Below are 230686 nucleotides of genomic sequence, written 5' to 3'. Positions count from 1 at the left end.
CGGTCTGGCCGGTATGGAAAAGCGCAATGGCGCCGCTTTCGGCAATCGCCTCATAGAGCACATAGGCCGAGCGATCATTCGGGTAGAAACCCTGCAGCGTCGGGTGGAACTTGAAACCCTTGACGCCGAACTCCTCGACCAGCCGGCGCGCTTCGCGGGCGCCCATCTTGCCCTTGGCGGGGTCGATCGAAGCGAAGGGAATGAGCACGTCGGAATTCTCCGCCGCCAGTTCCGCCACTTCCTCGTTCTTGTAGCGGCGGTATCCGGTCTCGCGTTCGGAATCGACCGGGAAGATCACGGCCGCGATATTCTGGGCCCGATAATGCGCCGCCGTTTCCGGGATGGTGGGCGGATGCCGCCAGGGCGCGCCGAAATAGAGCGCCATCGACGCCTGCAGATCATCGTAACCATCATCGGCATGGCAGCCGCAGGGCTCTTCAGCATGCGTGTGAATATCGATGGCGCGGACCTTGGCGAGATCGATCATGACATCCTCCCGAAATGTTATGGGATATAATTATTTCAGCTCATGACAGACGTCAACCGGAAATGGCGGCCGCTCACCGTTCCAGCGCGTCGAGCGCGCGATACCAGGTGACGAGGGCCGTGACGCCGATGCGGCGGAACCGGTGAAAGGCGATGGGCGCGATCGGCGTGACCGGAAACGGAAGCATGTCCGGCCCGCCACCTTGAAGATAATCGACGAGATGCGGGGCGGCGGCCGTCATCAGCGCCACGCCCCTGCCCTGGCATCCGACCAGGGTGATCAGCCCCGGTTCCGGTTCATGGATATGCGGCAGATGATCGGGTGTCATGGCGACGCGACCGAACCAGCGCCGTTCGATCGGAAGGCCTTGCGTCGCCGGAAACAGACGCCGCAGGGCGCGTTCAAGATGAGCCCAGTCGGACGGTGAGCGCGGCAGGCTCATGCGTCCGCGACCGCCGAGAACGAGCCGGTTGTCGGCGGTCTTGCGGTAGTAGACGAGGATGCGGCGGGAATCGGACACGGCCTGCTCTTCGGGCAGGATAGCGCGCTCAAGGGTTTCGGGAAGCGGTGCGGTGGCAATCTGAAACGAATGCAGCGCCACGAGGCTCTGCTTCAGGCCGGGAATGAGGCCATCACTATAGGCATTGGCGGCGACGATGACCTTGGCTGCCGAAACCGTGCGATCCTGATCGAGCGAAAGGTGCCAGCGGCCGTCACGCCGGCGCAAGCCCATGCAACGGGTTCGCTCGCAGAGGATGGCGCCAGCGTTTGCGGCGGCAATCGCCAGTCCATGCTGGAAGGCGAGCGGATTGATCACTCCGGCGCGACGATCCCAGAAGCCGCCGAGATAATTGTCCGTGCCGATCTTGCGGGAAATCGCTGCCTCTCCGAGCATGGCGACATCGGCGCCGGCATTGGCCCATTGGCGGTGACGCTCGGTGGCCATGGCCAGCGCCTTTTCCGTATGGCAGGCCTGGATCCAGCCGTTGCGGCGATGGGGCACCGCCATGCCTTCCGCGCCGATCAGATCGAACACCCGATCGGCGGTGCTGGCGGCAAAGGACAGCAGGCGTCCGCCCGCATTCTCGCCCAGATTGGCGAGGATCCATTCCGGATCCTGCTTGATGCCGGGAATGACCTGGCCGCCATTGAGTCCGGAAGCGCCCTCTCCGATGCGGCCGGCTTCGAAGAGCGCGACCGACAGACCGCGACGCGCCGCAGATAGTGCCGCCGAGAGCCCGAGAAAACCGCCGCCGACGATGGCAAGATCGACCGACGCCGGGATCTTGACCGGCTGCGGTACAAAACGGCGCGTCAGACCTTCGGTCCAGATCGGGGTGCGAAAGGCGGGATCGTTCACGTCAAACTCCGTGGCAGCGATCCGGCAGAAAACTCAGATCGAACGTGTGGCGTAGGCTTTCAATACGTCATGGAGTTCCCGGTCGATCGTCAAGCCGGATTTGAGCATTTTGTTACGGCTTTCCACCCTGCGTGCATTCGGCAGCCGGGCGCCGGACTGGGCCGTGATCGATGCGATCAGACGCTCGATCTGTTTTTCGAACAGGCCGCCGGAGAATACCTTCGGCTCAAGCGCGATGAAGAATTGGCCGGCACCGACGGGAAGTCCGTCATTCTCCGTCATCGAGCCCATTTCGACGCCACGATTGGCACCCGCGACCGCTGCGCAGAGCGCTTCGACGATCAGGCCCCAGCCGAAACCCTTGTAGCCGCCAGCCGGCGCCATCGAGCCTTCGAGCGCCTTCTGCGGATCGGTGGTCGGCTTGCCCTCGCGGTCAAGCGCCCAGCCTTCCGGAATGACGCGGTTTTCCTCGGCCGCCCGCTTCACTGCCGTCCAGGCAACGGTCGAGGAGGACTGGTCGATGAGGAAGGCCACGCGCCCCTTGCGGCCGGGCACGGCAAAGGAAACCGGATTGGTGCCGATGACCGGGTTGCGACCGCCGACCGGCGCCATGGCCGGCACCGAATTGGCAAAACCGAGCGCCACCAGCCCCTGTTCGGCAATCTGGGCCGTATGAAAGCCGAGCGTGCCGGCATTGTAGGAATTGTGAACGGCCATCGCGGCAATACCGTGATCCTGGGCGGCGGGAATGAGATGGGCGAGGCCCTTCTCGATCGCCGGATGGGCAAAACCGTTCTTGGCATCGACGCGGAAGGCCACGTTGGTCATGCGCTTGACCACCGGCGTTGCCTTGCCATCCACCTTGCCTGCCTGCACATGCTCGCAATAGACCTTGAGCCAGTGGAAACCGTGACCGTCGAGACCCGCGAGTTCCGTCTCCAGCACCGCATCGGCGAGGTAGCGGGCATTGCGCGCCACCGTTCCGGCCCCCACGAGAGCATCAAAAATCAGATCGGACGCCTGATCGGCGGTCAGCTTGACGGGTTTGGACATGGTATTTCCTCTTCTGGCGACGGCGTGATGGCAGATTAGCGGTCTCGCCGCAAGGTTTCACGCTGCTTCCCGACATTTACGATCCGCAACCATTCCGGACAAGAATGTCTACCGACCGCCGGAATGCGCATGGATTTGGGATCTGATGACGCTTTTGAAGCTGGAAAAATCCAGCGGAAAGCCTCAGATTCGCTCTAGACATTTATGTACACAAACATAAACTCGGCGCAGCAACGGATGGAGTGGAACGTGAAGTCGCATTACAAGGTCGTGGTCATCGGTGGTGGCGTCGTCGGCACCGCCATTCTCTACCATCTGGCAAAATATGGCTGGACGGATACGCTGCTCGTGGAGCGCAACGTTCTGACCTCGGGCTCGAGCTGGCATGCGGCCGGCGGCTTCCATGCGCTCAACTCAAACCCGAATGTGGCGACCCTGCATGCCTATACGATCGACCTTCTGAGCGAGGTCGAGAAGGAATCCGGCGTCAACATTTCCATGCATACGACGGGCGGCATTTCCTATGCCTGCAATCCGGACCGCTGGGATGCGCTCAAGGCCTCGATCCGCGTCTTCCAGTCGACCGGGATCGATGATGTGCGCCTGATCGGGGTCGACGAAATTCTCGAACGCTGCCCGATCGTCAAGCCGGACGGCATCATCGGCGGCCTGTTTGCCGAGCGCGAAGGCCATATCGATCCGTCTGCCGTCGTCCATGCCTATGCGCGGGCGGCGAAAAACCGTGGCGCCTCGATCGTCGAGAAGAACCGGGTACTCGAACTCAACCAGCGTCCCGACAAGAGCTGGGACGTTGTGACCGAACAGGGCACCATCAATGCCGAACATGTGGTCAATGCCGGCGGCCTCTGGGCCAAGCAGGTCGGCCGCATGGCAGGGCTCGAACTGCCGGTCTCGCCGCTCGAACATATGTATCTCGTCACCGAGGCCATTCCCGAGGTCGCCAAGCTTGGCCACGAACTGCCGACCATGGTCGATCTCGACGGCTTCTCCTATCTGCGCCAGGAGCAGAAGGGCATCCTGATCGGCATATACGAGACCGATCACCGCCACTGGAACATGGATGGTGCGCCCTGGGACTACGGCTTCGACCTGATCCAGGAGGATCCCGACCGGATCGAGCATGAGCTGACGCTCTCCTACGAGCGCTATCCGGTGCTGGCGGAAGCCGGGATCAAGCGCTGGGTCAACGGCGCCTTCACCTTCACGCCGGACGGCAACCCGCTGGTCGGCCCCGTGCGCGGCAAGGACAATTACTGGGTCGCTTGCGGTGTCATGGCCGGCTTCATGCAGGGCGGCGGCGTCGGCAAGGCACTGGCCGAATGGATGATCCTCGGCGAGCCGGAAGACGATATTTTCGGCATGGACATTGCCCGATACGGCCAGCATGCCTCCAACCGTCAATATATCAAGGAAACGACCGGCCAGTTCTATTCTCGCCGCTTCGTGATGAGCTACCCGAACGAACAGCTGCCCGCCGGGCGGCCGCTGAAAGTCTCGCCCTCCTATGACCAGATGACCGAAGCCGGCGCGCGCTGGGGCGTTTCCTGGGGGCTCGAAGTGCCGCTCTATTTCGCACCGAAGGACTATGTCGAAAACCCGACGCTGCGCCGTTCGAGCGCCTTCGATATCGTCGGCGCGGAAGTGCGCCATACGCGTGAAAAGGCAGGCCTCATCGATATTTCCGGCTATTCCCGTTATGAGGTGAAGGGGCCCCAGGCGCAGGCGTGGCTCGACCATGTCTTTGCCTGCAAGATCCCCAAGCCCGGCCGTTCGGTTCTCGCGCCGATGCTGGCGCCCAACGGCAAGCTCAAGGGTGACCTCACGATCTTCAACTGGGGCGACGGCAGCTACTGGATCATGGGTTCCTACTATCTGCGCGAATGGCACATGCGCTGGTTCGAAAGCCACCTGAGCGAAGGGGTCGAGGTCAGCGACATTTCCGACACCTATGTCGGCTTCTCGCTCTGCGGTCCCTTGGCACGCAAGGTGCTCGAACGGACGACGGCCGACGATGTCTCGAACGAGGGCTTCAAATTCCTCGCCTGCCGGACGATCGATGTCGGGCTGATCCGCGCCAAGGTCGGCCGCATGTCGGTGACAGGGGAAATGGGCTACGAGATCAACTGCCATGCAAGCCAGCATAGAAGCCTGCGCGAAACGCTGTTGAAGGCCGGTGCCGATCTCGGTCTTAAGGAAGTGGGTTTCGGCGCATCGCTTTCGATGCGGCTTGAAAAGAGCTACGGGATCTGGAGCCGGGAATTCACCCAGGGTTATACGCCGCAGATGACGCTGTTCGATCGCTTCATCGATTTTACGAAGCCCGATTTCATCGGCCGCGACGCTGCGCTGCGCGAAAAGGAAACACAGTCGGCGCGCCAGCTGCAGGTGACGCTCGAAGTCGATGCCACCAATGCCGATGCTTCCGGTTACGAGCCGATCCTGAAAGATGGCAAGCTCGTCGGTTACGTCACGTCTGGCGGTTACGGCCATACGATCGGCAAGAGCCTTGCGATGGCGCTGATCGATCGGGAGCTGGCGGTTCCGGGAACCGAATTGACGACGTTCATCGTCGGCGACGAGCGGGCCTGCCGGGTGATCCCGGCCTCGCCCTATGACCCCGAAGGCAAGGTGTTGAGGATGTAAGATGCGGTCCCTGTCCGCGATACCCCTCACCAAGCGCGACCAGCGATCGGCTTCGCCGATCGCGGTCTTGCTATCCTCTCCCGCAAGGGGAGAGATAAACCCGCGGCAACGCCGATCTTGTGGCACCCTACCTCTCCCCTTGCGGGAGAGGATACGAAGGCCGGGTGAGCGGAACGCGAACCCCTGGCCGAAGTTGGTGAGGGGTAAAAGAATTTCAAAGGTTTTCCCATGACCCGTCATTATTCCGCCCTCTCCCTCATAAAGGAAGGGTTCAACCACCAGAAGGGCTGGCAGAAGGCCTGGCGCTCGCCGGAAGCCAAGAGCCGCTATGATGCGATCATCATCGGCGGCGGCGGCCACGGGCTGGCGACCGCCTACTATCTGGCGAAGAACCATGGCATCACCAATGTCGCGGTGATCGAAAAGGGCTGGCTGGGCGGCGGCAATACCGGCCGCAACACGACCACGATCCGGTCGAACTATTTCTATCCGGAAAGTGCCGCCCTCTATGAATTGTCGCTCACCCTCTACGAAAACCTGTCGCGGGACCTGAACTACAACATCATGTTCTCGCAGCGCGGCGTGCTGACCATGGTCCATTCGCGCGGCGAGATGGAAGTTGCCGCCCGCCTCGTCAATGCCATGCAGATCAACGGCATCGATTCCGAACTGCTGACCGTCAGCGAGATCCGCAAACTGCTGCCGCTCTACGACCTGTCGCCGAATGCGCGGTTCGAAGTGCTGGGCGGCGTCTGGCAGGGGCGCGCGGGTTCGGCCCGCCACGATGCCGTGGCCTGGGGCTATGCGCGGGCGGCTGACCGGCTCGGCATCGACATCATCCAGAATTGTGAAGTGAGCGATTTCCTGATCGAGAATGGCGCCTGCAAGGGCGTGATGACGGCGAAGGGACCGATCCGGGCCGATGCCGTCGGGCTCGCGGTTGCCGGCCATTCCTCGGTTCTGGCCGGCAAGGCCGGTTTCCGGCTGCCGATCACCTCCTATACGCTGCAGGCCTGCGTTTCCGAACCGGTGAAACCGGTCCTCGACTGCACCGTTCTGGCGCCGGCGACCGGAACCTATGTCAACCAGTCGGCCAAGGGCGAATTCGTTATCGGCGGCGGGCTCGACCGGGTGCCATCCTACCAGCAGCGCGGCAACCTGCCGGCGCTCGAGACGGTGATCGCCGGGCTGCTCGAAATGTTCCCCGCCCTCGGCCAGTTGAAGCTTATGCGGCAATGGGGTGGCGTGGTAGATGTAACGCCGGATTCCTCGCCGATCATCGGGGAGAGCCCGGTGAAGGGCCTCTATCTCAATTGCGGCTGGGGCACAGGCGGCTTCAAGGCCATTCCCGCGGGTGGCGTCATGCTCGCCCAGCTGATGGCGACGGGACGCCATCACGACCTGTCACGTCCGTTCGATCCCGATCGTTTCCGCACCGGCCGGCTGATCGACGAAGCCGCCGGTTCCGGCATCGCGCATTGAGGAGCATCCGATGCAGACTTTCCCCTGCCCTTTCTGCGGCCCAAGGCCGGAAACCGAATTCCACTATGCCGGCGATCTCGGCAATCTGCGACCCGAAGGCTTCATGGATGTCAGTGACCAGACCTGGTCGGACTATCTGTTTGCGAAGCATAACCGAAGGGGCGAAAGCGCCGAGATCTGGAAGCATCTGACCTGCATGGAAGTGTTCACCATGACGCGGGACACGGTCAACCACCGGGTTCTCTCCTCCCAGGCCCTGCTCGGCGAAGGAGAAGGCGTATGACGGCGAGACGACTTCCGACCGGTGGAACCATTAACCGCGACCGGCCGCTTCGCTTCACCTTCGATGGCAAGGACTATGTCGGATTTGCCGGCGATACCATCGCCTCGGCGCTGATTGCGGCCAACCAGCGGATCATCGGCCGCTCCTTCAAATATCATCGGCCGCGCGGCTTCTTCGCCGCTGGCAGCGAGGAACCCAACGGCGTCGTCGATGTGATGGTCGATGGAAGGCTCTCGCCGAACGAGCGCGCCACCATGGTCGCTCTGCGTGAGGGCATGGTGGTGCGGTCGGTCAACGCCTCACCCACGGCCGAGGCGGATCGCAAGTCCTTCCTCGACCGCTTCTCGCGCTTCATTCCCTCGGCCTTCTACTACAAGACCTTCATCTTCCCGAACTGGCATCTCTATGACGGTTCCATCCGGGCCATGGCCGGGCTGGGCACGATCGATCCGGACTGGCGGAAGGACGCGCCTTCGCGACAGATCAACCAGTCCGTCGATCTGCTCGTGGTCGGCATGGGGCCGGCGGGGCTTGCCGCAGCACTCGCAGCAACCGGCGAAGGCAAGCAGGTGATGCTGGTTGACGAACGCTCCGAAGCAGGCGGTGCCGCCCGCCATCACGATGCCGAAGTGACGATCGACGGACTGACCGTCAGTGACTGGATCGAGCAGACGGTCGCAATCCTCGGTGAACGTGGTGCCCTGCTTCTCACCAATACCACCGCCTTCGGCATCTACGACCATGGCCTTGTCGCCCTCAACCAGCGCCATGGCGACGGCCAGCCCGATACGCTCTGGCGGGTCCGGCCGCGAGAAACCGTGCTCGCCACCGGCGCAATCGAGCGCCCGCTGCCGTTTGCCGAAAACGACCTGCCGGGCATCCTGTCCGTCGATGCGGCCCTCTTCTATCTCAAGCGCAAGGCGATCCTGGTCGGTGAAACCATCGTGCTTGCCACCAACAATTCGGCAACCGATGGCGCAGCGTTGGCTTTGGCCGAAGCGGGCGCAAGCGTCACGCTGATCGATCAGCGTTCGCAGCGCCCGGTCCTTTCGCATCCGCGGATCCGGCTGTTTTCCGGTCGCCGGATCACCGCGGCGAAAGGCAAAAGGGCGGTCGGCGCCGCGATCCTCGACGATGGAACCGAGATCGCCTGCGATTGCCTGCTCGTTTCGGGCGGCTATACACCGACCGTACATCTCTACAGCCAGGCCAAGGGCAAGCTCACTTTTGACGAGAGGCTGCAAGCCTTCGTACCCGAGGCGACGATCGACGGGATCCGGGTGGTCGGCGCGGCTGCCGGTGCGATGACGCTTGCGGAGATCCTCAAGGACCGGACCATCAGCGCAACGACACCTTACGAGATGGAAACCGCCTGGCCGGAAGCGGGCAAGAAGGGCCGCATCTGGATCGACTATCAGCATGATGTGACCGCCAAGGATGTCGAACTGGCGGCGCGGGAGAATTTCATCTCGGTGGAACATCTCAAGCGCTACACGACGCTCGGCATGGCCAACGATCAGGGCAAGACCTCGAACATGAACGGGCTGGCGCTGATGGCGGCGATCACCGGCCGTTCGATCGCAGAAACCGGCACCACCACCTACCGGCCACCCTTTACGCCGGTTTCGTTGCAGAGTTTTGCCGGCAGCCGCTCGGGTCCGCTCTTCAATCCGGTGCGCCGGCTGCCGCTCGAACAGCAGCATCGTGCGGACGGGGCCGTGTTCCTCGAATATGGCGGCTGGTTGCGTCCGGCCTATTTCGGCAAGGGCGTGCCGGACGAGGAAATCCGCCGCGAGGTTCTGGCCGCCCGGCAATCCGTAGCGCTCTTCGATGGATCCACCCTCGGCAAGATCGAGGTGATCGGTCCCCAGGCCGCCGAATTCCTCGATTTCATGTTCTACAACACCGTCTCGACGCTCAAGCCGGGCCGGTGCCGCTATGTCTTCATGCTCACAGAGACCGGTGTCGTCTATGACGACGGCGTCGTCGTGCGCCTGAGCGACAACCATTTCGTCGTCTCCTGCTCCACCAGCCATGTCGCTGGCGTCCATGCCGCGCTCGAAGACTGGCGGCAGGACCGGTTCGATCGCAAGAAGATCTTCATCCACAATGCGACACCCAACTGGGCCACGCTGACAGTGACAGGACCACGTTCGCGCGATCTCATCGACGCGAGCGGCATCAAGGCCGATCTTGACGATGCGAGCCTGCCGCATATGGCGATCACCGATGGCTATTTCGGCGCCGATGCGGTTCGAGTCGCCCGCGTTTCCTTTACCGGCGACCGCTCCTACGAAATATCGATCCGGGCGGACAGGGCCGAAACGCTCTGGGGGCATCTGAAACAGGTGGGGCGCGGTTTCGATGCCTGCCTGATGGGTTCGGAAGCGCTCCTGCTGCTGCGGGCGGAAAAAGGCTATCTCATCGTCGGCAAGGATACCGATGGCCTGACGCGGCCGAGTGACCTCGGCCTCGATGGACCGCTCAAGAACAAGACGGTCGAGTTCGTCGGGCGGCGCTCGCTGATGATGGAGGCCGCGCGCGACGAAAACCGCCAGCAGTTCGTCGGGCTCGAGGTTGCCGATGGCGGCGAGATGTTGCCGGCAGGCGCCCATAGCGTCGAACGGTTATCCGGACGGCACCGATCGACCGGCTATGTGACATCGAGCTATATGAGCCCGACGCTCGGCAAACCGATCGCACTCGGGCTCGTCGAACGTGGCCTGTCGCGCATGGGCGAGATCATCGATATCCGCCATTTCGGCACCATGCGGAAGGCCAGGATCGTCACCCCCTGTTTCCTCGATCCCAAGGGAGAACGGCTCCATGCGTGATCTGCGCGAAGAGGATATCCGCATCCGCGATCTTTCCGGCAAATGGTCGCCGGTACCGCATTGGGCAACCGCTGTCCTGAGCCGCACCGGATTCAAGGTTCGGTCGATCGCTGGCCTCACCCAGCATCTGGTCAGTGGCGATCTCGACGCCTATGCCGCACGCGATGGTGCGATCGGGACGGGAACGGGTGCGCTCGGGCTAACGGCGGGCGACCGCTACAGCTTGCGTCTTGCCCGCGATCGCATGTTGGCGATCGGCGCGCCGCCGGATCTGGCCCGTGGCGGCTGGCATGACGACGGCTTTGCTGTGACCGACATGTCGGCAGCCTACCATGTCTTCGAGATCGACGGGGATGCGACCGACGACCTCCTGGCCGAGGCCCTGTTGATCGACCGGCGCAATCCGGGACCGAGTGCCTCTGTGCAGTTTGCCGCCACACCGGCGATCCTCTATCGGCACGAGGTCGAAAACCGTCTGCGACTGCATGTGGAACGGGGGCTTGCAGCCTCGGTCTGGACCTGGCTGGAACTGCGCCGATGAATACGGTGACAGAAGCATCCGAAGCCGGCCGCTCGACGCGCGAGGACTGGCTGCGACTGGCCATCCGCACCCTGATCGATGAGGGTATCGACCAGGTAAAGGTGCAGGTACTGGCGCGCGAGCTCGGCGTGTCGCGGTCGAGCTTCTACTGGTTCTTCGAAAGCCTGCCCGACCTGCACAAGCAGCTGCTCGAACATTGGCTGCGGATCAATACCGGACCGATCATCGAACGTGCACTGAGGCCAGCGCCGCACATCATTCGCGCCATCCTCAATGTGTTCGAATGCTGGGTGGACGATCATCTGTTCGATCCGAAACTCGACATGGCCGTCCGGCTTTGGGCGCGCCGGTCGGAGACCGTCCGGGCCGTGGTTGAGCAGGCCGACAGTCAGCGGGTCGATGCGATCGCCGCCATGTATCGCCGTCATGGCTATGAGGAGGGCGAGGCCTTCATCCGGGCCCGCGTCCTCTACTTCACCCAGATCGGCCAATATGCGCTTCTGATCGATGAAAGCCTCGAGGTGCGCCATTCGCGCCTAGGCCATTATCTCAAGTGTTTCAGCGGGCTGGAGCCGGAGGAAAGCGATATCGCCGATTTCTACCGTTTCACCTTCGGACGGCCGCCGGAGCGACCATCCGGGTCCTAACGAGTTTGCCGCATGGGGTTCGGTCAGTATCCTTCCTCGAGCACGCGCGCGAGCATATCGGCAAAATAATCCGCGCCCGCCCGTGACAGGCAGAGCGGCGGCTTGATCTTCAACACATTCAGGTAATCGCCGGTCGGCTGCATGATGACACCGAGATCGAGCAGCCGGTCGCAGATCCGCGCCGTCTCGATCGTGGCCGGCTCCAGCGTCTGGCGGTCGCGCACGAATTCGAGGCCGAGATAGAGCCCCATACCATGCACCGCACCGACAATTGCAAAGCGCTGGCCGAGCGCTTCAAGTCGGCTGCGCAAATGATCGCCGATATCGCGGGCATTGTCCTGCAGCCGCTCGTCCCGCATGATATCGAGCACGGTCTGGCCGACGACACAGGAGACCGGTGAACCGCCCGCCGACGAGAAGAAGTAGCCTTCCTTTTCCAGGCTGTCGGCAATGGCACGGCTGGTGATGACCGCGCCGAGCGGATGGCCATTGCCCATGCCCTTGGCAATGGTGATGATGTCGGGTGTCACGCCCTGCTCGTCGAAGCCCCAGAAATAGTGGCCGAGGCGGCCATAGCCGACCTGCACCTCGTCGGCGATCGTCACGCCGCCGCGTTCGCGAACCATGCGATAGACTTCCTTGAGATAGCCCTTGGGCAGCGGAATGCCGCCGGAATTGCCATAGACGCTTTCGCAGATGAAACCGGCGAGCCCCTCTTCCTTCGCATCGATGGCGGCGAGCGCCTTTTCCGCAGCGGCAATATAGCCCGCAGCCGAATCCGGTCCACGAAACGGCCCGCGGAACGTGTTGGGCGAGGTGATTGCATGTACCCAGGACGGCCGCGTGGTCAGCGCCTGCGGATTGTCGGCAATCGAAGTCGAGACAGCATCGGAGGCGACTGTCCAGCCGTGATAGGCTTCGAGAAGGCAGAGCATGTTGCGGGCGCCCGAATGGGCCCAGGCCAGTCTCAGCGCCAAGTCATTGGCTTCCGAGCCCGAATTGACCAGGAAGACCGTATCGAGACCCTCCGGCGCGAGATCGGCGAGCCGCTTGGAGAATTCGGCAACACCGGCATAGTGGAAGCGCGAATTGGTGTTGAGCAGCGACCATTGCCGCCCGACCGCTTCTGCCAGCCTCGGATGACCATGCCCGAGAATGGTGACGTTGTTGACCATATCGAGATAGGTACGGCCATCGACATCGTACATTTCCTCGCGGAAACCGCGCTCGATCTGCGGCGGCCTGCGATAATAGTTCTTCTGCGGCTTGGCGAAATGCGCCTGGCGACTGGCCAGCAGTGCTTCGCTCTCGCTCGCCGGCGCATTGCAATCAAAGCCGAGGATGGTCGCTGGCGATGGGCAGAGCGTGGACCAGGCTTCAAACTGGTGCGGCTTGACGAAGTGCAGCGGATCGATTGCCGGATCGCGGCAAAGCTGAACCGTAACGAGCCCTGTCTCGCCGACCCGGCCGATCTCTACACCGGCCTCCAATCGGCTGCCGGCGGCGTGACCGGACGTGACACCTTCGAGCCAGAGCGCCAGATCGCCGCCGACCAACCGCAGTCCCTTCGCCGTTGCTTCCAGCGCACCGGCGAAGGGAGCGGCGATGATCGAGGATTGCGGCAGTGCCAGTTCCACGAAGAGCGCGGTCGTGGCCGGAATATCGGGCGAAAGGCCCGCCGTTTCGGTGAGCCGGCGCTCGCCGTAGCGGGTGGCAGCCATACCGGTTTCCGCAACGGCATCGCGCAGGATGGCCCTCGCCTGCCCCTCGGTTCGCCAGTTGCCGTTCTTCAACGCCGGCGACAGCGTATCGAGCCGGGCGATCGCGATCCTCGCCGGATCAATTTCGGGAAACAGCCGATGGTCGGCGGTCACAACAGCTGCCTCCGCTTCCATGCCGGCAGCAGCAAGGATGGCCGCTTGCATGACCGCAATCGGCGTTGCGCTCGCAACCTCAAAGATCACCCGCTCATGGTCGATATTGCCGAGCACATAAGCATGATCCGGTTCGAGCGACAGCTGCAGTTCGCTGGAGGCAACGAGAACCGCGGCACGCTGGACGATTAGCGGCCAGAGCGCCTTGAGTTCGGATACCGTCAGCGGATGCACGGCGTGGAATGCCTTGACCGCCGGCAGGATGAAGAAGGGATCGCCGCCGGAATGGTGCAGGAGGGCGGCGCAGGTAACGGCAAGATCGGCCACCAGCCAGCCATTCATCAGATCGCCGAAATCGATGATGCCGACCGGTATCGGCACCCCTTCGGCATCGAGACGGGCGACGACATTGTCGTCGGTAATGTCATGATGGATCGGCTGGATGCGGAGACCATCGAGGTGGGGCGCCACAGCCTTGCTGGCCAATTCGAGGGCTTTGGCGATCCTGCCCCGCGTCTCGGCCGATGCGATGCCCGGCAAGAGATGCGCGGCCACCTTGTCGGCATGGCGAAGATCCCATTGCAGATGTCGGTCGAGACCGGGATGGCGAAAATCCTCGAGGCCTCGTGCCACGCGCGCGCAGGCCGCGCCGAGGGCTGCGACGGTTGCTTCGGGCAGGAATCTGCGCCGGGTCAGCGGTTCTCCCTCCAGATAGCCGAGGAGACGGACATGGCAGCTCTGGCCGTTGACGATGGTGGTTTCGATTTCGGCGCCGGCATGCGTCTTTCCGACGGTCGGTACCTGGAGTGAACCGATCCGCCCCGCCAGCCGAACCATGGCCGCATTCTGCGCTTCGAGTTCCGCCCGGTCATATTCGGCGCGGCAGATCTTGAGAACGAAGCGACCGCGGCCACACTCGATCAGAAAGTTGCGATCCTGCTGGCTACCGAGTTCGCGGATATCGCCTTCGATCCCATAGAGATCACGGGCCAGACGTTGGGCATCTTCGATCGCGATATCGGGACGCGGCAGTTCGGCACGGCTGAGCGCGGCATGATCGGACATTCTTTTGCTATCTCCTCGGCGACCGAATGGGTTCGGCAGCAATTAATCCGAGAGAGGCCGCAAATTCAACTGATGGCGATGAAGGATCGTCGCTTTGCCTTGAAAGCGCCCGTGGCTTTCTCTAAAGCTCGTGGCATCGCCACCCGCCGGTTCGCTCCATGGTCAAGTCGCAACCTAAAAAACACGGCGGCCTGTTCTTCTGGCTGGTCTTTATCCTCATCACCGCGGGTATCGGTGCGACGGTCCTGCTCGCCAACAATCATCGCAACCTCGATCTTCTGCTGGTCTGGACCGGTCTGGCGCCCGAACGGCAGATGGTCATCCCAAAACCGGGCAGCATCAAATCCTTCAAGGGCAAACGGCTGGGTTCGGTTGCCGTCATGCTGCCCGGCGGCATGTTCGCCGAATTCATCGATACCTGGCAGGGCACATTCGTCCGCTATAGCGACATTTCCGGCAAGGATCTCTGCGATGATTTCCGAGCCTTCGGCATTGAAACCACCCAATGGGGTCCGGGCAGCTTTGCCCGCAAGATTTTCGAATGTTCCTATGAGACGAGCCTTGCCAATGCCGCAAACCCGGATTCCCCGTCCACCTTCTTTCTGATGATCAAGGGACCGGAGAATGGCCCCTTTCAGTCCGTGCGTTTCAAGATCGCGATCAGCGACGCTGCGCAGAAGCAGACATTGACGCGGCTGGCGCAGATCGTCATCGCCCGCCTGTCCGAAACCACCGGCTGGCGCGAACTCGGCGACCAGGGTGTGCAGGTGGGGGCCCTCAAGCCTTTCGATGCCGAGAATTTCGGCTATGTCGTTCATTTCACGAGAGAATTCTCGGGCGACAGCTACAATTTCATCATCCGCCAGGACAAGCGCAACGCGATCGAGAACCGCACACGCGGCTATTTCGATCGATCGACCTTCTTCCCGTTGCCATCGGAATTTCGCGACGCTGGCCGTTGACGCGAAAAAAGCAGACGCGACCTTGAATACATAGTTACATCACTATATATACGACCTGTGCCACCGAGAAGGGCGCAGGTCGGCTCCTCAAACACCGACCAGAAGAACAGACTGGAGACGACATGACCGAGTTCACACCGTTCCTATCCCTTGCAGGAGGCGCCTTGATCGGGCTGGCTGCCACATTGCTGATGGCATTCCACGGACGCATTGCCGGCATGACCGGCATTCTCGCCGGCGCCTTACCTCCCTTTGCCGCCGATTGGGGCTGGCGCGTCGCCTTCCTTGCCGGTGCGATCCTGTCGCCTCTCGTCTATCAAAGCCTCACGCATGCCATTGCGATTTCGGTTCCGCTGACGCCAACGGCCCTCATCATCGGCGGACTGATCGTCGGCGTTGGCGTGACGCTTGGATCGGGCTGCACCTCCGGCCACGGCGTGTGCGGCATTGCCCGGCTTTCGCCACGTTCGGCGATTGCGACCCTGACCTTCATGGCGACGGCAATCATTACCGTCTTCGTCATCCGGCATGTGATCTGAGGAGGCGACAATGAAATATGTTTCCGCTCTCCTGATCGGTGCCGTCTTCGGTCTCGGCATCGCGATTTCCGGCATGGCGAACCCGGCGAAAGTGTTGAACTTCTTCGATCTCGCCGGCACCTGGGACCCGAGCCTCGCCTTCGTGATGATCGGCGCGCTGGCTGTTGCCATGCCCGGTTACGCGCTGGTGTTCCGCAACCGGCAAAAACCGACATTTGAGGCCGCGTTCGACGTGCCGAAGAACCGTTCTGTCGATCGTCGGCTCCTTGGTGGGTCGGCACTCTTCGGCATCGGCTGGGGCATTGCCGGCTTCTGCCCCGGTGGCGCCATTCCCGCACTCGGCCTGCTTGACCAGGAAACTGCCCTGTTCCTCATCGCCATGACCGCAGGCATCGTGGCAACCCGATACGTCTTGCGCGCCCAGCGCGCCGCAACCGCCAACCTCTAGCGAATGGAGATTGAAATGACGCTGCCCTTCACACCCGATACGACCGTCAAACCGGAGGTCTTCTCCTTCTTCGACAAGGCGACCAACACGATCTCCTACATCGTGAAGGACCCTGCCTCGAGCGCTTGCGCCGTGATCGACAGCGTCATGGATATCGATTATGCGGCGGGCCGCATTTCCTACGAAAGCTCCGACCAACTGATCGCCTTCATCACCGAAAAGGGCTGGACGCTCGAATGGATTCTCGAGACCCATGTCCATGCCGACCACCTTTCGGGTGCGCCCTATATCCAGGGCAAACTCGGCGGCAAGATCGGCATCGGCGACAAGATCACCGTCGTGCAGGATACGTTCGGCAAGGTCTTCAACGAAGGTACCGAATTCCAGCGAGACGGTTCGCAGTTCGACCGCCTGTTCGTTGATGGCGATACGCTTTCGATCGGCGGACTGACGGCCTATGCCATTCATACGCCGGGTCATACGCCGGCCTGCATGACCTATGTGATCGGCGATGCCGCCTTCGTCGGCGATACGCTGTTCATGCCGGATGCCGGCTCCGCACGCGCCGACTTCCCCGGTGGCGATGCGCGCACGCTCTATCGTTCCTCGCGCCGCGTGCTGGAACTGCCGGACAAAACCCGGCTTTTCATGTGCCACGACTATGGTGCCGACGGAAAGCGCGAAGTCCATTGGGAAACCACCGTCGGCGAAGAGCGCCTTCACAACATCCATCTCAAGGATGGCACGAGCGAAGACGAATTCGTGCGCATGCGCGAAGCCCGCGATGCGACGCTGGCCATGCCGCGGCTGATCATCCCGTCGCTGCAGGTCAATATGCGCGCCGGCCAGATCCCGACCGACAAGAGCGGCCGTCCCATGCTCAAGGTCCCCGTCAACGCGCTCTGAGCGTTGCTGGTGCCAAATCAAAGGATGAATTGAATGTTTGATTTCCTGTTCAAGAAAAGGAGCCCCAGGAAAATGTCTGCCCGCCCCATCGACAATTCCTATCACGTCACCGGCCAGATCAACCCGGAATCGGTCGCCTCCATCAAGGATGCCGGCTATTCGATGATCATCTGCATGCGCCCGGACAATGAAGGCTTCGGCCAGCCGGCCTTTGCCGAAATCAAGGCCCAGGCCGATGCCGCCGGCATTCCGGCCCACTATCTGCCGGTCGTCCCCGGTAGCCAGCCGATGCCGCAGGCCGCCGAACTGAAGAAGCTGCTCAAGGGCACGTCCGGTCCGGTTCTCGCCTACTGCGCCTCCGGCAATCGTTGTGCCATGGTCTACCAGCTGTCCCAGCAGGTCGGCTGATCGACTGATCACTCCCCCGCCGGTGCTGGCATCGGCGGGTTTCATTCTGGACCGGATCATGACAGTGCTTTCAACCACGGGCCTCGCCCGCTATTTTCCGGTTCTCGACTGGGGCCGGCGCTACAATCGCCGGCTTCTGACGAGCGACATGATTGCGGCCGTGATCGGCACGCTGATGCTGATCCCGCAATCGCTCGCCTATGCGCTTCTGGCCGGCATGCCGCCGGAAACCGGGCTCTATGCCTCGATCCTGCCCCTGCTGATCTACGCGATCTTCGGCACGTCGGGCCCGCTTGCGGTTGGTCCCGTCGCCGTGGTCTCGCTGATGACGGCGAGTGCGGCCGGCCAGATGGCGGCAACCGGCGGCATGGACCATGTTTCGGCGGCGATTGCGCTTGCCTTCCTGTCCGGCATCTTTCTGGTCGCGGTCGGCATCTTCCGGCTCGGTTTCCTCGCCAATTTTCTCTCCCATCCCGTCACTTCCGGGTTCGTCAGCGCCTCGGGCATCCTGATCGCCGCCGGACAGGTGAAATATCTGCTCGGGATCAAGGCCTCCGGTGACACGTTTCTTGGGATCGTGGAATCGCTCCTTGCCCATATCGGCGAGACCAGCCTGGTGACCTTGGCAATCGGCGCATCCGCGACGATCTTCCTGCAATGGGCGCGCAAGGGCCTGAAGCCGGCACTGGTCAGGCTTGGCATCGCAACCGGTCTGGCAGGCAATCTCGCACGCGCGGCGCCGGTTGTTGCCATGGGGCTGACGACGCTGCTGGCCTGGGGGCTCGATCTCGAGAAGATGGGGGTCTGGCTAGTGGGCACTGTTCCGCAGGGATTGCCCGTCTTCGCCCTGCCCGCTTTCGACCTCGCCCATTGGCTCGATCTCGTTCGCCCGGCCATCCTGATCTCGATCATCGGTTTCGTCAGTTCGGTATCGGTGGCCCAGACGCTCGCCGCCAAGAAGCGCGAAAAGGTGGTTCCCGACCAGGAACTGATCGCACTTGGTGCCGCCAACATCGCATCATCCATCTCGGGTGCCTTTCCGGTGACCGGCGGCTTTGCCCGCTCCGTCGTCTATTACGATGCCGGCGCCGAAACCCCGGCTTCCGGCGCCTTCACCGCACTCGGTATTGCGCTCGCAACGCTGACACTGACGCCGCTTCTCTACTACCTGCCGCAGGCGACGCTGGCGGCGACCATCATCGTTTCGGTGATCACGCTCATCGATTTCTCGGTGCTGAAGAAGGCCTGGTCCTATTCCATTGCCGATTTTGCCGCCGTGACGCTGACGATCGTCGCGACCTTGGTTCTGGGTGTGGAAATCGGCATACTCGCCGGCGTCACCCTTTCCATTCTCCTGCATCTCTACAAGGGATCACGCCCGCATATGGCGGTGGTTGGACGTGTGCCCGGCACCGAGCATTACCGCAATGTGCTGCGCCACAAGGTGGAAACCTATCCGGAGATCCTGACGCTCAGGGTCGATGACAGTCTCTATTTTGCCAATGCCCGCCATCTCGAAGAAAGCCTGAGCGAGATGGTGGCGGACCGGCCGGAAGTAAAGGATGTCATTCTTCTCTGCTCGGCCGTCAATGAAATCGACCTCAGCGCGCTGGAATCGCTTGAGGAGATCAATCGGCGCCTCAAGGATGCCGGCGTTCGTCTGCATCTGTCCGAAGTGAAGGGTCCGGTGATGGATCGGCTGGAGAAATGCAGTTTTCTCAAGGAGATGACCGGCCAGGTCTTTCTGACCCAGCATCAGGCGATCGCCAGCATCCGCGGCGTCGAGAAGGACGCTCCCGATCGGTCGAGAGCCGAGGAGGCACCGATCGAATGGTATATATGACGGCCTGAAACGGGACAAAGCGACGGCGGTAAGGTTTTGTTCACTCCATTTCAGGAATGCTCCGTGGAATTTGCATTTGTTAGGGCTCGGTTGCGCAAATCTCGTCCATGATCGGTCATCGACTCGCTTTCGACCGGTAACCCATGCTGGATTTGAAAACCGCCTACCTGTTCTCGGCCTATGTGAACCTTTTCATAGCGGCGACAGTCACCATTGGCTGGTTGCGCAGCCCGAAGAAGCGTTCGATTCGCCACTGGGCCATGTCCAGCTGGTTGAAGATGATGGCCAGTTTTGTCTCCGCACTCGGCATCTTCGGCTTGCCCTATATGGCGCCGGACCTCGGCGGGCTGTTCTTCCTCGCCTCGACCGCTTTCATGTTCATGGGTTTTGTGGATTTCTACGGTTTGCGCAACGGTCGTGGCTCAAGCCTGGCCGTCAGTGCCGTCACCATCGGTCTTTATGGCCTTTGTCGCATCACCGGTATCGTGCCGACGGGAGGGACCGCGCTCCTGCTCCTTGGTGCATCCATCAATCTCGGCATGACCTCCCGCGTGATCCGGAATGGAATGGCCGGAGAGAAGCTGCCTTCGCGCAAACTGGCCTCGTTCTTCCTCGCCTGCTATGCCGCGGCCTGCATCACCGTCATCCCGTTTGCGCTCTTGAACCCGGCGGGATCAGCCCAACGCCTGATCGACGCCTGGTGGCTGCAGGCCAGCCTCGTGCCCCTGATGCTGTCGAACATGGCCGCTTACCTGATGATGCTGGTGCTCAATCTCGAGCGCGCCACGGAAGCGCAGCGGAAGCTTGCCAACTACGACGCGCTCACCGGCATCCTCAACCGTCGCGCCTTTCTGGAAGCGGCGGAAAGCAAGGTCGCAGGCGGCGGTGCCGTCGCGGTCATCGATCTCGACCATTTCAAGCGCATCAATGACACGTTCGGCCATCTCGGCGGCGACCAGGCGCTCGTGCATTTTACGGCGCTCGGCAACGCGATCCTGCCGGGTGATGCCATTTTCGGTCGCCTGGGCGGCGAGGAATTCGGCCTCTTCCTGCCGGGCTTCGATCGCGATGCGGCGCAGGCGGTCCTCGAAGAGCTGCGGAAGCGTGTCGAAGCAACGGAGATCGATGTCGCTGGCGCCCGACTGACCTTCACCTTCTCCTGCGGCTTCATCATTGCCGACAATCCTGAACGCGACCTCGATGCCTGGATCGCCGATGCCGATTGCGCGCTCTATGCCATCAAGAATACCAGCCGCAACCGCGTGATGCCTTTCGAGCCGGCTGCGCTTTTGCGCAATCACGCACTTCTGGCCAAACTGAAGGCACGCGACGATTCCGATCCCATTGAAGCGCAATCGGCCTGATCGGGCCGAAACCGCGCATCAAATCCTCTCCGAGGCGCAATTTCTTGGCGCCGCCCCTTTCATTTTTCGAAAAAAGCCCATACACCACGCAGCCATGAACAGGGTGCAGTCGAGCATATCCCTTCGAATTACAGGCCCGGCCTTCCGCGCGATCTAAACGCTTGCGGAGGGTCCGGGTTTTCGCGCTTGATAGCGCACTTTCCACACTGAGACAGTTCCCTGACGCGTCCTCGACGAGCGCGCAAGCAATGGCCGGATCATGACCGACACGACTGACAAGAACGACTATTCCTCGACCCTCTACCTGCCGCAGACGGATTTTCCGATGCGCGCCGGCCTGCCCCAGAAGGAGCCGGAAATCGCGGCCCGCTGGAAGGAAATGGGCCTCTACAAGAAGCTGCGTGCCTCAGCGAGCGGCCGCACCAAGTTCGTCCTGCATGACGGCCCTCCCTATGCCAACGGCAACATCCATATCGGGCATGCGCTCAACAAGGTACTGAAGGACACGATCACCCGCTCGTTCCAGATGCGCGGACGCGATGCCAACTACGTGCCGGGCTGGGATTGCCACGGCCTGCCGATCGAATGGAAGATCGAGGAAGCCTATCGCGCCAAGGGCAAGGACAAGAACGAGGTTCCGGTCAACGAATTCCGCAAGGAATGCCGTGATTTCGCGCAGAACTGGATCAACATCCAGTCCGACGAATTCCGCCGCCTCGGCATCGAGGGCGATTTCGACCATCCCTACACGACCATGAACTATCATTCCGAGGCCCGGATTGCCGGCGAGCTTCTGAAGATTGCCATGAGCGGCCAGCTCTATCGCGGTTCGAAGCCGATCATGTGGTCGGTCGTCGAGCGCACCGCGCTCGCCGAAGCGGAAGTTGAATATCACGAGGTCGAAAGCGACACGATCTGGGTGAAGTTCCCGGTACGGTCTGTTGTACTCGATAGCGATCAGCAAACTGATCTCGGCACAGCCTCCATCGTCATCTGGACGACCACGCCCTGGACCATTCCGGGCAACCGGGCGATCTCCTATTCGTCGCGGATCGAATATGGTCTCTACGAAGTCACTGCAGCGGCCAATGATTTCGGCCCGCAGCCGGGCGAGAAGCTGATCTTTGCCGACAAGCTCGCGGCAGACCCTTTCGCCAAGGCCAAGCTCGAATTCAAGCGCCTGCGTGCTGTTTCGGCGGATGAGCTTGGCGCCATCACCTGCGCCCATCCGCTGGCTGATCTCGGCTACAGTTTCGCCGTGCCGATGCTCGATGGCGACCATGTGACCGACGATGCCGGTACCGGTTTCGTGCACACAGCGCCCGGTCACGGCCGCGAAGACTTTGATGCCTGGATGGCGAAGGCCCGCGAACTGGAAGCCCGCGGCATCTCGTCGAAGATCCCCTTCACCGTCGGCGATGATGGTTTCTATACGGACGAAGCCCCGGGTTTCGGCCCCTCGGCCGAAGGTGGCGCAGCCCGCGTCATGGATGACAATGGCAAGAAGGGCGATGCCAACAAGCGCGTTATCGATGCGCTGATCGCCGCAAACAACCTCTTCGCCCGCGGCCGCATCAAGCATGACTATCCGCATTCCTGGCGCTCCAAGAAGCCCGTGATCTTCCGCAACACGCCGCAATGGTTCGTCTATATGGACAAGGACCTCGGCGATGGTTCGACGCTGCGCACGCGCGCGCTTTCGGCGATCGATGACACCCGCTTCGTGCCGGCCGGCGGCCAGAACCGCCTCCGCGCCATGATAGAACAGCGTCCGGACTGGGTGCTGTCGCGCCAGCGCGCCTGGGGCGTGCCGATCTGCGTCTTTGCCGACAAGGACGGCAATGTGCTGAAGGACGAGAAGGTCAACCAGCGCATTCTGGCTGCCTTCGAGGCCGAAGGCGCCGATGCCTGGTTTGCCGAAGGTGCCAAGGAGCGTTTCCTCGGCAACGAGCATGACGGCGACAAGTGGACCATGGTGACCGACATTCTCGATGTCTGGTTCGATTCCGGTTCGACGCATGCCTTCACGCTCGAAGACCGTCCGGACCTGAAATGGCCGGCCGATGTCTATCTCGAAGGGTCCGACCAGCATCGCGGCTGGTTCCATTCCTCTCTGCTCGAAAGCTGCGCCACGCGCGGCCGCGCGCCTTACGATGCCGTCATCACCCATGGTTTCACCATGGCCGAGGATGGCCGCAAGATGTCGAAGTCGCTCGGCAACCAGGTGTTCCCGCAGGATGTGATGAACCAGTCGGGCGCCGACATTCTGCGTCTGTGGGTGATGAACACCGACTACTGGGAAGACCAGCGCCTCGGCAAGACGATCATCCAGACCAACATCGACAACTACCGCAAGATCCGCAACACGATCCGCTGGATGCTCGGTACGCTGGCCCATGACAAGGGCGAGGACATCGCCTATGCCGATCTGCCGGAACTCGAGCGGCTGATGCTGCATCGCCTTGCCGAACTCGACCAGCTCGTGCGGACGGGGTACGACGATTTCGACTTCAAGAAGATCGCCCGCGCGCTCACCGATTTTGCCAATGTCGAGCTCTCGGCCTTCTATTTCGACATCCGCAAGGACACGCTCTATTGCGATGCGCCGTCGAGCCTGAAGCGGCGTTCGGCTCTCTTCGTCATCCGCAAGCTGTTCGATTGCATCGTTCTGTGGTTTGCGCCGATGATGCCCTTTACGACCGAAGAGGCCTGGCTGTCGCGCGATCCGAATGCGGAATCGGTCCATCTCGAGCAGTTCCCTTCCATCCCCGCCGAGTGGATGAACGAGGCGCTTGCGGAAAAGTGGAAGAAGGTGCGCGCCGTTCGCCGCGTCGTCACCGGCGCGCTCGAAATCGAACGCAAGGACAAGCGGATCGGCTCGTCTCTCGAAGCCGCACCGGAAGTCTTCATTGCTGATGCCGAGCTGATGGCAGCGCTGGACGGGCTGGATTTTGCAGAAATCTGCATCACGTCGGATATCATGCTGAAATCCGGCGAAGGTCCGGCCGATGCCTTCCGGGCTGACGACGGCGCCAAGGTCTCGGTTGTGCCGACGCTCGCCGAAGGCCGCAAATGCGCCCGCTCCTGGAAGATCACCAAGGATGTCGGGTCCGATCCGGACTATCCGGATGTCTCGGCCCGTGATGCCCAGGCGCTGCGCGAGCTGGCTGCCGCCAAGTAACCTGAGGGGCCGGGGTGGCGAACGCCCCGGCCTTTCTTGACAAAGGCCATGGACCGATACGCTTTTCGGCTCAAAACCTTTGATCGTCGCCGGAAAGAATTGCGCTTTCCAACTGTCTCCGGTAAAGCTGCCTGAAATTGGCCGAATTCACGCGCTATGGCGTGAAGATCGAAGACAGACTCGCGCGTTGTTGCGGGAAAGGTTTTAAAGGCATGGCAAGTGTGTTTCGCATGGCAGGCGGTGTGACGGGACTGGTAGCGGTGGCGACCCTTCTCTCCAGCTGCATGGGGCCGACCTACGGCACCGACAAATCGTCCGGCGAGCAGCTGATTACCGATCTTGGCGAGTCGTTTGCATTGTCTCCGGCCAAGCGGCCCGAGCCGATCGCCTACCAGCCGCGCGGCAGCCTCGTGAAGCCGGCCGACCCGACCGCTCTCGTTGCGCCGCAGAAAAGCCTGGCAAGCAAGGACAATCCGCAGTGGGTCGAAAGCCCTGAACAGGCGCGTGCGCGCCTGAAGGCGGAAGCCGACGAGAATGCCGACAATGGCAGCTATCGTTCGCCGCTGATGGTCGCCGTCACCGAAGGCAAGGCCCTGACGCCGGAAGAGCAGCAGAAGGCCTATCGCGAAGCGCGCGCCATTCAGGATGGCCGTTATTCCGACCGCCGCCGTTTCATGAGCGATCCGCCGCTGGAATATCGCAAGGTCGACGATCCGGCTGCGCTCCAGAACCTCGGCGAATCCGAAGCTGCCAAGGAAAAGAAGCGCATGAAGGATGCCGCTATCGCCGGCACCGGCAAGCAGTGGTGGCAGGTCTTCGACTGATGCGAATGCTTGATCGCGGCTTCCTCTCCGTCTTCGTCGCGATCCTTTATTTCTTCTGCCTTAACACGCCCGGCGCTCTTGCCGGGTCTCTTGCGGGCAAAACATACATCATCGAAATGTCGAGCTCACAAAGCGCGAGCGGCTACGCCGAATATCTCGTGCCGCCGATGGTGCGTGCTCTTGATGCCGCCGGGCTGAAATCCAAGAATGGACCGGGCGCGGATCTCGTCGTCAATCTTGTTACAAATTCCGATGTCGGACAGTGGATGAAGACCAAATCCGGTCGCGAATGGATCTATACGGTCCGCATCACTGCCGGCATCAGCCGCCCGTCCTATTCGATCCCCTATGAGGGTACGCCCGAATTCGGTGCCGAACTGACGCTGCTGACGCCGAACTCAGATCGCGAAGACGAGCTCGCCTGCATGATCCGTCTTGCCGTGGAAACAGCAATCGCACATTACAAGCCCGTCGGCCGCTACAAGGCATCGGGCCAACAATGCCTTCGCCAATAGATTGCATTAACTGAATTGAAAATAGTCAAGGGCTGTGGAAAACGTCGGATATTTTTATCTGACGCTAAAAAACGCAGCCGCGGTGAGTTTCTGTTAACTTTCTCTCTCCTATTGTCCCGACATGTTCAAACCGAGCAGGAAAACCGCGGTCAAAGCCAGCGTCGTCGCAGTCGCGTCTGCGGCAGCGTCCTGTTCGATCGTGCTCTTGATCGTGCCATTCCTAGGCGGTCAACCGGATGGTCCCGGTTTCTGGATGAGCGTTCTCTGCCCGATCCTCGTCGGTTGGCCGGCAAGTGCCTGGCAGTTCCACCAGAGCGAGCGGCTGGCGATCGCGCATCGCGAACTGCAGATCATGCATGAGACACTCGACCAGATGCATGTGCAGCTTTTGCGTTCGCATGCCGCTCTCGAACAGAAGTCGCGTTACGATTCGCTCACGGGTGCCCTCAACCGCGAGGCGTTCCTGACCATGCTCGAAGCGCAAAGCCGGCTCGACCGCAAGGGTGCGCTGCTTTTCATCGACGCCGACAATTTCAAGAAGATCAACGACAGTTTCGGGCACCAGACTGGCGACGAGGCTTTGGCCGGCATCGCCCGTGCCGTGCGCACCTCGCTGCATGACAGCGATTTCTGGGGCAGGATCGGCGGCGAGGAGTTCGCAGCCTTTCTCGATGGTGTCGGCGAAGCGGAATGCGAGTTCATCGCGGAATCGATCCGGCTGGGCGCTGCAGCACTCGATATCCGCAAGGATGGCGCGCGCGTTCCTGTTACGCTCAGCATCGGCGGGATCATGCTCAAAGGCGCCTTCAAGGTGAATGAAGCCGTCAGCGAAGCCGACCGGCGCCTCTATCGGGCCAAACGCAACGGACGCAATTGCGTTGTCATGCGGATTGAAGAACCCGACGCAGCCAAGGACGTCGCAGCTGCCTGAAATCAATCAGCGCCTTTCGCGGAAAAATGTCCTGAGCATGGCCGCCGATTCCGTTTCCGCAAATCCGGAATAGACGTCGGGACTGTGATGGCAGGTTGGCGACTGGTAGAAGCGAACACCATTTTCCACCGCCCCTCCCTTGGGATCCGAGGCTCCGAAATAGAGTCGACGAATGCGTGCAAACGAAATTGCGGCAGCGCACATCGGGCAGGGTTCGAGCGTCACATAAAGATCGGCGCCGGGAATACGTTCGCTCGCCTTGGCGTTCGTCGCGGCGCGGATCGCAAGAATTTCGGCGTGGGCTGTGGGGTCATTGAGCTCGCGGGTGCGATTGCCGCCGCGACCGATCACTTCGCCATCCAGCACGACGACAGCGCCGATCGGCACCTCGCCACGGGCAAAAGCAGCCTCCGCTTCCGCCAAAGCCAATGTCATGAAGCGATTTGCAGGCGGCAAACGGCAAATTCCTCTTAACCCGGACCCTCTCACCTGATAGGAGAGCTTCAAAGTAGAGGCAAGCACAAATGAAAGATACCAAAAAACCCGGTGCTGGCGGTCGCAAGACTTTCCGGGACAAGACATTCCGGGACAAGCCATCGGACGGCGACCGGCCGCCGCGCAAGCCGCGCGAGGACAGGTCGGAAGGTTCCGGGCGTTCAGAACGGTCGGCCGAGGCGCGTTCATCGGCAAAATTCGGCAAGCCGGCTTCCGACAAGCCCCGTGCTGACAGACCCTATTCCGACAAGCCGAGGTCCGACCGGCCAAGGTCAGACAGGCCGCGCACCGATGAAGCCCGGTCGGAGAAGCCGCGTTCCGATAGGCCCAATTCTGACCGGCCCTATTCCGACAGGCCCCGCAGCGATCGTCCGCGCGCCGAAAAAACCGGCTTCGGTCGCACCGGCGGCGACAAGCCACGCAATCCCGATCATCTGGTCGTGGCTGGCGAAGGCGAGCGTATTTCCAAGATCATGGCGCGCGCCGGTGTCGCTTCGCGGCGCGATTGCGAGCGCATGATCCTCGAAGGCCGCGTTTCACTGAATGGCAAGGTACTGACGACGCCGGCGGTCAACTGCCAGCCATCCGATCGTATCGAAGTCGACGGCAACCCGATCGGCGCCATCGAACGCACCCGGCTGTGGATCTATTACAAGCCTGCCGGGCTTGTGACGACGAATTTCGATCCGGAAGGCCGCCCGACCGTGTTCGACAATCTGCCGCCGGAACTGCCGCGCGTCATTTCGGTCGGCCGCCTAGACATCAACACCGAAGGCCTGCTGCTGCTCACCAACGATGGCGGCCTTGCCCGCATGCTCGAACTACCGTCGACCGGCTGGCTGCGTCGCTACCGCGTGCGCGCCTATGGTGCCATCGACCAGGAAAAGCTCGACAGCCTCAAGGAAGGCATTGCGGTCGAAGGCGTTCTCTATGGGGCCATCGAGGCAACCCTTGACCGTGCCCAGGGCCACAACAGCTGGATCACGATGGGTCTGCGCGAAGGCAAGAACCGCGAGATCAAGAATGTGCTGGGCGCTCTCGGGTTGGAAGTTAACCGGCTCATCCGCATCTCCTATGGGCCATTCCAGCTCGGCGAACTCGAGGAAGGCCAGGCTGTCGAGGTGCGCAGCCGCACCCTGCGCGACCAGCTCGGACCGCGCCTGATTGCCGATGCCAATGCCAATTTCGAGGCACCGATCATCAACCAGGTCCAGCCTGAAAAGGTCGAGGAAGAGCCCGCCGAACGCGAAGCCCGTCCGCGCCGCGAAAGCCGCGAAGAACGGCGCGAACGCGATCTCGCCCGCATCGACACGCAGCCACCGCGCGAACGCAAGTTCGATCGCGACGGCAAGCGCGATGACGGCGAGCGTCCGGCAAAGGGTGAGCGTGGTTTCGAGAAGAAGCGCGAACCTCTGCGCGCCGGCACCCGTACCGCCAATGTGTGGATGGCACCGGGCGCCAAGCCGCTGGGTCCGAAAAAAACCAAGGAAGCCGAAGTCAAGGCGCGCAAACGCAAGGCAGCCGAGTTGAAGGCGGCCGAAAGCGGCGAACGCGACGGCAAGGAAGGCCGGTTCCGCAAGTCCGCTTCCCGTCCGGCACGCTCCGGAGATGACCGCAAGGGCGGCGGAGATCGTCCGAACAAGCCATCCGGCTCGAGACCCGGCAACGGTTCGCCAAAGGGAGGCCCGAAGCGCGGTGCGGATCGTCGGCGGTGAGTTTCGTGGCAGAGCGCTGAACGGACCCAAGAGCAATGCGATCCGGCCGACCACCGACCGGACGCGCGAAAGCCTGTTCAACATCATCAGCCACACCTATCCGGAAGCGCTGGTCGGCAAGCGGGTCATCGATTGCTTTGCCGGGACCGGGGCCATCGGCCTTGAAGCGATCTCGCGCGGGGCGACGCATGCGCTTTTCATCGAAAACTCGGTGGAAGGCCGCGCACTTCTGCATGCCAATATCGAGACGCTGGGACTGCAGGGCAAGACGCGCATTTTCCGGCGCGATGCGACAGACCTCGGACCGGCTGGCAATATGCCGCCATTCGATCTGCTCTTTGCCGATCCGCCCTATGGCAAGGGTTTGGGTGAGAAGGCGCTCGCCGCAGCCGACGCCGGCGGCTGGCTGAAGGAGGGTGCGCTGGTGGTTCTTGAAGAGGAAGGCTCGGTCGATCCGATCGTCGGGACGAACTTCAAAAGGCTCGACGAGCGAAGCTTCGGCGACACCCGCATGCACTTCTACAGCTACCAACCGGGTCAGAAACGCTAGGGTCAAAACTCAATCAGGATTTGGAGCGTGGTATGTGGGAAAATCGTTCGGTTTTAGAAGCAGATTCGAAGATGGATCGAACATCCATCGAGAATCTGCGACGCCAAACCGGGCGATTTTCACCATATCCCTTCGGGACGCGGCGGATTTTGGCTCTGAATGCGTCGAAAACCCTTTGTGGAGTTGGGCTCCACGGCAGGCTTTTCTCCTGTTCAGAACCAAAATCCGTCTCGCGCCACGCCCGAAACCTGATTGAGTCTTGACCCTAGGAGCCTGGCATGGATGCCGAACCCAACGCCTCGACACCGACGATTGCCCTCGCGCTCGGCGGCGGCGGGGCCAGAGGGCTCGCGCATATCCATATCGTCGAAGCGCTCGATGAGCTGGGTCTGAAACCGGTTGCCATTGCCGGTTCCTCCATCGGCGCCATTATCGGCGCCGGCGTTGCTGCCGGGATGAGCGGAAAGGACATCCGCGAATTCACGCTGAAAACCGTGGGAAATCCACGCGAAGTGATGAACCGAATCTGGTCGCTCAGACCCAATTCCGTCCGAGAAATGGTCACCGGCGGTTTCCGGTTCGGCCAGTTCAACCTCGAACGGATCCTCAAGGCCTTCATGCCCCCGGCATTGCCGGAAACTTTCGCGGATCTCTCGATCCCGCTGAAGGTGACGGCGACAGACTATTATGGCCAGGCGGGTATCCTGATCGAAGAGGGAGAGCTTTTTCCGGCCTTAGCAGCCTCCGCTTCCATTCCGGCCGTCTTCATGCCGGTCAAACATGAGGGTCGCATCCTGATCGATGGCGGCATCTATAACCCGGTTCCGTTCGAATATCTGTCCGGTCTGGCGGATATCGTCATCGGGGTCGATGTCGTGGGCGCGCCGGTGGGTGAGGATCAGCAGATGCCGAACCGGGTGGACAGCCTTTTCGGGGCCTCGCAACTGATGATGCATTCGATCATTTCAATGAAGCTTGAGGCGCACCGGCCCGACATTTTTCTTCGACCCGATGTTGGCCGCTTCAAGGTGCTCGATTTCCTCAGGGCCGAGGAGGTGCTGAAAACTTCCGAAGCCGTGAAGGATGAGCTCAAGCGCGCCATCGATGCCGAGATTACTTTTCGCGCGCTGCCGGCCGAAGGCTGACCGCCTCCGATAGGGAGAAGCGGGCCGCAAGTCTGCCGCCCGCTCCTGAAAATCACTTCTTTAGAAGATCGCGGATTTCCATCAGAAGCTTGACTTCATCGGACGGTCCCGGTGCCGGCGCAGGTTCGGCGTCCTTCTTCGGCATGAAACGGCTAACCAGCTTCAAAAGCATGAAAATGCACCAGGCGATGATCAGGAAGTTGATGATCACGGTGATGAAGTTGCCGTAAGCGAAAACCGCCCCCTGTTCACGCGCCGCTGCAAGCGAGGTGGCCGTGACCTTGCTGGAAAGCGGAATGAAATAGTTCGAAAAATCGAAGCCGCCGATGATGGCGCCGATGATCGGCATGATGAGATCATCGGTCAAAGACGATACGATCTTTCCGAAAGCCGCGCCGATAATCACGGCGACAGCGAGATCAAGCACATTGCCCCGTGCAATGAAGGCCTTGAATTCGTTTAGCATCCCTTACTCCTGTCTGGATTGCCCCCGGCCAGATATTAGCAGTAACTTCTAGAATTAATAAATTGAAAACAGGGGATCCGGGCGAAAACTGCGGGACGATGTAACAAATTCTTGGCTTTCCACAGGTCGGGTCGATAAGATCCAGGATGCCGGTGCGCTTGAGCAGCGCACGTAGGCAGATGCGGACGGGGGAGCGCATGCTTTCAGGATGGCTGGTATTCGGTGCGGCGATTGCCTACCTGGCAATGCTGTTTGCCGTGGCCAGCATTGGCGACCGGCGCGCCAAGACAGGCCCCGCGGCCGCCCGCAGCCGGCCGGTGGTCTATGCCCTCAGCCTTGCGATCTATTGTACGTCCTGGACCTATTTCGGCGGCGTCGGTCTGGCTGCCGAACGCGGCTTCGAGTTCACCGCCATCTATATCGGCCCGATCCTGATGTTCACGCTCGGCCTGCCGCTGATCCGCCGGATCATCGACATTGCCAAGGCCGAAAAGCTGACATCGATCGCCGATTTCATCGCAGCCCGGTACGGCAAGAATCCGATCGTCGCCTTCACTGTCGCGATCATCGCGCTCGCAGGCGCGGTGCCCTATATCGCGCTCCAGCTCAAGGCCGTGTCGACATCGGTCGCGGCACTTGTCGATACATCGGGCTACACGATCGGACTCGATTCCCACCAGTTCATCGACCTGCCGCTGCTGGTGTCGCTGTCGCTTGCCTTCTTTGCGGTTGTCTTCGGAACCCGTCATGCCGATGCGACCGAACATCAGGACGGGCTGATCCTTGCAATCGCAACGGAATCGCTGGTCAAGCTGATTGCGTTCCTGACGCTTGGCATCACCGTCGTCTTTTTCATTTTCGACGGGCCGTCCGATCTCATCAGCAAGGCAGCCGACCATATCCAGGCGACTGCAGCGCTCGAGCATCACACGCCGATTGCGCGCTGGATAACCCTGATCCTTCTTTCGGCCTTCGCGGTGATCATGCTGCCGCGCCAGTTCCATGTCACGGTGGTCGAAAACCGCACGCCGGGCGAATTGCGCCTCGCCAGCCTGTTCTTTCCGCTCTACCTGATTGCCATCAACATCTTCGTCATTCCGGTCGCCATCGGCGGTGTCATCCAGTTCAATGGCGGTGGCGATGCCGATCTCTATGTGCTGACGCTGCCGCTGATGGCAGACATGCCGATCATTACGCTGATTGCCTTCATCGGCGGTTTTTCGGCTGCCACCGCGATGGTGATCGTGGCCTCCGTTGCGCTGGCGATCATGATTTCCAACGATATCGTGATGCCGTTCCTGCTTCGGCGCAATCTGGTCGGCGCGCGCAATGGCAACGAGGATCTTGGCGCACTGGTGCTGATGGTGCGGCGCGGCGCCATCTTCGTCGTGCTCATGCTGGGCTATGTCTATTATCGCGCCGCCGGCTCGTCGAATGGCCTGGCCTCGATCGGTCTCATCGCCTTTGCTGCCGTCTCGCAGATGGCGCCCGCCATGCTCGGCGGCCTGTTCTGGCGTCGTGCCAATGCGCGCGGGGCAATTGCCGGGCTCGTGACCGGGTTTGGCCTCTGGCTGTGGCTGCTGTTCATACCCAGTCTCGGCTGGGTCAATGCCTCAAGCGATGTCGCGACGGTTCTGACGAGCATTCTGCCGTTCGGCTATCTGTTCGCCGGCCCGGAATCCGACCCCTTCATCGTGGCCGTCTCGATCAGTCTGTTGTTCAACACGCTTGCCTATATTCTCGGCTCGCTGTCGCGCAATCTGAAGCTCGTCGAACGCCAGCAACTGGCCGCCTTCCTGCCGCAGATCAGGAGCAGCCGCCCCCTTGTGCGCGGCTGGCGGACCAACCTGACGGTCGGCGATCTGAAGAAGGCGATCGGTCGCTACCTCGGCGATGAACGGATGGAACGTTCCTTCACCTCGTTCGAATATTCCTCCGGCCACAAGCTCGATGACCGGCGCTATGCGAGCGCAGAACTTCTGAATTTCGCCGAACAGCTGCTCGGTTCGGCAATCGGCTCGTCCTCGGCGCGCCTTGTTCTGTCGCTGACCATGCGCCGGCTCGATGCACATCCGACCGAAACCGCGATGCTGCTCGATCAGGCCAGCGAGGCGCTGCAGTATAACCAGGGCGTTCTGCAGACCGCGCTTTCGCAGATGGACCAGGGTATTGCCGTTTTCGACAGCGAAAACCGGCTCGCGATCTGGAACCGTCGCTTTCGCACCCTGCTCGACCTGCCTGAGCAGGCCGGACAGGTGGGCTTTCCGCTTAAATCCATCATCGAGATCGTCTCCAGCCGCACCGGTTTCCCGGAAAGCGAACAGAAGGTGGTGATGGAGAAGATCCTCGCGCTCGACACCCCGTTTCTGCTGCATATGGATGGCGGCGAACGCATCATCGAACTGCGCTCGAACCCGATGCCCGACCAGGGCTTCGTTACGACGCTGACCGATATTACCGAACGCGTGCGCGCCAGCCGGGCGCTCGAGGAAAGCAACGAGACGCTCGAGCAACGTGTCAGTGAACGAACGCGCGAACTCGTTCGCGTCAATACCGAACTGGCGGAAGCGCGCGCCTCCGCCGAAGAAGCCAATATCGGCAAGACGCGCTTTTTCGCCGCCGCCGGCCACGACATCCTGCAGCCGCTCAATGCCGCGCGCCTCTATGCGTCGTCGCTGGTGGAACGGCTCGGCCATTCGGCCAATTCCGATCTCGTTCTCAACATCGATTCCGCGCTGGAATCCGTCGAAACCATTCTTGGCGCCGTGCTGGACATTTCACGGCTCGATACGGGGGCGATGAAACCGCGCTTCTCGACGCTGGTGCTTGATGATTTCCTGCGACGCATTGAAACCGATTACCAGCCGCTTGCCCATACCCGAAACCTGGAACTGGTGGTGCTGCCTTCGACGCTCAAGGTGAGGACCGACCCTACCCTCCTCCGGCGTCTGGTGCAGAACCTCGTTTCGAATGCCATCAAATATACGTTGAGCGGCCGCGTGCTCGTGGGTGTCCGGCGGCGCGGCAACGAGGCATGGATTCAGGTGCATGATACGGGCATCGGCATTCCGACATCGAAATTCCGCACCGTGTTCAAGGAATTTGCCCGTCTCGATGAAGGGGCCCGCACCGCATCAGGTCTTGGCCTCGGCCTGTCGATCGTCGATCGCATTGCCAAGGTGCTCAATCATCCGGTGGAACTGCAAAGCGTTCTCGGAAAGGGCACGGTGTTCCGGGTGCGGGTGCCGCTCGATCTCAGTGCCTCTGTGCCGCAAGTGACGGAAAAGACCCCGAGCCCGCAGCCTATCCTGCAGAAACTCGATGGCGTACAGGTTCTCTGCATCGACAATGAAGCTGCCATTCTCGACGGCATGCGGCTGCTGCTCGAAGGCTGGGGCTGCCAGGTTGGCACCGCCGACAGTCTTATGGCAACCGGCACCGTCATCGAAGGGCGCCAGATGCCACAGGTCATCATTGCCGACTATCATCTCGATGACGGGACCGGGATCGAAGCCATCGCCGGCCTTCGCCAGGTTTTCGGCGATCTGCCGGCGATCCTCGTGACCGCCGACCGTTCACCGGAGGTGCGGGCCGCCGCCGAGCGCGACAATATCGTGCTACTCAACAAGCCAGTGAAGCCGGCGGCTCTAAGGGCAGTGCTGACACGGCTTGCCAGCCTCGCGCAACTCGCTGCGGAGTAGTTGCCAAGCGTCGATTGCCCTTCCCTTCCGGCTGCGAATCCGCGAAAATGAATCCATGACAATCAGGCTCCTTCCCGAAACGCTGGTCAACCAGATTGCCGCCGGCGAGGTGATCGAACGCCCCGCCAGCGCGGCCAAGGAATTGATCGAAAACGCGATCGATGCCGGCGCCAGCCGCATCGAGATTGCCACCGCCGGCGGTGGCAAGGCGCTTCTGCGCGTCACCGACAATGGATCGGGCATGCAGCCTTCCGATCTCGAACTCGCCGTGCAACGCCATTGCACCTCCAAACTCGACGAGGGTCTCGACAATATCCGCACCCTGGGTTTTCGCGGCGAGGCCCTGCCATCGATCGGATCGGTGGCACGGCTGTCGATCACCAGCCGGCCGCGGAATGCGGATAGCGGTGCCGAAATCACGGTCACGGGCGGCAAGGTGACGCCAGTGCGTCCGAGCGGCGCCAATCCCGGCACCATTGTGGAAGTACGGGACCTGTTCTTCGCCACGCCGGCGCGGCTCAAGTTCCTCAAGAGCGAGCGTGCCGAAGCCGGCGCCATCACCGAAGTGGTTCGCCGCATGGCGATTGCCTTTCCGCATATCCGTTTCACGCTCTCGGGATCGGATCGCTCAACAATCGAATTTTCGGCGACGGGTGCTGACCGGCTCGCCCGCATCGCTCAGGTCATCGGCAAGGATTTCGAGGAGAATGCAATCGAAATCGATGCCGAGCGCGAGGGCGTTCGCCTCACGGGCTTTGCCGGCCTTCCGGTCTTCAACCGCGGCAATGCTGCCCACCAGTTCGCCTTCGTCAATGGGCGCCCGGTGGCCGACAAGCTGATCGCCTCTGCCCTGCGCGGCGCCTATGCCGAAACCGTTCCTTCGGGACGCTTTCCGGTCGCGGTTCTCGATCTCGCGCTCGATCCGGCGCTAGTCGATGTGAATGTGCATCCCGCGAAATCGGATGTCCGGTTTCGCGATCCCGGTCTTGTGCGCGGGCTGATCGTCGGCGCCATCCGCGAAGCGCTCGCCCGCGATGGCGATCGCTCCTCCACCACCGCAGCACGCGCCATGGGTGCCGCCTTCCGTCCTGACAATTCCGGCGGCCCGTTCCGGCCCTGGTCGGCGGCCACCTCGCCCTCGCGCCCCTTCGCTTTCAGTCCCAGCCGGCTTGAAGTTTCCGAGCCAAGGCAGGCCAGTTTCAGCACCGTCGACAGACCTTCGGCGCGGATGCATGAGCCGGCACCATCCGCAGATCTGCCTGCGGCAGAGGCACCTATCGCCACCAACCACCTGCTGGGAGCGGCCCGCGCGCAGCTGCATGAGAATTACATCGTCGCGCAGACCGGCGATGGCATCGTCATCGTCGACCAGCATGCCGCGCATGAACGCCTGGTGTTCGAGGAAATGCGCAAGGCGATCAGCAACCGGGCGCTGCCCTCGCAGGCGATGCTGATCCCGGATATCGTCGATCTGCCGGAAGAGGCGTGCGACCGGCTGATGGAACATGCAGAAAGCCTGAAGCAGCTGGGGCTGCATTACGAGCGGTTCGGTCCCGGGGCAATCCTCGTCCGCGAAACGCCATCGATGCTGGGCAAGATCGATTGCCAGTCCCTGATCCGCGACCTTGCCGACGAAATCGGCGAATGGGACACATCCCACGGCCTGCACCAGCGGCTGGAACATGTCGCCGCCACAATGGCCTGCCATGGGTCCGTCCGTTCGGGACGGCGCCTGCGCATCGAGGAAATGGATGCGCTGTTGCGGCAGATGGAGTCCACACCGGGCTCCGGACAGTGCAATCACGGCCGCCCCACCTACATCACGCTCAAGCTTTCGGACATCGAACGCCTCTTCGGCCGCAGCTGAAAGCGCTGGCAATTCGCCACTGGCGGCTTTATACCGCTTATACCAAGTGTCGATGATAGGAACGGTCTGGGACCAGGCAGGGCTGAGCGATGATGAACCGGTTTGAAGGCAGTGGCAGCCGCGAGGCGAAGATTCGCTATCTTGATGGCGACTTCCACATTCTGCTGCCCGGCGGCTTTGTGATCTGTGCCATCACCGGCAAACAGATCCCGCTCGACGAGCTCAAATACTGGAGCGTCGACCGTCAGGAGCCCTATGCCGATGCGGCGGCCTCCCTTGAGGCGGAAAAGCGCGCCGGAACGCTGCCAGTCTGATCAGCCGGTGCGACGCTTCCGGAACGATGCGATGGCCTGGTCTATGATCTGGCCGGGTACGGACGGGGAATCGAACGCCATTTCGACGTCGACGACCACCAGCTTCTCCAATAACCGCTCGGCAATGCCACCCTCGCCCTGCAGCCGGGCCGCATCCTTGGCCGTGGTGACGATCGTGAGCCCTTTCGCTTCCGCCACCGCCAGGATCTCCTCCATCTCGTCGGCGCTCAGATAGTAGTGATCACCAAACGAGCGGGTCTCGACGATCTCGGCGCCAAGCCCGCGGACGGTCTCGTAGAATTTGCCCGGATCGGCGATACCGGCAAAGGCGAGCACTTTCTGCGAAGCGATCCGGTTCGGCTCGACAGGACGGATTGCTGCCTCGAAGACCGGTTTACCCGAACGGGCGGCACTGCGAATGAAGGGATCGGCAGCCACTCCATTGCCGACCTTCAAAAGTGCCGTCGCGAAGGAAAGTTGCAATTGCGTCGGCGCCCTGACCGGACCAGCCGGAATGATGAAACCGTTGCCGATCCCGCGCCGCGTATCCACCACCATTAAGGCATAGTCGAACAGAAGGGCCGCACTCTGGAAACCGTCATCGAGCAGGATGAGGTCGACACCTTCCTCGATCAGACGGCGTGCACCTTCGACCCGGCGGCGGGAGATGACGACCAGCGCTTCGCGGGCGATCAGCAACGGCTCATCGCCGACATCGCGCGCCCGGTGATGGTGTGGATCGATCACGGTGGTCCGGTCCATGGTGCCGCCATAGCCGCGGCTGAGCACGCCCACCTTCAGGCCTTTGGCAGCGGCAGCGCGGGCGAGCGCAATCACCGTCGGGGTCTTGCCTGCGCCACCAACCGTGAAATTTCCGACGCAGATGACCGGAACGGGCATCGGCAGGCGACGGGCACGCTTCAGCCGTCGCCCTGCGACGAAGCCGTAAAGCTTTGCGATCGGCGCGAGCAGCCAGGCTCGCCAATCCCTGTCCTTCCACCAGAATGGTGGTGCTTCTGATACCATGTCCCTGTCCGGTCGCGTTCCCCTCGCCGCGCCTGGTCCCTGCTCGGGCTGCGGCTCCGCATGAGCGCGATCAAAACGCGAAAATCATTGATAATGCAAGGCGCTTCCTGCCGAAAGCCGGCTCAGGCGGCCTCAAGCTCGTCGAGAAGCGTGACAAGATCATCGACGCCGTCGATCACATGGTCGGCGATCGGCTCGAGATGTTCGCGTGTGCCGGTTCCACTCAGCACGCCGACGGCGAGACCCGCAGCCGCATTGCGCGCCATGTGCAGGTCGTGGGTATTGTCACCCACCATCAGAACCTGCCCGGCCGGCACGCCGGTTGCTTCGGCAAAACCATGGATCATGCCCGGGCCCGGCTTGACGCCATGACCGCTGTCGTAACCAGCGATATAATCGAGCAGCCCGAGAATGCCCTTGCTTTCCGCCATCAGCCGGATCGATGCCTCGTTGTCGGACGAGGCAATGCCGAGCTTCAAACCGCGCGCCTTCAACCGGGTGAAGAGTGTGACCAGATCGGTCAGAGGCACCGCATCGGCGGCACCTTCAAAGAAGAAACGATCGAGTGCGGTGGTAAGATCTGCAAGCGCGAAAGGCGCACCATGGTCGATCATCGCCCGGGCGATCTCGCCGGTCGAGGAGGCTGCAAACAGACTGTCGGGCACGACGCGGCCGCTTTCGGGATCCATGCCGCAGGCCTGCATGAGACGGTTCGCCAGCGCCTGATCGCCGTTGGCGGCATAAAGCGCCGCCCGGCGATTGACCGGCTCCCAGCTGCGATCGAAATCGAGGAGCGTTCCATCCTTGTCGAACAGGACAGCGGCAATCTTTGTCATCGGATCATTTACCCGAATTTTCCTGCGATGGATTTCTCGGCATCAGCCGCGCCTTCATCGTCAGAGGGTTGATATAGGGATCGAGCCCGCGCATGGTCTTGGACAGGGCGCCGCGCATCTGGTGAACCGTCTGCAGTCCGGCATCGATCATTGCATGGCGCGCCGGCTCGTTGGTCAAAAGATAATAGACGCCCTTGGCCAGCATTTCGGTGTCGCGCACCATGCGCGCCGAGCCGTTGCGTGCCAGCATCTGGTAGCTGTCCCTGAAGTTTCCGACATGGCCGCCGGACAGAATGGCGCAACCCATCATCGCCGGTTCGAGCGGGTTCTGTCCGCCGGACGCCGTCAATGACCGGCCGACGAAGGCAATCTCGGTCAGTTGCAGATAGAGGCTCATTTCGCCGATCGTATCGCCGAGATAAACGGTCGTATCTGGCATGATGGAATCGCCGCGGCTGCGGCGCGCCACGACCATACCGGCATTGTTCAGTGCCTCTTCGATCTCGTCGGCGCGCTCGGGATGTCGCGGCACGATAATGGTCACGAGATCGAGCCGCGACGACAAGAGCTTGTGAACGTTGGCGGCAGCGATTTCCTCACCATCGAAGGTCGAGATCGCTGCCCAGGTCGGACGGTCGCCGATCTGGTTGCGAAGCCGTTCAAGAACAGCCGCATCGGCTTCCGGCAGACCGCTCTCCGCCTTCAGGTTGCCGGAAACGAGCACCGGAAGTGCGCCGAGTTCCTGGTAGCGGGTCGAATCCAGTTCCGACTGGGCGATGACGAGCGCCAGGTTTTCGAAGAGCGCCGAGGACATGCTGCTGAACCGCGACCAGCGCCGATAGGAGCGATCCGACATGCGGGCATTGACGAGGATCTGCGGAATATGGCGCTCGCTGAGCGCCATGATGGTCATCGGCCAGATTTCCGATTCCGCAAAGAGCGCGAGATCCGGCTGCCAGTAGTCGAGAAAGCGATCAAGCGCCGGCTTGAGATCGAGCGGCACATATTGATGGATGACGGAGGGTCCCATGCGCGACTGGGCGAAGCGGGCCGAAGTGACCGTTCCGGTGGTCAGCAAGACCGTAATGCCGCTCCTGCCGATCTCGCGGATCAACGGCACCATCGCATTGGTCTCGCCGACGCTGGCCGCATGAACCCAGACCAGCGGCCCTTCCGGCCGCGGCGCACTGGCATAGCCGTAACGTTCCGACCGTCGCGACCGTTCTTCCTTGCCGCGCGCCGAGCGCACTGCAAGCGCAGCCGTAATCACAGGATAGGCAGCAACGCCCAGCCAGCGATAGGTGGCCAGGGCCAGACGCGCCCTCAAGCCCATCATCGGTCAGATATCCCTGCCGCTTGAGGGATCAATGCTTGTCACCGGTCGGGTCGAGCAGCTTGTGCATATGGACGATGTAATAGCGCATATGGGCGTTATCGACCGTCTGCTGGGCCTTGGCCTTCCAGGCCATGTGCGCACTCGCATAGTCGGGGAAGATACCGACGATATCGAGCGCGTCGAGATTGTTGAATTCGGTGGAATCCAGCGATTTCAGTTCGCCGCCGAATACGAGATGCAGCAGTTGTTTCGGACTATCGGTCATCATTCTTCCCCTGAACATTGGCCGCCCATGATGCGAGCAGCCGTTAATGTTTTTCGGTTCCGGGCACCGGATGCCTATGAGGCGACATCGTTACCCTGTCAGATCGCGGAAAGCAAAGCCTTCAGCGCTTGATCATCGGCTGCAGCCACAAGAATGTCATGGCGTGGCAACGGCCGGTTATAGACGGGATCCTCACCCCGCAGGTCTGCAAGCCGCCCACCGGTATTGGCCAGGATGAGATGGGCTGCAGCAAGATCCCAATCATGCGCATTGGCCTTGACCAAGGTGGCATCGAGCCGACCATCCGCAATCATTGCCAGCCGATAGGCGAGCGAAGGCGCATTCTTGACCCGCTCGACCTCGGCAGGCAGGGCGGCGGCAAATCTGCGCAACAGATCCTCGGCGCCGCTGATGCGTCGGATCGCACCCGACGATGGACGAACCGGCAGAGGAACGCCATTCTTCTCCACCCGGCCATCCGCGGTTGCGACATAACATTCGTCGAGGGCCGGCGCATAGAGCACACCCGCGACAGGCAAGCCGTCATCGGTGACCGCTGCACTGACGACCCAGGTCTCCTTGCCATTCATGAAGGCGCGGGTTCCATCGATCGGATCGATGATGAAGACGCGGCTGCGGGACAGGCGCTCGGGCGCATCCTCGCTTTCCTCCGACAGCCAGCCATAGTCGGGCCGGGCCGCCATCAATCGATCCCGCAGAATATCGTTGGCGGCATGGTCGGCCGCCGTCACCGGCGACGTGCCCTCGTTCTTCCACCAGATCTTCACATCGTTGCGGAAATAACGCAGCGCCTCGCGGCCGGCCTCCCGGGCCGCCGTGACCAGAAGGTCGAGATCCTCTTTGTCGATCGCATGCTCGCCTCTGGGCGATGTCATCAGCATAGAGTTCCGTTTCTACTTGCCCGCAACGGTCATGTTCTCGATCAGGATCGTCGGCGCTGCAACACCGAAGTTGCGGTCGATATCATTGGCCGGGGTCATCGCCATGAACATGTCCCGCATGTTCGAGGCCAGCGTGATTTCCGAAACAGGATAGGCCAGTTCGCCATTCTCGATCCAGTACCCGGATGCCCCGCGCGAATATTCCCCGGTCACGATGTTGGCACCATGACCGATCAGTTCGGTGACATAGAAACCATCTTTGACCGAGCGGATCATGTCTTCCGGCGACATCTCACCCGGCTCAAGCGCCAGATTGGTCGATGAGGGCGAAACAGAGTTGCCACCCCGGACGCCACGTCCGTTGGTATGCAGGCCGAGTTCGCGGGCCTGCGATGTGGCAAGGAACCAGTTTTTCAGGATGCCGTCCTCGATCATCAGCAGCCGCTCACCGCGGACACCTTCGCCATCGAACGGACGCGATGACGAACCACGGACGATCTGCGGATCGTCGCTGATTGTGAGCCCGGAGGCGAGCACCTGCTTGCCCATCATATCCTTGAGGAAGGAGGTCTTGCGCGCAATGGCCGCACCATTGATCGCACCAGCGATATGGCCGACGAGACTGCGGGCGACGCGCGGATCGTAGATGACGGTCACACCGGTCGCGGTTGGCACCTTGCGCGGATTAAGCCGCCGCACCGCCCGTTCCCCTGCCTTGCGACCAATCTCCAGCGCCGGATCGAGATCGGCATAGTGCAGACGGGAGCAGCCTTCGTGATCCCGCTCCATGCCGGTTCCCTCACCGGCAATCGCGCTCACGCCTCGACCGAAACGGGTCGCCATATAGGCGCCGGAAAAACCGGTCGAGGTCACGAGAACGAGGCCACCCATCGAGGCGGAGGCCCCTGCGCCCGCCGAGCGCGTGACGCCCGAAATGGAAAGCGCGCCCTCTTCGGCTTCCTTGGCGGCGGCGGTCAGTTCAGCCGAACTGACTTCGGTGGGATCGAAAAGATCAAGATCTGCGTGCTCTCTGGAAAGATCCGCCTTGTCTGCTAGACAGGCGAAGGGATCTTCCGGCGAAGCTTTTGCCATCGCGACCGCACGTGCAGCAAGTTCGGCGAGGTCGAAGCCCGGATTGGCCGACACGCTTGCCACCTTGCGGCCCACGAAGACACGTAGCGAGAAATCATCGCCTTCGGAGGAGTCAACACCTTCAACCTGCCCCTGTCGGACAGAAACCGACCGGGATCGCGACCGGACCGCGACCGCATCGGCTTCGGTTGCACCAGCCTTCAGCGCGAGATCGACAAGTTCGGAAGCGCGCGACAGCAGCGGACGGGAATCGATGGGTTCGGACATAAAAGACCTTTCTTTTGTTCCCATTTATTGTGCGCTTGCAAAATCATCAAGGGTTACAATACTGAGGGCGGGATTATCCCGCCCGGAACCGCTTTCATGTCGCAATCGCACACTTTGTTCAACGAGGCCATCCTTCTGCTCGGAGGTGCCGTGGTAACGGCGCCGCTGTTCAAGAAACTCGGCCTCGGCACCGTGCTTGGCTATCTCGCGGCGGGCGTCGTCATTGGACCGGTGCTTGGCCTGATCGCAGAGGGGGAAGAGGTTCTTTCGGTTGCTGAACTGGGCGTCGTCCTGCTTCTCTTCATCATCGGGCTCGAACTCAAGCCGGCCCGCCTCTGGCAGATGCGGCGGGATATATTTGGCCTGGGTACGGCACAGGTTCTGTTGACCGGCTTTGTGCTCACCCTGATCGGCTGGCTCTCCGGCCTCGTCGCATGGCAGGGTGCCGTGGTCGCCGGTTTCGGCATCGCGCTCTCGTCGACCGCCTTTGCCCTGCAGATTCTGGAAGATCGCGGCGGGCTCAACACGCCTTATGGCCAGAGAGCCTTTGCCGTTCTGCTGTTCCAGGATCTGGCAATCGTTCCGCTTCTCGCCCTGACGGCCTTCATCGCGCCCGGCAATGACAATCACGGGTTCGATCTTGTCGGTATCCTGGTGGCCATCGGCGCTATCCTCGGCCTTGTTCTGACGGGTCGGTATCTTCTCAATCCGCTTTTCTATGTAATCGGCCGCACCGGTGCGCGCGAAGCGATGATTGCAGCGGCTCTGTTTGTGGTTCTTTGTGCGGCGAGCGTAATGGAACTCGCAGGCCTTTCGATGGCGATGGGCGCCTTTCTCGCCGGCCTGATGCTGGCGGAATCCTCGTTCCGGCACGAACTCGAAGCCGATATCGAACCGTTCCGCGGCATCCTGCTCGGCCTGTTCTTCATGGCGATCGGCCTCTCCCTCAATCTGTCGATCGTTCTTGCAAACTGGAAGATCCTGCTCGTTGCGGTGCCGGTGATCATGGTGGTGAAATCCGCCATCATCTACGGCCTCTGCCGGATTGCCGGTTCAAGCCACAACCATGCGCTCAAGACCGGCTTCCTGCTGGCGCAGGGCGGTGAATTCGCCTTCGTGCTATTTACAGCGGCGGCCGGGGACAGGGTGTTTTCCGGCGAAGTCGCGTCTACCCTGATCGCCGTCGTCACGTTGACGATGGCGCTGACGCCGCTCTATTCTGCGGTGCCTGCACTTCTCATCCGCCCGGAAAAGCGGGAAATCCTCGAGGAGGATTTCGAAGGCGCCGATGCCGACGTTCTGATGATCGGCTTTTCGCGTTTCGGGCAGATCGTCGCGCAAATCCTGCTTGCCGGCGGACGGACGGTGACAACACTCGACCATTCGGCGGAGCGTATTCGCCAGGCTTCGCGGTTCGGCTTCCGCATCTATTTTGGCGACGGAACCCGCAAGGACGTTCTGGTGGCCGCCGGCATCGAGAAGGCCAAGATCGTCGCCATCTGTACCAACAAGCAGGAAATCACGGACCAGATCGTCGATCTCGTCCAGGCGGAATACCCGGATGCGCGGATTTTCGCGCGCGCCTATGATCGCGGCCACACGCTGGCGCTCCGGGCCAAGGGCATCGAGTATGAAATTCGCGAAACCCTCGAATCCGGATTGACGTTTGGTCGCAAAACGCTTGAAGCGCTCGGTGTACCGGACAGCCTCGCCCAGGAAATCACGGACGATGTCCGTCGTCGCGACGAAGAGCGGCTGGCCATCCAGGCGGTGCAGGGAATTACGGCCGGCCGCGAAATGATCCTGACCAAACCAGTACCGGAACCGCTGGTCAAGCCTGAGCGAAATGCCGCCGAATGAGCAAATGCTCGTTGCATTTCCGAACGCGACATAACCGCCGATTAAGCCTGAATTAACAATCATCTGCGATCTATTAGCGAGCTTGAAATGAAAGCGGGCCGGTTCGGTCCATTCAGCACCGCAGGCAGGGGAATGCGCTGGATAGCCCCACTATAGCCTGCCGTTCCCGCTTCAAGACGGATGCCAGCATGCTCCACGCCCCCTGACACAGGATCACCTGCAATGAGTGATGCAGCGTCGTTCGACGCCATCCTGCAGTACAATATGCTCGAGGTCTTCTGCGAAGCCCTCGGTGCGGCGATCCTTGTCACCGATCGACTGGACAATATCGTCTTCGCAAGCGCGCGCCTGCTGCAATTTTTTCCCTTGCGCGAAAACGCAATCGAGCCCGGCAAGCGGGCCCGCGATCTCTATGGCGCGCTCTATGATGCGGGTTGCCGGATCGGCAATAACTACGGGAAGCTGGAGACACCGCCGAACCGAAACGACTGGATCGGCGAACGCATTGCCACTTCGTGGAAAGAAAGATCGGACTCGATCGAACGCTACGGCGCCGATCGCTGGCTGCATTTCGTCAGCCGTCGATTCTCTTCCGGTATCGGTTTCACCGTGCTTCAGGATATTTCCGAACACAAGAAGAAGGAACATCTCTGGCGCGCCGAAAGCGAACGCGTTCGCATCACGGAGGAGATCCTCGACACCCTGCCTGTCGCAGTCGCTGTGAAAGACCGCAATCTTTCCTTCGTTGCGGTGAACCAGGAATTCTGCCGCCTTCACGAGACCACGCCCGACGTTGTACTCGGCCGCAATGTATGGGATTTCCTGGATGCCGAAACCGCAGGCGTGATCGAAAAAAGCGACTGGCAACTGCTTTCGGCCGGTGGCGACCATACTGACAAGGTCGAGATCGAACGCCCGAATGGCGACAAGACCGAGATGCTTCGCATCGGCAGACGCATCGGCAAACCCGGCAAGCACTACATTTCCCTGACCTTCTCGCCAACGGAAACGCCTTCCGATCGTGCATTTAGCGTGGCGCCAACGCGTGGGGATGAGGCGAATTTGCGGAAACGTCCGGAAACCGGATCCTTCGACGCCGCAGGTGATAAGGCAGGTCAAACAGTTGCGGACCCGAGACAAAAAGCGAAGAACATCCTAATGGTCATCGGGAACACAGAGGCTGCACCCGAATTGCCAGTGATCGCAAAACGGCTTGGAGCGGAAGCCTGTGTTCTTGAAAACGCCCGGGAATTGGCTGCCTTCCTTCCCGCCGCCCAGGCTGCCGGAATCCAGATCGACCTCATCCTTCACTTTGCGGAAGACAGCGATAGTGCCAAAGTTGCTGCGGCCTCGGGTGTCAGAACCATCGCACTCTCCGATACGGATGAAAATCTCGTAACCATGATTTCAAAGGCCTTGGACGCTTCGGACGAAACGATACCGGCGCCTGCGAAAGACCTCGCCCCGCCCCCGGGACGGCCAAGCGTCGTCAGGGAAATGGTGCCTGTCGATATTCTTGCGATCGAGGACAATACGATCAACCGGATGGCGCTCGAGCAGATTGCCGAAAGCCTTGGTTTGTCGATTGTGCTTGCGGCATCCGCTGAAGAAGGATTGTTGGCAAGCCGGACACAGCAGTTTTCGCTCCTCCTCGTGGATCTGACCCTGCCGGATGCGACGCTCGGCGAGACGATCAACAAACTGCGCGACACGGCGAACGCGAGGGAAGCACCGATCGTCGCCATGATCCCGCATGATTCCGAAGACGAGCGCAAGGCCTGCAACGATGCCGGCGCCAGCGCCATACTTACCAAACCTCTCGATCCAGAAGCGCTTGATCGGGCCTTCAGGCAACTAGTCCTCAACGTTGTTGCAACCTCGTCAAAAAGGACGGCAGCCTGATGCAAGTCAGCCCGACTATCAAAAGCACCAACGGTTTGGCTGAAAAATAAGGGTGAGAGGAAAGGCTTCTATTAATCTTTGAGGACGACCTTTGGACCGACAATGACATGATGCCCAGGATGCGAATGAATGATAGATGACGGTGACATTTTGCCAGCAAGCCAGACCGACTTGCAGGCAATGGCCTATACCGATCCTCTGACTGGACTCGGAAACCGTTATCGACTGCGCGAGAAGCTCAATCACCTGATCAGCGAACGCGCCAGCGATCCTGCGCCTTTTACAATCGGCATTGCAAATCTCGATGGCTTCAAGCCTATCAACGATCTTTTCGGACCATCGAGCGGCGACCAGATCCTCTGCCAGGTCGCCCATCGCCTGAAAGCCTGCATCCCGGACGGCGCGACGGTCATCCGTTATGATGGCGATGAATTCGCTTTCCTGTTGCCGCTGGTTTTCGAACGCCGTTCGGCCGAAAAGATCGGGCAGATGCTGAAAGAGGTGCTTTCGGCGCCTTACGATCTCGGTGACCGGAATGTGAGGCTGTCGGCCTCGTTCGGCTTTGCCATCCACCCGTTTGCCGGAGCGACATTCGAGGAACTGATCAAGAGTGCCGAGACGGCGCTTTATCGATCCAAGCGACGCGGGCGCGGTCAGATCACCGTCTATTCCAACGAAATCGCCGAACAGATGAAGCGCGCCACGCAGTTGGAGCAGGCCCTGCGCAATGCCATCATCGCCGACGAGGTCGATGTTCATTTTCAGCCGATCGTGGATCTGAAGACCGATACGGTCGTCGGGTTCGAGGCGCTTGCGCGCTGGATCGACAAGGACCTCGGCTTTGTCTCACCCGCGGTCTTCGTGCCGTTGGCCGAAGAGCGTGGCTTCATCGACGCGCTTTCCGAAGCTCTTTTGCGCAAGGCCGCCGAGGCCGCCCTCTCCTGGCCGAAGGAGCTGTTCCTGTCGTTCAATCTGTCGTCCGCGCAACTGATGGATCCATCGACGGCCTTCAACATTCTCGCGATCATCAACCGGACCGGGCTCGATCTCAACCGGCTCGAGCTCGAGATCACGGAAACGGCGATGATGACCGATCCGGAAACCGCGCAGAAGATCGTTTCCGAATTGCGCGCGGTCGGCGTCAAGATCGCGCTTGATGATTTCGGCACCGGCCAGTCCAGCCTTGGCCGCCTGCGCGACTTCACCTTCGACAAGGTCAAGATCGACCGCGCCTTCGTCTGCCGCATCACCTCGGACAGCGCCTCGGAACATATCGTCAAGGCGATCATCACCATGTGCCAGGGGCTGGAACTCGAAGTGGTGGCCGAGGGTATCGAGGATTTCGCCGAAGCCTTGAAATTGAAGTCACTCGGCTGCGGCATGGGACAGGGCTATTTCTACGGCAAGCCCGCCGATGCCGAAGCGGCTCTGCGGTACATCGAGGAGAAATATCTGCTCGTCGATGCAACCAACATCGGCAGCATGCTGTAGGTCTTTCCGTCAGTTGCTGCGGAATTCGAACTCGAGGCTACTGCCCTTTGCCGGTCGATTGGCACCGATAGATTTCTCATAACGCAGCTCGCCGCCGACCCGCACACAGGAACTGGTTCCCGGAACCTGCGTGAAGCCGGTTCCATAGGTCTCGCAAACATTCACCGCCGGCGCCTGGTCATAGGCATCCGGAACGACTGCGTTTTCCGCGCGCAACGGCGCGGCAAAACCAAGCGCGATCAGGCAAAGCGGGAGCAGACGGGTTCGAGACATGGCATTCGCCTTCCGGGACAATGGGCCGAAACACAATCACCATACACTCGACGTCGATCCTGGCAAATTGATGGCCGGGCGCGGACCTGCGCTTTTATCCGCCCTGGGCCAGAAGCCAATCCCGCACCCGCTGGGCAGGCATGCTCAATTCGCGCGAACGTGGCCAGACAACATAGAAGGCGCCGCCCGTATGATAGGTGTGGCTCGTGACAGGCAACAAAGCCCCTGAGCTCAACTGGCTTTCGAGAAGATGCTGCCAGCCAAGCGCAACCCCCTGCCCTGCAAGGGCCGCCTGGATGACCAGCACATAGTCATTGATTGCCAATGGCCGCGAATGCGGCTGATAGGAAACGCCGGCACTCTGGAACCACTCCTTCCAGTCACAGGCCTCACGCACCGGCTCATCAAGATGAATCAGGCGCAAGCGGGCCAGCTCCGAAGGTGACTGCGGCAGTCCGTTCTGATCGATGAAGGCAGGGCTGGCGACGGCGGTGACGACTTCCTTTGCCAGGAGTGCCGCATGATACTCCGGCCAGCCGGACGGATCGCCGCCGCGAATTCCGAGCGGAATTCCTTCCTCCTCGAGATCGAGATCGCGAACCGAGGTCTGGATACGGAGATCGATATCCGGCAGGTCCTCGCGCAGTTTCGGGATGCGCGGCAGCATCCACATGGAGGCAAAGGCGGTCGAGGCCGAAAGCGTCACATTGGTTTCGCGCCCCTTCACCCGCATCGCTTCCGCCGATTTCTGGATTCGCGCCAGCCCGGCCGAGACATCGGCATGAAAGCGGGCGCCGGCTTCGGTCAGTTCCACCGCCCGATGGCTGCGATTGAAGAGCGGCACCCCGAGCTGGGCTTCGAGGGTGCGAACGGCATAGGACACGGCGGCCTGCGTCATGCCGAGTTCGGCGGCGGCACGGGTGAAATTCTCATGTCGGCCGGCTGCCTCGAAGACGAACAGGGCCGAAGCCGACGGAAGGAGCTTTCGATAGCTTTGCATAAGGAGAATTTATATATAGCCGCGAAAAATAGGAAGTCTACAAAATGCATTTGGGTCTTTAGTCTCTCAACCACATTGAGGAGACAGGCCATGACGACGACCGCCGAACCGACCGAGCCGACGACGACTGCAAAACGCGAACGGCCAAAGCGCCGGACGCCCGGTGCCCGGCCGGTCGGTGTGCCCTATATCAACCGCCAGATCCCGCCCTACGACATTCTGTCGGAGGAAAGCCTTGAGAAGATCGAGGCTACCGCCGACCGCATTCTGGCCGAAATCGGCATCGAGTTCCGTGATGACGACGACGCGATCGCGCTGTGGAAAAAGGCCGGCGCCAAGGTTGATGGGCTCAAGGTGACTTTCGAGAAGGGGATGTTGCGCGAAATCGTCTCCTCGGCACCGGCGCGGTTTACCCAGCACGCCCGCAACCCGGCCCGGTCGGTCGAGATCGGCGGCGGTTCCGTGGTCTTCTCGCCTGCCTATGGTTCGCCCTTCGTGATGGATCTTGATCGCGGCCGGCGTTACGGCACGATCGAGGACTTCCAGAATTTCATCAAACTCGCTTATTCGAGCCCGTGGCTGCACCATTCCGGCGGCACGATCTGCGAGCCTGTCGATCTGCCGGTCAACAAGCGCCATCTCGATATGGTCTATAGCCATATCAAATATTCCGACCGCGCCTTCATGGGCTCGGTGACAGCCGAAAGCCGCGCCGAAGATTCCATCGACATGGCCCGCATTCTGTTCGGTCGCGATTTTGCCGACCAGAATTGCGTCATCCTCGGCAACGTCAACGTCAACTCGCCGCTGGTCTGGGATGGCACCATGACCAAGGCGCTGCGGGCCTATGCCCGCGCCAACCAGGCCGCCGTCATCGTGCCCTTCATTCTCGGTGGCGCCATGGGACCGGTGACCAATGCAGGCGCCATCGCCCAATCCTATGCCGAAACGCTGGCGGGCTGTGCGCTGACCCAGCTCGAACGCAAGGGCGCGCCGGTGATCTTCGGCAATTTCCTGTCATCGATGTCGCTTCGCTCCGGTTCGCCGACATTCGGCACCCCAGAGCCGGCTATCGGTTCGATGGTGATCGGGCAGTTGGCACGACGGCTCAAACTGCCGCTGCGCTGCGCCGGCAATTTCACCAACTCCAAATTGCCCGATGCCCAGGCCATGCAGGAAGGCGTGATGTCGATGATGTCGGCCATCCATTGCGGCGCCAACTTCATTCTCCATTCGGCCGGCTTCCTCGATGGGCTCCTGTCCATGTCCTACGAGAAGTTCGTCATGGATGCCGATTTCTGCGGCGCGCTGCATGCCTATCTCAAGGGCGTGGATGTGGATGACAATGCGCTCGCCTACGATGCTTTCGAAGAGGTCGGACCTGGCAGCCATTTCCTCGGCTCGCAGCACACGCTGCGCAACTATCAGACAGCCTTCTGGGATACGACGCTTTCGGACAACGAGCCGTTCGAGAAATGGTCGCAGGAAGGCGGATCGACCGATATGGCCATCCGTGCCAACCGTCAGTGGAAGCAGACGCTCGCGAGCTATGAGGCACCGCCCCTCGATGAGGCGATCGATGAAGAACTTCGCGATTTCATCGACCGCAAGAAAAAATCGATGGACGACGCCTGGCATTGAGCCAAGAGATACCCCTCACCGAGCCCGTCCAGCATTCGACTTCGTCTCATGTGGACTTGCTATCCTCTCCCGCAAGGGGAGAGGATACGAAGGCTGGGTGAGCAGTTGCGAACCCATAGCCGAAGTTGGTGAGGGGTGAACAATGATACCGAGAGCAAGACAATGACAAACGATCCTCTTCTTCAGCCCTATCAGTTGCGCCACCTCACGCTCAAGAACCGGATCATGTCGACCGCACATGAGCCTGCCTATTCAGAAGATGGCATGCCGAAGGACCGCTACCGGCTCTATCATCTCGAGAAGGCCAAGGGCGGCATTGCCATGACCATGACGGCCGGTTCGGCGAGTGTCAGCCGCGATTCCCCGCCTGCTTTCGGCAATCTCTATGCCCACAAGGACGAGATCGTGCCCTGGCTCAAGCGGATGACGGACGATCTGCATGAGCATGATTGCAAGGTGATGATCCAGCTGACCCATCTCGGTCGCCGCACGGGCTGGAACAAGGGTGACTGGCTGCCGGTTCTGGCCCCCTCGCCGGTGCGCGAGCCTGCCCATCGCGCTTTCCCGAAAGAAATCGAGGACTGGGATATCGAGCGCATCGTCGCCGACTATGCCGATGCGGCCGAACGCATGCAGGCCGGCGGTATGGACGGGATCGAGTTCGAAGCCTACGGCCATCTGATGGACCAGTTCTGGTCGCCCGCCACCAACAGGCGCGAGGACGAATTCGGCGGCAGCCTCGACAACCGGCTGCGTTTTTCCAACATGGTGATCGACGCCGTGCGCAACCGTGTCGGTCCGGATTTCATCGTCGGCATCCGCATGGTGGCTGACGAGGATTGGGATATCGGCCTGTCGCGCGCGGAAGGGGTGGAGATTGCCCGCCGGTTCGCCAAATCCGGCAAGATCGATTTCCTCAACATCATCAAGGGCCATATCGACCACGATGCCGACCTTGACGAGGTGATCCCGATCCAGGGAATGGCTGCCTCACCGCATCTCGATTTCGCAGGCGAGGTGCGTGCGGCGACGAAGTTCCCGGTGTTCCACGCTGCCCGTATTGCCGATGTGGCAACCGCCCGCCATGCAATCGCCGAAGGCAAGCTCGATATGGTGGGCATGACGCGCGCGCACATTGCCGATCCCCATATCGTGAGTAAAATCCGCGCCGGTCGCGAAGCGGAGATCCGCCCCTGCGTCGGCGCAACCTACTGTCTCGACCGCATCTACGAAGGTGGCGAAGCGCTCTGTATTCACAATGCGGCGACCGGTCGCGAGGCGCTGGTGCCGCATACGATCACGAAGTCCGATCGGGGCGCGCTTTCCGCTGTCGTCATCGGCGCCGGCCCGGCCGGGCTGGAGGCGGCCCGTGTGCTGGCCGAACGAGGTCACCGCGTCGAGGTTCTGGAAGCGACCGGCGAGGCTGGCGGCCAGATCAACCTGATGGTGCGCAATCCGCGCCGCAAGGAAATGATCGGCATCATCGACTGGCGGTTGGCCGAGCTCGATCGACTGGGGGTCGGCATCACCTATGACTGTTATGCCGATGCGGATGAGGTTCTCTCGCGCACTCCCGATCTCGTGGTGGTGGCGACCGGCGGCATACCGCAAAATCCGCCGCTTAGCGAAGGCGACCATCTGGTTACATCAAGCTGGGATATTCTGGCCGGAACCGTAAAGCCGGAAGGCCCGGTGCTGCTGTTCGATGACAATGGCAGCCATGCGGGCATGAGTGCGGCGGAAGTGATTGCCCGTGCCGGCATTGAGCTCGAACTGGTCTCGCCGGAACGGTTCTTCGCGCCGGAGATCGGCGGCATGAACCATGTGCCCTATGCGCGTGCCTTCGCCCGGTCGACGGTTCGCGTCACCATCAACACGCGGCTTCTTTCGGTGCGGCGCGACGGCAATGGGCTCGTGGCGACGCTCGGTTCGGATTACGATCGGCAGGCGCGGTTCGAACGGCGCGTCGCGCAGGTTATTGTCGAGCATGCGACCCAACCCAATGACGAACTCTATCGGGCTTTGAAGCCGCTTTCGCGCAATCTCGGTGCGGTGAGCTACAAATCCCTCATCGCCCGCCGGTTTCCGCTCGAAGCGCGCAATCCCGATGGTCGGTTCGAGCTCGTGCGGATCGGCGATGCTGTTTCCAGCCGCAACATCCACGCCTCGATCTATGACGCTTTGCGGCTCTTCAGCCTGTTCTGAGGGTGAACCGGCTTGACGGTCGGTTGCCGAAGCAGACAACCTGATGATCAAACAGATCAAAGGGATCCACTGATGCCGCAATTGTCCGATGCACCATCGATCGTCATTCTCACCGGCGCCGGCATTTCGGCCGCATCGGGGCTTGCGACCTTTCGCGACCGGGGCGGCATCTGGGCGCAGGTCGATTATCGCGAGGTGGCGACGCCGGAAGGGTTCGCCCGCAATCCCGCCAAGGTTCAGGATTTCTACAATTTCCGCCGTCGCGAGGCGCTGGCTGTCGAGCCGAACGACGCCCATCATGCGCTCGCGCGTCTCGAGCTGGCCTGGCCCGGCGACTTTCTGCTGGTGACACAGAATGTCGATGACCTGCATGAGCGGGCAGGTTCAAAGAAGCTCTTGCACATGCATGGCGAACTCAACTCCGTTCTGTGCCTGAAATGCGAGAGCCGCCACGGCTGGCGCGAGGATATCGATGCTGCGGCGACCTGTCCGGCTTGCGGCGGCACCGGAACCCTCAGGCCTGATATCGTGTGGTTCGGAGAAATTCCCTACCATATGGACCGGATCGAAACCGCTCTGGACAAGGCTGCTCTTTTCCTTTCGATCGGCACCTCGGGGACTGTCTATCCGGCGGCAGGTTTCGCCGAAATGGCCCGTCGCGCCGGCGCCCGCACGATCGAAATCAATCTGGAAGCCTCCGGCCGTGGCAGCCTCTTTCATGAATGCATCACGGGGCCGGCGACCGACACCCTGCCTGCCTTTGTGGACCGCCTTCTCGCCGACCAACAATGAACGGCGATTGACGTGAGCTTCAAATAAACTCATGGGATTTTGCAACCGAACCGCGCTATCAAGAGTGCAAATCGGACCGGAGACCCACATGACATTTCTCGATACGCTCAGCCCTCAGGCCCGCAATGCACCCGAAAGCGGTATCGTGGAACTGGTGAACTATGCGCGCAACCGCGACGGTCTCATTCCGCTCTGGGTCGGCGAAGGCGACATATCGACGCCGGATTTCGTCAAGGATGCAGCCATCGCCTCGCTCAATGCGGGCGAGACCTTCTATACCTGGCAGCGCGGCATTCCCGATCTGCGGCGCGCGCTCTCGGATTATTACGCCCGCCATTTTGGCGTTCGCCTGCCGAGCGAGCATTTCTATGTGGTTGGTTCAGGCATGCAGGCGATCAAGCTCGCAATCGAGGCGGTGGTCCCGGCCGGCGACGAGGCGATCTATCTTTCGCCCGCCTGGCCGAACTTTGCTGCCGCGCTCGAGATTTCCGGTGGCCGTGCGGTCGCCGTCGAACTGGAATTCGGCCATGGCCGCTGGAGCCTCGACCCTGACCGTATCCGGGCCGCAATTACGCCCCGCACCCGTGCCCTCTTCATCAACACGCCGTCGAACCCCACCGGCTGGACCGCAACGCGCGAAGACCTGGCCGAGATCCTCGCGATCGCCAGAAAACACGGGGTCTGGATCATAGCCGACGAGATCTATGCGCTCTATCATTACGAAGGCGGACGGGCGCCCTCCTTCCTTGATGTGATGAGCGCAGATGACCGGATCCTGTTCGTCAATTCCTTTTCCAAGAACTGGTCGATGACCGGCTGGCGGATCGGCTGGATCGTTGCACCGCCGGCGCTTGGGCAGGTGTTCGAAAATCTGGTGCAATATGCCACGTCCGGCGTTGCCCAATTCATCCAGCAGGGCGCGATCGCCGCGCTCGACCGGGGAGATGATCTGGTCCGGGCCAATTTCGATAAGGCAAAAACATCGCGCGACATTCTCTGCGATGCACTGATTTCCACCAACCGGGTCGAGACGCTGAAACCCGATGGGGCGCTCTATGCCTTCCTGAAGATCGACGGAATCGACAATTCGCGCGACATTGCCTTCCGGATCGTCGATGAGGCCGGTGTCGGACTTGCACCGGGAACGGCCTTCGGTCCGGGTGGATTGCCCTTCCTGCGCGCCTGCTTCCTGCGCGATCCGGCGAAAGTGGCGGAGGCCGCGGATCGTCTGGCGACATTTATCCGCAAAATCTGACCTTTCATCCAGCCCGCCGAAAGCTTCACGGTCCAAAATCATCGGAGGTGGCGCCCGGATGCGACGGGCGATTCGACAGGTGGGGTAACGGATGAAAGCGGTCATTCTGGCAGGCGGGCTCGGTTCGCGACTCGCCGAAGAAACGCAAACCCGACCCAAACCGATGGTCGAGATCGGCGGCCGGCCGATCCTCTGGCACATCATGAAAATCTATTATGCCCATGGCATCCGGGATTTCGTGATCTGCTGCGGCTTCAAGGGCTATATGATCAAGGAATATTTCGCCAATTACGGCCTGCATATGTCGGATATCACCTTCGATCTCGCCGCCAACCGGCTGGAATTCCACCGACAGAATGCCGAAAGCTGGCGGGTGACGCTGGTCGATACCGGCGAAAACTCGATGACCGGCGGCCGGTTGAAGCGCGTTGCCCCCTATCTGCAGGGTGAGGAACATTTCTGCTTCACCTATGGCGACGGTCTGTCAAATACCGACATTTCCGCCACCATCGCCTTCCACAAGGCGCATGGCCGCAAGGCGACCGTTACCGCCGTGCGCCCCCCTGCCCGCTTCGGCGCCCTGCGCTTCGAAGGCGATGACGTCACCGGCTTTGTCGAGAAGCCGGAAGGTGAAGGCGGCTTCATCAATGGCGGCTTCTTCGTTCTTTCGCCCGACATCATCGATCGGATCGATGGCGACGCTACCAGCTTCGAGGCCGAACCGCTTTCCAGTCTGGCTGCCGATGGCGAACTCAAGGCCTGGTTCCACGAAGGTTTCTGGCAGCCGATGGATACGCTGCGCGACAAGATCCAGCTCGAAAATCTCTGGAATTCCGGCAATCCGCCCTGGAAAGTGTGGTGAGCGCGGTGGGCTTCTGGCAGGGAAAACGTGTTCTGTTGACCGGTCATACCGGCTTCAAGGGCTCGTGGCTTTCGCTGCGGCTCGAAGAGGCCGGCGCCGAGGTGCACGGTCTGGCGCTGGCACCGGATACCGAGCCCAGCCTCTATCGGCTCCTTCATTCCGGTCGATCTGACGGGCCGGACATTGTCGAAATCCGTGATCGCGACGCCGTAGTGGCCCGTATCAAAGCGGTGCAGCCGGAGATCGTCTTCCACTTTGCCGCCCAGCCGCTCGTGCGGGCCGGCTATCGGTTGCCTGTCGAGACATTCGAAACCAATGTGCAAGGCACTGTCCATCTCCTCGATGCGCTGAGGGAAGTTGCTGCGGTCCGTTCGATCGTCGTGATCACCACCGACAAGGTCTATGAAAACGAAGAGACCGGCAAGCCGTTCGTCGAAACCGATCCGCTCGGCGGTCATGATCCCTATTCTGCCTCAAAGGCTGCGGCCGATATCGTAACGGCCAGCTATCGGCGATCCTTCTTTGCGGCAAAGGGCATCGGCGTTGCCACCGCGCGCGCCGGCAATGTCATCGGCGGCGGCGATTGGGCAGCCGATCGGCTGATACCGGATGCGGTGCGGGCCTTTACATCCGGCCAGCCACTCGACATCAGGCGACCGGAAGCGATCCGGCCCTGGCAGCATGTGCTCGAACCGCTGCATGGTTACATGGCACTCGCCGAGGCCTTGTGGGCAAATCCAGACCTGGCCCCTGCCTACAATTTCGGCCCCGATCCGGAGAATGCCGCAACCGTCCGAACCGTGCTCGAACTCTCCGCACGGCACTTCGGCGATACCGAAATCCGCTGGGGCGACGGGCAGGAAGGTCCGCACGAGGCGGGTTATCTTATGCTCGACAGTCACCGCGCGCACATGGATCTCGGCATCCGGCCGCAGTTTACGCTTGTCGAAACGCTGGCACGGACCTGGACCTGGTATAGCCGCTGGCAGGCGGGAGCAGATGCAAGAAGCCTCTGCCTCGATGACATCCGGGCCTACCGCTCGCTCGCCAATCCTCCGGGAGTTCCGGCATGAGCGGTCGTTTCGAAATTGTGCAGGAACCGATGGAGGGACTGAAGCTTTTGCGCCGCAAACGCTTCGGCGATGAGCGGGGCTATCTTTCGCGCCTGTTCGATGCCGAGGACATGAGCGATCTCGGCTGGCGCGGCGGCGTGTTCCAGATCAACGAAACGGTGACAAAACGGGCCGGTACGGTTCGCGGCATGCACTACCAGCACCCGCCCTTTGCCGAAGCGAAGCTGGTGACCTGTCTGGCCGGACGGGTTGAGGACGTGGTCGTCGATATCCGAGCCGGATCGCCCACCTTTCTCAAGCATTTTTCGGTCGAGCTCAGCGATGACAATGCGCTTTCGCTTCTGATCCCGGAAGGGTTCGCGCACGGCTTCCAGACACGCGTGGACGATGTGCGGATGATATACGCCCATTCGGCGCCCTACCGTCCGGAAGCAGAAGGCGGCCTTCATCCGCTCGATCCGGCGCTTGCCATTGCCTGGCCCATCGCGATCGAGGCGCTATCCGACCGCGATCGCAGCCACGCTCCTCTCGAATTCGATTTTCCCGGAGTGGTCCTATGAAATGCCGGCATTGTGGCGGTACGGCGTTCTGGCCGTTTCTGGATCTCGGCACCGCGCCACCTTCGAACTCCTATCTGGCCGAGGAGGCGCTGGCCGGCCCCGAGCTCTGGTATCCGCTCGTCATCCGCACCTGCCAGGCCTGCCTTCTTACCCAGACCGAAGATTTCGCCTCACGCGAGACGTTCTTTTCGGAAAGCTACGCCTATTTCAGCTCCTTCTCCTCGTCCTGGCTCAACCATGCCGAACGCTACGTTGCCGATATGCGGGCGCGATTTGGTCTTGATGCCAGTTCGAAGGTGGTCGAAGTGGCTGCCAACGACGGTTACCTTCTGCAATATGTGAAAGCAGCTGGCATTCCCTGCCTGGGCGTTGAACCCACGGCGAGCACGGCGCGGGCCGCGCGCGACAAGGGCATTCCGATCGTTGAGGATTTCTTCGGCACCCAACTGGCGTCCAAGCTCGTCGCCGAGGGTCATGCCGCCGATCTGACGGCGGCCAACAATGTGCTCGCCCATGTGCCCGACATCAACGATTTCGTTTCCGGCTTTGCGATCCTGCTCAAGCCGGAAGGCGTTGCCACTTTCGAATTCCCCCACCTCATCAACATGGTGCGGGAGAGCCAGTTCGATACGGCCTATCACGAACATTATTCCTATCTCTCGCTGACGGCCGTCGATCGCATTTTCCGAGCCAATGGGCTGACGGTGTTCGATGTCGAAACCACCCCTTGGCATGGCGGCAGCCTCAGGGTCTTTGCCTGCCGCACTTCGGCTCAAACAAGGCCGATGCAAGCATCCGTCGGCAGAATGCTCGCGATGGAGCAGGAAGCCGGCATTGGCGAGCAATCGTTTCATGCGGGCTTTCAGGAATCAGCAGCGCGGGTGCGGGATGCGTTTTTGACCTACCTGATCGATTGCCGTCGCCAGGGTCTCAAGGTGGCCGCCTATGGGGCGGCGGCCAAGGGCAACACGCTTTTGAATTTCGCGGGGATCAAGCGCGACCTGATCGCATTCGTTGTGGACAAGAATCCCGCCAAGCAGGGCTTCTTCCTGCCGGGCAGCCGCATTCCCATCGTCGATGAAACAAGGCTTCGGGCCGACAAACCGGATAGGGTGGTTATCCTGCCATGGAATATACAGACCGAGATCATCCATCAGCTTTCCTATATCAGCGATTGGGGTGGGAAGTTCGTGACAGCGGTACCGACGCTGAAGGAACAGGCGGCGCCCGGGAAAGCCTGATCAAGAAGGTGGAGCCGGTGGCGAAAACCCCCGAGCACAGATTGGCTGACAATGGCTGACCGACCACGGCTTTCGGTTTGCGTACCTTCGCGCAATCGACAGCCCTGCTTCCAGCAGACCATCCTTGATCTGATTGCCTCCGACCGCAGCAATGTGGAATTCGTCTTTGCCGACAATTCCGACGACCCGTCGGTGATGAACAGCTTTGTCGGTGCGATTTTCGATCCGCGCATCGTCTATCTCCCCTCCCTCGACCGGGTTCTGTCGATGAAGGAGAACTGGGAGCGGACGGTTGCCCGTGCGACCGGCGACTGGATCAGTGTCATCGGCGATGACGACTTTCTCGACCTCAATCTCTGCGCGCTGATCGAACGGATCGAAACCCAGTATCCTGGCGTGGAGGCGATCGGCTGGAACCGTTCGGCTTTTGAGTGGCCCGAGGCGCGAACGGTGGAGCGCAGCGGCCCGGTCACGCTCGTCAACCGCGTCCGGCCGATGCCGGTCGAGCGCATGTTCAACAGCCTTTTCCGCTGGGCAGGTGCAACGCTCCTGCCGGCCTGCCCTTTCGGCATCTACCATTCGGCAGCCTCCAGGCGCGTCATCGATCGCATCAGGGCGCGTTATGGCGAAAACCTGTTCGAGCATCCGGTGGTGGACTACGACTTCTCCCACAAGCTGATCCATCTCGGCGCGTCGCTGGTCTATGTCGAGCGCCCGCTTTCGATCCTTGGTGTCTCGAACGCCAGCAATTCGGCAGCCGCCAACGATCCGGACCGGTCCCGCGACGTGATTGCCGCCTATCGCGCCGAGAATGGCGATCGTTATGAACAGGAGGTTCGCGCGGCCGGCTTTCCCTTCGGCGGCAGCGCCAGCAATGCAGCCAACATCATGGCCGCGCAATTCTGGTTCAAGCACCACTACGGCATCGAGATCGATGGCTGGCAGGAGAACTTCCTGCGCTGCCTCGCCAACGAATGCCGGTTGCGGGAGAACAGGCAATCCTTCGACGAGATGCTGGCGCTTTGCCGGGATGGTCTGTCGCGATGGGAAGGCGGACGCTTCCTTGCCGGATTTTCACCGAGCTACCAGGAAGAGCATGGCACGATCGCGCCCGGTGGCCTGCACGGGCATGTCCTGAGGGTAAATCAGGCCATCGGCGGTGCTGCGACACCGGCAGACTTCCTGTCGATCATCCGCCAGATCCTGCCCGCCATGTCCGAACTCGACTTCACCGACGGCTGATATGCGGCGCAGAAAGCCTCACGAAAGGACCGGTGGCTAGGCTCTGCGAAACGGAGCTCCATTGATGATGACGCCTACGCTTTCGATCTGTGTTCCCTCGCGCAATCGCCAGGTCTATTTCCAGCAGACGATCAAGGCCCTGGTCGCCTCCCACCGCCCCGATGTCGAATTCATTTTCACCGACAATTCCGATGATCCATCGGTGATGAACGAATTCATCGAGCCTTATCTCGCCGATCCGCGTGTCAAATATATTCCGACCGGCGAACATATCCGGCCGATGATGGAGAACTGGGAAGTCTCGGCGGCCCGGACGAGCGGACGCTGGATCACCTTCATCGGCGACGACGATTTCATGGATCCCGAAGCCGCCGGTCTGTTCGCGCGCATCGAGGCCGCCGATCCGAGCGTCGATGCCATCGACTGGTCCAAGCTCAATTACTTCTGGCCGGACGAGGAACGCCGGGCGGTCTCGCAGCCGGTTCTGTTACAGACGGAGATTCACCGCGTTCCGAAATCCGTCCTGCGCGAACGGGCCTTCAAATGGCAATCGGCCCGCCAGGTGGTGGTCAGCGGTTTCTCGATCTATCACGGTGCGGTTTCCCGCCGCCTGTTCGACAAGATCCGCACCCTTTATGGCCGCCAGTTCGAACATCCGATCGTCGACTATGACAGCGTGATGAAGATCATCATGAATGGCGAGAATTTCGTCTTTTGCCGGCGGCCGCTGTCCGTTCTCGGTGTGTGTCCGCTCAGCCAGTCAGCCGCACTTGGCAACCGCGACAAGGCCGACAAGACCCAGGCGGACTTCCATAAAGACCATGCAATCTCGATGGATGACTGGGATTGCTACTCTGACTTCCCGTTCCGCTCCCGCCATGGCGTTACCGCCTGCATCGGTATGGTGCATCACTGGTTCTCGCGGACCTACGGGCACGATTTTTCGGGCTTCGAGGCCAATTTCGCCGAAGCCTGCGCCCACCAATGCAACCAGTCGCAGGATGAGCATCAGTTTGCCCTGTTCGAGAGCGCCTATCGCGAAGCCTTCACCTATTGGAAGGGCGGGCGCTATCTCAAGCATTTCAAGCCGGAATTCCGCAAGGCGGCACCCCAGGAGCCCTTCACCGGCTATCTCGAGCCCAATCTCTATCTGATGGAACGGTCGCGCTGGACCCGCACGGCAGGCGATTTTTACCGTCTCGCCGCCGGCATCATGGTTCCGCTGCCTACACTCGAGATCAATCTCGAACTCAAGGTTGACGAGCGTCCGCTCGATGCGATCCGGGCCGAACGGCGGGCCGCCGGGTTGCGCTGAACCCGGCCAAAACGCTCGGCAACAAAGTTGTCCGCCTCGAAGCGGAGATGGCTGAAGCGTGGTAGCACTTCTCCCCAACGGGGAAAAGGTGGCGCGACAGCGCCGGATGAGGGGGATTTGGGAGAAATGCCGGAGACGAGGGATACCCCCTCATCTGTCCTTCGGACATCTTCTCCCCGCTGGGGAGAAGAGCGAGCGAACAGTGTTCCCCTGCCAAACCAATCCAGCCTCAGTTTGTAGCGCCCGCTTAGACGCGCTTCAGGAAACCATCCGGCGAAGCGGTGATGGTGATCTTGTGTTCGATGACATGGTCGATCTTGAGATCGAGCTTTTCGCCGTCGCGGGCGGTTCGTCCTTCGCTTTCGAGCCGCTTGAGATATTCCCACACTGCCGTCTTGGGATTGTCACCCTTGCCCCAGGGGCGGTCGTTGCACATCTCATCGGGCAGGTCCTCGACGCCGGTATCCCAGACTACGCAATAGGAACCCTTCGTTACATAGGGAGCATAGAGTTCCAGCTCGTGCAGCACATGCTCGTGCGTATGGTTGGAATCGAGGAAGACCATGATGCGATCATAACCTTCCGCATGTTTTGCGATCTGCTCCATGACCTCATCGGAAACGGACGAGCCCTGGATCAGTTCGATCTTGTGGCGCATCGGATGGGCATCGATGGCGGAGCGGTTATGGGCGCGGATATCGATATCAACGCCGACGACTTTGCGGCGCGAGGCTTTCGGATCAAGAACCGAACCGGACTGGACGGCATCGCAATAGTCGAGCAGTGCCAGCATCGAGGCCGAAGTTACGAGCGAGCCGCCATGGGCGATGCCGGTCTCGATGATCAGATCCGGCCGGCAGGTCCAGATGAGTTCCTGGATCGCATAGAGATCCTGCGGCACCTGAATGACCGGGCGGCCGAGCCAGGTGAAATTCTGCGCATAGCCCTTGCGGATCGATTCCCGCACCCAGATGTTGCTGAGGCCGATAAAATCGCGATCCTCGCCGATCTTGCGGATATTGTCTGCGACGAGATTGCGGAAATGTTCGACGGGATCCAAGGCAAGTCTCCTTTGTTCAATCGACCCAGGCATAGAGCACCGTTTCCATGAGCTGCGGCGAATGGTGACGCAGGGCGAAACGGTAGTCCGGCACGAGTGATTTGAGATAGTGGCTGATGGTGGGTATGTCGGTCGGATAATGATAGACGCAGATGGCAAGGCGCGGTCGATAGGTCGCGATGGTGGATTTCGCTCCTTCGAGCAGATCCATTTCCATGCCTTCGACATCGGCCTTGATGAAACTCGCGCGCGCACCGGCCAGATAGGCGTCGAGGCTTTCGATCCGGATTTCGGTCGATCCCTCGCCATCGAGCGCCAGGCTCGTCATGTGGCCGCTCTGGCTTTCGGCCCGGGCAACGCCCGAACGCGCGCCGAGAGCCGCCGGCACGATTACGATACGGTCGTCGTCGAGCGCCCATTCCGCCTTCAACCGGTTGACGCGCAGGGCGAGTGCTTCGCGCTGTTTCGGGCCCGGCTCAAAGGCGATCGCCTTGCGGAAGATACCGTAATGGGCCCAGATGAAGCGTTCGAGACTGTCGCCGACATAGGCACCGGCATCGACATAGATTTCCGGCTCAACGCCAAGGAAGGGCGGCAGGCAGAAATACTGGTCGCGATCGAACGCTTCCTGCAGATAGCGGCGGTCACCGGTCAGCATGGTGGCGAGGACAGCGCGCAAGACACGCTGCGAACGATCGTCTGAAAGCCCGTCGTGATGCAGGGTTTCGAAGGCGGCCATTTGCCGGGCCGCCCAGAAGGCATCACAGGATACCGACGGAAGGCCAAGCCCCGCGAGCATGGCGGCCACAGCCGGAACGGCGTGACGTGCGGCGATGAAGGTGAAAGCCGGTCTTTGCTCCGCCAGATGATCGGATGAATAGACCGGCGTCCCATCGAGATGCGTACCATCGAGCGCCTTGTTGCCATCGAAGCAGCTCTCGATCTCGATGCCCAGCATCTTGAGCTGCGGCAGAGCCCAGCGTCCCAGGAAACCCATGCCATAGAGTGCTGCCGGCACCTTGCCGGCAAGCACATCCGCTGGAACCTTCGCGAGACATTGCTGCGACCAGGAGCCGATTTCTTCCCAGCTTGGGATCATGCCGACCACCTTTCTGCCGGGATGGCATAAAGGACGGCGCCGGTGCCGCACCAGCTGTGCAGCCGGAACAACAATCGATAATCCGCAAGATGTTGCGTCAGCCAATGCGCTGTCCGCCAGAGCCCGTCAGCATTGTGATAGACGGTCGCAGCGATGACCGGCCGATGGCGCGTCAACGTCTCGACACTGCCCTTGAGGGCTTCGAGTTCGTGGCCTTCAAGGTGCAGCTTGACGAAATTGGGGGCAAGAGCAAGCGAATCCAGCGGAACAACATCGGTCCAGATCGCTCCATGCTCTGAGATCTGCGAGGCGTAGCCCGCGCCCGAAAAGAAGCGCTCGCGGCCCGCCTTCGAGCCGAGTGCCAGCGGGTGAACCTTAATTCGATCCCGCCCAGCGAGCGTCTGAAGTCGCGCGTGCAGATGCACCAGATTGTCCGGATCGGGTTCGATGGCGACGATCTCCTCCCAGCGGCCCTGCATGGTCTGATCGAAAGCGGCAATCGTATCGCCATGGTGGGCGCCGCAATCGAGATAACGGGGATGATCGGGCAGAGCCGCGAGAAGTTCCGGAATGAAGAACCGGTCGCTGCCGGTCACGGGGCCAGCCTCGAATGTCCATTCCACCCGCTGGCGGCGCCAGGCGATGAACTGCAGCAGATTGGCGCGTGAGCGGTCATCGGCAAGGGTTGTAAGTGCGCGATCGATCTCTGCACAATCCTCGGCGCTGAAGGGTTCTGCGAACCAGCCGTTCGCGAGCGGATGGCGACGACGATTGCGTTCGAAATAATCGTAGAAGGGCGAGACATGGAGAAACCCTCTCGCCTCGAGGTCCCGTTCGATCGGCCGATAAGGCGCGGTTGCCACCGTCACCAAGAGATGATGCGATGCCTTAAGCGCTGCCGGCACCTCGTCGGGATGAAAGAGCCTGATCCCGCTCCAGACAGGATCTGCCTCCAGGGCCGCCGCATTGCGATCTACCGCAAAACCGATTTCGATCCCTTCGGATGTCAGGACACCGCGAGCCATCCGGCCGAGATTTCCCGCACCATAGAGTGCGATCGGCAGGTTGGCATCCGTTGCTGGGATATTCGGCTCGCCGGCAGAGATTTCGGCTAAAAGAGCGCGCGCAGCGGCAACATCCATCGGGCCGGCAACAGCTTTATCCGTCACCCGCTCCAATCTGGACGCCTGCAATGTCGCGTATTCAGGCATTATAAGCCGAATCCCCCAAGATATCCCTCCATCCATATTCCCCGCACGCTTGCCCGTGGCTATTGTCGCCATCATTCGAACACTTCTGTTCGGACAAATGGCGGAGCAACCGGGTCTCACATCCATGAAACAGGTACTGATCACCGGCGCATCCGGCTTTGTCGGCCGGCAGATTGCACGCTCTGTGCAAGCACGGGGCCATCGGTTGACGCTCGTGCTGCGTCCCGGCCGGTTTACCGATATCGGCATATCCGACGATCAGGTTCGCATCATCGAAACGGACGATCTGTTCGCCGAAAGCACCGCATGGTGGCTGGAGGCGCTCGCCGGCATCGATACCGTGATCCATGCCGCCTGGTCGGTGGTGCCGGGACGCTATCTCGACAGTCTCGACAATATCGATTGCCTGGTTGGTAGCCTGAGGCTGGCAGAAGCAGCCCGCCGGAACGGGGTGGCCCGCTTCATCGGCGTCGGCACCTGTTTCGAATATCGTCTGCCCAACGAACGGATTACAGTCGAGGCGCCGCTCGGGCCCGTCACTCTCTATTCGACAGCAAAACTGGGGCTCTACGAGCAGTTGGAAATCCGGTTCAAGGCGACCGCAACATCGTTTGCCTGGGCGCGATTGTTCTATCTTTTTGGCGAAGGTGAGCATCCGACCCGGCTTTTCCCAACATTGCATCGAAAGCTCTCGAGCGGAGAGCCGATGCAACTAAGCTCTGGAGACAAGTTGCGCGACTTCCTTGATGTCAGAGAGGCAGGCCGGATGATCGCCAGCCTTGTGGAAAATGGTCAGGAGGGACCGGTCAATATCTGCTCCGGTCAGGGTGTCACTCTTCGGGAGGTTGCCGAGACAATTGCCGATCGCTATGGCCGCCGGGATCTGCTGGCGTTCGGCTCGCAACCGGCGCATCCGCGCGATCCGATGGCCGTGGTCGGCATTTCCAACCTCGCCTCAACGTGAACGAATAGAAAAGCCCGCCGGCAGGACCGGCGGGCTCGATTTGACCTGGATAATATCGGGCGATCAGGCCGAACGGCGACCGTCGATGGAGATCGAACCTGCACCGTTTGCGGCCAGTACAAGGAAACCACCAGCGATCATCAGGTTCTTCATCATCATGAGACCGTTGAACATGGTCAGCATGCCGTTGGCTTCAGCCGGGAAGCCCGGCATTTCGATGGCGCCACCATGGAACACGAGGCCGGTGAACACGCAGAAGGCAGCGAGGAGATAAGCGGCGATGCGGGTCTGGAAGCCAACGAGGACGGCGAGGCCAGCCACGAGTTCGAAGATGCCAGCCAGATAGGCAAGAGCAGTCGCGGCCGGAAGGCCAGCGCCGGTGATCATGCCAGCAGTCATGCCGGGATCGGTCAGCTTGCCAAAGCCGGACATGATGAAGACGAACGAAAGAAGAATGCGTCCGATGAGAATGACGATGTTGTTGGCCATTGGAAGCTCCATGGGTTTGTCGTGTTTGCGATGAGACCAATAACCATGTTTTATCCGTCCATCATAGACCAGCCCAAGAACACATATTGTCAACATTGAGTGAACGATCTTCCGTCGCGAACAGAGAGCGGATCACTTGCCATTCGTCAGTTACCTCCCTATCTGACTGTGGCTCAGGCAAACCCGCTCTGCGCTGTTCCAAGGACAATTTCCGATGGCTGATCTCTCTGCATTCGCCGTAACCGGTCGCTGGCCGGCGAAAAACCCCGATATTATCCAGCTCTATTCACTCCCCACCCCGAACGGGATCAAGGTTTCTGCTGCACTCGAGGAAGCCGGTCTGGCCTACGAGCCGCATCTTGTCGATTTCGGCAAGAACGACCAGATGACGCCTGAATTCCTATCGCTCAACCCGAACAACAAGATCCCCGCGATCCTCGATCCGAACGGGCCGGACGGCAAACCCATCGGCCTGTTCGAATCCGGCCTTATCCTGCAATATCTGGCAGAGAAATCCGGCAAGCTCATGCCCGCAAGTGCTGCGGAGCGCTACGAGACCCTGCAATGGGTCCATTTTCAGATCGGCGGACTCGGTCCGATGTTCGGCCAGCTGGGTTTCTTCGTGAAGTTTGCCGGCAAGGAAATCGAGGATCCGCGTCCGCGTGAGCGCTATATCGGCGAAGCCAAGCGCCTGCTGGGGGTTCTGGAAGGCCGTCTCGAGGGCCGTGACTTCATCATGGGCGATCAATACACGATTGCCGACATCGCGATCTGGCCGTGGCTCCGGACATTGACTGGATTCTATGAGGCTGGGGACCTTGTGGGCTTCACCAACTATCCGAAGGTCGCCGCCTATCTGGATCGGACCGCCAATCGTCCCGCAAGCCTGAAGGCTGTGAATATCCCCGCGCGGGATTGAATTGACCAGAGAACAGCGGGGCGTCTTTAGTGGGCGCCCTGCGGATCCAGTTGCAGTCTCGGGTAGATGAAAACGCCCTTGATGCTGTTTATATGATCTTCGAGATGGCTCGAGGATTCCCCAACGCAGAGCACTGGTTGCCGGCTCTGCTGGCCCATGATGATCTTTGTCGAAAAGCAGAAGGATGACGGCGAGGACGATGCGTGTTCCAGCAGTTCAAGAATGCTGACACGATCCCCAGGCTCATAGCAGCGCAACAGGGTCAACAGGCCACAATCGGCACCCGATACCAGCCCGTGCAATCTCTCGCTGACATGGCCAAGCTGAAAAACGCCGTTCGAAAGATCGCCAACCCAATGATCAACGATGCAGAACTGATCCAGAGCAGGCGTCATGCCGGAGTCCGTCGCGAAATGAGGCATAGCGGCCGCCGACGACACCTTTGCTTTGGAGATGAGGAACACTCTCTTTATCCCGCTTCAAGACTATCTGGCATCACAAATAAACTATTCGGATTTGCAGCTGACGGCCAAACGCTCTAGCTGAATTCCTCCACCCAATCTCAGCGCGTTCTCCGCAACTCCATTTGGGTGCCCCAATCTGGAACGTATAAAACCTATACTGTAGCGAACGACGACAGAAAAGCAGCGCTTTGATTCTGACCGCATTGTTTATAAAGCGTTTTCAACCAACAGCAATAGTTTGTTGTTCAGTTTTTTTATAATTTGTTAATCAAACCTGGACAGGAAAAAGTGTGCTGCCAGCATAAGGCGAAAGCATTCCGAACAGCGATGTTTTCAACCAGCGCAGAAGAATATCATTCGAACACCCTTATAAGTATTTTTTCTCAACAGACTAGCGGCGTCGAGATGCAACGGCGTTGTTGTGGAACTTGCACCGCGTAAAGATTTCGCACCGCTCAAACGCTAAATCTCCAAGCATCAGGCAATGCACATTCTTCTTAGGGTTGCATTTTATTTTCGAAGAAAAAACATTTCCTCACGCATAGCGAAAATGAAATACGACGCGATAATCTCCATGGTTGCAAATGCGGGTCAGGCAGATAAACAAGCTATTGCATTTATTGCTATTTTCGAACCCGCACAACTCACAGCGGCGAAAGCTGCAACTTGACTGCCAGTTCGCGGCACGAAAAAAGGCGGCCCGGAGGCCGCCTTTCTCAATCCAATCAGCTTACGCCGATGACTTCATGTCCATGCCGCACCTTCAGGCCGGTTACGGCCTGAAGCATCTTAGTCGATGGGCGGTCTTATGGACCCTGATGTTATCGGCTGACGCCGATTACATCATGTCCATGCCGCACCTTCAGGCCGGTCACGGCCTGAAGCATCTTAGTCGATGGGCGGTCTTATGGACTTTGATGTTATCGGCTGACGCCGATTACATCATGTCCATGCCGCCCATGCCGCCCGGCATGCCGCCGGCCATCGGAGCATCCTTCTTCGGCAGCTCGGCGATCATGGCTTCAGTGGTGACCAGCAGACCGGCAACCGAAGCTGCGTCCTGCAGCGCGGTACGAACAACCTTGACCGGGTCGACGATACCCATGGCGATCATGTCGCCATATTCGCCGGTCTGGGCATTGTAGCCGAAGTTGTCGTTGTCCTTGTCGAGGATCTTGCCAACAACGATGGAGGCTTCATCACCAGCATTTTCGGCGATCTGGCGGCACGGAGCCTGCAGAGCGCGACGGATGATGTTGATGCCGGCTTCCTGGTCGTCGTTCGCACCCTTGACAGTGATCTTGGTGGACGAACGCAGCAGAGCGGTACCGCCGCCCGGCACGATGCCTTCCTGGACAGCAGCGCGGGTCGCGTTCAGAGCGTCGTCGATGCGGTCCTTCTTTTCCTTGACTTCGACTTCCGTCGAACCGCCGACGCGGATCACGGCAACGCCACCAGCGAGCTTGGCAAGACGTTCCTGCAGCTTTTCGCGGTCGTAATCAGAGGTGGTTTCTTCGATCTGTGCCTTGATCTGGGCAACACGGCCTTCGATGTCGGACTTCTGGCCAGCACCATCGACGATCGTGGTGTTTTCCTTTGTGATCGAGACCTTCTTGGCGCGGCCGAGCATGTCGAGCGTAACCGACTCGAGCTTGATGCCGATGTCTTCGGAGATCACGGTACCGCCGGTCAGGATGGCGATGTCTTCGAGCATGGCCTTGCGGCGGTCGCCGAAGCCCGGAGCCTTGACAGCAGCGATCTTGAGGCCACCACGCAGCTTGTTGACGACGAGGGTCGCAAGAGCTTCGCCTTCAACATCTTCTGCGATGATGACGAGCGGCTTGCCGGTCTGAACGACAGCTTCGAGAACCGGCAGCATGGCCTGGAGGTTCGAGAGCTTCTTCTCGTGCAGAAGCACGAAAGCGTCTTCGAGGTCAGCCACCATCTTTTCAGCGTTGGTGACGAAGTAGGGGCTCAGGTAGCCGCGGTCGAACTGCATACCTTCAACGACTTCGAGTTCGGTTTCGGCAGTCTTGGCTTCTTCAACAGTGATGACGCCTTCGTTGCCGACGCGCTGCATGGCTTCAGCAATATCGAGACCGATCTGCTTTTCGCCGTTTGCGGAAATCGTACCAACCTGGGCGACTTCTTCAGAGGTGTTGATCTTCTTGGCCTTGGCCTGGAGATCCTTGACGACTTCAGCAACAGCGAGGTCGATACCGCGCTTGAGGTCCATCGGGTTCATGCCGGCAGCAACAGCCTTTGCACCTTCGCGAACGATGGCCTGGGCCAGAACGGTCGCGGTGGTGGTGCCGTCACCGGCAATGTCGTTGGTCTTGGAAGCAACTTCGCGCACCATCTGGGCGCCCATGTTTTCGAACTTGTCTTCGAGTTCGATTTCCTTGGCGACCGACACGCCGTCCTTGGTGATGCGCGGAGCGCCGAAGGACTTGTCGATGATGACGTTACGGCCCTTCGGACCGAGGGTAACCTTCACTGCGTCTGCGAGAATGTCGACGCCGCGCAGCATCTTTTCGCGCGCAGTACGGCCGAACTTGATTTCTTTAGCTGCCATTTTAAAAACTCCCGGGCTTCAGCCCATTGGTGAATTTCGTTGATGTGGTGAGAATGGGCGGCCAATCAGCCGATGATGCCCATGATGTCGGATTCCTTCATGATCAGGTAATCCTCACCATTGAGCTTGACTTCGGTGCCGGACCACTTGCCGAACAGAACGCGATCGCCAGCCTTCACATCGAGGGCAGTCACGTTGCCCTTGTCGTCACGGATACCGGTGCCGACGGCGACGACTTCGCCTTCCTGCGGCTTTTCCTTGGCAGTGTCCGGAATGATGATGCCGCCCTTTGTCTTTTCTTCGGATTCGACGCGACGAACAACGACGCGGTCATGAAGCGGACGGAAATTGATGCTTGCCATTGTCTGTTTCCTCGATCAAATGACATTCCAGGTTTTGACCCGGATGGATTGTTTGTTAGCACTCCCCTCATGCGAGTGCCAGCGCCGTGGATTTAGGGTCGCCTCCTGGCAGAGTCAAGGATAACCGGTCGAAAATTTTTGCAACAAGGTGAACATCGGTCGAGACTGCAGCGAACGCGCAGACCCATCCTTCGGCTGTTACATGGTTCGGACAGTCCCGTGCGGTGGAGCGCATAAACAATCATGACGATGGAAGAACGTCCCCAACCGGCAACGGCCCCAAGTCTTTCCGAAGCGACCCGCGTCTGGGCCCGGATCGGCCTCTTGAGTTTCGGCGGGCCGGCCGGTCAGATCGCGCTCATGCATCGAGAACTGGTCGATGAGCGCAAATGGGTTTCGGAAAGCCGGTTTCTTCATGCCCTCAATTTCTGCATGCTTTTGCCGGGCCCGGAAGCCCAGCAGCTTGCGACCTATATCGGCTGGCTGCTGCATGGCTGGCGGGGCGGCGTGGTGGCCGGAACGCTTTTCGTTCTTCCCGGCTTTCTCGTCATTCTGCTGCTGTCGACCCTTTATACGCTCTTTGGCGAGACCTCGCTTCTGGCTGGCATCTTCTACGGCTTGAAGGCCGCCGTTCTGGTCATCGTGGTCGAAGCCTTGCTCCGGGTCGGCCGTCGATCGCTGAAGAGCACGCTGGCACGCTTTCTGGCGTTGGCTGCCTTTCTCGCGCTCTTTCTGTTTTCGACGCCCTTCCCGCTTGTGATCCTCACGGCGGGGCTCATCGGTTTATTCGTCTCACGCGCTCGGCCGGGTCTTATTGCAGGCCCCACCGGCCATGGATCGGCAAGCACGGACGATCTTGCGCCGCCAGCGCCGGCGAGCCTGAGTGGAGCCTTGAAGACCATCGCGATCTGGGGCGGGCTCTGGCTCCTGCCCTTCCTGGTGATTGCTATCCTGTCGCCAGGCGGGGCTTATGCGGAAATCACCGCTTTCTTCTCAAAAATGGCAGTGGTTACCTTTGGCGGTGCCTATGCGGTGCTTGCCTATGTCGGCCAGCAGGCGGTCGGCCATTTCGGTTGGCTGGCCCCCGGAGAAATGCTGGACGGGCTCGGGCTAGCGGAAACCACGCCAGGACCGCTGGTCCTGGTGCTGAGTTTCGTCGGTTTTTTGGCGGGTTATCGCAATCCGGGCCTTCTCTATCCGCTCGGCGGCGGATTTGCCGGTGCGTTTCTTGCGACATGGGTGACCTTCGTCCCCTGCTTCCTCTGGATTTTTCTCGGCGCCCCTCATATCGAAAAGCTGCGCAACAAGCCGGCGCTCAACGGTGCCCTGACCGCCATATCCGCAGCGGTTGTCGGTGTCATCCTCAATCTGGCGATCTGGTTTTCCCTGCATGTGCTGTTTCGAGAAATGCAGGCCGTTGCCCTTGGGCCCTTGAGACTGGATCTGCCGCTGGCGTCCAGTCTCGATCCCTACGCTCTCGTTCTTTCGGTCGTGGCAGGCTACCTGCTCCTCCGGCTCCATTTGAGCATTCCATTGGTGCTTGGCATCTGCGCGGCTGCCGGGCTCGCAATCCTGCACTTTTCAGCTTGAAGCGATTGCCGCGCCTTGAATTGGAAAGGGCACCCTTTGACGAGTGCCCTTCCGACCGTCAGGTGTTTTCAACGATCTCTACCGGAGCCTCGGCAGTGATCGCAGCCTTGCGACGGGCCCGCCAGTCCCCGAGAAAGAGCAGAATCGGAGCGGCGATGAAGACCGATGAGGAGGCTGCAATGAAGATGCCGAACACCATGGGAATGGCGAAACTCTCGACCGCACTGCCACCCCAGATCGCCATCGGCAGCATGGCAAGGAATGCCGTCGCCGAGGTATAGAGACTGCGCGCCAGTGTTTCGTTGATCGACAGATTGATCAGGTCCCTAAACGGCATCGCCTTGTATAGGCGCATGTTTTCGCGCATGCGATCATAGACGACCACCTTGTCATTGACCGAATAGCCGACCAGCGTCAGCAGTGCCGCGATGGCCGTAAGATTGAAATCCAGCCCGGTCAGGGCAAAGAATCCCACGGTCTTCGTCACATCGAGAATGAGCGTTGCGATTGCTCCCACGGCAAACGGCCATTCAAACCGCCACCAGATATAGACGAGCATGGCGAGGCTCGCGAGAATGACCGAGATGATGCCGGCAGAGGCGAGTTCGCCACTGACTTTCGGCCCGACCACTTCCGTTCGCTGGATCTCGGAGGTCGGATCGATCTTGACGATCTCGGCCTTCATCCGCTCGACGGCCTCGGTCTGGGCACTTTCGGGGCCAGGCTGACGCTCGACACGCAGGAGGATATGATTGCGGTCGCCAAATTCCTGCAACGCGACCTCTCCCAACCCGAGCCCCTCAAGACCGGAGCGAAAGGCTGCGAGATCGGCGGCGTCTTTCGTCGAGACCTCGATCTGGATCCCGCCCTTGAAATCGACACCGTAGTTGAGGCCGGGATTGAAGAAGAGGATGACGGAGGAGATCGACAAGAAGGCTGAGACGCCAATGCCGAAGAAGCGGGCTTTCATGAAGTCGAACCGCGTTCCATCCGGGATCAGCCGGAAGGGCATGAGCGGCTTTATCTCGATCGTCTTGAGCTTCCTGCGGCTGGCAATCGCGACCATCGCCACGCGAACGACAGAGACTGCGGTAAACATCGAAATGGCGATGCCGAGCCCCATCGTGACGGCAAAGCCGCGCACCGGGCCTGACCCGAACCAGAACAGCAGCACCGTTGCGATCAGCGCCGTGACATTGCTGTCAATGATGGTCGAATAGGCCTTGTTGAAACCCTGGTCGATGGCTGCGAAGGCACCTTTGCCCTTTCGCGTCTCCTCCCGAATACGTTCGTTGATCAGCACGTTGGCATCCACTGCCAACCCGATCCCCAGCACGATACCCGCAATGCCGGGCAGGGTCAGGGTTGCTCCCACCAACGTAAGGCCTGCGAAGGTGAGGATGACGTTCAGCGCCAGCGCCAGCACGGCGAGCAGACCCCAGGCACCGTAAAGCGCGATGATGAAGCCCATGACGAGCGCAAACCCGACGAGACCGGACAGAATGCCCATCTCGATCGCATCCGAACCGAGATCCGCGCCCACCGTTCGTTCTTCGATGACCGTCAGCTTGGCTGGAAGCGCGCCGGCGCGCAGAAGCGCCGAGAGCGTGTTGGCCTCCGTTACGGTGAAGCTGCCGGAAATCTGGCCGGCGCCGCCGGTGATCGGCTCGCGGATGACCGGAGCGCTCAGGACCTTGTCATCGAGGACAATGGCGAAGGGGTTGCCAATGTTCTGACGGGTAATCTCGGCGAACCGGCGCGCGCCCGTCTGATCGAAGCGGAAACTGACGACCGGCTGGCCATCCTGCGGATCGAAGGCAACGCGTGCATCCGTCAGTCGGTCACCGGCCAACTGAACCCGCATGTCGACCGGATAGTCGCGGCCCTGTTCGTCCTTGAGCATACGGACGCCGGAAGCGCCCGGCTGGCCAAGCATGTGGAAGCTCATCTTCGCCGTCGAGCCCAGCAGCGCTCTCAGGTTCGATGGATCCTGTTCGCCCGGCAACTGGACCAGAACGCGATCAAGACCAACACGCTGGATGGTCGGTTCGGCAACGCCGACCTGATCGACACGCTGGCGGATGATCTCGAGGCTCTGATCGACAGCGCCGCTCAGGCGGTGGGTAATGCCCGCCTCTGTCGGACGCACGGCGATGGTGCCATTCGCCTGGCCAGCCACCTGAAGATCGGCTTCGGCAGCCATGGCGCCGAGCGCGACCTGGTTGGTGAGCTTGTTGAGTTCGGCGAGCGCCTTGTCCCGGTCCTGCGGGTCGGCAAGCGTTACAATCACCGCTTCGCCGCTGCGCCGGACCGAAGCCGGATTGATCTTGCTATCCCGCAGATTGCTGCGGGCCTCCTGCGCGAGATTTTGCAGCCAGTCCTCGATGAGGGCCGCACGATCGACCTCAAGCACCAGATGCGAGCCGCCACGGAGATCAAGACCGAGCGACACCTTCTTGTCTGGCAGCCAGCCGGGCCAGCGATCCAATGTCTGCTGGGGGAGAATATTGGGAAGAGCGACCAACAGGCCGACAAGGATGACGACCAGATAGGTCATCACCTTCCAGGGTGAATTTTTCAATGTATGTTCCAGTCAAATTCGGGGTCGCATGGCAACGTGGCCCTGAAGCGATGGTCGACATCGCTCTCAGGATGTCCGGTTCACCAAGGGACCGATCATCAAGACAAGCCGCAAATGCCATTGCGGCGATGAGGATCAGCAGGAACGGGCCGGCGGCGCGCGCGGTTGATAGGACGAGGTGACGGCAAACGCATGGTCATCATCGCCAGCGGGAGTGCGATAGGGAACAGCGACCTGCGCGACCTGCCATTCGGCGGAATGCGGCAACCAGCCATCAGGTCCACCAGACCATCCCGCTTTGGCAAGGGTCTTGCGCTCCGGCGAGGAGAAAGTCCGCAACGCATCCCAGCGCGACTGGAGGACATGGGCGGCGGAGGCGGGCATCGCCGACATCGATTGTCGGGAGGCAGGTGCAGTCTGCTCCGGCACAAGAGCGCCTGAGAAGAACAGGAAGACGAGCAGCAGCAATGCCTGGCCGGCTGCAAGGGCAAACCGTACCGGGCTAGTCTGTCTTTCTGCCGCGCCTTCTTCGCCCAGCACCAACCGTCTCCATAAGCGCCCGACTGATCCGGGCCATGTTCACCTTTAACATTCCAATATGGGTGTGTCGCGCCGAATAACCCAGCCTGTCGCGCAAAAAGCCTTGATTCATCGGTCTGGATCGCGCATCCGAAGTCTGGGCCGATGCTGATCGCGCCGAACCTCGTGGATCTTCAATGGCATCTGAAAAGAAAACCGTCTCCGCATCTGCCGGCAAAACCTTTGCGACCATCGTCAATCTCTGGCCCTACATGTGGCCGTCGGATCGGGCGGACCTCAAATTGCGGGTGGCGCTGGCCACATTGTTCCTGATCCTGTCGAAACTGGTGCTTCTGTCGGTTCCCTACTTTTTCAAATGGTCGACCGATGCCTTGAGCGGCGGCCTCGATCCGCTCAAGAATCCCCTGCCCTACGCGCTCGGCGCCATCACGCTGGTCGCGGCCTACAATCTCGCCCGCGTCATCCAGGCCGGGTTCAACCAGTTGCGCGATACGCTCTTTGCCAGCGTGGGCCAGCATGCGGTGCGCCAGCTTGCCTACAAGACCTTCCTGCACCTGCACCAGCTTTCGCTACGGTTTCACCTCGAGCGCCGCACCGGTGGTCTGTCGCGCGTCATCGAGCGCGGAACGAAGGGGATCGAGACGATCGTCCGCTTCGTCATTCTCAATACCCTGCCAACCCTGTTCGAACTGTGTCTGACCGCGGTGATCCTGGTCTGGACCTACGGCATCGCCTATTTTGCGGTGACCGTGATCATGGTCGTCGCCTATGTAACCTTCACCATCAAGGCCAGCAACTGGCGGATCGATATCCGCCGATCGATGAATTCCTCCGATGCCGAGGCCAATTCCAAGGCAATCGACTCGCTCCTGAATTTCGAGACGGTGAAGTATTTCGGCAACGAAGCGATGGAGGCCAAGCGCTTCGACCAATCGATGGAACATTATGAAAAATCGGCCACCCAGGTCTGGACCTCGCAAGGGTTCCTGAACTTCGGCCAGATTGTCATCTTCTCCATCGGCATGATGGTGATAATGACCATGTCGGCGATCGCCATTCGCAATGGAACCCAGACGATCGGCGACTTCGTCTTCATCAATGCGCTTCTGATGCAGCTTGCCTTGCCGCTTGGCGTCATCGGCTTCGTCTATAGCGAGGTGCGCCAGGGGCTCGCCAATCTCGAACATATGTTCGACCTTCTCGACATGGACCCGGAAGTGGTGGATGCAGCCGATGCCAGGCCGCTCGCTATTGATCGGGGTGCCATCTCCTTCCGCGACGTCCAATTCGCCTATGATCCGGCCCGCCCCATCCTCAAGGGGATCTCGTTCGACATTCCCGCCGGGCATACGGTTGCCGTCGTTGGCCCATCCGGCGCTGGAAAATCCACCCTGTCGCGGCTGCTTTACCGCTTCTATGACATCCAGGACGGCGCCATCACCATCGACGGGCAGGATGTGCGCTCGGTCACCCAGACCAGCTTGCGTGCAGCCATCGGCATGGTGCCGCAGGATACGGTGCTGTTCAACGACACGATCGGCTACAATATCCGTTATGGCCGCATCGATGCCAGCCAGGCGGAGGTCGAGCAGGCGGCGCAGATCGCCCAGGTCGATCAGTTCATCAAGACCCTGCCGGACGGCTATAAATCCATGGTGGGCGAACGGGGTCTGAAACTCTCCGGCGGCGAGAAACAACGGGTGGCGATCGCTCGCACCATCCTCAAGGCGCCGCCGATCCTCATCCTCGACGAGGCGACCTCGGCACTCGACACCCGCACCGAGCAGGATATCCAGGCCGCGCTCGACGAAGTGTCGAAGAACCGCACCACGCTCGTCATCGCCCATCGGCTCTCGACCGTCATCCATGCCGATGAGATCATCGTGCTCAAGGGCGGCACGATTGCCGAACGTGGCACCCATTCGGACCTGCTGGCCCAGAATGGCCTTTATGCCTCGATGTGGAACCGCCAGCTCGAAGCCGCCCGTGCCGAAGAACAACTGAAAGAGGTTCGAGCGCGCGCCGAACTGCCCTGATTTGCTCTTTCGCACCGTGATTCGGCTCTGACCCCGGCCCGTTCGAGCCGGCCACCAGCCGACGTTTTTCCCGATCGAACAGCGATCGAACCGCCATCCAAACGCCTGATCCGCCTGCCTGCCGGGCCCAGTTTCGCACCAGTTGCCATTCCTAGACCCGTTGTTTCCGACAAACAGGATAACGATAATGGCAGTTCTTGGCCTGACCAAAACCGTTAGCAGCCTGTCAGCAATTGCCGGCACAGCTTACACGGATCAAATCACCCTCACGGCAGCAGTCGAGGGCGGAAAGCTCGATCTCAAAGGCGGCTACGACATTCTCCGCCTCGCAGCTTTCGACAACACAATCACGGTCCTCAACATCGAGTCGATTGTCGGCAAAGGGGGCGATGACAAGATCATCTTCCGCAGCGCGCTCACCCAGGGGAACATTCACCTCGGTGGCGGCGATGACAAGCTCATTCTGTCTGACTATGGCGCAACGGCGACAATCAGCAATATCGAGACGGTGATCGGCGGCGATGCGACCGAGGTCCTCTATTTCAAAAGCGCGGCCAAAGGGGTGAGCATCGATCTCGGTTCCGGCAACGACCGGCTTTTCCTGGACGATGCCGGCAGCACGATCACCGTTGCCAATGTGGAAACAATCAATGGCGGCAACGGAACCGATATCGTGACCATCGAGGGAGCCTTCAATGGCTATATCAACCTCTCCGGCGGGCAGGATCGGCTGACCTTCGGCGATTCCGGCGTGACGGCGAGGCTCAGCGGCGTTGAAACGCTGGTTTCCGGCGCCGGAGATGACCAGTTCACCATCATGACGCAGGTCACGAAATCCACGTATGACGGCGGTGACGGCGACGGCAACGACATCCTGCGCCTGGGAAACTTTGCCAATACGCTCACAGCCAGCAATTTCGAAACGATCTACGGCGGAAGTGCCGACGACGTCATCATCCTGAAAACCGCCGCGAAAGGCGGGCTCATCTCCCTGGGTGGCGGGCGCGACCAGCTGACGCTCGCCAACTACAAGAACTCCGTCAATGTATCGCTCGTGGAAACCGTCATCGGTGGAAGCAAGGCCGATACGGTGGTTTTCACCTCCGCCATGGTCGGTGGTCTTGTCGATCTCAAGGCCGGCAATGACGCGCTTTACCTTTCCGATCTTGGCGGCACCCTGACCGTGAAGAATGTGGAAACAATCATTGGCGGCCTCAAGAACGATACGATCACGCTTGGCAACAAGGCGACCGGTGTCTCGATCGATCTTGGTGAGGGCCGGAACAAGCTGGTCCTCGGCAACTTTGCCAACAGCGTCGACGCGGTCAATGTCGATACGGTCCTCGGCGGCAACTCGTCCGATATCGTGGTCCTGAAGGCCAGTATGACGGGTGGCACCGTCTCACTCGGTGCCGGCCAGGATACACTCTACATGGCGGATGGTGGCAACACGATCACCCTGCAGGATGTCGAAACGATCTGGGGCGGTTCGGGTGACGACACGGTCACCATTCGCGGGACGTCCCTGAAGGCCACGATCGACCTTGGCGATGGTGATGACACGCTCACCATCACCGCTAGCGGAACAACGCTGGCGGTTGCCAATGTGGAGACGATCAAGGGCGGCGCCGCAACCGACCATATTACGCTGGCGAACGCCGTCACCGGCTTCTACGCCAACCTTCAGGGCGGAACAGACACGCTGAACCTGGCGGCGGGCTACAATGAGCTGACGATCCTCGGCATTGAAACCGTGACCGGCAATTCGGGCAAGGACACCGTGACCTTCGATGGCGTGGCCGCCTCCTACCTCGATCTGAAAGGGGGCGGAGACCTCGTACAGTTCGACCAGCTTGGCGGAACCATCACCGCTCTCAACATCGAGACCATTCTTGGCAACAGCGGCAATGACAATGTCATCCTGTCGGGAACGGCCAGCGGAATTTTCATCGACCTGGGCGAAGGGATCGACACCGTCACCCTCTCGAACACCGCGTCGACCGTGACACTCGCAAATGTGGAGACGATCACGGGTCTGGCCGCTGCCGACACGGTTTTCCTGCAAGGGTCCTATGTCGATCTCTATGTCGATCTCGGGCGTGGCAATGACAGGCTGGTCCTTGATGATGACGGCACAACCGTGCGCATCAGCAATGTCGAAACCGTGACCGGCGGCGACGGCAGCGATCATCTGCAACTGGTCGGCGCCTATGCCAGCGGATACTTTGACCTCGGCGCCGGTGACGATCAGGTGAGCATCGGCGATGCCGGCGCGACCATTACCATCGTCAATGTCGAGACCGTTACTGGCGGGACCGGAAGCGATCGGGTCACCATGGTGTCAGGCAACGCCTATCTTTCCCTGGGGGACGGTATCGACCAGGTCACGTTCGGTGACAATGGCGTGACGGCAACCGTTCTCGGTGTCGAGACGGTCACCGGCGGTAGCGGAGACGATGTCCTCTATATCGATGAGGCATCGAGCGGTATGTTCGTGCGTTTGCGTGGCGGCGATGACACCGTTGTGATCAACGCACTCGATATCACGGTCACCCTGTCGACGGTGGAAACGGTCATCGGCAGTTCCGGCGCCGATACCGTCCTGTTCCAGGACGGGATCACCAGCGGTCGGATCGATCTCGGCAACGGGCTGGATACGCTCCGGCTCGCCAATGCCTACAATTCCATTTCGGTGCTCGACACAGAGACAATCTATGGCGGCAACCTGTCTGATATCGTCACGCTCGAGAACGCGCTCGAAAACGGCTATGTCGATCTCGGCGGTGGAAATGACCTCCTGGACATCTCCGCCGGCGGCGCCACGTTGACCGCACTGCGCGTTGAAACCCTGATCGGTTCGGCGGGCGACGACGTCATCACGATCGGCAGTGCCATTGCCGGCGGCACCTACGATCTCGGAGAGGGTGAAGACAGGCTCGAGTGGAGCACGGCGGGCGTCACGATCAATCTCTCTGATGCCGAATATGTAACGGGTGGGGATTTTACCGATTCCGTCACCCTGCTGACGGCATTCTTCAACGGCATGATCGATCTTGGCGGCGGATCAGACCGTCTGGCTCTCGCCAGTTATGACAATACGGTCACTATTGGCAATATCGAGACGGTGACCGGTGGTAGCGGCGATGACAGGATCATCGTCGAAAACGCCGCCATGAACGGTATCGTCAATCTCGGAGCGGGCAACGATGAATTGTTCCTCTCCAATTTCGGATCTCTCGTTACGGTCCTGAATATCGAGACGATTGTGGGCGGAACCGGGTCGGACCGCGTTGTTTTCAATAGCATCGCCAGCGGTGTCCATATCGACCTTGGCGATGAGGCCGACCGGGTGCAACTCGGCAACTTCGTGAATACGATCACCGTCACGAATGTCGAAACCGTGGCCGGTGGTTCGGGTGCCGATCATGTGACGGTGGAAGGCGAAATCTATGATGGAACCTTCAATCTCGGCGGCGGACAGGATATCCTGACATTTGGAGCCACGGCCCAAGCCACCGTCAGCGGCGTCGAGACACTCTGGGGTTCGGGCGATGACGATACAATCACCTATTCAGGCTCGATCTCCAACGCCTATATCGATCTTGGCGGCGGCGAGGACTACCTGATCCTGAACAGCGCATCGACGATTACTGCAATCAATGTCGAGAACATCACCGGAAGTGCATCGACGGATGTCATCTACCTGAGCGGCAACAAGAATACGCGAATCGATCTCGGATCAGGCTCCGATACGATCTATATGGGGTCTGGCATCGACAAGGTCACAGGGGCAGCCGGAGCGGATACGTTCGTGTTCACGTCGGTCAGCCAGTCGACCGCCGCAAGCACCGACGAGATTACCGATTTCACCGTCGGTTCGGATGTCCTGAAGTTCGAAGGCTTGCTCGCCGGCACCTTCAACTATCTCGGCACCACACAAACCTGGACCAGCAACGGCAACTCGGAAGCCTATTTCCGTGCCGCCAACACCACGCTTTATGTCGATACGAACGGTGACGGCAGCGCTGACATGGCAATCAAGCTCACCGGGGTTCAGGCGGCAACGTTGACGGCAAACGATTTCCTCTGGACCTGATCGGAGCCGACAATCCCGGTCCGGCGGTGTGCGAGAATGTCACCCGCCGGACTGTTTTATGGCTTGTTTTCGGCGCCGGCTTTTGCGAATTGAGGCTTCGCGAAATTCTGGAGTGGAAGAATGGCCGAACGGATCGAACGCCTTGACGAGGTTTCGTCGCGCTACGACGTGATCCTGTGCGATGTCTGGGGCGTCTTGCACAATGGCGTCGATGCCTTTCCGCATGCGTCCGTTGCGCTTTCTTCGGCCCGCAAGGCGGGTCTCAGCGTCATCCTCATCACAAACTCCCCCCGTCCGGGTGAAAGCGTGCGCCACCAGCTCGATCTGATCGGGGTAACGGGCGACGCCTATGATGCGATCGTTTCCTCCGGCGACGTGACCCGCAAGCTGATCGCGGAAGGTCCGAAGTCCATCTTCTTCCTCGGGCCGGACCGGGACATGAACCTTCTCGATGGTACCGGCGCCAGGCCGGTCGAGGAGGAGAATGCCGAGGCCATCATCTGCACCGGTTTCTTTGACGATGAGGTCGAAACGCCCGAAACGCACAGTGCCCTGCTGAAGCGTCTTGCCGATCGCGGCCTGCCGCTGATCTGCGCCAATCCCGACCTCGTGGTCGAACGCGGCGAACGGCTGATCCCGTGTGCGGGAGCAGTCGCGGCCTATTACGAAACGCTGGGCGGCAAAACCCGCATTGCCGGCAAGCCGCATGCGCCCATCTATGCTGCGGCGCTCGAACTCGCCCAGGCAAAACGCGGCCCGGTTGCCGACGACAGGGTGCTCGCGATCGGAGACGGCATGCCGACCGATGTCAAGGGCGCTCTCGACCGTGGCCTTGACCTGCTCTACATTTCGGCCGGCATTCATGCCCGCGATTACATGTTGGGCGGCATGACCGATGAGGCAGCGCTTTCGCGCTTCCTGGAAAGCCATGACGCCGATCCGCGCTACTGGATGCCGCGACTGGCCTGACCGGAAAGGAGCCCTTCCGTGACCGTATTTCACCGCAATGAGAGCAAGGGCGAACTTCCAGCCAAGCTGAAGGGCGGCGTGATTGCCATCGGCAACTTCGACGGCGTTCACCGTGGCCATCAGGCAGTTCTTGGCCGCGCGCTGGAGATCGCCCGGTCGCAGGGCCTGCCATCGCTTGTGCTGACGTTCGAGCCGCATCCGCGCACGGTCTTTGCGCCGGACAGGCCGGTCTTTCGCCTGACACCGGCGAAGCTGAAGGCGCAACTGCTCGAGGCGCTTGGGTTCAATGCCGTGATCGAATATCCGTTCGATCGGGAATTCTCGAGCCGCTCAGCCGATGAATTCGTCCATTCAGTGCTGATCGACTGGCTCGGTGCGCGCGAAGTGGTCACAGGCTTTGATTTCCACTTCGGCAAGGGCCGCGAAGGCGGACCGGCCTTTCTGCTCGCATCGGGGGCCGCCAACGGCTTCGGTGTGAGCCTGGTCGATGCTTTCCGCGATGAAAATGCAGCCGTGATTTCCTCCTCGCGCATCCGCGACCTTCTCGCCGAAGGCGATGTCAGCGAAGCGGCAGGGCTTCTCGGCTATCGGTATACGGTCGAAGCCGAGGTCATCCACGGCAAGAAGCTTGGCCGCACACTCGGCTTTCCGACCGCGAACATGGCTTTGCCGGCAGAAGCAAGGCTCAAGCCGGGCATCTATGCCGTGCGCTTCCGCCGGGCAGACGGAACGCTTTATGATGCCGTGGCAAGCTTCGGCCACCGGCCCACGGTGACGGATGCGGGCGCTCCCCTGCTTGAAACGATGCTGTTCGATTTTTCGGGCGATCTTTACGGCGAGGTCTGTTCGGTTTCCTTCTTCGGTTTTCTGCGCGAGGAACTGAAGTTCAACGGGCTCGATGCGCTTGTCGAACAGATGGGGCGCGACGTGGAAGAAGCGCGTGCGCTTCTTTCGGGCGTTTCGCCCCTCAGCCCGATCGATGCCAGCCTCTGTTTTTCAAGTGATCTGAAATAAAGCAAAGCCTCGCGTAAGTTCGCGTCCCTATACACCGGTTCAGGCAGCGCATGCGGCGAGGCAAACTACCCCGCCCCGGCTGAACGAGCATGGAGGGACCGCCTTCCCGGCATGCTCCGATACCGTGTGCCTGCCGGTCCTTTCTTGAGGCGGAGACGACGATGGCGAAGCTTTCCATTCTGGTGCCGGTAACCGTTCGAGACGAGCCGCCAAAAACGCTTCTTTCCCTTCTGGCCGAACGGCCTGCACCTGACATCGAGATCCTGGTCGCCGCTGAAGCGGAAACGGCTGAGCGCCTTGATCTCGCGGCACTTGGCGTCATCGATAGCCGCATCCGTATCGTTACGTCGCCCGCCACTCTGAAGACCGAGCTGGCGCTCTGGTCCTTTGCGATCGAGGCAAGTCGCGGTGACTGGCTCACCCTCATCCGACCGGCAGACATGATCGACACGCAATTGTTGGCCATTGCCGATTTCGTATCCGGCAAGCTTGGACTGGTTGACGCCATCGCCTGGAATGCGCTGGCAATCAGCGCCGATGCGGAACCCGGACGGTCTTCCTCGGTCGCCATACCGACCAAATTCGATCTCGCGGAACTCGACAAGACCGAGATGCTCAAGGCCTTCTATCTCTGGGAAGGCGCCGGCAATCTGCCCAAGATGCCGTTCGGTCTCTACCACGGCCTGCTGCGGCGCGAATTCTGCCTGAGCGTTGACAGATCGATCCGCGAATCCGGCCGCCAGCACGACCTGCCGCAATGGGAATGGGCGGCACGGACCGTGCTGATGAGCGAGAAACTGGTTTTCTGCTCGCGCCCGCTTTCAACAATCGATGGCAAGACCTATCGCGTGCCTCCGACCTACATGACGCGCGGAGATTTTCCCTTCCATGGCGGCATCGGGATCACGGCGGCCTTGGCCGAAATTCAGTTCTCGGTCTTTGCTGAAATGGGCGCGCTCTGGAGCGGTTCGCAGGAGAATTTCGTGCGTGCCTGCGTCTATGACTGCATGACAGAAAGCGATCCCCAGCGGTTCAACGACCGATGCAACGCCTATTACGCGGCGATCCGCCAATGGGAGGGTGGCCAGCATGCCGCGCTCTTCCGTCCGCAGTTCGTCGGCGAACGCGTACCGGATACAAGACGGGGACTGAATGGCAATCTCCTGTTCGTCGACCGGCACATTGCCGGTGCCCGAGATGCCCAGGAATTCTACGATGTGATCCGCAATTTTCTGGTTCCGATCGGCATCGTCTGCGGCAAGCCGGCCGAGACACCGGCGGCAGCAGCCTGAGCGGATCAATCGTCCCACTCTGCCGGATCCGGAAAGGCCGCCCGGAAATGGGCGAGGCTACCCTTGGAGCGCCGATCATCCCCCTCACCTTCGTCGACGAGCGTTTCGCCGGGAAGGATGCGCGTTGCCCTATACCAATCGATTGGCCTTGAACCGATCGCCGGCGTGAAGGCGTGCGCCCGCTTGGGCAGGCGCGCCAGGTGTTCCCAGAGGGCCGCAAACCGTTTCGCTGCCTGCACCGGGGCATGCGAAAGCGCAATCTCATCCATGGCGGACTGCCCCACCCTTTGCAGCAATTGCGGATCATCGATCAGCCGATCGATGATCGCCGAACATTCCTCGATGGACGATGCGATGAAGCCGGTCTGGCCCTGACGGACGATTGCACATTCAGCAGGATTGGCGAGCACGACCGGCACAAGGCCAAGCGACATCGCTTCGATGAGCGCATTCTCGCCGGTGCCGTAATGGTCGGGCCGCAGTGGATAGAAGAAAATACGCGCCCAGGAAAGTGCATGAGCGGGATCGCCCGTCATTCCTTCAAGCATCACACGGTGCGGATGGCGCATGGCAGCGGCGGCCTGTGCGACTGCGCCGTCGGGTTCGTATGCCCCCCAGAGCCTCAGGCGGGCCTCGTCATGCTGAAGCGCATCGATCGCGGCAAAGATGCCGGGATGCATCTTGATGAAATCGACGGTGCCGAGATAGCAGAGATTGCCGGGTGCAGCCTCCGGCGGGCGGGGCGGCTTGGCAAAACCAAAGGCGCCGCTGATGACGGCAAGACGATCGCGCCTTTCCTGCGGCAGGTCTCGGAATTGCGGCAGTTCCAGCGAGGCCGGCGTCGTCAGCACGAAACGATCGGCTTCCGCTACCAGACCCGGTGCGATGACGGGAGGAAACAGGCCCGAGATATGTGACCAGAACAGGCTGCGCATTTCCGGAAACCGGGTGCGCGCCAGACATTCCAACAGACGCGGATGGTTCCAGAACTCGAACTGGACGATATCGGCGTCGACGCATCGCTCGGCGACTTGATCGAGCTCCCGGGCGATTTCGACTCGATGGCCCGCCGCCTCGATCGCCTCCGCATAGCGGTTGTCACGCGGCTGTTCGAGCAGGAGATAGTGCTGCCGGTAGGGTAAGGGCATGGCGGCCGCAAGCGCGGCATGGGCCTTGCCCACACCGCCGCCCAGATGGGCCGTGACATGCAGGATGTTCATTCAGCGGCGACTTGCGGCAACCGGCGAACGCCACCCGGAGCCGGGACGGACGGATTGAGCTTGACCTTGGCGCGGAACCGCTCGAGCAGCATTTCGCGGTGATCGTCGATATTGTCCGGCAGGCAGTGGGTAAGCTGGCCGCAATTGCCGCAGACCTGGTTTTCGCAGCGACGCCCTTCGAGATGCTGGAGCCGGAGCGCATTCATCTTGTCGGAATTCCAGATCTCCTTGAGCGGGGTGGTGCGCACATCGCCGATGATGAGCTTGCGGCCCCAATCGAGGAAACAGGAGGAGACGAGGCCATCGGCATTCACGCTCATGGCATAGAAGATATAGGGGCAGGTGTCGGTCGGACGCAGTTCCTGCTGATAGATGCCGACCTCGCCGATCTTGATGCCGGACCGTTCCTCGACATTGAATTCCGGCCAGCAGGGAGCGAAATTCTCGATGAAAATGCGATCGCAATGATCACCGAACGTATCGAAGAATTCCTGGCGCTGCGCTTCGGTAATCAGCTCGCCAGGGATCTTGATCGAGATCTCCATGTCGCCCTTGTTGTCGTAGAGCCATTTGACGCCTGCGACGAATTTATCGAAATCGAAATTGAAGCCGGTGAACTGCTGATAGGTTTCGCGCGTCATGCCATCGACGGAGATATTGATCTTGTCGAGCCCGGCTTCGATGACTGGTGCGAGCCGTTCCGGTGTCAGGAAGGTGCCGTTGGTCGTGGTATCGATGTAATCGACGTAACCGCTGTTCTTAGCATAGCGGATCATGTCTGCGAGCCGCTTGTTGAGGAAAGGCTCGCCATCCTTGTACATGCGCAGCACCTTGATCGGCTTGCCGAAGGCAGCGAGATCATCGATCGTCTTGGTGAAGACCTCGTATTTCATCGCGCCCTGATAGCGGCCGGTCTCGGCGATCAGTTCGCGATGACCGGTGGGGCAGAAGGTGCATTTGAAATTGCAGGAACTGGCCGGATCGACAAAGACGATGAAGGGCGTTTCGATCGGGATCACCGTTTCGAGCGGTGTCCGGCCTTCAAGGTTAATTCTCGGCTTCAGGGCTGCTTTCATGGATCGGGTCTCTCCTGGTACGGTTCGGCTCAAAATCCGAATCGTCCGATTTCACGGTTCCTTGCAGCCTGCATCTAGCCATCGAAGGGTGGAGCGAGGCTGGAGAGGATGCTTCAGATCAATGAGGGCAGATCTTGTCTTCCATTGACCACGCGAATGATCTCGACCCTTTCGATCAAACCGGCATCGCTGTCGGGAACGGTCCGATAGAAAATCACAAAGGGATACTCGACCAGCATCCTGAAAGCAGGCCGGATGTCAGTACGACGAATTCCCATACGCGGGTGTTCACACAAGAGGCTCGCTCTGGCTTCAATACGAGCAAGATAACGTTCCGCCGCCGCGGGTTGCTCCATTCCGATATCGACGTAAAGCTTGATCAGATCCGCCCGCGCTTGCGGTGACCAGAAAAGCTTAACGGCCATTCGCGATCGCTTCTCGAAGCCTGTTGCGCGCTTCGTCACGCAATTCACTGAAATCCATTGGCTGGGCTTTGCCGCTGGCTATACCTTCGTCCCAGAGCTGCCCCATCTTTTGGACGTCAGCCTCTCTTGCTTCCCGCTTCTCCTGCCAGACATGCATAGCATCGCGCACAACATCGCTGGCATTCGCATATTCACCGGATTCCACCGCCTGCCGCAGCAGGTCTGCCTGCTCGGCAGTGAGTGCAATACTGAGATTTTCAACGGTAGGCATCACAAGACCTCACTCGGTAGCCGATATTAACATCGTCCATGTGCGGTCGCAATCAACAGCGGTTAACGTAGAGGCAACAACTGGATGCTTTTCTCCTCGCGTCGGACTGGTGACTTCGGGTCCTGCGCGAGGATTGCAGAAATCCAGCGGACCAATCGAGGAATGGCCTCTATTTCCGCCTGATGCCGCCATCGAGGCAACGCCTCAACGCTGACAGTTCCCGCTCTCAGGTAAAGGCGTTCATGGGGAACATTCTGGTTCGGCGGCCAGAAATAGGCGTCAAACAATAAAGATCCATGCGAGCGGATCAGATGACAATCGATCTCTACGCCTGCCGCGACAAGCGCATCCCGAACCATTGTCGGCTTCAAGATGAAACCATAACCTTTGGGGATTTTGCCCGTTTCGGACGTGAATTCGAAGCCCATCGCCAATAGCCCACTGCCCGCCTCAAACCGCAGCCTTCACCCTGGCCACGATTTCGGCGATCCGGCCATTGCCTTCATGTTCGGCCCGGCGGGCGCGGACAAGGCAGGCTTCCGAGCGCAAGATGACGCCGTCAGAAAGGATCTTGAGATGGTTGGCCTTCAGCGTTGAGCCGGTCGAGGTGATATCGACGATGATATCGGCCTGGCCGGCGGCGGGCGCACCCTCGGTCGCGCCGAGGCTTTCGACGATCCGGTAGAGCTGAATGCCGTGCTTGGAGGAGAAGAACTGCTGCGTCAGCCGCCAGTATTTGGTGGCGATTTCCAGACGCCGGCCGTGGCGAGCGCGGAAATCCGCCGCGACATCGCCCAGATCGGCCATCGTATCGACATCGAGCCAGATTTCCGGCACCGCGACAATGACATCGGCATGGCCGAAGCCGAGACGGACGGAGAATTCGGCCTTGCGGTCGGCTTCCGCCAGATCCTCGCGCACGAGATCTTCCCCGGTGACGCCGAAATCGATCGAGCCGGCGCCGATTTCGCGCGCAATCTCGGAGGCAGACAGAAAGGCGATCTCGATATCGTCGACGCCTTCGACGCGGCCACGATAGGACCGGTCGTTGCCGACGGCGACAATCTTCATGCCGGCGCGTTCGAAAATCGCCGAAGCGTCGTCCTTCATCCGGCCCTTGGAGGGAAGAGCGATGGTGATCATCCGTTTGCTCCCTTCAGCGCCGCAATCCGGTCGAGCCAGAGCGCAAATCCGACGGCAGGAATATGGTCGGCGGCGCCCAGAAGGGTCAGCATACGGTCATAACGACCTCCGCCGGCCAGAACCCGGTGGTCGCCGCGTTCGGTCACTTCGAAGACGAGGCCGGTATAATAATCGAGCGGACGACCGAAAGCGGCCCGCCAGGTGATATCGGCCAGCGGCACGCCGGCGTTGGAAAATGCCGCAACGCGCGCATCGAACCCGGCGATTGCCTTTTCGAGCGGCAGATTGGCAGCGCGCGCGAAATCGGCCAGCACGCCGGGCGCATAGCGCAGGCTGACATTGATCGACAGGAATTCCTTGAGCGCATCGAGCTTGGCGGCATCGAGCGAGGCACCAGCCAAATTGCGCTTTTCCTTGAGACGGCGGACGATTTCCGCCGGCGAACGGCTGGCATTGGTGAGATAGCCGGTGCGTTCCATCTCGGCAGCAATGTAGGCGGTGAGACCTTCGTCATCGCCGGCAGCAAGAAGTGCCTCCACTTCTGGCGCCAGACCGGTCACGGCTTCGGGTTTCGCAAGCCTTGTGATCATCGCATCGAGCAGTTCGGTCTGGCCGAAGGCCTGGATCAGGCGCCGCTGCCAGCCGACGGGCAGGCCAAGCGCTGCCACCACCGCCTCGAATACGGCCTGATCGCCGATCGTGACCGTGAAGGCACGACCGGGCAGGATACGTTCGACGCAGGCGAGCGCATCGGCAACGGCACGGGCATCGGCGCCGGCAAAATCGCGCTCACCGAGATCCTCGATGCCGGCCTGATAGAATTCATTGGCGCCCTCGCGGCGCTGGCGGAAGACTTCGCCCAGATAGGAATAGCGCTTCGGGGTGCCGGTGGCCGTTTCGATATGGCGGAGGCAGACGGGAATGGTGAATTCCGGCCGCAGGCACAGGCTCTCGCCGGTTTCGCTCTCGGTGAGGAAAATCCGCCGCCGCAGGTCCTCGCCCGCCATATTGAGAAAGGGTTCGGCCGGCTGGATCACCGGAATATCGACGCGCTCGGTCCTGAGTTCGCCGAACAGCGCCAGAAGATCGGCCGCAAAAGCGGGGCTGTTGATTAAGGGCATGACAGGCTCCGTTGCAAGTCACCCCTCACCAACTTCGGCCAAGGGTTCACTCCGTTCACCCGGATGCACGCCTTCGCGCGGGCCGCGCTCCGGCCTTCTACACTCAAAACAATTTCGTTGTTTTGCCCGGCTACGCCGGTCGCTGCGAAGCCTCTCCCGCAAGGGGAGAGGTACGGTGCCACATTTGCTGCCCTGATGGAAACGCGACGCTGCAGCAGGCCTACCTCTCCCCTTGCGGGAGAGGATACGAAGGCCGCAAGAGGCGAAGCCGATTGCATGGCCGAAGTTGGTGAGGGGTAAATCAGGTAACCCGGCATCAGGCACCCTGTTTCCGATCTTCCGCCTGCGCGGCCAGCATTTCACGGACCTTGGTGACAAGATCGGCTTCCGCCACCGTCACCTGTGCCACGCGCGCCTCGCGCCAGGCGACATTGTCGGTGATTTCGCCGGACAGGCGCTTGCCCTCGATGAGATCCTTGATCTGCACCACGCCAGCCTCGCGCTCGGAAGAGCCCTGGATGATGGCGAGCGGCGAGCCACGGCGGTCAGCATATTTCAGCTGGTCACCGAAATTCTTCTTGTTGCCCTGATACATTTCGGCGCGAATGCCGGCATGGCGCAGCTCTTGCACCATTTTCTGGTAACGGCCGAGGCTTTCGGTATCGCGGTCCATGACGCAGACGACGACCGGGGCGACAACCTGATCCGCACCGAGCTTGCCGAGATTCTTGAGCGCCGTCATCAGGCGCGAGACACCGATCGAAAAACCGGTGGCCGGCACCGGCTGGCCCATGAAGCGCGAAACGAGACCGTCATAACGGCCGCCACCACCGACCGAACCGAACACAACCTTCTCGCCCTTCTCGTTGGTGACGTCGAAGGTGAGTTCAGCTTCATAGACCGGGCCGGTATAATATTCGAGACCGCGAACGACGGACGGGTCGATCTTGATGCGATCGATGCCATAACCAGCGGAACGCACAAGGTGCCAAATCGTCATTAGCTCATCGAGTCCATCTACAGCACCCTTTGCCTCGTGGAAAGATTGCTGCATTTCATCGAGAATGTACCAGTCTGAAAGATCATTGTCGGAGACATTCGCGGGAAGTGATTTGCCAGCATCAACTTCGATGGACACAGCGGCGGCCGTTGAAGCGAAGCTAAGTATCCTCCCAACTTGCTCGTCGTTCAGCCCCGCGCCCTTGGTGAAGTCGCCGGATTCATCCTTGCGGCCGGCACCCAGCAGCAGCTTGACGCCTTCGGGACCGAACTTGTCGAGCTTGTCGATGGCGCGCAGCACCGTCAGGCGACGGCCGGCATTTTCTTCGCCACCCAGCCCGATCGCTTCCATGACGCCATCGAGAACCTTGCGGTTGTTGACGCGGATCACGTAATCGCCGCGCTTGATGCCGAGCGCTTCGAGCGTGTCAGCCATCATCATGCACATTTCGGCATCGGCCTGAACGCCGGCTGCACCCACCGTATCGGCATCGAACTGCATGAACTGGCGGAAACGGCCCGGGCCCGGCTTTTCGTTGCGGAACACATAGCCCGCGCGATAGGTGCGGTAGGGAAGCTGGATTTCCTGGAAATTTTCCGCAACATGACGAGCGAGCGGTGCTGTGAGATCGTAGCGCAGGCTCATCCACTGCTCGTCATCGTCCTGCAGCGAGAAGACGCCTTCGTTGGGGCGGTCGCTATCGGGCAGGAACTTGCCGAGCGCATCGGTATATTCGAACAGGGGCGTTTCCACCGGGTCGAAACCGTAGCGTTCATAGACTTCGCGGATCTTTGCCGTCATCTCGTTGACGGCGCGAATGTCGGAAGCCTCGCGATCAACGAAACCGCGCGGCAGGCGGGCCTTCAGTTTCTGCGGTTTCTTGGGCTTGTCATTCATGGCGGCAATCCGGAAATGGCGGGTTTTCTTGGTGGGGTTGCTCTAACGGATCGAGGCGAATGCGGCAAGCGGTAAAGATGGCGTCTGCCGCCTTGCGGTTATGGCGGGGCTGGCTTCGGACGAGCGATTCTGGCAGGAAGGGCGCTGAGGGAGACCGGCATGATCGAAATCGTCACTTTGCCCGAAATGGTCGCAATCGGCATCGACATCAAGGCGCGATGGGAGGAGTTGCACGAAGCGGTTCCGGCCGCCTGGGCACGGCTTCATGCCGCCGGGACCGGAGCGCAGAGCTTTCTCGAAGCGTCGCTGGGCCATCATGACGGAATTCACCACGAACTGGTCGGATATCTGGCCGCCGGCAAGAGCGAAACGCCGGACGGCATGGTGCGGATCGTGATTGCCGAACAGCGATATCTCAAGCTGCGCCATGAGGGGCCGCTCAAGACAATCCCGCAAAGCTACCGGCGCCTTTATGATCACGGCGAACGGATGGGGTTGCGGCTGACCGATTTCATGCTCGATTTCGGCTATCGCGCCGGATTGCCCGAAGGCCCGCACGAACTCTATGTGGCGCTTGCCGCCGAACCGTTGCAGCTTGGCGGCTGACATGCTCTCCGAGGCGCTGAACTTCGCCGCGACATATGCCGCAGGCCCGCGACGTATCTCCAGCGAAATCAACGGTTCGGTGATGTTGCGGGCCCGCGCCGAACGGTGCGCGCTTTCCTGGAAGGCGCATGAGGAGCAGTGCCACGCCACCATCGGCGAGGCCATTGCCGGGCTTTCGTCCAAACGCACGGTCGCCATTCTCGGCTCCGGCCTGTTGCGCGACACGCCGATTGGGCTTCTGTCGCAGCAATTCGAGCGGGTTCTGCTTTTCGATCTGCAGCATCTCGCCAGCACGCGGCTCTGGACGCGCCTGAGAGGTCTTGGCAATCTCTCTTACGTCTGGCGGGATCTCTCGGGCTTCGAGGAGTATCGTGCGACCGGCCAGCCGCCGCGCCCGCTGGCCTTTCTCGAAGCGATCGCCGATCTCGACTTCGTCATCTCGGCCAACCTCCTGTCACAGATCGGCGTCGGCGTCGGATACCGCTTGAAGGCGGGCATTGCCGCCCCGACCGACACGCTGCCAACGCTGATCCGGGCACATGTGGACGGGCTTTCGGCGCTTAACTGCCCTGCCTGCCTGATCACCGATATCGCTTACGAGGTGCGCGACCGGACGGGCAGAGTGCTTGAACGCGATGACCTGATGCAGGGCGTGACCCTGCCGGACGCTGATCGAAGCTGGGACTGGACCGTCGCCCCGTTCGGCGAACTGTCGCCCGATTATCAGGCGGTCCACCAGGTCAAAGCGATCAGGCTGCCACAGGCCGGCCGGGCACCAACGCTTCCTTGATCGGCACATGCACGACGAAGGCGAAGAGGCCGAGAGCGACGCCGAGCCACCAGACGACATCATACGAGCCGAAATGGTCGTAGAGATAACCGCCCATCCAGACGCCGAGGAACGAGCCGATCTGGTGCGAGAAGAACACGATGCCGCCCAACAGGCCGAGATGGCGGGTGCCGAACATGATCGCAACCAGCCCGTTTGTCGGCGGTACGGTTGAAAGCCACAAGAGACCCATGACGGCTGAGAAGATGATCACCGAGACCGGCGTGATCGGCATGAGCAGGAAGATCGTGACGACGATCGAACGCGCCAGATAGATGAAGGCTAGGAACCAGGGCTTGGAATAGACCTGACCGATGGCGCCCGCAGCAAGCGAGCCTATGATGTTGAAAGCGCCGATCAGCGCCATGGCGATCACGGCATAGCGGGCATCGATGCCGATATCGAGCAGATAGGCCGGGAAATGGGCGGTGATGAAGGCGACCTGGAAACCGCAGACGAAGAAGCCGGAGACCAGAAGCAGATAGGAGCGGTGACCGAGCGCTTCCCGCAGCGCTTCGCCCACGGTCTGCTGGAAAGCGGCCTGGCTCTGGCTGCCGGACTGGGCATTGCCGCGCAGCGGAATGGCGAGGATGGGAATAAGCCCCATCAGAAGCGCCATCACCATCAGGCCTTCACGCCAGCCGACGGTGGAGATGAGGCCCTGCGCCAGAGGTGCGAAGACGAACATGCCGGCTGAACCCGCGGCCGTGGCGATGCCGAACGCCATCGAACGCTGCGACGGTGTGACGTTGCGGGCGAAGGAGGACAGGATGACGCTGAAGGACCCCGCAGCGATGCCAAGCCCGATCAGCACACCGCCACCGAGATTCAGGAGTGCCGGTGAACTCGGGTTGGCCATCAGGAGAAGCCCAGCCGCATAGAGAATTGCGGACATGATCAGCACCTTGGCAGTGCCGAACCGATCGGCAAACGCGCCGAAGAACGGCTGTCCGATGCCCCAGAACAGGTTCTGAACCGCCATGGCAAACCCGAAGGTCTGCCGGTCCCAGCCGGTATCGGCAAGCAGCGGCAGCTGGAAGAAGCCCATGGCCGAGCGCGGCCCGAAGGTAATCATCGCAATCAGCGATCCGGCAATGATGATCGCCCAGGGCATTGTGGGGCTACGGGTGGCAGTCGACATCAGATTCTCCGTCAGATAACGGCTCGACCCTAAAACAACGGAGGGCCGGAGCAAAACAAGTTTTGCTCATATCAGCTCTTACGAAAATTGATTGATGGCAGGATCAGCGCCGTTTCAACGGCCAACCTTCCGGGTGGGTTTCGAGAACCTTCGCCGCATCGCCGACCGTGACCAGCCCTTGAGCGCGCGCAACAACATTCCAGCCGAACAGAACACCGGCGACACGGCGATCATCCGACATGCGGATGCGGCGCATGGCGGGCATCGGGTCAGGTCCGCCACGCTCGCCCGTCATTTGATCCTGCGTGGTCATGATGCAGCGCGCGCAGGGCTTGACGAGATCGAAGCGAATGCCGGCGATCTCGACCGCCGCCCAACGATCCTCGGCAAAGGGCTCCGGATGTTCCAGCACGATGTTGGGACGGAAACGATCCATGCCGAACGGTTCCCCGCCCAGCTCAAGCGCAGCGGCATTGAGTTCGGCGAGCGAACCGGTGGTGGTGATCAGGATCGGATAGCCATCGGAGAAACCGGTCATGACGCCCTCCCCGGCCCAATCCGGGCTACAGATGCGGTTGGTCTTGCGATCGGCATGAACAAGCCGCACCGGACGGTCAATCCAGACGCTGAGTTCGCGGTTGGCGGCGTCATCCGCGAGCGCTGCCGAAACATGCGAATTCCAGACGACGACATCGAGGCGGCGATCCGGCTCGAACCGCGCGCGGAGCACATCATCCCTCCCGACCATGGAAAGGTCCAGCCCGTCGCGATCTTCGACCGCAACGATACGGGCGAGGCTTTGCAATTCGCGCTGGGTGATGAAGCGACCGTCCGGATCGACAACCATGTATCGGCGGTCACCGTCCAGCCCCCAGGCGCCCACATGCGCCTGTCCGAGATCGATACCGCGACCGCTTTTCAGCGGATAGATATGAAGCGAAGCAATCTTCATCTGTCAGATCTCATCGAGAAAGAGGTCATAGAACTGCTGCAGCCGATCGTGGCGTTCGCGGGCGATGCGGCGCCCCTCCCCGGTCTGGAAGCCGTCGGCGAGTTTGAAGAGTTTGACCGGAAAGTGATCGAGCGAATAGGCCTTGTCATCGAGCGGACGCCGCTCGGCTTTGGGGTCAAAAGGATCATAGAGGCCGGAGGCCATGCGTCCGCCGACATAGAAGCAACGGGCGGCGCCGACCATGCCGATCGCATCGAGACGATCGGCATCCTGCAGGATCTTCGCTTCCAGCGTCTCCGGCCGGATATTGGCGGAAAAGCTGTGCGCCTCGATGGCGTGGGCGACGGCGCCAATCTCGTCCGCTGGCCATCCCAGCCCCTCGAGAACCGTGCGGGCCTTGTCTGCCGCCAGACGCGAGGCCTGCGCACGTAGGGGCGAATTCTTCTCGACCGCCACGCAATCATGCAAAAGCACGGCGGCGGCGAGTAGCTTGAGGTCTCCGCCCTCCTTGGCCGCAATCCGCATGGCATTGCTGAACACCCTGAGAATATGAGCGATGTCATGGGACCCGTCATCGGTATCACAGGCGTATGGCAGGAGGGGGCGCGCAATCTCTTCGTGAGGTGCAAAGGCCGCGACCAGATTTTCCGTGAGCATTGTCCTATCCCGCCCTTGTTCCGCTGGCATGTTCGTCCCCTCGACGACCGATACGCCCCTTCCAGAGTCCGATGAGATAGGTCCGGGACGGGGCTTCGATCGCCGCATAACTGAGGGCTGCGACACAATAGGCGAGGACAAGCGAAAGAACGAGCGCCGGCAGAGCGCCGAGCATCGTTGCAAACCAGGTCATCCCCAGGAAAAGCACCGGCAGATGCAAAAGGTAGAGGGAAAAACTGATTTTGCCGATATAGGCGAGCGGCCCCACCCCAAGCAGGCGATCCGGAAGCCGGGAACCGCCAGCACAGAGATAGACGATCACCGCCGCGGTCAGAGATGGCGCCAGCGAGTAGCTGCCCCAGAAGGGAATTCCGGTGGGAAAGAAGGCGCGGCCGAGGAAAAAGAACAGCAGGAGACCAATAGCAGCCAACCCCGCGAACAGGCCATCGGCCGGCAGCAAGTTACGCACGTGCAAGCGCCCGGCAATGACGCCGAACAGGAAGAAATGCAGTTTGGACGGCAACAGGATGCCGGGACCGGGAAAGCCGAAGAAGACGGAGACCACCAGTGCAATGACGGTGACGATCGGCACCCAGGAATAGCGTTCGGGCCGTTCGATCCAGAGCCAGATCAGCAGGAAATAGAGATAGAACTGGATTTCGGGCGGGATTGACCAATAGACACCGGACGAGCCGAGCATGATCACATGCCGGACCATCTCCTTCAGCCCGATGATGGGATAGATATAGTCGGTGCCGTAGATCGCCGTCAGCGCAAACACCACCAGCAGGGAAACGAAATAGACGGGATAGATGCGCGCCAGCCGGTGCACCATGAAATCGGCGGCATTGAAGGGGCGCTGGCTATAAAGTGCCGCCATCAGGAAGCCACTCAGGCTGAAGAAGAGCGCGACCGCCTCATCGCCGACATCGACATTCAACCAGTAGGCTTCGACCGGATAAAAGAAACGGATATGGGCGAAGACCACGGCAGAGGCCGCAAGTCCGCGCAGACCGTCCAGACTTGCGATGCGCGTTCGTTCGGCCATGGAGAATCCTGAAAAATCCCTCAAAAAAACAGGGCGCCCGAAAGGCGCCCTGCACTGTTAGGTCAGCCTCCGGCAGGCGTCAATTGGAACCGGTTCCGGCCACTTCGTTTCCTGCCGTCGTGGTTTCCGGCTCCTTCTCGAGGCCCGTGAGAACCTTCTGGTAGAAGCGTCCGATGCCGATGAGCGCGATGCCGAGACCGATGAAGGAGAGGACGCGGTAGAGACCTTCGAGATTGCTCATATCGATGAGGAAGACCTTCACCACCGCAATCAGCACCAGCACCGCGGAGGCGATGCGGATGCTCTTGGCACGGAAGCGGGTTCCGAGCACCAGAAGCACGATACCGAGCAGCAACCACACGACCGAATAGGCATAGAGTTCGGATTGCAGGAAACCCTTCCATTCCGCAATGCCCTCGCCGTGGAAGACCCGCCGGACCGACAGCGAGACATAGCCGAACAGGAGCAAGGCACCTGTCAGCGCCAGCGCCAGCACGTAAGGATAAGGCCTGCGACTGCGGGCGAAGAGAGCCGCCCCGCCATAGGCGATGCCCGGCAGCAGATAGGCAAGGAACAAAAGGTTGAAGAACGGAATGCGTCCGGTCAGTTCACCCGTGAAATAGGGGTTGAGGGCGCCGAAATGCGCAGCCAGTACCGAGATCATGGAAATGACGCCGACGATCATCGAGCCCGTCCGGAAGACGATGCTGGGGCGGCGCAGATCAAGCGCCATCAGGGTGGCCGAGGCACCGATAGTGAGCAACGTATAGATGGCCTGTTCGGCCAATGTCGGCGTCGCACTGTCGAGCACACCGCCATTCATGGCATGGCGGACGAGGATGCCGAGCGTCAAGAGCGCAAACAGGCTGGCGAGCGCCTCGAGCACATTCCTGAGACGATCATCGTTGCGGCTACGGACGAACCAGGCCGACAGGATCAAAAGCACGGTCGGGATGCCGTAACCGACCAGAAGCGCGTTGAAAACGGGCGTCTTGCCGAGATGGTCCGGCCCGACAATGGTCGGTTCCCAGGCGATGCGTCCAGCCACGAACAGGGCCGAGAGGACCATGCCCCAGGGCAGGCTCGGCCAGTCGCGCAGCCGGATTGCCATCAGATAGGCAAAGCCGAGGAAGGCGACGCCAAGGGTGGTCGTCACGCCATCAGTCGTCACGACGAGCAAGAAAACGAGGGACGCCCATGAGGCTGCCAGCAGCAGGTCGCGGCAGAAATCGTAGCGACCGGCATTTTCAATCCCGCCATGGAAGACCTGTGCGCCAGCCAGATAGATCAGCGCCAACACGAGGCCATAGGCTCCGAACAGCAGGTCGAAACTGTAGTTGCCGAACAGGAAGAAGGACACACCGCCAAGCAGGAGCGGCGTCACGGTGCCGATTGCGGTCCAGGCGGAAACAAATCCACGGTCCCGGTCACGGAAGCGGAAGCCGACCCATTGGGCGAGGAGTGCAAAGACGAGACCGAGGCCGAGCGCCAGATTACGGGCAACGGTCGGCTCGACAATATTGACCATCAGGGCCGGATCAAGCGTGCCATAGCTGGTCGAGATCGCCTGCTCGGACATGGCGCGGAAGCCGCCAAGGGCCGCAAGCGCGGCGAAGATTGCCGGATAGATCGCATAGGTGCGGCTTGCCCCGAAAAGCGCCAGCGCCAACACGAGCGCCAGGAAGCCATATTCGGCATGTCCAGTATTGGCGAAGCCGAACTCCATCATCAGGATGCTCGCGGCCAGCACGCCGAAGGATGCCGTCAGCGTGCTTGCGATATGTCGCGGAAACATCAGACGGGCAACCGTATCGCGATCCTGAGGCGACTGCTCGGCGTTGCTGTCGAGGGGCTCCGACCAGCGGCCGGGCCAGATGAAGGCAAGGCCGGCAATCATGATCAGCAGCGGCAGCGTCGCCGGCGGAACTTCATAGAGGCCAAAACCGGAAACATAGGCAATGACCCAGAGCGACAGGCCCGCATTGGCGAGTGCGGGCACAACACGCCATTTACGCACCTTGGATGCAAGGCTGGTCGCGATCCAGGAGACCGACAGGAAACCGAACAGCGCCCAGGGATTGGGAGCCTCGCTCGATACGAGCGCCGGCGAAACCATCGAAGCGAGAAGGCCCAATCCGGCCAGGGCCTGACCGTGGATCAGCGACAGTCCAATAGTGCCGAAAGAGATGATGCCCAGAAGAACGAAGGCGGTTGCGGGGCCAAAATAGCCGTAGAAGGCGTGGGCGACATAGGTCGCGCCCATGAGCGTGATCGTTCCGGCCGCCGTCAGGATGCCGGGAATCATCGCATTCTGGAAGGCATTGTTCACCAGCGGTTCGGTGCGGCGGCGCACCCATTCGCCCGCAGCCATCAGAACGAGGCCGAAGAGCGCGGCAAGCGACAGCCGCACGGCCGGGCTGACCAGGCCCTGTTCGATCGAATACTTCACGGCGAAGATGCCGGCAAAGGCGAGTGCGATGCCCCCGACCCAGACGGACCAGCGGGCCGCGAGCATCGATTCGAAACTCTCGCGCTTCTGTTCGGGAACGGGCGGCGACTGTGAAAGGACCGGTTCCGTAAGCAGATCCTCGGCCTCTGGCGTAACCGCAGCGGCTGCAGCCACTTCAGGTGCATCGATGGTCTGCAGCTGCGGTTCGGCCTGATCCGGCAGGCTTTCGGCGACCGGCACATCCTGAGCCACCTCGACCTCATCCGGTGAGACGGCAGGCGCTGCGGGCGCGATGACCTGGCCGTTCGCCAGTCCGGTTTTCAGAGCCTCGATCTCCTTTCGGAGCAGACCGAGTTCGGCCTCGCTGCGCATGCGCAGCCCCTTGACCGAAGAAAGGGCGGCAATGGCCAGAACCACTGCGATCAGCGCGATCAACTCGAACATTCTTTAAGCCTGTCTAATACTTGGATCCGCTTTCAGATCCTCTTGTAGCCACTACGTTTGACCGTCATGTTTTATTTACAAAACGGTCACAGAGGCGTCACCTGTCGACGGGTAGATACGGCCATTCATCAAAATCCCTCTATGCGAAGGAGACCATCATGGACCATTTCGACAACCGGGACAACGTGTCGAACCATCAGACACCCCAGGATATTCGCGAGGCCCGGGAAGATTTCGGCCGCAACTGTTCCACCAATCCGACCATGGGCGACATCATCAATCGGCGCTTTTCGCGCCGCGGCTTCATCGGCGGTTCGCTCGCCGTAGCCGCGATTGCCAGCACTGTCAGCCCGCTTGCGCTGATGCTGGCCGACGAGGCCCGCGCTGAAGACGGTTCAAGCTTCGGATTCGACGAGATCGAAGCCGGCGTGGACGAAACCCACCATGTCGCCAAGGGCTATGATGCAGACATCCTCATGCGCTGGGGCGACAAGATCTTTGCCGACAGCCCGGATTTCGACCCCGCGGCCCAGACCGCCGAAAAACAGACCCGCCAGTTCGGCTACAACAACGACTATGTCGGCTTCGTTGCGCTCGACGGCAATCCGGATCACGGGCTGCTGCTTGTCAACCACGAATACACCAATGCCGAACTGATGTTCCCCAACTGGGCCAAGATCGGCAAGAAGATGGAAGACGGCAAGGAAGAAGATGCCGTCATCATGGGCGACTATACCAAGGAACTCGTCGATATCGAAATGGCGGCCCACGGCGGCACCGTCATCGAGATCCGCAAGGTCAACGGTAAATGGCAGCCGGTGCTCGACGGTAAATATAACCGCCGCATCACGGCCAACACCGAAATCGCCATTTCCGGCCCCGCTGCAGGCCATGACCGTCTGAAGACCAAGGCAGACCCGACCGGAACGAAGGTGTTCGGCACCTTCAACAATTGCGCCGGCGGCGTCACCCCCTGGGGCACCTGGCTGATGGCCGAAGAGAATGTAAACGGCTATTTCGGCGGCGAGCTGAAGGACGATCACCCCGAGCATGCCAACTTCAAGCGCATGGGCATTCCGGGTGGCGATTATGCCTGGAGCAAGTTCTACGACCGTTTCGATGTCGAAAAAGAGCCGAACGAAGCCAACCGCTTCGGCTGGGTGGTCGAAGTCGATCCGATGGACCCGACATCCGTTCCGGTGAAGCGCACCGCACTCGGTCGCTTCAAGCACGAGGGAGCGGAATCGATCGTCAACAAGGATGGCCGCGTCGTCTTCTATTGCGGCGACGACGAGCGCTTCGACTATGTCTACAAGTTCGTGACCAAGGGCACTTTCAATCCGAACGATCGCGCCGCCAACAAGAACCTGCTCGATGAAGGCACGCTCTATGTCGCCCGCTTCAACGAAGATGGCACGGTGGACTGGCTGTCGCTCATCCATGGCGAAGGACCGCTGACAGCGGAGAACGGCTTCAATTCACAGGCGGATGTCGTGATCGGCGCCCGCAAGGCGTCCGACCTTCTGGGCGCCACCAAGATGGACCGGCCGGAAGACGTGCAGCCGAATGCGAAGACCGGCAAGGTCTATTGCATGCTCACCAACAATTCCAAGCGCAAGGACGAGCAGGTCGACAAGGCCAATCCGCGCCCGGAAAACAAGTTCGGTCATATCATCGAGATCACCGAAACCGACATGGATTTCGCCTCGACCAAGTCGACCTGGGACGTGCTCCTGAAGTGCGGCGATCCATCGGTTGCCGAAGTGGGCTCCTCCTTCTCGACCTCGACGACCGCCAACGGCTGGTTCGGCATGCCGGACAATTGCGCCATCGATGCCGAAGGCCGGCTCTGGGTGGCGACCGACGGTAACAGCAAGAAGGCGACCGGCCGTACCGACGGTATCTGGGCCGTCGAGACCGACGGCGACCTGCGCGGCACCTCGAAACTGTTCTTCCGCGTGCCGGTGGGTGCGGAAATGTGCGGCCCCTGCTTCAATCCCTCGTCGGATACGTTCTTCGTCGCTGTCCAGCATCCGGGTGACGCCGGCCTGCCGACCTTCGAGACGCCTGCCACCCGCTGGCCGGATTTCAAGGACGCCATGCCGCCGCGTCCGTCCGTGGTCGCGATTACCAAGCAGGGTGGCGGCAAGATCGCCTGATCTTTCGCGTCCTCAGTTGACTATGTTCCATGGGCCGCCGGCTTCTGCCGGCGGTCTTTTCGTTCGGGCAAAGGGATCACAGACGTTTGAGCCTCGAAATTTATTCGGCCAAATCTGAAAGCCTGTTCCCCAGAGAACAACTGTTGTTTCCCGCAGCTGTCATTCTCCGTCTGGTTGTTACTCCAGAAGGAGACGGAGACATGAGTTACACAGCAACAAACGAGGATACCGTCAATACATTCCTCACCGGCTCACAATCCGGTATTGCGCCGATTGTGCTTGCCAATGGCGGCTGGATCCAAGTCTGGCGATCGTCCGGAAATCCGGATGAAAGCGGCACCGGCATCTACATGCAGCGCTTCAATGCTGATGGCGAAGCGATCGGTGGCGAGCGCCATGTCAACACGACCACCACCGGTTCACAGCTCTTCCAGGAGGCAACAGCGCTTGCCAATGGCGGCTGGGTGATCGGCTGGACCTCCTCCTCCGGCGCCGATCCGCTCGACGACGGCGTCTATGTCCAGCGCTACAATGCCAATGGCGTGGCTGTCGGTGGCGAGGTGCTCGTCAACACATCGACCGAGGGATCGCAGAGCCTCAACGATGTCACAACCCTTGCCGACGGCAGCTGGATCGTCTCCTGGGAGTCGGAAAATGGCGACAGCGACGGCCAATCCGTCATGATGCAGCGCTTCGCCGCCAACGGGTCGCGGATCGGCGGCGAGGTTCAGATCAACTCAACAGAAACCGGCGATCAGACCGAAGCGCGGATCACAGCGCTGGAAAACGGCGGCTGGGTGGCCAACTGGGGTGTTCTCGAGCCGACCAGCGGCTTTACGTCGATCGAGCTCATGCAACAGATCTACGACGCGAATGGCAACAAGGTCGGTAGTGAAACGCAGGTCAACGGCACATTCGAGGGCACCGAGACCCATTTGCGCGACGTCACGCTGATCGGAAGCAACCGGTTCCTCGTCACCTGGGTGGCGCGCGATGTCGATGGCGATACGGAAGCCTCGCAGGATTACGGCATCTACCAGCAACTCTACAAGACGAACGGCGTCGCAATCGGCGATGAAACGCGGGTCAACACAACAACGGAAGGCTTCCAGGCCAACAGCGCCACGGCCGCCTTGAGCGATGGGGGCTGGCTGACGGTTTGGCAATCGAGCGATGGAAGCCGATCCGGTGTCTTCGCCCAGCGGTTCGATGCAACCGGCCAGAGGATCGGCGGCGAAACCCGGATCAACACGACGACGGAGGGATCGCAGGAAGGGCCGATCGTCGTTGAAGCTTTGGCCGATGGGGGATGGGTGATTGGCTGGAGTTCGGTGGACCAGGACGCAGCCGATGCCGTCGATCCCGATACGATCGGTCATTACGGCGTCTATTTGCAGCGCTTCTCGATCGATGGCGAAGCCGTTGACGGCGAGTTTCAGGTGCATCAGTCGATGACCAAGGACCAGCATTCGCTCAGCCTGACGGCTTTGGATAATGGCGATTTCATAGCCAGCTGGCATTCGCAGCACCGGGATGGCGATACGTCCGACATCATGCAGCGGATTTTCCGCTACGAGGCAGACACGTTCACCGGAACCGACAGCGCCGACACCCTCACCGGCACCTTGCTTGACGATATTTTTGTCGGCAAACGCGGCAACGATATCTATCGGATCAACCATGTCGACGATGCCGTCCTGGAACGCAGCAATGCCGGCCGGGACACGCTGCAGGCATCGATCTCGGTCAATCTGTCAGACTATGCCAATGTCGAGTCGATTGAACTGACGGGAACCGGCGCAATCAATGGCAAGGGCACTGACATCGCCAACAGCCTGACCGGCAACGGTGCGGACAATGTGCTCACCGGCCTTGGCGGGGTAGATACGATCAAGGGCGGCAACGGCAAGGACAGGATCGACGGAGGCCGCGGTAACGACAATCTCGAAGGCGGCGGCGGGTCCGACACGTTCATCTTCCGCACGGGCGACGATGCGGACACAATCACCGGCTTCAGTGCCAAAGGCACTACTCATGACGTAATCGACATCCGAAATCTGGGAAGCGTGGCAAACTTTGCCGATCTGAGGAACAACCACATGGAAGCGTTCGGCAACAACGTGCTGATCGATGGCGGCGAAGGCGATACGATCACGCTTCTCGGCGTCCGGCTGCGGGATCTCGACAGTTCGGATTTCCTGATCTGATCAGGCGGCGGGAAGGCGCTTCAATCCGCTCAGCACGGCATTGACCAGCCCTTCCCGCGCCATAGCATAAGCCGATACCCGAGCTCGATCGACAGGATCGGCATCAAGTCCAGGAAATCGAGCGAGGTGGGTCAGAACAGAAACTGGTTGGCGGTTAGCGTTATCGCATCATCGAGGACGATCATGAAATCGGCCGTCGCATCGCCATTCGTATCGCCATACACGAAAGTATCGGAGCCGCTCTTTTCGAACCGGACCTCGCCTGCATGTTTGGTGAAATTCTTGGTGCCTATGAAAACAAAGTCCTGAAGACCGGTGGTGATCGTATCGGCATCCATGCGCCTGAGGTCGATCTTATCACCCTCGGCGATACTGAAATCGGTGATGACGTCTGCTGTGGATTTCTTGCTGCCTGTGTCCGACTGGGAGAACATGAAGAGATCAGCTCCGCCGCCACCCGTCAGAATATCCTTGCCGCCGAGGCCTGCGAAATACTCATCGTAGTTCGAGCCGACCAGTTTGTCGGCACGATCGCTGCCTTCAAGCCTGATGACCTTGAACTTCACGGTGAGCGTAACGTAGGTGCCCTCGGTGAAGGCGGCACCGCGCCAGTCGATGAAGACCCTGTCGTCAGCAACCTTGATATCCGACTTTGTAAGGCTCTGCATGTTGGTCTGCAACTGAACACCGACGATCGGGTTCAAAGCATCATATTTATCGGAAAACTGGAATCCGTTGGCCTGATAGCGCGTGAAGACACCGATATCGTTGAAATCGATGAATATCTGCGTGTCGGAGAAATCCACCGAAAAGAAGCCGCCGTTCCGGGAAGCCGGAATTTCGATGCCACTGTTGACTGTCACATCGCCCCAGAACCAGGGTGAATAGATTGATGTCTGGAAGCGGTACTCGGCGAAAATTTTTCTGGCCAGAAAGCCCATGATCAAACTGTCTATTCCAATGCAGGCTTCGCCTGCATTGGCTTGGCCAAACCATAAAAATACAACTCAGCCGCAGGTGCAGCCGAAAGTTGAGGAAAGCCTAAAATCCCATCCTTTACAATTCTTTAACAAATGGCTGCGCTTTTTCGGGGCCTGCGAGGTAAAAGACTGGCCTCATTCCAGCAATTTATCGAAATCCGCCAGCACCGAACGCACGAAACCCTCGCGAGCTGCACTGGGCTCGATGCCGCGCGGCTCATAGACATGGCGCGAGAGGAAATATTGCGTCAGCCGAAAAGCATCCATCAGTCCATCCGGTTTGGCGGCCTTGTTTGACGTCGGCTTCAGAAAATCGGGCAACACGAACATCTTGTCATGATAGGGCAACCCGGCCTCGCGACAGACCGCACGACCGGATTTCGGCGAGACATAGAACAGATCCTCACGAGAACCGGTCGCCGCGCACTGGGCGAGATCGAGACCAAATCCGAGATCATTGAGCACGGCGAGTTCGAAACGGACATAGAGTTCGCCCGCTTCGGCCGGCGTTTGTAAATGGTCCAGAACCACATCGAGCATTTCAAACAGATGCGGATGCGGATCGCGCTCCGGCAATAGCCGCAGCAGGGCCGCCAATGCCTGCACGCCGTGCAGGCTGGCCGCACGCTCCATGAGTTGGGCCGCGCGATAGCTGATCGGCTCCATCGAAAAGTTGCCGAGATGCTCGTCAAGCCGTGCGCGCCAGGTCACATCGACCAGATTGCCGGGCTGCAGCAACGCAGCCATGGTGCGCGACTTGCCATTGCGCACCATGCCGAGATGGCGGCCGCGCGTCTGGGTCATCACTTCGGCGATGACGCTGCTCTCGCCGTGACGCCGGACGCCCAGAACGATGGCACGATCGCTCCAATCCATGGGTGGTTCAGCCTCCCGCGGCCTTCGGACGGCACCAGCAGCCGGGCAGATGGTCATTGACGAGGCCCATGGCCTGCATGAAGGCATAGACGGTCGTCGGTCCGACGAAGGTCCAGCCGCGTTTCTTGAGATCCTTCGACAGGCGCGTCGAGGCAGGCGAAACCGGATTGGCCTTGAGCCAGGTCAGGTCGATCTCGTCCGGTCGCTCGCCCGGCAGCGGTGCAAAACGCCAGAAATAGGCATCGAGCGAGCCGAATTCGTCGCGGAGCGTGATGGCACGCTGAGCGTTGTTGATGGTGGAAACGATCTTGCCGCGATGGCGCACAATGCCCTTGTCTTCAAGCAGGCGGGCGATATCGGCGTCATCGAAACGAGCCACCGTCTCGAAATCGAACCCGGCGAACGCCTTGCGGAAATTCTCGCGCTTGCGAAGGATGGTCAGCCAGGAGAGGCCCGACTGGAACCCTTCAAGGCAGATCTTCTCGAACAGCCGGATATCGTCATGAACGGGATAGCCCCATTCATTGTCATGATAGTGCATATAGTCATCGAGGCCGCCATACCAGAAGCAGCGATTCTGCCCGTCAGGACCGGCCAGCAGACCATTTGCCGTCATCTTCATCTTCCGCAAAACTGATTTGGCTGAGCTTTACCACCGCCTAACCATATTTCCAAACCGGCTGGTAACCCTGATGAAAGGTTTCCCGGTTCGGTAAACGTTTATCGTTACCGCGTTTACCATTCGCTGATGGCGGCGGCGGCATCATGACCCGGAAATTCTCATTCCGGTGTTTGTAAAGAGTGTGCCGATGAAGAAGATGCTGTTTTTCGCCTCGCTCGTGCTTGGCCTTGCCACAACCGCCATGGCCGGCGACCGTTACCGGACCGTGCGGCCCGTGATCATCGAATCCGGTCTTGCCGGCCAGTGGATGCTCCAGCTTTCAGGCCCGGTGCGCGGGCAGATCGTCCGACCTGTGGAACGGAGCGCTGTCACAGACTATCGCCAGGCTCGCCAGCGCGTTGCCGCCATGCCGCGCGTGGCCATCGACCCCGCAACCCGGGTCCAGGCCGTCGCTTACCGGCCCGATGCCCCCTCCTACGACAAGATCGACCCGCAATTCCTGCCGCAGATGGTCGCCTACGAGACCAAGTACAAGCCCGGCACGATCGTCATCGACACCAACAACCGGTTTCTCTATCTGGTGATGGGCGACGGCAAGGCCCGCCGCTATGGCGTCGGCGTCGGCAAGCCGGGCTTCGAATGGGCCGGCGAACACAAGATTACCCGCAAGGCCGAGTGGCCGGACTGGCACCCGCCCAAGGAAATGATCGAGCGTGAAGCCGTTAAGGGCCATTTCCTGCCGGCGCGCATGGATGGCGGCGAAGCCAACCCGCTCGGCGCGCGCGCCATGTATCTCGGTTCGACGCTCTACCGCATCCACGGCACGAACGCGCCCTGGACGATCGGCTACGGCGTTTCATCCGGCTGTATCCGCATGCGCAACCAGGACGTGATCGACCTCTACGAGCGCGTCAAGGTCGGAACGCGGGTCATCGTCATCTGACCGAAGCAAAGCTCAAGCAAAACCGCCCCGCATTGATGCGTACACAGGATTGTGAACCGCCGGCAACGGCGGTTCTGTTTCATTAGAACTTGAATTCTCCGGGATTCCGTCTAGTTTTCAGCACAGTTCATTGGGGGAACAACGATGAAAAACAAAATTGCCGCCCTGTCGGTTGGTCTTCTGGTCGCAAGTTTGGCGACTGGCGCGTTCGCTTTTTCGCCGATTGCCAAACCGGTAACCACTCCAGCATCCGATGTTACGCTCGTCGCCATCACCAAGCCGGTTCCGGAAAAATACAAGCGCAAGGTCGTGCGGCTCGAAACAGATGAAAAGCCCGGCACGATCATCGTCGATACCAACAACAAGTTCCTCTACTATGTCGAAGGCAAGAACAAGGCGACCCGCTATGGCATCGGTGTCGGCCGTGAAGGCTTCGGCTGGTCGGGTGTCGTGAAGGTGCAGCGCAAGGCCGAATGGCCGGGCTGGACGCCGCCGAAGGAAATGATCCGCCGAGAAGCTGCCAAGGGCCACATCCTGCCGGCCTATATGGAAGGCGGCATCGACAATCCGCTCGGCTCTCGTGCACTCTATCTCTATCGCGGTCGCGCCGATTCCGGCTTCCGCATCCACGGTACCAACCAGCCCTGGTCGATCGGCCAGAACATGTCGTCGGGCTGCATCCGCATGATGAACAAGGATGTCGAACATCTCTACAAGCGCGCCGACATTGGTACCAAGGTGATCGTCGTCGGCCCCGGCAACCGTCAGGGCAAAGTCAACTACCAGGACAAGGGCGTCGATTATCTGCGCCAGCTTTTTGCATCCTTTGAATGATCGATTGCGGGCCGCCGGGTGAAACGGCGGCCTGTTACCCCTATTGCCAAATTGCCGCAGCCTGTTTTTTCTACCCTGAACTCGCCTTGCCGCCATGGCGCCTGACCGCGCTTTCCACTATGGTGCGGAGCATCTGCATGATGCAGTGGTCTTGGGGTGGGGCGCACCATGAAATCTCGCGCGAATTTGCTTTTGGGTATCGCGTTTGCCAGTTTCGCAAGTACTGCCTTCGCCGAACCGGCCTTGTCAATCTATGGCGGCTACCAGAGCGTCGGGCGCAGCAGCGTCTCGGTGACGGACGGAACCCATTTCAATACGGACTGGGAGGGAAAGCCCTTCACGATGCCACCCTATTGGGGTGTGCGCGGCACCTGGTGGATTGACGATCTGCAGGATGGCAATTTCGGCGTGGCGATCGATTTCAGCCACACCAAGGCCTATGCATCCGCGCGAACGCTTTCGAACAAGAAGCTCGGTTGGAGCCATTTCGAGTTCTCCGACGGTCTCAACCTTGCAACTGCCAACGTGTTTTATCGCTATCGCGATCCGCAGCATAACTGGACACCCTATATCGGTGTCGGCATCGGCGCTGATATCCCGCATGTCGAAGTCGATCGCAAGAGCGGCAGCACCCGGAACTATCAGCTGGGTGGTGTCAGCGGCCAGTTGACGGTCGGCTTCGATTACAGGCTGACGGAACATTTCTCCGCCTTCAGCGAATACAAGCTCAACTATTCGCGAGTCGATGTGGATATCGATTCCGGTGATCGTCTGACCACCAATCTCATGACGCATGCGATCAATGCGGGCATCACCTATCATTTCTGATGGTGATGGCCTTCAATCCGCCGAACAGGCAATCTTGCCGCTGAAGGTTCGCGTCTCGCCGCCTTCGGTGCGCGGGGAGATATCGAGTTCGTAAGTGCCGCGATAATCCGCCTCTTCGACCGCCTTCGTCTTGATGATGATGCGGACGCGCGCGAAATTGTCTGCTTCACCGGCCGACTTCTGGACATTGAGCCGCACATCCTCGCCATCCCACCAGCGTTCGGTGATATTGGCGTCCGCGATGGGAAAATCGAGGAGTGACGGCGGCAGGTCGAGCCGTTTGTCCTTGAGCGCAAAGGCGCCCTCGATGCCGAACCAGGGACCAGTGCCATCGCGGCTGGAGACGGCCTTCACATGGAAGGCGATGTTGGAATCCTCGGCATCGCACCAGACACCGCCGGTTGCCCAAGCGGATGACGGGAGAAGACATAGAGCAACAAGGCTCAACCGGCGGAACATCCGATACTCCCTTCGAAGACCTTGGCCTGATCGGGTTCCGGTCCATCCGGAAGCGGTTCGAACTCGAGCCTGTAGCGGCCGGAATAGGCGAAATCCTCGTCTTCGGGCTGGGTCGCCTCGATGATGAGCTTCACGGAGGCGAAATCAGCGCCCTCAGCCTCGCGATAGATCATCAGCTTCAACTGCTTGTCGCGCATCCATTGCTGCTTGATATCGCTGTCAGCCAGCGCAAACCTGCGCAGCGCTTCGGGTGACTCCTTCACCTTCGACTGAAACTCGCCGCGCGTCTGGAACAGGCCGCCGATATCCGAATAGGAAAACAGCGCTTCAAGCTCGAGTTTCATGTTGGCATCATCGATGGCGCAGCCAAGACTTCCCGTCGCCATTGCCGCGCCCGGCATCATCATTCCTGCAAAGGCCGCGAGAAAGGCCATTCTCACATTTGTCATTGCCATGCTCCCTGTTTGATGCGCAAACGGGCCACCGGCCGTTTTTATTTGAGCTTGGCCGGTTTTCTTCCGCCATAGGCCCAATTCAGAAGCTCGACTGTATGAATGACCGGCGTCGCCGTGCCAGAGCCGATCTGGGTGATGCAGCCGATATTGCCGGTCGCGACGATCTCGGGCCGGACCGCCTCGATATTGCGGACCTTGCGCGCCTTGAGTTCGGCCGAGATCTCCGGCTGCAGCATATTGTAGGTGCCGGCAGAGCCGCAACAGAGATGACCTTCGGCGGGTTCGCGCACCGTAAAGCCGGCGCGGCGTAACAGGGCCTTGGGCTGAACCGTGATTTTCTGGCCATGCTGGAGCGAACAGGCTGCGTGATAGGCGACGAACTCACCTCGCGGTTCCTGCTCCGGCAGACCGATCCGGTCGAGATATTCGGTGACATCAACCGCCAGAGCCGAGATCCGCTTCGCCTTTTCGGCATAGGCGGGATCGTGCTTGAGCATGTGGTGATAGTCCTTGATCGTCGTGCCGCATCCCGATGCGGTGATGATGATGGCATCAAGCCCGCCGCGATCGATCTCGCCGATCCAGGCATCGATATTCGCACGGGCGCGGGCATGGGCTTCATCCTCGCGGCCCATATGGTGGACAAGCGAACCGCAACAGCCCTCGCCTTTTGCCAGCACCACCTCGATGCCCTGCCGGGTAAGAAGCTCGATCGCCGCCTCGTTGATGGCGGGTTCGATCACCGGCTGCACGCAACCCGACAGCATGGCGACGCGCCCCTTGCGAGCACCTTTCGGCATATGTGTTCCCGGTACAGCCGAGGCCGATTTCGGCGGCAGATCGACCGGCGCCAGATCCAGCATGGCGCCGAAGGGGCGCAGGGATGGAACCCGGTTAAGCAAGGGCGCGAAGGGGCGACCCAGCCGCGCGAGCGTCATGGCAAAGCGGAAACGGCCCGGCGACGGGATGAAGAAGGCCAGAAGGTTACGCTGCAGCCGGTTCAGGAAGGGGCGGCGGTAGGTCTTTTCCACATGTTCGCGGGCATGATCGATCAGATGCATGTAATCGACCCCGGACGGGCAGGTCGTCGTGCAGGCAAGGCAGGAGAGGCAGCGATCGACATGCAGCGCCACCTTTTCATCCGCCGGACGATCGTTTTCGAGCATGTCCTTGATCAGGTAGATCCGGCCGCGCGGACTGTCGAGTTCGTTGCCGAGCGTCACATAGGTCGGACAGGTGGCGGTACAGAAACCGCAATGGACGCATTTGCGCAGGATCGCCTCGGCATCGGCGGTCTTCGGATCGGCCAGTTGCGCCAGCGAGAAGTTGGTTTGCATGAATTCTCTCCTCGGGCCTCAGCGCGCAACGCCGGTATAAAGGGCTGCACGGATATAGAGCTTGTCCTGTTCGGGGATTTTGGCATCGACGAGGGCTGCCCGCCCGGCGGCGGTGATCGACAGGTGGTTCTTGCGCGGCGTCTTTTCCGAAATCGGGCCCCAGAAGCTCGAAGGGATGCGGCGTTCGAGTTTCAGCAACCGTTTGGCCAGAAGGGCGCGCATGTCCCGTGTCAGCGGCGGCTGGTCATCAGAACCGACGATCATGGAGTCCTGCTCGGACAACAGCCAGAGCAGAGCCCGCTGGCGGCGAGTGGCGGGCGGATGGGCAAGCGGCCTAATCGCGGCGCGATAGCGGATCTCGTCATCGAACCGCTTCTGTGCTGCCTTCTGGGCTTCCGCAGCGGCGGGGTTGAGCGATGGACCTGCGAGCCGTCCCATCAGCCCATCCTTCCCGGATTGAGAATGCCGGCCGGATCGAAGGTCTGGCGGATCCGCGCCGACAATGCCGCAACGGCAGGCGCTTCGGGTTCGAAGACCGCGACCGACTGGCGGTTGGCGACGGAGGCCCGCACCAGTGTGGCATGCCCGCCACCAAGATGGCGAATGCCTGCCCGCAACATGTCCGCTTCCGGTTCGGCTTCCATGCGCAGCCAGAGCAAACCGCCCTGCCAATCGTAATAACCGTTCAGGCCTGTCTGCATCCTCAGGCCCGACAAAAGCTGGTGGCCGGCTGTCGGCGCCACAGAGACGCGCCAGACCGGGCGCGTGCGACCATCGGCGCGGAAGGGATGGACGTCGCGGATCTCCTGCCAGAGGCGGCTCGAAAGATCCGGTTCGAGCCGCGTCAAGGGTGCCAGCGCACCGATGAGAGCTGCCAGTTTTGCCGCGCGTTCCGCAACCGAAAAATCGGGGCCCTCAAGCCGCAGCAGAATGGCCGAACCTTCCGGCAGGGCGCCATCGACAAACAGGCGGCTGCAACTTTCCGGCAGGAAGGCGGCACCCGACACGTCCGACGGTGAAGCATTGGCCGCAGCCATGATCCGGCAGGCCGCTTCATCATCGAGACCGGAAAGAACCAGCGTCGTCTCGGTCTGCGGTTGCGGCAGGACCTTGAACGTCACCTCGCTCATGATCCCGAGCGTGCCGTAGGAGCCTGCCAAGATCTTGACGAGATCAAGCCCGGTAACATTCTTCATCACCCGGCCGCCGGCATTGACGACCTCTCCCCGACCATTGACGAAACGAACGCCCAGAAGATGGTCGCGCGCCGCGCCCGCCGCCATGCGGCGCGGGCCGGAGAGGTTGGCGGCGAAGATGCCGCCGATCGTCGGCTCGCCTTCAGAGCCCATCAGGGCCCGCCAGTCTCCCGGTTCAAATGCGAGATGCTGGCGATTGGCAGCAAGGGCAGACCTGATCTCGGCAAGCGGCGTGCCGGCCCGGGCGGTCATGACCATTTCGGCGGGATTGTAGGCCGCAATGCCCGACAGTGCGCGCGTCGAGACGGTTTCGTCAGCCTGAACGATACCGCCGAGGTCACGGCGTGTGCCGCCGCCGATCACTTCGAGCCGGCGGCTGTTCGCAGCCGCATCGCGAATGCAATCGACGAGTTCGTTTTCGTTTGCCGGAACGATCATGCCTTCACCCGTCCCTCGAGCGGAAAAACCTTGGATGGGTTGAGGATCCAGCCCGGATCGAAGGCGGCGCGCAGCCGCATCTGCTGGTCGAGATCGATTTTCGAATATTGATGCCGCATCAGATCCCGCTTTTCGATGCCGACACCATGTTCGCCCGTCAGGCAGCCGCCATGATCGACGCAGAGCTTGAGAATATCGTTGCCGGCGGCTTCCGCGCGGGCGCACTGATCCGGATCGTTGATGTTGTAGAGGATCAGCGGATGCATGTTGCCATCGCCGGCATGAAAGACATTCGCCACCCGAAGCCCGTAGCGTTCGCAGATCTCGTAGGTGCCTCTCAGAACATTGGTGAGTTCGGAAAGCGGCACGGTGCCATCCATGCAGATATAGTCGGCAATGCGGCCAGTGGCGCCGAAGGCGGATTTGCGACCTTTCCAGATTGCCGCCGCCTCCATGGCTGACTGGCTTTCCTTGACAGTGGCGACGCCATGCCGGCGGGCGATCTCGATGATCGCGCCCAGCATGCGCTCCATCTCGGTTTCGGACCCCTCGACCTCGACAATCAGCAGTGCTTCGGCATCCATCGGATAGCCGGCATGGGCGAAGGCTTCGCAGATCTCGATTGCCGGCTTGTCCATGAATTCGATCGCGACCGGGATTACGCCGGACCCGATGATGTCGGAAACGCAGGCGGAGGCCTGTTCGGCAGAGGGAAAACCGAACAAAACCGGCCGTGCTCCCTCCGGCTTGGCAAGCAGCCGCACCGTTGCTTCCGTGACGATGCCCAATTGGCCTTCCGAACCGCAGACAAGACCCAGCAGATCGAGCCCGCCAGCATCGAGATGCTTGCCGCCGAGTTCGATGATCGTGCCGTCGAAGAGAACGAGGGTCACGCCGAGCAGATTGTTGGTCGTCACACCATATTTGAGGCAGTGGGCACCACCGGAATTCATGCCGATATTGCCGCCGATCGTGCAGGCGAGCTGCGAAGAAGGATCAGGCGCATAGAAGAAACCTTCCGCAGCAACAGCATCCGAGATCGACAGGTTGGTAACACCGGCCTGGACCCTGGCGACCCGGTTGGCGAAATCGATCTCGACGATCCGGTTCATGCGCGTCAGCGCAATGACGATGGCATCGGGTTGCGGAATGGCGCCGCCCGAGAGCGAGGTGCCGGCGCCGCGCGGCACCACCGGAATGGAATAGCGGGCACAATATTTCAGGAGCGCGGCCACTTCTGCGGTCGTTTTCGGCAGAGCGACGGCAAGCGGCAGGTTGCGCACGGCGATAAAGCCATCTGTCTCGAAGGGAACGAGCTCGTTTTCAGCGCTGACGATCGCATCGCTGCCCAACAGATCCACAAGATCGGCAACGATCGTCGAGCGGCGATCGAGGATCGTCTGATCCGGCGGCAGGAAGGCCAGGGTTCCGCTCATGCTCATTCTTCCTCATGGAGGTCGGGAAATATCGAAATACATTTCATACGCGGTCCCGGCGGCGAATTGAAGATCGGGGCGCGGAAAGATATCTTGCCTATTCAGGAACAAATCGACATCATTTATTGTCCAGAATTGAAAAGACATGACGAACCTCGCCGATCTCGAAATCTTCACCCATGTCGTGGCCAGCGGATCGATGTCGGCGGCGGCCCGCGAACTCGGCCTGCAGCCCGCCATCATTTCCAAACGCATCAAGCGGCTCGAGGAACGGTTGGGCACCCGCCTGTTCCAGCGGACGACCCGGCAATTGTCGCTCACGGAAGCGGGCGAAGGTTTCCACGAGCGGGTTCTGGCTGCCCTTGCCGGCATCGAGGAAGCGGAAGCCTATGTCGCCGGCCGATCCGGTGAGGTGCGCGGCCGGCTGAAGATCTCGGCGCCAACATCCTTCGGCCGCATGCATATTGCCCCGCATCTCAAGACCTTCTTCGATCTCTATCCGTCGGTCACGGTGCATCTGGTGCTCTCCGATGCCTTCCAGGATATCGTGGCGGAAGGGTTCGATCTCGCGATCCGGATCGCCGAGCTTGATGATTCAAGCCTTGTTGCCCGCAGGCTTGCCCCGGTCCGCCGCATTCTGTGTGCCGCGCCGGACTATATCGCCCGCCATGGCATGCCCGAGACGATCGAAAGCCTGTCCGAACATGTCTGCCTGCCGGCGCACAACAATGCCCATTGGCACCTCATCGGACCTGAAGGGCTGGTGACGCTGAAACCCGAGGGACCGCTGACCACCAATTCGAGCGAAGTCATTCGCGAAACCGTTCTCGCAGGCCTCGGTATTGCCCTGCGCTCCACCTGGGATATCGGTCCGGAACTGCGATCGGGCGCGCTCGTGCAGGTGCTGCCGGATTATGAAGGATCCTCACGCGTCGGGCTTTTTGCGGTCTATCCCAGCCGCCAGCACCTGCCGGCCAAGACGCGCGCCTTCATCGATTTTCTCGTCGATCTCTACGGACCCGAACCCTATTGGGATGCGGGTTGAGTAAATTCAGGCCAGTGGAACACGCTGCCAGAAGCCGAACTTGCGCGGATGGCGGGATTGCAGGCCGATCACGAAATCGGCGTGATCCGGTGGTGCGCCAATCCCCTGAAGGTGAACAGACATTCCTGCAATCCGCTTCAGATAGCCAGCGGCGGCCTCATAGGCTGCCGAAATCCCGCGATCGAGAATGTTGCTGATCAGCGCCCGGTAGAGAATGACGGCCGATTGCGGATAATCGGTTTCCAGCGCCTCCGTCGCCGGCAGCAGCAGTTCGTAGTGACGACCATCCCATTCGCCGGCATGGCGCTCGACCAGGGACGCAGCCTTGTCGAGTTTCGGCCACGCGACAAGGAAAGCCAGCGCCTCATAGATCCGATCGCTTTCGAGTGCTGCCGCAATGGCCCGGTCGGTCTCGTCGAATTCGGCGAAATCATCGAGCCTGGCAATATAGCGCCGCAACACATCGGCATCGAACCCATCGAGGAACACCTGCCAGCGCAGCGCCTGCGCCTCTTCGCGTCGCTTGAGATGATCGAGAATATCGGCTTCCAGCAGCCGGCGTTCCTTCTGTTCATAATCGGGGCCAACCATGACGGCGAGGCCATGGACATGCAGGATGCGTTTTGCGGCGGGCGGCTTGCGCACCCATTCAAGCGCTGCTTCAAACTGCCCTTCCCGCATCAGGAGACTTGCGACAGCCATCGTATCCTGCCGATCGGCCGGCTTGCGGGCTTCGAGCCGCACGAAGCCATCGACATCGCCGTTTTCCTGATAGAGGCGCTGCAGCAGGCGCGAGACGCCAATGGTGCGATCGGGAGCCGCCAGTTGCGGCTCCAGAAGATCCTGCCAGGCGCGCGCTGCCTTACGGTTCAATCCCTTGATCAGACGCGAATAGAATTCCTCGCTTTCGCCATAACGATCTTTGGCGCGGGCTGCCTCGATCGTCGGCACGAGCTTGAGCTGGTCGTCCTCACCCATCGCCAGGATCAATGTCCCCGCCGCCGTTTCCGCATCGGCAAAGACAGCGATCAGCCGCGCGCTGTCGGAATTGAGGCGCTTTTCGAAACTGTCGCGCATACCGGCAAGCCGGAGCAGCTGTTCAACCGCAAGCCTGGTGTCGGCTGTGCCAAGCTCTGCCTCGATCGTGCGGATCAGGCCAGTCAGCTCAACGGTCAGATCCTTGGCCCGCGGCCGGTTGATGGAGGTCTTGGCCCTTTCTAGGAGATCCAGCCGCTGGCCGATCATGCGCGCGACCTCCTCCTTGCCAGCGGTACCGGCAAGGGCGGTTTCAAGCCGTGCCTTCAGCGGCTTGTTGGAAGCAGCTTCCGCAAGCAGGATCTCGACCAGCTTGTCGAGCCCGAGCTCCGCCAGGCTTTTGCGATCCAGCCTGATTTTTGCAGTCTTGGCCATGGCTTTCTACCGAATGGAATTGTCGTCGAGACTTAACGACAACGACAGGCGGAAACAAGCGGATGCCAATCAATGATCGCCATGGCTCTTGCGGATCCGACGTACCACCAGCCACACGGCCAGAACTGCGACGGGCACGAATAGACCGGTGAGGACCGACGTATCGATGGCGCTGAATTCGTGGCCGATGGCCTTGGCGAGATAGCCGAACAGGCCGACCACGTAATAGGAGATCGCAGCGACGGAGAGGCCTTCCACGGTCTGCTGCAGGCGCAATTGCATCTCGGCACGCCGGTTCATGGTCTTGAGTAATTCGCCATTCTGCCGTTCGAGCTCGACATCGATCCAGCTGCGGACAAGGCCTGTCGCCCTCGTCAGCTTGCGCGACAGGTTGGCCTGCCGTTCCTCGATCGACCGACAGGTGCGCATAGCCGGTGCCAGCCGGCGTTCGAGAAAGAAGCCCAGGCTTTCCGATCCCGGCACCGACGATTCCGCAAGCGTCTGGATCCGCTCGCGCACGATATCGTAATAGGCGCGCGATGCCCCGAACCGGTAGAGCGAGAGCGCGGCATTGGCCTCGAGATCGGCGGCAAGCCGGGTGATCTCGGCCAGAATCTGATCGCCGGCCTCGCGCGCTTCGGCCTTCATGCGCTGCGTCACCGAGGTCAATCCATCTTCGATCCGCCGGATTTCGGTCGACAGCGTCTGGGCAAGCGGCAGGCCAAGCATCGCGAGCGTCCGGTAGGTCTCGATATCAAGCAAGCGCTGCACGAGTGCGCCAGTCCCGGCGTTGGTCAGCCCTCTGTCGATGACGAGGATCTGGGTCAGGCCATCGCCGTTCTGGCGGAAATCCGTATAGATCGAAGCCTGTCCGTTCTTGACCTCTGAATGACAGAGGCTTGCCGGATCGAAATGCTCGATCGCCTTGTCCGCCTCGGCATCCGGCTTGCGGATCTCGATGCGAATGCCGGAGATCAGCGACCCCGGCGGCTTGAAACCGTCACCGAACGGATGGGCCAGGATTTCGCCGCCGAACCGTTCCGGTAATGGCCCGTCCCAGAACCAGGTCGAGAATTCTGTGTGGCGCTCCCAGCGCAAGGTACCAGGCCCCCAGGCCATGGCGTGATGGCGTGCGTCGCGGGCCGGCGGATTGACGCCACGCTGGCGCGCAAGTTCGGCGATCACCGCATGATCGACGCCCGAACCGCCATCGCTCATGAAGGCCAACTGGAGGATGACGCGCGGTGACGGCACGAGCACATAGGGCCGCGCATGGATTTCTCCCAGCGCGCGCGCCCTGTCCGGCATCGTCGGAAATGAAAATGCACCACCCGTCATCGATTCCCCCTGCATGTCCCCACCTGATCTTGACGTTTGATATCTTGGCAGACAACGAGCGATTTGACGCACAGGCAAAAAATGCATCGCCAAAGTGGATAATTTAATTGACCACTTGGCGAGAGCCGTCTATCAAGCGCGCAGAACCCTATGAGGCCGGGCATGTCAGGACCCTTCACCCAGATCGATCACGGCCGCACAGCGGACGAGGCCGTCCGGCAGATCGAGATGCTGCTTCTCGAAGGCGTCCTCGTGAGCGGCGACCAGTTGCCGTCCGAGCGGGATCTGGCAGAACAGCTCGACATATCGCGCCCGGTGCTGCGCGAAGCCCTCAAGGTTCTGGAAGAACGCCAGCTCATTGTCGCCCATCACGGGGGTGGAACCTATGTGGCAGATCTTGTCGGACAGATTTTCTCGCCGCAGCTGACCGAGCTGATTGCCAGGCATGACATGGCGACGCGCGACTATCTCGAATTCCGCAGGATGCTTGAGGGAGAGGCCGCCGAACTTGCCGCCCTGCGGGCGACCAACGCCGACCATGTACGGCTCGAGACGATCCTGGAACGCATGGCATCTGCCCGGGCGTCCGGCGATTTCGTTGCCGAAGCCGAAAGCGACATCGAGCTGCACAATGCCATCGGCGAGGCGGCACACAATATCATCCTCATGCACACGCTGCGCTCATGCTATCGACTTCTGAGTCTCGGCATCTTCAACCATCGCAAACTACTCTTCGATCAACCGGACGCGCGTGAAAGATTGTTTCACCAGCATCACGCCATCGTCGCTGCGATCCGGTCCGGTGATGGGCCGGCTGCTCGAAAAGCTGCAGAGGATCATATCGACTATGTGGCCCAGACGGCCGCAGAAACCGCGCTGGCACGCGAGCGGGAGCGCCTTGCTCTCCTGCGTGCTGCCCAAAGCAACATCCGAAACAACAGCCGCACCGTCACATCCAGAAAGGGACCCCGACCATGAGCCTGGATTCAATCCTCACCATTGCCGAAATGAAGGAAAAGGCGCGTCGCAGCGTGCCGAAGATGTTCTTCGACTATGCCGATTCCGGCGCCTGGACGGAAAGCACCTATCGCGCCAACGAGGATGATTTCAGCAAGATCAAGCTTCGGCAGCGGGTGCTGGTGGATATGACCGGCCGGTCCCTCGAAACCACCATGATCGGCCAGAAGGTGGCAATGCCGGTGGCTTTGGCGCCGACGGGACTGACCGGCATGCAGCATGCCGATGGCGAGATGCTGGCCGCCAAGGCGGCGGAAGCATTCGGCGTTCCCTTCACGCTCTCGACCATGAGCATCTGCTCGATTGAGGATGTGGCCTCAGTGACGAAGAAGCCGTTCTGGTTCCAGCTCTATGTGATGAAGGATCGCGAATTCGTCGAAAACCTCATCAACCGCGCCAAGGCCGCCAAATGCTCGGCGCTTGTGCTCACGCTCGACCTGCAGATCCTTGGCCAACGCCACAAGGACCTGCGCAACGGGCTTTCGGCGCCGCCGAAATTCACCCCCAAACATATCTGGCAGATGGCCACCCGCCCCTTCTGGTGTCTCGAAATGCTCAAGACGCAGCGCCGGACTTTCCGCAACATTGCCGGACATGCCAAGAATGTTTCGGACCTCTCTTCCCTTTCCGCCTGGACGGCAGAGCAGTTCGATCCGCAATTGTCCTGGAAGGATGTGGCCTGGATCAAGGAGAAATGGGGTGGTCCTCTCATTCTCAAGGGCATTCTCGATGCCGACGATGCGCGTGCCGCCGCCGATTCCGGTGCCGATGCGATCATCGTCTCCAACCATGGCGGCCGCCAGCTCGATGGCGCCCATTCCTCGATCGCCATGCTGCCGAAGATCGTCGAGGCGGTTGGCGACAGGATCGAAGTGCATCTCGACGGCGGCATCCGTTCCGGTCAGGACATTCTGAAAGCCGTGGCGCTGGGCGCCAGAGGCACCTATATCGGTCGCCCCTTCCTCTACGGTCTTGGAGCGGGCGGACAGGCCGGTGTGACGCGAGTGCTCGAGATCCTGAAAAAGGAAATGGACATCACGATGGCTTTGTGCGGCAAGCGGCTGATCACGGAGGTCGATCGCGGCATCATCGCCGCTTAACCTTTCGTTGAAATATCGAAAGGACCGGCACGACCGACCAGGCAAAGTCGTTCCCGGTTTGACGCGTTTCTGACATGATTGTCATGTTATGAAGCGTCTCATCCGGGAAATTGACAACCATCTCGCTCACCCACTCTACAACCTTGGGTCAGGCAACGAGTTCATTTGGCAATTCCCAAAAACGTGCCATTCTTTAGCGAAGAGTGGAACGACATCTGATTCGCAGAACTGGGGGATTGTAAGCCAAAGGTGACCATTTTTTCGTCCATTTCCGAAGCCATGCGACTGATGTTCCGGCGCCCCGTCCGTTTTCAGTTTGCTGCATTGTGCTATCGCGTCGGCGGAGAAGGCGATACGCCCGAAATCCTGATGCTGACGAGCCGGGATACGGGTCGCTGGGTCATTCCCAAGGGCTGGCCGATGGGCGACAAGCCGGGTTTCGAAGTGGCCGAGCGGGAGGCGCTCGAAGAGGCTGGCATTACGGGCGAGATTGAACGGGAACCTCTGGGTTATTTCGGCTATGACAAGGGACTGGATGACGGGCTGGTCGTTCCTTGCCGCGTACAGGTCCATGCGCTGAAAGCCACCGGCAGCGTGGAAAAATACAAGGAAAAGGGCAAGCGCCGGCTGGAATGGGTTAGCCCTTCGCTTGCGGCCGAACGCGTTCGGGAACCGGAGCTCAAGCAGTTGATCCGGGAGTTTTCCCGACGTTTTGCCAAGGCTGCCTGATAATTCCGATTGCGGAAGCACGTTCGCCGATTTAGAGCGGAGTTCTGGCTGAACGCCCAGACAGTAGCAACCCTTCTCCCACCAGGATTTTCCGCAAACCAGAATGAGCGACCAGCCAAAGCCGACGCTTGACAAGGATCTCGACAAGCTCGACCTGATCGAGACGGGAACGCGCTCGGTTCTGGCTCGTTTCGTTGCGCCCGGCTTCGGCCTGATCTTCCTTGCAGCCGCAACGATCTTTGCGGCCCTCTCCGCCGCCGAGAGCCCGGAAGTCCTCGTCGTCGTGGCCGGGGCGGCCATCGCGGCCTACATGGCCATGAACATCGGCGCCAACGACGTGACGAACAATGTCGGGGCGGCTGTCGGGGCCCGCGCCATCAGCCTTGCCGGAGCGCTGCTGCTCGCAGCCTTTTTCGAGATCGCGGGCGCCATCTTCTTCGGCGGCAATGTCATCCAGACAGTAAAGAGCGGTATTCTCGAAGCCAGTGCCATCAGCTCGTCCGGTCAGACGATGCTGATCATGATCGGCGCCCTGCTCGCAGCCAGTCTCTGGATCAACATCGCGACCTGGATCAATGCGCCCGTTTCGACCACCCATTCGATCATCGGCGCCATCATCGGCGCGACCGCTGCGGAGGCCGGTCCCGATGCGGTTGCCTGGCAAACCGTCAGCGAAATCACACTGGGCTGGCTGATCTCGCCTGTCCTCGGCGGCCTGATCGCGGCCGGGCTGCTGTGGTTCATAAAGGAAACCATCCTCTACCGGGAAGACAAGATCGCCGCGGCCAATCGCTGGGTACCGGTGCTGCTTTCCGCCATGAGTGGTGCCTTTCTGACCTTCCTGCTTCTGCTGGCAGCCGAAAGGCATGAGGATTTCAGCAACTGGCACGCCCTGGGCATCGGTGGCCTCGGGCTAGTCATCAGCTATCCGGCCTACCGGGATCTCGTGGCGCGCCAATCGCGCGAGCTCGAAAACCGCAATCAGTCGCTGAAGATCCTGTTCCGGTTGCCGTTGATCTTTTCGGCGGCACTCATGTCCTTTGCCCATGGTGCAAACGATGTTTCCAATGCCATCGGTCCGCTGGCGGCCATCGTCGAAGCCAGCGGCATCCAGACATTTACCAGCAACATGGATGCGCCTTTCTGGGTGGTCTTCATTGGCGCGCTCGGCATTTCCGTCGGGCTTCTGCTGTTCGGCCCGCGCCTGATCCGGATCGTTGGCAGCCAGATTACCAAGCTCAATCCGTTCCGGGCCTATTGCGTTTCCATGGCATCTGCCATCACGGTTGTCGGGGCATCGCTCGCCGGAATGCCGGTCAGCTCGACCCATGTTGCGGTCGGCGCCATTTTCGGTGTCGGCCTGTTCCGCGAATGGTACACGGCGCGATCGGCCAGACGCAAAAGCTATATCGAAGCCAAAGCCGCCTCGCTGGACGCGTCCGAACCGGGAACACCGCTCCTGCCGCTGCCGCGCGTCTCCTCCAGCGAAAGCGAGAACCAGCGCTATCGTTTTCTCGTGCGCCGTTCCTATCTATTATCGATCCTGGCCGCCTGGGTCGTGACCGTGCCACTGTCGGCATTGCTCGCGGCAGGGCTCGTCGGCCTGTTCCATCTGTTCTTCGCCTGAGGCTTTTGATGCGCGCCAATTTCAGAATGCAGAGACTTTTTGTCGATGCCGATCTCAACCTTGGGCGTCCGATTGCTGCCGATGACGACCAGCATAATTATCTGCGTAATGTCCTACGGTTTGAGGATGGCACCGACATTCTCGTCTTCAACGGTCGCGACGGCGAATGGCGCGCTACGCTGTCTTCCCCCTCGCGAAAGAAGACCGAACTGACACCGGTCGAATTAACCCGTCCGCAGCCTGCCCCTTCGGACCTACATTATCTGTTTGCACCGCTGAAGGTAGGCCGGATGGATTATCTCGTGCAGAAGGCGGTCGAAATGGGCGCCGGTGTGCTGCAGCCTGTGATGACCCAGCATGTGCAGGGCAAACTCGGTTCGATCGATCGCGTCAAGGCCAATGCGATCGAAGCGGCAGAACAATGCGGTATCCTTGCCATTCCGGACGTGCGCGAATTGCAGAAACTCGCCAATCTGCTGGAAGACTGGCCGCAGGATCGCCGGATCATCTATTGCGACGAGGGCGAGGCGACCAACAATCCTGTCGCCGCCCTGAAGTCGATCGAGGAGCGGAAATTCGCTCTTCTCGTCGGACCCGAAGGTGGCTTCTCCGAATCCGAGCGACTGCTTCTGCGTTCTCTGCCCTTTGTGACCCCCATCCCTCTCGGTCCCCGGATCCTCAGGGCAGATACTGCCGCAGTGGCAGCATTTGCCGTGATCCAGGCCACGATTGGCGACTGGGAATGATCAGCCGAATTTAACCGAGGTTCAAATTGATTTCGCTTGCATCGTTCATAATTCCGGTTCAAGCAACGTCTCCCGGCGGCTCCGGCAGCCGGCTCAGAACCCAGATATAAGAGTTCCCATGGCCCGCGATACTACCGACGAAACCCTTGTCACCGGACTTGATGATCTGACCGCCTATCTTGCCGAGGGCTCCAAGCCCGAAGAGCGGTTCCGCATTGGAACGGAGCATGAGAAATTCGTGTTCTTTGCCAAGGACAAGTCGCCGGTGCCCTATCACGGCGATGCCAGCATCCGCAGCCTGCTCGAAGGTATGCAGAGCCGCCTCGGCTGGGAACCGATCATGGATGGCGAAAACATCATCGGGCTCGGTGAGCAGCACGGCATGGGCGCGATCTCGCTCGAGCCGGGCGGCCAGTTCGAGCTTTCGGGCGCGCCACTGGAGAACCTGCACGAAACGGCAAAGGAAGCCAAAGAGCATCTCGCTGTTCTCAAGACGATTGCAGACCCGATGGGTATCGAATTCCTCGGCATGGGCGGCAGCCCGAAATGGCGTTTCGACGAGACGCCGCGTATGCCGAAATCGCGCTACGGCATCATGACCAACTATATGCCCAAGGTAGGAAGCCGTGGGTTGGACATGATGTACCGGACCTGCACCATTCAGGTGAATCTCGATTTCTCATCGGAAGCGGACATGCGTCGCAAGATGCAGGTGAGCCTGAAGCTGCAATCTTTGGCGACGGCGCTGTTTGCGAGTTCACCCTTCACGGATGGCAAGCCGAACGGGCTGAAATCCTGGCGCGGCGACATCTGGCGCGACACCGACAATGCCCGCGCCGGCCTGCTGCCCTTCGCGTTCAAGCCTGATTTCGGCTTTGGTGATTATGTCAAATGGGCGCTCGATGTGCCGATGTATTTCGTGGTGCGCGATGGCCGTTATCACGACTGTACCCACGTCACGTTCCGCCAGTTCCTCGCCGGCGCCCTGAAGGGCGAAATTGCCGACTGGCAGCCGAACATGGGCGATTGGACCAACCATCTTTCGACGCTCTTCCCCGACGTTCGCTTGAAGCGCTTCCTCGAAATGCGCGGCGCCGATGGCGGCCCGCTCTCCCATATCGCGGCGCTGCCGGCTTTCTGGGTCGGCCTGCTCTATGATTCCGCAGCACTGGACGAAGCCGAACAGCTGACGAAATCCTGGCAGTTCGATGAGGTGGAAACGCTGCGCAATGCCGTTCCGAGCCAGGCGCTTTCCGCAGCGTTCCAAGGGCGCAAGCTTTCCGAGATCGCCCGCGATGTGCTGGAAATCTCAAGCCGCGGACTCGCAAACCGCGCAGTGAAGAACGAAGCCGGCCATGACGAACGTATCTATCTCCAGCCTCTGGAAGAGATCGCGGCTTCGGGCCGGACGCTCGCCGATGTAATGCTGGACGATTTCCAGGCCCAGGGTGGCGGCGATATCGATCGCCTGTTCAGTTCTTACCGCTACTGACCGAACCAGCGCTGGTTGATCGGCGCTGTTTCCGACCATTTGTTGCACCATTTGTCCCTCGGCTGCGAACAGAGCCGAGCACTCGACCAATTTCCTGTTTTTTCGCGCGATTTTGCAGATATAGTGGAAGAACAGCAAAGTCTTGCAGGGGAAGGACGCCACATGTTGCCGTTGTACGAAATGATGATGAAGGCCCAGAACGGCAATGCAGTTGGCGAAATGGCCAAGCAGTTCGGTCTGGCGCAGGAGCAGGCGATCCAGGCAATGTCGGCATTGATGCCGGCCTTTTCCTCCGCGCTCAAGCGGACAGCGGCCAATCCTTACGATTTCACCCAGCTCATGACTTCGGCTGCCAGCGGCAACTACATGAAATATTTCGAGGATATGAGCAAGGCCTTCACCCCGCAGGGTGTTGCCGACGGCAATTCCATGCTCAAGGCAATCTTCGGTTCCGACGAGGTTGCCCGGGCGGTCGCGGCACAAGCCGCCCAGGTTTCCGGCATCGGCAAGGATATCTATCGCCAGATGATGCCGGCCATCGCCAATGCCATGCTCGGCGGCATCCTCAAGCAGATTGCCGAGCAGTTCCAGGCCGCCGGTGAGGCTGTGGCCGCCGGCCGCACACCCGAACTCGCCACCAAATGGATGCAGGCAGCCGGCCTGATGGAAAAGCCGAAAGAACCGAGTTTCGAAAATCCGTTCCTGAAATCCTTCCAGGCATTCATGGGCGCCGGACTGCAACAGCCGATGGCAAGCGGCATGGCTTCGGCCTCGAACCCCTTCCTGCAGATGTTCGAGACCATGATGAAGGCATCCTCGCCCGCTCCTGCGCCTGCCCCGAAGGTCGAGCCAAAGGCAGAGGCGAAGGTCGAGGATCCGACCGCCTTTTTCGGCCAGCTGTTCGAAACGGGAATCGAAGTCCAGAAAAGCTACCAGAAAAGCCTGGACCAGATTTTCGACGGCTATCTCGCCAGTCTGAAGGCGATGGACAAGCCCAAGAACTGATTGGCTTATAGGGCCGCTCTCCGGCCCTACCTCCCTGTCCCATTTCAGGATTATCCACTGGCTTCGAACCCCGGCTTTTGACTTCTTTTGCGTCTTTTCGGGACTGCACTTATTCGCCTGGAGCATGGCTGATATGCATTTCTGCATGGCCAATTTGATTTTGCAGTGCAGGAAAACAAAATAACCCGGAACTTGCCGTATTTTTGTGCGTTTTAAGAGCTTGAAGGGGTGTCAATAGCTCCGCAACGCAAATGCGAGGACGGTGAACATGCAGTTAATCGATAGTGACTTTGTAAAGCACTTAGGTTATCAGAATTTCACACGGCCCTCCAAAAATCCGAATTCAGGCAAATGGTTATGCGTCCTGCAGAAATGACTGATGTGCTTGCTGTGCCCGCCGGCCTGATCGACCGTGCGACCCCGGCCGCCAATGCGGCTGTGTGGGAGCGCCGTCAGGCCGAGTTTCGCGCCGCTGCACTGCAAAAACCGTTTCAGATGGCGCTGAAACGGGCAATGGACATTGCCGTATCCGCCTCGGCCCTTCTGGTTCTGGCGCCGTTTTTCATGCTGATTGCGATTGCCATCAAGATCGAAAATCCGGGCCCGGTTTTCTTCACCCAGCTACGCTGGGGACGCGGCGGCAAGAAGATCAAGGTCTTCAAGTTCCGTTCCATGCGCACTGATCTCTGCGACTATTCCGGCGTTGCCCAGACGACGGCAAACGATCCGCGCGTGACCCGGATCGGCGCCTTCCTGCGCAAGACCAACATTGATGAACTGCCGCAGCTCATCAACATCCTGACCGGCGATATGTCTCTCGTCGGCCCGCGCTGCCATGTTCCGGGCATGCTGGCGGCTGGTCAGCTCTATGAAGAGCTCGTCGAGACCTATCACCTGCGGCATCTGGTGCGTCCGGGCCTGACGGGTCTGGCACAGGCGAACGGCTTTCGCGGTCCGACCGATCGCGAAGACCTGGCGCGTGGCCGCATCAACCACGACCTTGAATATATCAGGACCTTCTCGATCCTGCTCGATGTCAAGATCCTCGTGAACACGTTCGTGCGGGAAATCCGCGGCGGCACCGGCTTCTGAGATGATGACAGGGCGGGCAACAGTGGTTGTCGCCGCCCTGCTGCTCTCGAGCCTCATCCACAATTCCGCACTGCGCGCGGAAGAACAGGTGCCCTGGACCGAAAAGCCGGTTCGTATCGACCGTTCGAAGCAGACTTTCGAACGTCTTCCCCCTCGAGAGATGCAAACCGATCCGCGGCAGTGGCTGGTCGTTCCTGCGCGGATCGAAGTGATCGACGGCGTGTCCTTTGCCTTCTCCAACAAGACTTACCGTCTCGCGGGCCTGAAGTCGATCGATCGCAAACATATGTGCAAAATGATCGAAGGCGGTCGTTGGGCTTGTGGGCGCATGGCGGCGATCTTTCTCGGCAATCTTGTGCGCGGCAAACGCCTTCTTTGCGAGATCAACGAAGGACCCGAGATCGTCATGCTCGACAATTGTCAGGTGCCTGGCAAAGTGATTTCCGAGGCTGTTCTCAAGGCCGGCTACGCCTGGAGCTCAACCGACCACGGAGGCTCGCCAGCCGAAGCCTTTGCCAAGGCCAACGGGGTCGGGCTTTGGCGGAACCCGGCCTGCATGGACAAGCCTGACGCCTGCTGAAAGTTTTTCATTCCACATTTTGAAATGCCGGTCCTCGGCTGTGGGGCCAGCGTGTTTTGAACCAATTTCGCACCGGCTTATGTTGACAAGTTTCCTCATGTTTTATAGTTGAGTTCAGAACTCATGTTTAAGAGGATTGTTCCATGGCTATCACCATCCAACTCACCGACGCCAACAATGATGGCAAGGGAATCAACTTCGCCCAGTATCTCGCCAAGTACGAAGCCAACTTCGAGAAGACCGGCTATGGCTCCTTCTCGCAACCGACGACAGAGGATGGTTTTTCGGCGAAGGACTATGTGACCTACGATGAGGATACAGGCCAGAGCGTGATCTTCGAATCCGGATCCGACGACTGGACCTATGATCTTTCGACCCACGTGATCACGGGTTCGCTCTCCGCCATCCAGTTCGGTTTCAACACCACCGAGAATGAAGAGACCGAAACCTATACCAATTCGGCCGATGTTCGCATTACCGGGCTCGACATCAACTCGATCACCACATCGGGCGGTACCCTGATCAATGACCTGATGAATTCCGAGACCAGCAGCCTAGTCGCGAAGCTGATGACGCAATCGATCATCTTCAAGGGTTCGTCGGGCAGCGATGTGCTGGCAGGCTACAGCAAGAACGACCAGCTTTTCGGCAATGCCGGCAATGACAAGCTTTCGGGCGCCGGCGGCAAGGATACGCTTTCCGGCGGTCTCGGCAGCGACAAGCTCTATGGCGGCGATGGCAATGACAATCTGAACGGCGGTGCCGGTGCCGACTATCTGGACGGTGGGCTTGGCGTCGATACGCTGACGGGTGCCGGTGGCAAGGATACGTTCTTCTTCAACAAGAACTATGGCCGCGATACCATTACCGATTTCCAGGCTGGTCGCGCCCATGCGGATGTGATCGCCTTCGACGACACGATCTTCGATTCCTATGCGGATGTTCTGGCCGCGGCCAAGAATACCGATGATGGCGTGCTGATCAGCTATTCCGGCGGCAAGCTGCTTCTCGAGGACCTGACGATTGCGGACCTGCACAAGAACGATTTCGATTTCGTCTGATTAGCCGAAATCCAATACATCAAGGGGTGCCACCGGCGCCCCTTTTTCAGGTGTGCTTTTGCCCGCGAAGCTGAACAGGGTGCTGCGGCACTGGGAAGGGCTAGTTTGGCACGAGCATACGGTTGGCTCGCTCTTCTCCCCTCGGGGGAGAAGATGTCCTAAGGACAGATGAGGGGGGCCTTCTTATCCAACTGCTATTTCTGCGCAATCCCGCTCATCCGGCGCTATCGCGCCACCTTCTCCCCGCTGGGGAGAAGAGGCCACCACGCTTCATCCTCATTGCAGATCCCAAAAGACGGACAGTCTTGCAGCGACCTGGCAAAAACACTCCTCCATCGGAAGGTATTCAGCCGGCAAGCTGTGGCAGAATGCGGGGCATGCCATCGTCGCCGAAGCTGACGGATAGCCTGCAGCCATAGACCGTTTCGAGATTGTCTTCGGCAAGCACCAGGGCGGGGGAACCGGCGGCGTGCAATCGGCCGGCCTTCATCATCACCACATGATCGGCGAACATGGCTGTCAGGTTGAGATCATGCATGACGGCGATGACGCCACCGCCCCTTTGCACGAATGCCCGTGCCAGCGTCATGATGGCGAGCTGATGCTTGACATCGAGGCTTGCCACCGGCTCATCGAGCAGCAGCCAGCGGGCGCGACCATCATGGGTAGAGGATGCGATCTGGCAGAGCAGACGCGCCATATGCATGCGGGCCTGTTCGCCACCGGAAAGCTGGGTCGCGATCCGGTCACCAAATCCGTTGAGATCGACCGCCTCCAATGCTTCATCCATGATCCGGTCCGCTTCGTTGCGAGAATGGACCTCACCGGCAACGATGCCCATTTCGAGGATCTCACGCACCCGAAACGGAAAGCCGAGGCTTGTGGATTGTGCCAGCACGCCGCGCTCGCGTGCGAGCTCCTTCGGCGAGAAGGATGCGAGATCGCGGCCTGACAGGCTGATGCGCCCCGAATAGGAACGCTCGCCGGAAATGGCGCGCAACGACGAGGTCTTGCCGGAACCGTTGGGGCCAATCACGGCCGTCAGCTTTCCGGGCTCGGCCTGAAAGGTGAGGCCGGAAACGACGGAGCGCCCCGCAAGCGTCACCGACACATTTTCAAGTTCGATCATGGCTTTTCCTTACATGATCCGGCCGGATCGTCCCTTGAACAGGATCCAGAGAAAGAAGGGCGAACCGATGAGTGCCGTCAGGATGCCGATCGGCAGTTCCGCCGGAGCAACGATGGTGCGTGCCACCATGTCGGCGACGAGCATCAGGCTGCCACCCAAAAGGGCGGAGGCCGGCAAAAGGAAACGGTGGTCTGGGCCCGAAGCGATACGGATCAGATGCGGCACGATGATACCGACGAAACCGATCGCGCCGTTGAAGGCGACGGCAGCGCCGGTTGCTGCGGCAACCAGGATGATCGACACCCGTTTGAAGGCTTCGACATGGATGCCCATGTGGAAGGCGGCCGCTTCACCGAGCGTGAAGGCATTCAGCCCCTTCGCCAGAAACGGCACCACCAATATTGCCGGAAGCACGACGAGTGCGACGATTGCCGTCTTGTCCCATGTCGAGCCGGCCAGGGATCCCATGCTCCAGAAGGTGATGTCGCGCAACTGGTTGTCATCGGCCATGTAGATCAGAAGGCCGGTGACAGCCATGGCCAGAGCGGCAATCGCGATACCCGCGATCAGCAGGGTCCCGATCTGGATCTGTCCTTCCGACGCGGCCAGACGATAGAGGATGAAGGTTACGACCAGACCGCCGGCAAACGAAAAGAACGGCAGGGCGAACATGCCGAGCAGAAGTGCGATGGGTGCCAGAAGCGTTTGACCGAGAACGATGAAAGCGACTGCACCGAGGCTTGCGCCGGCCGAGACGCCCAGAACCGTTGGATCGGCAAGCGGATTGCGGAACAAGCCCTGCATCACGGCGCCACAGACCGACAGGGCCGCACCGGTTACAAAACCCATGAGCGCCCGCGGCAACCGGATGTCGATCACCACGACACGATCACGCAACAACAGGCCGGCATCCTCCGCGCTCACGGGATGAACGAGGGCGGACAGAACATTAAGGACCGAGGCCGCACTGGCTCCGGTGGTGATCGACAGGATCAGCATGGCGGCCGAAAGAAGCGCGAGAAGTGCCAGTCCGAAGCCGCCCTGCAGGTACGAACGCCAGGTCAGAGTTGGCCTACCCGGTTTCAGCACTCCCATACCACTTTCGATCGTCATCGATCAGCCGCCGTAGAGAGAGGCTGACAGCTGGCGGATCGCATCCGCCGTCCGCGGGCCGAAGCCGAGAAGCGGCATGCCGGGCAGACGCAGGATGGCACGGTTCTTTCCGGCCGGAGTCTGGGCAATCGCGGGATGGGCGAGAATTTCCTCGTCCGATGCCCCCATCGGGCCGCCGGTATGCATCATCAGAATGAAGTCAGGCTTTGCGTTGATGATGGCTTCATCATTGAGGGGCTTGTAGCCCGAATAATCGCCAACCGCATTCAGCCCGCCTGCGAGTTTCACGATGCCGTCCGCAGCGGTATGGGCGCCGGCCGCATTGATCTTGCCGCCTTTGAGCGACAGCACGAACAGAACGCGCTTGCGCTTGGCGTCTGGAATATCGGCAACCGCCTTGCGGGCCGCATCGATATCGGCGCCCACTTTCGCAGCCAGTTCTTCGGCCTTCTCATCGGCACCCAGGGCCGCACCGACGGCGCGGATCTTGGTCAGGATCGCCTCGCGATCAAATCCTTCCGGGATCGTTACGGTCGGGATTGCCGCCTTCTTCAGAACCTCAACCGTGGTCGGGGGACCGGAGCCCTCGATCATCAGGATGGCAGTCGGATTGACCGAGAGCACGCCTTCCGGCGACAGGGCTCGCATATAGCCGACATCGGGCAATTTCATTGCCGCTTCCGGAAAGGTGCTGGTCGTGTCGCGCGCAACCAGCTTGTCGCCATAGCCGAGATCATAGACGATCTCGGTCACGGCTCCACCGACGGAAACGAGCCGGGTCAGGTCCAGCGGCTTCTTGTCCTCGGCCCAGACGTCCGCTCCCATGCCGAGGCAAAGGGCCAGGAGGGCCGGCAGAAGCCGGCGCCGGATTTTCAACTGCATCATGTATTTACCCTCAGGCTGCGACGGCCTTCGAACCAGTGGCGAGGCTTTCGATGAGCGAGCGCCACTCGGCCATCTCTGCATTGCCTTCCTTGCGCTTGCCGAAGAACTGGATGATCATCTCGCCATCGGCATCATAGGCTTCCAGCGACGTGACATGACCATCCTTGGTGGGCTTGCGGACAGCCCAGGCTTCGGCAATCCGGTCAGCGCGCAGGTGCAGATGGAAGGTCGGATCCATGACGTTGAGCCAGGGCCCCATCGTCTGGATGTTCTTGACCGGTCCGGTATGGATCTGGACGATGCCGCGGTTGGCGACAAAGCACATGATATCGAGACCCTTTTCGGCAGCCTTGGCGAAAAACTCGTTTGCCGCATCCTCGGAAAGCTTCCATGCAAAATCGTCGCCGACGGAACGCACAGCGGCCTGGCGATCGACATCAAGCTTGCGCAGCAAACCAAAGAATTCATGCGTGTCGGTCATCTTCGACCAGGAATCGCGCAGTTCGGCGACATCGAAACCTTCGGTGCGGCCACGATTGAGCTTGGTGAAAGCTTCGGCGACGAATTCCTGCGACTGGTCTTCGAGACGGAAATCCGCAACGATCCGCTCATAGGCGGCGACATCGGACGCCGGGCGCAGATGAACCTTGTGGATCGCCTCACCCGACTTGTCGAAATATTGCAGGCTGCGGCGAACCTGATCGCCATCGGTCTTGGTGACAGCAAAGGCATGCGCCCAGACCCAGTTGAAGATGCGCAGGTCGATGTTTTCGCCAAGCGTGAGCGAGGTTTTCTCGCCGACCTCGATATTCTCGTAGACGCCGATCTTCTCGTGCACGGCATTTTCATTGCGGCTGAGCGCCATGACTTCACCGAGTTCGGGCGCGCGGGCGAGCAGTTTGTTGGGATCGGCATCGATACGAATGGCGGTCAGACCACATTCCGCAGCCACCAATGCTGCTTCAGAAATGCCAAGATTGGCCGCGATATCCCGTTCGCGCAGTTTTGGATTTTCGGCACGGTAGGCGCGGATTTCTGCCGGAGTGACGTTGTTCGTCTTCATATCTTCCAATTCCTCTCACTGGACCCTTTTGATGGATCACTTGTTCAAAATGAGTTTGCCCTGTTTGGTGATTTTCATTCGGTAATCGGCGCCTGCATGGCGGATGACGATCTCGCGACGGCCTGCAAAGAGCGTCGCCGTATCGTAATCCGGCACCTCATCGACATGCCCGGCGCGAACCTCACCTGAACCTGCCGGCGATACCGTCATTGCCCTTGCCTGTTCCCGTTCCACGATCATTTCATCCCGTTGAAAACCGCTTTCATTCTTGACTTCGTTACTCATATTTCATTATTGACGCAATACCAGACTGAAAAAGACAAGTTATTTTTCTGGCGTAAAACGCGATCCATAGAGGCAGCCGCAGCCATGGCGACGATCCCGGCACATAATGAAGCCCGCCCTGCAGATGCGCCCCGTTTTCGCGCCGCCAATTCGAATGATGCCGCGCGCGCCCGGATAAGGCACGATTTTCAGAACGTGCCGGCCTGTTCCTTTGCGCGTGGTGACGGTATCTCGCACTATCTCGGGGTCGAAGCGCATATCGGCACCTTCCCGGAACCACCAACGAAAGCGCCAGCGAAGGGCGCCGAGGTTCCTCCGGTCGCCCATGAGGCCGAGGAGCCAGGCGACCGTCTCATTCCACGGCTGATGCGCGACGGCTTTTCGCTTTCGACCTTTTTGCACATCGTCGTGGCAATCGCGCTTGGTCTGGTCGCCATTGTCATTCCAGAGGAAGCGACGGAACTCGAAGGCGTGACCATCGTCACCATGGTGGTCGAAGGAACAGCAGAGGCCGATGCCGAAACCAAGGGCGAGGCCGTGGCCGAGGAGAAACCGGTTGAAGAACCGGTCGTCGAGGAGCCGAAACCAGTCATCGAGATGCCGCCCTTGCCGGAGCCGATCAAGCCAATCGAAAGTGCGCAACTTTTGGACATGTTGCCGATACCCGCCCCGATCGAAGAGCCGACAGGGCAGCGGGTGGAAGACATTCTGACGTCGACGACACCGGCGGAGGCGAAAATCGATGCGAAGGCTCAGCCGATTGCCGCTGAGCCGGTCGAGGAAAAGAAACCCGAACCGGCCGTGGCAAAGGCAGAGCCGGTGATCGAAAAGAAGCCGGAGCCCGTCAAGTTGCCGGAGGTCAAGCCGACCGAAACCAAGGTGGAGCCGGAGAAGAAGCCCGAAGTCGTCGAGAAGCCACGCGAAAAAAAGCCCGACCCGGTCAAGACCGAAAAGAAGATCGAAAAGAAAAAGAAGGTCGAGAAGAACCGGACGAAGGGCAACAAGGGCGAAAACCAGGCGCGCGCCAAAAAGGGAGAGACCGACGCCCGGAACAAGGGGGATGCCCGAAGCGATGCGTCGCTCGGCAATTCGAACAACCGGGAAAAGGGCAACGCGGCAAAGAGCAATTATGAAGGGCTGGTGCAGAAAAAGCTGCAACGCGCCAAATCGCGGGTCCGCAATCCCGGCAAGGGCAGCGTTAGCGTTGTATTCACCATCACGACGAGCGGTGGTGTAAGCAATCTCCGCGTCAGCAAGAGCTCAGGCGATGCGGCTGTCGACAAGGCCGCACTTGCCATCGTCAACAAGGCGGCCCCCTTCCCGGCCATTCCTGCCGAAACAGGCAAAAAGACCTGGTCCATGCGGGTTCCGATTACGTTCAAGTGAAGATTTTTACGTATTCCCGGATTGCACAAAGTCAAAACCGCAATCCGGAAATGATAAAATTCGAGCCATCAAGTAAATCGGCCTTTAACCACCCCGTTTAGTTAATCCTTATGTCCTTTCGGATATGGTCTGTGCCAATCCGGAATAAAGATCCGTGCAAAGAACCTCGAAAGACGGAAGGAAACAGGGATGAACAGCAAAATCCGCGAACTCTTGAAGAAGCATGGTGGATTGTCGGTCGATGCGGCGGAACTGGCAGACAATGCCGATCTCTATGCCGCAGGACTCTCCTCCTTCGCATCCGTGCAGCTGATGCTGGCACTCGAAGAGAATTTCGACGTCGAATTCCCCGACAATCTGTTGAACCGCAAGTCGTTCCAGAGCATCGAGGCGATCGAGCGTACGCTGTCCACCATCATCGACAATCGCGAGGTGGCATGATGAACATCCCGGTCAAGACAGCCAGCGGCTCGCTGGCTGAGCGGGCATCACGCGTTGCCGCCGTTGCCAAGGCCCATGCCGATTTCGTCGACAAGAACGGCTGCTTCCCGCAGGCGGCGATCGACGCCATGAAGGCCGAGCGCCTGATGTCGATCCAGATCCCGGTGGAACTCGGCGGCGAAGGCGCCACCACGGCCCAGATCACCGAACTCTGCTCGATCATCTCGCAGGCTTGCGCCTCGAGCTCCATGATCTTCTCCATGCACCATATCAAGCTTTCGAGCCTGGTCGAACATGGGATGGAAACCGAATGGCACCGCGACTTCATGCGCCGTATCGTTGCCGAACAGCTCCTGCTCGGCTCCGCTACCACCGAAGGCGGCATCGGCGGCAACCTTCGCAATTCGCTCTGCGCTATCGAGGTCGAAGACGGCATCTGCCGCCTGACCAAGGAAGCGACGGTGATTTCCTATGGTCTTCAATCCGATGCGATCCTGATCACCTCGCGCGCCCACAAGGATGCGGCCACCACCGATCAGGTGATGACGGTTTTCCTGAAAGACCAGTACACGCTCGAGAAGACCCATGACTGGGATACGCTCGGCATGCGCGGCACCTGCTCGGAAGGTTTCCTCTTCAAGGGTGAAGCCCCGGCCGAACAGATATTCCCGCAAGGTTTCGCCGAAATCGCGGCCCAGTCGATGCTTGCCAACTCGCATCTTCTGTGGAGCGGGGTCTGGTATGGTATCGCGGTCGATGCCGTCAATCGCGCCCATTCTTTCGTTCGCGCCGCCGCGCGCCAGAAGCCGGGCACCGTTCCGCCGGGTGCGCTACGACTTGCCGAAGTTTCCAGCCAGCTGCAACTGGTGAAATCCAACATCGTCTCCGGCCTCAAGGCCTATGAAGAGGCAAAGAAGGACGAGGAGAAGCTTTCCTCCGTCGGCTTTGCGATCGAGATGAACAACATCAAGATCGCTTCTTCCGAGATGATCCTGACCATCATCAACCATGCCATGCTGATCTGCGGCATCCTCGGCTACAAGAATGGCACGCCCTATTCGCTCGGCCGCCATCTTCGCGATGCCCATTCGGCGCAGCTGATGATTTCGAACGACCGCATCCTCGCCAATTCTTCCAACATGCTGCTGATCCACAAGCAGAACACGAGCCTTTCGGAGTAATCGACATGGATATGCAGGTTTCCTTTCTTGATCGCCTTTTTGATTCCGGTCTTCTGATCGATACCGGTGTCGACGGCCTCTATGGCCGCTCGGGCCAGTTCGAAGATGTCATTGCCGCCTTCGAACGCCTGATCGACAAGGTTGGCGGTGCCGATGGCGCCGAGGCGATCCGCTTTCCGCCGGGCATGAACCGCGCCTATTTCGAAAAGAGCGGCTACATGAAGAGCTTTCCGCAGCTTGCGGGAACCGTTCATTCCTTCTGCGGCAACGATCATGACCATGCCGGTCTGCTGCAGTGCCTGGAAGAAGGCGGCGAATGGACCAAGGACCAGAAGGCGACCGACATCGCGCTGACGCCGGCGGCCTGCTATCCGCTCTATCCGACGGTGGCAAAACGCGGCCCGCTGCCGATGGAAGGTGGTCTCTTCGACCTGCAGTCCTATTGCTTCCGCCATGAGCCCTCGAAGGATCCGGCCCGCCAGCAGCTGTTCCGCATGCGCGAATATGTCTGCATGGGCACCGAAGACCATGTCACTGCCTTCCGTCAGACCTGGATGGATCGCGGCGTCGAGATGATGAAGTCGATCGGCCTCGATGTCGAGATCGATGTGGCGAACGACCCGTTCTTCGGCCGCGCCGGCCGTCTGCTGGCCAACAACCAGCGCGACCAGAATCTCAAGTTCGAACTGCTTATTCCGGTGACCTCGCAGACGAAGAAGACCGCCTGCATGAGCTTCAACTACCACCAGGATGCGTTCGGCCAGAAATGGGGCCTCAATCTCGAAGATGGCGCCGTTGCCCACACGGCCTGCGTCGGGTTCGGCCTCGAACGTATCGCACTCGCGCTCTTTGCCCAGCACGGCCTCGACGTGAAGCTCTGGCCGGATCATGTCCGCAAGGTTCTCTGGGGCTGAGTGGCATGACGGCAGTCTTCCCAACGCTTGATCCGGCGCGTTATCAGCCGCATCCGCTGCATGATGCCGAACGGATCTGGCCGGAGACCAACTGCTATGTCGATCTCTGGATCGAGGTCCTGAATGCTTCCGGCCTGCCGCCGGAAGCCATGCTGGGCTTCACCGTGACGCAGGATTTCGAAGGCGACCAGTTCACCTTCTTCAAGGTGCCGCTGGAAGATCTCGAAAGCCTCTACGGCATCCGGGTGACAGAACTGGCGATCTTCGACGATGTCGAAAGCCATATCCGCACCCAGATCGATCGCGGTCGCCTGTGCCTGGTCGAAATGGACAGCTATTTCATGCCCGATACTCGCGGGGTGAGCTATCAGACGGAACATGGCAAGACCACGGTCGCCATCAACCGTCTGTCGGCTGAGGAGCGCCAGCTGGACTATTTCCACAATGGCGGTTTCTTCCATCTCTCGGGCGAGGATTATGACGGGCTGTTCGGCAAACTCTACCCGGAGGGCGCACCGCCGTTCCTGCCCTATACGGAGTTCGTCAAGTTCGCCGACACGAAGCCCGACGCGGCCCGGATGCAGGCAACCGCGCTTGACCTTCTCCGGCGCCATGTCGCGCGCATGCCGAATGCCAATCCGGTTGCAGCCTTCGCGAAGGTGTTTCCGGAACAGGTCGCAGGCATCGCGGAACGTCCGTTCGGCGTGTTCCACAAATATGCCTTCAACACGCTCAGGCAGCTGGGCGCCAATTTCGAGCTTGCAGCCAGCCACTTCCGCTGGCTCGAGGAGACCAAAACCTCCGAAGAACTGGCTGCAGCCGCCATTCGGATTGCCGAAACGGCGAAAACGGCGCAGTTCCAGCTGGCGCGCGCCATCACCCGCAAGCGCTTCGACGGGCTTGCGACGACTCTTGATCCGGCGATCGAAGCATGGGACCACATCGCCCGGGAATTGAAGCTTCGATTCGGCTGAATCCAGGCACATGGTGACGTTGAAGGGCCTTCCACGAGCGATCGCGGGAGGCCCCTGCATTCGATCCTCCGGATCGTTGGGGTAGAGCAATGATGCAAGCGGAACGGCATTTGGCCACCAAAACCGAAATCGCCGGCGACTGGTCGCTGGTCGTGACCGATGCCGGCGCCTGCGGCAAACCCTCCGAACTACCCGAAAAGGCACGGGCCCTCGCCGCTCCGGTTCCCGGCACCGTTGCCGAAGCGCTGGAACGGGCCGGCCGGTTCGACCGCACCAACCCGATTGCACTGAACGATCGCGATTTCTGGTACCTCGCTGCCATTTCCGGCGAGCGTCCCGGTCCGGTGCGATTGGTCTTCGAAGGGCTGGCGACGATTGCCGAAGTCTATTTCAATGACGAATGCGTGCTGAAGAGTGCAAACCAGTTCGCCGCCCAGGAAGTGGCCGTGACCTTGACCGGCGAGGACAGGCTGGCGATCTGCTTTCGAGCCCTCAATCCGCAGCTGAAGGCGCAAGGACCGCGGGCGCGCTGGCGTCCGCAGATGATCACGCCGCCGGGGCTGCGCCTCATCCGCACCACGCTGCTCGGCCATATGCCGGGATGGTGCCCGAGCATCGACGTTGTCGGCCCCTATAGGCCGATCACGATGGTGCGCGAGGACGAAGGCAATCTCGACAATCTCGAAATCCGCGCCTGGCTCGATGCCGAGGGCAAGGGCGTTCTGGACGTCTCCTTCGGCTTCTCCGGTCGGGCAAGCGATCTCAGGCTCAGCTGTGCCGGCTGGACAGCGCCGGTGCTGATTTCGGAAGAAGGACGCCTGACGGCCCGTGTGACCATTCCGAACGTCAAGCCCTGGTGGCCGCGCAGCCATGGCGAGCCGACGCTCTATCCGGTTACTCTCATCATCGATGACGTTCCCCATCCGCTCGGCGTCACCGGTTTCCGAAATATCGCGTTCGACCCCGGCCAGGATGGCAAGGGCTTCGGCATCGAGATCAATGGGGTGCCGATCTTCTGCCGGGGTGCCGTCTGGACCAATGCCGATATCGTGCGCATGCCCGGAGGTCGTGCCGATTACGAGCGCCATCTCCGGCTGGCAGCAGACGCCGGCATCAACATGATCCGCGTCGGCGGTACCATGACCTACGAGAGCGCGGAATTCTTCCGGCTGTGCGACGAACTCGGCATCATGGTCTGGCAGGACTTCATGTTCGCCAATTTCGACTATCCGGTCGCCGACCCGGCCTTCGTGGAAGAGGTCCGCAAGGAAGCGCGCTGGCTGCTGACACAGAGCCAGGGCTCGCCTTCGCTGACGGTTCTCTGCGGCGGTTCGGAAATGTACCAGCAAGCATCGATGCTGGGTCTGCCGCAGAAATACTGGGCCGGACCGTTGACGGAGGAGATCCTGCCGCAGGAGTCGGAAAGCTTGCGGCCGGATGTGATCTACGTGCCGAACTCTCCGTTCGGCGGCGCCCTGCCCTTCTATCCCAACGAGGGGATCGGCCACTATTACGGAGTCGGCGCCTATTGCCGACCACTCGAGGATGCAAGGCGCGCCAATCTCAGATTTGCCGCCGAATGCCTCGCTTTCGCCCATGTGCCCGAACAGGCCACACTCGATGCGCATCTCGCCGTGCCGCCCGTGCATGATCCGAAATGGAAGGCGCGGGTGCCACGCGATCGCGGTGCGTCCTGGGATTTCGAAGATATTCGCGATCACTATCTCGGCGATCTCTACGGCTTCGATCCGGCGCGGCTGCGAAGGGAAGATCCGGGCCGCTACCTCGAATTTTCCCGTGCGGTGACGGGTGAGGTGGTCGAAGCGGCCTTCTCCGAATGGCGTCGCCCCGGCTCAAGCTGCAGGGGCGCGCTGGTCTGGACCCTGCAGGATCTGCTGCCCGGCGCCGGCTGGGGCATCATCGATGCGACCGGGATGCCGAAGCCGGTCTGGCATGGCTTGCGCCGCGCCTTCCGGCCAGTCCAGGTTCTCTTGTCCGACGAGGGCACGAACGGTCTCGACGTGCATGTGCTCAATGAAAGCGAACAGACACGGTCGCTGACCTTGCAGCTTTCCTGCCTCAAGGGCGGCATCCAGCCTTCCGTGAGTGGTAGCCGGACGATCGAACTTGCACCACGCTCCAGCCTGACCCTGACGGCAATCGAACTGTTCGGCGCCTTTTTCGATGTGACCTATGCCTTCCGCTTCGGTCCGCCTTCCCACGACGTTACCGTGGCCCGGCTGGTGGATGCAGCGACCGAGGAGGAACTGTCCACCGCTTACCATTTCCCGCGCGGCCGGATGGCAGCGATGCAGGAAGCGGTGATTGAAACCGAGCTTCTCAAGGATGACGATGGCTGGATGCTGAAACTGACGGCCAATCGCTTCGCCCAGAGCCTGTCGCTTAATTTTGAAGGATATCTGCCGTCCGACAATTGGTTCCATCTCGCGCCAGGTCCGGCGAAGATCATCCGCCTTGTTCCCGAAGGCGCCAATCCCGAGGTCACGCCCACCGGCACCCTCGGGCAACTCGGAAGCCGCGTGCTGCAAAGTATCTAACGAAACGCGCCGGGGTTGGCGTAAAAGCCCCGGCGCGTCGCCTGATGGATCGGTTGGGCCGATCGCTCAAGCCAGGACGAAGATATCATCCGCAGAGAAGGTCGCCGCCGTCAGCCCGACGATCAGGGTCTGGCCGGAATTGTCGAAGCTGATCTGCATTTCGTTGCCGTTGGTTTCGATGTCGTTGTTGGCGACGATCAGCGCATACCATTCCTCGGCGGTATCGACATCGCCGAAGGCATGGAACAATAGTTGGTCTGTGCCATCCACGAAGTCCTTGATTTCGGTCGATGCCGCCAGCGTTCCATCGGCAAGCGATCCGCCCGAACCGTTGTAGTTGGCCCCGACATCGAAAAGATCGGCACCCGATCCGCCGGTCATGGTGATCTTCAGCGAAGCGACGGAAAGCGCCACCAGCGTATCGGCATCGGCGCCGCCGTTGAGATTGCCTCCATCGGCACCGGCGGTCAGCGTATCACTGCCGGCTTCGCCGTAAAGCATGCCGTAGAGCCCGTCGCCCTCTGCGCCGTCCGACATGTCGTCATCGCCATTGCCACCGTAATAGTTGCCGGATGTGCTGATGGTGAAGACATCGGCGGCGGTGCTGCCGCGCACGGATTCGATGTTGCTCAAACTATCGACAGAACCGCCCGTCTTCGTCACTTCAAGTACGAATGTGTCGGCATTGACCGTCACGGCGCTGGTAAAGAGGGTGTAATCCGCGAGGTCCCCCGTGCCATCGCCTCCATCCAGCGTGTTGGCGCCATCACCGGAATAGAGCGTATCATTGCCACCTCCGCCAATCAGCTGATCGCCGCCGCCCACGCTGTCGCCAACAACGTTATCTGCATAGAGTTTGTTGGCAGCACCATTGCCGGTCAGGATATTGGCGAGCGCATTGCCGGTGCCGTTGATGGCCGAACTGCCGGAGAGCGTCAGGTTCTCGACGTTTACCGACAGGGTATAGGTTACCGTTGAATAGACGCTGTCGGTTCCCGCATCGGCATTTTCGGTGATCTTGTCGATGGTGCTGTCGACCCGATAGGTATCGTCACCCAGCCCGCCCAGCATCCAGTCGTTGCCGGTGCCACCGTCGAGACTATTGTTGCCGTCATTGCCGGTGAGCTTGTTGGTTTCCGCATTGCCGGTGCCATCGACATTGGCCGAACCGGTCAGGACCAGGTTCTCGATATTGGCAGCGAGCGTAACCGAAAATGCAGCCATCACCGTATCTGTGCCGCCACCGACCTGCTCGGTGGCCTTGTCGCCGGCATCCGCGAACATATAGGTGTCGTCGCCTGCCTTTCCGGCCATGGTGTCGTTGCCGGCACCGCCATCCAGCACATTGTTGCCGTCATTGCCGGTCAGCACATTGTCGAGCCCGTTGCCGGTCGCGTTGATATCGGCCGTTCCAGTCAGGACCAGTTTTTCGACATTGGCTGTCAACGTGTAGGAGATGCTGGCACTGACGGTGTCGGTGCCTTCGTTGGCCAATTCGCGGACCTTGTCATTGGCGTTGTCGACAATGTAGCTGTCATTGCCGGCCTGCCCCAGGAGCGTATCGCCTCCCAGGCCTCCGTCGATGAGATCGTTGCCGTCGCCACCCTTGATCGTATCGGCGCCGCCGTTGCCGAACAGCTTGTCGTTTCCTGCCAGCCCGAGAATGAGTTCAGCGATGCCACCGCCCGTCAGGCGATCATTGCCGGTTGTACCGCGGATTGTCTTGAGTGCCATGCCCGTCTCCCCTGAGGCCGGCATCCCGCCGAACCGTTGGTTGCTTCTAACAGCGGCAAGCTGACAGATCGCTGACGGCGCCCGTCAGCGACATATCAAGCCCATCCGACCCAATGCAGAAACATGCAAACGCCTCAGCTATCGGCCATGTAGATGTCGGCCGCCGAGAAAGTGGCAAGTGTCAAACCTGCGATCACCGTGTCGTTCAAGCTTCCGCCCGGTGCGATATGCAGGCCATCGGCGTCATCTGAAATGGCATTCTCCGAAGTCAAGACCGAATACATTTCCTCTGCGGTATCGACGTCACCAAACCCATAGAAGGCAAGAAAGTCCGTGCCGTCGACAAAGTCCGTGATTCGGGCGACTGCCGTCAGCGTGCCGGCAGTGGCGAGCGCGGTGGATTTCTCGATATAGAACTGGTCGGCATCGGCTCCACCCGTCATGGTCACCGTGCCAGCACCCCCGGTCGCGAACATGCGATCATTGCCATCCCCGCCATCGAGGTTGCCTCCATCAACGCCTCCTCTCATCACATCGTTTCCGGCGTCCCCGTAAAGATGTCCGAAGAGCCCGTCTGCGGCGATGGAATCGTACATCGAGTCCGCACCGCCACCGCCATGGAATGAGCCTGCATGGCTGATCTTGAACTCGTCATAGTCGGACGTGCCACGCCCGGATTCGATGTTGGTGAGGCTGTCTGTGCCATAGCTGTTGAACTTGTAGACGGTGGCTGACGTCTCGAAGGTGAAGCGGATGCGGGTTGCCGTTTCAGAATAATCCGCGATGTCGTCACTGCCGTCTCCGCCATCCAGCGTATTGTCGCCGCGATCGGAAAAGAGCGTGTCATTGCCGCCGCCACCATGCAGCTCATCGCCATCCCAGAACGTATGGGCATAAAGCTTGTTATCGGCTTCGTTGCCGGTGATGATATTCGGATCGCTGTTGCCATGCCCGTCGATGGCATCTGTCCCGATCAGCGTGAGATTTTCGATGTTGCTCGCCAAGGTGAAGGTGACCGAAGCGAAAACAGTATCGGTTCCCTCCAGAAACCCTTCCTCGATCTGGTCCCCGGCATTGTCGACATAATAGGTGTCGTCGCCCAACCCTCCCGACATCGTGTCGGTTCCGGCTTTGCCATCCAACACATTGGCGCCGTCATTGCCGTGAAGGCTGTTGCCCAACCCGTTGCCGGTGGCAGAAACATCTCCGGTTCCAGTCAGCCACAGGGTTTCGACATTGGCTGCGAGGATATGGCTGATCGAGGCGTAGACCGCATCTTCACCGGATGCTGCGCGCTCCACGACGACATCCCCGGCAATATCGACATAGTAGGTGTCGTTACCGCCCTTGCCTGCCATTCTGTCGGCGCCGCTAAGACCATCGATCGTATTGCTCCCGGCATTGCCAGAGATCTGGTTGGCAAGCGCATTGCCTGTGGCGGTCAGATCGGCGGAGCCCGACAGGACCAGATTCTCGACATTGGCTCCCAGGGTATAATTGAAGCCAACATAGATCGTGTCGACACCGGCGCCGACCCCCTCGCTCACCTTGTCCGTCAGGCGATCGATGAAATAGGCATCGTTACCGGCGCCACCGAACATCCGGTCGGCTCCCAGACCTCCATCCAGACGATCATTACCGTCTCCGCCATCCAGCCGGTCTGCGCCTCCGTTGCCGTAAAGCTTGTCATTGCCACCGAGCCCGATCAACCATTCAGCGATTGCGCCACCGGTCAATGTGTCACGTTTTTCGGTGCCCTTGATTTTCTTCAATGTCATGCCATCCTCCCGTTTCAATTGTGAGGACTTGTCTGGCGACGACCAATGGCTTGTTAAGAGATTGGAGCTATGGTCGATCCCGTCCAACAAGCGCCATGATCCAAGCATTGCACATTCGCTGATGCCAGGCGTTGACCCCCATCAATGAGAGGTATGAAACCTTGCGGCATTTCGTTGCATCGCTGATGATGAGTTTGGTGCTCAGCGCCCAAGGCGCGGCTGTTCTGGCGTCGGAGGGTTGTTTCCGAGGCATCAACCTGTCAGGCGCAGAGTTCGGCAAGCCCGACGGTCTGGTCAACAAGGACTACACTTGGCCTTCGAGCGACACGATCGGCTATTTCGCCGGCAAGGGGTTCGACACCATTCGCCTGCCCTTCATGTGGGAACGCCTTCAGCCGAAGCTCGGGGCCGACTTCGATGCAGCCGAATTGAACCGCCTCAGGGAAAGCGTTGCGCTGATCCGATCTTTCGGAATGCGGGTCATCCTCGATCCGCACAATTATGCCCGCTATCATGGCAAGGTGATCGGAACCGCATCCGTGCCGGAAAGCGCCTTTGCCGATCTGTGGCGCCGGCTTGCCGAACTCTACAAGGATGACGATCAGGTCATCTTCGGGCTGATGAACGAGCCCTACCAGATGCCGATTGCGCAATGGCTTTCGGCCGCCAACGCGGCCACGGCCGCGATCCGGACAGCTGGCGCGAAGAACCTGGTGCTCGTTCCCGGCACCGCCTGGAGCGGAGCCCATAGCTGGATGGTGCCGATTGATGGCGAGCCGAACGGAGTTGCCATGGCCCAGATCGTCGATCCGGGCAACAATTTCGCCTTCGAGGTGCACCAGTATACCGATGACGATTTTTCCGGAACGAAGGACAATTGCAACCGAGTTTCGGATGCGACGAAGGCGTTGAAGGATTTCACCGGCTGGCTCAAGCAGACAGGAAACCGTGGTTTCCTGGGCGAGTTCGGCGTGCCGGCGCCCGACCAATGCGTCAGGGGCCTCAAGGACATGGTCGATGTCGTCGAGGAGAATAAGGATGTCTGGACTGGCTGGACTTACTGGGTTGCCGGCGACTGGTGGCCGGAAACCGAAATGCTCAACATCCAGCCCACCAAATCCGGCGACAGGCCGCAACTCGAAGGGCTGAAGGCTGCTCTCGGCGATTTTTCCGCCGAAGGAAAATCCTGCCCGGCGCTGGATCGCTAAGGCTCAATCCGCTCTTCGTTTCTCCACCATCCGGCGGATGAAGGATTTTGTCTCCGGGAACTGGATGGCCGAAACCGTGCCTAGGATGAACCACATGAGCGAACCGGTCTTGATCGAATAGAACGAGTTCGAGATGACCATGATCAGCAGAAGATAGATGGTCATCATACCATGAAACTGCCTGCCCTTCTCGCTGCGGAAAGGCAGGAAGACATACATGGCCCAGAGGCCGATGAAGCCGAGCAGGCTGAATTTCGTAAGTGTATAGGCGAACCCGGAATCGGCTGTGAACTGGTCGGTGGTCTCATAGCCGAAGACAACCCCGGCCGACAGGTTGGTAAGAATATGGGCTGTCGCCTGAAACCGCCCCCCGATGTCATTCGGACCGCCATTGGTGCCTGTCACCAGGCCGAAGATCGTGATGACCGCCAGGAACAGAAACGGCGTGATCAGCCAGAATGTCCGCGGGACCAGCGGCAGGAACGGCCGTGCGATGGTAATCAGGATGCAGGTGAAGAGCCCGAAACGGGCATCCGCCAGCGTGATCATCGTCAACGCGGCAGCAAACAGGAACCAGCGCGGCTTCCAGTTCTGCCGGAACAGCGCCCACGAATAAAGGATCACACCGAAATTGCCCATCGACACCGGTTCGAGGAACACCGAGGAAACACGGTGCTGGCCGAGGAATGGCAGGATGGTTCGGGGTTCCGGGCGGTTGCCCGAAATGAACAGGCCGCGCGTGGCGCCATAGCTCTCCTGAAGCGAAACCGTACCACGGGCGATATAGTAGCCAAGCACATTGAAGAAATCGAGATAGAGATCGAGCAGGAAATACTCGAAGAGCGCAATCGGCAACGCAATGGCGGCAGCGATCACCACCAGACGATCGGCCAGAGCCAGATCCCGGACGCGGCTGCCGAGCGTATAGAAGACCACCGGCACGAGGATATCGCGGATCGCCTTGATGTCGGTCGCGCCCCGCAGCATGAAGAGCAGCAGCATGAAACTGATGAAGATCGCCAGGAATAGGTAGAAGCCGGCGCGCCGATCCAGTGCAGCCAGAAGGGCTGAACCGGTCACGGCCATTTCCATCAGGATCACATGCGTGTCGCTGACCGGCATGATGCGCGTGTTGACGAAGCAGAGAAACAGGTTGAACACCAGCCCGCCGAGTACGCTCGCAATCGTGAGGAACCGCAGGAAACCCAAAACGGGCGATCCTTCGCCCTGCCGGACGCCGGATGACAGCTGGCTGTCGAAGGTTATGGCCATGACGCGTCCCTCACGACTGTCAGGCGGCGCGGCCGCTCGAGATGGTGCCAAGCATGCGGTCTTTCCACGGGTCGAGCGAGGCGACGAGATTGCTGACTTCCTGCGGCTTGCTGTCGGCCGAGGTAAGAACGAAGATACCTTGGGCCTTGTCGAGAAGCTCCAGCAACTGCCGGCGGGCATCCTCCGCACCGGCATCGATCAGCACCACATCGGCCTTTCCCGAGCGGCCGACGAAATGGCGGAATGTCGGTGCACCAGCGTTGCGCGCTCGCATTTCATGCGAGAGACGTTCGAAACGCAGCCGGCTGCCCGATATCGCCTCAACACGTTCATTGCCATGACCGGATGAGTAGAGAACATTCTTGTTGCGGCGGTAAAGAGCATTTGCAAGCCGAGCGACCACCGCTTCGCCGTCATTGTCATTGTCCGCCGAAAGAAACAGGATGGTGGGCATTTCCTTGGCCGAAGCCAGGGAGAGGATCCGCTCTGCGGCGCCATCCATGCCCATTTGCGCGATCGCAGATGAGGCAGCCGGTTCAGCGACACGGATGGAAGCGGGCGCTGCCGCCGGAGTCGGCACCGCCTGAGCTGCGTCCGAGGGTTGGGAAGGCTCGGTCAAATCGGCTGCACTGCCGCGACCAAACAGCTCGTTGAAATTCTCCCGCAGCACGGCGAGCACACTACCGACGGCAATGCCGAACAGGCCAGCAGCAGCTATGATCAGGAGCTTGGCAAGCGAGGACCCGCCCCCCAAGGCTACGGCCTTGGTGATGATGCGGGAATTGTTGATGTTGACCGCCTGGTTCTGTCCCAGCTCCTCGGAACGGGACAGGAAGGCCTTGTAGAGAGCCCGCAGCGTATCGACCTCGCTCTGCAGCTCACGCGCCTTGATGCCTGCCTCGCTGACATTGTTGGAGGACTGGGTCAGCGTATCGAGCCGGGACTGCAGCATGTTCACGTTTGCCTGGCTGCGATCCACCGCATTCTTCAGCGACTGGCGAATGCGGGTGAGCTCCTGCTCGATGGCACCGCGCATGCCTTCCACCTGCGAACGGGCAGCACGCATCTGCGGGTGATTGGCCCCCAGAGAGGAGGCAAGTTCGTTGGCGGTCGAGACGAGATCGGCATAGCGCGCCCGCATGGTGCCGAGTGCCGTCGAGTTCAGCGCTTCCGGGATGCCGCCAGCTTCGATGGAGCCGACCGTGACCGCCTTTGCCTGATCGTAGCTTGCGAGTTTGGCGCCGAGCTCGGCGCGCGCGGTGATCAACTGCTTGTTGACACCTTCGACCTGCTGGTCGATCACCAGCCCCTGCTGACCGGTCGAGACGATGCCCTTTTCGGCCTTGAATTTTTCGAGTTCGGTTTCCGCCTTGCGGACCCGCGCAGCAAGGGTTTCGGCCTGCAGTTCGAAGGCACCACTCATGCGGCTGGTGGCTTCGCCACGCGCTTCATGGATCTTCTTGAGAAAGACGCTGGCGATGGTGTTGACGATTTCGGCGCCCTTCCTGGCATCGACATGCTTAAAGGTGAGTTCGACGACGAAGGACTGTCCGGCGCGCTCGACTGCCAGCCGCTTCTGCAGCGAACTGATTGCGGCTGCCTTTGCCAGTTCCTTGTCGGCGGTCGATCCGGCATAGATGAACGGATCCTTGGTGAGATCGAGCCTGTCGACAACCGCACCCAGAATTTCGCTCGATTGCAGAACATAGATCTGGCTTTCGAGAATTGCAGCATCCTGATTGGGAGCAGACGGATCCGGCGCAAGCTTGCCCTGTTCGGCGGCCAACCCCTGCGGATCGATGAGGATTTCGGCGACAACGGGCGTGGTCGGCTTGACGACAACCACATAGGCGGCCGCAAGGCAGACGAACAATACCACTGGAACAATGACATAGAGCCAACGTTTCAGGATAATACCCGGGAGACTGAAGATATCCATGGACGCCTGCTTCCCTCGATCGCGCCTCATGGCGTTGCGACCTTGATTTCGATTGCCGGAGAGACGCCGGCATTCCGGTTTCGACATTGGCAAAACATGGTTAACGACCGGTGAATTCTCAGCGCTACACCAGATCTTAAACTTTAGCGTCAAAGCATGCGGAATCCTTCCATGCTTTCCGTCCAGCAGGCGTTCGATGACCGAAATTTCCGATTTGGCAGGCCGCCCCGGCAGAAAGACGCTTTCCATGCCCCTCATTGTCCATGTGGTGCGGCAGTTTCATCCCAGCCGTGGCGGGCTTGAAGATGTGGTCGCCAATCTCGCGCGGGAAGGGCAGAAGGCCGGCTATCGCATTCGTATTGTCACCCTCGACAGCGTCTTTTCCGATCCCGGCCGCAAACTTGCCGAAAGAGAAACCATCGACGGGCTGGAGGTCATCCGGATTCCCTGGCGCGGTTCCAGCCGTTATCCGATCGCCCCGAAGGTTCTCGGCAGCATTCGGGAAGCCGATCTCGTCCATGTCCATGCCATCGACTTTTTCTTCGATTTCCTCGCGCTTACGCGCCTCTTCCACCGCAAGCCGATGATCGTGACGACCCATGGCGGCTTCTTCCACACCAGGCGATTTGCCCGCATCAAGGCGATCTGGTTCCAGACCCTCACCCGCCTTTCAGCGTCCCGCTATGATCGGGTCGTCGCCTGCAGCCAGTCCGATACCGAACTGTTCGAGAAAATCGTCAGCCGTGGCGTGGCCTGTATCGAGAACGGGGTCGACACCAACAAATTCAGGGATGCGTCCGCAAAGTCGCCGTCCAAACGGATCGTAACCATCGGCCGTTTCTCCTCGAACAAACGGCTCGACCGGATGATTTCGGCCATGGCGGCACTCGTCCGCAAGGATCCGGACTGGCACCTCGACATTGTCGGCGTGCCATCGGACCAGACCGTCGCCGATCTCGAGACCATGATTGCGGCGGAGCGAATTTCCAATCATGTTTCGGTTCACTGCAATCTCGAAAATGATGCGATCCGCACCCTGATCGGCCAGTCTTCCTTCTTCGCATCCGCATCTGAATATGAAGGGTTCGGGCTGGTCGCCATCGAGGCCATGAGCGCCGGCCTTCTTCCCGTGCTTGCGGAAAACGAGGCCTATCGCGCGCTGGCTGCCAAGCATGACAGCATCAGTCTCGCTGACTACGAGCAACCTGACGCCGTGGCGGATGTGTTCCTGGCGCAATGGAACGGACTATGCGCTCATGTCGATCAATCGAGGACGCAGGCGATGCAACAGGCGGATGCCTATTCCTGGTCAACCGTGGCGGAACAGTATTTCGCCATCTACCGGTCTGTCCTTGGCCTGCGCTGAAAGCCTCCACCCAGGATAAGGCGCATAACTCAACCAGCCCTCATTTGAGGGCCAGCGCCTTCACCTCGTCGACGAACCGCTGACGGACACGCGGCGGCGTCAGATTGTGATCAGCATTCGCCAGCATCTGAAGATGCACATTCGGATAGCGTCGTAAGCGTTCTCCGCCAGCTCCAAACTGGAAATAGAGATGTTCGAGCCCCACATCGGCCTCGCTATACATGATGGAAACCGGAACATGGCGTTTCGCATAGGTATCGAAGGCCGAGCGGACTTCCGCAGCGACGCTGTGCTTTCCGGGCAGCTTCATTAGGATCGGGGCAAAGCGGAAGGACAGACGCCGCCCGAGCGCGATCGTCATGTTGCGCAATGCAGCGCGGATGTTGACCTCACCGCGCAGAAGTCGCCAAAGCGTCTCCTTGCGCACGAACCGCTGGCCATAATCGTTCAGGCTACGCGGTACGATCGACACATCTTCGGGAACGATCTTGCCCGGTTCCCAGAAGAAAACGAAAGGATTGACGCTGACCACGGCCTGCACGCGCTTGTCGGCAAGGCCGGCGCGGAAGGCGACATAGCCGCCGCTGCAGCGACCGGCGATCATCAAGGGCCCGTGACGAAGGCTTTCGAGGAAATTCAACGCCGCCGAAGCGTCCTCGTTCTGACCGTCGGAATAGAGAACGCGATCCGGCTGGCCCGGTCGCGGTGGACTGTCCGCAACATTGGCTGAATCGAAACGCAGCGAGAGAATACCCTGGCGGGCGAGATCCCGGGCCAGATCGGCAATGCCCCGTCCCCAGCCTGAATGGCGGTCATAGGCGGTGGACAGAAGCAGCACCGAACGCCCCCGAATTTCGCCTTCGGGTCGGCAGACGATGCCGGAGAGATGGTCGTAATCGCCAAAACGGACCGGTTGCTCGACAAAACCGTCGCCGGTCAACTGCTGGTCACCTGCGGGCAACAGAGCACGAAGATCCGTGGGGAGCGATAGCATATCGGCCCATTCGATGACCCGCTCCATCATTTCCCGCGGCTCGCGCGCCGTCAGCGGCATGGTCATGAGAAGATCGTAGTTGAGATATTCTTCCTGGATCACCTCGGTGGCTCCACCTTCGCGCAGCGCATCGGCGAGTGCCAATTCAGATACCCGATGTTGGCGCTCGAGAATGAGGTATCTTGAGGCCGTGGCTGTTTGCGGCGCCGCAAGATTGAGCGCCTTGACCTCCTGCGCCACCTTTGGCGGCATGATCAGGCCGGCAATCGATATCTGGTCCTGGAATCGATCGTCATCCTTGAGCCCAAGATCCTCATAGATGAATTTCGCGCGAAAGCCGATTTCCCGCAGGTAGGTACGGCCGCTGGTGACCGGAGCGAGCATCGCAATGCCGCTGACATCCTCGATCCGCGCAGCCGCGCGATGGGCAAGCGTGGCACCGAGACCGTGGCCGATCAGAACCAGCCTGTTCCGGCGACTCAGCGACTTCAGTTCAGCGGCGGCGGCGACAATCGAATCTTCCCAGGCGGCAAGGCTTTCGACGGACATGACGTCAGCCGCAGAATCGCCTGTGCCGGGATAGTCGAAGCGCAGGCTCGGATAGCCGCGGGCAGCAAGACGCTCCGCGAAAATGCGGATGGACTTGCGAACGCACATTTCGTCATAGCCCCAGGGGCTCACGAACAGGATGGCGACGTCCCTTGCTGTAGATTGCGCTTCTTCAGGCTGATAAAGACCGATGGTTTCATCAAAAGTCACACCGATGCCCGCCGCACGGCCAGCACCTTCGACCTGCTCCTCCGACAGTGAAACCGGGTTGCTTTCCATGAATTAGTCCTCCTTGATCCCGGCGGCCATGGCGCCTGGCGCCACGAAGCCGAGAAGAATTTGGGCCCAACGGGCGATCGGATTTGGCAGACGGTTCAAACCGCCGACAAGGACAAGCGCATCTTCGACCTCGACAGCCTTGAAGATCCTGAGCGCTACGACATAGACGACGGCGCCGACGGCGATCGCCACGACCAGACCTAAGCCGCCATTGAGAACCTCAAGACTGAGCCAGGCGGCCAGCGCGCAGGTAAATGAAGCAAATGCGACCTTGGCGAGGCTGAAATAGAGCTTGTTGAATTCGGACCCGAACCGCAAAAGCACGATCATCATCACGCACATGGCCAGGAAGACGACGATGCGGGCGAATGCCGCACCCTCTCCACCGAAGAAAGGCACCAGCAGGAAGCATCCGGCGACCATGATGGCGCTGGCGGCGATGGATATATAGAGCCTTTCCTTGGTGCGATCCATGGACAGGAGATAGAGGCTCAGCGTCTGCATGAAGGCGGCTCCCGGCGCGGCAAGCGCAAGCAAAGCCACGGTGAGACCGCTTTCGCGGAAGGGCGCACCGAACACAACGGTCACCAGTTCGGTCGCGATCGCAGCCAGGCCGAAACTGACAGGCAGGGTAATATAGGACAGGGCCCGCGTAACACCGGCTATGACATCGGCCGACAGTCCGCCACCACCGTTTTCATGCCGGCGCTCGGAATAATAGGGCAACAAGCTGCCGGTCAGCTGAATAGGGATCTGCAGAGCCATATTGGCGAGCGATAGGCCGACAGCATAGAAGCCGACGATCTTCACAGACCAGAACTGCTGCAGGAACAGAAGTTCGATGCGATTGAGGAAGATTGAATCGACGATGAATTCCAGCGAGATGATGAGCGAAGACGTAGCCAGGTAACTGCGTGGCACGTCGCAGCGGTCGCGACGGGCAAAAATGATCGGGGCCGTGGCGACAAACAGGACGAACTGGCCAAGCGCATAGCCGACAAGCGCGCCTTCGACACCATGGGTAACCGCACCGACCGAAACACCGGCAACCTGAAAGAGTGAGACCAAGACAGTGAGCTTGAAGAAAGTGCCGAGTTTCTTCTCGCCGATCAGATAGAATTTGCTGAAAGAACCGATCGCCTGAATGACGAAGAGAAACGCCGTCACCAACGCAACAGAAGGGGCGGTTTCCGCCCAATGATATTCTTCCGAGGTCAGGAAGAATATGGCGTAGAGGATGGTCAGTACCAGGGTTGCAAACAGGGTCGGGGTCAGAAGGACGGCCGAAAAGCCCTTGCGTCGCTTTTCGTCATAACCCTGCGCCTTCAACTGCGGCAACATTTTCAGGAGCATGACGCTCGATCCCAGTTCGGCGATCGAGGCTCCGGACATGACGAGCCAGAGCGAAAAGGCAATGATGCCGTTGCCTTCCGGACCCAGGAGGCGTGCGGTGATGATTGTGGATGCAAAGCCGGTCACCAGCAGCATGAGACCAGCGAGCGCGTTCAGAAGCGAATTGGCGAGAATTCCATTGGCCATAGGCTTGCTCTTGTTTATCCGTTACGGCCTGGATGGGCAGCGCGATGTATAACATTGGTCAACCGGTCGGATCTGAGACTGGCCGACTGGGTCTTCACAAGCGCGCGCAATGCGGTTTCGTAGGTGTTGGCGGCGAGATAGGATTTGAGGAACGCCCGCGCACGGACAGCTTTCGCCTTGGCGCCTGCGGGGTCCTGCGCAATGGCTGCCAACTGTTGAGCGGCATGATTGCAGTCCGCATCAGCCCAGCGCGCGTGAGCAAGATGCGCGAATTCCGGATGATCATCCACCACAGGGATCAGATTGTAGCGCGTGTTCCAGGTGTTGGCGGGATCGCAGAAATCCACCGTGCCGGACCATCCGGTTGAAACCACCGGCGTTTCATGAAGAATGGCTTCGGCAACGGTCAGCCCGAAGCCTTCGGAACGATGAAGCGACAGGTAAGCATCCGACTGGCGGATAATGCCCTGGATCATCGAAGATGGCAGCCGATCGGTGACAATCTTCACATCCGGCATGCCTTCTGTTTCCGCCAGCAAAGTGCGAAGCGCCTCATCCGTCGCCGGATTGCCGCTCGCCTTCATCAGCAGGAAACTGTTGGAATGCTGTGCCCGGAAAATCTGGAAGGCCTTGATGACGGCCTGCGGATTCTTACGATTGATCGAGGAGCCCGCAGAGAAGACCGAGCTGACGAGGAAGGCATCCTCAGGGATCGAGAACCGGCAGCGGATCGCATCTTCCGCCGTCTTTTCAGTAACGGGATGCGGAACCACCAGCACCGGCCGGTCGGTATGGCGCGCCAGTGCATCGCGGGTAAAGACCGAGGGGACGAAGATTGCGTTCATATAGCGGAACGCGTTCTTCCATTCGGACGGGATTTCCTCGAGTTCCCAGGCCCAATAGCCGATGTTGAAGGCACGAGCGAATTTGCCAAACCCGATCGATGCCACGGCACGCGGCAACATCGGCGGATTGAGATGAAGGATACGGCTCGTCGCCGCCTTGGCACTTTCGCGTGGCCTATGCCAGCCGATTGCCTCGGGCGATTCCGGATCGGTACTGACATCGCGCAGCCGGATGGGCAGCCCGCTCGATGCGAGGGCATCCGCGCAAAGCCGGGCGGATTCTCCAACGCCTGCCGACATGGACAGATAGCCGACCACCTCCAGCGGTCCGGACGGATCGAACTCCATCGGGGACCGCGGGATGAGCCGCTGAAGCACCTGCGCCCGGAACAAACGATATAAGCGTCTCACATCCAGATTTCCTGTTGAACCGTTAGGACGCTAATCCACAGTCGTTATGGAAATCTGAAATTATGCAAATGACCGGTCCTTGTGCCAGACCGATGCAATTCATCGTCAAGAAAAGATAAACGCCCGGTATGGGCATACCGGGCGTCAAATCATTCAGTCGAGCGGATGTCAGTCGCTCAACGTATCGAAGAAATCCTTCATCTTGGCGAAAAAGCCTGTTGATTCCGGATTGTTATCCTTCGACGAAATCTTCTGGAATTCTTCCAGAAGCTCGCGCTGGCGCTTGTTTAGCTTCTGTGGCGTTTCCACCATGATCTGCACATAGAGATCACCGGTCTGGTGCGAGCGCAGAACCGGCATGCCCTTGCCCTTTAGGCGGAACTGCTTGCCGGTGGGCGTGCCTTCCGGAACAGTGACGCGCGACTTGGTGCCATCGAGCGTGGAAATCTCGAACTTGCCGCCCAGCGCCGCCGTCACCATCGGGATCGTGATGGTGCAATAGAGATCGGCACCGTCGCGCTTGTAGAAGGAGTGCGGCTTGACCGACATGAAGATATAGAGATCACCCGACGGCCCGCCACGAAGACCGGCCTCCCCTTCGCCCTGAAGGCGAATGCGGGTACCATCTTCGATACCGGCCGGGATATTGACCTGCAGCGAACGTTCTTCGGTCACGCGACCCTGGCCATGGCACTTGGTGCAGGGATCGGCAATGGTCTGGCCGCGGCCCTGGCAGGTGGGGCAAGTCCGTTCGATCGAGAAGAAGCCTTGCGTCGCCCGCACCCGGCCCGAGCCATGACAGGTGGCGCAGGTTGTGGGTTTGGTGCCGGGCTTGGCCCCGGTTCCCGTACAGACATCGCAGGTGATCGACGAGGGAACGCGGATCTGCGCCACCTTGCCGGCAAACGCTTCCTCGAGCGAGATTTCCATATTGTAGCGCAGGTCGTCGCCGCGCTCGCGGCCCTGCGAAGCGCCACCACCTCGCCGACGACCGCCGCCCATCATTTCGCCAAAGATGTCTTCGAATATATCGGAGAAGCCACCGGCGCCGAAACCGGCACCACCGCCGGGCCCGCCGCCCATTCCACCCTGTTCGAAGGCGGCATGGCCGAAGCGATCATAGGCCGCGCGCTTTTGCGGGTCCTTGAGCGTTTCATAGGCTTCGTTGATTTCCTTGAATTTCTTTTCGGCGGCCTCGTCACCCGGGTTCTTGTCCGGATGCCATTTCATGGCAAGCTTGCGAAAGGCGCTCTTGAGCTCCTTCTCGTCCGCCGTTTTGCTCACACCGAGCGTATCGTAAAAGTCAGCTTTTGCCATATCGGGTCCAAACGGGCCTTATCCCGCGCACTCACGCCTATGTCCCGCGACTGGCCCTATCGATTTCAAACCAGCGCGGGAGAAACCGGCGCATCACACATTCACGGAAGTGGAAAGGCCTGCAGGTATTCCTGCAGGCCCGATGGATCAGCCTCAGGCCGACTTCTTCTTGTCGTCGCTGACATCTTCGAAGTCAGCATCGACGACGTTGTCGTCGTCCGAACCGGCGGCGCCCGCTGCGCCACCTTCCGCCTGCTGGGACTCATACATGGCCTGGCCGAGCTTCATGGACACTTCCATGAGGGTCTGGGTCTTGGCCTTGATGTCTTCGGCGTCGGCATCGGCAGAGGCCACGGCCGTCTTCAGAGCTTCGATCGCCTGGCTGATCGCGTCGCGATCTTCCTGGCTGACCTTGTCACCATAATCCTTGAGCGACTTCTCGGTCGAATGGATCAGGCTTTCGGCATGGTTCTTGGCTTCGACCGACTCGCGACGCTTCTTGTCGTTCTCGGCGTTGGCTTCGGCGTCCTTGACCATCTTTTCGATATCGGCGTCAGACAGACCACCCGAGGCCTGGATGCGGATCTGGTGCTCCTTGCCGGTGCCCTTGTCCTTGGCCGAAACGTTCACGATACCGTTGGCATCGATGTCGAAGGTGACTTCGATCTGCGGCACGCCACGCGGTGCCGGCGGAATGCCGACGAGGTCGAACTGACCGAGCAGCTTGTTGTCGGCTGCCATTTCACGTTCACCCTGGGCAACGCGGATGGTCACGGCCTGCTGGCCATCTTCGGCGGTCGAGAAGACCTGGCTCTTCTTGGTCGGGATCGTCGTGTTGCGATCGATCAGACGGGTGAAGACGCCACCGAGCGTTTCGATGCCGAGCGACAGCGGGGTCACGTCGAGCAGCAGCACGTCCTTGACATCGCCCTGCAGAACGCCGGCCTGGATGGCGGCACCCATGGCGACGACTTCGTCCGGGTTGACGCCCTTGTGGGGTTCCTTGCCGAACAGCTGCTTGACGACTTCCTGCACCTTCGGCATGCGGCTCATGCCGCCAACGAGAACGACTTCATCGATCTCGGCTGCGGAAACGCCGGCATCCTTGAGGGCTGCCTTGCAGGGCGCGACCGTGCGCTGAACCAGATCATCGACCAGGCTTTCGAACTTGGCGCGCGTCAGCTTCATCGTCAGATGCTTCGGACCCGAAGCATCGGCCGTGATGAACGGCAGGTTGATTTCGGTCTGCTGCGAGGAGGAGAGCTCGATCTTGGCCTTTTCGGCAGCTTCCTTCAGACGCTGCAGAGCGAGCTTGTCATTCTTCAGCTCGATGCCCTGATCCTTCTTGAACTCGGTCGCAAGATATTCGACCAGACGCATGTCGAAGTCTTCACCGCCGAGGAAGGTGTCGCCGTTGGTGGATTTCACTTCGAAGACGCCATCGCCGATTTCGAGAACCGAAATATCGAAGGTGCCGCCGCCAAGGTCGTAGACGGCAATGGTCTTGCCATCCTTCTTGTCGAGGCCGTAGGCCAGTGCTGCTGCAGTCGGCTCGTTGATGATGCGGAGCACTTCAAGGCCGGCGATCTTGCCTGCATCCTTGGTGGCCTGACGCTGGGCGTCATTGAAGTAAGCCGGGACGGTGATAACGGCCTTTTCGACCTTTTCGCCGAGATAGGCTTCGGCCGTTTCCTTCATCTTCTGCAGGATCATGGCCGAGATCTGCGACGGCGAATAGCCGGTGCCGCGGGCTTCAACCCAGGCGTCGCCATTGCCGGCCTTGGTGATCTTGTAGGGAACGAGACCCTTGTCCTTTTCCACGGTCGGATCTTCGTAGCGACGACCGATCAGGCGCTTCACAGCAAAGACGGTGTTTTCAGGATTGGTCACGGCCTGGCGCTTCGCGGGCTGGCCGACGAGACGTTCGCCGTCTTCGGTGAAAGCCACCATCGAAGGGGTCGTGCGGGCGCCCTCGGAATTCTCGATGACGCGGGCATCCTTGCCATCCATCACCGCTACGCAGGAATTCGTGGTTCCGAGGTCAATACCAATAACTTTAGCCATTTCACTTCTCTCCTCTAAGCAGGTTGCCAGGACCCATGTCGGCGTTCCAAGGCATCCCCCGTATGGATGGTTTCATTCAGATTTGCCGGACCCCAGGGCCCGTGCCGATGACGGACATATAAGGAGGCGTTTTTGCCTCTGCAAGGCGTTAATACCGCCAATTTCCTGCAAATTTTCACATAACTTGCCATGCCGCAACATGCAGCATCGGGGCCACCGCGGTCAAAAGCCGCGCAATGGCTGCGGTTACTGTTGCAGGATGACGTCGAGCAGCGTGCCCTTGGACTTCGGCTTGGGCTCGGTCGAGCCCGTTGCGCCTACGTCCATGGGCGGAACCAGGCCTTCGTCGGCCTGTCCTTCGCTGTCGCGAATGACCTGATCGACCGTTGCCGGCGGGATCGGTGCATCTTCGGTCAATGGTTCCACCGGACGGGCCGGCCTCAGGCGCGCATCGTTGACCGGCTCGCGGGCGGGAGCCTTTTTCGTATCGGCGGGCTTGGGCTCGTCACCACCCAAGGCTTCGCTGATCATATCGAAAAGGGTTTCGCTACTGTCAGCGGACGGCTCCTGTGCCGGGCGATCCGGCTCGGTCGTCCCCCCACCCAGTCCGGGAAGCGGCGATGGGGCAAGCCCGGCATGGGCGGCGATCATGAATTCGCTCCAGGTCTTGGCTGGCAGACCGCCACCCGTGACCTTTTTCATCGAATCGCCGTCATCGTTGCCGAACCAGACGCCGGCGACGAGATTGGTCGTGTAACCGACGAACAGCGCATCGCGGAAGGATTGTGTGGTTCCGGTCTTGCCGGCGGCCTGCCAGCCCGGAAGCTTGGCATTCTTGCCGGTCCCGTTGGCAATGACACCCACGAGCATCCGGTTCATCTGGCCGACCACCTTTTCCGACAGAACCTTGGGCGGCATGTCAAACGTGCTTTCGAACAGAACCTTGCCATCGACCGTGGTGATTTTCTGGATGATGTGCGGGGTTGCCTTGAAGCCGCCGTTCATGAAGGGCGCATAGGCGGCCGTGAGTTCGACCAGCGTCGTCTCCGACGTGCCAAGCGCGATCGAGGCATTGTCATTAAGTTCGGATTCGATGCCGAGGCGACGCGCGAGCTTGGCGACATTCTGCGGGCCCGCCTCCATGACGAGCTGGGCTGCAATCGTGTTCAGCGAGTTGGCGAGCGCCGAGGCAAGCGTTACCTGACCGCGATATTTGTTGTCATAATTTTCCGGCGTCCATTTGCCGATCCGCACCGGCGCATCGTTGCGCACCGAATTCGGCGACAGGCCCTGTTCGAGGGCAGCTGCATAGACGAACGGCTTGAAGGCGGAACCGGGCTGGCGCTTGGCCTTGAAGGCACGGTTGAACTGGCTGTCGGCATATTCGCGACCACCCACCAGCGCCCGCACTGCTCCTGTGCCGTCGATGGCAACCAAGGCCGCCTGGCTGGCATTCAGCTTCTTGCCGTCCTTGTCGAGCGAGGCCTTGATGGCCTTTTCGGCCGCCTTTTCCAGCGTACGGTCAATGGTGGTTTCGACGATGATATCTTCCTTGAACTCACCCACCAGCTTGGGCAGTTCATCCATCACCATGTCGGCAGCATAATGTTCGGCACCTGACCAGAAGCTCTTTGCCTTCGGTGGCGTTGCAGAGGATGCGGCAGCCACTTCCTCCTGCGTCACATAGCCCTGTTCTTCCATGGCGGCGAGAACGAGCTTGGCACGGTCCATCGCACCCTTTGGGTTCTTGGCCGGCGACAGGGCGGACGGCGCCTTGAGAAGCCCAGCAAGGATCGCCGCTTCGGTGAGATTCACGTCGCGCGCCGATTTGTTGAAATAGCGCCGCGAGGCTGCCTCGACCCCATAGGAATTGGATCCGAAAAAGACCCGGTTGAGATACATGGCAAGGATCTGATCCTTGGAATATTTGCTCTCGAGCCAGAAGGCGAGCAGCACTTCCTGGACCTTGCGCTCCAGCGTTCGCTCGGGCGTCAGGAACATGTTCTTGGCCAACTGCTGGGTGAGCGTGGAACCGCCCTGAACCATGCGGCCCGCCATGACGTTGCGGGCCATGGCGCGGGCCAGGCCGATCGGGTCGACACCGAAATGGCTGTAGAATCGCCGATCCTCGATCGCCATCACCGCCTGCGGAATGTAGGGCGACATGGAATCGAGCGACAGCGCCTCGCCCCCGGTCGAGCCGCGATTGGCCAGCAGTTCGCCGTTAACATCAACGATCTTGATGTTCGGCGGCCGGTCGGGCATTGCCCAGCTTTCGGCACTCGGCATGCGCGAGCCATAATAGAGAACCAGACCAGCAACCGCGATACCACCCCAGAGACCGAGGACAAAGGTCCAGTAGGTCAGGCGCCGGATGAGGGAGAAGAATCCACCGCCGGACCGGCGCGAGGATCGCGAGCGCGACGCGGATTTCGATGATTTGGCGGGCTTGCTCGAGCGGCCGCGTGTCACGCGATCCCGCGGATCAGCGCGCAGATCACCACTGCTGCGGGACCTGCTGGAGCCTTCGAAGGAAGGTTCGATCCGCGTTCGGGATTTTTTCTTGTCCGCCATTGACTGGGATTATGCCTTCCATTCGTCCGACCTGTCCTGCGGTGGACTTTAAATGTGGCGATTTAAGGGGGCGTTAATAATAGTTCGGGGCAGCCTGCGATACTGAAGGCTGCCCCGAAATTCTCAAGAAAGCAGTTCTCAACTCGCGGAAAGAACAACCAATTCGTCATCCGCGTCGAAGATGATCTTTTCGGACTTGAGAGGATTGATCTTGACGCCGAATGCGCCGCTCGTGGTCGGCACACGCCGGCTGCGATAACCGATGGCGGTTTCACCTCGAACCATGGCTGCGACCGTCAGCGTGTAGAAATCGATCTCGATACCGGTCTTCACATAGTTGGCCACCGGCTTGATATAGAGCTCCGAGCCGTTCTCATCGAGCAGGCTGCCGAAGATCCGCGACATATATTCATTCTCGGCCGCCTGGGCGAGCATGAGGCTGACCAGCTTGTTGCTGACTACGAAATCATCCGCCCGGCTGACTTCCGCTAGCTCGCGGTTCCGAACGTCGATCATCTCGCTGACCACATTGGTGCGGCGGCCCTCCGTTTCCGAGATCTTGCGCAGATGAAGAAGCGTCACGAGCGTCTTTGTATCGGCAGCCTGGGGAGCGAGATCTTCATTGTAGCCGAGAACCAGAACATGGTCGTAGCTGATGACGTCGAGGTTGCGCAGAACGGTCCGTGAAGAGGAATCGGCGCGGTGGCATTCGATCGTCAGGTTGTTGTTGGCGAGTTTGATGTCGGAGACCAGTTCCTCGAGATCGTCCTTGTCGGCGACGATCGTCAGAAGCGAGCCGGGTGCGACGAACCGCGACAGTTCGCTGGCAATCAGCGGCGCACGCTTGTTCCAACCAAGCATCAGGGTCCGCTCGGTTCCGATCGTCGCATCGGGAATGCGGTGGATGAGCGAGGAATCGATCTTGCCCTGGAAGGGCTTGATCACGATCGCATCATCATCTTCCGCGATCAGAACGATCCGCTCGCCTTCGGCCACGCGACGCTGGCGGTCCGGGTTGAGCTCGACGGTGCCCTTCCCGTCGACAATGCCGATGAGGGTCGAGCTGTCATAGGACATGGCGACTTCGGCATAGGTCTTGCCGACAAAATCCTTCGCATCGATCGTGTAGATTTCCGAACCGTCGAAATCGAGCAATTCGGTATAGACCGCGCTCAGACCTGGTTGCCGGCTCGAATGCACCACAATGCGGGATATGAGATCGTCGGCCAGAACCAGCTGCACCTCGTCGCCGCCGACAATACCGGCAAGCTCGGCATTGTCCGGATCACGGATTTCCGCAGCGATCCGATATTTCTGCTTGCGGCGGCTTGGCCCCTGGGTCAGTGCGAGAATGGTCTTGATGACGGCAGAATCGGGATCATCGTCCTCCGGTGACAGCACGATGATCGAGCGGGAGGCGTTCGGATTGGCGATCGACAGATCGTAAAGATCGGTCGGATCACCAGAGCGGCAAATGATCTTGGTGTTGCGCAGATCGCCAACCTTGTCGGCAATCTCGTCTTCCATTTCCACCTTGTCGCGGTTCGCCATGATGACGATGCGCGGCCGCTGGCGGCTTTCGTTGGCGATGACCAGTTCCGAAATCACGTCGAAGATCGACGACGACCAGTTGTAGATGATCGTATGATCCTTTTCCAGAATCTTGGAACGTCCCTTGCGCAGCTCATCGAGCTTGCTTTCGATACCGGAGCTCAGAATACCGATAAGGGTCGAGAAGACGAAGATACCGGCCAGCGTCACGACGAGCATCAGCAGGCGGAAATCCCAGCCCGTATCGGCCCCAAGCGCACCGGCATCCATGGTGCGCATCAGGGATTGCCAGACAGCTTCTGCGAAGGACAGGGACTGACCGTCATCCTGGGCAACGCCGGTGAGCGCAATGATGCCACCGAAGACCAGGATAATGACAAGCGAGATGATGCCGAGCCAACCGATCAATGCGCCGGTACCGGCGGACATCGTGCGGTCGAACCAGTAACGGAGCCGCGCTCCGAGACCGGGTTTACTGTTCATTCTGTCCCCCATCCGCCATATCAGGCAGGAAACCGTTAAAAACGCGCCCTTATAATCATGTTACCTGGCTAAATTAAAGCGGCATTTTCGCACGTTTGAACGAAACCTCACGTATAGTTACCTTCGCCCGCCCGGAAGAGCGAACGAAGGCAATCGGGAGGGTTCTTGGCCAATCAGTCGGCCAGTGCTGCCATGATGCGGATCCAGGAACGGATGCCCTTGTGGAAGGAGGTCAGGTTGTATTTCTCGTTTGGCGAATGAATCCGGTCATCGGCAAGTGCAAAACCGACCAGCAAGGCTTCCATTCCCAGCATCTTCTGGAAATCGCCGGCAATGGGGATCGAGCCACCCATGCCGATCATCACGGCCGGTTTCGGCCATTCATCCGAGAGCGCGGATTTCGCGCGATTGAGAAGTGCGGAATCGTAGGGCAGCTGGATCGCCGGCGATCCGCCATGCTGGTGGAACTCGACCCGGCAATCGGCGGGCAGCTTCGACTGGACATAGGCGCGGAACGAGGCGCGGATGCGATCCGGGTCCTGCTTGCCGACCAGACGGAACGAAACCTTGGCCGAGGCTTCGGCCGCGATGACCGTCTTGAAGCCTTCGCCGGTGTAGCCACCCCAGATGCCGTTGACTTCCGCCGTCGGCCGGGCCCAGGTGAGTTCGAGAACGGATCGGCCCTTTTCGCCCGAAGGAACCGAAAGGCCGATGGCGCCCAGGAACTTCTCCGTGCTCATGCCGAGCGTTTCCCAGGAGGCCTTGATCTGCGATGGCGTCTCCTCGACGCCGTCATAGAAGCTTTCGAGCGTCACACGGCCGGTCTCGTCATGCAGCCCGGCCAGAATGTCGCTCAGAATATGGATCGGGTTTGCTGCCGCGCCGCCAAAATAGCCGGAATGCAGGTCGCGGTCCGCAGCCTTGATGGTAATCTCCTCCCCCACCAGACCGCGCAGGCCGGCGGAAATGGCCGGCGTCTCGGCATCCCACATCGATGTATCGCAGATGAGGGCAAAATCAGCCTTCAGTTCGGCGGCATTGGCTTCGAGGAACGGCTTGAGCGAGGGCGAACCGGACTCTTCCTCACCTTCGAACAGGATCGTCACCCGTACAGGGAGAGCTCCGTGAGTTTCCTTGTAGGCGCGGCAGGCTTCGACAAAGGTCAGCAACTGGCCCTTGTCGTCCGACGTACCGCGACCGGCAATCACGCGCTGGCCATCGCGTTCGATTATCGCCGGATCGAACGGATCGCGTTCCCAGAGATTGAGCGGATCCACCGGCTGAACGTCATAGTGACCGTAAAACAGCACATGCGGCGCGCCTTCCGAGCCGGCGGCGTGATGGGCGACCACCATGGGATGGCCTGGCGTATCGCGGACCGAAGCCTCGAAGCCCAGCGACTGCAAATAGCTGACCAGCCATTCGGCCGCCGTGCGGCAATCGGCCTTGAAGGCCGGATCGGTCGAAATGGATTTGATGCGGCAGAGATCGAAAAGCTTCTCGAGGCTCGAATCGAGATTGGCATCTGCCTGGGTCAGTACGGGAGCGAGTTCGGTCATCGACATATCCTGATGCTGCATTCGGTGTGATTTGGAGAGGACCTTACAAGACTTCATGGTGAAATTCCGCCACTTTTAAAATTCATTTCTGTGGCATTCTCTCCTCGGTTGAGGAGGACCATCATGATTTCAAGACGTAAACTTTTGACAGCTTCAGGCATTCTCGTTGCAGCCGGCGTGGCTGGCACGCTTGCCGCCCCCACCATCCTGCGCCGGTTCATCGATACGACCGACGTTCCTGTCGGTTTCGATCTCACCGAAGCCGAACTGCAAAGAGCCGAGGAATTCCTGGCGAACCATCCGGCGATCGACAGCCACGCCCATCCGGGCAGGACCTTCGTCAAGGGGGCCTCCAACCTGACCATCAAGCTCAAACTCTATCAGGCGGCAGGCACGTTCGAAGACGAGGTCGTCGCGGATATGGTGAAGGGCAAGATGTCTGCGGCGGCCTTTTCCGCCGTGGCCGATTTTCCCCTGCTCGATTCGCAAGATGGCGGTCTCGTTTCGGTGCGGCCGTTCCTGCCCGGCGAAGCCATGTCCTATTATCGCGAGCAGGTTGCCAATCTGAAGGCGCTTGCGTCTCGCGGCCTGATTTCACTCGCGCTCGAACCGGGCGACATCGAGACGGCCCTGAAGGCCGGCAAGCCCGCCGGCCTTCTCGCGGTCGAAGGGGCCGATTTCGTCGATGACGATCCGTCCAACATCGCCAGATCGGCAGAGGATGGCGTCCGCATCATCACGCTCGTCCACTATCTGTCGGGCGGCCGGATCGGCGACATCATGACGGCACCGCCGGTCAACAAGGGGCTCACGGATTTCGGTCGCGCCGTGGTTCAGGAAATCGAAAAGAGCCGGATCATTCTCGACATTTCGCATGCCGACGAGAAGACCGCCTTCGACACGCTTGCGATCACGACCCGCCCAGTGATTGCCACCCATACCCACATTACCGGACTTGGCATCGGCAGCGCACGATTCATCTCGAAGGAACTGGCAGGCAAGATCGCGGACAGCGGCGGTTTCATCGGCGCCTGGCCGGCCGGCTTCGGCATTGCAACGCTCGAAGCCTATCTTGGCCGCATCGAGCAGTTGATCTCTGCAATCGGGGACGATCATGTCGCCATCGGCACCGATATGGATGCCAACTACAAGCCGGTCTGGGAGACCTATCGCAAGACGCCCATGGTGGTGGCGGGCCTCTTCAAGCGCGGACATTCGGAGGAGCGGGTCGCCAAGATCATCGGCGGCAATTTCCTGCGCGTGTTTGGCGAGATACGGGGTTGAGATGTTTTCAAATCGATTGAATTACCCGTTGCACCGTCGGCAGATTCCGATATAGGCCTATTCTGATAGCTTACGAGACGCAGGCCAGCGAAGCGGAGTGCACCGGTGCAAAAGCAGACCATCGCCCTGATTGCCCATGACCAGAAAAAAGACGATCTGGCCGACTTCGCCTTCATCCATCGCGACCTGCTTAAGGGATACAACATCGTCGCAACGGGAACGACGGGCGGGCGCATTCTCGATGCCTGCCCGGAGCTTTCCGTGCGGCGGATGAAGAGCGGTCCGCTCGGCGGCGACCAGCAGATCGGCGCCATGATTGCCGAGGGCGAGGTCAGCATGCTGATCTTCTTTACCGATCCGCTGACCGCCATGCCGCATGATGTCGACGTCAAGGCGTTGATGCGGCTTGCAACCGTCTATGATATTCCGATGGCCCTGAACCGGGCGACAGCCGAGCGGCTGTTTCAGAACATGACCAATTCCAGGACGTAAGGCCGAGGGCAATGGCAAGATCTTCCGACGAGCATTTTTCCTTTCCGATCCTGATAGGCGATATCGGCGGTACCAACGCGCGCTTTTCGATCATCACCGACCAGCATACGACTCCACGCGATTTCCCGATCATCCAGACCGCCAACTATGCGACGATCGATGAAGCGATCCAGGCGGGCGTGCTCGACAAGACATCGGTGCAACCGGTCTCGGCCATCCTGGCGGTCGCAGGTCCGATCCGCGGCGATGAAATTCCGCTCACCAATTGCCCCTGGGTGGTCAAGCCGCTCGACATGCTGGCCAATCTCGGCCTGTCCGACGTCATGATCGTCAACGATTTCGAGGCGCAGGCGCTTGCGATCGCTTCGCTGGGCGACGAGGACCAGATCCAGATCGGCAGGGGCGAGAGCCTGCAGGGCCACTCCAAGGTGGTTCTCGGCCCGGGCACCGGCCTCGGCGTTGCGGGCCTCGTGCATGCCCGCCATGCCTGGATTCCGGTTCCGGGCGAAGGCGGCCATGTCGATCTCGGACCACGCAGCGATCGCGAAAACGAAATCTTTCCGCATATCGAACGGATAGAGGGCCGTGTGTCGGCCGAACAGATTCTCTGCGGCCGTGGGCTTCTCAATCTCTATCGCGCGATCTGCGCTGCCGATGGCGTCGCCCCGATACTCACAGATCCCGCCGAGGTTTCGACCAGCGGGCTTGCCAATGAAAACAAGGCCGCCGCCGAAGCGATCCGGCTGTTTTCCACCTATCTCGGCCGTGTTGCCGGCGATATGGCGCTCGTTTTCATGGCGCGCGGCGGGGTTTATCTGGCCGGCGGAATTCCGCAGAAGATTCTGCCTGCACTCAAGGGACCGGAATTCCGCGCCGCCTTCGAGGACAAGGCACCGCATGGCTCGCTCATGCAGTCCATTCCGACCTTCGTCGTTACCCATCCGCTCGCGGCTCTGGCCGGGCTGTCGAGCTACGCGCGCATGCCTGGTCGTTTCGGCGTGGCAACGGAAGGCCGGCGCTGGCGGAAATGACTGTTCAAACCGGTGCGCAAGCGATATGAGGCAGCCGTCTGAGACAGGAAGTCATCGTTGAGCGTAGAAAACCGGAACAAGCAGCATGTCGACCGCAACGCCTTAATGCCGTTGATCGGGCGCGTGTTTTCGGAGAACTGGCGCGCTCATCTCGGCGGTTATCTGTTTGCGATCGCCTGCCTGATCGGTGTCGCCTCCTCGACGGCCTTTACCGCCTGGATTATGGAATCGGTGGTCAATGAGGCGTTGACCAACAAGCGGGCCGATCTCGTCGCCATTATCAGCTTCGGCATTTTCTTCGCCTTTGCCCTCAAGGGGTTCGCCTCTTTCGGTCAGGCGGTCACCCTGTCGAAAATCGGCAATGCCATTGTCGCGAATTACCAGAAGCGGCTCTTCAGCCATCTGATGGCGATGGATGTCGGCTTCTATTCGGAATCGCGCTCGGCACGCGTCTCCTCGACCGTGGCGCAGAATGTCACCGGTATCCGCGATACGCTGAACCTCGTCATCACATCTGTCGCGCGTGATGCGGTGACGCTCGTCGCGCTGATCGGCGTGATGATCTCCAAGGATCCGCTTCTGACGCTGATCACCTTCGTAGCGACGCCGCCGATTTTCATCGCGTTGCGTCTGGTGGCACGCAAGATGCGCTCGGCAACGCGCGATTCGGTGGAATTCAACGCCCATGTGACCGGCGCGATGCAGGAAACGATCCAGGGGCTTGCAATCGTCAAGGCCTTTACGATGGAAGACCAGTTGCGCGACCGCGTCAACGCCCTGATCGAAACGGCGGAAAAGCGCGCGAACCGGATGGCGCGGCTTTCGGAACGCACGGCCCCCCTGACGGACAGTTTTGCAGGCGCCGCAATCGCTTCGGTGGTTGCCTACGCGTCCTGGCAGACGATCGCCAATGGCCAGATGCCGGGCGCCTTCATCGCCTTCATCGCGTCCCTTCTGCTCGCCTACGACCCGGCCAGGCGTCTGGCAAAGCTGCAGGTGCAGATGGAAAGCGCCTATGTGAATGCCAAGATGATCTATGACATTCTCGACACGCCGCTGCCGATGCCCGAAGCGCCCGACACCAAACCGCTTGCGGTGACTGAGGGCCGGATCGAGTTCCGCAACGTCACGTTCGGTTATGGCGACGAGCCCGTGCTCCGGAACATCAATTTCATCGCCGAGGGCGGCAAGACCACGGCCTTCGCCGGCCCTTCGGGTTCCGGCAAATCGACCATCATCAGCCTGGTGCCGCGTTTCTATGATCCGCTCGAAGGCCAGGTGCTGATCGACGGCCAGGATATCCGCGACATTACCAAACATTCGCTGCGCACCGCGATCGCCTATGTATCGCAGGCACCGCTGCTGTTCGAAGGCACGATCCGCGACAATATCCGTTACGGCCGCCCGGATGCGACCGATGCCGAGATCGAGGAAGCCGCACGTCTGGCTTACGCGCATGATTTCATTCTCGCCTTGCCGAAGGGATATGACACGCCGGTCGGCGAAGCGGGCTCCAACCTCTCCGGCGGCCAGCGGCAACGGCTGTCGATTGCGCGCGCGCTCGCCCGCAATGCGCCGATCCTGCTGCTCGATGAAGCCACCTCGGCGCTCGATACCGCCTCCGAGCTGGCCGTGCAGAAGGCACTCGACAATGCCATGAAGGGCCGGACCGTGCTGGTAGTAGCCCACCGCCTCTCGACAATCGCCAATGCCGACAAGATCATCGTGATCGAGAATGGCGGCATCGTCGAAGAGGGCACGCATGAAACGCTTGCGCAGGTTCAGGGCGGTCTTTACGCTCGCCTCAACCAGCTGCAGGTTCGCCAGTAACGATCGCATGAGGGCATAACCGATGAGCGAAGACATCAAGATGGTTGTGATCGCGGGCGCAGGCGGCCGCATGGGCCGCGCGCTGGTCAAAACCATTCACGCAACCCCGGGCATGAAGGTGCATGCCGCTCTCGAACGGCCGGGCTCGCCTCTGCTGGGACAGGATGCCGGCGAACTGGCCGGCGTCGGGCCGATCGGCGTTCCCCTGACCAGCGATCCGCTTGCTGCATTCCTGAAGGCCGACGCGGTTATCGATTTTACATCGCCTGCCTCCACCGTGGAGATGGCGGCGCTCGCCGCTCAGGCCCGCATCGTGCATGTGATCGGCACCACCGGCTGCTCGGCGGAGGACGTCGAAAAGATCAAGGCCGCCAGCCGCCATGCCCGCATCGTCATGTCCGGCAATATGAGCCTCGGCGTCAACCTGCTTGGCGTTCTGGTGCGCCGGGCTGCCGCCGCACTTGAAGCCGCGGACTGGGATATCGAGGTGCTGGAAATGCACCACAACAAAAAGGTCGATGCGCCATCCGGGACGGCGCTGCTGCTCGGCGCGGAAGCCGCCAAGGGTCGCGGCATCGATCTCCTCGCCAATGCCGTAAAGGTGCGCGACGGCCATACCGGTGCCCGCGAGGCCGGATCGATCGGCTTTGCGACCCTGCGCGGCGGCGGCGTGATCGGCGACCATTCGGTGCTGTTTTCGAGCGACGAGGAAATGATCACGCTTTCGCATCGCGCCATGGACCGGGCGCTGTTTGCCAAGGGCGCGGTCACCGCAGCGCGCTGGGCCTTCGACAAGAAGCCGGGCTTCTACAGCATGCTCGACGTGCTCGGCCTCGACTGAAATTCTGAACGAACCGCAAGGGAGACTTTGATGAGCGGAACGCTGGTACTCGTCCGGCATGGACAGAGCGAATGGAACCTGAAGAACCTGTTCACCGGCTGGCGTGATCCGGATCTCACCGAACTGGGCCTCAAGGAAGCCAAGGCTGGCGCCGACGCGCTGCGCGACTATGGCATCACCTTCGACATCGCCTTCACCTCCTCGCTGCAGCGGGCGCAGAAGACCTGCCAGATCATTCTCGATGGCGTCGGCCAGCCCAATCTCGAAACCATCCGCGACGAAGCGCTCAACGAACGCGACTATGGCGATCTCTCCGGCCTCAACAAGGACGATGCGCGCGCCAAGTGGGGCGAAGAGCAGGTCCATATCTGGCGCCGTTCCTATGACGTACCGCCGCCGGGTGGCGAAAGCCTGAAGGATACGGGCGCCCGCGTCTGGCCCTATTACATGACCGAGATCCTGCCGCGCGTGCTCAGGGGCCAGAAGGTTCTGGTCGCAGCCCACGGCAACTCGCTGCGTTCGCTTTTGATGGTGCTCGACCGTCTCGACCGCGAGAAGATCCTCAGCGTCAACCTCGCGACCGGGGTGCCGATGGTCTACAAGCTCAATGCCGACTCCACCACCGCTTCCAAGGAAGTGCTGGGCGACATGTCCGGCGCCCATTGACGCGACAGCGGGGTGGCGGACCCTGTCCGCCCTCCCGCAACGATCAGGTGCAAGAGGACAGGCCGATGCCAGAAGCAATCCGGATCGAAAATGCGTTCCTCACGGTCGAGGTTTCTCCATTGGGCGCCGAGACCCAATCGATTGTCACAAGCGATGGGCGGAGCTGGCTCTGGCATGGCGATCCGGCCTTCTGGGCCGGACGCGCGCCCATTCTCTTTCCGATCGTCGGAAAGGCCCCGTACGACCGCCTGACCATCGGCGGCGAACCATTTGCCATGAACCAGCATGGTTTCGCGCGGCGGAGCACATTTGCCCTGATCGAGCATTCGGGCGATTTCTGCCGCTACGAACTGGCAGCCAATGACGAGACGCGCAGCCAGTACCCTTTCGATTTCCGCCTCTCCGTCGAGCATCGCCTTGAGGGTGCAAAGCTCACCGTATCAGTGACGGTAACAAATCAGGTTGAAACGTCGATGCCGTTCGGTTTCGGCTTTCATCCCGCCTTTGCCTGGCCGCTGCCGGGTGCCGAAGGCCATCATCACCATGAAATCCTGCTCGACAATGGCGCAGAACCAGCGCTCTCGCGGCTCGAAGGCGGGTTGCGTCGCCCGGCGCTGTTGCCCTCCCCCTTCCGCAAGGGGCGGCTGGCCCTCGATCCGGCGCTGTTTGTCGAGGATGCGATGATCTTTCCGGAGGGTGCAGGATCATCGCTGATCTACCGGGCCGAAGATGGTCCCGAACTCCACTTCACATTCGAGAATCTGCCCAATCTCGCGCTCTGGACCAAGCCGGGCGCGCCCTATCTCTGCATTGAGCCCTGGCACGGAACCGCACCGATTATAGGCACGGGCGCTGCGATCGAAGATCGCCCATCGACGCTTGTGCTGGGCGCGGGCGAGAAGAGCCGCTTTGCCTATTCGGTGACGTTTCCGGCGGCCTGATCCGTCAGCCTTTCGCCGCTTCCCAGCCCAGCATGGCGCGTTTGCGCGTCAGACCCCAATGATAACCGGTGAGCGCACCGGATTTGCCGATCGCCCGATGGCAGGGAACCACGAAGGAGACGGGATTGCGGCCAACCGCAGCACCGACGGCACGCGAGGCCTTGGGCATGCCGATGTTCGTTGCGATATCCGAATAGGTGCACAGCCGGCCGAGCGGAATTTCGAGCAACTGTTCCCAGACCCGGATCTGGAAATCGGTGCCGATCAGCACCACACGGAGCGGCTCCTCCGCCCGCCAGCGCGCCTCATCAAAGATGCGACCGGCATAGGGAGCGACAGCCGCCTCATCGGCATGAAAGATCGCTTCGGGCCAGCGGCCCGTCATGTCGCGCAACGCTTCCTCCTCCTCGCCCGGATCGGCAAAGGCAAGGCCGCAGAGCCCACGGTCGGTGACCATCAGAAGCGCCTTGCCGAAGGGGGATGCGACGAAACCGTAGCGGATATCGAGCCCACGCCCATTGGCCTTCCATTCGCCCGGCGACATCGCCTCATGCGTCACGAAAAGATCGTGCAGGCGACCGGGGCTCGACAGGCCGAGTTCGAGCGTCGTTTCCAGTAACGGCAGGTTCTCGTCCCTCAGCAAGCGCTTGGCATGGTCGAGCGTGACTGCCTGCAGGAACGCTTTGGGTGACAGGCCGGCCCAGCGGGTGAACGTCTTTTGCAGTTCGATCGGATCGCGTTTCATTCGACCCGCGATAGACTCGAGTGACGGCTGGTCGCGATAATCTTCTGTCAGCATGGCAATGACACCCGAGACGATGCGATAATCCTCATCCGCGGGAATGATTTCCTTGGCCTTGTCGAGCGTGATTTGCATGGCAATTGTCTCCTAGAGCCTTTCCGTGCCATGGAACGAAAAGAGGCGCCACCCGTTTCTTGGCAGGATCAGATCCTGCGCCGAACCGTTGCCAGGGCCCGCTGCAGCGCGGCGGCAAAATCCTCCCGCTGATCACGATGAAGGAAGGCGCCGATCCCCGTCCGGCGGCCCTGCCCAACCACGGCCATCGCCTCGATGCCATCGTCCTTGCGGTCGATCTCGAGCCGGGCCCAGAAGGGATTGTAGCGGCTCTCGCTCATGCGTCCTTGCGGGGAAATCTTGCGGATCGTCAGTTCGGTGCGCGAAACGGAGACCTGCTCTCGCGCACGTGCGGCGCGATTGTTGAGATAGAAGGCACCGAACAGCAGCGCGAAATCGAGCCCGAAGAACATGGCTACCGGCAGCGCGCCCGTTGCCAGGAAGAAAATGACATTGATAAGCGACAGAGCGAAGGCAAGGCCTAGTACCACGCGCAAGCCGATCGGGCCCAGAGATCGGTAGGGCCTGAGCTCGGCCTCGAACACGGGTTGGGTGTTGATCGCGAACGCGTCCATCTCTATCGTCATGGTGCCAGAATACAGGGATTCCATGACAAAGCGCAAGAATGATCCGACAGCAGCCAAGCCGCTGAAAACCAGTGCTTCGGGCCGTCGTCGCAAGAGCCTTTACAGTCAAGCGGATATCGAAGAGATTTTCCGCCGTTTTTCGGTCCAGCGCCCCGAACCGAAGGGGGAGCTTTTCCACACCAATCCATTTACGCTTCTTGTAGCCGTGGTACTGTCAGCCCAGGCCACCGATGCCGGCGTCAACAAGGCGACACGTCCATTGTTTGCCGTCGCCGACACGCCGGAAAAGATGGTCGCCCTCGGCGAGGATCAGATCCGCGACTATATCAAGACGATCGGGCTCTATCGCAACAAGGCCAAAAACGTCTTCCTGCTGTCTCAGAAGCTTCTCAGCGATTTTGGCGGCGAGGTGCCGAAAACACGTGACGAGCTCGTTAGCCTGCCCGGCGTCGGTCGCAAGACGGCCAATGTGGTACTCTCGATGGCCTTCGGCATCGCGGCACTCGCCGTCGACACGCATATTTTCCGCATCGGCAACCGGCTGCATCTCGCCCCCGGCAAAACGCCGGATGAGGTGGAGGACCGTTTTCTGGCAATCATTCCCGAGCATTATCTCTTCCATGCCCATCACTGGCTGATCCTGCATGGCCGCTATTGCTGCAAGGCGCGCAAACCGGAATGCGAGAAATGCGTGATTGCCGATCTCTGTCGTTACGAGGCAAAGAGTTGCGATGTGCCGGCAGCGCTCGTGGAATTGCCGGCGCAGATCATCTGACGACGAGCCTCACCGTTTTGCCAGCGCCTTGTTGAGATGCACCATGAGAATGGCGGCAAAGAGCGGCGTCAGCAGATTGAGGATCGGGATGAACAGAAAGAGCGCCACCACGAAGCCTGCCACCAACACTGTTCCGGCATTGGCGGCGCGAAAGGCCCGCGCCTGATCCGCACCCAGAATGCGACTGGCGGCAAATTCGAAATATTCCCGCCCGAGTAGATAGCCGTTGACCAGAAAGAAGATGATGAGGTTGACGCCCGGCACGAGCAGCAGCAGAAGCGCAACCAGGTTCGCGGCGACCACGATCAGGAAGAAGCGCAGACTCGACAAAAGCGACTGGGACAGCGGCAACGCCTTGCCAGGCGCATCCTGGGCATAATCGCGCTGTTCGATGATCTCGGCCGCATCATCGAGAAAGAGACCTGCCATGATGGCGCTAACCGGCGCAATCAGCATCGCAACGGCTGCCGCCAGCCCGAACGCGGCGACGAACCCGGCCACCACCGTCAGCCAGCCGGCCCATTCCGGTAGCCCGGTCAGATAGGTTTCGATCACGGGCCCGAACCAGGTGACAAACATCTCGCGGACGAGAAGCCAGAGAGCGACCAGCGCCAGGATGGTCAGGCCGAGCACTTTCCAGAAAACCCGACGGATGGCCGGCGAAAAGACATCGGCAAATGCCCGCAAAGCCGCTGTAAAGATCATCCTTGCCGTGCTCCTTTTTGATCGGGATGTTCGAATGGACAGACAGGCCCTATGTCGCGATCAGTAGCGGCAATTGCAAGGCGGCTTTTCTTGAGAAAATCGCGGTGCTATCACCTGTCGCATGAACACATTGCCTGATCCCGCCAAGCCCCGAATCGTCATTGTCTATTGCACCCAGTGCAACTGGCTGCTGCGGGCAGCATGGATGGCGCAGGAACTTTTGCAGACATTCGGAGACAGTCTCGGCGAAGTCGCGCTCGTGCCCGGGACCGGCGGCCATTTCGAAATCAGCGTCAACGGCCAGTCGATCTGGGAGCGCAAGCGCGATGGCGGCTTTCCCGGCCCCAAGGACCTCAAGCAGCGCCTGCGCGATGTGATCGAGCCCGACCGCGACCTTGGCCATCTCGACCGGAACGCCTGATCTTCATGAACTCAAAGACCGAACGAAAAAGGCCGGATGCAACGCACCCGGCCTTTTGGTATTCAAACCGTCAACCGATCAACGGAACGGCGAATTGCAACGCTTGTAGTAACCGTCATAGGACAGGAACGTATCGGTTCCCGGGTTGTAGGACGCATAGCGGTTGAGGCACCAGCGAACGTGGCGGCTCATGCCCTGGCGGACCACATAGCGCGGCGCCGGACGGATGACGACACGCGGAGCGACCCAGACGCGCGGACGATAAACGACACGCGGCCGAACGACGACACGCGGGCCCCAATAAGTCCGACGGCAACCCCAGCGATTGCAGACCACGCGCACATCGGTCACGTCAGTCTTCTTCTCGATCTTCAGCGGCACGGGAGCAAAAGGAGCAGCTTCAGCAACCGTTACCGGAGCGATCGTCGCAAATGCCAAGGCGGCGGACATTGCGAAATTACGAAATTTTGACATTTCTTTATCCTCTCTTGGTTCAAGAGCTTTCGCTCTTTTCTGTCCCTTGCGTTGAACGTTTCTTCTTTCGTTTTTATTCTTCATAGCACATCAGAACCCGCAAATATATGTTTTTAGCCAAGTCCGAGATGTGGTTTGCGCTTCCTAGGCGCATATCATGCCCAATTTGCGGCGGCGTTGACAATCTGGTTTTCAAATTCTTTTGCCGATCATTCATGACCGGACGAATCATTCAATGCCCGAATGGCAAGATTGTTCCCCGTCTTGAAGCGTTTTTTACAGGATCGGATGACACCGCCATCAGCCTATCCTTATGTTTTTCATAAATTTTCTCGAAGACCGTCCGCTTTCTCCAAAAAATCGACAACAGTTTTGCAACAAAGCAGTTGACAGGCGAAGGGTGGTTTCGTAAACGCTCCCTCGCTGCCCAGATGGCGGAATTGGTAGACGCGCAGGTTTCAGGTACCTGTGCCGCGAGGCGTGGAGGTTCGAGTCCTCTTCTGGGCACCATTTCCCTTTTATAACAAGACGTTACGATTGTCAGGCCGGTGCCTTGACGACTTACCGCGGAAGCGGTTCAGGCCGCATCGTCGTATTCACCAAAACGCAAAACTCACCCCGATCGACGTCACGCAAGCGTGAGCATCGCCATCTTGACCTTCGTTTAAAAACGGTCATCGTAGCGCCGCCGGCGAGCGCTACTGGATTGCGTCTCCCTTCTATTCGAATTGCGGCACGGTTTCGGTTCGGATAAGCCGTCACAGCGTGCCTCTTTCTGGCAAAATCCGGACTGTTCGGCCCCGATGTGCGGCCGGGCGGGAGTATGAACCTTCATTTCGGCACAGTTGGTGCCCGCAGGACATTCCATGCTGATCAAACGCGATTTCTATATCAACGGCGCCTGGGTGGCTCCGACCGCCCCGCGCGACTGCCAGGTGATCAACCCGACCACGGAAGAACCGTGCGCCATCATTTCGCTCGGTGACCAGACCGATACCGACAAGGCTGTTGCCGCTGCCAAGGCCGCCTTCCCTGCCTGGGCCGCGACGCCGCCGGCCGAGCGTGCCCGCATCGTTGCCCGCATTCTCGAGCAGTATGAAAAGCGCCTGCAGGAATTCGGCGAAGCCATTTCGATGGAAATGGGTGCACCGATCGATTTCGCCCTGTCGGACCAGGCGACCTGCCTACCCTGGCACACCAACAACTTCCTCAAGGCCTTCGAGGAAATCCAGTGGATCCGTCCGCTCGGAGCGCATGCGCCGATGGCCGCCGTCGCCCAGGAGCCGATCGGTGTCGTCGGTCTCATCACGCCGTGGAACTGGCCCGTCAACCAGATCGCGCTCAAGGCAATCCCTGCCATGCTCGCCGGCTGCACCTGCGTGCTGAAGCCGTCTGAAGAAGCGCCGCTGAACGCGATGCTGTTTGCCGAGTTCTGCCATGATGCCGGTGTTCCGGCAGGCGTGTTCAATCTCGTCAACGGCGATGGCATGGGCGTTGGCTCCCAGCTTTCGACCCATCCGGATGTCGAAATGATTTCGTTCACCGGTTCGACTCGCGCCGGCCGCGCCATCTCCAAGGCGGCAGCGGAATCGCTCAAGCGCGTGATGCTCGAACTCGGCGGCAAGGGTGCGAACCTCGTCTTTGCCGATGCCGACGACAAGGCCATCGAACGCAGCGTCCGCCGCATGATGGAAAATTCCGGCCAGTCCTGCAACGCGCCCTCGCGCATGCTGGTCGAAAAGAGCATCTATGACGAAGCCGTGGCCAAGGCCGTTGCGGTTGCTGAATCGATCAAGGTCGGCCCGGCGCACGAGCATGGTTCCCATATCGGCCCGGTGGTCAACAAGCGCCAGTGGGACCAGATCCAGGGCTACATCCAGAAGGGAATCGATGAGGGCGCGCGCCTCGTCTGCGGCGGTCCCGGTCTGCCGGAAGCCTACAATCGCGGTTACTACGTCAAGCCGACCATCTTCGCCGATGTGAAGCCTGGCATGACGATCGAGCGCGAGGAAATCTTTGGACCGGTGATGGTGATGATCCCCTTTGAAAACGAAGAGGAAGCCATCCAGATCGCCAATGACACGCCCTATGGCCTGACGAACTATGTCCAGTCGTCCGACCCCGCCCGCGCCAACCGCGTCGGCCTCAAGCTGAAATCCGGCATGGTGGAAATGAACGGCAAGCCGCGCGGCGCCGGTTCGTTCTTTGGTGGCGTCAAGCAGTCCGGCCGTGCCCGCGAAGGCGGCGTCTGGGGTATCGAGGAATTCCTCGAATCCAAGGGCATCTCTGGTTACGATTTCTCGGCCTGATGCGAGATATTGCTGGCGGCTCCGCCGCCGGCAATCGTCAGATTTTCGGCAGATCCACCTTCAGGTAGAGCGACAGCGCCTCGATGACCATGCGATGGTCCTCGATCGACGGCAGGCCCGACACCGTCACAGCGCCGATGACACCGGTCTTCTTGACCCGGATCGGAAAACTGCCGCCATGAGCGGCATAGTCCAGCGGATCGAGACCCAGTTCGGGCCCCACCTGCCGTCCCTTCGCCGCAAGCGTTTCGCCGAACATCAGCGATGATTGGTGAAAGCGCAGCACGATATTGCTCTTGCGGCGGAGCCAATGGTCGTTGTCGGGCGAAGATCCGGGCATTGCGGCATGAAAGAGGGTCCGGTCCGGCGTACGGATGCCGATGACCACCGGCGCCCTTCGGCCACGCGCGATCGCATAGATCGCCGAGCCCAGATCAAAGGCCGCCTCTTCATTGAAGTTTGGGAAAGAGGCAATCGTTTCCTGCTTGGCCATGATGGCCATGCGTTCTTCGTGGGTCTGCGTCATGCTCAAAGCTCCTCCCGACCTTCTGGCCAATCGATCCAGTCCTGGATCAGGCGATAGGCGACCGCCCCGCTCACAGGTACAAAAATGTCTTCGGGGCTTTCGCCGGCAATCATGGCCTTCACCTCGTCGCGGGTGAACCAGCGGCAATCCTCAAGCTCGGCAGTGTCTCGCGCAATATCGAACGTCTCGGCCCGGCCATAACATCCGATCATCAGCGAAAAGGGCATCGGCCAAGGCTGCGAGGCATGATAGCGGACGCTTCCGAGCTCGATGCCGGCCTCTTCGAACGTTTCGCGACGGACGGCATTTTCGATCGTCTCACCCGGCTCGACGAAGCCGGCCAGACAGGAATACATGCCCTCGGGGAAATGCGGCGAACGGCCGAGCAGGCAACGATCGCCATCGACATCGACCGCCAGCATGATGACGACGGGATCCGTGCGGGGGAAATGCTCGGTGCCGCAATTGTTGCAGGTCCGCTTGTAGCCACCCGAGCCCAGCCGGGTTTCGCCGCCACAGCGCCCGCAATAGCGCGCCGAACGATTCCAGGAGATCAGCGCCGATGCCTGGGCAAACTCACCCAAAAGGCTATCGGACAGCAGGGCCTCGCGCATCAGCGTGCGCCCATCGGCAAATTTCAGATGATCGAAAGCCGTCTCGGGATCGATACCGACCGGGACGGCCACGCGCGGCTCGCCGTTTTCTTCGTAGCCCAGCAGGATGGCATTGTCGAAATCCGGATCAAGGTCGCGCAACTCATAGGGCGCAAACAGCGGATCCAGCACCTGCTCTTCATGCTTCATCACCAGCTTGCCGCGCGCGAAGGCGAAACAATGGACCTTCTCATTCTTCAGCGCCAGTTCGACGCAATCATCCGTCCGGTGTTCGGATTGGCGATCGAGGCGATTGCCGGCAAAAGCCACCAGGCTCGAGGCTTCGGGATGCGGCGAAAGAACATCGAAAAGAGTGTGAGCCGCCATCAAATCCTGTCCATCAACATCGATTTCATTTTTTCGGCCTCTGCTGGGTCATAGGGTTCGCGGGTGCCGAATCCCCAGACCGGCCCGGGCCAGTTCGGATCACTTTCATAGCGCGCTATGACATGGACGTGAAGCTGGCGAACGATATTGCCGAGCGCGCCGATATTGATCTTGGTCGCACCGGTTGCCTGTTTCAGTGCTTTTGCAACCAGATCGGTCTCGAAGACCAGCATGGTCTGGTCGAGCGGTGTCAGTTCGTGCACTTCCGTGATGTCTGGGCGTTGCGGCACAAGAATGAACCAGGGCCAGCGTCGGTCGTTCATCAGACGCAATTCGCAGACACCGAGCCGCGTCACAGGCAACGTGTCATTCATCAGTCGCTCATCGAGCCTGAAATCGTTCACCAAACTCTCCCGTCATATTTTTATAATCTCGTTGGGAGATATATTTCCAACTTTGTCTTGCATTCGCAACTGATATTGACGATATGGAGCTCGGGAGGCTGGTGGTGGACGCGCCACTCGCCAACCGGGTCAGGTCCGGAAGGAAGCAGCCCCAACGAGCTACGGTACGGGTCATCGTGCCGGCCTCCCACCCTCTTCGCCTTTACGGCAACGAAACCCGGCGTCAGGAGTTTCCCTTTCCGAGCGATCCGGCTAGTCTTGAAGTCGATGAAGCGCGACGGGACCATGACAGACATTAGCAAAACAGGCGATCAGACTTCGGTGACAAAACCCGCCTACCGGGTGCTGGCACGCAAGTACCGTCCGAAGGATTTCTCCGATCTCATGGTCGGCCAGGAACCGATGGTCCGAACGCTGACCAATGCCTTCGAGACCGGGCGTATCGCACAGGCCTACATGCTGACCGGCGTCCGCGGGGTCGGCAAGACCACGACGGCCCGCATTCTCGCCCGCGCACTCAATTACAAGACCGATACGATCGACCGGCCAACAATCGACCTGCGCGAACCCGGCGAACATTGCCAGGCCATAATGGAAGGCCGGCATGTCGACGTCATCGAAATGGACGCCGCCTCGCATACCGGTATCGACGACATTCGCGAGATCATCGAGCAGGTGCGCTACCGGCCGGCAACGGCGCGCTACAAGGTCTATATCATCGACGAAGTGCACATGCTTTCGACGGCGGCTTTCAACGGGCTTCTGAAGACGCTCGAAGAGCCGCCGGAACATGTGAAGTTCATTTTCGCGACGACGGAAATCCGCAAGGTTCCCGTCACCGTGCTGTCGCGCTGCCAGCGTTTCGACCTGCGGCGCATTCCGGCCGCCGATCTCGTCGGCCTCTTCACAACCATTGCCGGGAAAGAAGGCATACAGGCGGAAAAGGAAGCGCTGGCGCTGATCGCGCGCGCCGCCGAAGGATCGGCCCGCGACGGTCTTTCGCTGCTCGACCAGGCAATCGCCCATGGCAACGGCCATGTGGAGACCGATACGGTGCGCGGCATGCTGGGTCTTGCCGATCGTGCCCGCATCGTCGATCTGTTCGGCGAAATCGTCAAAGGCGATGTCCAGGCAGCTTTGCGCGAATTCTCCAACCAGTATGAGGCCGGCGCCAATCCGGTCGTCGTTCTCACCGATCTGGCCGATTTCACCCATCTCGTGACGCGACTGAAATACATTCCCGAATCGGCCGACGATGCTTCGCTGAGCGAGATCGAGCGGATCAAGGGAAGCGAGTTTGCCAATTCCGTTGCGGTCACCACGCTTTCGCGCATCTGGCAGATGCTGCTCAAGGGCATTCCCGAAACAGAAAATGCCGCGCGTCCGTTCGGAGCTGCCGAAATGGTTCTGATCCGGCTCGCGCATGCCAGCACGCTGCCCTCGCCGGAGGATGCCGCACGCCGGCTCACCGAAATGATGGAGCAAGGCGGCGGCGCACCGATGCCGCGGCCCGGTGGCGGCGGTGCGGGTGGAGGCAGCACGGCTCAGGCCGTCATGCAGCCTTCGCGGACGTTCGAGACCAAATCGGCCCCATCGAACGGGCCGACGGCGATGCTGCGACCGGTACCCGATAGTATGCCACGGCCCGCTGAACGACCGGAAAGCCGGGTCGAGGAGCAGCCGGCTCCGAAGGTTGCCATTCGCAGCCTCGCCGACATTGCCAATATTGCCGGCGAAAACCGTGACATGAAGCTGAAGGCGCAGATCCGTCAGTTTGTCCGGCCGGTGCGGCTCGAGCCCGGCAAGCTGGAAATCACGCTTTCACCCGATGCGCCGCGTTCGCTCGTCGGCGAAATGTCATCGCGCCTCAAGGAATGGACCGGCATCAACTGGCTGGTGATCCTCAGCCGCGATCCCGGCGGCCTGACGCTGGTCGAGCAGGAAGCCAAGGAGCGCGACGGTCGCGTGGCCGATGCTCGCGCCGATCCGGACGTGGCAGCCATCCTGTCGCGCTATCCGGGCGCAAAGATTACCGACGTGCGGATAACCGCGACTGTTGATGATTTGGACAATGAAGATGGAACGACCGAGCCCGATATGCTCGATGACGATTCCGACAAGGAGTAAGCGATGAAAGACATCATGGGAATGATGGGCAAAGTCAAGGAAATGCAGGCCAAGATGGAGAAGGTCCAGGCCGAGATTGCCGCGATGAGCATCGAAGGCAAGTCGGGTGGCGGCATGGTGACGGTCGTGCTCGACGGCAAGGGCCAGATGACCTCGATCAAGATCGATCCGTCGCTGTTCAAGGAAGACGATGTCGAGATTCTCGAGGACCTGATTGTCGCCGCCCACAAGGATGCCAAGGACAAGGGTGAAGCGCAGGCGCAGGAAAAGATGTCCGCGCTGACCGCCGGCATCCCTCTGCCGCCCGGCATGAAGTTCCCCTTCTGATCATTCGAAGCGACGGTTCGGCCAGGGATTGATGCCCTCGCGCAACCATAAAAGCGTATCAAGCCAGAAGCCGGCGGCATGACGGGCGCGGAACAGGTCGAAATGACCGACCGTTTCCAGTCCGAGGTCGCCGGGCTCCAGCATGACGGACGTGCGTTCTGATCCTCTATAATAGGAAAGCGCACGCCGGACGGCGGGTTCGGTCGCAAACTCGTCGTCGGACACGGTGATCGCCAGAATGGGGGCATCGACGGATGCGAAATGCGCCCTGAGCCTGTCCCGCTCCTGTTGCTGCAGGTGTTGTTCGATCGCCCTGCCCCGGAACGCCCATTCGAGAGCCACCCCGCGTGGCAGATCCTCGAGCCAGCCCAGACGCCGGCCGGGAAAATAGCCGAGAGCGAGCGAAAGCGCGGGCATCACCAGATGCCACTTCAGAAAGAGGCCTTTTCGTTTCGCAACATGATAATCCGGCCAATAGGCAAACTGCGCCCCGACAGTCAGGATACGGTTGATGCTTGCGGCATTGGCGGCATAGCCCGGCAGGAAGCCGCCGATCGAATGGCCGACAACCAGGAGCGGCAGATCGGGCCGCGCCTTGCGCATATGGTCCACGACCGCCGCAAAATCTCTTTCGCCCCAGTCGCGCCAGCGAAAGCCAGAGCCACGCAAGCGGTCCGGGCGGGATAGGCCGATGCCTCGATAATCGTAGGTGAGCACCGTGTAGCCATGCTCTGCCAGGAAACGGGCATAGGCATGATAGAAGCGCGACAGGACGCCGGTGGCGCAGTTGATGATCACCGCACCCTCATCGGTTCCGCCGGATTGCTTCCACAAATGACCACCCAGACGAACGCCATCGTCACACATTATCTCGACTGCCCGTGGCTCCATGCCCTGCTCCATCATTTCGTTTTAAGGATGGCGTAAATCATCCCTTGTGTATACTCACTGGGCGGTATACTTTTGGCCATGGCCGAACTTGAAACCCGCGAAAAGATCGTCGCTGCCGCCAACCGGTTGTTTTATCGGGAAGGCATACGCGCCGTCAGCGTTGATGCGGTCGCGGCGGAAGCCGGCATCACCAAGCGCTCGCTCTATTATCATTTCAGGAGCAAGGACGATCTCGTTGCCGCCTATCTGGCCTATCGGGACCAGCCAAGCCTCGGCGCATTCCGGCAATGGTTCGAGAAGTCGCACGGCAATATAGAGGATCGGATCGCCAGCCTGTTCGAAAGCCTCGCCGTCAAGGCAACGAGCCCGAAATGGAAAGGCTGCGGCTTCCTGCGCACCTCCGTCGAGCTGGCAAGCATGCCGGGCCATCCGGCCATCGTTACCGGCATCGCCCACAAGAAGCGGCTTGAAGCCTGGCTCGAAAGCGTGCTGGCTGATGCCGGCATTTCGGAGCCCGCTCCGCTCGCACGACAGATCCGGCTTCTCATCGACGGTTCCTTTGCCGTGGTGATGCTGCACCGGGACCCGGCCTACATGCGGGATGCGGCAGATGCAGCGCGATCGCTGGTGGCAACCGCAGCCCGGAACGCTTCGGCCTGAGACTTGCCTTGACTGCCAAAGTCCGCATAATCCGACCATTGCGGGAGAACGACATGACCTTGGCATCCCTGGCACTTTTTGCAGCTGCGCTGGCTATAGCGGCCGGTTCGCCGGGCCCCAGCATCGCGGCGCTGATTGCACGCGTGCTGACGCGCGGCGCGGGCGACGTGCTGCCGTTTCTCGCCGCCATGTGGGTCGGCGAGATGATCTGGCTGTCCTTTGCCGTGCTCGGTCTCGCTGCCATTGCCGAGTCGTTCCACTATATGTTCCTGGCGATCAAATGGGTCGGCGTTGCCTATCTGCTCTATCTGGCCTGGAAAATGTGGGTTGCCCCGACCGATACCCAAGGTGAGGCATTGCCCGAAGCCGGTTCAGCACGGAAACTGTTCTTCGCCGGGATGACCGTGACGCTCGGCAACCCCAAGATCATGATGTTCTATATCGCGCTTCTGCCGACAATCATCGATCTGAACGCGGTGACAGTGGCCGGATGGGCCGAACTCGTCGCCGTCATGTTCTTGGTGCTGATGGCCATCGACCTTGCCTGGGTGCTTCTTGCCTCAAGAGCGAGGCTGCTGCTCAAGAGTAGCCGTGCCATGACCTATGCCAACCGCACCAGCGCCGGGTTGATGGCGGGCGCGGCGGTGGCAATCGCGGCGAAATAGGCTCAGCTTTCGAGCAGATCCCGGATTCTGCTATTGATCGGTGTGGACAGATATTGTGCGCGCTCCTCACCCGTGAGCTTTCGCCCAAACGTCCGCAGCAATTCAGGCATGGTCAGCCGCACTCCGGCATAGGCTGTATATTGGACAGTGTCTCCGGCCGAAAGCGTCCCGGACTTCAGAACCCGCGCATAGGCGCCTGGCCGCGCCGCCTTCGTATAGCGCTTGACGAACTGGGGATCGCCCATCCTCAGGGCAAAGGTGGCGCAGGGAACGCGCGCGGAGGTGATTTCCAGCAGCACATCGCCGATCTCGAAACGATCGCCGACGGCGAGATCACGATTGGCGATGCCGGATATGACCAGGTTCTCGCCAAATGTTCCAGGCGCGACCGGGATGCCCAGTTCGGCTTCCCACCAGGCAAGATCCTCAGCACTTTCGATATAAATGGCCTGTTCCGGCCCACCATGATGCTTGCGATTGAGGATCTTGTCTCCGACGATTCCCTCCCGGTCAACCATCACGGACGCTGTGACCGGCTGTTTGAAAATGCCGGTCCGGGCCGACTTGCGGCTAGGTGTCGGTCGTGCCTCGCCGATGCAGACAGCAACAAGTTTCATGGCAGTCGCGCCTCTTGGTGATTCACAAGCATGGTCGTTATAGGCTAGATACGAACCATGGCAAAACGAGTCACCGGCCCCGAAATCGAAAAACTCATCCAGTTGCTGGCGAAAGTGCCGGGGCTTGGACCGCGCTCGGCGCGACGGGCGGCGCTGCATCTCGTCAAGAAGAAGGACCAGTTGCTCGGCCCCCTGTCGAATGCCATGGCCGACGCGCACCAGAGAGTGCGGATCTGTTCCTGCTGCGGCAATGTCGACACGATCGACCCCTGCACGGTCTGCACCGACGAGCGGCGCGACCATTCGGTGATCATCGTCGTCGAGGATGTTTCCGATCTCTGGGCGCTGGAACGCGCCGGCGCCATGAATGCCGCCTACCATGTGCTGGGCGGTACGCTTTCGCCGCTCGATGGGGTCGGTCCAGACGATCTCAACATCCGCGGCCTGATCGAGCGGGTTTCAAGCGGCAAGGTTCGCGAGGTGATCATCGCCGTCAATGCGACCGTTGAAGGCCAGACGACCGCACATTACATCACCAATCAGCTCGCCGGGCTCGATATCAAGATCACCCGTCTTGCCCATGGTGTGCCGGTCGGCGGCGAACTCGACTACCTGGATGACGGAACCCTGACAGCAGCGCTCAGGTCACGCACCGCGATCTGACTTCGGAGAGACGCATGAGGATTTCGACCAAGGCACGGGCGCTGCTCGCTTCAGTTCTGTTGACAGGAATTTTGGCCGCACCGGCTGCCGCCGCATCGAAGGCGAGCGTCGAAAAGGCGTTCCAGGGCTGGATCGAAACGGAAATCTGGCCATTAGCCAAGGCTGAAGGCATTTCGCGCCGGTCCTTCGAGCGCGCCTTTTCGGATGTCGCCATCAACTGGAAACTGCCCGACCTGACACCGCCCGGCGAAAAGCCGAAGAAGAAGCGCAAGCAGAATCAGGCCGAGTTCTCGACACCCGGTCCCTATTTCGACGAAAAACGGCTGAGCGGGCTTGCCGCCACCGGTCGCCAGCATGCCGCGGCGCATGCGCGGCTTCTCAAGAAGATCGAGAAGACCTACGGCGTTCCGGGAAGCGTCGTGCTTGCCATCTGGGGCCGCGAGACCGGATATGGTCGCGCCAAGATCACCTCGTCGGAAATGGATGTGCTGGCAACGATGGCCTTCATGGGCGACCGCAAGGAACTGTTCCGCAAGGAGTTGCTCGCGGCCCTCCGGATGGTCGAAGATGGCATTGATCCCCGCATGATGAAGGGTTCCTGGGCCGGCGCCATGGGGCAGCCGCAATTCATGCCCTCGTCCTATCTCAAATATGCGGTCGATTTTGATGGCGACGGTGTCAAGGACATCTGGAATTCGGTGCCGGATGCGCTGGGCTCGATTGCGAACTATCTCGTGCTCAAGGGCTGGCAGGCACATCGCAGCTGGGGCTACGAAGTATCGATCCCGGCCAATGTTTCCTGCGCCCAGGAAGGTCCCGATCTCGCCCAGCCGATCAAGGCCTGGGCCGGGCAAGGCATCGAGCGCATAAGCGGCAAGGATTTTCCGAAGTCGGAGCTGAAAGCCGAGGGGATGATGCTGGTGCCGGCAGGGCGGCATGGGCCGGAATTCATCGTCACGCCGAATTTTTACGTCATCAAGGAATATAACAATTCCGATCTCTATGCGCTGTTCATCGGCAATCTCGCCGACAGGATCGACTATGGCAGCGGCGCTTTCGAAGGCAGCTGGGGCTCGGTCGGCCATATGTTGCGATCCGATGTCGAAGCCATGCAGAAGCGTCTCAACAAGAAAGGGCACGACGTCGGCAAGATTGACGGATTGCCCGGCTACAAGACGCGCCGCTCGATCGGACGCTGGCAGGCGGAGAACGGCCTGAACCCGACCTGCTATCCTGACGAAGCGCTGCTCGCCAAGATTCGCTGAGGTTGGAACGGCGTGAATGCCTTTCCATGCCTCGCAGAAATTGTCATGTTCTGTTTGTTAATTGTTTAAAAAGCATATGCAATTACCTTCGCCTAATAAACAAGGCGTCCCCCAAAATGAAAATTCCCCTTCCGAGTTTCGGATCTGACTCCCGGGCCATGCTTGAGGCTCTGGATCGTTCACAGGCGATCATCGAATTCGATCTCACCGGCAAGATTCTGCGGGCAAACGAGAATTTCTGCTTGGCAATGGGATATCGCCCGGATGAAATCATCGGCCAGCACCACCGGATGTTCGTCAAGCCCGAAGAGGCCGCCAGTCCGGAGTATGTGCAGTTCTGGAGCGGACTTGCCTCTGGAACCTATGAGCAGCGCCAGTACAAGCGCGTTGGAAAGAACGGTCGCGAAGTCTGGATCGTCGCGTCCTACAATCCCGTCTTCCGGGGGAAGAAACCCTACAAGGTGGTCAAGATCGCCTCGGATATTACGCAAGCGAAGCAGGCAAGCCTTGAAAACAAGGGTAAGATCGAAGCGATATCCCGCGCTCAGGCCGTTATCGAATTCGAACCCGACGGAACGATTCTGACGGCCAATAGCAACTTTCTGGATACGGTTGGCTACAGACTCGACGAGATCGCCGGTCGTCACCACCGAATGTTCTGCGACAAGGATTATGTACAATCCTTCGAGTATAGCGAATTCTGGAAAAAGCTGGCCAAGGGCGAGTTCCTGTCGGACCAGTTTGCACGCATCACCAAGAGTGGCGAAAAAATTCACATACAGGCCACCTACAATCCGATCTTCGATGACGAAGGCAAGGTGTTCAAGGTCGTCAAGTTCGCGGTCGACATTACCGGCCGCGTCAAGGCGGTCGAAACGCTCGGAGCCGCGCTGGAGCGGCTGGCGGATTGCAACATTCGCATGACGCTTGACGACCCGTTCATTCCCGAGTTCGACAAGCTTAGAAACGACTTCAATACTTCGATCGGAAAGTTCCAGGAGGTCCTTGCCCAGGTCCTGGTGGAGACCGGAGGGTTGAACAGCAACAGCCAGGACATGAACGACGCGGCCTCGAGCCTTTCCGTCCGGACCGTGCAGCAAAAGGCAGCGCTGGAACATACATCGGCGGCACTCGACCAGATCGTCGCAACCATGCAGCAGGCTACCGAACGCACCCAGGAAACACGCTCGCTGGTTCAGGACGCCCGCAAAGCGGCAATCGAATCGGTCAGCGTCGTCGGGGCGACCGTCTCCGCCATGGAAAGGATCGAAAAGGCCTCGTCGGAAATCTCGAAGATTACCGGCGTCATCGACGAGATCGCCTTCCAGACCAATCTCCTGGCGCTGAATGCGGGTGTAGAGGCGGCACGCGCAGGCGAAGCCGGCAAGGGTTTTGCTGTCGTCGCCCAGGAAGTGCGCGAACTCGCCCAACGCTCGTCCCGTGCGGCCAAGGAAATCTCCCAACTGATCAACAACTCGAACAACGAAGTGAAAGAAGGCGTCCGGCTGGTCGGCGCAACAGGGGAAGCGCTCGAAAATATCGAGAATTTCGTGGTCTCGATCGACAACAATGTCGATGCAATCGCGACTGCTGCAGTCGGGCAGGCCACCAGCCTCAACGAAATTCGATCGGCGGTACAGCAACTCGATGCAATGACCCAGCAAAATGCTGATATGGTTGGAAAAACATCCTATATCAGTCAGGCATTGGCGACCGGAGCGGCCAAGCTTGCCGAACTCGTCAACACCTTCAAGCTCAATCGCCGCAAGGCAATTCGCGAGCCTGGCAGTTCTGCCGCAAACGCGACGCCCCGGAGAGCTGCCTGAGGGCTGACGTTCTATCGCTTGCATTCCGGCGGTTTGCAGCTTATATACCGATCCAAATTCTTGATCATCTGATGAAGAGTGGGCCCGCAAGGACCCGCTCTTTTTTGTTAGGCCAAAGGCCGGGAACACCACATGAGCGAAACGACTGCGGTCGAACCGAGACTGGTAACCGAAACGGGCGTCGATGCGCGCGTTGCGGCGATCATCGAACCGATCATCCTCGACATGGGCTACCAGCTCGTGCGGGTGAAGCTTTCCGGACAAAATGGCCTGACATTGCAGATCATGGCCGAACGCCCGGACGGAACCATGACCGTCAATGATTGCGAAAAGCTGTCGATGGCCATTTCGCCGGCGCTCGATGTTGAAGATCCGATCGACAAGGCCTATCATCTGGAAATGTCGTCGCCGGGCATAGACCGGCCGATGGTACGCAAGGGTGATTTCCGCCGCTGGTGCGGGCATCTGATCAAGTTCGAGACCTCGATCATGGTCGAAGGACGCAAGCGCTTCCGCGGCAAGATCGTCAGTGTCGATGACAACGGCTTCGTTCTCGAGCGCGACCAGCCCGCCTATGGCGAAGAGACAATGGTTACGATCCCGTTCGATACCTTCGCCGAGGGGCGGCTCATTCTGACCGATGACCTCATCCGCGATGCGCTCAAGGCAGACAAGGAAGCCCGCGAAGCAGCGGCGAACCAGAATTTCGAAGACGAAGGCGATGACGCCTGAACGAAAATCCGCCTGAGGGCGATTATCGACAAGACTTGACCATCAGCATGGAGACAAAACGATGGCAGTGAGTGCAAACCGGCTTGAACTTCTTCAGATTGCCGACGCGGTTGCGCGCGAAAAGTCGATCGACCGCGACATCGTGCTTGCCGCAATGTCCGATGCGATCCAGAAGGCCGCCCGCTCGCGCTACGGCACGGAGTCCAACATCAAGGCCGACATCAACCCGAAGACCGGCGAGATGAAGCTGCAGCGTCTGCTCGAAGTCGTCGAGCATGCCGAAGACTATTCGCGCGAAATTCCGCTGCTTCTGGCCCGTGACCGCAACCCCGATGCGCAGATCGGCGACTTCATTGCCGATCCGCTGCCGCCGATGGATTTCGGCCGCATCGCCGCCCAGTCTGCCAAGCAGGTTATCGTGCAGAAGGTGCGCGAAGCCGAGCGTGACCGCCAGTTCGACGAATACAAGGATCGGATCGGCGAAATCATCAACGGCACCGTCAAGCGCGTTGAATATGGCAATGTCATTGTCGATCTCGGTCGTGGCGAAGGCATCATCCGCCGCGATGAAATGATCCCGCGCGAAGCCATGCGCCCCGGTGATCGCGTCCGCGCCTTCGTTTACGACGTGCGTCGCGAACAGCGCGGCCCGCAGATCTTCCTGTCGCGCACCCATCCGCAGTTCATGGTCAAGCTCTTCACCATGGAAGTGCCGGAAATCTATGACGGTGTGATCGAGATCCGCTCGGTCGCCCGCGATCCGGGCTCGCGCGCCAAGATTGCCGTCATCTCCAACGATTCCTCGATCGATCCGGTCGGCGCCTGCGTCGGTATGCGCGGTAGCCGCGTCCAGGCAGTCGTCGGCGAATTGCAGGGCGAAAAGATCGACATCATTCCGTGGTCGAACGATCCGGCAACCTTCATCGTCAACGCCCTGCAGCCGGCGGAAGTGGCCAAGGTCGTTCTGGACGAAGATGCCGAACGGATCGAAGTCGTGGTTCCGGATGAGCAGTTGTCGCTCGCCATCGGCCGCCGCGGTCAGAACGTCCGTCTGGCCTCGCAGCTGACCGGCTGGGATATCGACATCCTCACCGAGGCTGAAGAATCCGAGCGCCGCCAGAAGGAATTCAACGAACGCACCAAGCTGTTCATGGACTCGCTCGATGTCGACGAAATGGTCGGCCAGGTCCTGGCTTCCGAAGGCTTCGCCCAGGTCGAAGAACTCGCCTATGTCGATCCGTCGGAAATCTCGTCCATCGATGGTTTCGATGACGAAACCGCCGAGGAAATTCAGAGCCGCGCTCGCGAATATCTCGAAAAGCTCGAAGCCGAAATGGATGCCAAGCGCAAGCAACTCGGCGTTTCCGACGATCTTTACAAGATCGAGGGCCTGACGGCGCAGATGCTGGTCGTCCTCGGCGAGGACGGCATCAAGACGATGGAAGATTTCGCCGGCTGCGCTGCCGACGACCTCGTCGGCTGGACCGAAAAGAAGAACGGCGAGACCAAGCGTTTCGAAGGTCTGTTCTCGAAGTTCGACGTATCGCGCACCGATGCCGAGGCCATGGTCGTTCAGGCACGTCTGGCCGCCGGCTGGATCACCGAAGAAGATCTCGCCAAGGAAGCAGAGGCTGAAGAAACTGAAGACGACAGCGAAAACGGCTGAGGCGAAGGCCGGCACGGCCCCTGCGGACGACACCGGTGCGGATGACGCACCGGTGAGCGAACGCATGTGCATCGTGACAAGGCAGCATGCCGAGCCGGATCAGTTGATTCGGTTCGTGGCGGCGCCGGACGGATCGGTTGTCGCCGATCTCAAGCGTAGTCTGCCGGGCCGCGGCTGTTCTGTGTCCGCCCGGCGCGACCTTGTCGAGAAGGCCATCAAGAAGAACCTGTTCGCACGGGCTCTGCGACGCGATGTCACCCCGGCGCCAGATCTCGCCGACCAGTTGGATCGGCTTCTGGTGCAGAATCTTGCCGGCATGATCAACCTTGCCCGCAAGGCCGGTCAGCTCGTGTCCGGCGCGACAAAGGTCGACAATGCCGTTCGCTCTGGTGAAGCCGTTGCGGTTTTCCATGCAACGGATGCGGCCGATGATGGTGTGCGCAAAATCTCCCAGGCCCGCAAGGCTTGGTCGATGATGATGGACGAAGAGGAAGATATCCCCGTCTTTCGCCTGCTTTCTTTCGAAGAAATGCGCGAACTGATGGGCGATAATGCATTTATCCATGCCGTGGTGCTTGCAGGGCAGGCCGGTGAGGGTGTAGTGAAGCGCGCGAAACTGCTCGAAAGCTATCGTGGCGGCGAGGCATGACATTGGCATTTGACAGCAATTGCCACGATTATTTGAAGGCGAAGGGCGCCTGCGCATGATGTAGGAACGCTCTGGAAAAACGGGACCGGAATGACGGACAACAACGACGACAAGACACTGCATGTATCGGGTAAGAAGACACTGACGCTCAAGCCGTCGGGCCTTCAGCAGGGTACGGTGCGCCAGGATATGGGGCGCGGCCGAACCAAGGCCGTCGTCGTGGAGACCCGCAAACGCCGACCGCATCGTCCGGAAGACGACAAGCCACAGCAGGCCCCCGTTCAGCAGCAGGCACCGCAGCCGGTGCGTCCGCCGCAGCCGGCCCAGCGCGTTCAGCCGCCGGTTCAGCAGCGCGTTCAACCGACGGAACACCGTCGCCCGGATTCGAACCGCCAGGGCAATGTGCTGAGCGACCTTTCCGCAAGCGAAATGGAAGCACGCCGCAGGGCACTTGCCGAGGCACAGATCCGCGACGCCGAAGAGGCTCGCATCCGCGCCGAGGAAGACGCTCGCCGCGCCAAGGTTGCCGCTGAAGAAGCTGCACGCCGGGCCGCGGAAGAAGCCGCCCGCAAGGAAGCCGAGAAGAATGCTCCGGTTGCCGAAGCACCGGTTCAGGCCGCCGAACCGGTGAAGCCGGCCGTGGTGGAAACGCCGGCCATTGCTCCCGCTCCGGTCCAGGCACGCCGTCCGGATTCGCGCCCTGCAGCTGCACCGACTCCTGCCGCGGCTCAGCCGGCTCGGCCCAACCTCAGCCAGCCTCCGCGTGGTCGCGGTCGTGCCGAGGACGAAGAAGAAGATCGGTCCGGCCGTGGCGGTGCGCCGCGTGGCGGCAGCAAGGTTCCGAACCGCGTTGAAGTTCCGAAGCCGACCCGCAAGGTCGACGACAACCGTCGTGCGCCCTCCAAGGTGATCGTGAGCGGTGATGATGATGATGGCGGCCAGCGCGGCCGTTCGCTGGCTGCGATCCGTCGCCGTCAGGAAAAGTTCCGCCGTGCCCAGATGCAGGAAGTTCGTGAAAAGATTTCCCGCGAAGTCATCCTGCCGGAAACCATCACCATCCAGGAACTCAGCCAGCGCATGTCCGAACGTGCGGTCGACGTGATCAAGTTCCTGATGAAGGAAGGCCAGATGATGAAGCCGGGCGACATCATCGATGCCGACCTTGCTGAACTGATCGCCGTTGAATTCGGCCATACCGTCAAGCGCGTCTCCGAATCCGATGTTGAAGAAGGCATCTTCAACGTTCAGGACGAAGCCGAGGAAATGCTGCCGCGTGCGCCGGTCGTCACCATCATGGGTCACGTCGACCACGGCAAGACCTCGCTGCTCGACGCTATCCGCAATGCAAATGTGGTGGCTGGCGAAGCCGGCGGCATCACCCAGCATATCGGCGCCTATCAGGTCGAGAAGAATGGTCACAAGATCACCTTCATCGACACGCCGGGCCACGCCGCATTCACCGCAATGCGCGCCCGTGGTGCCCAGGTTACCGATATCGCGATCCTCGTGGTTGCGGCCGATGACAGCGTGATGCCGCAGACGATCGAATCGATCAACCACGCCAAGGCGGCGGGTGTTCCGATCATCGTCGCGATCAACAAGGTCGACAAGCCGACTGCAAACCCGCAGAAGGTCCGCACCGAACTGCTTCAGCACGAAGTTTTCGTCGAAACCATGGGCGGTGAAGTGCTCGACGTGGAAGTGTCGGCCAAGACCGGCGCCAACCTCGACAAGCTGCTCGAAGCCATTCTGCTGCAGGCGGAAATTCTCGATCTTCGCGCCAATCCGAACCGGACGGCCGAAGGTTCGGTGGTGGAAGCCAAGCTCGATCGTGGTCGCGGTTCCGTCGCCACTGTTCTCGTGCAGAAGGGTACGCTGCGTCCTGGCCAGATCATCGTTGCCGGCGACCAGTGGGGCCGTGTCCGCGCGCTCGTCAATGATCGCGGCGAACATATCAAGGAAGCCGGTCCGGCCATGCCGGTCGAAATCCTCGGCCTTCAGGGCACGCCACAGGCAGGCGACAAGTTTGCCGTGGTCGAGAATGAAAGCCGCGCCCGCGAAATCGCCGAATATCGCCAGCGTCTGGCCCGCGAAAAGGCGGTTGCCCGCCATGCAGGCCAGCGTGGTTCGCTCGAACAGATGATGACGCAGCTCACTGCTGCCGGCGTCAAGGAATTCCCGCTCGTGATCAAGGGCGACGTGCAGGGCTCGATCGAAGCCATTGCCGGCGCTCTCGACAAGATCTCGACCGGCGAAGTCCGTGCCCGCATCGTCCATTCGGGTGCAGGCGCCATCACCGAGTCGGATATCTCGCTCGCGGAAGCTTCGAACGCGGCCATCATCGGCTTCAACGTTCGTGCCAACCCGCAGGCGCGCGATGCGGCCGAACGGGCCGGCATCGAAATCCGCTACTACAACATCATCTACGACCTGACCGATGACGTGAAGGCTGCCATGTCCGGCCTCTTGCCGCCGGAACGCCGCGAAACCTTCCTGGGTTACGCGACGATCAAGGAAGTCTTCAACATTACCAAGGTCGGCAAGGTTGCGGGCTGCCAGGTTACCGAAGGCAAGGTCGAACGTGGCGTCGGTGTGCGCCTGCTGCGCGACAACGTTGTCATTCACGAAGGCAAGCTCAAGACCCTCAAGCGCTTCAAGGACGAAGTCTCGGAAGTTCAGGTCGGTCAGGAATGCGGTATGGCCTTCGAGAACTACGAAGACATTCGCGCCAACGATGTGATCGAATGCTTCCGCGTCGAAATGATCACGCGTTCGCTTTGATCGATTGCTATTCGATCTAATAGAAATGGCGGCTCAGGCCGCCATTTTTGATTCCCAAGTACTCAATCCGGCATTCCTTTCGCGATTCGCCGCCCTCGTCGCCGCTCATAATAAGAGCTTGTTCGTCCACCTAGCTTCTGCACACATCACGACACCGAACCGAAAGATGTCGGTAGCGATCGCAGTGCGAATGCTGCGGCGCAAGCTTCTAACAAGCCTGCCGCGCTAGAGGTCCCTTCCGACAGTTCGACATGATGAAGGAAGGCCTATGGTAAAGGCACGCACACTCTCCAGCCCGGGAACGCCGCTTCGCTACGACGCAGGCAACAGACTGGTCTCGGTGTCCTTTGAAAGAGATCCGTCGGAATATGCCGATATTCTGCTGACAGCGGATCGCTTCACGCAACCTGGCCGCAAGCTGCGTTTCTGGCAGGTCGCGTTGAGTGCACTTGGTGCCGGCTCCGCAGTTGGTCTCGCCATGGAAGCCTATCGCCGTTTCCTGCTGCCGGATCTCGTCGATACGGCCATCATCCCCCCGCTGCCGGTCGTCGTCTTGCAGTTCCTGCCTTTCGTCCTGCTGATTGTCGCAGCGGCACTCGCCCGCTCCTGGTATCAGCACGGCAAGAAGCGCCGCGCCCTTATCGCCCAGTTTGCACCCGATCAGTTTATCGACATCGACATCTATGAGAACGGTATCGAGGCAAGCCATGGCGATATCATCACCTGGCTGCCCTGGACTTCGGTTCGCGAAGTGGCCCAAGTGAAGGGACGCATTGAAATCATCGGCGAAACCTTCGTCACCTACCTGCCGGAACGGGCGTTCCCCGATACAGCAAACTTCCGCATGGCGGCTGCCCAGATCGAACTGCAATTCGGCCTGTCGCGCCCGGCACCCGCGCCGGCTGCACCTGCAATCGTGGCGGCTGCGGAAACCGAAGCGTCTTCCGAGCAGGAAGCGGCCTGATACCGGGTGCAAACACCTCCCGCTCTTGACCTTTGGAGATAAAAGGTTCATTGGACCGCGCTTGACCCGCGGCCAATCCGGGCCGTTCCATTGGAAGACAAATGACCAAAGCCACCACGTCTGCACCCTCCCAGCGCATGCTGAAGGTGGGTGAGCAAGTTCGCGCAGCCCTGACACAGATCCTGCAGCGCGGCGAAATCATCGATCCGATCATCGAGGCGACCGTCGTCTCGATTTCGGAGGTGCGCATGTCGCCGGATCTCAAGATCGCGACGGCCTATGTGACGCCGATCGGGATCGGCGATCACAATGCGCTGGTGGCGGCGCTCAACAAGCATGCCCGCTTCATTCGCGGCAAGCTCGGCCCCTCGCTCCGGCAGATGAAATATATGCCGGAAGTTCGTTTCCGCGATGACACAAGCTTTGAGAATTTCCGCAAGATCGATGAGTTGCTGAAATCGCCGGAAGTGGCGCGCGACCTCGATTCCGAACAAGAAGAAGACAAAGACTAAGCATGTCCAAACCGAGAAAACCGAAAGGTCGGCCGATTTCCGGCTGGCTGATCCTCGACAAGCCGTTCGATTTCGGCTCCACCGAAGCCGTTTCAAAGATCAAGTGGCTCTTCAAGGCCCAGAAGGCTGGCCATGCCGGTACGCTCGATCCGCTCGCATCCGGCATGTTGCCGATCGCGCTCGGGGATGCGACGAAAACCGTCCCTTACGTGATGGATGGTCGCAAGATCTATGAATTCGCCGTGGCTTGGGGCGAGGAACGCTCGACAGACGATCTCGAAGGCGAGGTGACACAAACCTCCGACGCCCGTCCGGATGAAGCGGCGATCCTCGCCATCCTGCCACGCTACACCGGCACGATCGAGCAGATCCCGCCGCAGTTCTCGGCCATCAAGATCGCCGGTGAACGCGCCTATGATCTGGCACGCGAAGGAGAGACGATCGAAATTCCCGCGCGCGAGGTCGAAATCCATCGGTTGACGCTGCTGCGGGCCGACAAGGACCGGGCCTGGTTCGAGGTCGAATGCGGCAAGGGCACCTATGTCCGTTCGCTCGCACGCGATTTCGGCCGCGATCTCGGCTGCTACGGCCATATAGCTGAACTGCGCCGCACCTATGTGGCGCCATTCGATGAAGACAAGATGGTCCCGCTCGCAACCCTCGTCGCGCTTGAAGAGATCGAGGACCAGGACGAGCGTCTTGCCGCCCTCGACGCCTATTTGATCGATACGACCGAGGCCCTCTCGCAGTTGCCGCATCTCGCCGTCACCGATGATCAGGCCCGCCGCATCCGTTCCGGCAACCCGATCATCCTGCGCGGTCGCGATGCCCCGCTTCCGGCGCCAGAAGCTTACGCGACGCTCAAGGGCGATCTCGTGGCGATCGGCGCCATCGAGGAAGGCGAGTTCCGGCCGAAGCGGGTGTTTGGGTAACCGATCGCGATTTCCCGATCCGGTTCGTTCAGACCTTGTCAGATGAGTATCGTGGACATACTGATGTTGTTTTCAACCTCAGGTGAGAAATGGCACTCGGTCGCGTGGTTTATGTTGTTGTCGTCATCTTGCTCGGCGTGGCATCGATCAGCGCCAATGCATTTCCGATGGAAACAGGACTTGTTATCCTCTTTGGATGTCAGTCTCTGATGCAGGTTTTGACCTTCCCGTTAGGCTTCATTGCAAGTCTTTTTGCGGGAGGTCTGATCTATTCAGGTGTTTTCACGCCCTTGGAGTCCCTGCTGTTCGCCACGCCGCTTTTTGCCGGGCTCGGATATTGGCAATGGTTCCATCTGTTGCCGCGGATTTATGGTCGGGCTCCGGACCCGACCCAGACTTCATGAACCGGGATACCTGCGCTCTCAGCGAGCGTTCGGATGAACATCCCTGCGCACCCCTTCCCTTTCATGACAATTTCGTTTATAGGCCCGGCAGGTTTGCGGTACTCCCGCTCCTGATCACTGGCCAAAGCTGGACGACATCCCGGCTTTGGGCGTCTAAAAAATCCCTAACCGAAAGGATCACCCGATGTCGATCACTGCAGAGCGCAAGGCAGAGCTCATCAAGAAGTTCGCAACCGTCGAAGGCGACACCGGCTCTCCGGAAGTCCAGGTTGCCATCCTGACCGAGCGGATCAACAATCTGACCGAGCATTTCAAGGGCCACAAGAAGGACAACCACTCGCGTCGTGGCCTTCTGAAGATGGTTTCCAGCCGCCGTTCGCTTCTCGACTATCTGAAGAAGAAGGACGAAGGCCGTTATCAGACCCTGATCGGCGCACTCGGCATTCGCCGCTAACATTAAACGGCGGAGGGGCACCACCCTTCCGCCGCTTTCTTTCGTGCCTCTTTCAGGCACAGACCCGAACCGGATAGGCCGGCAAGGGTAGTCAACCGCCCATCATGGGGCAGGATTGCAGCATGTTTCCGGGTCCTTGCGGCCCAAAGGCACGAAACCTGCCGCTGTCTTGCCCGTGATGAGCCCAAAAACGTCAAGCGCGACCGGCCGAATGGTTCGGCTGCGCACCGAAGGACAAGATATGTTTGAAACCCACAAGGTTGAAATCGAATGGGCAGGTCGCCCGCTCATTCTGGAAACCGGCAAGATCGCCCGTCAGGCTGACGGCGCCGTGCTCGCCACCTATGGCGAAACCGTTGTTCTTGCCACTGTCGTTTCCGCCAAGGAACCGAAGCCCGGCCAGGACTTCTTCCCGCTGACCGTCAATTATCAGGAAAAGACCTACGCCGCCGGCAAGATCCCGGGTGGCTACTTCAAGCGCGAAGGCCGTCCGAGCGAAAACGAAACGCTGGTTTCGCGCCTGATCGACCGCCCGATCCGCCCGCTGTTCCCGGATGGCTACAAGAACGATACCCAGGTCGTCGTCACCGTTCTCCAGCACGACCTCGAGAACAATCCGGACGTCCTGTCGATGGTTGCCACCTCGGCAGCGCTCACGATCTCCGGCGTTCCCTTCATGGGTCCGGTCGGTGGTGCACGCGTCGGCTATATCAACGGCGAATATGTGCTCAACCCGCATCTCGACGAGATGGATGAATCGAGCCTCGACCTCGTCGTCGCCGGTACGTCCGATGCCGTTCTGATGGTGGAATCGGAAGCCAAGGAACTCAACGAAGAAGTCATGCTCGGCGCCGTGATGTTCGGTCATCGCGGCTTCCAGCCGGTGATCGATGCGATCATCAAGTTGGCCGAAGCTGCCGCCAAGGAACCGCGCGACTTCGTCGCTCCGGATCATTCCGCACTCGAAGCCGAAATGCTGAAGATCTCGGAAGAAGAACTGCGCGCCGCCTACAAGATCACCAACAAGGCCGCCCGCTACGCGGCTGTCGATGCCGTCAAGGCAAAGGTGAAGGCGCATTTCGTTGATGCCGAAGGCAACTCGACCTACCCGTCCGACGTGATCGGTGCCGTGTTCAAGGAACTGCAGGCCAAGATCGTTCGCTGGAACATTCTCGACACGAAGAGCCGCATCGACGGCCGCGACCTCTCGACCGTTCGTCCGATCGTCGCCGAAGTCGGCGTCCTGCCGCGCACCCATGGTTCGGCCCTCTTCACCCGCGGTGAAACCCAGGCGCTCGTCGTTGCCACGCTCGGCACCGGCGAAGACGAGCAGTATGTCGATTCCTTGACAGGCATGTACAAGGAAACCTTCATGCTGCATTACAACTTCCCGCCCTACTCGGTCGGTGAAACCGGCCGCATGGGTTCGCCGGGTCGTCGCGAAATCGGCCATGGCAAGCTCGCCTGGCGCGCTGTCCATCCGATGCTGCCGGCCGCCGAACAGTTCCCCTACACGCTGCGCGTCGTATCGGAAATCACTGAGTCGAATGGCTCGTCGTCGATGGCCACCGTTTGCGGCACCTCGCTCGCACTCATGGATGCCGGCGTTCCGCTCGCCAAGCCGGTCGCCGGTATTGCCATGGGCCTGATCCTCGAAGGCGACCGCTTCGCAGTCCTCTCCGACATTCTCGGTGACGAAGATCATCTCGGCGACATGGACTTCAAGGTTGCGGGCACTGCCGACGGCATCACCTCGCTGCAGATGGACATCAAGATCGCCGGTATTACCGAAGAGATCATGAAGGTTGCTCTGGAGCAGGCTCAGGGCGGTCGTACCCATATTCTCGGTGAAATGGCCAAGGCCATCAGCGAAGGCCGTTCGCAGCTCGGCGAATTCGCACCGCGCATCGAAACCATGACTATTCCGGTCGACAAGATCCGCGAAGTCATCGGTTCGGGCGGCAAGGTCATCCGCGAAATCGTCGAAAAGACCGGCGCCAAGATCAACATCGAAGACGATGGCACGATCAAGATCGCCTCGGCCTCCGGCAAGGAAATCGAAGCGGCCCGCAAGTGGATCCACTCGATCGTCGCCGAGCCGGAAGTCGGCCAGATCTACGAAGGCACGGTCGTCAAGACCGCAGATTTCGGCGCTTTCGTCAACTTCTTCGGCCCGCGTGATGGTCTCGTGCACATCTCCCAGCTCGCTTCCGAGCGCGTTGCCAAGACCTCTGACGTCGTCAAGGAAGGCGACAAGGTCTGGGTCAAGCTCCTGGGCTTCGACGAGCGCGGCAAGGTTCGCCTGTCGATGAAGGTCGTCGACCAGGCCACCGGCAAGGAAATCGTTGCTGAAAAGAAGAAGGAAGCCGAAGACGCCGAATAAGCGCTTCGACCCTTTTCATCCATTCAGGGCGCGGGCATTCTGCTCGCGCCTTTTCATTGAGAGCCGACCATGAGCCGTGATGCCGTCAAGACCCTGTTCCACCCTTTCGCAACCCTGACGCTGACACCTCCGCCTGCGGGCGAAAAGGTGCTGTTTCTCGGTGCGGAAACCGGTTTTCAACTGCCCGAAGGCTTTGAGGCCCACATCCTCGCGGTTCAATCCTTCCGGCCGCTCCATCTCGCGCTGGAACGCCAGGGCATGGAAGCGCAACCCTTCTCCGAAGGCAGCGACTATGATGCCGCACTCATCCTGATGAGCCGCCATCGCGGCCTCAACGAGGCCTATCTTGCCGATGCGCTGGAACGGGTCCGCGCTGGCGGGCTGGTGGTCGTTGCAGGATCGAAAGAGGATGGCGTCCAGTCGCTTCGCAAGCGTCTCACCGCCCTCGGGCTCGATCTCGATCATCTGGCCAAATACCATGCGCAGGCCTTCTGGTTCCGGACCTCAGGCGACAGTGCGGCTCTGCTCGCCAGCCTCAAGCCGGCTGAGACGGTGGTTGCCGGCCAGTTCCGCACCCTGCCAGGCATGTTTTCACATGAAGAGATCGACCCTGGTTCCGCATTCCTCGCGCGCTATCTGCCCAAGGACTTCCGCAAGGATGCCGCCGATTTTGGCGCAGGATGGGGCTATCTGACCTCTGAGCTTTACGCGAAGTCGCCCGCCGTGGCGTCGATCGATCTCTATGAGGCCGATCATCTGGCGCTGGAAGCGGCCCGGAAGAACATCACCGCGCTCCATCCCAGCCTGCAGACACGCTATCATTGGCACGATCTTGCGCGCGAGGAGGTCAAGGCCCGGTATGATCTCATCATCATGAACCCGCCCTTCCATGAAGGCCATGCGGCAGAGCCCGGTCTTGGCCAGGCCTTCATCAAGACGGCGTCCAAGGCGCTGCGGCCCGGTGGCGAATTGTTGCTGGTCGCCAACCGTGGCCTTCCCTACGAGCCCATTCTGGCGGCAGAGTTCAAATCGAGCGGCGAAACCGCACGCAATGCCCGTTTCAAGGTCTTGTGGGCGAAGAAGTAAGTCGTGGTTACCTTAGCGTGAACAAATGCTTCCTTGACCTTGCCGGTCGGGACAAGGCTCAATCTGCTCTTGAGCTCAGATCCACCTCCCGCCGGCAACGTCTTCTGCGATTTTACAGCGATTATCCTGAGGATGATCCGGCTGAAGCCTTGCTCAAAGATGTCAAAATTGTGTGATGGCATAGCGGCTCTTCTTTAGACTTTGAAATTGCTCATGAATTGCACAGGAATAATTTTCGGCTTTTTCTGGACAGTCGGCACCAAAGCGCATAATTTAACTGCAGATGCCATTTAATTATCCTCCGGCGCCAAATCATGCCTAAAGAAACTGCCAGCGACAAATATTCCGCCGCGGCCGGATTGGCTTCGGCGATTGGCGACTGCGCGGCGACTTATGGCATCGACATCAATCCCATCTGCAAGGCACTCGATCTCGACCCGAGCACATTCTCCGACCTGACCGGACGGATCAGCCTTGATCGCCTGTGCCGGCTGATGGAGACCTGTGCATTGATTGCGAACGATGAAGCTTTCGGGATCAAGTGTATCGATTATTTCAAGCCGGGCTCCTCAGGTCCTCTCGGCTACGGATTGATGGCGGCACCGACCGCGCTAGACTTTTTCCGCTTTATGGCCGAGCATCAGCGCTTCGGATCGGAAAAAAGTTACTCGAGATTTACAATCGACGCTTCAGGTGCGGAAATCGTATCAACTTATTCTCCACTGATCGTGAAGCGGGATCAGTATGTCGATATGGCCATCGGCCTGATCATGGCCCGGCTACGCGCGATCCTCGGCACCGCCATCGATCTCGTCGAAGTCGGCCTGGAACGTGCCAAACCCAGGAATCTCGCAATTTTCCGCGAAAAGATTACCCGGAAGGTCTCGTTCGGATGCCGACTGAACTCCGTAAGGCTCCCTGCAGAACTGTTTTCTATACGCAATCCACATGGCGACCAAAGGCTGTTCCAGTTGATGGATCTGCAATGTCGAGCGTTGTTGCCGAAACAACCGGATGAACGCGATTTCACCGAGGATCTGAAAGAGTATCTTTTAACGCGAATTTCAGACTACCAGGTCAACCTTTCGGACGCGGCTGACTATTTCCATGTTTCGGAACGAACGCTCCAGCGTCGGCTTGCCGAAACCGGAACCAGTCTCAACGACCTGCGCGATGAGGTGCGCCGTGAATTGGCTGAAAAGCTCCTGACCGACAGCGACCTCAGTGCAAGTGAAATTGCACTGCGACTTGGCTATTCGGCGCCGAGTGCATTTACCCGCTCCACCCTGCGCTGGTTCGGCAAAACGCCTCGCGAAGTTCGGCGGATATCGACTGCAACAAATGGCTGAAACGGCCTGCGGGCCCGTATTGCGTCGACAATAAGGCAAATATTTTAAATCGATTTTGATGACGCATCTAAGCCAGCGTGACGCAATTTAACATCAGCTGATGTTTTTGGCGCGCGATGTGAATGCCAAATGACCCAATTTGAGGCATAAGCCTCACCAATCTCCGAGCGAGGATAAAAATGTAACCGGGTGGTGTGAAGCCACACGGCAACCAGCCTCTGATCTCGCTCTTGGCGCGAATAGACGTAGACACCAAACCGAACGGCAATGGGAGTAGTCGACGGAAACATTGTATCGGAATGACGATGGTTCTGAATGGAAGACAGTACAAGGTCGAGAATGTTGATTACGGCCTGACGCATATGGAACTCGAATGCCTGAGGCTTACTGCACATGGCGTGAAGGCCCAGGAGATCAGCCAGCAGCTCAATGCCAGCGAGAGAGAGATCGAAATTCTGCTCTACTGCGTCGAGCGAAAACTGAATGCAAGAAACCGGCTACATGCGGTTGGTATCGCTGTCGCCAAGGGCTTGATCGGAATTGAATTGTAGCAGGGTCGATTCCGGTCGGGTGCTGCAAGTGCCTTTATGAACTTTGCCAGTAGCGCGTCCTCCCGCGCTCTCTAGTTTCAGAAGTCCGAAGGCGGCGGACCACTTGCAGCACCAACAAAAAGGGCGTCGTGCATGAAGCGCGACGCCCTTTTCTATTGTTTGTCCTCGCCTCTCCGATCAATCCTGATCGGCACGCCCAAGCGCTTCGAGCGTCGGCATGGAGGTGATGTTGTAGCCGGAATCCACATAGTGGATTTCGCCAGTCACGCCCTTGGACATGTCCGACAACAGATAGAGGGCCGAGTTGCCGACATCTTCGATAGTTACAGTCCGGCGCAGCGGCGAATTCTTCTGTTGCCAGGAGAGCATGGCGCGCGCATCGGAAATACCGGCGCCGGCCAGCGTGCGGATCGGTCCGGCCGAGATCGCATTGACCCGAATTCCACGGGGGCCGAAGTCCGACGAAAGATAGCGGACGGATGCCTCGAGGCCAGCCTTGGCAACACCCATCACGTTGTAGTTCGGCATCACGCGCATCGAGCCGCCATAGGTCAGCGTCAGCATGCTGCCGCCTTCGCCCATAAGATTGGCAGCCCGTTTGGCGACTTCGGTAAACGAGAAGCAGGAGATGACCATGGTGCGGACGAAGTTGTCACGCGTCGTATCGGCATAGAGGCCCTTGAGCTCGTTCTTGTCCGAGAAGCCAATGGCGTGAACCACAAAATCCAGTCCGCTCCAGCGCGCTTCAATGGACGAGAAAACCCGATCGACGGATTCGATATTCTCGACATCGCATTCGAGCAGGAAATCGGAATTGACTTCCGCAGCAAGCGGACGGACCCGTCGCTCGAGAGCCTCGCCCTGATAGGTGAAGGCCAATTCCGCGCCCTGTGCCGCCAAGGCCTTCGAAATGCCCCAGGCTATCGAATGGCTGTTGGCGACGCCCATGATCAGGCCGCGCTTTCCTTGCATGAGACCGTGCATTAAATCACCCGTTGAAACGTTCGAAAACGAGGGTTGCGTTGGTACCGCCGAAGCCGAAGGAGTTCGACAGAACGGTATCGATCTTGGCATCGTCGATGCGCTTGCGAACGATCGGAACACCTTCGAATTCCGGATCAAGCGTCTCGATATGAGCGCTTTCGCCGATGAACCTGTTCTGCATCATCAGGATCGAATAGATCGCTTCCTGCACGCCAGCAGCGCCAAGCGAGTGGCCGGTCAAAGACTTGGTCGACTGGACATGCGGGATTTCGCTGCCGAACACTTCGCGGATGGCGCCGATTTCCTTGCTGTCGCCCACCGGTGTCGATGTACCGTGCGTATTGATGTAATCGACCTTGTTCTTGACCGTGGAGAGAGCCTGGCGCATGCAGCGAATGGCGCCTTCACCCGACGGAGCCACCATGTCATATCCATCCGAAGTGGCGCCGTAACCGGTCAGTTCGCAATAGATCTTGGCGCCGCGCGCCTTGGCATGTTCCAGCTCTTCCAGAATGAGGACGCCCGCACCGCCGGCAATGACGAAACCGTCGCGGTTGGCGTCATAGGCACGCGAGGCATTGGCCGGCGTGTCGTTGTATTTGGAGGACATCGCACCCATGGCGTCGAACAGGTTCGACATGGTCCAGTCGAGATCTTCGTGACCACCGGCGAACATGACGTCCTGCTTGCCCCACTGGATCATTTCGGCGGCATTGCCGATGCAATGCGCAGACGTCGAACAGGCCGACGAGATCGAGTAGTTGACGCCGTGGATCTTGAACCAGGTGGCGAGCGTGGCCGAAGCGGTCGAGGACATGGCCTTTGGAACCGCAAACGGTCCGATGCGCTTCGGCGAATTGTTCTGGCGAGTGATGTCGGCCGCTTCGACGATCTGGCGCGTCGACGGGCCACCCGAGCCCATGATGATGCCGGTGCGCTCGTTGGAGATATCCTTCTCCTCAAGACCGGAGGCCGCGATCGCCTGAAGCATGGCGATATGGTTCCATTGGCCACCCTGCGAGAGGAAACGTGTCGCGCGGCGGTCGACCATGCCCGTCACGTCGAGGTTCGGCTGACCCCAGACCTGGCACTTGAAACCGTGTTCAGCGAAATCCGGCGAATGGCTGATGCCCGATCGCGCGCTACGCAGGGATTCGGTTACTTCGTCGGCATTGTTGCCGATCGATGACACGATGCCCAATCCGGTTACAACGACACGTCTCATGGTAATTCACCTTCAGTGATTAACGTTATGCGGCAGAGCGGAAACTGCTCAGGCCGCCTTGTCCTTCGACAGGCCGACGCGCAGGTCGGACGCCTGGTAAATCAGCTCGCCATCTGCCTTGAGCCAGCCGTCTGCGGTTCCGAGAACCAGACGGCCACGCATGACGCGCTTGAAATCGATGCCGAATTCCAGAAGCTTCGTATGAGGACGAACCATCCCCTTGAACTTGACCTCTCCGGTGGAGAGCGCCATGCCGCGACCTTCTTCTCCGAGCCAGCCGAGGAAGAAGCCGGTCAACTGCCACATGCCATCGAGGCCAAGGCATCCCGGCATGATGGGATTGCCTTCGAAATGGCAGGGGAAATACCAGTCATCCGGGCGCACATCATATTCCGCGCGGATATAGCCCTTGTCGAAAGCGCCGCCGGTCTCGGAAATGTCGGTGATACGGTGAACCATCAGCATCGGCGGAAGCGGCAATTGCGCATTGCCGGGCCCGAACAGTTCGCCATGGGCACAGGACAGAATTTCCTCATAGCTGTAACTGGATTTCCGTTCGCTCATCTGAGGATACTCCCTGTCGTTTCCCGTTCGTCTCGCCTTGGCCCATTGCGGGCATGCTTTGTTGTTGCCGCCAATATATGATGCCAAGGCAAAAAGCCAACCCAAATAGCAGCTTTCCTGGGGCCGACCGCCGGCAAATGTCGAAAACCTGTTGAAAGCCCGAACCTGAGACGGTATATCGTTGACAAAAATACTCTTATTTTTCGCGAAGCTAGGGCAGAAGGTTTATGACCGCTGACAACATGATCAAGACAGAGGCGAGATTGCGGCAGGTGGGGTTGCGGCCCACCCGGCAACGCCTCGCCTTGGCATCGCTCCTGTTTGCCAAGGGCGACCGGCATCTGACAGTGGAAGAATTGCATGCCGAGGCGGCCGATGCCGGCATCGATGTGTCGCTCGCCACCGTTTACAACACGCTGCACCAGTTTACCGAAGCGCGGATGATCCGGGTGCTCGCAGTCGAAGGCAGCCGCACCTATTTCGACACCAATGTGTCGGATCACCACCACTTCTTCATTGAAGGCCGCAACGAAGTGCTCGACATTCCGTTGTCGAACATCGCAATCGCCAATCTGCCGGAGCCCCCGGAAGGCATGGAGATCGCCAATGTCGACGTGGTCATCCGGCTGCGTGAAAAGACGGTGTGAGGCAAGGCCGCTTTAAGGCGGCCTTTGTGCCCTCGTTGGTCACCCCATCAGATCATCGGGATTGCGGCCTGGTCTTCTCTTGTAAACCGGGAAAGTCCAGCCAAACAGCAGCGCTCCGCCACGAATGACGAGAGCCGTGGCCATGGCCAGCGCAAAACAGGCCCCCTGCCCCAGACCGAACGAAGAGGCGAGCGTGTATACGCCAGCGCCTGCAAGCGCCGCCGAAACGTAGATTTCCGGCCTCAACAGCACGGAGGGTTCGCCGGCGACGATATCGCGCAGAATGCCGCCAAAGGCCGATGTCAGCATGCCGGTGACAATGGCGACGACCGGCGATCCGGTCACCGCGAGCCCCTTGGCGGCGCCGAGCGCCGCATAGGCTGCAAGACCGACCGCATCGAGCCAGAGCAGCAGCCGGTAGCGCGATTCAAACAGATGGGCGGTGAAATAGACGAGAATGCCGGAACCGAGGCAGACGAGAAGGTAGTTCGGGTTCTTGACCCAGAAGACCGGCAACTGGCCGAGGATGACATCGCGGAAGGTGCCGCCGCCGATGCCGGTAATGGCCGCCAGAAAGACGAAGCCGACCATATCGAGCTGCTTGCGGCTCGCAGACAGAGCACCGGTTGCCGCGAAGACGGCGATGGCCAGATAATCAAGAAATTCCAGAATCGTCATGCGCTTCTCCCTCCCCGGATCTGCTCAGGCCGACTGCGAAATGTCAATTGCCGCGCAACCTTGCCATGTTATCTGTTGAAAATCACGATTCGCGTAGCACTTGAGGCAAGATCATGAAGCGTTTTCTGACGGGCTTGGCACTGATTGCCGGCATGCTTGCCGCTTTCCCGGCTCAGGCGGCGGATGATGCCCTGATCCAGCGCGCAACAGAACGCGAAAGGGCGACTTTCGGCCCGGCCTGCGGCGAGATGTCTTTCCTTCCCGAGGCCTTCATCGTCGGCGATTTCTCAAAGGATGGCAACGACGATGTCATCGTCAATGCTGCTGTCGTTTCCTGCGGCGGCGCGATCGGTTCGGAATGCAATGATTTCGGCTGTCCCTTCCGCATTTACGTTCAGGCCGACGATGGCAAACTCAACTATGTCACCCAGGTGCGGGCGTTCGACATGAAACAGGGCTACCTTTACGGCATCCGCAATCTGAAGTTCCGTATCAAGGGCAAACATTGCCAGAAACTCGGTCGCTCCAGCTGCACCATCATCACCCGCATCGAAAACCGGGAACTGGTGACGATCGCAACGGAATAGGGTGCCAACTTGCTTAGAACTCTGATCTTCGCATCGCTGCTTCTTTTTCCCGCATTCGGTTGGGCCGGCGACGCGGTCGCCGTCATCGACCAGGAAAAGCTCAAGCTCGCCGCCCGCTGCGAGACATTGTCCTTTTCCGAGGATTTCGTCACCCTCGACGATCTAAACTTCGATCAGGTCGATGACGCGGTGACCCATGGTGGCGGCGTTATCTGCAACGGCAAGAAGGGTCCCGAATGCACCATGCTGGGCTGCCCGTTCCGCGTCTATGCGGGACAGGACAATGGCGGCTTTCGTCTGGCTGCTGAAATAACCGCCTTTTCCTACCACGCCGGCTATCGCTATGGCGTCAAGGTCATCCAGTTCCAGCTCGCCGCGATGCATTGCGGCAAGACCAGCCTGTCGCCCTGCACGCTCACCACCCGGCTGCATGGCAACCGGCTCGAGATCATCTCCAAGGAGTGATCCCGACCCTTCCCCGATCAGGGAACCAGTTCGCTGTTGCGTCCCGAAAAATAGGCGACGAGGAGCGCCAGCCATTCCCGTGCCGCCGTGGACGTCAACTGGCTGTTGAGGGTCGGCTGCGTGAAATCAATCCCGAGTTCGACATGACCGCTCGCGCGATAATCCGTCGGCCAGGGCGTCAACGACAGTCTTTCGGTCCGGAATAGCGCCATGGCGCGCGGCATATGGTAGGCGGAGGTGATGAGCAGGCAATCCGCGAGCTGCTCGCGTTTGAGGATGGCAGCGGTTTCGGTAGCGTTTTCAGCCGTATTGCGCGAGCGGGTTTCGACTAGGAGGCGAGCCGGATCGATGCCCATAGCGCTCAAGAAATCGCCAGCCAGTTCGGCATCGCCGCGATAGGTGCCCGAGAAAGATCCGTCGCCGCCGGAAACCAGAATGCGTGCTCCTGGAAAAAGTCGCGCCAACCTTGCCGTCTCGATGAAGCGATCGGCCGACTGGTTGACCTCAAAGCCGCCGCGCCCCGCCGTCACCTCGAGATCGAAGGCGCCGCCAAGCACGACCATGCACTGAACATTGGCGGGCAATTCAGGGCGCTTGTAACGTGCTTCGAGGACCTGAAGGCCCCAGGCTCCGACTGAGGTAAAGAGCGTGCCGAACAGGAGAAGCACGGCCAACGAAAGAATGGCGCCCGCCAGTCGGACGCGCCGCAGCATAACGAGCAGCAGCGCGGCCAGAATCATCAGGAACGTGAGGGATAGCGGCTGGACCAGCAGCCATCCGATTTTCCCGATCACGAACATCCGTTACTAGCCCGATCAGCCGCGACCGAAGGTCGGGTTGGTTGCCGCTGGCTCGGCAGCAGCCTTGCTGCGCCGCATCCAGGCGAACAGGACAGCAAGAACAAGGCCGCCAGCGATGATGCCGATGGCCAGCAGCGGCCTATAGGCAAACCAGCCGACCGCAATGACCACCGGCCCGATGATCAAGGTCAGGACCAGAGCAATCAAGGTCGTTCCGCCGCGCACGATCGAGCCGACAAAGGGGATGATATCGCCGATCACGCCCAGGAAGCCGAACAGCATCTTGAAGCCGATGAACAGAGCCAGAAGACCACCGGCACGGATCAGCCAGGTGATCATGGTATTTTCGGCCTGAGCCTGTTCGAACATGGCAGCCGCATCCTTGGCGCCGGGCGCGCTCAGAAGAATGCCGCGTCCATTGGAGGATTTGAAGTTTTCGATCGTATCGCCCTTTTGCGCACCGACAAAGCTGGCTTCGGAAAGGTCGGACCGTTCGAAACGTACGCGCATGTCGCCGATCTGCGGCGACGTCGAGGAGATGCCGATATAGAGATCCCCCTGGTTGATCTTCACCGGCTTGGTGGTGGCAATGACTTCCGCGATGCGGATCGCATCGCCCTCGGTCATGGCGATCCGCTGCTCGTTGGCGAGAGCGGCAACCCGCTTGCCATCGATCGTGAAGGCGCCGACGCTTGCGGCATCGACAACCGTCTCATTGTCTTCGATGGCGAAGGGCGGGTTCTGATGGCCTGTCGGCACCTTGAAATCCGACGAATCGACCGGCGTCGTGCGCCATTCCTTGGCATAACTATAGACCGTGGTGGTTTCCTCGCTGCCGCCGACATTCTTCTCGGTCTTGCTCTCGGATTTCTCGACCCACTGATACATTTCCACGTCGCGCGTGATGGCAAGGGCACCTTCTGCATCGACGCCGAGGTCGCTGTCCGACACGGTACCAAGCGCCTTCACCGGCCCGGTGATGTGGACCAGCTTGCCCTCGTTGGCCGGATCGATCTTCGCGGAATCGATAGAGACGACCAGGCCCGCACCTTCCACCAGCGACCGATAGGTCTGGATGGCGCGTCCTTCATTTGTGAAAAGGAAGTAGAGCGCCGCCAGCAGAAGAACAACACCGATCAAGACCTGCCAAAGCGCATTCTTCATGCGCGTGAACCACGATGTGTGGGTGGTTTCCGTAAAACTCATCTGAGCCCCCTCAGTTCGAACTGCATTCCCTGATTTCGGCGCAACCAGCCGAACCTTTCAGGACAGTTCTAAAACGTCCCATATCCACAGGCTATTCAGTCTGGCACAAATATTTCGCTTTTCTAAATCCGTATCAGGTGAGTGGCGGCTTGCGGTCCGCCCAGGGCGCAGCAAGCTCAAGCTGTCGGGCCAGCGAAAACAGTGTCGCTTCATCGCCGAAACGGCCGACGAACTGCATACCGATCGGCAGTCCGGCCTTCGACCAGGCCAGCGGCACCGACATCGCGGGTTGACCGGTCACGTTGAACACGGCCGTCCAGGGCATGTACTCATAGGTCGTGGCGGCGAGTTCCTTGACGATGCCAAGCCGCTTGAGAATGAAGCCGCCATCGATCGCGGCCATGATGCGGATCAGCCTTTCTTCCGACGCCGATGGCGCCAACTCACCGACCTTGATCGGCGGGCGCGCCAGAACCGGGGTGAGCAAAACATCGCAGGTCTCGAAGAAATGGCCGATCCGGCGCGCCGTTTCGAAAAGCCGGCGGGAGGCCCGGGCATAATCGGCGGCAGAGAGGCCCTTGCCCACCATACCGAGGCCAATCGTCTGGGGATCGAAATCGGCGGCGCGGATGGAGGTGCCTGCCGCTTCCGCCGTCTCCTCGATATCGGCGCGAAGTTCCGCGGCCAAAACCGTCATGAAATCGACGGAGAATTGTTCGCGATCGATTTCGGGCGCCGTTTCGATGATTTCGTGACCGAGGCTGTTGAGAAGCGCAACGGTGCTTTCAAACGCCGCAACGACTTCCGGGTCGACCGACTTACCCATCATCGGTTTGCAACTGACGGCAATCCGCAAGCGGCCCGGAGCCCAGCCAACGGATTCGAGGAAGGAACCGGTAAAGGCGGGCGCATGATAGGGCGCGCCGATATCCGGCCCGTGGGTGACATCGAGCAGGAGTGCGGAATCGCGCACCGTCCGGGTCAGGGCATGTTCGACGGCAAACCCGTTCCAGGCTTCGCCAAACAGAGGTCCCAGCGGCGTGCGGGCGCGGGTGGGCTTCATGCCAAAGAGACCACAGGCGGAGGCTGGAATGCGAATCGACCCGCCGCCATCGCCGCCGCTCGCCGCCGGAACCATACGGGCGGCGACGGCTGCAGCGGATCCGCCAGAGGATCCGCCGGGTGAGCGAGACAGATCCCAGGGATTGCGCGCCGGACCGAGCGTACGGGATTCGGTATAGGGTGTGAGGCCGAATTCCGGCGTGTTGGTCTTGCCCACCATGATGAGGCCGGAAGCCCTGAGACGCCGGACAAGTTCACTATCCGCGGAAGCCGGGACATTTTTCCAGAAGCGGTTGCCGTTCGAGGTCGGCACGCCTTCGAGCGTTGCCAGGAGATCCTTGAGAAGAAAGGGAACACCTGCAAGCGGGCCATCGCCAAGAGGACGGGTCGCTTCCTCGCGGGCGCGATCGAACAGGGTCGTCACGACGGCATTGAGCGCCGGATTGTGCTTCTCAATGCGCGCGATGGCCGCATCGACCACTTCGATTGCCTGCACCTCGCCTTTGCGGATCAGGTCGGCAAGGCCCATGGCATCATGGTTCTCAAAATCGTTCAACATGGATCGGTCCCCTTTTTCTGATTGGGTATCACGATCTGAACAGCAGGCAAAGAAAAAGCCCGCCTCGAAAAGCGGGCTTCAAAGACTGATCCAACAGCTGGATTACTGAGCCGGAACCGGCAGCGGCGCATCCGACTGGCTGTTGATATAGGCCATCAGGTTGGCGCGCTCGTCGTCCTTCTTAAGACCGGCGAAGCCCATCGCGGTGTTCTTGATATACTTCTTCGGCGCGAGCAGGAACTGATTGAGATGTTCGAAGTCCCAGACCTGCTTGCCGCCTTCGGAGAATTCCTTCATGGCCGCAGAGTAGCCGAAACCTTCAGCCGAAGCGATCGGACGACCGACGACGCCATAGAGATCCGGACCAACCTTGGCGCCGGCGCCCTTGGCAATGTTATGACAGCTTGCGCACTTCTTGAAAACGGCTTCGCCCTTGGCGGCATCGGCCGTTGCCATCAGCTGGGCAACCGGAACGGCAGCAGGAGCTTCTGCACCCGGAGCGGCTTCGCCAGCGGTCGCATCTTCAGCCGCGATCGCAAAGCCCGGCTTTTCCGGCACTTCCGAATGGAACAGGCTCTCAGACGCGATCGATACGGACATGAGGACGAATACCGTGCCAAGCAGAGCGCCCACGCCCATATTCACATAAGAATTCATTTCGCAAAGCTCCCCTTGCTGCCGGAAGCCCTCCGGCCCATCTTGAAATCGCGCGGAACCTATGTCTTTTGGGCTAAAAGTGCAACAGCAATTCCGCGTCCCCTGGTGAGACTAATTGACACTTTTCAGGTGGATTTTGAAGGCCCCACGATGATTAATCCGACTTTAGAAAACACGATTGTTCTTATTCCCGCGCGAATGGCCTCAACCCGCCTGCCCGGCAAGCCCCTTGCAGACATTTGCGGCCTGCCGATGATCGTCCAGGTGGCCATGCGCGCGCGCGAAGCCAATATCGGCCGCATCATGGTTGCCGTCGACCATCCCGACATTCTGTCTGTCGTGACAGCAGCCGGTTTCGAGGCTGTCATGACCCGCATCGACCATCAATCCGGCTCCGATCGCATCTTCGAAGCGCTGACGCATGCCGACCCCGAGGGCAAGGCGCAGTATATTGTCAATGTGCAGGGCGATCTGCCAACAATCGAAGCGGAAACGGTGCGCGCAGCACTGCGACCGCTTTCCAATCCTGCGACCGACATTGCGACCCTGACGGTGGAAATCACCCACGAGGAGGAGAAGACCAACCCGAACGTGGTCAAGATCGTCGGTTCGCCGATCGGTGAAAGGCGGCTGCGCGCACTCTATTTCACACGCGCGACCGCTCCTTACGGCAATGGTCCGCTCTACCATCACATCGGCCTTTACGCCTACCGCCGTGAAGCGTTGCAGCGATTCGTATCGCTCGCGCCCTCGACGCTGGAGAAGCGGGAATCGCTCGAGCAGTTGCGGGCACTCGAGGCGGGCATGCGCATCGATGCCGAGATCGTTGACTCGGTGCCGCTTGGGGTCGATACTCCCGCCGACCTCGAAAAGGCTCGAACCATGCTTGCCGGGCAGAAACAATAACAAGACGAACAGGGCGGATTTTTCCCGATGATTACCACCACGAACCGCATCGCCTTCCAGGGTGATTTCGGTGCCAATTCCGATATGGCCTGCCGCGACCAGTTTCCCTGGTTGACCCCACTGCCCTGCCCCACTTTCGAAGATGCCTTCATGGCCGTGGAGAATGGCGATGCAGATCTTGCCATGATTCCGATCGAGAACACGCTGGCTGGCCGCGTGGCGGACATCCACCGCCTGCTGCCGGAATCGCGCCTGCACATTGTCGGCGAATATTTCATGCCGATCCGCTTCCAGCTCATGGTTCTGCCAGGTGTGACGGCGGACGAGATCAAGACCGTCCACAGCCATATCCATGCGCTTGGCCAGTGCCGCAAGATCGTCCGGTTGAATGGCTGGAAGCCGATGGTTGCCGGCGACACAGCGGGCGCCGCCAAGCTCGTTTCGGAAACCAGAGACCGTTCGATGGCTGCCCTCGCACCGCGACTGGCGGCCGACCTCTATGGCCTCGATATCCTGCAGGAAAATGTCGAGGATTCCGACAACAATGTCACGCGGTTCGTGGTTCTTGCCCGCAAGGCCGAGGTGCCGACGCGGGCAAGCGCCGACGAGAAGATCGTCACGACCTTCATTTTCAATGTCCGTAACATTCCGGCTGCACTCTACAAGGCCATGGGCGGTTTTGCCACCAACGGCATCAACATGACCAAGCTCGAGAGCTATCAACTGGGCGGCAAGTTCGTCGCCACCCAGTTTTATGCCGATATCGAAGGTCATCCCGAGGATGAGAATGTTCGCCGGGCCATGGAGGAGTTGAAATTCTTCTCGACCGAAGTCAGGCTTCTCGGCACATATAAAGCGCATCCGATGCGCGACGAACTGTGAGGTGATGGAATGATTTGCGTTTTCGTGCAGCTACAGTGCCATCCGGGCAAGGCCTACGACGTCGCCGATCGCATCTACGAACGCGAGATCGTATCGGAACTCTATTCGACCAGCGGCGAGTTCGATCTGCTGGCGAAGATCTACGTGCCGGAAGGTACCGATATCGGCCATTTCATCAATGGCAACATTCTCGATATCGCGGGCATCTCGCGATCGTTGACGACCATGACGTTCAAGGCATTCTGACCGATTGCGGCCAGTAGTCGGGGCGCTTCAGTCGCCCCGCCTCTTCTTGTAGACCCTCCAGTCATACTGCATTGGCGGCCTGGTCGATTCGAAGGTCACCGGACCATCCGCGCATCGATAGATGCGAACCGGCATGCGGCCGCGTGGCGGATCTCCCCACTGCAGGCGGCGGATATGGGTGGTGCAGTCGGCATTGTAGCGATCATCATTGTCGATCGGCGCCTTGACGCCCGGAAGATCCTTGAACGGATCCTTCGGGCGGACCACCTTGCGGAAATCAATCTGATCGGCAGCTGCCGTCTGTGGAAGCAGTGAGGCGGGCGCCACCAGGGCCAGCGCGATCAACAAGATTTGCTTTGTCTTCATCATACATTCCTGCAGGCGCATCTGACGCGCGCACCAAATCTATCATTTCGCAGCCGATTCGACTAAGAGGCAAAGACAGCCAATTGCGGGAATGAATGATGACGACAACAATCCGACTTCACAAAGGCGATATTTCAGCCGAGGCCGCGGCACTCTATACCGGTGCGATCGCGATCGACACCGAGACGCTGGGCCTCATTCCGCGCCGTGATCGTCTCTGTGTGGTGCAGCTGTCGCCGGGCGACGGCAGCGCCGATGTGATCCAGATTGCTGCTGGCCAGAAGGCGGCTCCCAATCTGGTGGCAATGATGGAAGATGCCGCGCGGCAGAAGATCTTCCACTTCGGTCGTTTCGACATCGCCGTCCTGTTCCAGACCTTCGGCGTCACCACGACATCGGTTTTCTGCACCAAGATCGCCTCGCGTCTCTGCCGCACCTATACGGACCGGCATGGGCTCAAGGACAATCTCAAGGAATTGCTCGATATTGACGTTTCCAAAGTCCAGCAGCAATCGGACTGGGCAGCTGAAACGCTCACGCAGGCACAGTTGGAATATGCAGCGTCCGACGTGCTTTATCTGCACGCCCTGCGCGACAAGCTGATCGGTCGGCTGGAACGCGACGGTCGGATGGCGATGGCGGAAGCCTGTTTCGAGTTTCTGCCGACCCGTGCGAAGCTCGATCTTCTCGGCTGGGAAGAAACCGATATCTTCGCCCATAGCTGATCGGTTCGCCGCACCGGCACGAAAATTTGCCATAAAATCGGCCGCTGAAACGTCTCTTCTCGGAATCGTCGGATCCAATCGGCGATTCCGTTGTCAATTACAGCCAGAAGAGCAGCATGTCCGAGCCCGACCGTTCACAGCATGAAACCGGCCCGTTCCTCGAACCGCTTCGACTTGCCATCCGCACGCAGTTGCTTCGCCTACCCTGGTGGCTGTCCGAATTCCTTCTTTTCGGGTTGAAACAGGCCTGGGCCTGTCTATTTGCGGCCAGCCTGCTCACGCTGCTGATTTTGAGCAAACTGGTCTGGCAGCCGGATTGGCTTCTCAATCGCTATGACTTTTTGTTCCTCGCAGCCCTCTTCCTGCAGGGTCTATTCCTGTGGTTGAAGCTCGAAAGCCTCGATGAAGCCCGGGTGATTTTCGTCTATCACGTGGTTGGCACCATCATGGAGATCTTCAAGGTCAAGATGGGATCCTGGGCCTATCCCGAACCGGCGATCTTCCAGATTGCCGGCGTGCCACTCTTCTCCGGCTTCCTCTATGCGTCGGTGGGGTCCTTCATGGCCCGGACCATCCGCATCTTCGACATGCGCTTTACCCATTATCCGCCGAAGGCCCTGACCTTTGCGCTTGCGCTTGCCATCTACACCAACTTCTTCACCCACCATTACATCGCAGACATGCGCTATCTCCTGTTCGTGGCAACGGTGGTGATCTTCTTCCGGGTCCATATCCATTTCACCACGGATCGCACGACACTATCGATGCCGCTAACGATGGCAGCCTTTCTCTCTGCGATCTTTCTGTGGGTGGCGGAAAATATCGGCACGCTGACGGGAACCTGGATCTATCCAAGCCAGAAGGTATGGCACGTCGTTTCCTTCGGAAAACTCGGTTCCTGGTATCTCCTGCTTTATGTGAGCTTCGTGCTGGTGACGCTGGTTCTCAGTCCGCGCGCACCAGACCGGGATGCGTCCGGCGCCTTCAAGGGCCGGAGCGTTTTCGGCTGGCTCCGAGTCTAGCAATGACCGCACCCGGAATGCCGTAGCGCGCAACCACGTCACGACCATTTTTCAAGCCGCAGATCTCGCGCTGAATGAAAAGGGCCTGAACCGCCTCGGCCGCGGCATCCAGCCGGTCTTCCCGCTCGATTTCTGGACAATCCTTCAATCGTTCGAGTGCTGCCTCGGCCTTTAGACCGGCACGACCCAGACTGTCGGCCCGTTCCGCCATGAGTTCATACTCAAGAACGCTGAGAGGCGCCTTTCCGACAGCACTCTCGTGATAGGATTGCGGCGGGCGCAGGCTCATCGACACCTCGTTTAACCACTCGTTTACTATCCTTAAATATTATCAGGAATCAAGAATGGCTATCCCGGTGCGATGATGAGAGGCACCGAGCGGAACTGCAGGATCAGCCAAGGGCCGCATGAGCGACCTCGTGTCCTCCCAATGAGCCCTTGTCATAGCCAAGCAGGTTTCCGCATGCCAAGCCCCGTGACAGCGACTGCATCATCATCCGCCTCCAATGCGATCCGCGTGCAAGCGGGCGTGGGGGGCGTTCTCACAGCGAATGCGCAGCAGGCCGAGCCGAGCCTCATCCGCGCCATCGCAGCTGCCGCACTCGATGACGAGTTGGGCGGCAGCCTGCTCGCGCATCTGAAAATGCTGCCAGCCACAACCAACAACCGCACCGTGATCGAGGATCTGATGCTGCGGGTCGGACTTGTGCTGAAAATTGCCCGCATGAAGGATGAGGCGATCGACATTCTCCTTCAGCGCATCGTAACGACGGTTGAACGGATGCCCGCCACAGCCTATCCGGCGATCGAGCTTCGTGCCGGGCTCAAGGCGCTCGGCGTCAGCCTGCCTGAACTTGCTGCAGCAATCCGCAATCCCGATACGGCACAGGCAGCCCGGCTCGCAGCAAGAGTCGAAATGCCCAATGCCACGCCGGCACGTTCGGCAGCGACCGCCGCCATCGCCAGTTACCTGCAACCGGAAGCGCGGCCGGCAGCCTCGGATAATGCACTTGCCATGCGTGGCGACAACCGGACTCTCGAAAGCCGGCTTGGACTCTTCTCGGAAAAGGTCGCCATTCCTCAGCCTGTCAACCGCAACGACGATCCGCGGCAGTTGCAGCAGCATTTGAAGACCATGTTCGAAGCCGGTGAGACCAGACCGGTTTCTCGCGTTCAACTGAGCGAAGCCAGCCTGAGCCCGCGAACGGAACCAGCCACAGTCGAAGAGGGCGAAATGACGTCAGCGAGCCAAACTGCAAAGGCTTACCAGGAGATCCCGGCCGTCTCGGAGAACAAGCGCCCCGAAAGCAAAGCAACAGAAGCACGGATCCAACCTCAGGCGCTTCAGGACACCGACCAGAGCGAACGGATCGCGGAGACGGACAAGCGAACAGACGTAAAATCAGAACGCCGGGACAACTTGAAGTCCGACGCTGGCGACAAACGGCTCCAGACCCTTTTGACGCTCAAGGGAATTTCGGAAGTCATTACCCAGGTGATCGATGCCGTTACCGATAGCTCCGTCAATCGCCTGACGGAACAGCATGCGCAAATGAAAGCGGCCAGCGTACCGCAACAGGCTATCGTGCTCTCTTCCGACGAGGCGATCGCAGAGGCCGATCCAATGAAAACCGCCGGCATCACAAAGGAACATGTGGCCGAGCCGCTTGCGGTTTCGGACAGCGCCGATGAACTGGCCAGCGAACAGCGCCTGATACAAGAACGATCAACTCCGACCGCGGGCACGGCCGCTACGACCTCGTCGTCCTCGACGGACCAGGAGGCCAGAGTTCTGGCGGGTAACCTGCCGGGTCAACTGGTTCCTTTCGCCGTGGTCACTTCGACCCCGGCCCGGGAAGCCTTCGTCGCCGAAACGCGGGACGAGGATGAGGCCCGCGATGAAACTGACGGTGACAAAAATGGCGACGAGCAGAGCGAGGGTCGCGAACGCCGCCGGCCGCGCGATGCCTATGATGCCATCCACGATCCGGTCGAAGAGGAAGACGGGTTGAAAATCACCCGCGATTCAACCGATGCCGATCGCGCCTTTGCCTACTACCAGCGCCTCGGTGGCTTCTGATCCATGAGACGGTAACGCAAAAGCCCGGCGCGAGGCCGGGCTTCAATGATTCTATGTCTGCGGCAGGATCAGAACGTACGCTCGAACCGTACCATCAGAAGCCGATCTGCTGGTTCATCTTTCGGCTTCGTATAGCTGCCTTCAAGCATGACGGAGAAACCGGGAGCAGCCGTCCAGACGACATCGGAGATCACATGCCACATACCATCGTCATAATACTGCAAGTCGGTGGCCAGCGTAATGGAGTCCGTGACCTTGGCTGAAACGCCACCAATCATGCTGAACCCGTCATAATGGAAGTAGCGGTTTGCAAAATTGTCAGAATAGAGTGCCAAGAGTGCGAAACCGAACATCCCGACCTGTCCGGACAGCTTCGCCTTGACAGCAAGTGAATCCAAGGATTCGTCGTATCCGAGACCGGCGTAGGCGGTGTAGTCCCCGAATTTAGTCGAAACACCACCCGAAACGTCCGGAATGTACTTGTGGTTATCGTGCATAAGCAAGTCAGAATCGGTCTGATTGGCGTCGTTGTCGAGCGAGATCCAGGCCTTGGTCGCACCGAATTCAGCTGTGTAGCTAATATACTGAGCGGACTGGAAACCGTAGTTCCCACCCCAATCGGTTACGCCACCATATCCGAAATATCGCGTCCATGGATTGTCGAACGAACCGAATTCGAGACCGCCGATGCCGAAATAGTAAAAGAACCGCACTTCGTTGGTGCCATTATCAACCTGGTCGCCCTCGAGGCGCAGCCAGCTATAAACCGTACCCCAATCCGAATCGTTCTTGGCCTCTACTTCAAGACGGGCGCGAGAGAAATGAGAGTAATAGCCGTTTAGGTAGGCCGGCTCGGCTTTGAGATAGCTTTTTTCATAGCGGAACAGTCCGCCGATCTTCAGGCAGGTTTCGGTGCCCGGGATGTAGAAGAAGCCCGTACCGTAGGCATCGCAGACCTTGACATATTCCATGGGTTCCGGCTCGGCAGCGACAACAGCGTCGGCAGCCTGAGCGCCAGTTACCACTGCCAGAGCAGCGGCTGAGCCGAGAAGAAGGCTCTTGATATTCATGTGTGACCTCCAGTCATATCTTGGATCCTGGGCTGGACATCTTGTGGTGCCGGACGGCACGCCCCTTTGTCGTCCGTTATTCTGAGTCCTCCCCGCATCTTGTTCTCGATTGAACAGTCGATTCGAAATGTGGAAAGTCCATCAGACATCAAGGCGCGCACAAGCTTACGCGAGCCTTGTTTTTCAGGCGAAATGACCAGTGGTTTCTTTCAATTCGGGGTTTTTTGCTGGTACGGCTACGGATATTGAAGTTCGAAATCACGAACTTGTTCCCAGAACCGCAGTTACGGCGGGTTCTACATTCTGAATTCAATCAGTCAGGGACAATTTTCCATCGGGTGGTTCGGCTGTATTGTCGGGGAAACCGTCTGTTTTCTTGTCATCAGCGAAGTGCGGAACTGGAAGACCAAGAAGGCGGCAGCCTGGCCTTGACCGCACATGAAAAACCCGCCGGTGTTGCCACCGGCGGGTTCAGATTTTCAGCAAACCGGAAAGGCTTATTCGCCGCCGCGGTTCTTGAGCGCTGCACCGAGAATGTCGCCGAGCGAAGCGCCCGAGTCGGACGAACCGAACTGTGCGACGGCTTCCTTCTCTTCAGCGATTTCCAGAGCCTTGATCGAGAGCTGAACCTTGCGGTCCTTCTTCGAGAAGTTAGTGACGCGGGCGTCAACCACCTGGCCGATCTGGAAGCGCTCGGGGCGCTGTTCGTCACGGTCACGCGAAAGGTCGGCACGACGGATGAACGAGGTCAGCTCTTCGTGGTTGACGAGCTTGACTTCGATGCCACCATCGTTGACGCCGATGACTTCGCACGAAACGACGGCGTTCTTGCGCAGGTCGCCGGAAGCGGCGGCATCGCCGACGGCATCCTTGCCGAGCTGCTTGATGCCGAGCGAAATGCGTTCCTTCTCGACATCGACGTCGAGAACGACAGCCTTGACGACGTCACCCTTGTTGAACTCTTCGATGACCTGCTCGCCCGGACGGTTCCAGTCGAGGTCGGACAGGTGCACCATGCCGTCGACATCGCCATCGAGGCCAATGAACAGGCCGAATTCGGTCTTGTTCTTGACTTCGCCTTCGACGACCGTGCCAGCCGGATGGGCGTTGGCGAAAGCTTCCCACGGATTTTCGAGGGTCTGCTTCAGGCCGAGCGAGATGCGGCGCTTGGACGGATCGACTTCGAGGACGACCACATCGACATCCTGCGTCGTGGACAGGATCTTGCCGGGATGGACGTTCTTCTTGGTCCAGGACATTTCGGAGATGTGGATGAGGCCTTCGATGCCCGGCTCCAGCTCAACGAATGCACCGTAGTCGGTGATATTGGTGACGGTACCGGTGATCTTCTTGCCGACCGGGTACTTGGCACCGATATCGCCCCACGGATCGGACTCGAGCTGCTTCATGCCGAGCGAGATACGGTGGGTTTCCTGGTTGATGCGGATGATCTGAACCTTGACCTGCTGGCCGATGGACAGGATTTCCGACGGATGGTTGACGCGACGCCATGCCATATCGGTCACATGCAGCAGGCCGTCGATGCCGCCGAGGTCCACGAACGCACCGTAATCGGTGATGTTCTTGACCACGCCTTCCACGACCTGACCTTCTTCGAGGTTCTGCACGATTTCCGAACGCTGTTCGGCGCGCGACTCTTCAAGAACAGTACGGCGGGAAACGACGATGTTGCCGCGACGCTTGTCCATCTTGAGGATTTCGAACGGCTGCGGAACATGCATGAGCGGGGTGACGTCGCGGATCGGACGGATGTCGACCTGCGAACGCGGCAGGAAGGCGATTGCGCCGTCGAGATCGACGGTGAAGCCACCCTTGACCTGGTTGAAGATAACGCCTTCAACGCGTTCGCCGGCTTCGAACTTGGCTTCGAGCTTGATCCAGCTTTCTTCGCGGCGAGCCTTCTCGCGCGACAGAACAGCTTCGCCCATGGCGTTTTCGATGCGCTCGACATAGACTTCGACTTCGTCGCCGACCTTGAGCGTGCCGTCCTTGGCCTTGGCGCCGAATTCCTTCAGAGCGATACGACCTTCGACCTTGAGGCCGACGTCGACGATCGCCATGTCTTTTTCGATGCCGGTAATGATGCCCTTGGTGACATAGCCTTCGGCGAGATCAACCTTGGAAAAGGATTCTTCGAGGAGGGACGCGAAGTCCTCCTTCAGGGAGTTTGCTGCGGACATTGGTTCTCCAAACGGGCGGCACGCAATTGCCGCCAAGCGCCGAGGGTTAGTGTTGATCCGAGGCTTTTTGCATTCCTGCCCTTGAAGGGCAATCCGGCGCGGGGAACGTCATCAAGCCTTTTCGAGGGCCGCGTCGATAATCCTGCGCGCTGCCTCGAACGCGGCCTCTATACCCATTTCGCTTGTATCAATCAAGTGCGCATCTTCCGCGGGTTTGAGCGGACTGTCGGCACGCCCCATATCGCGTTCGTCGCGGCGACGAATATCGTCAAGGACATCATCGAAAGATGCCTGGGCGCCACTTAAGAGAATCTCCTTGAAGCGGCGATCCGCCCGCACTTCCGGTTTGGCGGTCACATATAGCTTGACCTCTGCATCGGGGCAGACGACCGTTCCTATGTCGCGACCGTCAAGAACGGTTCCCGGCGCCCGGTGCGAGAATGTGCGCTGCGCATCAACGAGTGCGCGCCTGACTTCGGGCATGACCGCGATTTTCGACGCCGCCTCGCCGATCGCATGGTCGGCCAGAACATCGCGATCAAGCTGCGCAAGATCGATGGCTCGGGCGACATCGACCGCCTCTGCCGGATTATCGAGCGGCAGACGTGCTTTCAGGAGAGCCTGCGCGACAGCCCTGTAGGTCAAACCCGTATCGAGATGATGGAACCGGTAATGATCGGCGATCTTGCGTGACAGGGTGCCCTTTCCTGCAGCAGCTGGCCCATCAATGGCAATGGTCGGCATTTCTTTTCCCGATAGGAGGACTCAGGGGCTCAATATGACGAATTACATAATTTAATAGTCCGTGAAAGCAAAGCAATTGCGGCATACAAAATCACTGTCGGTGTTTAAAAACGCCGACAGTGTCGCATAGGCCATACAAGCCCACCGCGGCTTACGAACAACTGCGCAGTTGCCGCGCATAAGTGTAGGTGATGTTCGCAAACCGCTTCGCCGCGCTGCGGGCGGCGCCGGAGATCCGGCCCTTCGCATAGGCTTCGTTGCCGTCATGATAGGCAAGATAGAGTCGGTAGGGATCATTGAGCGCGATGCCATTCCGCAAATGCGTCTTGCGATGATACCAGCCGACAAAATCGACGGCGTCATCGAAATCGGATCGCTTGGCGAAGTAATGGCCGGTTTCGCGTTTGTAGCGGCTCCAGGTGCCATTCAGCGCCTGTGAATAGCCGTAAGCCGACGATGGCCGCTTCCAGGGGATGATCCCCAGGATCCAGCGCCGTGGCGGACGTGCATTATGCTTGAAGCCGGATTCGACATAGATGGTCGCCATCAGCACCGAAACGGGAACGCCATAGCGACGGGAGGATTTTTCGGCAGCCCGTTGCCAATTGTCGAACAGCCCGTCGCGCTGTTCGAAAACAGCGCAGGCATTGTTGATGGAATGGGGCACGGAGCCACAGCCTGCCAGCAGCAGAAGGACAGCGAAAAATACAAAACGCATCGCGGAAACCTCGTCTTCCGCTTTATTTATAAAAGGTAAATCTTAAGGGAAGGTTTTTATCGATCGGCAATTTGCCGATGCGAACCTGTTTGGCCAGCGCGCGACCTGTCAGGCTTCCGCCATCCAGCGCAGCGCCTTCTTCACTGAGGGGCGCTCTTCCATGCGGCGTTTGAAATCCGCAATGCGGGGAAGTGTTTCGATATCGACGCCATCGGCTTTCAGCCAGGTGGACACGACATAGAAATAGGGATCAGCGACGGTATATTGATCTCCCATGATCCATGGGCCACGCAGCATGTCATCTTCAACCAGGGCCATCGCTGCTCCCATAGTCTCCGGCACCTTGCGCTTCATATCATCGAAGGAGGATTGCTCGTTGGCCCAGCGGCTGCCGCGGCGACCATGGGCATGGGCAACATGAACGGTCGAGCAGAGATAGGCGTTGAAGGCCTGCATCTCGGCAAAGGCAAATGCATCGTCGAGAGGCGCGAGCCGGCTTTCCGGGAAGCGCTGTGCAATGAAGGCCAGAATGGCAGGGGTCTCGGTAAGGATCCCACCTTCGGTAGCCAGTGCCGGCACCCGACCTTTCGGATTGATCGCCAGATAGTCCGGCTGGCGTTGGGCGCCAGAGCCGAGATCCACCTTGACGACCCGATACTCCGCTCCCGCCTCTTCAAGCGCGATATGAGAGGCGAGCGCACAAGATCCCGGCGAGTGGTAAAGTGTCAGCATCGTCTTTCTCCCAAGCGGCACCAACTGCCTTGACGTAGTTCTAGGATGTGGAATCCCGGCCTGCAAGATAGGGTAACGGCCAATCGCTGCGGCTAGCGGTCCGGACGAGCCATCCGGGCCAGAACGATTGCGCCGATTGCGACCAGAATGGCAATGGCCGCATACTGGATCACGTGAAATCCGTCGAGATAGGCCGATCGGGCCGCCGCCACGAGTTGTTCGGCAAATGCGGCGGGAAGCGATTGCGCCGCGCGAAGTGCCTCGCCGAGCGAATGACCGGGATCGATCTGCATTCCGGATGGGGCAACAAATGTGCGGATATAGACCGCCGTCATGATCGAGCCGAAGAACGCCACCCCTAATCCGGCACCGAATTCGAAACTGACCGATTCGATACCTGCCGCGGCACCTGCGCGTTCTTCCGGCGCGCTCGACATGATCGCATTGGTGGCAGCCGACATGGTCAGGGCATGGCCGCCTGAAATCACCGCCAGAATGACAAACAGCTCCCAGCCCACACTATGCAGGTCGATCATCGAAATGGCGACATAGCCGATGATTGCTACAGCAATCCCGATCGCCGCCGTCTGCATGGAGCCGATGCGGCCATTGAGATAGCCGCCGATCGGCCCGAAAATGACGCCAGCAATCGGGAATGGCAGAAAGGCAAGTCCGGCCTCGAAGGCGCTCAACCCGACCACCATCTGCAGATATTGGGTCAGAAAGAGTTCGAAGCCGATTAGTGTCATCGATGTGAGGATCGCGGCAAAGACGGCGGTGCGAAAGATGCCGATGGCAAACAGCCTCAGATCCAGCAAAGGATGTTCGGCCGACAGTTCCCGGCGCACGAAGAGGATGAGTGCCGCCAGTCCGACAAGCAAAGCCATGACCGGCACGAGCGACAGAAAATCGCCATGGGCCGCTCGTTTCAGCGCATAGACGACAGCGAGCACCCCGGTGAGACCGAGAAACGGCGACAGTGGACTGATGGCATGGCCAAGGCCAAGAATGCGGTTCGGGATCAGCCGCGAAAGAACCGCCGCCAGCCCGAGCGCGACGGGCACATTGACCAGGAAGAGCGAGCCCCACCAGAAATGTTCGAGCAGCAATCCGCCGATCACCGGACCGGACGCGGAGCCAGCTGAAGCCAGCGCGCCCCAAAGCCCGATGCCCACCGCCCGCTGCTTCGGATCGTCAAACAGAATGCGGATCAGCGCCAGCGAGGACGGCACGATCATAGCTCCGCCTGCGCCCTTGAGCGCCCGTGCGGCGATGAGCATTTCCGGCGACCAGGAATAGGCTGCCAGGGCAGATGCGACGGCGAAGACAAGAAGTCCGACCAGCAGCATTCTCTGATGCCCGAACCGGTCACCCAGCGGGCCCGTCAACAGCACCAGACCGGCAGTGACGAAGGGATAGATGTCGACGATCCACAGCATTTCGATTGCATCGGCGCCCAGCGCCGTCACGACGGGCGGGATGGCGACATAGAGGATGGTCGCATCGATGGTCACCGGCACGAAGCTGAGACAAATCAGGGCAAGCTGGAGCCACTGTCTGGTTCTGTGGGCGTTTGCGGCTGACATTGTCTCTGGTCCTGCGCTAGACTGGTATCGGGATCACTCGAATGATTCATGTATAAATCCGACCAGTCGGTTTGAAAAGAGGTTTCATGGGCCGAAAACGGACCATAGACAGAGACGGCATACTCGATGCCGCCGAAGAGTTGACCCGGGAACAGGGGGCAGCGCATCTCAGTCTCGATGCGGTCGCTCGCCGCGCAGGCATTTCCAAGGGTGGGTTGATGTACAACTTCCCCAGCAAGGATGCCCTGATCGCCGCGATTACCGAGCGCGATCTTGGCCGTTTCGAGAGCCTGCTTGCCGAAAAAGCCGAGAGAATCGGCGAAAAGCCCTATGCGACCCTCCTCGCCCGCATCGAAGCAACCGAAGAGGAAAGCCCCGAAACGCTGGCCAAAGGCGCCTGTCTTACCGCCACGCTGGCGCAGACGCCCGAACATCTCGGCCCGATCCAGAAAGCCTATGGCGATGAAATGCTCCGCTATGCACCAGAAACGGATGGCGGACGACGGGCCCGGCTGGCCATGATTGCCGTTGAGGGCGCCTTCCTGCTCAGAGGTCTTGGGCTGATGGAACTGTCAGAAGACGAATGGCGATTGATCTTCGCCGATATACGAGCGCTCGTCCCGGACGCCTGATCAGGCGCGCCGACGGGCGAGCCAGACGGAATGGCCGCCGCAATCCGGATCGTTCGGCACGAAATCCACGATATCGAAGCCAGCCCTGTTGAGGAGGTCTCGATATTCCTCCGGCGCGAGGCTGGCATGGTAGAGCTGCCGGTCCGAAAGCCGGCCGATTGCCTCGCCCTCCTCCGGACCGCTTGTAAACATCAGCGCGGCACCGGGCCTTGCCAGTTTTCCAAACAGCGGAACCACGGCTCGCTGATCATCGAATGACAGATGGAAAAAGCTGTCCCAGGCGATCAGGCCCGAAAAGGGGGTTTCGAACTGCATCGTTCGCATGTCACCCACCAGCCATCGCCCTTGCGGAAACCGTGCACCGCAGCGTTCGATCAGCGGAGCGGAACTGTCGATCCCGGTGACGGATCGGCCCTGCGACAGAAGATAGGCCGCAATGGGTTCACCGCCGCCGCAGCCGATATCCAGAATATCGGCCGACGCATCACAGAGAGTCAGAAACCGGTCGAGCCATGCCTTCTCGAACAGAGACCTGCCACGCGTACGGTCCCATTCGTCGGCGTGGTCCCGATAGATCGAGACGATGTCGCCAGCCAGATCAACCATGGTCGATCAGGCCTCGATCTTCGCTCCAAGACCAGTCATCAGGCCCATGAATTCCGGAAACGAGGTCGCGATCATGCGGCTGTCGTCAACCGTCACCGGATGTTCGGAAGCCAGGCCCATGACAAGGAAGCTCATGGCAATGCGGTGATCGAGATGGGTCTTGACGGCCGCGCCAGATCGATTGCCAAGCCCCTTGCCCGACGGAACGCCGCGGACGGTAAGCGAGGTTTCGCCTTCATCGCAATCGACGCCGTTTAGTTTCAGGCCAGTTGCGACCGCGGCAAGGCGATCGGATTCCTTAACGCGCAGTTCCTCAAGCCCTGTCATCACCGTCTGGCCTTCGGCAAAGCAGGCTGCGACCGCCAGCACCGGATATTCGTCGATCATCGACGGCGCACGCTCAGCCGGCACCTCGACACCCTTGAGTTCGGAATGGCGGACCCGGAGATCGGCCACATCCTCACCGCCGGCAGTGCGGGGATTGAGGATTTCGATGGACGCGCCCATTTCCTGCAGCGTCAGGATAAGCCCGGTGCGGGTCGGGTTCATCAGCACATTTTCGATCACCACATCCGAACCTGGCACCAGAAGGGCGGCAACCAGCGGGAAGGCGGTGGACGACGGATCGCCCGGAACGTCGATCACCTGGCCGGTCAGCTTGCCGCGGCCTTCCAGGCGAATGGTGCGGACGCCGTCGGCGTCGGTCTCCACCGTGAGGTTGGCACCAAAGCCCTGCAGCATCTTTTCGGTATGATCGCGGGTCATTACCGGTTCGATGACCGTCGTGATGCCCGGCGTATTGAGGCCGGCCAATAGCACGGCCGATTTGACCTGGGCAGACGCCATCGGCACACGGTAGGTGATGGGATTGGGTGTTTTCGGCCCGTGCAGCGTCACCGGCAGCCGATCACCGGCCGCGGACTGGACCTGCACACCCATTTCACGCAGCGGATTGAGCACACGCCCCATCGGTCGCGACGAAAGCGATGCATCGCCGATGAAAGTGGAGGAAAAGTCATAGACGCCGACGAGACCCATGGTCAAACGGCAGCCAGTCCCGGCATTGCCGAAATCGAGCGGGGCTTCCGGGGCCAGCAGGGCGCCATTGCCTGTGCCCTCGATGATCCAGATATCGCCATCCTTGCGGATCTTGGCACCCATGGCCGCCATGGCCTTGCCGGTGTTTATGACATCCTCGCCCTCGAGCAGACCCGTGATGCGGGTCTCGCCGGAAGCCAGGCCGCCGAACATGAAAGAGCGATGGGAAATGGACTTGTCGCCGGGAATACGGACCCGGCCCTTGAGGTCCTCGGATTTCCGGGCGGTGGCCGGACGGGGGGCGCCACTATGCGACATCAGCTCATCCTCGATACGAAACGATTGAACCGGTGGAGCAGCCGGGTTGGCCGCCGCCTTGCCGGCCGCTGGCGCTGGTTATCACAATGCTTTTTCGAGGTCATCCACCGTCGGCTGAAAAAATGCGCCCGATCCACTGCCTGCAAGCGCACATAAGCTTTGACAGACGGGGGCAAGATGGGTAAGGGGGCTGCTACTTTCGATTTCGCTGCCGGACAGCCTGGCTCGGCCCGCGCCGGCATGCACAACCAAGAGGTCCTCACGTGGCAAAACCCGAGCTTGGCACGAAGCGCATCGATCCGGATACCGGCAAGAAATTCTACGACCTGAACCGCGATCCGGTCGTCTCCCCCTATACGGGCAAGTCCTATCCCCTCTCCTTCTTCGAAGAGACCTCGGCGACAGCCGTAATGGAAAAGGCCGAGGATGAGGAAATCGCCGAAGTCGATGCAGAAAACACCGAAATCGAACTCGTTTCGCTCGACGAGGCCGACGAAGAAGCATCCGGCGGCGAAGATCTTCCGGATCTCGGCGACGATGACGTCGATCTTGGTGACGATGACGACGATACTTTCCTCGAACAGGACGAAGACGAAGAGGACGACGACATGTCGGGCCTGATCGGCGTTTCGTCCGACGAAGACGAAGTCTGATTTCATTTGGTTTTCCGGGCCGGTAAAAAAAAACGGCCCGGACGCAATTTCCTGCTTGCCATTCCGGGAAAGCGGAAATATACACCCGGCACCGACGCGGAAGCGACCGGTAACCACCTCCGGAAACGGAACGGATGGGGCTATAGCTCAGCTGGGAGAGCGCTTGCATGGCATGCAAGAGGTCAGCGGTTCGATCCCGCTTAGCTCCACCAAATTTACTTCCCAGAACTTGCTAAAACTGCACTGCTCCAAAGAGACCCGACATTTCCGTGGGTTAGCGCCTGCGGTCTCTATATCACCACCAGACGTCTGCCGATATCTCCTCTTTTTCCGCCCATTCCCGGCCACAGTCTCTGTCGGCCCTCACCTGCGTCCACTAATTTTGGCTGGTGGTCGTTTTGGTCTGGATACGTCCGCCTGCAATGCGAGCAGCCCGCGCCTTGAAGACACGGACTGTGGATGATCGTTTGGGAATGCGTTGCGGTATTTTTACCCGCCGAGCAGCGTGGCCTGCTCCGCCCAGCTTGCAGGAATGTCCACCAGCCTTGAGAGCGTGCGGACGGTGAGATCGGCAGGCTGACGCCCTGAGAGAATCGATTCGGTCAGCTGCGGCGACAGGAAGGCCAGCGGCAGAATGCGGCTGATATCGGCGCGATGCACACCGAGCTGATCGGCGAGTTCGGCGATGGAAGTGGCTGAGCCATTGGTGAGGCGGTTGAGATAGACATGCGCCCGGGCGATGAGATCGACGAGCGCCTGATCCGGTTCACGCCCGGCGCCTGCTTGAACCACCATGCGCATCTCGACGCCGCGGCGCTTCATGGTCATCGGCACGGTGATGGTGGAGGTTTTGTCATCCTGGGGATTGTTGGTTTGATCGCGCCTTGTTGATCTTCGGGAATCAAGGCCTTGATCAGCGCGTCGCGGTTGATGTCGAATCGGATGTCGCTCGGAGCGACCGTGATCGCCTTGAAGATCAGGCGGATGCTATCGCGGCGGCGGAACGGATCCGGCGAGGCGAGATCGTCCTTGAGAGTGGTGAGTCGCGTCAGGGCCTCAGCGATGGCGTTTCCGGCTCCCGCCTGTTCCAGCCAGGTCGAGATCAGCGTGGCATTCTCAAGAACGGCGGTGGCCTGGCTGAGCGCGATGCGCTCGAACTCGTCGGCTGGAAGTCTCCATCCGTCCCTTCTGCCCCTGGAGTTCTTTTGCAGGCGATGGGAGAGATAATAGCGATAGCGTCTCAAACCCTTGGCCGCGCTTGAGGGGCTCAGGCGATCGCCGGTTTCGTCATAGGCGATGCCGTTGAGCAGATGGATGTCGGGCGCGCCGCGTCCGCGACGGCCCACAGTACGGATCTCGCTGATCTCGGCCTGGACCGCATCGAAGAGATCCTGGGACACAATTGCCTGTTGCTCCCCGTCATGGAGGCGTCCCCTATGGGTGAACTTGCCGATATAGGTCGGGTTGGAGAGAAGATAGCGCAGCTGGCCATGGGTCATGGCCCGCCAGCGACGCGGCGTCTCCATTTCGGCATTACCCATCGCATAGGATTCGCAGGCGGCGTCGATCTCATGCTTGACGGCGCTCACCGATTTGAGTTCGAGCACGCGACGAAAGAGATAGCGGACATAATCGGCGTCGTCTTCATCGACCTCCAGCTTGCGATTGTTGCGACGGTAGCCGAGCGGCACGCGGCCGCCCATGAACATGCCCTTTTGCTTGGAGGCGGCGATCTTGTCGCGGATGCGTTCGGCGGTGACCTCGCGCTCGAACTGGGCGAAGGACAGAAGGACAGAAGGACATTCAGCGTCAGGCGCCCCATCGATGTCGTGGTGTTGAACTGCTGGGTGACCGAGACGAAGGACACAGAATGGCGGTCGAAGACATCGACGAGTTTGGAGAAGTCCATCTGCGATCGGGTCAGGCGGTCGATCTTGTAGACGACGACGATGTCGATCCGCCCTTCGCGGATATGCTGGAGCAGGCGCTGGATGGCCGGCCTCTCCAGCGTGCCGCCGGAGATGCCGCCATCGTCGTAGAGATCCGGGATCAAACGCTATCCGAGGCTCGCCTGCGAGGTGATGAAGGCGGCGCAGGCTTCGCGCTGGGCGTCGAGCGAGTTAAAACTCTGATCAAGCCCCTCCTCGCTCGATTTGCGGGTGTAGATGGCGCAGCGCAGTCGGCCTGCTGCCGGTTTTTCGGACGCCGAGTTAAGCTAATCCCAGTTTGTTTTCAAATTCCATCGGGCTGAGATAACC

Annotated in this window: 206 protein-coding genes, 2 tRNA genes, 1 other RNA gene and 1 pseudogene (1 of these 210 cut by a window edge); 116 read left to right on the top strand and 94 right to left on the bottom strand. The window is 60.1% G+C overall.

Annotation, left to right across the window (positions count from 1 at the left end):
• The 3 genes from Q4481_RS01050 to Q4481_RS01040 all read right to left on the bottom strand — a co-directional run.
• Positions 1-487: the 5' portion of an amidohydrolase family protein gene (locus tag Q4481_RS01050; protein ID WP_304374371.1), read on the bottom strand. It extends 392 nt beyond the left edge of the window; only the first 487 of its 879 coding nucleotides appear in the window; its start codon is at positions 485-487; its stop codon lies beyond the left edge, outside the window.
• Positions 488-560: 73 nt separating this feature from the next.
• Entirely contained in the window at positions 561-1847 is a 1287-nt protein-coding gene (locus Q4481_RS01045; RefSeq protein WP_304374370.1) for an NAD(P)/FAD-dependent oxidoreductase, read from the bottom strand.
• A gap of 33 nt (positions 1848-1880) precedes the next feature.
• The gene (locus tag Q4481_RS01040; protein ID WP_304374368.1) at positions 1881-2900 is read right to left on the bottom strand and encodes an Ldh family oxidoreductase; all 1020 of its coding nucleotides are present in this window, start codon (positions 2898-2900) and stop codon (positions 1881-1883) included.
• A gap of 249 nt (positions 2901-3149) precedes the next feature.
• Between Q4481_RS01040 and Q4481_RS01035 the strand changes: the two genes are divergently transcribed.
• The 6 genes from Q4481_RS01035 to Q4481_RS01010 all read left to right on the top strand — a co-directional run bounded on the left by Q4481_RS01035 (position 3150) and on the right by Q4481_RS01010 (position 11351).
• A complete protein-coding gene (locus tag Q4481_RS01035; RefSeq protein WP_304374366.1) occupies positions 3150-5564 on the top strand; it encodes a GcvT family protein in 2415 nt (804 codons plus the stop codon).
• Positions 5565-5792: 228 nt separating this feature from the next.
• Entirely contained in the window at positions 5793-7046 is a 1254-nt protein-coding gene (locus tag Q4481_RS01030) for a sarcosine oxidase subunit beta family protein (protein ID WP_304374364.1), read from the top strand.
• 10 nt (positions 7047-7056) lie between these two features.
• Positions 7057-7329 carry a sarcosine oxidase subunit delta gene (locus tag Q4481_RS01025; RefSeq protein ID WP_304374363.1) on the top strand — a complete coding sequence of 91 codons (273 nt, stop codon included), beginning with the start codon at positions 7057-7059 and terminating at the stop codon, positions 7327-7329.
• Positions 7326-10163 (top strand): 2Fe-2S iron-sulfur cluster-binding protein, encoded by a 2838-nt coding sequence (locus Q4481_RS01020; RefSeq protein ID WP_304374362.1) that lies wholly within the window; start codon positions 7326-7328, stop codon positions 10161-10163. The genes Q4481_RS01025 and Q4481_RS01020 overlap by 4 nt, the downstream gene beginning before the upstream one ends.
• Positions 10156-10704, top strand: coding sequence for an aminomethyltransferase family protein (locus tag Q4481_RS01015; RefSeq protein ID WP_304374361.1), 549 nt, complete (start codon positions 10156-10158; stop codon positions 10702-10704). The genes Q4481_RS01020 and Q4481_RS01015 overlap by 8 nt, the downstream gene beginning before the upstream one ends.
• A complete protein-coding gene (locus Q4481_RS01010; RefSeq protein WP_304374359.1) occupies positions 10701-11351 on the top strand; it encodes a TetR/AcrR family transcriptional regulator in 651 nt (216 codons plus the stop codon). The genes Q4481_RS01015 and Q4481_RS01010 overlap by 4 nt, the downstream gene beginning before the upstream one ends.
• Before the next feature lie 23 nt (positions 11352-11374).
• Here Q4481_RS01010 and Q4481_RS01005 read toward each other — a convergent pair whose 3' ends face one another.
• Positions 11375-14290: an aminotransferase gene (locus Q4481_RS01005; protein WP_304374357.1), complete on the bottom strand. Its 2916-nt coding sequence runs from the start codon at positions 14288-14290 to the stop codon at positions 11375-11377.
• Between the two features lie 158 nt (positions 14291-14448).
• Between Q4481_RS01005 and Q4481_RS01000 the strand changes: the two genes are divergently transcribed.
• From Q4481_RS01000 to Q4481_RS00950, 11 genes are all read left to right on the top strand, one after another.
• Positions 14449-15252 (top strand): DUF6030 family protein, encoded by an 804-nt coding sequence (locus Q4481_RS01000; protein WP_304374355.1) that lies wholly within the window; start codon positions 14449-14451, stop codon positions 15250-15252.
• Positions 15253-15374: 122 nt separating this feature from the next.
• Entirely contained in the window at positions 15375-15791 is a 417-nt protein-coding gene (locus Q4481_RS00995) for a YeeE/YedE family protein (RefSeq protein WP_304374354.1), read from the top strand.
• 10 nt (positions 15792-15801) lie between these two features.
• Positions 15802-16239, top strand: a complete 438-nt coding sequence (locus tag Q4481_RS00990; protein ID WP_304374352.1) for a YeeE/YedE family protein — start codon at positions 15802-15804, stop codon at positions 16237-16239.
• A 15-nt stretch (positions 16240-16254) separates the two neighbouring features.
• Positions 16255-17145 (top strand): MBL fold metallo-hydrolase, encoded by an 891-nt coding sequence (locus Q4481_RS00985; RefSeq protein WP_304374351.1) that lies wholly within the window; start codon positions 16255-16257, stop codon positions 17143-17145.
• A 72-nt stretch (positions 17146-17217) separates the two neighbouring features.
• Complete coding sequence (locus Q4481_RS00980; RefSeq protein WP_304374349.1) at positions 17218-17553, top strand: protein tyrosine phosphatase family protein; 336 nt, start codon at positions 17218-17220, stop codon at positions 17551-17553.
• Positions 17554-17611: 58 nt separating this feature from the next.
• Positions 17612-19396, top strand: coding sequence for a SulP family inorganic anion transporter (locus Q4481_RS00975; RefSeq protein WP_304374348.1), 1785 nt, complete (start codon positions 17612-17614; stop codon positions 19394-19396).
• A 143-nt stretch (positions 19397-19539) separates the two neighbouring features.
• Positions 19540-20760, top strand: coding sequence for a GGDEF domain-containing protein (locus tag Q4481_RS00970; protein WP_304374347.1), 1221 nt, complete (start codon positions 19540-19542; stop codon positions 20758-20760).
• 259 nt (positions 20761-21019) lie between these two features.
• Positions 21020-23941, top strand: a complete 2922-nt coding sequence (gene ileS, locus Q4481_RS00965; protein WP_304374346.1) for an isoleucine--tRNA ligase — start codon at positions 21020-21022, stop codon at positions 23939-23941.
• A 212-nt stretch (positions 23942-24153) separates the two neighbouring features.
• A complete protein-coding gene (locus Q4481_RS00960) occupies positions 24154-24765 on the top strand; it encodes a hypothetical protein (protein WP_304374345.1) in 612 nt (203 codons plus the stop codon).
• Positions 24765-25280 carry a hypothetical protein gene (locus tag Q4481_RS00955; protein WP_304374343.1) on the top strand — a complete coding sequence of 172 codons (516 nt, stop codon included), beginning with the start codon at positions 24765-24767 and terminating at the stop codon, positions 25278-25280. Before Q4481_RS00960 ends, Q4481_RS00955 begins: the two co-directional genes overlap by 1 nt.
• Before the next feature lie 121 nt (positions 25281-25401).
• Positions 25402-26211: a GGDEF domain-containing protein gene (locus tag Q4481_RS00950; protein ID WP_304374342.1), complete on the top strand. Its 810-nt coding sequence runs from the start codon at positions 25402-25404 to the stop codon at positions 26209-26211.
• Positions 26212-26217: 6 nt separating this feature from the next.
• Here the strand turns inward: Q4481_RS00950 and Q4481_RS00945 are convergent, their stop codons facing one another.
• Complete coding sequence (locus Q4481_RS00945; RefSeq protein WP_304374341.1) at positions 26218-26646, bottom strand: nucleoside deaminase; 429 nt, start codon at positions 26644-26646, stop codon at positions 26218-26220.
• A gap of 359 nt (positions 26647-27005) precedes the next feature.
• Between Q4481_RS00945 and Q4481_RS00940 the strand changes: the two are divergent.
• The 3 genes and pseudogenes from Q4481_RS00940 to Q4481_RS00930 form a co-directional block, all read left to right on the top strand.
• Positions 27006-28415 (top strand): annotated as a pseudogene (locus Q4481_RS00940) (pseudouridine synthase); the annotation flags it as partial.
• Complete coding sequence (gene rsmD, locus Q4481_RS00935; protein ID WP_304374339.1) at positions 28402-28971, top strand: 16S rRNA (guanine(966)-N(2))-methyltransferase RsmD; 570 nt, start codon at positions 28402-28404, stop codon at positions 28969-28971. The pseudogene Q4481_RS00940 and the gene rsmD, both read left to right, overlap by 14 nt.
• A gap of 278 nt (positions 28972-29249) precedes the next feature.
• Positions 29250-30116, top strand: coding sequence for a patatin-like phospholipase family protein (locus Q4481_RS00930; protein WP_304374337.1), 867 nt, complete (start codon positions 29250-29252; stop codon positions 30114-30116).
• Positions 30117-30168: 52 nt separating this feature from the next.
• Here Q4481_RS00930 and mscL read toward each other — a convergent pair whose 3' ends face one another.
• The gene (gene mscL / locus Q4481_RS00925) at positions 30169-30582 is read right to left on the bottom strand and encodes a large conductance mechanosensitive channel protein MscL (protein ID WP_304374336.1); all 414 of its coding nucleotides are present in this window, start codon (positions 30580-30582) and stop codon (positions 30169-30171) included.
• 197 nt (positions 30583-30779) lie between these two features.
• Between mscL and Q4481_RS00920 the strand changes: the two genes are divergently transcribed.
• The 3 genes from Q4481_RS00920 to Q4481_RS00910 all read left to right on the top strand — a co-directional run bounded on the left by Q4481_RS00920 (position 30780) and on the right by Q4481_RS00910 (position 36464).
• Entirely contained in the window at positions 30780-34283 is a 3504-nt protein-coding gene (locus Q4481_RS00920; protein WP_304374334.1) for a PAS domain-containing hybrid sensor histidine kinase/response regulator, read from the top strand.
• 55 nt (positions 34284-34338) lie between these two features.
• The gene (gene mutL / locus Q4481_RS00915; protein ID WP_304374333.1) at positions 34339-36150 is read left to right on the top strand and encodes a DNA mismatch repair endonuclease MutL; all 1812 of its coding nucleotides are present in this window, start codon (positions 34339-34341) and stop codon (positions 36148-36150) included.
• A gap of 92 nt (positions 36151-36242) precedes the next feature.
• Complete coding sequence (locus tag Q4481_RS00910; protein ID WP_304374751.1) at positions 36243-36464, top strand: DUF2093 domain-containing protein; 222 nt, start codon at positions 36243-36245, stop codon at positions 36462-36464.
• Here Q4481_RS00910 and lpxK read toward each other — a convergent pair whose 3' ends face one another.
• From lpxK to Q4481_RS00880, 6 genes are all read right to left on the bottom strand, one after another.
• Positions 36465-37490 (bottom strand): tetraacyldisaccharide 4'-kinase, encoded by a 1026-nt coding sequence (lpxK, locus tag Q4481_RS00905; RefSeq protein WP_304374332.1) that lies wholly within the window; start codon positions 37488-37490, stop codon positions 36465-36467. It abuts the gene before it with no gap.
• A gap of 122 nt (positions 37491-37612) precedes the next feature.
• Positions 37613-38326 (bottom strand): HAD family hydrolase, encoded by a 714-nt coding sequence (locus tag Q4481_RS00900; protein ID WP_304374330.1) that lies wholly within the window; start codon positions 38324-38326, stop codon positions 37613-37615.
• Positions 38327-38330: 4 nt separating this feature from the next.
• A complete protein-coding gene (gene waaA / locus Q4481_RS00895) occupies positions 38331-39662 on the bottom strand; it encodes a lipid IV(A) 3-deoxy-D-manno-octulosonic acid transferase (protein ID WP_304374329.1) in 1332 nt (443 codons plus the stop codon).
• Positions 39663-39690: 28 nt separating this feature from the next.
• Entirely contained in the window at positions 39691-39927 is a 237-nt protein-coding gene (locus Q4481_RS00890; RefSeq protein WP_304374328.1) for a DUF4170 domain-containing protein, read from the bottom strand.
• Between the two features lie 98 nt (positions 39928-40025).
• Positions 40026-40823 carry a 3'(2'),5'-bisphosphate nucleotidase CysQ gene (locus tag Q4481_RS00885; protein WP_304374326.1) on the bottom strand — a complete coding sequence of 266 codons (798 nt, stop codon included), beginning with the start codon at positions 40821-40823 and terminating at the stop codon, positions 40026-40028.
• Between the two features lie 18 nt (positions 40824-40841).
• Positions 40842-42188 (bottom strand): TldD/PmbA family protein, encoded by a 1347-nt coding sequence (locus Q4481_RS00880; protein WP_304374325.1) that lies wholly within the window; start codon positions 42186-42188, stop codon positions 40842-40844.
• Between the two features lie 96 nt (positions 42189-42284).
• Here Q4481_RS00880 and Q4481_RS00875 point away from each other — a divergent pair, with 96 nt between their 5' ends.
• The 3 genes from Q4481_RS00875 to Q4481_RS00865 all read left to right on the top strand — a co-directional run bounded on the left by Q4481_RS00875 (position 42285) and on the right by Q4481_RS00865 (position 47441).
• A complete protein-coding gene (locus tag Q4481_RS00875; RefSeq protein WP_304374324.1) occupies positions 42285-44048 on the top strand; it encodes a monovalent cation:proton antiporter-2 (CPA2) family protein in 1764 nt (587 codons plus the stop codon).
• A gap of 222 nt (positions 44049-44270) precedes the next feature.
• On the top strand, positions 44271-45950 hold the full coding sequence (locus Q4481_RS00870) for a response regulator (RefSeq protein ID WP_304374323.1): 1680 nt from the start codon (positions 44271-44273) through the stop codon (positions 45948-45950).
• A gap of 129 nt (positions 45951-46079) precedes the next feature.
• Positions 46080-47441 (top strand): putative bifunctional diguanylate cyclase/phosphodiesterase, encoded by a 1362-nt coding sequence (locus tag Q4481_RS00865; protein ID WP_304374322.1) that lies wholly within the window; start codon positions 46080-46082, stop codon positions 47439-47441.
• Positions 47442-47450: 9 nt separating this feature from the next.
• Here Q4481_RS00865 and Q4481_RS00860 read toward each other — a convergent pair whose 3' ends face one another.
• Together Q4481_RS00860 and Q4481_RS00855 are read right to left on the bottom strand one after the other, a co-directional pair.
• Positions 47451-47714: a porin gene (locus tag Q4481_RS00860; protein ID WP_304374321.1), complete on the bottom strand. Its 264-nt coding sequence runs from the start codon at positions 47712-47714 to the stop codon at positions 47451-47453.
• Between the two features lie 94 nt (positions 47715-47808).
• The gene (locus Q4481_RS00855; RefSeq protein ID WP_304374319.1) at positions 47809-48714 is read right to left on the bottom strand and encodes a LysR substrate-binding domain-containing protein; all 906 of its coding nucleotides are present in this window, start codon (positions 48712-48714) and stop codon (positions 47809-47811) included.
• Between the two features lie 90 nt (positions 48715-48804).
• Between Q4481_RS00855 and Q4481_RS00850 the strand changes: the two genes are divergently transcribed.
• The 10 genes from Q4481_RS00850 (at position 48805) to Q4481_RS00805 (ending at position 60900) form a co-directional block, all read left to right on the top strand.
• Entirely contained in the window at positions 48805-50355 is a 1551-nt protein-coding gene (locus Q4481_RS00850; RefSeq protein WP_304374317.1) for a trimethylamine methyltransferase family protein, read from the top strand.
• 162 nt (positions 50356-50517) lie between these two features.
• On the top strand, positions 50518-52560 hold the full coding sequence (locus tag Q4481_RS00845; protein WP_304374316.1) for an NADH:flavin oxidoreductase: 2043 nt from the start codon (positions 50518-50520) through the stop codon (positions 52558-52560).
• A gap of 72 nt (positions 52561-52632) precedes the next feature.
• Positions 52633-53352, top strand: a complete 720-nt coding sequence (locus Q4481_RS00840; protein ID WP_304374314.1) for an NAD-dependent deacylase — start codon at positions 52633-52635, stop codon at positions 53350-53352.
• Positions 53353-53440: 88 nt separating this feature from the next.
• Positions 53441-54607: a pyridoxal phosphate-dependent aminotransferase gene (locus Q4481_RS00835; RefSeq protein ID WP_304374313.1), complete on the top strand. Its 1167-nt coding sequence runs from the start codon at positions 53441-53443 to the stop codon at positions 54605-54607.
• Between the two features lie 91 nt (positions 54608-54698).
• Positions 54699-55469, top strand: a complete 771-nt coding sequence (gene rfbF / locus Q4481_RS00830; protein ID WP_304374311.1) for a glucose-1-phosphate cytidylyltransferase — start codon at positions 54699-54701, stop codon at positions 55467-55469.
• Complete coding sequence (gene rfbG / locus Q4481_RS00825; protein ID WP_304374310.1) at positions 55466-56542, top strand: CDP-glucose 4,6-dehydratase; 1077 nt, start codon at positions 55466-55468, stop codon at positions 56540-56542. Before rfbF ends, rfbG begins: the two co-directional genes overlap by 4 nt.
• Positions 56539-57102, top strand: a complete 564-nt coding sequence (locus Q4481_RS00820; RefSeq protein WP_304374308.1) for a dTDP-4-dehydrorhamnose 3,5-epimerase family protein — start codon at positions 56539-56541, stop codon at positions 57100-57102. Before rfbG ends, Q4481_RS00820 begins: the two co-directional genes overlap by 4 nt.
• A complete protein-coding gene (locus tag Q4481_RS00815; RefSeq protein WP_304374306.1) occupies positions 57099-58343 on the top strand; it encodes a class I SAM-dependent methyltransferase in 1245 nt (414 codons plus the stop codon). Before Q4481_RS00820 ends, Q4481_RS00815 begins: the two co-directional genes overlap by 4 nt.
• Positions 58344-58394: 51 nt before the next feature.
• Positions 58395-59585 (top strand): glycosyltransferase, encoded by a 1191-nt coding sequence (locus Q4481_RS00810; RefSeq protein ID WP_304374304.1) that lies wholly within the window; start codon positions 58395-58397, stop codon positions 59583-59585.
• Positions 59586-59649: 64 nt separating this feature from the next.
• Positions 59650-60900, top strand: coding sequence for a glycosyltransferase (locus tag Q4481_RS00805; RefSeq protein WP_304374303.1), 1251 nt, complete (start codon positions 59650-59652; stop codon positions 60898-60900).
• Positions 60901-61147: 247 nt separating this feature from the next.
• On the opposite strand, the gene Q4481_RS00800 is transcribed toward Q4481_RS00805, so the two are convergent.
• Genes Q4481_RS00800 through Q4481_RS00790 form a run of 3 tightly spaced genes read right to left on the bottom strand, consistent with a single transcriptional unit; the run spans position 61148 to position 64228 of the window.
• A complete protein-coding gene (locus tag Q4481_RS00800) occupies positions 61148-61960 on the bottom strand; it encodes a cephalosporin hydroxylase family protein (RefSeq protein WP_304374302.1) in 813 nt (270 codons plus the stop codon).
• 16 nt (positions 61961-61976) lie between these two features.
• Positions 61977-63059, bottom strand: a complete 1083-nt coding sequence (locus Q4481_RS00795; RefSeq protein ID WP_304374300.1) for an FkbM family methyltransferase — start codon at positions 63057-63059, stop codon at positions 61977-61979.
• Positions 63056-64228, bottom strand: coding sequence for an FkbM family methyltransferase (locus Q4481_RS00790; protein WP_304374298.1), 1173 nt, complete (start codon positions 64226-64228; stop codon positions 63056-63058). The genes Q4481_RS00795 and Q4481_RS00790 overlap by 4 nt, the downstream gene beginning before the upstream one ends.
• Before the next feature lie 166 nt (positions 64229-64394).
• On the opposite strand from Q4481_RS00790, the gene Q4481_RS00785 reads away from it, so the two are divergent.
• Positions 64395-65234, top strand: coding sequence for an NAD-dependent epimerase/dehydratase family protein (locus tag Q4481_RS00785; RefSeq protein WP_304374297.1), 840 nt, complete (start codon positions 64395-64397; stop codon positions 65232-65234).
• A gap of 63 nt (positions 65235-65297) precedes the next feature.
• On the opposite strand, the gene Q4481_RS00780 is transcribed toward Q4481_RS00785, so the two are convergent.
• Positions 65298-65723: a DoxX family protein gene (locus Q4481_RS00780; protein WP_304374296.1), complete on the bottom strand. Its 426-nt coding sequence runs from the start codon at positions 65721-65723 to the stop codon at positions 65298-65300.
• 214 nt (positions 65724-65937) lie between these two features.
• Here Q4481_RS00780 and Q4481_RS00775 point away from each other — a divergent pair, with 214 nt between their 5' ends.
• On the top strand, positions 65938-66642 hold the full coding sequence (locus Q4481_RS00775) for a glutathione S-transferase family protein (protein ID WP_304374295.1): 705 nt from the start codon (positions 65938-65940) through the stop codon (positions 66640-66642).
• A gap of 26 nt (positions 66643-66668) precedes the next feature.
• Here Q4481_RS00775 and Q4481_RS00770 read toward each other — a convergent pair whose 3' ends face one another.
• Entirely contained in the window at positions 66669-67037 is a 369-nt protein-coding gene (locus tag Q4481_RS00770; protein ID WP_304374294.1) for a hypothetical protein, read from the bottom strand.
• Between the two features lie 553 nt (positions 67038-67590).
• On the opposite strand from Q4481_RS00770, the gene Q4481_RS00765 reads away from it, so the two are divergent.
• A complete protein-coding gene (locus Q4481_RS00765; protein ID WP_304374293.1) occupies positions 67591-67776 on the top strand; it encodes a hypothetical protein in 186 nt (61 codons plus the stop codon).
• A 267-nt stretch (positions 67777-68043) separates the two neighbouring features.
• Here the strand turns inward: Q4481_RS00765 and groL are convergent, their stop codons facing one another.
• Together groL and groES are read right to left on the bottom strand one after the other, a co-directional pair.
• A complete protein-coding gene (groL, locus tag Q4481_RS00760) occupies positions 68044-69681 on the bottom strand; it encodes a chaperonin GroEL (RefSeq protein ID WP_304374291.1) in 1638 nt (545 codons plus the stop codon).
• Between the two features lie 65 nt (positions 69682-69746).
• On the bottom strand, positions 69747-70043 hold the full coding sequence (gene groES / locus Q4481_RS00755) for a co-chaperone GroES (RefSeq protein WP_304374290.1): 297 nt from the start codon (positions 70041-70043) through the stop codon (positions 69747-69749).
• A 249-nt stretch (positions 70044-70292) separates the two neighbouring features.
• Between groES and chrA the strand changes: the two genes are divergently transcribed.
• Entirely contained in the window at positions 70293-71633 is a 1341-nt protein-coding gene (chrA, locus tag Q4481_RS00750) for a chromate efflux transporter (RefSeq protein ID WP_438269958.1), read from the top strand.
• 58 nt (positions 71634-71691) lie between these two features.
• Here chrA and secD read toward each other — a convergent pair whose 3' ends face one another.
• Together secD and Q4481_RS00740 are read right to left on the bottom strand one after the other, a co-directional pair.
• Entirely contained in the window at positions 71692-74214 is a 2523-nt protein-coding gene (secD, locus tag Q4481_RS00745) for a protein translocase subunit SecD (RefSeq protein ID WP_304374286.1), read from the bottom strand.
• 135 nt (positions 74215-74349) lie between these two features.
• Positions 74350-74754 (bottom strand): hypothetical protein, encoded by a 405-nt coding sequence (locus Q4481_RS00740; protein ID WP_304374284.1) that lies wholly within the window; start codon positions 74752-74754, stop codon positions 74350-74352.
• Positions 74755-74930: 176 nt separating this feature from the next.
• On the opposite strand from Q4481_RS00740, the gene Q4481_RS00735 reads away from it, so the two are divergent.
• From Q4481_RS00735 to Q4481_RS00715, 5 genes are all read left to right on the top strand, one after another.
• Positions 74931-76790 (top strand): ABCB family ABC transporter ATP-binding protein/permease, encoded by a 1860-nt coding sequence (locus Q4481_RS00735; protein WP_304374283.1) that lies wholly within the window; start codon positions 74931-74933, stop codon positions 76788-76790.
• Positions 76791-76977: 187 nt separating this feature from the next.
• Entirely contained in the window at positions 76978-80886 is a 3909-nt protein-coding gene (locus Q4481_RS00730; protein WP_304374282.1) for a beta strand repeat-containing protein, read from the top strand.
• Positions 80887-81006: 120 nt separating this feature from the next.
• Complete coding sequence (locus tag Q4481_RS00725) at positions 81007-81855, top strand: TIGR01459 family HAD-type hydrolase (protein WP_304374281.1); 849 nt, start codon at positions 81007-81009, stop codon at positions 81853-81855.
• 18 nt (positions 81856-81873) lie between these two features.
• Positions 81874-82869: a bifunctional riboflavin kinase/FAD synthetase gene (locus Q4481_RS00720; RefSeq protein WP_304374280.1), complete on the top strand. Its 996-nt coding sequence runs from the start codon at positions 81874-81876 to the stop codon at positions 82867-82869.
• 161 nt (positions 82870-83030) lie between these two features.
• Complete coding sequence (locus Q4481_RS00715; protein WP_304374278.1) at positions 83031-84161, top strand: hypothetical protein; 1131 nt, start codon at positions 83031-83033, stop codon at positions 84159-84161.
• 5 nt (positions 84162-84166) lie between these two features.
• Here Q4481_RS00715 and Q4481_RS00710 read toward each other — a convergent pair whose 3' ends face one another.
• The 8 genes from Q4481_RS00710 to hisS form a co-directional block, all read right to left on the bottom strand.
• Positions 84167-85381, bottom strand: coding sequence for a glycosyltransferase (locus Q4481_RS00710; protein ID WP_304374276.1), 1215 nt, complete (start codon positions 85379-85381; stop codon positions 84167-84169).
• Positions 85378-86457, bottom strand: a complete 1080-nt coding sequence (locus Q4481_RS00705) for a radical SAM/SPASM domain-containing protein (protein ID WP_304374275.1) — start codon at positions 86455-86457, stop codon at positions 85378-85380. The genes Q4481_RS00710 and Q4481_RS00705 overlap by 4 nt, the downstream gene beginning before the upstream one ends.
• 113 nt (positions 86458-86570) lie before the next feature.
• The gene (locus Q4481_RS00700) at positions 86571-86882 is read right to left on the bottom strand and encodes a type II toxin-antitoxin system RelE/ParE family toxin (RefSeq protein WP_304374273.1); all 312 of its coding nucleotides are present in this window, start codon (positions 86880-86882) and stop codon (positions 86571-86573) included.
• The gene (locus Q4481_RS00695) at positions 86872-87153 is read right to left on the bottom strand and encodes a type II toxin-antitoxin system ParD family antitoxin (protein ID WP_304374272.1); all 282 of its coding nucleotides are present in this window, start codon (positions 87151-87153) and stop codon (positions 86872-86874) included. The genes Q4481_RS00700 and Q4481_RS00695 overlap by 11 nt, the downstream gene beginning before the upstream one ends.
• 62 nt (positions 87154-87215) lie before the next feature.
• Complete coding sequence (locus tag Q4481_RS00690; protein WP_304374270.1) at positions 87216-87581, bottom strand: hypothetical protein; 366 nt, start codon at positions 87579-87581, stop codon at positions 87216-87218.
• Between the two features lie 22 nt (positions 87582-87603).
• Entirely contained in the window at positions 87604-88296 is a 693-nt protein-coding gene (gene hisG, locus Q4481_RS00685; protein WP_304374269.1) for an ATP phosphoribosyltransferase, read from the bottom strand.
• On the bottom strand, positions 88293-89417 hold the full coding sequence (locus tag Q4481_RS00680) for an ATP phosphoribosyltransferase regulatory subunit (protein WP_304374268.1): 1125 nt from the start codon (positions 89415-89417) through the stop codon (positions 88293-88295). The genes hisG and Q4481_RS00680 overlap by 4 nt, the downstream gene beginning before the upstream one ends.
• A 316-nt stretch (positions 89418-89733) precedes the next feature.
• On the bottom strand, positions 89734-91314 hold the full coding sequence (gene hisS, locus Q4481_RS00675; RefSeq protein ID WP_304374267.1) for a histidine--tRNA ligase: 1581 nt from the start codon (positions 91312-91314) through the stop codon (positions 89734-89736).
• Positions 91315-91473: 159 nt separating this feature from the next.
• Here hisS and Q4481_RS00670 point away from each other — a divergent pair, with 159 nt between their 5' ends.
• Both Q4481_RS00670 and Q4481_RS00665 read left to right on the top strand, forming a co-directional pair.
• Complete coding sequence (locus Q4481_RS00670) at positions 91474-91920, top strand: GyrI-like domain-containing protein (RefSeq protein WP_304374265.1); 447 nt, start codon at positions 91474-91476, stop codon at positions 91918-91920.
• Between the two features lies 1 nt (position 91921).
• Positions 91922-92710 (top strand): hypothetical protein, encoded by a 789-nt coding sequence (locus tag Q4481_RS00665; protein ID WP_304374264.1) that lies wholly within the window; start codon positions 91922-91924, stop codon positions 92708-92710.
• Here the strand turns inward: Q4481_RS00665 and Q4481_RS00660 are convergent.
• The 5 genes from Q4481_RS00660 to Q4481_RS00640 form a co-directional block, all read right to left on the bottom strand.
• Complete coding sequence (locus Q4481_RS00660) at positions 92670-93890, bottom strand: MFS transporter (protein ID WP_304374262.1); 1221 nt, start codon at positions 93888-93890, stop codon at positions 92670-92672. The two genes, Q4481_RS00665 and Q4481_RS00660, sit on opposite strands and share 41 nt — an antisense overlap.
• A gap of 103 nt (positions 93891-93993) precedes the next feature.
• The gene (locus Q4481_RS00655; RefSeq protein ID WP_304374261.1) at positions 93994-94842 is read right to left on the bottom strand and encodes an MOSC domain-containing protein; all 849 of its coding nucleotides are present in this window, start codon (positions 94840-94842) and stop codon (positions 93994-93996) included.
• A gap of 3 nt (positions 94843-94845) precedes the next feature.
• Positions 94846-95499 carry an HD domain-containing protein gene (locus tag Q4481_RS00650; RefSeq protein ID WP_304374259.1) on the bottom strand — a complete coding sequence of 218 codons (654 nt, stop codon included), beginning with the start codon at positions 95497-95499 and terminating at the stop codon, positions 94846-94848.
• A gap of 4 nt (positions 95500-95503) precedes the next feature.
• Positions 95504-96547: an acyltransferase family protein gene (locus Q4481_RS00645; RefSeq protein ID WP_304374257.1), complete on the bottom strand. Its 1044-nt coding sequence runs from the start codon at positions 96545-96547 to the stop codon at positions 95504-95506.
• 79 nt (positions 96548-96626) lie between these two features.
• Positions 96627-99440 carry a DUF2339 domain-containing protein gene (locus Q4481_RS00640; protein WP_304374256.1) on the bottom strand — a complete coding sequence of 938 codons (2814 nt, stop codon included), beginning with the start codon at positions 99438-99440 and terminating at the stop codon, positions 96627-96629.
• 158 nt (positions 99441-99598) lie between these two features.
• Here Q4481_RS00640 and Q4481_RS00635 point away from each other — a divergent pair, with 158 nt between their 5' ends.
• Positions 99599-101599, top strand: coding sequence for a PhoX family protein (locus Q4481_RS00635; protein WP_304374255.1), 2001 nt, complete (start codon positions 99599-99601; stop codon positions 101597-101599).
• Positions 101600-101799: 200 nt separating this feature from the next.
• Positions 101800-103806: a calcium-binding protein gene (locus Q4481_RS00630; RefSeq protein ID WP_304374253.1), complete on the top strand. Its 2007-nt coding sequence runs from the start codon at positions 101800-101802 to the stop codon at positions 103804-103806.
• A gap of 131 nt (positions 103807-103937) precedes the next feature.
• Here the strand turns inward: Q4481_RS00630 and Q4481_RS00625 are convergent, their stop codons facing one another.
• The 3 genes from Q4481_RS00625 to Q4481_RS00615 form a co-directional block, all read right to left on the bottom strand.
• On the bottom strand, positions 103938-104747 hold the full coding sequence (locus Q4481_RS00625; RefSeq protein WP_304374750.1) for a type I secretion C-terminal target domain-containing protein: 810 nt from the start codon (positions 104745-104747) through the stop codon (positions 103938-103940).
• Positions 104748-104921: 174 nt separating this feature from the next.
• The gene (gene recO / locus Q4481_RS00620) at positions 104922-105662 is read right to left on the bottom strand and encodes a DNA repair protein RecO (RefSeq protein ID WP_304374251.1); all 741 of its coding nucleotides are present in this window, start codon (positions 105660-105662) and stop codon (positions 104922-104924) included.
• Positions 105663-105669: 7 nt separating this feature from the next.
• Entirely contained in the window at positions 105670-106278 is a 609-nt protein-coding gene (locus tag Q4481_RS00615) for a DNA-3-methyladenine glycosylase I (protein WP_304374249.1), read from the bottom strand.
• A 193-nt stretch (positions 106279-106471) separates the two neighbouring features.
• Here Q4481_RS00615 and Q4481_RS00610 point away from each other — a divergent pair, with 193 nt between their 5' ends.
• From Q4481_RS00610 to Q4481_RS00600, 3 genes are all read left to right on the top strand, one after another.
• Entirely contained in the window at positions 106472-107227 is a 756-nt protein-coding gene (locus Q4481_RS00610) for a L,D-transpeptidase (RefSeq protein WP_304374247.1), read from the top strand.
• A 144-nt stretch (positions 107228-107371) separates the two neighbouring features.
• Positions 107372-108061: a L,D-transpeptidase gene (locus tag Q4481_RS00605; protein ID WP_304374246.1), complete on the top strand. Its 690-nt coding sequence runs from the start codon at positions 107372-107374 to the stop codon at positions 108059-108061.
• A gap of 156 nt (positions 108062-108217) precedes the next feature.
• Positions 108218-108889, top strand: a complete 672-nt coding sequence (locus tag Q4481_RS00600) for an outer membrane protein (RefSeq protein WP_304374245.1) — start codon at positions 108218-108220, stop codon at positions 108887-108889.
• A gap of 12 nt (positions 108890-108901) precedes the next feature.
• Here Q4481_RS00600 and Q4481_RS00595 read toward each other — a convergent pair whose 3' ends face one another.
• Genes Q4481_RS00595 through Q4481_RS00570 form a run of 6 tightly spaced genes read right to left on the bottom strand, consistent with a single transcriptional unit; the run spans position 108902 to position 114210 of the window.
• The gene (locus Q4481_RS00595) at positions 108902-109348 is read right to left on the bottom strand and encodes a hypothetical protein (protein WP_304374244.1); all 447 of its coding nucleotides are present in this window, start codon (positions 109346-109348) and stop codon (positions 108902-108904) included.
• Positions 109333-109797, bottom strand: a complete 465-nt coding sequence (locus Q4481_RS00590; RefSeq protein WP_304374243.1) for a hypothetical protein — start codon at positions 109795-109797, stop codon at positions 109333-109335. Before Q4481_RS00590 ends, Q4481_RS00595 begins: the two co-directional genes overlap by 16 nt.
• Before the next feature lie 44 nt (positions 109798-109841).
• On the bottom strand, positions 109842-111140 hold the full coding sequence (gene glcF, locus Q4481_RS00585) for a glycolate oxidase subunit GlcF (RefSeq protein ID WP_304374241.1): 1299 nt from the start codon (positions 111138-111140) through the stop codon (positions 109842-109844).
• Positions 111141-111158: 18 nt separating this feature from the next.
• A complete protein-coding gene (locus tag Q4481_RS00580) occupies positions 111159-111578 on the bottom strand; it encodes a hypothetical protein (RefSeq protein WP_304374240.1) in 420 nt (139 codons plus the stop codon).
• On the bottom strand, positions 111578-112774 hold the full coding sequence (gene glcE / locus Q4481_RS00575) for a glycolate oxidase subunit GlcE (protein ID WP_304374239.1): 1197 nt from the start codon (positions 112772-112774) through the stop codon (positions 111578-111580). Before glcE ends, Q4481_RS00580 begins: the two co-directional genes overlap by 1 nt.
• Positions 112771-114210 (bottom strand): FAD-binding oxidoreductase, encoded by a 1440-nt coding sequence (locus Q4481_RS00570; RefSeq protein WP_304374238.1) that lies wholly within the window; start codon positions 114208-114210, stop codon positions 112771-112773. Before Q4481_RS00570 ends, glcE begins: the two co-directional genes overlap by 4 nt.
• Positions 114211-114355: 145 nt before the next feature.
• On the opposite strand from Q4481_RS00570, the gene Q4481_RS00565 reads away from it, so the two are divergent.
• Positions 114356-115255 carry a LysR family transcriptional regulator gene (locus Q4481_RS00565; protein WP_304374237.1) on the top strand — a complete coding sequence of 300 codons (900 nt, stop codon included), beginning with the start codon at positions 114356-114358 and terminating at the stop codon, positions 115253-115255.
• A gap of 6 nt (positions 115256-115261) precedes the next feature.
• Here Q4481_RS00565 and Q4481_RS00560 read toward each other — a convergent pair whose 3' ends face one another.
• Positions 115262-116665 (bottom strand): DUF6880 family protein, encoded by a 1404-nt coding sequence (locus tag Q4481_RS00560; protein WP_304374236.1) that lies wholly within the window; start codon positions 116663-116665, stop codon positions 115262-115264.
• Between the two features lie 69 nt (positions 116666-116734).
• Complete coding sequence (locus tag Q4481_RS00555) at positions 116735-118003, bottom strand: DUF3422 family protein (protein ID WP_304374235.1); 1269 nt, start codon at positions 118001-118003, stop codon at positions 116735-116737.
• 162 nt (positions 118004-118165) lie between these two features.
• On the opposite strand from Q4481_RS00555, the gene Q4481_RS00550 reads away from it, so the two are divergent.
• The 10 genes from Q4481_RS00550 to Q4481_RS00505 all read left to right on the top strand — a co-directional run bounded on the left by Q4481_RS00550 (position 118166) and on the right by Q4481_RS00505 (position 128452).
• Positions 118166-118981, top strand: a complete 816-nt coding sequence (locus Q4481_RS00550; protein ID WP_304374234.1) for a FadR/GntR family transcriptional regulator — start codon at positions 118166-118168, stop codon at positions 118979-118981.
• Complete coding sequence (locus Q4481_RS00545) at positions 118978-120120, top strand: alpha-hydroxy acid oxidase (protein WP_304374232.1); 1143 nt, start codon at positions 118978-118980, stop codon at positions 120118-120120. Before Q4481_RS00550 ends, Q4481_RS00545 begins: the two co-directional genes overlap by 4 nt.
• A gap of 288 nt (positions 120121-120408) precedes the next feature.
• On the top strand, positions 120409-120849 hold the full coding sequence (locus Q4481_RS00540) for an NUDIX hydrolase (protein WP_304374749.1): 441 nt from the start codon (positions 120409-120411) through the stop codon (positions 120847-120849).
• A 103-nt stretch (positions 120850-120952) separates the two neighbouring features.
• Positions 120953-122476, top strand: coding sequence for an inorganic phosphate transporter (locus Q4481_RS00535; RefSeq protein ID WP_304374231.1), 1524 nt, complete (start codon positions 120953-120955; stop codon positions 122474-122476).
• 8 nt (positions 122477-122484) lie between these two features.
• Positions 122485-123222, top strand: a complete 738-nt coding sequence (locus Q4481_RS00530; protein WP_304374230.1) for a 16S rRNA (uracil(1498)-N(3))-methyltransferase — start codon at positions 122485-122487, stop codon at positions 123220-123222.
• 118 nt (positions 123223-123340) lie between these two features.
• Positions 123341-124714, top strand: coding sequence for a glutamate--cysteine ligase (locus tag Q4481_RS00525; RefSeq protein ID WP_304374228.1), 1374 nt, complete (start codon positions 123341-123343; stop codon positions 124712-124714).
• A 162-nt stretch (positions 124715-124876) separates the two neighbouring features.
• Positions 124877-125719: a DUF937 domain-containing protein gene (locus Q4481_RS00520; RefSeq protein ID WP_304374227.1), complete on the top strand. Its 843-nt coding sequence runs from the start codon at positions 124877-124879 to the stop codon at positions 125717-125719.
• Positions 125720-126214: 495 nt separating this feature from the next.
• Positions 126215-126811 (top strand): sugar transferase, encoded by a 597-nt coding sequence (locus tag Q4481_RS00515; protein WP_304374748.1) that lies wholly within the window; start codon positions 126215-126217, stop codon positions 126809-126811.
• A gap of 1 nt (position 126812) precedes the next feature.
• Positions 126813-127391, top strand: a complete 579-nt coding sequence (locus Q4481_RS00510) for a thermonuclease family protein (RefSeq protein ID WP_304374226.1) — start codon at positions 126813-126815, stop codon at positions 127389-127391.
• Between the two features lie 143 nt (positions 127392-127534).
• Positions 127535-128452 carry a calcium-binding protein gene (locus tag Q4481_RS00505; RefSeq protein WP_304374225.1) on the top strand — a complete coding sequence of 306 codons (918 nt, stop codon included), beginning with the start codon at positions 127535-127537 and terminating at the stop codon, positions 128450-128452.
• A gap of 346 nt (positions 128453-128798) precedes the next feature.
• Here Q4481_RS00505 and Q4481_RS00500 read toward each other — a convergent pair whose 3' ends face one another.
• The 5 genes from Q4481_RS00500 to hemP are packed head-to-tail and all read right to left on the bottom strand — an operon-like array spanning position 128799 to position 132852.
• Entirely contained in the window at positions 128799-129581 is a 783-nt protein-coding gene (locus tag Q4481_RS00500) for a heme ABC transporter ATP-binding protein (RefSeq protein WP_304374224.1), read from the bottom strand.
• 9 nt (positions 129582-129590) lie between these two features.
• The gene (locus Q4481_RS00495) at positions 129591-130694 is read right to left on the bottom strand and encodes a FecCD family ABC transporter permease (protein WP_304374222.1); all 1104 of its coding nucleotides are present in this window, start codon (positions 130692-130694) and stop codon (positions 129591-129593) included.
• A 3-nt stretch (positions 130695-130697) separates the two neighbouring features.
• Complete coding sequence (locus Q4481_RS00490; RefSeq protein WP_377352609.1) at positions 130698-131576, bottom strand: heme/hemin ABC transporter substrate-binding protein; 879 nt, start codon at positions 131574-131576, stop codon at positions 130698-130700.
• Positions 131577-131589: 13 nt separating this feature from the next.
• On the bottom strand, positions 131590-132642 hold the full coding sequence (locus Q4481_RS00485; protein WP_304374221.1) for a hemin-degrading factor: 1053 nt from the start codon (positions 132640-132642) through the stop codon (positions 131590-131592).
• Positions 132643-132678: 36 nt separating this feature from the next.
• On the bottom strand, positions 132679-132852 hold the full coding sequence (hemP, locus tag Q4481_RS00480) for a hemin uptake protein HemP (RefSeq protein WP_304374219.1): 174 nt from the start codon (positions 132850-132852) through the stop codon (positions 132679-132681).
• A gap of 159 nt (positions 132853-133011) precedes the next feature.
• On the opposite strand from hemP, the gene tolA reads away from it, so the two are divergent.
• From tolA to Q4481_RS00450, 6 genes are all read left to right on the top strand, one after another.
• Positions 133012-134313 carry a cell envelope integrity protein TolA gene (tolA, locus tag Q4481_RS00475; protein ID WP_304374217.1) on the top strand — a complete coding sequence of 434 codons (1302 nt, stop codon included), beginning with the start codon at positions 133012-133014 and terminating at the stop codon, positions 134311-134313.
• A 189-nt stretch (positions 134314-134502) separates the two neighbouring features.
• The gene (locus Q4481_RS00470) at positions 134503-134754 is read left to right on the top strand and encodes an acyl carrier protein (RefSeq protein ID WP_304374215.1); all 252 of its coding nucleotides are present in this window, start codon (positions 134503-134505) and stop codon (positions 134752-134754) included.
• On the top strand, positions 134754-135935 hold the full coding sequence (locus tag Q4481_RS00465) for an acyl-CoA dehydrogenase family protein (RefSeq protein ID WP_304374746.1): 1182 nt from the start codon (positions 134754-134756) through the stop codon (positions 135933-135935). The genes Q4481_RS00470 and Q4481_RS00465 overlap by 1 nt, the downstream gene beginning before the upstream one ends.
• A gap of 5 nt (positions 135936-135940) precedes the next feature.
• Positions 135941-136849, top strand: a complete 909-nt coding sequence (locus tag Q4481_RS00460) for an amino acid--[acyl-carrier-protein] ligase (protein ID WP_304374214.1) — start codon at positions 135941-135943, stop codon at positions 136847-136849.
• A gap of 5 nt (positions 136850-136854) precedes the next feature.
• Positions 136855-137823 carry a DUF1839 family protein gene (locus Q4481_RS00455; protein ID WP_304374213.1) on the top strand — a complete coding sequence of 323 codons (969 nt, stop codon included), beginning with the start codon at positions 136855-136857 and terminating at the stop codon, positions 137821-137823.
• A gap of 110 nt (positions 137824-137933) precedes the next feature.
• Complete coding sequence (locus tag Q4481_RS00450; protein ID WP_304374212.1) at positions 137934-140381, top strand: glycoside hydrolase family 2 protein; 2448 nt, start codon at positions 137934-137936, stop codon at positions 140379-140381.
• 66 nt (positions 140382-140447) lie between these two features.
• On the opposite strand, the gene Q4481_RS00445 is transcribed toward Q4481_RS00450, so the two are convergent.
• Together Q4481_RS00445 and Q4481_RS00440 are read right to left on the bottom strand one after the other, a co-directional pair.
• A complete protein-coding gene (locus Q4481_RS00445) occupies positions 140448-142115 on the bottom strand; it encodes a beta strand repeat-containing protein (protein WP_304374210.1) in 1668 nt (555 codons plus the stop codon).
• Positions 142116-142249: 134 nt separating this feature from the next.
• Positions 142250-143893, bottom strand: a complete 1644-nt coding sequence (locus tag Q4481_RS00440; protein ID WP_304374209.1) for a calcium-binding protein — start codon at positions 143891-143893, stop codon at positions 142250-142252.
• Positions 143894-144078: 185 nt separating this feature from the next.
• Between Q4481_RS00440 and Q4481_RS00435 the strand changes: the two genes are divergently transcribed.
• On the top strand, positions 144079-145101 hold the full coding sequence (locus tag Q4481_RS00435) for a glycoside hydrolase family 5 protein (protein ID WP_304374207.1): 1023 nt from the start codon (positions 144079-144081) through the stop codon (positions 145099-145101).
• A 3-nt stretch (positions 145102-145104) separates the two neighbouring features.
• On the opposite strand, the gene Q4481_RS00430 is transcribed toward Q4481_RS00435, so the two are convergent.
• A complete protein-coding gene (locus tag Q4481_RS00430; protein ID WP_304374205.1) occupies positions 145105-146373 on the bottom strand; it encodes a UDP-phosphate alpha N-acetylglucosaminyltransferase in 1269 nt (422 codons plus the stop codon).
• Between the two features lie 19 nt (positions 146374-146392).
• Complete coding sequence (locus Q4481_RS00425) at positions 146393-148312, bottom strand: GumC family protein (protein WP_304374204.1); 1920 nt, start codon at positions 148310-148312, stop codon at positions 146393-146395.
• Positions 148313-148559: 247 nt separating this feature from the next.
• Between Q4481_RS00425 and Q4481_RS00420 the strand changes: the two genes are divergently transcribed.
• Positions 148560-149678 carry a glycosyltransferase family 4 protein gene (locus Q4481_RS00420; RefSeq protein ID WP_304374202.1) on the top strand — a complete coding sequence of 373 codons (1119 nt, stop codon included), beginning with the start codon at positions 148560-148562 and terminating at the stop codon, positions 149676-149678.
• Between the two features lie 40 nt (positions 149679-149718).
• Here the strand turns inward: Q4481_RS00420 and Q4481_RS24655 are convergent, their stop codons facing one another.
• From Q4481_RS24655 to Q4481_RS00380, 8 genes are all read right to left on the bottom strand, one after another.
• Entirely contained in the window at positions 149719-151500 is a 1782-nt protein-coding gene (locus Q4481_RS24655) for an alpha/beta fold hydrolase (protein ID WP_304374201.1), read from the bottom strand.
• Between the two features lie 3 nt (positions 151501-151503).
• Positions 151504-153039, bottom strand: a complete 1536-nt coding sequence (locus tag Q4481_RS24650; protein ID WP_304374199.1) for a lipopolysaccharide biosynthesis protein — start codon at positions 153037-153039, stop codon at positions 151504-151506.
• A 14-nt stretch (positions 153040-153053) separates the two neighbouring features.
• Positions 153054-154295 carry a glycosyltransferase family 4 protein gene (locus Q4481_RS00405; protein ID WP_304374197.1) on the bottom strand — a complete coding sequence of 414 codons (1242 nt, stop codon included), beginning with the start codon at positions 154293-154295 and terminating at the stop codon, positions 153054-153056.
• 168 nt (positions 154296-154463) lie between these two features.
• On the bottom strand, positions 154464-155612 hold the full coding sequence (gene dnaJ / locus Q4481_RS00400) for a molecular chaperone DnaJ (RefSeq protein ID WP_304374196.1): 1149 nt from the start codon (positions 155610-155612) through the stop codon (positions 154464-154466).
• A gap of 153 nt (positions 155613-155765) precedes the next feature.
• Positions 155766-157676 (bottom strand): molecular chaperone DnaK, encoded by a 1911-nt coding sequence (gene dnaK, locus Q4481_RS00395; protein WP_304374194.1) that lies wholly within the window; start codon positions 157674-157676, stop codon positions 155766-155768.
• 246 nt (positions 157677-157922) lie between these two features.
• Positions 157923-160250: a transglycosylase domain-containing protein gene (locus Q4481_RS00390; RefSeq protein ID WP_304374193.1), complete on the bottom strand. Its 2328-nt coding sequence runs from the start codon at positions 160248-160250 to the stop codon at positions 157923-157925.
• Positions 160251-160388: 138 nt separating this feature from the next.
• The gene (locus Q4481_RS00385) at positions 160389-162284 is read right to left on the bottom strand and encodes a CASTOR/POLLUX-related putative ion channel (protein WP_304374191.1); all 1896 of its coding nucleotides are present in this window, start codon (positions 162282-162284) and stop codon (positions 160389-160391) included.
• A gap of 173 nt (positions 162285-162457) precedes the next feature.
• Positions 162458-163843, bottom strand: a complete 1386-nt coding sequence (locus tag Q4481_RS00380; RefSeq protein WP_304374190.1) for a dipeptidase — start codon at positions 163841-163843, stop codon at positions 162458-162460.
• A 123-nt stretch (positions 163844-163966) separates the two neighbouring features.
• Between Q4481_RS00380 and Q4481_RS00375 the strand changes: the two genes are divergently transcribed.
• From Q4481_RS00375 to Q4481_RS00345, 7 genes are all read left to right on the top strand, one after another.
• A complete protein-coding gene (locus Q4481_RS00375; RefSeq protein ID WP_304374188.1) occupies positions 163967-165127 on the top strand; it encodes a dipeptidase in 1161 nt (386 codons plus the stop codon).
• A 105-nt stretch (positions 165128-165232) separates the two neighbouring features.
• On the top strand, positions 165233-165619 hold the full coding sequence (locus tag Q4481_RS00370; RefSeq protein ID WP_304374186.1) for a methylglyoxal synthase: 387 nt from the start codon (positions 165233-165235) through the stop codon (positions 165617-165619).
• A gap of 11 nt (positions 165620-165630) precedes the next feature.
• Positions 165631-166650, top strand: a complete 1020-nt coding sequence (locus Q4481_RS00365) for a glucokinase (RefSeq protein ID WP_304374185.1) — start codon at positions 165631-165633, stop codon at positions 166648-166650.
• Between the two features lie 105 nt (positions 166651-166755).
• The gene (locus Q4481_RS00360; protein ID WP_304374745.1) at positions 166756-168480 is read left to right on the top strand and encodes an ABC transporter ATP-binding protein; all 1725 of its coding nucleotides are present in this window, start codon (positions 166756-166758) and stop codon (positions 168478-168480) included.
• Positions 168481-168502: 22 nt separating this feature from the next.
• Positions 168503-169321: a 4-hydroxy-tetrahydrodipicolinate reductase gene (gene dapB, locus Q4481_RS00355; protein ID WP_304374183.1), complete on the top strand. Its 819-nt coding sequence runs from the start codon at positions 168503-168505 to the stop codon at positions 169319-169321.
• Positions 169322-169351: 30 nt separating this feature from the next.
• On the top strand, positions 169352-169987 hold the full coding sequence (locus Q4481_RS00350) for a 2,3-bisphosphoglycerate-dependent phosphoglycerate mutase (RefSeq protein WP_304374181.1): 636 nt from the start codon (positions 169352-169354) through the stop codon (positions 169985-169987).
• A 65-nt stretch (positions 169988-170052) separates the two neighbouring features.
• Positions 170053-170928, top strand: coding sequence for an aldose 1-epimerase family protein (locus Q4481_RS00345; protein WP_304374180.1), 876 nt, complete (start codon positions 170053-170055; stop codon positions 170926-170928).
• A gap of 4 nt (positions 170929-170932) precedes the next feature.
• On the opposite strand, the gene Q4481_RS00340 is transcribed toward Q4481_RS00345, so the two are convergent.
• Together Q4481_RS00340 and Q4481_RS00335 are read right to left on the bottom strand one after the other, a co-directional pair.
• Entirely contained in the window at positions 170933-171805 is an 873-nt protein-coding gene (locus Q4481_RS00340) for a methylated-DNA--[protein]-cysteine S-methyltransferase (protein ID WP_304374179.1), read from the bottom strand.
• 68 nt (positions 171806-171873) lie between these two features.
• Positions 171874-172371: a DUF2244 domain-containing protein gene (locus Q4481_RS00335; protein ID WP_304374177.1), complete on the bottom strand. Its 498-nt coding sequence runs from the start codon at positions 172369-172371 to the stop codon at positions 171874-171876.
• A gap of 22 nt (positions 172372-172393) precedes the next feature.
• On the opposite strand from Q4481_RS00335, the gene nth reads away from it, so the two are divergent.
• Positions 172394-173146 (top strand): endonuclease III, encoded by a 753-nt coding sequence (nth, locus tag Q4481_RS00330; protein WP_304374176.1) that lies wholly within the window; start codon positions 172394-172396, stop codon positions 173144-173146.
• A 9-nt stretch (positions 173147-173155) separates the two neighbouring features.
• On the opposite strand, the gene Q4481_RS00325 is transcribed toward nth, so the two are convergent.
• Positions 173156-173851: a sulfate transporter family protein gene (locus Q4481_RS00325; protein ID WP_304374175.1), complete on the bottom strand. Its 696-nt coding sequence runs from the start codon at positions 173849-173851 to the stop codon at positions 173156-173158.
• A 121-nt stretch (positions 173852-173972) separates the two neighbouring features.
• Here Q4481_RS00325 and Q4481_RS00320 point away from each other — a divergent pair, with 121 nt between their 5' ends.
• The gene (locus tag Q4481_RS00320) at positions 173973-174272 is read left to right on the top strand and encodes an Rdx family protein (protein ID WP_304374174.1); all 300 of its coding nucleotides are present in this window, start codon (positions 173973-173975) and stop codon (positions 174270-174272) included.
• 78 nt (positions 174273-174350) lie between these two features.
• Here the strand turns inward: Q4481_RS00320 and Q4481_RS00315 are convergent, their stop codons facing one another.
• Complete coding sequence (locus tag Q4481_RS00315; RefSeq protein WP_304374173.1) at positions 174351-174746, bottom strand: BA14K family protein; 396 nt, start codon at positions 174744-174746, stop codon at positions 174351-174353.
• A 425-nt stretch (positions 174747-175171) separates the two neighbouring features.
• Between Q4481_RS00315 and Q4481_RS00310 the strand changes: the two genes are divergently transcribed.
• Positions 175172-175256: transfer RNA gene (locus Q4481_RS00310), tRNA-Leu, on the top strand.
• 356 nt (positions 175257-175612) lie between these two features.
• Positions 175613-177055: an aldehyde dehydrogenase family protein gene (locus Q4481_RS00305; protein WP_304374171.1), complete on the top strand. Its 1443-nt coding sequence runs from the start codon at positions 175613-175615 to the stop codon at positions 177053-177055.
• A 37-nt stretch (positions 177056-177092) separates the two neighbouring features.
• Here Q4481_RS00305 and Q4481_RS00300 read toward each other — a convergent pair whose 3' ends face one another.
• From Q4481_RS00300 to Q4481_RS00290, 3 genes are read right to left on the bottom strand one after another with little or no spacing between them, the layout of a single operon-like run.
• The gene (locus Q4481_RS00300) at positions 177093-177581 is read right to left on the bottom strand and encodes a heme-degrading domain-containing protein (RefSeq protein ID WP_304374169.1); all 489 of its coding nucleotides are present in this window, start codon (positions 177579-177581) and stop codon (positions 177093-177095) included.
• A 2-nt stretch (positions 177582-177583) separates the two neighbouring features.
• Complete coding sequence (gene nudC, locus Q4481_RS00295; protein ID WP_304374167.1) at positions 177584-178561, bottom strand: NAD(+) diphosphatase; 978 nt, start codon at positions 178559-178561, stop codon at positions 177584-177586.
• Complete coding sequence (locus Q4481_RS00290) at positions 178561-178965, bottom strand: HIT domain-containing protein (RefSeq protein WP_304374165.1); 405 nt, start codon at positions 178963-178965, stop codon at positions 178561-178563. Before Q4481_RS00290 ends, nudC begins: the two co-directional genes overlap by 1 nt.
• Positions 178966-179058: 93 nt before the next feature.
• On the opposite strand from Q4481_RS00290, the gene ffs reads away from it, so the two are divergent.
• The 3 genes from ffs (at position 179059) to Q4481_RS00275 (ending at position 181419) form a co-directional block, all read left to right on the top strand.
• Positions 179059-179156, top strand: an RNA gene (ffs, locus tag Q4481_RS00285) — signal recognition particle sRNA small type.
• 94 nt (positions 179157-179250) lie between these two features.
• Positions 179251-181092 carry a DNA polymerase III subunit gamma/tau gene (locus tag Q4481_RS00280; RefSeq protein WP_304374164.1) on the top strand — a complete coding sequence of 614 codons (1842 nt, stop codon included), beginning with the start codon at positions 179251-179253 and terminating at the stop codon, positions 181090-181092.
• Between the two features lie 3 nt (positions 181093-181095).
• On the top strand, positions 181096-181419 hold the full coding sequence (locus tag Q4481_RS00275; RefSeq protein WP_304374162.1) for a YbaB/EbfC family nucleoid-associated protein: 324 nt from the start codon (positions 181096-181098) through the stop codon (positions 181417-181419).
• On the opposite strand, the gene Q4481_RS00270 is transcribed toward Q4481_RS00275, so the two are convergent.
• Positions 181420-182310, bottom strand: a complete 891-nt coding sequence (locus tag Q4481_RS00270) for an alpha/beta hydrolase family protein (RefSeq protein ID WP_304374160.1) — start codon at positions 182308-182310, stop codon at positions 181420-181422.
• Positions 182311-182388: 78 nt separating this feature from the next.
• Here Q4481_RS00270 and Q4481_RS00265 point away from each other — a divergent pair, with 78 nt between their 5' ends.
• Together Q4481_RS00265 and Q4481_RS00260 are read left to right on the top strand one after the other, a co-directional pair.
• Positions 182389-182970 (top strand): TetR/AcrR family transcriptional regulator, encoded by a 582-nt coding sequence (locus tag Q4481_RS00265; RefSeq protein ID WP_304374159.1) that lies wholly within the window; start codon positions 182389-182391, stop codon positions 182968-182970.
• Positions 182971-183023: 53 nt separating this feature from the next.
• A complete protein-coding gene (locus Q4481_RS00260) occupies positions 183024-183635 on the top strand; it encodes a LysE family translocator (RefSeq protein WP_304374158.1) in 612 nt (203 codons plus the stop codon).
• A 2-nt stretch (positions 183636-183637) separates the two neighbouring features.
• Here the strand turns inward: Q4481_RS00260 and Q4481_RS00255 are convergent, their stop codons facing one another.
• A complete protein-coding gene (locus Q4481_RS00255; protein WP_304374157.1) occupies positions 183638-184252 on the bottom strand; it encodes an MOSC domain-containing protein in 615 nt (204 codons plus the stop codon).
• A 57-nt stretch (positions 184253-184309) separates the two neighbouring features.
• Between Q4481_RS00255 and recR the strand changes: the two genes are divergently transcribed.
• From recR to Q4481_RS00175, 16 genes are all read left to right on the top strand, one after another.
• Positions 184310-184915: a recombination mediator RecR gene (recR, locus tag Q4481_RS00250; protein WP_304374156.1), complete on the top strand. Its 606-nt coding sequence runs from the start codon at positions 184310-184312 to the stop codon at positions 184913-184915.
• Between the two features lie 14 nt (positions 184916-184929).
• The gene (locus Q4481_RS00245) at positions 184930-186180 is read left to right on the top strand and encodes a lytic murein transglycosylase (protein WP_304374154.1); all 1251 of its coding nucleotides are present in this window, start codon (positions 184930-184932) and stop codon (positions 186178-186180) included.
• Positions 186181-186338: 158 nt separating this feature from the next.
• Positions 186339-188006: a methyl-accepting chemotaxis protein gene (locus tag Q4481_RS00240; protein WP_304374153.1), complete on the top strand. Its 1668-nt coding sequence runs from the start codon at positions 186339-186341 to the stop codon at positions 188004-188006.
• Positions 188007-188138: 132 nt separating this feature from the next.
• Positions 188139-188738, top strand: coding sequence for a ribosome maturation factor RimP (gene rimP / locus Q4481_RS00235; RefSeq protein ID WP_304374151.1), 600 nt, complete (start codon positions 188139-188141; stop codon positions 188736-188738).
• 61 nt (positions 188739-188799) lie between these two features.
• The gene (nusA, locus tag Q4481_RS00230) at positions 188800-190404 is read left to right on the top strand and encodes a transcription termination factor NusA (protein ID WP_304374149.1); all 1605 of its coding nucleotides are present in this window, start codon (positions 188800-188802) and stop codon (positions 190402-190404) included.
• Entirely contained in the window at positions 190379-191053 is a 675-nt protein-coding gene (locus Q4481_RS00225; RefSeq protein ID WP_377352613.1) for an RNA-binding protein, read from the top strand. The genes nusA and Q4481_RS00225 overlap by 26 nt, the downstream gene beginning before the upstream one ends.
• Before the next feature lie 90 nt (positions 191054-191143).
• On the top strand, positions 191144-193834 hold the full coding sequence (gene infB / locus Q4481_RS00220) for a translation initiation factor IF-2 (protein ID WP_304374146.1): 2691 nt from the start codon (positions 191144-191146) through the stop codon (positions 193832-193834).
• A gap of 268 nt (positions 193835-194102) precedes the next feature.
• On the top strand, positions 194103-194798 hold the full coding sequence (locus Q4481_RS00215) for a hypothetical protein (protein ID WP_304374145.1): 696 nt from the start codon (positions 194103-194105) through the stop codon (positions 194796-194798).
• Positions 194799-194899: 101 nt separating this feature from the next.
• Positions 194900-195310 carry a 30S ribosome-binding factor RbfA gene (gene rbfA / locus Q4481_RS00210; RefSeq protein ID WP_304374144.1) on the top strand — a complete coding sequence of 137 codons (411 nt, stop codon included), beginning with the start codon at positions 194900-194902 and terminating at the stop codon, positions 195308-195310.
• Positions 195311-195312: 2 nt separating this feature from the next.
• Positions 195313-196242 (top strand): tRNA pseudouridine(55) synthase TruB, encoded by a 930-nt coding sequence (gene truB / locus Q4481_RS00205; protein ID WP_304374142.1) that lies wholly within the window; start codon positions 195313-195315, stop codon positions 196240-196242.
• 89 nt (positions 196243-196331) lie between these two features.
• On the top strand, positions 196332-196646 hold the full coding sequence (locus Q4481_RS00200; protein ID WP_304374141.1) for a hypothetical protein: 315 nt from the start codon (positions 196332-196334) through the stop codon (positions 196644-196646).
• A 184-nt stretch (positions 196647-196830) separates the two neighbouring features.
• Complete coding sequence (rpsO, locus tag Q4481_RS00195; protein WP_304374140.1) at positions 196831-197100, top strand: 30S ribosomal protein S15; 270 nt, start codon at positions 196831-196833, stop codon at positions 197098-197100.
• 241 nt (positions 197101-197341) lie between these two features.
• Positions 197342-199483, top strand: a complete 2142-nt coding sequence (gene pnp, locus Q4481_RS00190) for a polyribonucleotide nucleotidyltransferase (protein ID WP_304374139.1) — start codon at positions 197342-197344, stop codon at positions 199481-199483.
• A gap of 69 nt (positions 199484-199552) precedes the next feature.
• On the top strand, positions 199553-200569 hold the full coding sequence (locus Q4481_RS00185; protein ID WP_304374137.1) for a class I SAM-dependent methyltransferase: 1017 nt from the start codon (positions 199553-199555) through the stop codon (positions 200567-200569).
• A gap of 314 nt (positions 200570-200883) precedes the next feature.
• Positions 200884-201918 (top strand): helix-turn-helix domain-containing protein, encoded by a 1035-nt coding sequence (locus Q4481_RS00180; protein WP_304374136.1) that lies wholly within the window; start codon positions 200884-200886, stop codon positions 201916-201918.
• A 299-nt stretch (positions 201919-202217) separates the two neighbouring features.
• Complete coding sequence (locus tag Q4481_RS00175; RefSeq protein ID WP_304374134.1) at positions 202218-202469, top strand: helix-turn-helix domain-containing protein; 252 nt, start codon at positions 202218-202220, stop codon at positions 202467-202469.
• 177 nt (positions 202470-202646) lie between these two features.
• On the opposite strand, the gene fabI is transcribed toward Q4481_RS00175, so the two are convergent.
• The 3 genes from fabI to fabA are packed head-to-tail and all read right to left on the bottom strand — an operon-like array spanning position 202647 to position 205242.
• Entirely contained in the window at positions 202647-203453 is an 807-nt protein-coding gene (gene fabI / locus Q4481_RS00170) for an enoyl-ACP reductase FabI (protein WP_304374133.1), read from the bottom strand.
• A gap of 4 nt (positions 203454-203457) precedes the next feature.
• On the bottom strand, positions 203458-204678 hold the full coding sequence (gene fabB / locus Q4481_RS00165; protein WP_304374132.1) for a beta-ketoacyl-ACP synthase I: 1221 nt from the start codon (positions 204676-204678) through the stop codon (positions 203458-203460).
• A gap of 48 nt (positions 204679-204726) precedes the next feature.
• Positions 204727-205242, bottom strand: coding sequence for a 3-hydroxyacyl-[acyl-carrier-protein] dehydratase FabA (gene fabA, locus Q4481_RS00160; RefSeq protein WP_304374130.1), 516 nt, complete (start codon positions 205240-205242; stop codon positions 204727-204729).
• Between the two features lie 227 nt (positions 205243-205469).
• On the opposite strand from fabA, the gene irrA reads away from it, so the two are divergent.
• A complete protein-coding gene (irrA, locus tag Q4481_RS00155; RefSeq protein ID WP_304374129.1) occupies positions 205470-205889 on the top strand; it encodes an iron response transcriptional regulator IrrA in 420 nt (139 codons plus the stop codon).
• Positions 205890-205928: 39 nt separating this feature from the next.
• Here the strand turns inward: irrA and Q4481_RS00150 are convergent, their stop codons facing one another.
• A complete protein-coding gene (locus Q4481_RS00150) occupies positions 205929-206567 on the bottom strand; it encodes a trimeric intracellular cation channel family protein (protein ID WP_304374127.1) in 639 nt (212 codons plus the stop codon).
• A gap of 113 nt (positions 206568-206680) precedes the next feature.
• Here Q4481_RS00150 and Q4481_RS00145 point away from each other — a divergent pair, with 113 nt between their 5' ends.
• Positions 206681-207154, top strand: a complete 474-nt coding sequence (locus Q4481_RS00145) for a hypothetical protein (RefSeq protein ID WP_304374126.1) — start codon at positions 206681-206683, stop codon at positions 207152-207154.
• Positions 207155-207163: 9 nt separating this feature from the next.
• A complete protein-coding gene (locus Q4481_RS00140; protein WP_304374125.1) occupies positions 207164-207619 on the top strand; it encodes a hypothetical protein in 456 nt (151 codons plus the stop codon).
• A gap of 17 nt (positions 207620-207636) precedes the next feature.
• Here Q4481_RS00140 and Q4481_RS00135 read toward each other — a convergent pair whose 3' ends face one another.
• From Q4481_RS00135 to Q4481_RS00120, 4 genes are all read right to left on the bottom strand, one after another.
• Positions 207637-208419, bottom strand: a complete 783-nt coding sequence (locus Q4481_RS00135; protein ID WP_304374123.1) for a YdcF family protein — start codon at positions 208417-208419, stop codon at positions 207637-207639.
• Positions 208420-208434: 15 nt separating this feature from the next.
• Entirely contained in the window at positions 208435-209625 is a 1191-nt protein-coding gene (locus Q4481_RS00130; protein WP_304374122.1) for a TMEM43 family protein, read from the bottom strand.
• Between the two features lie 133 nt (positions 209626-209758).
• A complete protein-coding gene (locus tag Q4481_RS00125; RefSeq protein ID WP_304374121.1) occupies positions 209759-211246 on the bottom strand; it encodes an amidase in 1488 nt (495 codons plus the stop codon).
• 102 nt (positions 211247-211348) lie between these two features.
• The gene (locus Q4481_RS00120; protein WP_304374120.1) at positions 211349-211903 is read right to left on the bottom strand and encodes a c-type cytochrome; all 555 of its coding nucleotides are present in this window, start codon (positions 211901-211903) and stop codon (positions 211349-211351) included.
• A gap of 150 nt (positions 211904-212053) precedes the next feature.
• Here Q4481_RS00120 and Q4481_RS00115 point away from each other — a divergent pair, with 150 nt between their 5' ends.
• From Q4481_RS00115 to Q4481_RS00105, 3 genes are read left to right on the top strand one after another with little or no spacing between them, the layout of a single operon-like run.
• Entirely contained in the window at positions 212054-212809 is a 756-nt protein-coding gene (locus Q4481_RS00115; protein ID WP_304374119.1) for a 3-deoxy-manno-octulosonate cytidylyltransferase, read from the top strand.
• Between the two features lie 27 nt (positions 212810-212836).
• A complete protein-coding gene (locus Q4481_RS00110; RefSeq protein WP_304374118.1) occupies positions 212837-213691 on the top strand; it encodes a prephenate dehydratase in 855 nt (284 codons plus the stop codon).
• A 9-nt stretch (positions 213692-213700) separates the two neighbouring features.
• Positions 213701-213937 carry an Lrp/AsnC ligand binding domain-containing protein gene (locus Q4481_RS00105; RefSeq protein ID WP_304374116.1) on the top strand — a complete coding sequence of 79 codons (237 nt, stop codon included), beginning with the start codon at positions 213701-213703 and terminating at the stop codon, positions 213935-213937.
• Between the two features lie 27 nt (positions 213938-213964).
• Here Q4481_RS00105 and Q4481_RS00100 read toward each other — a convergent pair whose 3' ends face one another.
• Positions 213965-214303, bottom strand: coding sequence for a hypothetical protein (locus tag Q4481_RS00100; RefSeq protein WP_304374115.1), 339 nt, complete (start codon positions 214301-214303; stop codon positions 213965-213967).
• 98 nt (positions 214304-214401) lie between these two features.
• Between Q4481_RS00100 and Q4481_RS00095 the strand changes: the two genes are divergently transcribed.
• A complete protein-coding gene (locus tag Q4481_RS00095) occupies positions 214402-215028 on the top strand; it encodes a ribonuclease D (RefSeq protein WP_304374114.1) in 627 nt (208 codons plus the stop codon).
• Between the two features lie 116 nt (positions 215029-215144).
• Entirely contained in the window at positions 215145-216050 is a 906-nt protein-coding gene (locus Q4481_RS00090; RefSeq protein WP_304374113.1) for a DUF817 domain-containing protein, read from the top strand.
• Here Q4481_RS00090 and Q4481_RS00085 read toward each other — a convergent pair.
• Positions 216013-216339, bottom strand: a complete 327-nt coding sequence (locus Q4481_RS00085) for a DUF6665 family protein (RefSeq protein WP_304374112.1) — start codon at positions 216337-216339, stop codon at positions 216013-216015. The genes Q4481_RS00090 and Q4481_RS00085 overlap by 38 nt on opposite strands.
• 174 nt (positions 216340-216513) lie before the next feature.
• On the opposite strand from Q4481_RS00085, the gene Q4481_RS00080 reads away from it, so the two are divergent.
• Entirely contained in the window at positions 216514-218130 is a 1617-nt protein-coding gene (locus Q4481_RS00080; RefSeq protein WP_304374111.1) for a hypothetical protein, read from the top strand.
• A gap of 68 nt (positions 218131-218198) precedes the next feature.
• On the opposite strand, the gene Q4481_RS00075 is transcribed toward Q4481_RS00080, so the two are convergent.
• The 6 genes from Q4481_RS00075 to Q4481_RS00050 form a co-directional block, all read right to left on the bottom strand.
• The gene (locus Q4481_RS00075) at positions 218199-219200 is read right to left on the bottom strand and encodes a porin (RefSeq protein WP_304374110.1); all 1002 of its coding nucleotides are present in this window, start codon (positions 219198-219200) and stop codon (positions 218199-218201) included.
• A 497-nt stretch (positions 219201-219697) separates the two neighbouring features.
• Positions 219698-221401 (bottom strand): 30S ribosomal protein S1, encoded by a 1704-nt coding sequence (gene rpsA, locus Q4481_RS00070; protein ID WP_304374109.1) that lies wholly within the window; start codon positions 221399-221401, stop codon positions 219698-219700.
• Between the two features lie 111 nt (positions 221402-221512).
• Entirely contained in the window at positions 221513-222145 is a 633-nt protein-coding gene (gene cmk, locus Q4481_RS00065; RefSeq protein WP_304374107.1) for a (d)CMP kinase, read from the bottom strand.
• 151 nt (positions 222146-222296) lie between these two features.
• Complete coding sequence (locus Q4481_RS00060) at positions 222297-222863, bottom strand: transglycosylase SLT domain-containing protein (RefSeq protein WP_304374105.1); 567 nt, start codon at positions 222861-222863, stop codon at positions 222297-222299.
• Positions 222864-222971: 108 nt separating this feature from the next.
• Positions 222972-223595, bottom strand: a complete 624-nt coding sequence (locus Q4481_RS00055) for a glutathione S-transferase family protein (RefSeq protein WP_304374104.1) — start codon at positions 223593-223595, stop codon at positions 222972-222974.
• Between the two features lie 92 nt (positions 223596-223687).
• On the bottom strand, positions 223688-225181 hold the full coding sequence (locus tag Q4481_RS00050; RefSeq protein WP_304374103.1) for an MFS transporter: 1494 nt from the start codon (positions 225179-225181) through the stop codon (positions 223688-223690).
• Between the two features lie 86 nt (positions 225182-225267).
• Between Q4481_RS00050 and Q4481_RS00045 the strand changes: the two genes are divergently transcribed.
• Positions 225268-225813: a TetR/AcrR family transcriptional regulator gene (locus Q4481_RS00045; RefSeq protein WP_304374102.1), complete on the top strand. Its 546-nt coding sequence runs from the start codon at positions 225268-225270 to the stop codon at positions 225811-225813.
• Here Q4481_RS00045 and Q4481_RS00040 read toward each other — a convergent pair whose 3' ends face one another.
• Together Q4481_RS00040 and aroA are read right to left on the bottom strand one after the other, a co-directional pair.
• Positions 225814-226419: a class I SAM-dependent DNA methyltransferase gene (locus Q4481_RS00040; protein WP_304374101.1), complete on the bottom strand. Its 606-nt coding sequence runs from the start codon at positions 226417-226419 to the stop codon at positions 225814-225816.
• Positions 226420-226425: 6 nt separating this feature from the next.
• Positions 226426-227775 (bottom strand): 3-phosphoshikimate 1-carboxyvinyltransferase, encoded by a 1350-nt coding sequence (gene aroA / locus Q4481_RS00035; RefSeq protein WP_304374100.1) that lies wholly within the window; start codon positions 227773-227775, stop codon positions 226426-226428.
• Between the two features lie 263 nt (positions 227776-228038).
• On the opposite strand from aroA, the gene Q4481_RS00030 reads away from it, so the two are divergent.
• On the top strand, positions 228039-228428 hold the full coding sequence (locus Q4481_RS00030) for a TIGR02300 family protein (RefSeq protein WP_304374098.1): 390 nt from the start codon (positions 228039-228041) through the stop codon (positions 228426-228428).
• A 136-nt stretch (positions 228429-228564) separates the two neighbouring features.
• Positions 228565-228640, top strand: a tRNA-Ala gene (locus Q4481_RS00025).
• Positions 228641-228917: 277 nt separating this feature from the next.
• Here Q4481_RS00025 and Q4481_RS00020 read toward each other — a convergent pair.
• From Q4481_RS00020 to Q4481_RS00010, 3 genes are read right to left on the bottom strand one after another with little or no spacing between them, the layout of a single operon-like run.
• Positions 228918-229256, bottom strand: coding sequence for a hypothetical protein (locus tag Q4481_RS00020; protein WP_304374097.1), 339 nt, complete (start codon positions 229254-229256; stop codon positions 228918-228920).
• Positions 229253-230131, bottom strand: a complete 879-nt coding sequence (locus Q4481_RS00015; protein WP_304374744.1) for a recombinase family protein — start codon at positions 230129-230131, stop codon at positions 229253-229255. The genes Q4481_RS00020 and Q4481_RS00015 overlap by 4 nt, the downstream gene beginning before the upstream one ends.
• On the bottom strand, positions 230014-230412 hold the full coding sequence (locus Q4481_RS00010) for a recombinase family protein (RefSeq protein WP_304374743.1): 399 nt from the start codon (positions 230410-230412) through the stop codon (positions 230014-230016). Before Q4481_RS00010 ends, Q4481_RS00015 begins: the two co-directional genes overlap by 118 nt.
• On the opposite strand from Q4481_RS00010, the gene Q4481_RS00005 reads away from it, so the two are divergent.
• Entirely contained in the window at positions 230299-230679 is a 381-nt protein-coding gene (locus Q4481_RS00005; RefSeq protein ID WP_304374768.1) for a hypothetical protein, read from the top strand. The genes Q4481_RS00010 and Q4481_RS00005 overlap by 114 nt on opposite strands.
• Positions 230680-230686: the final 7 nt, after the last annotated feature.

This window comes from Fluviirhizobium alvei (genome assembly GCF_030551875.1).
GTDB classification, from domain to species: domain Bacteria; phylum Pseudomonadota; class Alphaproteobacteria; order Rhizobiales; family Rhizobiaceae; genus Rhizobium_E; species Rhizobium_E alvei.
The sequence above is the reverse complement of the archived record's forward strand: the minus strand, read 5'-3'. Positions and strand labels throughout refer to the sequence as shown.

What these genes read in the sequence shown, in the direction of transcription:
- Q4481_RS00280 (WP_304374164.1), top strand. Translation starts at nt 179,251, where the DNA reads ATGACAGACATTAGCAAAACAGGCGATCAGACTTCGGTGACAAAACCC.
- nusA (WP_304374149.1), top strand. Translation starts at nt 188,800, where the DNA reads ATGGCAGTGAGTGCAAACCGGCTTGAACTTCTTCAGATTGCCGACGCG.
- Q4481_RS00200 (WP_304374141.1), top strand. Translation starts at nt 196,332, where the DNA reads ATGGCACTCGGTCGCGTGGTTTATGTTGTTGTCGTCATCTTGCTCGGC.
- Q4481_RS00500 (WP_304374224.1), bottom strand. Translation starts at nt 129,581, where the DNA reads ATGATCGAACTTGAAAATGTGTCGGTGACGCTTGCGGGGCGCTCCGTC.
- tolA (WP_304374217.1), top strand. Translation starts at nt 133,012, where the DNA reads ATGGCGACGATCCCGGCACATAATGAAGCCCGCCCTGCAGATGCGCCC.
- Q4481_RS01005 (WP_304374357.1), bottom strand. Translation starts at nt 14,290, where the DNA reads ATGTCCGATCATGCCGCGCTCAGCCGTGCCGAACTGCCGCGTCCCGAT.
- Q4481_RS00845 (WP_304374316.1), top strand. Translation starts at nt 50,518, where the DNA reads ATGACAAACGATCCTCTTCTTCAGCCCTATCAGTTGCGCCACCTCACG.
- Q4481_RS00735 (WP_304374283.1), top strand. Translation starts at nt 74,931, where the DNA reads ATGGCATCTGAAAAGAAAACCGTCTCCGCATCTGCCGGCAAAACCTTT.
- Q4481_RS00605 (WP_304374246.1), top strand. Translation starts at nt 107,372, where the DNA reads ATGAAAAACAAAATTGCCGCCCTGTCGGTTGGTCTTCTGGTCGCAAGT.
- Q4481_RS00465 (WP_304374746.1), top strand. Translation starts at nt 134,754, where the DNA reads ATGAACATCCCGGTCAAGACAGCCAGCGGCTCGCTGGCTGAGCGGGCA.
- Q4481_RS00255 (WP_304374157.1), bottom strand. Translation starts at nt 184,252, where the DNA reads ATGAAACTTGTTGCTGTCTGCATCGGCGAGGCACGACCGACACCTAGC.
- Q4481_RS00435 (WP_304374207.1), top strand. Translation starts at nt 144,079, where the DNA reads ATGATGAGTTTGGTGCTCAGCGCCCAAGGCGCGGCTGTTCTGGCGTCG.
- Q4481_RS00105 (WP_304374116.1), top strand. Translation starts at nt 213,701, where the DNA reads ATGATTTGCGTTTTCGTGCAGCTACAGTGCCATCCGGGCAAGGCCTAC.
- Q4481_RS00545 (WP_304374232.1), top strand. Translation starts at nt 118,978, where the DNA reads ATGAGCCTGGATTCAATCCTCACCATTGCCGAAATGAAGGAAAAGGCG.
- Q4481_RS00985 (WP_304374351.1), top strand. Translation starts at nt 16,255, where the DNA reads ATGACGCTGCCCTTCACACCCGATACGACCGTCAAACCGGAGGTCTTC.
- Q4481_RS00045 (WP_304374102.1), top strand. Translation starts at nt 225,268, where the DNA reads ATGGGCCGAAAACGGACCATAGACAGAGACGGCATACTCGATGCCGCC.
- Q4481_RS00975 (WP_304374348.1), top strand. Translation starts at nt 17,612, where the DNA reads ATGACAGTGCTTTCAACCACGGGCCTCGCCCGCTATTTTCCGGTTCTC.
- Q4481_RS00805 (WP_304374303.1), top strand. Translation starts at nt 59,650, where the DNA reads ATGATGACGCCTACGCTTTCGATCTGTGTTCCCTCGCGCAATCGCCAG.
- chrA (WP_438269958.1), top strand. Translation starts at nt 70,293, where the DNA reads ATGGAAGAACGTCCCCAACCGGCAACGGCCCCAAGTCTTTCCGAAGCG.
- Q4481_RS00950 (WP_304374342.1), top strand. Translation starts at nt 25,402, where the DNA reads ATGTTCAAACCGAGCAGGAAAACCGCGGTCAAAGCCAGCGTCGTCGCA.
- dnaJ (WP_304374196.1), bottom strand. Translation starts at nt 155,612, where the DNA reads ATGGCAAAAGCTGACTTTTACGATACGCTCGGTGTGAGCAAAACGGCG.
- Q4481_RS00815 (WP_304374306.1), top strand. Translation starts at nt 57,099, where the DNA reads ATGAAATGCCGGCATTGTGGCGGTACGGCGTTCTGGCCGTTTCTGGAT.
- Q4481_RS00015 (WP_304374744.1), bottom strand. Translation starts at nt 230,131, where the DNA reads ATGGGCGGCCGCGTGCCGCTCGGCTACCGTCGCAACAATCGCAAGCTG.
- Q4481_RS00990 (WP_304374352.1), top strand. Translation starts at nt 15,802, where the DNA reads ATGAAATATGTTTCCGCTCTCCTGATCGGTGCCGTCTTCGGTCTCGGC.
- Q4481_RS01040 (WP_304374368.1), bottom strand. Translation starts at nt 2,900, where the DNA reads ATGTCCAAACCCGTCAAGCTGACCGCCGATCAGGCGTCCGATCTGATT.
- Q4481_RS00490 (WP_377352609.1), bottom strand. Translation starts at nt 131,576, where the DNA reads ATGCAGTTGAAAATCCGGCGCCGGCTTCTGCCGGCCCTCCTGGCCCTT.
- Q4481_RS00185 (WP_304374137.1), top strand. Translation starts at nt 199,553, where the DNA reads ATGAGCCGTGATGCCGTCAAGACCCTGTTCCACCCTTTCGCAACCCTG.
- rfbF (WP_304374311.1), top strand. Translation starts at nt 54,699, where the DNA reads ATGAAAGCGGTCATTCTGGCAGGCGGGCTCGGTTCGCGACTCGCCGAA.
- Q4481_RS00640 (WP_304374256.1), bottom strand. Translation starts at nt 99,440, where the DNA reads ATGTTCGAGTTGATCGCGCTGATCGCAGTGGTTCTGGCCATTGCCGCC.
- Q4481_RS00495 (WP_304374222.1), bottom strand. Translation starts at nt 130,694, where the DNA reads ATGACGATCGAAAGTGGTATGGGAGTGCTGAAACCGGGTAGGCCAACT.
- Q4481_RS00885 (WP_304374326.1), bottom strand. Translation starts at nt 40,823, where the DNA reads ATGACATCGCCCAGAGGCGAGCATGCGATCGACAAAGAGGATCTCGAC.
- Q4481_RS00865 (WP_304374322.1), top strand. Translation starts at nt 46,080, where the DNA reads ATGATAGATGACGGTGACATTTTGCCAGCAAGCCAGACCGACTTGCAG.
- Q4481_RS00020 (WP_304374097.1), bottom strand. Translation starts at nt 229,256, where the DNA reads ATGACCATGAAGCGCCGCGGCGTCGAGATGCGCATGGTGGTTCAAGCA.
- cmk (WP_304374107.1), bottom strand. Translation starts at nt 222,145, where the DNA reads ATGCCGACCATTGCCATTGATGGGCCAGCTGCTGCAGGAAAGGGCACC.
- Q4481_RS00810 (WP_304374304.1), top strand. Translation starts at nt 58,395, where the DNA reads ATGGCTGACCGACCACGGCTTTCGGTTTGCGTACCTTCGCGCAATCGA.
- Q4481_RS01020 (WP_304374362.1), top strand. Translation starts at nt 7,326, where the DNA reads ATGACGGCGAGACGACTTCCGACCGGTGGAACCATTAACCGCGACCGG.
- Q4481_RS00625 (WP_304374750.1), bottom strand. Translation starts at nt 104,747, where the DNA reads ATGGGCTTTCTGGCCAGAAAAATTTTCGCCGAGTACCGCTTCCAGACA.
- Q4481_RS00275 (WP_304374162.1), top strand. Translation starts at nt 181,096, where the DNA reads ATGAAAGACATCATGGGAATGATGGGCAAAGTCAAGGAAATGCAGGCC.
- Q4481_RS00460 (WP_304374214.1), top strand. Translation starts at nt 135,941, where the DNA reads ATGGATATGCAGGTTTCCTTTCTTGATCGCCTTTTTGATTCCGGTCTT.
- Q4481_RS00380 (WP_304374190.1), bottom strand. Translation starts at nt 163,843, where the DNA reads ATGACCGAACTCGCTCCCGTACTGACCCAGGCAGATGCCAATCTCGAT.
- lpxK (WP_304374332.1), bottom strand. Translation starts at nt 37,490, where the DNA reads ATGGTATCAGAAGCACCACCATTCTGGTGGAAGGACAGGGATTGGCGA.
- groL (WP_304374291.1), bottom strand. Translation starts at nt 69,681, where the DNA reads ATGGCAGCTAAAGAAATCAAGTTCGGCCGTACTGCGCGCGAAAAGATG.
- Q4481_RS00130 (WP_304374122.1), bottom strand. Translation starts at nt 209,625, where the DNA reads ATGAGTTTTACGGAAACCACCCACACATCGTGGTTCACGCGCATGAAG.
- Q4481_RS00635 (WP_304374255.1), top strand. Translation starts at nt 99,599, where the DNA reads ATGGACCATTTCGACAACCGGGACAACGTGTCGAACCATCAGACACCC.
- Q4481_RS00835 (WP_304374313.1), top strand. Translation starts at nt 53,441, where the DNA reads ATGACATTTCTCGATACGCTCAGCCCTCAGGCCCGCAATGCACCCGAA.
- Q4481_RS00315 (WP_304374173.1), bottom strand. Translation starts at nt 174,746, where the DNA reads ATGTCAAAATTTCGTAATTTCGCAATGTCCGCCGCCTTGGCATTTGCG.
- Q4481_RS00785 (WP_304374297.1), top strand. Translation starts at nt 64,395, where the DNA reads ATGAAACAGGTACTGATCACCGGCGCATCCGGCTTTGTCGGCCGGCAG.
- Q4481_RS00540 (WP_304374749.1), top strand. Translation starts at nt 120,409, where the DNA reads ATGTTCCGGCGCCCCGTCCGTTTTCAGTTTGCTGCATTGTGCTATCGC.
- Q4481_RS00730 (WP_304374282.1), top strand. Translation starts at nt 76,978, where the DNA reads ATGGCAGTTCTTGGCCTGACCAAAACCGTTAGCAGCCTGTCAGCAATT.
- rimP (WP_304374151.1), top strand. Translation starts at nt 188,139, where the DNA reads ATGAGCGAAACGACTGCGGTCGAACCGAGACTGGTAACCGAAACGGGC.
- Q4481_RS00880 (WP_304374325.1), bottom strand. Translation starts at nt 42,188, where the DNA reads ATGTCCGAACCCATCGATTCCCGTCCGCTGCTGTCGCGCGCTTCCGAA.
- dnaK (WP_304374194.1), bottom strand. Translation starts at nt 157,676, where the DNA reads ATGGCTAAAGTTATTGGTATTGACCTCGGAACCACGAATTCCTGCGTA.
- Q4481_RS00425 (WP_304374204.1), bottom strand. Translation starts at nt 148,312, where the DNA reads ATGGATATCTTCAGTCTCCCGGGTATTATCCTGAAACGTTGGCTCTAT.
- Q4481_RS00900 (WP_304374330.1), bottom strand. Translation starts at nt 38,326, where the DNA reads ATGACAAAGATTGCCGCTGTCCTGTTCGACAAGGATGGAACGCTCCTC.
- Q4481_RS00770 (WP_304374294.1), bottom strand. Translation starts at nt 67,037, where the DNA reads ATGACGCCTGCTCTGGATCAGTTCTGCATCGTTGATCATTGGGTTGGC.
- Q4481_RS00335 (WP_304374177.1), bottom strand. Translation starts at nt 172,371, where the DNA reads ATGACGATAGAGATGGACGCGTTCGCGATCAACACCCAACCCGTGTTC.
- Q4481_RS00525 (WP_304374228.1), top strand. Translation starts at nt 123,341, where the DNA reads ATGGCCCGCGATACTACCGACGAAACCCTTGTCACCGGACTTGATGAT.
- Q4481_RS00955 (WP_304374343.1), top strand. Translation starts at nt 24,765, where the DNA reads ATGCGAATGCTTGATCGCGGCTTCCTCTCCGTCTTCGTCGCGATCCTT.
- Q4481_RS00590 (WP_304374243.1), bottom strand. Translation starts at nt 109,797, where the DNA reads ATGACAAATGTGAGAATGGCCTTTCTCGCGGCCTTTGCAGGAATGATG.
- Q4481_RS00960 (WP_304374345.1), top strand. Translation starts at nt 24,154, where the DNA reads ATGGCAAGTGTGTTTCGCATGGCAGGCGGTGTGACGGGACTGGTAGCG.
- Q4481_RS01015 (WP_304374361.1), top strand. Translation starts at nt 10,156, where the DNA reads ATGCGTGATCTGCGCGAAGAGGATATCCGCATCCGCGATCTTTCCGGC.
- ileS (WP_304374346.1), top strand. Translation starts at nt 21,020, where the DNA reads ATGACCGACACGACTGACAAGAACGACTATTCCTCGACCCTCTACCTG.
- Q4481_RS00180 (WP_304374136.1), top strand. Translation starts at nt 200,884, where the DNA reads ATGCCTAAAGAAACTGCCAGCGACAAATATTCCGCCGCGGCCGGATTG.
- glcF (WP_304374241.1), bottom strand. Translation starts at nt 111,140, where the DNA reads ATGCAAACCAACTTCTCGCTGGCGCAACTGGCCGATCCGAAGACCGCC.
- rbfA (WP_304374144.1), top strand. Translation starts at nt 194,900, where the DNA reads ATGACCAAAGCCACCACGTCTGCACCCTCCCAGCGCATGCTGAAGGTG.
- Q4481_RS00075 (WP_304374110.1), bottom strand. Translation starts at nt 219,200, where the DNA reads ATGAATATCAAGAGCCTTCTTCTCGGCTCAGCCGCTGCTCTGGCAGTG.
- Q4481_RS00850 (WP_304374317.1), top strand. Translation starts at nt 48,805, where the DNA reads ATGACGACGACCGCCGAACCGACCGAGCCGACGACGACTGCAAAACGC.
- Q4481_RS00910 (WP_304374751.1), top strand. Translation starts at nt 36,243, where the DNA reads ATGAACCGGTTTGAAGGCAGTGGCAGCCGCGAGGCGAAGATTCGCTAT.
- Q4481_RS00970 (WP_304374347.1), top strand. Translation starts at nt 19,540, where the DNA reads ATGCTGGATTTGAAAACCGCCTACCTGTTCTCGGCCTATGTGAACCTT.
- Q4481_RS00780 (WP_304374296.1), bottom strand. Translation starts at nt 65,723, where the DNA reads ATGGCCAACAACATCGTCATTCTCATCGGACGCATTCTTCTTTCGTTC.
- nudC (WP_304374167.1), bottom strand. Translation starts at nt 178,561, where the DNA reads ATGGCGGCTCACACTCTTTTCGATGTTCTTTCGCCGCATCCCGAAGCC.
- Q4481_RS00560 (WP_304374236.1), bottom strand. Translation starts at nt 116,665, where the DNA reads ATGGCCAAGACTGCAAAAATCAGGCTGGATCGCAAAAGCCTGGCGGAG.
- Q4481_RS00930 (WP_304374337.1), top strand. Translation starts at nt 29,250, where the DNA reads ATGGATGCCGAACCCAACGCCTCGACACCGACGATTGCCCTCGCGCTC.
- Q4481_RS00530 (WP_304374230.1), top strand. Translation starts at nt 122,485, where the DNA reads ATGCGCGCCAATTTCAGAATGCAGAGACTTTTTGTCGATGCCGATCTC.
- Q4481_RS01010 (WP_304374359.1), top strand. Translation starts at nt 10,701, where the DNA reads ATGAATACGGTGACAGAAGCATCCGAAGCCGGCCGCTCGACGCGCGAG.
- Q4481_RS00510 (WP_304374226.1), top strand. Translation starts at nt 126,813, where the DNA reads ATGATGACAGGGCGGGCAACAGTGGTTGTCGCCGCCCTGCTGCTCTCG.
- Q4481_RS00725 (WP_304374281.1), top strand. Translation starts at nt 81,007, where the DNA reads ATGGCCGAACGGATCGAACGCCTTGACGAGGTTTCGTCGCGCTACGAC.
- waaA (WP_304374329.1), bottom strand. Translation starts at nt 39,662, where the DNA reads ATGATGGGCTTGAGGGCGCGTCTGGCCCTGGCCACCTATCGCTGGCTG.
- Q4481_RS00690 (WP_304374270.1), bottom strand. Translation starts at nt 87,581, where the DNA reads ATGGGCTTCGAATTCACGTCCGAAACGGGCAAAATCCCCAAAGGTTAT.
- Q4481_RS00100 (WP_304374115.1), bottom strand. Translation starts at nt 214,303, where the DNA reads ATGAAGACAAAGCAAATCTTGTTGATCGCGCTGGCCCTGGTGGCGCCC.
- Q4481_RS00270 (WP_304374160.1), bottom strand. Translation starts at nt 182,310, where the DNA reads ATGGAGCCACGGGCAGTCGAGATAATGTGTGACGATGGCGTTCGTCTG.
- Q4481_RS00055 (WP_304374104.1), bottom strand. Translation starts at nt 223,595, where the DNA reads ATGCTGACACTTTACCACTCGCCGGGATCTTGTGCGCTCGCCTCTCAT.
- Q4481_RS00795 (WP_304374300.1), bottom strand. Translation starts at nt 63,059, where the DNA reads ATGATCCCAAGCTGGGAAGAAATCGGCTCCTGGTCGCAGCAATGTCTC.
- Q4481_RS00855 (WP_304374319.1), bottom strand. Translation starts at nt 48,714, where the DNA reads ATGCAAAGCTATCGAAAGCTCCTTCCGTCGGCTTCGGCCCTGTTCGTC.
- Q4481_RS01030 (WP_304374364.1), top strand. Translation starts at nt 5,793, where the DNA reads ATGACCCGTCATTATTCCGCCCTCTCCCTCATAAAGGAAGGGTTCAAC.
- Q4481_RS00345 (WP_304374180.1), top strand. Translation starts at nt 170,053, where the DNA reads ATGCCAGAAGCAATCCGGATCGAAAATGCGTTCCTCACGGTCGAGGTT.
- Q4481_RS00710 (WP_304374276.1), bottom strand. Translation starts at nt 85,381, where the DNA reads ATGAACATCCTGCATGTCACGGCCCATCTGGGCGGCGGTGTGGGCAAG.
- Q4481_RS00050 (WP_304374103.1), bottom strand. Translation starts at nt 225,181, where the DNA reads ATGTCAGCCGCAAACGCCCACAGAACCAGACAGTGGCTCCAGCTTGCC.
- Q4481_RS00555 (WP_304374235.1), bottom strand. Translation starts at nt 118,003, where the DNA reads ATGACGGGTGGTGCATTTTCATTTCCGACGATGCCGGACAGGGCGCGC.
- recR (WP_304374156.1), top strand. Translation starts at nt 184,310, where the DNA reads ATGGCAAAACGAGTCACCGGCCCCGAAATCGAAAAACTCATCCAGTTG.
- Q4481_RS00440 (WP_304374209.1), bottom strand. Translation starts at nt 143,893, where the DNA reads ATGACATTGAAGAAAATCAAGGGCACCGAAAAACGTGACACATTGACC.
- truB (WP_304374142.1), top strand. Translation starts at nt 195,313, where the DNA reads ATGTCCAAACCGAGAAAACCGAAAGGTCGGCCGATTTCCGGCTGGCTG.
- Q4481_RS24655 (WP_304374201.1), bottom strand. Translation starts at nt 151,500, where the DNA reads ATGGAAAGCAACCCGGTTTCACTGTCGGAGGAGCAGGTCGAAGGTGCT.
- Q4481_RS00945 (WP_304374341.1), bottom strand. Translation starts at nt 26,646, where the DNA reads ATGACATTGGCTTTGGCGGAAGCGGAGGCTGCTTTTGCCCGTGGCGAG.
- Q4481_RS00325 (WP_304374175.1), bottom strand. Translation starts at nt 173,851, where the DNA reads ATGATCTTTACAGCGGCTTTGCGGGCATTTGCCGATGTCTTTTCGCCG.
- Q4481_RS00655 (WP_304374261.1), bottom strand. Translation starts at nt 94,842, where the DNA reads ATGAAGATTGCTTCGCTTCATATCTATCCGCTGAAAAGCGGTCGCGGT.
- Q4481_RS00110 (WP_304374118.1), top strand. Translation starts at nt 212,837, where the DNA reads ATGATTACCACCACGAACCGCATCGCCTTCCAGGGTGATTTCGGTGCC.
- mutL (WP_304374333.1), top strand. Translation starts at nt 34,339, where the DNA reads ATGACAATCAGGCTCCTTCCCGAAACGCTGGTCAACCAGATTGCCGCC.
- fabA (WP_304374130.1), bottom strand. Translation starts at nt 205,242, where the DNA reads ATGAGCGAACGGAAATCCAGTTACAGCTATGAGGAAATTCTGTCCTGT.
- Q4481_RS00340 (WP_304374179.1), bottom strand. Translation starts at nt 171,805, where the DNA reads ATGCAAATCACGCTCGACAAGGCCAAGGAAATCATTCCCGCGGATGAG.
- Q4481_RS00175 (WP_304374134.1), top strand. Translation starts at nt 202,218, where the DNA reads ATGACGATGGTTCTGAATGGAAGACAGTACAAGGTCGAGAATGTTGAT.
- Q4481_RS00995 (WP_304374354.1), top strand. Translation starts at nt 15,375, where the DNA reads ATGACCGAGTTCACACCGTTCCTATCCCTTGCAGGAGGCGCCTTGATC.
- Q4481_RS00705 (WP_304374275.1), bottom strand. Translation starts at nt 86,457, where the DNA reads ATGAAAGCAGCCCTGAAGCCGAGAATTAACCTTGAAGGCCGGACACCG.
- fabB (WP_304374132.1), bottom strand. Translation starts at nt 204,678, where the DNA reads ATGAGACGTGTCGTTGTAACCGGATTGGGCATCGTGTCATCGATCGGC.
- Q4481_RS00455 (WP_304374213.1), top strand. Translation starts at nt 136,855, where the DNA reads ATGACGGCAGTCTTCCCAACGCTTGATCCGGCGCGTTATCAGCCGCAT.
- Q4481_RS00630 (WP_304374253.1), top strand. Translation starts at nt 101,800, where the DNA reads ATGAGTTACACAGCAACAAACGAGGATACCGTCAATACATTCCTCACC.
- Q4481_RS00430 (WP_304374205.1), bottom strand. Translation starts at nt 146,373, where the DNA reads ATGGCCATAACCTTCGACAGCCAGCTGTCATCCGGCGTCCGGCAGGGC.
- Q4481_RS00390 (WP_304374193.1), bottom strand. Translation starts at nt 160,250, where the DNA reads ATGGCGGACAAGAAAAAATCCCGAACGCGGATCGAACCTTCCTTCGAA.
- Q4481_RS00870 (WP_304374323.1), top strand. Translation starts at nt 44,271, where the DNA reads ATGAGTGATGCAGCGTCGTTCGACGCCATCCTGCAGTACAATATGCTC.
- Q4481_RS00700 (WP_304374273.1), bottom strand. Translation starts at nt 86,882, where the DNA reads ATGGCCGTTAAGCTTTTCTGGTCACCGCAAGCGCGGGCGGATCTGATC.
- hisS (WP_304374267.1), bottom strand. Translation starts at nt 91,314, where the DNA reads ATGAATGACAAGCCCAAGAAACCGCAGAAACTGAAGGCCCGCCTGCCG.
- Q4481_RS00695 (WP_304374272.1), bottom strand. Translation starts at nt 87,153, where the DNA reads ATGCCTACCGTTGAAAATCTCAGTATTGCACTCACTGCCGAGCAGGCA.
- aroA (WP_304374100.1), bottom strand. Translation starts at nt 227,775, where the DNA reads ATGTCGCATAGTGGCGCCCCCCGTCCGGCCACCGCCCGGAAATCCGAG.
- nth (WP_304374176.1), top strand. Translation starts at nt 172,394, where the DNA reads ATGACAAAGCGCAAGAATGATCCGACAGCAGCCAAGCCGCTGAAAACC.
- Q4481_RS00265 (WP_304374159.1), top strand. Translation starts at nt 182,389, where the DNA reads ATGGCCGAACTTGAAACCCGCGAAAAGATCGTCGCTGCCGCCAACCGG.
- hisG (WP_304374269.1), bottom strand. Translation starts at nt 88,296, where the DNA reads ATGATCACCATCGCTCTTCCCTCCAAGGGCCGGATGAAGGACGACGCT.
- Q4481_RS00650 (WP_304374259.1), bottom strand. Translation starts at nt 95,499, where the DNA reads ATGCTCACGGAAAATCTGGTCGCGGCCTTTGCACCTCACGAAGAGATT.
- rpsO (WP_304374140.1), top strand. Translation starts at nt 196,831, where the DNA reads ATGTCGATCACTGCAGAGCGCAAGGCAGAGCTCATCAAGAAGTTCGCA.
- Q4481_RS00550 (WP_304374234.1), top strand. Translation starts at nt 118,166, where the DNA reads ATGTCAGGACCCTTCACCCAGATCGATCACGGCCGCACAGCGGACGAG.
- Q4481_RS00085 (WP_304374112.1), bottom strand. Translation starts at nt 216,339, where the DNA reads ATGAGCCTGCGCCCGCCGCAATCCTATCACGAGAGTGCTGTCGGAAAG.
- Q4481_RS00260 (WP_304374158.1), top strand. Translation starts at nt 183,024, where the DNA reads ATGACCTTGGCATCCCTGGCACTTTTTGCAGCTGCGCTGGCTATAGCG.
- Q4481_RS00920 (WP_304374334.1), top strand. Translation starts at nt 30,780, where the DNA reads ATGCTTTCAGGATGGCTGGTATTCGGTGCGGCGATTGCCTACCTGGCA.
- pnp (WP_304374139.1), top strand. Translation starts at nt 197,342, where the DNA reads ATGTTTGAAACCCACAAGGTTGAAATCGAATGGGCAGGTCGCCCGCTC.
- Q4481_RS00820 (WP_304374308.1), top strand. Translation starts at nt 56,539, where the DNA reads ATGAGCGGTCGTTTCGAAATTGTGCAGGAACCGATGGAGGGACTGAAG.
- Q4481_RS00305 (WP_304374171.1), top strand. Translation starts at nt 175,613, where the DNA reads ATGCTGATCAAACGCGATTTCTATATCAACGGCGCCTGGGTGGCTCCG.
- rpsA (WP_304374109.1), bottom strand. Translation starts at nt 221,401, where the DNA reads ATGTCCGCAGCAAACTCCCTGAAGGAGGACTTCGCGTCCCTCCTCGAA.
- Q4481_RS00470 (WP_304374215.1), top strand. Translation starts at nt 134,503, where the DNA reads ATGAACAGCAAAATCCGCGAACTCTTGAAGAAGCATGGTGGATTGTCG.
- Q4481_RS00375 (WP_304374188.1), top strand. Translation starts at nt 163,967, where the DNA reads ATGATTTCAAGACGTAAACTTTTGACAGCTTCAGGCATTCTCGTTGCA.
- Q4481_RS00595 (WP_304374244.1), bottom strand. Translation starts at nt 109,348, where the DNA reads ATGTTCCGCCGGTTGAGCCTTGTTGCTCTATGTCTTCTCCCGTCATCC.
- Q4481_RS00505 (WP_304374225.1), top strand. Translation starts at nt 127,535, where the DNA reads ATGGCTATCACCATCCAACTCACCGACGCCAACAATGATGGCAAGGGA.
- Q4481_RS00215 (WP_304374145.1), top strand. Translation starts at nt 194,103, where the DNA reads ATGGTAAAGGCACGCACACTCTCCAGCCCGGGAACGCCGCTTCGCTAC.
- Q4481_RS00645 (WP_304374257.1), bottom strand. Translation starts at nt 96,547, where the DNA reads ATGGCCGAACGAACGCGCATCGCAAGTCTGGACGGTCTGCGCGGACTT.
- Q4481_RS00420 (WP_304374202.1), top strand. Translation starts at nt 148,560, where the DNA reads ATGCCCCTCATTGTCCATGTGGTGCGGCAGTTTCATCCCAGCCGTGGC.
- Q4481_RS00090 (WP_304374113.1), top strand. Translation starts at nt 215,145, where the DNA reads ATGTCCGAGCCCGACCGTTCACAGCATGAAACCGGCCCGTTCCTCGAA.
- Q4481_RS00320 (WP_304374174.1), top strand. Translation starts at nt 173,973, where the DNA reads ATGAACACATTGCCTGATCCCGCCAAGCCCCGAATCGTCATTGTCTAT.
- Q4481_RS00080 (WP_304374111.1), top strand. Translation starts at nt 216,514, where the DNA reads ATGCCAAGCCCCGTGACAGCGACTGCATCATCATCCGCCTCCAATGCG.
- Q4481_RS00765 (WP_304374293.1), top strand. Translation starts at nt 67,591, where the DNA reads ATGCACATTCTTCTTAGGGTTGCATTTTATTTTCGAAGAAAAAACATT.
- dapB (WP_304374183.1), top strand. Translation starts at nt 168,503, where the DNA reads ATGAGCGAAGACATCAAGATGGTTGTGATCGCGGGCGCAGGCGGCCGC.
- Q4481_RS00245 (WP_304374154.1), top strand. Translation starts at nt 184,930, where the DNA reads ATGAGGATTTCGACCAAGGCACGGGCGCTGCTCGCTTCAGTTCTGTTG.
- Q4481_RS00360 (WP_304374745.1), top strand. Translation starts at nt 166,756, where the DNA reads ATGCCGTTGATCGGGCGCGTGTTTTCGGAGAACTGGCGCGCTCATCTC.
- Q4481_RS00150 (WP_304374127.1), bottom strand. Translation starts at nt 206,567, where the DNA reads ATGACGATTCTGGAATTTCTTGATTATCTGGCCATCGCCGTCTTCGCG.
- Q4481_RS00145 (WP_304374126.1), top strand. Translation starts at nt 206,681, where the DNA reads ATGAAGCGTTTTCTGACGGGCTTGGCACTGATTGCCGGCATGCTTGCC.
- Q4481_RS00715 (WP_304374278.1), top strand. Translation starts at nt 83,031, where the DNA reads ATGGCGAAGCTTTCCATTCTGGTGCCGGTAACCGTTCGAGACGAGCCG.
- recO (WP_304374251.1), bottom strand. Translation starts at nt 105,662, where the DNA reads ATGGATTGGAGCGATCGTGCCATCGTTCTGGGCGTCCGGCGTCACGGC.
- Q4481_RS00095 (WP_304374114.1), top strand. Translation starts at nt 214,402, where the DNA reads ATGACGACAACAATCCGACTTCACAAAGGCGATATTTCAGCCGAGGCC.
- Q4481_RS00570 (WP_304374238.1), bottom strand. Translation starts at nt 114,210, where the DNA reads ATGAGCGGAACCCTGGCCTTCCTGCCGCCGGATCAGACGATCCTCGAT.
- Q4481_RS00980 (WP_304374349.1), top strand. Translation starts at nt 17,218, where the DNA reads ATGTCTGCCCGCCCCATCGACAATTCCTATCACGTCACCGGCCAGATC.
- Q4481_RS01000 (WP_304374355.1), top strand. Translation starts at nt 14,449, where the DNA reads ATGGTCAAGTCGCAACCTAAAAAACACGGCGGCCTGTTCTTCTGGCTG.
- Q4481_RS00040 (WP_304374101.1), bottom strand. Translation starts at nt 226,419, where the DNA reads ATGGTTGATCTGGCTGGCGACATCGTCTCGATCTATCGGGACCACGCC.
- Q4481_RS24650 (WP_304374199.1), bottom strand. Translation starts at nt 153,039, where the DNA reads ATGGCCAATGGAATTCTCGCCAATTCGCTTCTGAACGCGCTCGCTGGT.
- Q4481_RS00615 (WP_304374249.1), bottom strand. Translation starts at nt 106,278, where the DNA reads ATGACGGCAAATGGTCTGCTGGCCGGTCCTGACGGGCAGAATCGCTGC.
- Q4481_RS00385 (WP_304374191.1), bottom strand. Translation starts at nt 162,284, where the DNA reads ATGAACAGTAAACCCGGTCTCGGAGCGCGGCTCCGTTACTGGTTCGAC.
- Q4481_RS00135 (WP_304374123.1), bottom strand. Translation starts at nt 208,419, where the DNA reads ATGTTCGTGATCGGGAAAATCGGATGGCTGCTGGTCCAGCCGCTATCC.
- Q4481_RS00775 (WP_304374295.1), top strand. Translation starts at nt 65,938, where the DNA reads ATGGCTGATCTCTCTGCATTCGCCGTAACCGGTCGCTGGCCGGCGAAA.
- Q4481_RS00860 (WP_304374321.1), bottom strand. Translation starts at nt 47,714, where the DNA reads ATGTCTCGAACCCGTCTGCTCCCGCTTTGCCTGATCGCGCTTGGTTTT.
- Q4481_RS00670 (WP_304374265.1), top strand. Translation starts at nt 91,474, where the DNA reads ATGATCGAAATCGTCACTTTGCCCGAAATGGTCGCAATCGGCATCGAC.
- Q4481_RS00300 (WP_304374169.1), bottom strand. Translation starts at nt 177,581, where the DNA reads ATGACGCAGACCCACGAAGAACGCATGGCCATCATGGCCAAGCAGGAA.
- infB (WP_304374146.1), top strand. Translation starts at nt 191,144, where the DNA reads ATGACGGACAACAACGACGACAAGACACTGCATGTATCGGGTAAGAAG.
- Q4481_RS00005 (WP_304374768.1), top strand. Translation starts at nt 230,299, where the DNA reads ATGGCGGTCGAAGACATCGACGAGTTTGGAGAAGTCCATCTGCGATCG.
- Q4481_RS00875 (WP_304374324.1), top strand. Translation starts at nt 42,285, where the DNA reads ATGTCGCAATCGCACACTTTGTTCAACGAGGCCATCCTTCTGCTCGGA.
- Q4481_RS00445 (WP_304374210.1), bottom strand. Translation starts at nt 142,115, where the DNA reads ATGGCACTCAAGACAATCCGCGGTACAACCGGCAATGATCGCCTGACG.
- Q4481_RS00665 (WP_304374264.1), top strand. Translation starts at nt 91,922, where the DNA reads ATGCTCTCCGAGGCGCTGAACTTCGCCGCGACATATGCCGCAGGCCCG.
- Q4481_RS00350 (WP_304374181.1), top strand. Translation starts at nt 169,352, where the DNA reads ATGAGCGGAACGCTGGTACTCGTCCGGCATGGACAGAGCGAATGGAAC.
- Q4481_RS00535 (WP_304374231.1), top strand. Translation starts at nt 120,953, where the DNA reads ATGAGCGACCAGCCAAAGCCGACGCTTGACAAGGATCTCGACAAGCTC.
- Q4481_RS00660 (WP_304374262.1), bottom strand. Translation starts at nt 93,890, where the DNA reads ATGTCGACTGCCACCCGTAGCCCCACAATGCCCTGGGCGATCATCATT.
- Q4481_RS00120 (WP_304374120.1), bottom strand. Translation starts at nt 211,903, where the DNA reads ATGAATTCTTATGTGAATATGGGCGTGGGCGCTCTGCTTGGCACGGTA.
- Q4481_RS01025 (WP_304374363.1), top strand. Translation starts at nt 7,057, where the DNA reads ATGCAGACTTTCCCCTGCCCTTTCTGCGGCCCAAGGCCGGAAACCGAA.
- mscL (WP_304374336.1), bottom strand. Translation starts at nt 30,582, where the DNA reads ATGCTAAACGAATTCAAGGCCTTCATTGCACGGGGCAATGTGCTTGAT.
- Q4481_RS00890 (WP_304374328.1), bottom strand. Translation starts at nt 39,927, where the DNA reads ATGACCGATAGTCCGAAACAACTGCTGCATCTCGTATTCGGCGGCGAA.
- Q4481_RS00365 (WP_304374185.1), top strand. Translation starts at nt 165,631, where the DNA reads ATGGCAAGATCTTCCGACGAGCATTTTTCCTTTCCGATCCTGATAGGC.
- Q4481_RS00610 (WP_304374247.1), top strand. Translation starts at nt 106,472, where the DNA reads ATGAAGAAGATGCTGTTTTTCGCCTCGCTCGTGCTTGGCCTTGCCACA.
- Q4481_RS00240 (WP_304374153.1), top strand. Translation starts at nt 186,339, where the DNA reads ATGCTTGAGGCTCTGGATCGTTCACAGGCGATCATCGAATTCGATCTC.
- Q4481_RS00565 (WP_304374237.1), top strand. Translation starts at nt 114,356, where the DNA reads ATGACGAACCTCGCCGATCTCGAAATCTTCACCCATGTCGTGGCCAGC.
- Q4481_RS00515 (WP_304374748.1), top strand. Translation starts at nt 126,215, where the DNA reads ATGGCGCTGAAACGGGCAATGGACATTGCCGTATCCGCCTCGGCCCTT.
- Q4481_RS00485 (WP_304374221.1), bottom strand. Translation starts at nt 132,642, where the DNA reads ATGAAGACGAACAACGTCACTCCGGCAGAAATCCGCGCCTACCGTGCC.
- Q4481_RS00520 (WP_304374227.1), top strand. Translation starts at nt 124,877, where the DNA reads ATGTTGCCGTTGTACGAAATGATGATGAAGGCCCAGAACGGCAATGCA.
- fabI (WP_304374133.1), bottom strand. Translation starts at nt 203,453, where the DNA reads ATGCACGGTCTCATGCAAGGAAAGCGCGGCCTGATCATGGGCGTCGCC.
- Q4481_RS00580 (WP_304374240.1), bottom strand. Translation starts at nt 111,578, where the DNA reads ATGGGACGGCTCGCAGGTCCATCGCTCAACCCCGCCGCTGCGGAAGCC.
- Q4481_RS00125 (WP_304374121.1), bottom strand. Translation starts at nt 211,246, where the DNA reads ATGTTGAACGATTTTGAGAACCATGATGCCATGGGCCTTGCCGACCTG.
- glcE (WP_304374239.1), bottom strand. Translation starts at nt 112,774, where the DNA reads ATGATCGTTCCGGCAAACGAAAACGAACTCGTCGATTGCATTCGCGAT.
- irrA (WP_304374129.1), top strand. Translation starts at nt 205,470, where the DNA reads ATGACCGCTGACAACATGATCAAGACAGAGGCGAGATTGCGGCAGGTG.
- Q4481_RS00060 (WP_304374105.1), bottom strand. Translation starts at nt 222,863, where the DNA reads ATGCGTTTTGTATTTTTCGCTGTCCTTCTGCTGCTGGCAGGCTGTGGC.
- Q4481_RS00840 (WP_304374314.1), top strand. Translation starts at nt 52,633, where the DNA reads ATGCCGCAATTGTCCGATGCACCATCGATCGTCATTCTCACCGGCGCC.
- Q4481_RS00680 (WP_304374268.1), bottom strand. Translation starts at nt 89,417, where the DNA reads ATGCCCTTAATCAACAGCCCCGCTTTTGCGGCCGATCTTCTGGCGCTG.
- groES (WP_304374290.1), bottom strand. Translation starts at nt 70,043, where the DNA reads ATGGCAAGCATCAATTTCCGTCCGCTTCATGACCGCGTCGTTGTTCGT.
- Q4481_RS00115 (WP_304374119.1), top strand. Translation starts at nt 212,054, where the DNA reads ATGATTAATCCGACTTTAGAAAACACGATTGTTCTTATTCCCGCGCGA.
- hemP (WP_304374219.1), bottom strand. Translation starts at nt 132,852, where the DNA reads ATGACGGTATCGCCGGCAGGTTCAGGTGAGGTTCGCGCCGGGCATGTC.